General features: G+C 66.7%; 153 protein-coding genes, 2 tRNA genes and 6 pseudogenes (1 of these 161 running past the window's edge). 58 read left to right on the top strand and 103 right to left on the bottom strand.

Annotated elements, in window-relative coordinates; all coding sequences use genetic code 11:
• Positions 1–837: 837 nt before the first annotated feature.
• The 15 genes from ABZX37_RS06360 to ABZX37_RS06290 all read right to left on the bottom strand — a co-directional run bounded on the left by ABZX37_RS06360 (position 838) and on the right by ABZX37_RS06290 (position 14211).
• Positions 838–3999, bottom strand: coding sequence for a BTAD domain-containing putative transcriptional regulator (locus tag ABZX37_RS06360; protein ID WP_354736576.1), 3162 nt, complete (start codon positions 3997–3999; stop codon positions 838–840).
• Entirely contained in the window at positions 3996–4409 is a 414-nt protein-coding gene (locus tag ABZX37_RS06355; protein ID WP_354736574.1) for a hypothetical protein, read from the bottom strand. Before ABZX37_RS06355 ends, ABZX37_RS06360 begins: the two co-directional genes overlap by 4 nt.
• The gene (locus ABZX37_RS06350; RefSeq protein WP_354736572.1) at positions 4406–4858 is read right to left on the bottom strand and encodes a TadE family protein; all 453 of its coding nucleotides are present in this window, start codon (positions 4856–4858) and stop codon (positions 4406–4408) included. Before ABZX37_RS06350 ends, ABZX37_RS06355 begins: the two co-directional genes overlap by 4 nt.
• Positions 4855–5223 carry a TadE/TadG family type IV pilus assembly protein gene (locus tag ABZX37_RS06345; RefSeq protein ID WP_344287488.1) on the bottom strand — a complete coding sequence of 123 codons (369 nt, stop codon included), beginning with the start codon at positions 5221–5223 and terminating at the stop codon, positions 4855–4857. Before ABZX37_RS06345 ends, ABZX37_RS06350 begins: the two co-directional genes overlap by 4 nt.
• 95 nt (positions 5224–5318) lie before the next feature.
• Entirely contained in the window at positions 5319–5747 is a 429-nt protein-coding gene (locus ABZX37_RS06340; protein ID WP_354736570.1) for a hypothetical protein, read from the bottom strand.
• Positions 5748–5765: 18 nt separating this feature from the next.
• Positions 5766–6020 carry a hypothetical protein gene (locus ABZX37_RS06335; protein ID WP_344287356.1) on the bottom strand — a complete coding sequence of 85 codons (255 nt, stop codon included), beginning with the start codon at positions 6018–6020 and terminating at the stop codon, positions 5766–5768.
• Between the two features lie 57 nt (positions 6021–6077).
• Complete coding sequence (locus tag ABZX37_RS06330) at positions 6078–6983, bottom strand: pilus assembly protein TadB (protein ID WP_344287358.1); 906 nt, start codon at positions 6981–6983, stop codon at positions 6078–6080.
• Positions 6980–7921, bottom strand: coding sequence for a type II secretion system F family protein (locus ABZX37_RS06325; protein ID WP_354736568.1), 942 nt, complete (start codon positions 7919–7921; stop codon positions 6980–6982). The genes ABZX37_RS06330 and ABZX37_RS06325 overlap by 4 nt, the downstream gene beginning before the upstream one ends.
• Positions 7918–9405, bottom strand: coding sequence for an ATPase, T2SS/T4P/T4SS family (locus ABZX37_RS06320; protein ID WP_354736567.1), 1488 nt, complete (start codon positions 9403–9405; stop codon positions 7918–7920). Before ABZX37_RS06320 ends, ABZX37_RS06325 begins: the two co-directional genes overlap by 4 nt.
• A complete protein-coding gene (locus ABZX37_RS06315; RefSeq protein WP_354736565.1) occupies positions 9402–10229 on the bottom strand; it encodes a hypothetical protein in 828 nt (275 codons plus the stop codon). Before ABZX37_RS06315 ends, ABZX37_RS06320 begins: the two co-directional genes overlap by 4 nt.
• Positions 10230–10268: 39 nt before the next feature.
• On the bottom strand, positions 10269–10874 hold the full coding sequence (locus tag ABZX37_RS06310) for an SAF domain-containing protein (protein ID WP_354736563.1): 606 nt from the start codon (positions 10872–10874) through the stop codon (positions 10269–10271).
• Positions 10875–11042: 168 nt separating this feature from the next.
• Positions 11043–11588 carry a hypothetical protein gene (locus ABZX37_RS06305; protein WP_354736561.1) on the bottom strand — a complete coding sequence of 182 codons (546 nt, stop codon included), beginning with the start codon at positions 11586–11588 and terminating at the stop codon, positions 11043–11045.
• 437 nt (positions 11589–12025) lie between these two features.
• Positions 12026–12586: a hypothetical protein gene (locus ABZX37_RS06300; RefSeq protein ID WP_354736559.1), complete on the bottom strand. Its 561-nt coding sequence runs from the start codon at positions 12584–12586 to the stop codon at positions 12026–12028.
• Between the two features lie 68 nt (positions 12587–12654).
• On the bottom strand, positions 12655–13296 hold the full coding sequence (locus ABZX37_RS06295; protein ID WP_354736557.1) for a methyltransferase: 642 nt from the start codon (positions 13294–13296) through the stop codon (positions 12655–12657).
• A 39-nt stretch (positions 13297–13335) separates the two neighbouring features.
• Entirely contained in the window at positions 13336–14211 is an 876-nt protein-coding gene (locus ABZX37_RS06290; protein WP_354736555.1) for a hypothetical protein, read from the bottom strand.
• Positions 14212–14560: 349 nt separating this feature from the next.
• On the opposite strand from ABZX37_RS06290, the gene ABZX37_RS06285 reads away from it, so the two are divergent.
• Positions 14561–14953, top strand: a complete 393-nt coding sequence (locus ABZX37_RS06285; RefSeq protein ID WP_344287376.1) for a winged helix-turn-helix transcriptional regulator — start codon at positions 14561–14563, stop codon at positions 14951–14953.
• Here the strand turns inward: ABZX37_RS06285 and ABZX37_RS06280 are convergent.
• The 11 genes from ABZX37_RS06280 to ABZX37_RS06230 all read right to left on the bottom strand — a co-directional run bounded on the left by ABZX37_RS06280 (position 14950) and on the right by ABZX37_RS06230 (position 25186).
• Positions 14950–16170, bottom strand: a complete 1221-nt coding sequence (locus ABZX37_RS06280; RefSeq protein ID WP_344287378.1) for a GGDEF domain-containing protein — start codon at positions 16168–16170, stop codon at positions 14950–14952. The two genes, ABZX37_RS06285 and ABZX37_RS06280, sit on opposite strands and share 4 nt — an antisense overlap.
• Positions 16171–16283: 113 nt before the next feature.
• Positions 16284–17513, bottom strand: a complete 1230-nt coding sequence (locus ABZX37_RS06275; protein WP_354736552.1) for an MFS transporter — start codon at positions 17511–17513, stop codon at positions 16284–16286.
• A 508-nt stretch (positions 17514–18021) separates the two neighbouring features.
• Positions 18022–18321 carry a hypothetical protein gene (locus tag ABZX37_RS06270; protein ID WP_354736550.1) on the bottom strand — a complete coding sequence of 100 codons (300 nt, stop codon included), beginning with the start codon at positions 18319–18321 and terminating at the stop codon, positions 18022–18024.
• Positions 18322–18656: 335 nt separating this feature from the next.
• Entirely contained in the window at positions 18657–19217 is a 561-nt protein-coding gene (locus ABZX37_RS06265) for a helix-turn-helix transcriptional regulator (protein WP_350564753.1), read from the bottom strand.
• 86 nt (positions 19218–19303) lie between these two features.
• Entirely contained in the window at positions 19304–20281 is a 978-nt protein-coding gene (locus ABZX37_RS06260; RefSeq protein WP_354736548.1) for a Scr1 family TA system antitoxin-like transcriptional regulator, read from the bottom strand.
• 3 nt (positions 20282–20284) lie between these two features.
• Positions 20285–20671, bottom strand: a complete 387-nt coding sequence (locus ABZX37_RS06255; RefSeq protein ID WP_344287388.1) for a hypothetical protein — start codon at positions 20669–20671, stop codon at positions 20285–20287.
• The gene (locus ABZX37_RS06250; RefSeq protein ID WP_354736546.1) at positions 20671–21618 is read right to left on the bottom strand and encodes a hypothetical protein; all 948 of its coding nucleotides are present in this window, start codon (positions 21616–21618) and stop codon (positions 20671–20673) included. The genes ABZX37_RS06255 and ABZX37_RS06250 overlap by 1 nt, the downstream gene beginning before the upstream one ends.
• A gap of 680 nt (positions 21619–22298) precedes the next feature.
• A complete protein-coding gene (locus ABZX37_RS06245) occupies positions 22299–23102 on the bottom strand; it encodes a hypothetical protein (RefSeq protein WP_354736544.1) in 804 nt (267 codons plus the stop codon).
• A gap of 191 nt (positions 23103–23293) precedes the next feature.
• Positions 23294–23734: an NUDIX domain-containing protein gene (locus ABZX37_RS06240; RefSeq protein ID WP_354736542.1), complete on the bottom strand. Its 441-nt coding sequence runs from the start codon at positions 23732–23734 to the stop codon at positions 23294–23296.
• Complete coding sequence (locus tag ABZX37_RS06235; protein ID WP_354736715.1) at positions 23731–23976, bottom strand: helix-turn-helix domain-containing protein; 246 nt, start codon at positions 23974–23976, stop codon at positions 23731–23733. Before ABZX37_RS06235 ends, ABZX37_RS06240 begins: the two co-directional genes overlap by 4 nt.
• A gap of 697 nt (positions 23977–24673) precedes the next feature.
• The gene (locus ABZX37_RS06230; protein WP_354736540.1) at positions 24674–25186 is read right to left on the bottom strand and encodes a hypothetical protein; all 513 of its coding nucleotides are present in this window, start codon (positions 25184–25186) and stop codon (positions 24674–24676) included.
• Positions 25187–26582: 1396 nt separating this feature from the next.
• Between ABZX37_RS06230 and ABZX37_RS06225 the strand changes: the two genes are divergently transcribed.
• The 3 genes from ABZX37_RS06225 (at position 26583) to ABZX37_RS06215 (ending at position 28512) form a co-directional block, all read left to right on the top strand.
• On the top strand, positions 26583–27470 hold the full coding sequence (locus tag ABZX37_RS06225) for a helix-turn-helix transcriptional regulator (RefSeq protein ID WP_344287398.1): 888 nt from the start codon (positions 26583–26585) through the stop codon (positions 27468–27470).
• The gene (locus tag ABZX37_RS06220) at positions 27463–27681 is read left to right on the top strand and encodes a DUF397 domain-containing protein (protein ID WP_344287400.1); all 219 of its coding nucleotides are present in this window, start codon (positions 27463–27465) and stop codon (positions 27679–27681) included. Before ABZX37_RS06225 ends, ABZX37_RS06220 begins: the two co-directional genes overlap by 8 nt.
• Positions 27682–27861: 180 nt before the next feature.
• Positions 27862–28512: an HAD family hydrolase gene (locus tag ABZX37_RS06215; protein ID WP_354736538.1), complete on the top strand. Its 651-nt coding sequence runs from the start codon at positions 27862–27864 to the stop codon at positions 28510–28512.
• Here the strand turns inward: ABZX37_RS06215 and ABZX37_RS06210 are convergent, their stop codons facing one another.
• Positions 28513–29733 (bottom strand): helix-turn-helix transcriptional regulator, encoded by a 1221-nt coding sequence (locus ABZX37_RS06210; protein WP_354736536.1) that lies wholly within the window; start codon positions 29731–29733, stop codon positions 28513–28515.
• A gap of 462 nt (positions 29734–30195) precedes the next feature.
• Here ABZX37_RS06210 and ABZX37_RS06205 point away from each other — a divergent pair, with 462 nt between their 5' ends.
• Positions 30196–31344 carry a UDP-N-acetylglucosamine--N-acetylmuramyl-(pentapeptide) pyrophosphoryl-undecaprenol N-acetylglucosamine transferase gene (locus ABZX37_RS06205; protein ID WP_344287406.1) on the top strand — a complete coding sequence of 383 codons (1149 nt, stop codon included), beginning with the start codon at positions 30196–30198 and terminating at the stop codon, positions 31342–31344.
• A gap of 13 nt (positions 31345–31357) precedes the next feature.
• Here ABZX37_RS06205 and ABZX37_RS06200 read toward each other — a convergent pair whose 3' ends face one another.
• The 4 genes from ABZX37_RS06200 to rfbC are packed head-to-tail and all read right to left on the bottom strand — an operon-like array spanning position 31358 to position 34847.
• Entirely contained in the window at positions 31358–32032 is a 675-nt protein-coding gene (locus ABZX37_RS06200) for a formyltransferase family protein (protein ID WP_344287408.1), read from the bottom strand.
• Positions 32029–33210 carry a DegT/DnrJ/EryC1/StrS family aminotransferase gene (locus ABZX37_RS06195; protein ID WP_354736534.1) on the bottom strand — a complete coding sequence of 394 codons (1182 nt, stop codon included), beginning with the start codon at positions 33208–33210 and terminating at the stop codon, positions 32029–32031. The genes ABZX37_RS06200 and ABZX37_RS06195 overlap by 4 nt, the downstream gene beginning before the upstream one ends.
• Positions 33207–34205 (bottom strand): dTDP-glucose 4,6-dehydratase, encoded by a 999-nt coding sequence (locus ABZX37_RS06190; RefSeq protein WP_354736532.1) that lies wholly within the window; start codon positions 34203–34205, stop codon positions 33207–33209. Before ABZX37_RS06190 ends, ABZX37_RS06195 begins: the two co-directional genes overlap by 4 nt.
• A 51-nt stretch (positions 34206–34256) precedes the next feature.
• A complete protein-coding gene (gene rfbC / locus ABZX37_RS06185; protein WP_354736530.1) occupies positions 34257–34847 on the bottom strand; it encodes a dTDP-4-dehydrorhamnose 3,5-epimerase in 591 nt (196 codons plus the stop codon).
• Between the two features lie 451 nt (positions 34848–35298).
• Between rfbC and ABZX37_RS06180 the strand changes: the two genes are divergently transcribed.
• From ABZX37_RS06180 to ABZX37_RS06170, 3 genes are read left to right on the top strand one after another with little or no spacing between them, the layout of a single operon-like run.
• Positions 35299–36108 carry a helix-turn-helix transcriptional regulator gene (locus ABZX37_RS06180; protein WP_354736528.1) on the top strand — a complete coding sequence of 270 codons (810 nt, stop codon included), beginning with the start codon at positions 35299–35301 and terminating at the stop codon, positions 36106–36108.
• Between the two features lie 41 nt (positions 36109–36149).
• Complete coding sequence (locus tag ABZX37_RS06175; protein ID WP_354736526.1) at positions 36150–37406, top strand: M20/M25/M40 family metallo-hydrolase; 1257 nt, start codon at positions 36150–36152, stop codon at positions 37404–37406.
• A complete protein-coding gene (locus ABZX37_RS06170) occupies positions 37400–37735 on the top strand; it encodes a hypothetical protein (protein WP_354736524.1) in 336 nt (111 codons plus the stop codon). Before ABZX37_RS06175 ends, ABZX37_RS06170 begins: the two co-directional genes overlap by 7 nt.
• Here the strand turns inward: ABZX37_RS06170 and ABZX37_RS06165 are convergent.
• Positions 37732–39171 carry a hypothetical protein gene (locus tag ABZX37_RS06165; protein ID WP_354736522.1) on the bottom strand — a complete coding sequence of 480 codons (1440 nt, stop codon included), beginning with the start codon at positions 39169–39171 and terminating at the stop codon, positions 37732–37734. The two genes, ABZX37_RS06170 and ABZX37_RS06165, sit on opposite strands and share 4 nt — an antisense overlap.
• A complete protein-coding gene (locus tag ABZX37_RS06160; protein ID WP_354736520.1) occupies positions 39168–42560 on the bottom strand; it encodes an AAA domain-containing protein in 3393 nt (1130 codons plus the stop codon). The genes ABZX37_RS06165 and ABZX37_RS06160 overlap by 4 nt, the downstream gene beginning before the upstream one ends.
• A 591-nt stretch (positions 42561–43151) precedes the next feature.
• Between ABZX37_RS06160 and ABZX37_RS06155 the strand changes: the two genes are divergently transcribed.
• Positions 43152–45656: a DEAD/DEAH box helicase gene (locus ABZX37_RS06155; RefSeq protein WP_354736518.1), complete on the top strand. Its 2505-nt coding sequence runs from the start codon at positions 43152–43154 to the stop codon at positions 45654–45656.
• A gap of 775 nt (positions 45657–46431) precedes the next feature.
• Entirely contained in the window at positions 46432–48411 is a 1980-nt protein-coding gene (locus ABZX37_RS06150; RefSeq protein WP_354736516.1) for a tetratricopeptide repeat protein, read from the top strand.
• 23 nt (positions 48412–48434) lie between these two features.
• On the opposite strand, the gene ABZX37_RS06145 is transcribed toward ABZX37_RS06150, so the two are convergent.
• Together ABZX37_RS06145 and ABZX37_RS06140 are read right to left on the bottom strand one after the other, a co-directional pair.
• The gene (locus ABZX37_RS06145; protein WP_354736514.1) at positions 48435–48884 is read right to left on the bottom strand and encodes a hypothetical protein; all 450 of its coding nucleotides are present in this window, start codon (positions 48882–48884) and stop codon (positions 48435–48437) included.
• A 120-nt stretch (positions 48885–49004) separates the two neighbouring features.
• Positions 49005–49679 (bottom strand): hypothetical protein, encoded by a 675-nt coding sequence (locus ABZX37_RS06140; protein WP_354736512.1) that lies wholly within the window; start codon positions 49677–49679, stop codon positions 49005–49007.
• A 35-nt stretch (positions 49680–49714) separates the two neighbouring features.
• On the opposite strand from ABZX37_RS06140, the pseudogene ABZX37_RS06135 reads away from it, so the two are divergent.
• Positions 49715–50578: pseudogene (locus ABZX37_RS06135) on the top strand (IS21 family transposase); the annotation flags it as partial.
• Positions 50579–50584: 6 nt separating this feature from the next.
• On the opposite strand, the pseudogene ABZX37_RS06130 reads toward ABZX37_RS06135, so the two are convergent.
• Positions 50585–50863, bottom strand: a pseudogene (locus ABZX37_RS06130) (leucine zipper domain-containing protein); the annotation flags it as partial.
• Positions 50864–51423: 560 nt separating this feature from the next.
• The gene (locus ABZX37_RS06125) at positions 51424–51606 is read right to left on the bottom strand and encodes a hypothetical protein (protein ID WP_354736510.1); all 183 of its coding nucleotides are present in this window, start codon (positions 51604–51606) and stop codon (positions 51424–51426) included.
• Between the two features lie 7 nt (positions 51607–51613).
• On the opposite strand from ABZX37_RS06125, the gene ABZX37_RS06120 reads away from it, so the two are divergent.
• Positions 51614–51922 carry a metalloregulator ArsR/SmtB family transcription factor gene (locus tag ABZX37_RS06120; protein ID WP_354736508.1) on the top strand — a complete coding sequence of 103 codons (309 nt, stop codon included), beginning with the start codon at positions 51614–51616 and terminating at the stop codon, positions 51920–51922.
• Between the two features lie 798 nt (positions 51923–52720).
• Here the strand turns inward: ABZX37_RS06120 and ABZX37_RS06115 are convergent.
• From ABZX37_RS06115 to ABZX37_RS06105, 3 genes are all read right to left on the bottom strand, one after another.
• Entirely contained in the window at positions 52721–54445 is a 1725-nt protein-coding gene (locus tag ABZX37_RS06115) for an NRAMP family divalent metal transporter (RefSeq protein WP_354736506.1), read from the bottom strand.
• 599 nt (positions 54446–55044) lie between these two features.
• A complete protein-coding gene (locus ABZX37_RS06110) occupies positions 55045–55926 on the bottom strand; it encodes a transposase family protein (RefSeq protein ID WP_354736504.1) in 882 nt (293 codons plus the stop codon).
• Positions 55927–56596: 670 nt separating this feature from the next.
• The gene (locus ABZX37_RS06105) at positions 56597–57529 is read right to left on the bottom strand and encodes an Lrp/AsnC family transcriptional regulator (RefSeq protein WP_354736502.1); all 933 of its coding nucleotides are present in this window, start codon (positions 57527–57529) and stop codon (positions 56597–56599) included.
• A 141-nt stretch (positions 57530–57670) separates the two neighbouring features.
• Between ABZX37_RS06105 and ABZX37_RS06100 the strand changes: the two genes are divergently transcribed.
• The 6 genes from ABZX37_RS06100 (at position 57671) to ABZX37_RS06075 (ending at position 66393) form a co-directional block, all read left to right on the top strand.
• On the top strand, positions 57671–57970 hold the full coding sequence (locus ABZX37_RS06100; protein WP_354736500.1) for a hypothetical protein: 300 nt from the start codon (positions 57671–57673) through the stop codon (positions 57968–57970).
• A 77-nt stretch (positions 57971–58047) separates the two neighbouring features.
• Positions 58048–59646: an ABC transporter substrate-binding protein gene (locus tag ABZX37_RS06095; RefSeq protein ID WP_354736498.1), complete on the top strand. Its 1599-nt coding sequence runs from the start codon at positions 58048–58050 to the stop codon at positions 59644–59646.
• A gap of 98 nt (positions 59647–59744) precedes the next feature.
• Entirely contained in the window at positions 59745–61637 is a 1893-nt protein-coding gene (locus ABZX37_RS06090) for an N-acetylmuramoyl-L-alanine amidase (RefSeq protein ID WP_354736497.1), read from the top strand.
• A gap of 176 nt (positions 61638–61813) precedes the next feature.
• Positions 61814–63199 (top strand): M20 family metallopeptidase, encoded by a 1386-nt coding sequence (locus ABZX37_RS06085; protein WP_354736496.1) that lies wholly within the window; start codon positions 61814–61816, stop codon positions 63197–63199.
• Between the two features lie 641 nt (positions 63200–63840).
• Positions 63841–65148, top strand: a complete 1308-nt coding sequence (locus ABZX37_RS06080; protein WP_354736494.1) for a sodium:proton exchanger — start codon at positions 63841–63843, stop codon at positions 65146–65148.
• 273 nt (positions 65149–65421) lie between these two features.
• Positions 65422–66393: an AsnC family transcriptional regulator gene (locus ABZX37_RS06075; protein WP_354736492.1), complete on the top strand. Its 972-nt coding sequence runs from the start codon at positions 65422–65424 to the stop codon at positions 66391–66393.
• A gap of 339 nt (positions 66394–66732) precedes the next feature.
• On the opposite strand, the gene ABZX37_RS06070 is transcribed toward ABZX37_RS06075, so the two are convergent.
• Positions 66733–66870 (bottom strand): hypothetical protein, encoded by a 138-nt coding sequence (locus ABZX37_RS06070; protein WP_354736490.1) that lies wholly within the window; start codon positions 66868–66870, stop codon positions 66733–66735.
• Positions 66871–67644: 774 nt separating this feature from the next.
• Positions 67645–69288: an amidohydrolase gene (locus ABZX37_RS06065; protein WP_354736488.1), complete on the bottom strand. Its 1644-nt coding sequence runs from the start codon at positions 69286–69288 to the stop codon at positions 67645–67647.
• Positions 69289–69823: 535 nt separating this feature from the next.
• On the opposite strand from ABZX37_RS06065, the gene ABZX37_RS06060 reads away from it, so the two are divergent.
• On the top strand, positions 69824–71104 hold the full coding sequence (locus ABZX37_RS06060) for an MFS transporter (protein ID WP_354736486.1): 1281 nt from the start codon (positions 69824–69826) through the stop codon (positions 71102–71104).
• Between the two features lie 905 nt (positions 71105–72009).
• Here ABZX37_RS06060 and ABZX37_RS06055 read toward each other — a convergent pair.
• Genes ABZX37_RS06055 through ABZX37_RS06035 form a run of 5 tightly spaced genes read right to left on the bottom strand, consistent with a single transcriptional unit; the run spans position 72010 to position 79008 of the window.
• On the bottom strand, positions 72010–74127 hold the full coding sequence (locus ABZX37_RS06055) for a hypothetical protein (protein ID WP_354736484.1): 2118 nt from the start codon (positions 74125–74127) through the stop codon (positions 72010–72012).
• Between the two features lie 6 nt (positions 74128–74133).
• A complete protein-coding gene (locus ABZX37_RS06050) occupies positions 74134–74919 on the bottom strand; it encodes an ATP-binding cassette domain-containing protein (protein ID WP_354736483.1) in 786 nt (261 codons plus the stop codon).
• Positions 74916–76619, bottom strand: a complete 1704-nt coding sequence (locus ABZX37_RS06045; RefSeq protein WP_354736482.1) for a dipeptide/oligopeptide/nickel ABC transporter permease/ATP-binding protein — start codon at positions 76617–76619, stop codon at positions 74916–74918. The genes ABZX37_RS06050 and ABZX37_RS06045 overlap by 4 nt, the downstream gene beginning before the upstream one ends.
• Positions 76612–77598: an ABC transporter permease gene (locus ABZX37_RS06040; RefSeq protein WP_354736480.1), complete on the bottom strand. Its 987-nt coding sequence runs from the start codon at positions 77596–77598 to the stop codon at positions 76612–76614. The genes ABZX37_RS06045 and ABZX37_RS06040 overlap by 8 nt, the downstream gene beginning before the upstream one ends.
• 30 nt (positions 77599–77628) lie before the next feature.
• A complete protein-coding gene (locus ABZX37_RS06035) occupies positions 77629–79008 on the bottom strand; it encodes an ABC transporter substrate-binding protein (protein ID WP_354736478.1) in 1380 nt (459 codons plus the stop codon).
• 605 nt (positions 79009–79613) lie between these two features.
• Between ABZX37_RS06035 and ABZX37_RS06030 the strand changes: the two genes are divergently transcribed.
• Complete coding sequence (locus ABZX37_RS06030; protein ID WP_354736477.1) at positions 79614–80636, top strand: Lrp/AsnC family transcriptional regulator; 1023 nt, start codon at positions 79614–79616, stop codon at positions 80634–80636.
• 83 nt (positions 80637–80719) lie between these two features.
• Here ABZX37_RS06030 and ABZX37_RS06025 read toward each other — a convergent pair whose 3' ends face one another.
• The gene (locus ABZX37_RS06025; protein WP_354736475.1) at positions 80720–82183 is read right to left on the bottom strand and encodes an amidase; all 1464 of its coding nucleotides are present in this window, start codon (positions 82181–82183) and stop codon (positions 80720–80722) included.
• A 159-nt stretch (positions 82184–82342) separates the two neighbouring features.
• On the opposite strand from ABZX37_RS06025, the gene ABZX37_RS06020 reads away from it, so the two are divergent.
• From ABZX37_RS06020 to ABZX37_RS05990, 7 genes are all read left to right on the top strand, one after another.
• A complete protein-coding gene (locus ABZX37_RS06020) occupies positions 82343–83233 on the top strand; it encodes a LysR substrate-binding domain-containing protein (protein WP_354736473.1) in 891 nt (296 codons plus the stop codon).
• 109 nt (positions 83234–83342) lie between these two features.
• On the top strand, positions 83343–84998 hold the full coding sequence (locus ABZX37_RS06015) for an acyl-CoA dehydrogenase family protein (RefSeq protein ID WP_354736471.1): 1656 nt from the start codon (positions 83343–83345) through the stop codon (positions 84996–84998).
• Positions 84995–86188 carry a CoA transferase gene (locus ABZX37_RS06010; protein ID WP_354736469.1) on the top strand — a complete coding sequence of 398 codons (1194 nt, stop codon included), beginning with the start codon at positions 84995–84997 and terminating at the stop codon, positions 86186–86188. Before ABZX37_RS06015 ends, ABZX37_RS06010 begins: the two co-directional genes overlap by 4 nt.
• A gap of 208 nt (positions 86189–86396) precedes the next feature.
• The gene (locus ABZX37_RS06005) at positions 86397–87332 is read left to right on the top strand and encodes a nuclear transport factor 2 family protein (RefSeq protein ID WP_354736467.1); all 936 of its coding nucleotides are present in this window, start codon (positions 86397–86399) and stop codon (positions 87330–87332) included.
• Positions 87333–87603: 271 nt separating this feature from the next.
• A complete protein-coding gene (locus ABZX37_RS06000) occupies positions 87604–88299 on the top strand; it encodes an AsnC family protein (RefSeq protein ID WP_354736465.1) in 696 nt (231 codons plus the stop codon).
• 600 nt (positions 88300–88899) lie between these two features.
• Entirely contained in the window at positions 88900–90102 is a 1203-nt protein-coding gene (locus ABZX37_RS05995) for a M20 family metallopeptidase (protein ID WP_354736463.1), read from the top strand.
• A gap of 64 nt (positions 90103–90166) precedes the next feature.
• On the top strand, positions 90167–90430 hold the full coding sequence (locus ABZX37_RS05990; RefSeq protein ID WP_354736461.1) for a hypothetical protein: 264 nt from the start codon (positions 90167–90169) through the stop codon (positions 90428–90430).
• Positions 90431–90643: 213 nt separating this feature from the next.
• Here the strand turns inward: ABZX37_RS05990 and ABZX37_RS05985 are convergent, their stop codons facing one another.
• The 4 genes from ABZX37_RS05985 to ABZX37_RS05970 all read right to left on the bottom strand — a co-directional run bounded on the left by ABZX37_RS05985 (position 90644) and on the right by ABZX37_RS05970 (position 96335).
• On the bottom strand, positions 90644–92314 hold the full coding sequence (locus tag ABZX37_RS05985) for an AMP-binding protein (RefSeq protein ID WP_354736459.1): 1671 nt from the start codon (positions 92312–92314) through the stop codon (positions 90644–90646).
• A gap of 335 nt (positions 92315–92649) precedes the next feature.
• Positions 92650–93288 carry a GPP34 family phosphoprotein gene (locus ABZX37_RS05980; RefSeq protein WP_354736457.1) on the bottom strand — a complete coding sequence of 213 codons (639 nt, stop codon included), beginning with the start codon at positions 93286–93288 and terminating at the stop codon, positions 92650–92652.
• Positions 93289–93334: 46 nt separating this feature from the next.
• Positions 93335–94975 carry an APC family permease gene (locus ABZX37_RS05975; protein ID WP_354736455.1) on the bottom strand — a complete coding sequence of 547 codons (1641 nt, stop codon included), beginning with the start codon at positions 94973–94975 and terminating at the stop codon, positions 93335–93337.
• Positions 94976–95765: 790 nt separating this feature from the next.
• Positions 95766–96335: a hypothetical protein gene (locus ABZX37_RS05970; protein ID WP_354736453.1), complete on the bottom strand. Its 570-nt coding sequence runs from the start codon at positions 96333–96335 to the stop codon at positions 95766–95768.
• Between the two features lie 1202 nt (positions 96336–97537).
• Here ABZX37_RS05970 and ABZX37_RS05965 point away from each other — a divergent pair.
• Positions 97538–98005 (top strand): hypothetical protein, encoded by a 468-nt coding sequence (locus ABZX37_RS05965; RefSeq protein WP_354736452.1) that lies wholly within the window; start codon positions 97538–97540, stop codon positions 98003–98005.
• A gap of 506 nt (positions 98006–98511) precedes the next feature.
• The gene (locus ABZX37_RS05960; RefSeq protein ID WP_354736450.1) at positions 98512–99939 is read left to right on the top strand and encodes an amidase; all 1428 of its coding nucleotides are present in this window, start codon (positions 98512–98514) and stop codon (positions 99937–99939) included.
• Between the two features lie 9 nt (positions 99940–99948).
• Here the strand turns inward: ABZX37_RS05960 and ABZX37_RS05955 are convergent, their stop codons facing one another.
• Complete coding sequence (locus tag ABZX37_RS05955) at positions 99949–100857, bottom strand: LysR family transcriptional regulator (protein WP_354736448.1); 909 nt, start codon at positions 100855–100857, stop codon at positions 99949–99951.
• A gap of 850 nt (positions 100858–101707) precedes the next feature.
• On the opposite strand from ABZX37_RS05955, the gene ABZX37_RS05950 reads away from it, so the two are divergent.
• From ABZX37_RS05950 to ABZX37_RS05930, 5 genes are all read left to right on the top strand, one after another.
• Entirely contained in the window at positions 101708–103069 is a 1362-nt protein-coding gene (locus ABZX37_RS05950) for an MFS transporter (RefSeq protein ID WP_354736446.1), read from the top strand.
• Between the two features lie 284 nt (positions 103070–103353).
• Complete coding sequence (locus tag ABZX37_RS05945) at positions 103354–104763, top strand: ABC transporter substrate-binding protein (protein ID WP_354736444.1); 1410 nt, start codon at positions 103354–103356, stop codon at positions 104761–104763.
• Between the two features lie 57 nt (positions 104764–104820).
• Positions 104821–105993 carry a serine hydrolase gene (locus tag ABZX37_RS05940; protein WP_354736442.1) on the top strand — a complete coding sequence of 391 codons (1173 nt, stop codon included), beginning with the start codon at positions 104821–104823 and terminating at the stop codon, positions 105991–105993.
• Positions 105994–106911: 918 nt separating this feature from the next.
• Positions 106912–108009: a histidine kinase gene (locus ABZX37_RS05935; RefSeq protein WP_354736440.1), complete on the top strand. Its 1098-nt coding sequence runs from the start codon at positions 106912–106914 to the stop codon at positions 108007–108009.
• Entirely contained in the window at positions 108006–108611 is a 606-nt protein-coding gene (locus tag ABZX37_RS05930) for a response regulator transcription factor (RefSeq protein WP_354736438.1), read from the top strand. Before ABZX37_RS05935 ends, ABZX37_RS05930 begins: the two co-directional genes overlap by 4 nt.
• 970 nt (positions 108612–109581) lie before the next feature.
• Here the strand turns inward: ABZX37_RS05930 and ABZX37_RS05925 are convergent.
• The 14 genes and pseudogenes from ABZX37_RS05925 to ABZX37_RS05860 all read right to left on the bottom strand — a co-directional run.
• On the bottom strand, positions 109582–109746 hold the full coding sequence (locus ABZX37_RS05925) for a hypothetical protein (protein ID WP_354736436.1): 165 nt from the start codon (positions 109744–109746) through the stop codon (positions 109582–109584).
• A gap of 178 nt (positions 109747–109924) precedes the next feature.
• Positions 109925–110323 (bottom strand): hypothetical protein, encoded by a 399-nt coding sequence (locus ABZX37_RS05920; RefSeq protein ID WP_354736434.1) that lies wholly within the window; start codon positions 110321–110323, stop codon positions 109925–109927.
• On the bottom strand, positions 110316–111617 hold the full coding sequence (locus ABZX37_RS05915) for a pre-toxin TG domain-containing protein (RefSeq protein ID WP_354736433.1): 1302 nt from the start codon (positions 111615–111617) through the stop codon (positions 110316–110318). Before ABZX37_RS05915 ends, ABZX37_RS05920 begins: the two co-directional genes overlap by 8 nt.
• Before the next feature lie 511 nt (positions 111618–112128).
• Entirely contained in the window at positions 112129–112653 is a 525-nt protein-coding gene (locus tag ABZX37_RS05910) for a hypothetical protein (RefSeq protein WP_354736431.1), read from the bottom strand.
• Positions 112644–114443, bottom strand: a complete 1800-nt coding sequence (locus ABZX37_RS05905; protein WP_354736429.1) for an ABC transporter ATP-binding protein — start codon at positions 114441–114443, stop codon at positions 112644–112646. Before ABZX37_RS05905 ends, ABZX37_RS05910 begins: the two co-directional genes overlap by 10 nt.
• Positions 114440–115702, bottom strand: a complete 1263-nt coding sequence (locus ABZX37_RS05900; RefSeq protein WP_354736427.1) for a pitrilysin family protein — start codon at positions 115700–115702, stop codon at positions 114440–114442. Before ABZX37_RS05900 ends, ABZX37_RS05905 begins: the two co-directional genes overlap by 4 nt.
• Positions 115702–116934, bottom strand: a complete 1233-nt coding sequence (locus ABZX37_RS05895) for an insulinase family protein (RefSeq protein WP_354736426.1) — start codon at positions 116932–116934, stop codon at positions 115702–115704. The genes ABZX37_RS05900 and ABZX37_RS05895 overlap by 1 nt, the downstream gene beginning before the upstream one ends.
• Before the next feature lie 20 nt (positions 116935–116954).
• Complete coding sequence (locus ABZX37_RS05890; RefSeq protein WP_354736424.1) at positions 116955–118004, bottom strand: T3SS effector HopA1 family protein; 1050 nt, start codon at positions 118002–118004, stop codon at positions 116955–116957.
• Positions 118001–119134 carry a class V lanthionine synthetase subunit LxmK gene (gene lxmK / locus ABZX37_RS05885; protein WP_354736422.1) on the bottom strand — a complete coding sequence of 378 codons (1134 nt, stop codon included), beginning with the start codon at positions 119132–119134 and terminating at the stop codon, positions 118001–118003. The genes ABZX37_RS05890 and lxmK overlap by 4 nt, the downstream gene beginning before the upstream one ends.
• On the bottom strand, positions 119131–120063 hold the full coding sequence (locus ABZX37_RS05880; protein ID WP_354736420.1) for a hypothetical protein: 933 nt from the start codon (positions 120061–120063) through the stop codon (positions 119131–119133). The genes lxmK and ABZX37_RS05880 overlap by 4 nt, the downstream gene beginning before the upstream one ends.
• Positions 120060–120692 (bottom strand): flavoprotein, encoded by a 633-nt coding sequence (locus tag ABZX37_RS05875; RefSeq protein WP_354736418.1) that lies wholly within the window; start codon positions 120690–120692, stop codon positions 120060–120062. Before ABZX37_RS05875 ends, ABZX37_RS05880 begins: the two co-directional genes overlap by 4 nt.
• Positions 120693–120779: 87 nt before the next feature.
• A complete protein-coding gene (locus ABZX37_RS05870) occupies positions 120780–120998 on the bottom strand; it encodes an LxmA leader domain family RiPP (RefSeq protein WP_354736416.1) in 219 nt (72 codons plus the stop codon).
• A gap of 511 nt (positions 120999–121509) precedes the next feature.
• The gene (locus ABZX37_RS05865; protein ID WP_354736713.1) at positions 121510–121803 is read right to left on the bottom strand and encodes an integrase core domain-containing protein; all 294 of its coding nucleotides are present in this window, start codon (positions 121801–121803) and stop codon (positions 121510–121512) included.
• A 734-nt stretch (positions 121804–122537) separates the two neighbouring features.
• A pseudogene (locus ABZX37_RS05860) lies at positions 122538–122890 on the bottom strand (DUF2637 domain-containing protein); the annotation flags it as partial.
• Positions 122891–123290: 400 nt separating this feature from the next.
• Between ABZX37_RS05860 and ABZX37_RS05855 the strand changes: the two are divergent.
• Positions 123291–124847, top strand: a complete 1557-nt coding sequence (locus ABZX37_RS05855; protein ID WP_354736415.1) for a hypothetical protein — start codon at positions 123291–123293, stop codon at positions 124845–124847.
• 620 nt (positions 124848–125467) lie between these two features.
• On the opposite strand, the gene ABZX37_RS05850 is transcribed toward ABZX37_RS05855, so the two are convergent.
• The 3 genes from ABZX37_RS05850 to ABZX37_RS05840 are packed head-to-tail and all read right to left on the bottom strand — an operon-like array spanning position 125468 to position 129347.
• On the bottom strand, positions 125468–127387 hold the full coding sequence (locus ABZX37_RS05850; protein WP_354736414.1) for an AAA family ATPase: 1920 nt from the start codon (positions 127385–127387) through the stop codon (positions 125468–125470).
• Positions 127384–127953 carry a hypothetical protein gene (locus ABZX37_RS05845; protein WP_354736412.1) on the bottom strand — a complete coding sequence of 190 codons (570 nt, stop codon included), beginning with the start codon at positions 127951–127953 and terminating at the stop codon, positions 127384–127386. Before ABZX37_RS05845 ends, ABZX37_RS05850 begins: the two co-directional genes overlap by 4 nt.
• Positions 127950–129347 (bottom strand): hypothetical protein, encoded by a 1398-nt coding sequence (locus ABZX37_RS05840; protein ID WP_354736410.1) that lies wholly within the window; start codon positions 129345–129347, stop codon positions 127950–127952. The genes ABZX37_RS05845 and ABZX37_RS05840 overlap by 4 nt, the downstream gene beginning before the upstream one ends.
• A gap of 442 nt (positions 129348–129789) precedes the next feature.
• Between ABZX37_RS05840 and ABZX37_RS05835 the strand changes: the two genes are divergently transcribed.
• Positions 129790–131004, top strand: a complete 1215-nt coding sequence (locus ABZX37_RS05835) for a hypothetical protein (RefSeq protein ID WP_354736408.1) — start codon at positions 129790–129792, stop codon at positions 131002–131004.
• 29 nt (positions 131005–131033) lie between these two features.
• On the opposite strand, the gene ABZX37_RS05830 is transcribed toward ABZX37_RS05835, so the two are convergent.
• From ABZX37_RS05830 to ABZX37_RS05805, 6 genes and pseudogenes are all read right to left on the bottom strand, one after another.
• On the bottom strand, positions 131034–131678 hold the full coding sequence (locus ABZX37_RS05830; RefSeq protein WP_354736406.1) for a hypothetical protein: 645 nt from the start codon (positions 131676–131678) through the stop codon (positions 131034–131036).
• A gap of 564 nt (positions 131679–132242) precedes the next feature.
• On the bottom strand, positions 132243–133229 hold the full coding sequence (locus ABZX37_RS05825; protein WP_354736404.1) for an integrase core domain-containing protein: 987 nt from the start codon (positions 133227–133229) through the stop codon (positions 132243–132245).
• Positions 133230–133318: 89 nt separating this feature from the next.
• Positions 133319–133486: a hypothetical protein gene (locus ABZX37_RS05820; RefSeq protein WP_354736725.1), complete on the bottom strand. Its 168-nt coding sequence runs from the start codon at positions 133484–133486 to the stop codon at positions 133319–133321.
• Complete coding sequence (locus ABZX37_RS05815; protein WP_354736724.1) at positions 133483–133794, bottom strand: hypothetical protein; 312 nt, start codon at positions 133792–133794, stop codon at positions 133483–133485. Before ABZX37_RS05815 ends, ABZX37_RS05820 begins: the two co-directional genes overlap by 4 nt.
• A 145-nt stretch (positions 133795–133939) precedes the next feature.
• A pseudogene (locus ABZX37_RS05810) lies at positions 133940–134245 on the bottom strand (reverse transcriptase domain-containing protein); the annotation flags it as partial.
• Positions 134246–134490: 245 nt separating this feature from the next.
• Positions 134491–135246 carry a barstar family protein gene (locus ABZX37_RS05805; protein ID WP_354736402.1) on the bottom strand — a complete coding sequence of 252 codons (756 nt, stop codon included), beginning with the start codon at positions 135244–135246 and terminating at the stop codon, positions 134491–134493.
• Between the two features lie 255 nt (positions 135247–135501).
• Here ABZX37_RS05805 and ABZX37_RS05800 point away from each other — a divergent pair, with 255 nt between their 5' ends.
• The 5 genes and pseudogenes from ABZX37_RS05800 to ABZX37_RS05780 all read left to right on the top strand — a co-directional run bounded on the left by ABZX37_RS05800 (position 135502) and on the right by ABZX37_RS05780 (position 141760).
• Positions 135502–135774, top strand: coding sequence for a pentapeptide repeat-containing protein (locus ABZX37_RS05800; protein ID WP_354736401.1), 273 nt, complete (start codon positions 135502–135504; stop codon positions 135772–135774).
• Between the two features lie 190 nt (positions 135775–135964).
• Positions 135965–136582 (top strand): annotated as a pseudogene (locus ABZX37_RS05795) (caspase family protein); the annotation flags it as partial.
• An 891-nt stretch (positions 136583–137473) separates the two neighbouring features.
• Complete coding sequence (locus tag ABZX37_RS05790; RefSeq protein ID WP_354736722.1) at positions 137474–140845, top strand: hypothetical protein; 3372 nt, start codon at positions 137474–137476, stop codon at positions 140843–140845.
• Entirely contained in the window at positions 140838–141170 is a 333-nt protein-coding gene (locus tag ABZX37_RS05785; RefSeq protein ID WP_354736399.1) for a hypothetical protein, read from the top strand. The genes ABZX37_RS05790 and ABZX37_RS05785 overlap by 8 nt, the downstream gene beginning before the upstream one ends.
• Positions 141167–141760 carry a hypothetical protein gene (locus tag ABZX37_RS05780; RefSeq protein WP_354736397.1) on the top strand — a complete coding sequence of 198 codons (594 nt, stop codon included), beginning with the start codon at positions 141167–141169 and terminating at the stop codon, positions 141758–141760. The genes ABZX37_RS05785 and ABZX37_RS05780 overlap by 4 nt, the downstream gene beginning before the upstream one ends.
• Before the next feature lie 416 nt (positions 141761–142176).
• Here the strand turns inward: ABZX37_RS05780 and ABZX37_RS05775 are convergent, their stop codons facing one another.
• Entirely contained in the window at positions 142177–142614 is a 438-nt protein-coding gene (locus ABZX37_RS05775; RefSeq protein WP_354736395.1) for an SHOCT domain-containing protein, read from the bottom strand.
• Between the two features lie 688 nt (positions 142615–143302).
• Between ABZX37_RS05775 and ABZX37_RS05770 the strand changes: the two genes are divergently transcribed.
• Positions 143303–150589 carry an RHS repeat-associated core domain-containing protein gene (locus ABZX37_RS05770; RefSeq protein WP_354736393.1) on the top strand — a complete coding sequence of 2429 codons (7287 nt, stop codon included), beginning with the start codon at positions 143303–143305 and terminating at the stop codon, positions 150587–150589.
• Entirely contained in the window at positions 150579–150857 is a 279-nt protein-coding gene (locus ABZX37_RS05765; RefSeq protein ID WP_354736391.1) for a hypothetical protein, read from the top strand. The genes ABZX37_RS05770 and ABZX37_RS05765 overlap by 11 nt, the downstream gene beginning before the upstream one ends.
• 192 nt (positions 150858–151049) lie before the next feature.
• Here ABZX37_RS05765 and ABZX37_RS05760 read toward each other — a convergent pair whose 3' ends face one another.
• A complete protein-coding gene (locus ABZX37_RS05760; protein ID WP_354736389.1) occupies positions 151050–151538 on the bottom strand; it encodes a hypothetical protein in 489 nt (162 codons plus the stop codon).
• Between ABZX37_RS05760 and ABZX37_RS05755 the strand changes: the two genes are divergently transcribed.
• Positions 151489–152454, top strand: a complete 966-nt coding sequence (locus tag ABZX37_RS05755; protein ID WP_354736387.1) for a Dyp-type peroxidase — start codon at positions 151489–151491, stop codon at positions 152452–152454. The genes ABZX37_RS05760 and ABZX37_RS05755 overlap by 50 nt on opposite strands.
• A gap of 1314 nt (positions 152455–153768) precedes the next feature.
• Here ABZX37_RS05755 and ABZX37_RS05750 read toward each other — a convergent pair.
• Positions 153769–154359: a sigma-70 family RNA polymerase sigma factor gene (locus ABZX37_RS05750; RefSeq protein ID WP_354736385.1), complete on the bottom strand. Its 591-nt coding sequence runs from the start codon at positions 154357–154359 to the stop codon at positions 153769–153771.
• A 290-nt stretch (positions 154360–154649) separates the two neighbouring features.
• On the opposite strand from ABZX37_RS05750, the gene ABZX37_RS05745 reads away from it, so the two are divergent.
• Entirely contained in the window at positions 154650–155630 is a 981-nt protein-coding gene (locus ABZX37_RS05745) for a ferritin-like domain-containing protein (protein ID WP_354736383.1), read from the top strand.
• An 80-nt stretch (positions 155631–155710) separates the two neighbouring features.
• On the opposite strand, the gene ABZX37_RS05740 is transcribed toward ABZX37_RS05745, so the two are convergent.
• The 8 genes from ABZX37_RS05740 to ABZX37_RS05705 form a co-directional block, all read right to left on the bottom strand.
• Positions 155711–156274: an alkaline shock response membrane anchor protein AmaP gene (locus ABZX37_RS05740; RefSeq protein ID WP_354736381.1), complete on the bottom strand. Its 564-nt coding sequence runs from the start codon at positions 156272–156274 to the stop codon at positions 155711–155713.
• Entirely contained in the window at positions 156271–156798 is a 528-nt protein-coding gene (locus ABZX37_RS05735; RefSeq protein ID WP_354736379.1) for a DUF6286 domain-containing protein, read from the bottom strand. Before ABZX37_RS05735 ends, ABZX37_RS05740 begins: the two co-directional genes overlap by 4 nt.
• Positions 156795–157163, bottom strand: a complete 369-nt coding sequence (locus ABZX37_RS05730) for an Asp23/Gls24 family envelope stress response protein (RefSeq protein ID WP_354736377.1) — start codon at positions 157161–157163, stop codon at positions 156795–156797. Before ABZX37_RS05730 ends, ABZX37_RS05735 begins: the two co-directional genes overlap by 4 nt.
• A 3-nt stretch (positions 157164–157166) precedes the next feature.
• Positions 157167–157343: a hypothetical protein gene (locus tag ABZX37_RS05725; RefSeq protein WP_344275056.1), complete on the bottom strand. Its 177-nt coding sequence runs from the start codon at positions 157341–157343 to the stop codon at positions 157167–157169.
• Positions 157340–157657: a hypothetical protein gene (locus tag ABZX37_RS05720; protein ID WP_354736375.1), complete on the bottom strand. Its 318-nt coding sequence runs from the start codon at positions 157655–157657 to the stop codon at positions 157340–157342. Before ABZX37_RS05720 ends, ABZX37_RS05725 begins: the two co-directional genes overlap by 4 nt.
• A gap of 112 nt (positions 157658–157769) precedes the next feature.
• Positions 157770–158234: an Asp23/Gls24 family envelope stress response protein gene (locus ABZX37_RS05715; protein WP_354736373.1), complete on the bottom strand. Its 465-nt coding sequence runs from the start codon at positions 158232–158234 to the stop codon at positions 157770–157772.
• Positions 158235–159021: 787 nt separating this feature from the next.
• Positions 159022–159696 carry a fasciclin domain-containing protein gene (locus ABZX37_RS05710; RefSeq protein ID WP_354736371.1) on the bottom strand — a complete coding sequence of 225 codons (675 nt, stop codon included), beginning with the start codon at positions 159694–159696 and terminating at the stop codon, positions 159022–159024.
• A gap of 111 nt (positions 159697–159807) precedes the next feature.
• Entirely contained in the window at positions 159808–161370 is a 1563-nt protein-coding gene (locus tag ABZX37_RS05705; protein ID WP_354736369.1) for a molybdopterin-dependent oxidoreductase, read from the bottom strand.
• A 145-nt stretch (positions 161371–161515) separates the two neighbouring features.
• Between ABZX37_RS05705 and ABZX37_RS05700 the strand changes: the two genes are divergently transcribed.
• Together ABZX37_RS05700 and ABZX37_RS05695 are read left to right on the top strand one after the other, a co-directional pair.
• Positions 161516–162214, top strand: coding sequence for an anti-sigma factor (locus ABZX37_RS05700; RefSeq protein ID WP_354736367.1), 699 nt, complete (start codon positions 161516–161518; stop codon positions 162212–162214).
• An 84-nt stretch (positions 162215–162298) separates the two neighbouring features.
• On the top strand, positions 162299–162778 hold the full coding sequence (locus ABZX37_RS05695) for a sigma factor-like helix-turn-helix DNA-binding protein (protein ID WP_354736365.1): 480 nt from the start codon (positions 162299–162301) through the stop codon (positions 162776–162778).
• An 80-nt stretch (positions 162779–162858) separates the two neighbouring features.
• Here the strand turns inward: ABZX37_RS05695 and ABZX37_RS05690 are convergent, their stop codons facing one another.
• Both ABZX37_RS05690 and ABZX37_RS05685 read right to left on the bottom strand, forming a co-directional pair.
• Positions 162859–163038 (bottom strand): hypothetical protein, encoded by a 180-nt coding sequence (locus ABZX37_RS05690; protein WP_354736711.1) that lies wholly within the window; start codon positions 163036–163038, stop codon positions 162859–162861.
• Between the two features lie 12 nt (positions 163039–163050).
• Positions 163051–163269 carry a hypothetical protein gene (locus ABZX37_RS05685; RefSeq protein ID WP_354736363.1) on the bottom strand — a complete coding sequence of 73 codons (219 nt, stop codon included), beginning with the start codon at positions 163267–163269 and terminating at the stop codon, positions 163051–163053.
• A gap of 255 nt (positions 163270–163524) precedes the next feature.
• On the opposite strand from ABZX37_RS05685, the gene ABZX37_RS05680 reads away from it, so the two are divergent.
• Entirely contained in the window at positions 163525–163911 is a 387-nt protein-coding gene (locus tag ABZX37_RS05680) for an STAS domain-containing protein (protein WP_354736361.1), read from the top strand.
• Between the two features lie 712 nt (positions 163912–164623).
• Here ABZX37_RS05680 and ABZX37_RS05675 read toward each other — a convergent pair.
• On the bottom strand, positions 164624–165649 hold the full coding sequence (locus ABZX37_RS05675; RefSeq protein ID WP_354736359.1) for a LuxR C-terminal-related transcriptional regulator: 1026 nt from the start codon (positions 165647–165649) through the stop codon (positions 164624–164626).
• Between the two features lie 226 nt (positions 165650–165875).
• Here ABZX37_RS05675 and ABZX37_RS05670 point away from each other — a divergent pair, with 226 nt between their 5' ends.
• The gene (locus ABZX37_RS05670) at positions 165876–166379 is read left to right on the top strand and encodes a hypothetical protein (protein WP_354736357.1); all 504 of its coding nucleotides are present in this window, start codon (positions 165876–165878) and stop codon (positions 166377–166379) included.
• Positions 166380–167026: 647 nt separating this feature from the next.
• Here ABZX37_RS05670 and ABZX37_RS05665 read toward each other — a convergent pair.
• From ABZX37_RS05665 to ABZX37_RS05650, 4 genes are all read right to left on the bottom strand, one after another.
• A complete protein-coding gene (locus ABZX37_RS05665; protein WP_354736355.1) occupies positions 167027–167416 on the bottom strand; it encodes an ANTAR domain-containing protein in 390 nt (129 codons plus the stop codon).
• Positions 167413–167553 (bottom strand): DNA methyltransferase, encoded by a 141-nt coding sequence (locus ABZX37_RS05660; RefSeq protein WP_354736353.1) that lies wholly within the window; start codon positions 167551–167553, stop codon positions 167413–167415. The genes ABZX37_RS05665 and ABZX37_RS05660 overlap by 4 nt, the downstream gene beginning before the upstream one ends.
• A gap of 114 nt (positions 167554–167667) precedes the next feature.
• Positions 167668–168228, bottom strand: coding sequence for a DNA methyltransferase (locus tag ABZX37_RS05655; protein ID WP_354736351.1), 561 nt, complete (start codon positions 168226–168228; stop codon positions 167668–167670).
• 182 nt (positions 168229–168410) lie between these two features.
• Positions 168411–168866 carry a DNA methyltransferase gene (locus tag ABZX37_RS05650; protein ID WP_354736349.1) on the bottom strand — a complete coding sequence of 152 codons (456 nt, stop codon included), beginning with the start codon at positions 168864–168866 and terminating at the stop codon, positions 168411–168413.
• Positions 168867–169107: 241 nt separating this feature from the next.
• On the opposite strand from ABZX37_RS05650, the gene ABZX37_RS05645 reads away from it, so the two are divergent.
• The gene (locus ABZX37_RS05645; RefSeq protein ID WP_354736347.1) at positions 169108–170013 is read left to right on the top strand and encodes an AAA family ATPase; all 906 of its coding nucleotides are present in this window, start codon (positions 169108–169110) and stop codon (positions 170011–170013) included.
• A gap of 340 nt (positions 170014–170353) precedes the next feature.
• On the opposite strand, the gene ABZX37_RS05640 is transcribed toward ABZX37_RS05645, so the two are convergent.
• From ABZX37_RS05640 to ABZX37_RS05615, 6 genes are all read right to left on the bottom strand, one after another.
• Positions 170354–170932 carry an LppA family lipoprotein gene (locus ABZX37_RS05640; protein ID WP_354736346.1) on the bottom strand — a complete coding sequence of 193 codons (579 nt, stop codon included), beginning with the start codon at positions 170930–170932 and terminating at the stop codon, positions 170354–170356.
• Between the two features lie 9 nt (positions 170933–170941).
• Complete coding sequence (locus ABZX37_RS05635; RefSeq protein WP_354736710.1) at positions 170942–171700, bottom strand: alpha/beta hydrolase; 759 nt, start codon at positions 171698–171700, stop codon at positions 170942–170944.
• The gene (locus tag ABZX37_RS05630; RefSeq protein WP_354736344.1) at positions 171700–172626 is read right to left on the bottom strand and encodes a hypothetical protein; all 927 of its coding nucleotides are present in this window, start codon (positions 172624–172626) and stop codon (positions 171700–171702) included. Before ABZX37_RS05630 ends, ABZX37_RS05635 begins: the two co-directional genes overlap by 1 nt.
• The gene (locus tag ABZX37_RS05625; RefSeq protein WP_354736342.1) at positions 172626–172934 is read right to left on the bottom strand and encodes a type VII secretion target; all 309 of its coding nucleotides are present in this window, start codon (positions 172932–172934) and stop codon (positions 172626–172628) included. The genes ABZX37_RS05630 and ABZX37_RS05625 overlap by 1 nt, the downstream gene beginning before the upstream one ends.
• A gap of 502 nt (positions 172935–173436) precedes the next feature.
• The gene (locus ABZX37_RS05620) at positions 173437–173826 is read right to left on the bottom strand and encodes a hypothetical protein (protein ID WP_354736340.1); all 390 of its coding nucleotides are present in this window, start codon (positions 173824–173826) and stop codon (positions 173437–173439) included.
• A 1-nt stretch (position 173827) separates the two neighbouring features.
• On the bottom strand, positions 173828–174184 hold the full coding sequence (locus ABZX37_RS05615) for a hypothetical protein (protein ID WP_354736338.1): 357 nt from the start codon (positions 174182–174184) through the stop codon (positions 173828–173830).
• A 288-nt stretch (positions 174185–174472) separates the two neighbouring features.
• Here ABZX37_RS05615 and ABZX37_RS05610 point away from each other — a divergent pair.
• The 3 genes from ABZX37_RS05610 (at position 174473) to ABZX37_RS05600 (ending at position 176933) form a co-directional block, all read left to right on the top strand.
• Positions 174473–174547, top strand: a tRNA-Thr gene (locus ABZX37_RS05610).
• A 10-nt stretch (positions 174548–174557) separates the two neighbouring features.
• Positions 174558–174630: transfer RNA gene (locus ABZX37_RS05605), tRNA-Leu, on the top strand.
• A gap of 23 nt (positions 174631–174653) precedes the next feature.
• Complete coding sequence (locus ABZX37_RS05600; protein WP_354736336.1) at positions 174654–176933, top strand: hypothetical protein; 2280 nt, start codon at positions 174654–174656, stop codon at positions 176931–176933.
• Positions 176934–177909: 976 nt separating this feature from the next.
• On the opposite strand, the gene ABZX37_RS05595 is transcribed toward ABZX37_RS05600, so the two are convergent.
• Complete coding sequence (locus ABZX37_RS05595) at positions 177910–178536, bottom strand: DUF3558 domain-containing protein (RefSeq protein ID WP_354736334.1); 627 nt, start codon at positions 178534–178536, stop codon at positions 177910–177912.
• Positions 178537–179201: 665 nt separating this feature from the next.
• Between ABZX37_RS05595 and ABZX37_RS05590 the strand changes: the two genes are divergently transcribed.
• The 4 genes from ABZX37_RS05590 (at position 179202) to ABZX37_RS05575 (ending at position 186071) form a co-directional block, all read left to right on the top strand.
• Positions 179202–180287 carry a hypothetical protein gene (locus tag ABZX37_RS05590; RefSeq protein ID WP_354736332.1) on the top strand — a complete coding sequence of 362 codons (1086 nt, stop codon included), beginning with the start codon at positions 179202–179204 and terminating at the stop codon, positions 180285–180287.
• Positions 180288–181505: 1218 nt separating this feature from the next.
• Positions 181506–183374 carry a hypothetical protein gene (locus ABZX37_RS05585; RefSeq protein WP_354736330.1) on the top strand — a complete coding sequence of 623 codons (1869 nt, stop codon included), beginning with the start codon at positions 181506–181508 and terminating at the stop codon, positions 183372–183374.
• 668 nt (positions 183375–184042) lie between these two features.
• A complete protein-coding gene (locus ABZX37_RS05580) occupies positions 184043–185440 on the top strand; it encodes an MFS transporter (RefSeq protein WP_354736328.1) in 1398 nt (465 codons plus the stop codon).
• 1 nt (position 185441) lies between these two features.
• Positions 185442–186071 carry an HAD family phosphatase gene (locus ABZX37_RS05575; protein WP_354736326.1) on the top strand — a complete coding sequence of 210 codons (630 nt, stop codon included), beginning with the start codon at positions 185442–185444 and terminating at the stop codon, positions 186069–186071.
• 79 nt (positions 186072–186150) lie between these two features.
• Here the strand turns inward: ABZX37_RS05575 and ABZX37_RS05570 are convergent, their stop codons facing one another.
• Together ABZX37_RS05570 and ABZX37_RS05565 are read right to left on the bottom strand one after the other, a co-directional pair.
• Complete coding sequence (locus tag ABZX37_RS05570) at positions 186151–186651, bottom strand: hypothetical protein (protein ID WP_354736324.1); 501 nt, start codon at positions 186649–186651, stop codon at positions 186151–186153.
• A gap of 34 nt (positions 186652–186685) precedes the next feature.
• A pseudogene (locus tag ABZX37_RS05565) lies at positions 186686–187592 on the bottom strand (nucleoside hydrolase).
• Positions 187593–187761: 169 nt separating this feature from the next.
• Between ABZX37_RS05565 and ABZX37_RS05560 the strand changes: the two are divergent.
• A protein-coding gene (locus ABZX37_RS05560) for an AMP-binding protein (protein ID WP_354736322.1) crosses the window boundary here: on the top strand, positions 187762–188542 show its 5' portion. 731 nt of this gene lie beyond the right edge of the window; 781 of the gene's 1512 nt are visible here — the first part of the coding sequence; its start codon is at positions 187762–187764; its stop codon lies beyond the right edge, outside the window.

Here is a 188542-nt window from a genome sequence, read left to right as displayed (position 1 = left end):
CCGGCGCCCGCGCCCGCGACCCGCACAGCGGCAGCCGGCGCCCGCGCCCGCGACCCGCACAGCGGCAGCCGGCGCCCGCGCCCGCGACCCGCACAGCGGCAGCCGGCGCCCGCGCCCGCGACCCGCACAGCTTGGATTCGGTACGAATTTCTCTTTGGATATCCTGCGGTTTTCGAATCACGCCACTTGTGGCCACGCCGTTTATATGGTTGTCAATATCCATGGGTCATGTTTCTGTGTCGTTAGGTTTTCCTTGCGCGCAAGGAAAAGACAGAAAGAGTCATGCGACCACTCGGGATCAAAAAGAAGAATGGAAGGAAAGCCGAGGAGGGGGAGAATGAAGAAGAAGCTGGCTGCAGCGGAACGGAACTTGCCACGGAAGGCAGTGCGAGCATCAGATAGCCAACACGCCACCCAAGCCGACTGTTCACGTGCCTGCCGGCACCGAAGTCGGGGGACACGGAGGAAGGGGTTGCCCAGCGTTGTCCTGCAGCAAGGCTTTGACGCGCCCCTTCCTCTCTAGTGGGAGTCCGGAAAGGAAGTTGGAGAGGAAGGTGGCGAGGAAGGTGGACGGGCGAGAGGTCTATGGGCTCGCCGCCGACTCTGTGCCGGTTGTGCACGCGGCAGAGTACTGGCCTCGGGTCGTGCTGCGGATCGCCTCCGCGACTGCCGCCGCTGCTTCCCGGAATCTCACGAATACGTTCGCGTCACGGCGTTCGAAGTATTCGTGAGGAATCAGCCCAGTATAGCGAGGTTGACTCCTGTTGGACAACCCTTCGGCAACTGGTGGGTCGCAATGAGAATCACGGCTATTTCTGCGTGAGGCGCTGGGTTTGTTTAGCTGGCTTGCCGGTTGGATAGGTGATTTCTCGGCTGTTGCAGGGCGTCCGCGAGACTGAGAGTGCTCGGGGCGGGGCGTTGGTCGAGGTCGGCCAGTGAGGTGGTGAGCAGGTGCAGGGTGCGCGGGATGCTGTCGTGCTGACCGAGTCGCGCTTGGAGGCGCATGAGGTCGCGGTAGATCGCCTCGTTGTAGGGGTCCAGGTTGCGGGCCTGTTCCAGCAGGGCGAGTGCCTGTTCGGGGTGGTCGGTTCTGATCTTGCGGATCAGGGTGCTGAGCGCGTCGAGGACGTCGCGCCGGAGCGCTTCACGGGGCCCGTCGATCCAGTCCGCGGTGATGCCTTCGGCGAGGTCTCCGCGGTACAGCTCGGTGAGGCGGTTCGATGCCCCGACGGCCTCTGTTGCCGGAGCTTGGCGGCTGGCGGTGATGGCGTCCTGGAGCCGCCAGAGGTCGGCGGTCAGGATGGTCTGGTCGAGCCGGTAGTGGCTGTCCTGGTGGACGATGATGTCGAGGGTGTCGTCGTTGCTGGCCCGGCGAAGGCCCCGGCGTAGCTGGGACAGAGTCGCGTGGAAGCTGTTGTAGGGACGTTCGCCGGGAGCGTCCGGCCAGAGCGCGGCGCTGAGGGTGTCGCGTCGGCACCCGTCACGGTGCAGTGCCAGGTAGACCAGGATCTCGCGTTGCCGCGGAGCGAGAACGTCGATGAGGTCACGGGGTTCGGGGCTCGCTCTGGTCAGGCGCAGCCGGCCGAGCACCTGCAGGTGCAGCGGCGGGACCGGGGCTGGTTCCGTGGCCGGGCGCGGCGCGGTCGTTGGGTTGCCGTCGCGCCGGGTAGCTGGCGGACGCGGCTGGTTGCTGACGTCCGGCGGGGATGGCTCGGTCGTTTCTGATTCAGCCGGTCCGAACGGTCCGGTCGTCGGGTGCTCGCTGGGGTTCGCGCTGGCGGGTGCCGTCGGTGGGGTCACGGCCGCAGCGTCGGGTGCTGCGGTAGCGAACTCGTACTCGGAGACGAGCGGTTGAGCGTTCGCCGTCGTGCTCTCGGCTCGGCTTTGCCGCTGCGTGCCCGGTTCCACGGCACTGCCAGCGACGGTACGGTCTCGGATCGGGTCGTCGCGGCCGGGCTCGGCCGCGTGCAGGAGCGCGAGCAGGTCACGGGCGTCGGCGTCCGGCAACGTGAACAGTCGGGCACCGGCCAAGTCGTCACTCAGGGTGGGGTTGGTCGCTTCGACGGTGCCGTCGTGGCGCACGCGCACGGTGCCGCCGGGGTGCCAGGGGCCGAGGAACACTCCGGTCAGGCCGAGGTGCGAGCCGTTGTCGAGGACGGCGTGCGCGCGCCGGTTCGTGTCCGCGGTGGGCGTGGCCACCATCACGGCAGGCCCGGTGTCGCCGCGCGGGTGCGCCGTGTTCGCTGGCGGGTCGTCCCGTGCGAGGTCGTTGGTGTCGGTGCGGGCGACCAGCTCGGCCTCCAACGTCGCCAGCGCTGCGGGCAGGTCGTCGACGATGTGCAGCCGGTCCGGGACGGGGTCCGCCAGGTCGTGCCCGAAGAGTGCGCGGGCATCGTCGGCGGGCATCACGATCATGGCGTCGAGGTCGTCGCTGGTGGCCTGTGCGAGCAGGGTCATGATCAAGGCCCGCGCGGCGGCGTGGGCACCGGGACCGGTGAGCCCCAGTCCCCGCGTGCTGGCGAGGTCGAGGGCGATGGCGTGCTCGTCGCGTACGCCGAGCGAGGTGTCCTGGTGTGCCGGGAGCACTGCACGGACTGTGGCCTGGGCTCGGTCGCGGACATGGATGTCGACCGGGCGTGCGTGTCCGGGTGGCGCGGTCGCAGCGGCCGGGTTGTCGTCGGCCGGCTCGGGTGCGGCGGCGTCGTGGGCGATGCGCAGTGCGCGGACGACCGGGAGGCCGGCAGGGTCAGCGTCGTCGCGTGCGCCGGGGTGATACCAGCGGCGGCGCCGGATTCGGACGGTGATCATCGCGAGGGTGATCAGGGCAGCCAGTCCGAGGCCGACGAACGCACCGGTCGGCAGCGCGATACCAATTCCGGGCTGTGCCTCGGGCATGTCCGGCTGTTCTCCTCGATGTGCATGCTGCGGGGCGGGCTGCTCGGCGGAGGCAACCGGGCCTTCTGGGGCAGGCGCGGGTGTCGGGCTGTTCGGTGACGCCGCGGGCTGCTCTGTCGGCTGCGCGGGTGGTGGTGCCACCTGGGCGGGAAGGACGAGGTGCCAGCCGGGCAGGAGCTGGTCGGGGTGCCGCAGCGCGCGGCCGTCGGGTTGGGTGCGGCCGGCGTTGAGGTCGAAGATCGCGGGCCAGGCGTCCGGATCGCCGAGTTCGCGTTCAGCGATGGCCGAGAGGGAGTCGGTGGGCTTGACGGTGACGGTGCGCCCGCTCGCGGTGGCGCTGTTCGCGGGATGAGGCAAGGCGACGGCGTCCGGTGGAAACAGCAGCGTCCATCCCGGTTCCAGGTCGCCGGGGCTGTCGGCGAGCAGGGCGGGGTTGAGCCGCACGATCTCGTGGTAGCGGGTGCCGCGGCCGAGGTGGCGTTCGGCCAAGTCCCACAAGGTGTCGCCGTGCACCACCGTGTAGGGCACAGTGTCGTCCGTTCCCGCCGCCGCGGGAGACGGCGTGGTCGGGGCACCGACGGTCTCCGCGGTCTGGTCGGTCACGGTGTCCGTTGCGGAGCCCCGGGCTGCCGTGACGGGGTGTTCGTGGGGCCATGGCGGCGCGGTGGCCGCAACCGGTGTTGCCGGGATTGTCGATGCCCCTGCGGTACCAGCGGAGGTGGCCACGAGAACGGCGGCCACCAGTCCGGCGATCCATCGGTCACGCGGCGCCCGACGCAGCAGACCGCGGGCGGTACGGACACCGTGCCCGGTCTGGCGGATCACCTCGACCATGACGGAGAGGGTCAGCAGCAACCAGCCAGCCCACGCCGTCGCCACGACCAGCCAGAGCACGAGGTCGCCGGTCAGCCACGCCCACCGGAGCGTGTTCCAGATCCGTTCGGGCCATTGGCTGATCGGAGTGGGGGCGGGCCAGTGGTCGGGAAGCAGGCGGGCGGGGTCGGCTCCGAGCGCGAGTAGTCCACACGGTATCCCGGCGATGAAGGCGAGCAGTGCCAGCGCGGCGCATGCCCCGCGGATCCGCTGTACTGGTGCGGTGGTCATGGCAACTCACCGGTCCGGGTGCCGACGCCGAGTTCGGCCAACGCGGTGCCCGTGGCCTCGGCGGTACCGCCAAGCAGCCCGATGGGGGCTGGCTCGACGACGGTGACGGTCACGCGGACCGCGCGCGGTCCGGCGACACTGACCTGACCGGGATACCCGGCACGGGCGAGGTAGTCGGCGGCAGTGCGCGCTGCGGTCGTAGTGTCGATGCTGACCGCGGGGCTGCGGGTGTCCACCGGGGTGTTGGCCGCGCGGGCAGCTTCGGCAGCCAGCGCGTCGGCGCGGGCGATGACCTGCAAACGGGCGGAGCCATCCACCACCAAGGCGAAGACGAGCAGCAGCGCGGGCACCAGCACAGCCACGATCACGCTGACCGAACCCGTGTCCCGGGGCGTTGTCCGGGTCGTCATGGGATGCCTCGATACGGGTCGGTGGGGCTGGTGAAGGTGCTTGTGAGCGTGTCCGTGCCGCCGGGGACCGGAAGTGCGAGATCGCTCAGCCCGACCTGACACGTCAGGCTTGCCCGGACCTGTCCGGCACGGCCGACCGCGATCTGGCTGGCGTCGACCGACACGCTGAAGGCGTGACACGTCAGGCCCTCGCGGTCGAGCCGTTCGCGGGCGACGCGGGCTCCGGCCTGTTGCGCCGCGTCGGGGCTGCGCGCGATCGACGCCGCGCGCGCTGCGGCGGTGGCGGCGTTGTCGACCGCTTGCTGTGCCGAGCTGACCCGGGCACCGGCAATGATCAACAGTCCGACGAAGAGCACGGCGGGCACCAGGACCGCAGCTTCGACGCTGACTGAACCCGTGTCACTCCAGTACCGCGACCAGCAATGGTGTATCCGGTTTCGGGACCTCATGGGCCGTCTCCAGCCGCCAGCGCGGGCACGGTGAAGCGCTCTTTCACCGCGTGCGCCGATGCAGCGACGCGGATGTCCAGGCCTGGGATGGGCACCAGTCGGATGGCGGTGCCCGACACCTCCACTTGAACGGTGTCCGCGGTGACGGTGGCGTGGACCTCGGGGGCGGTGAGGACGCCGCGGCCGGCGCGGGTGGCGAACGAGAGCGCGGCCTCAGCGGCCGTGGTGGTCGTGCCACCGACCGGACGTCCAGCCTCCACTCCGGCCTGGGCGGCTTGCGCGGCAACAGCATGGGCATGCCACCACAAGCCGCCCTGCACCGCCGAGAGGATCAACACCAGGGCAATCGGAAACAGAATTGCCAAGCCGACGGACTCTGCTCCGCGGTCGCGGATCTGAGCTGTGCCGGTGCTTTTCGTCGCCTGCGGGTGTCCCCGGTAGCTGAGCCTGCTGGAGCGCATCACTGGGCCGCCGAGCTAGTTGCCGCCAAGGTGTCCGCAGCGGGTGTTGGAGCCGCAGCGAGGGGACGTGGCGTGGGCACTGTCTTCGTGGTGGTGGTGGTTTTCGGCGGCTGTGCGGTTTTCTTCGCGCGGGAGCCGCTATTGGCGGGCTTCTTTCGCTTCGCAGGCACCGGTTTGCCCGTGTCGAGCCAGCGGGCGAGGTCGGTGGCAGGCACTTCGGTGAACTGGGCTAGCTCGTCAATGTCGATGACGTCGCTGGATTCGGAGAGAACCTCGCCGAGTTGGCGTTCGACGTCGTTCAGCTGGGCAACGATCTCGGCGCGACGCGTGGCAAGATCGCCGATTCGTTGTGCCGCAGCGGATCGCCGGACGCTGCGGGGTGCGTCAGCCTCTGCGACACGACGTTCGATCTCCTCGCTGGTGGGCATCCTGGCTCCTTCGTATCGTCACTTGATCTGGCTTTGGAACTGCTGCACCACGCCACGGATCGCGACCCCAAGTCCGATGGCCACAGCGAGCCCGATGGCCACCAGGACGGCCTTCTCCACGCTTTCCGATCCGCGATCACCGGCGGTACGCACGCGCTCCCAGCGGGCCACGACGGTGACGCACAACAGCATCACTGCGCCGCCGAGACTCAGCGCGAGTTGCGCAACGCGCCGCCGCGCCGCGGTGAGGTAGTGCTCCAGGATCTCAGTCATGGATGTTCAACTCCTTGGTGTGCAACGTTCTTAGGTGATTCGTCTCTGGCTGCGCAGCTAACCACCGGCCGTCAGCAGCCGGAGCAAGGCTGGATAGATGGCCAGCAGGAGAAACGCGACCAGCAACAGGGCAACCGGGAGCGCGAGCCGCTGGGAACGCCCGTTGGCATCGGCCTTGTCTCCGGCGAGCGCGGCCGAGCGCAGCGCAGCCGCTTTCGCGATCAGCGTGCTGTAGATGGCAGCGCCATCAGCGGCGGTGGACAGGATGTCCGCCAGGTCGGCGAGTTCGACGACACCCATCCGTTTGCCCAGCCGGGACAAGGCTTCCCACGGGGTGTGCCCGGCGCGCATCGCCCGGCCGAGCGTGCGACTGATCCGCGCGAACACCCACGAATCCGCCACTGCGGCAGCTTCGGCGAGTGCTTGGCTCGGGGCACGACCCGTCGCCCGTTCCTGGGCCACCAGGTCGAGATAAGCGGCAACCCCCCGCCGGAACTCCTCTCGGGCCCGAGAAGCGTCCTCGTGCACGGCCAGCACCGGCACCAGCGACCCGGCCACCGCAGCGACCAGCACGCCCAGGATCACTACGGTGCCGGGGAAACCGACGCCGCCGAACCACGCCAGCCCCGCCACCGCCACGACGCTTGCCGCGGTGCCGCCAGCCCATGCCAGGCGTCGAACGAGGTAACGCTCGGCAGTCTGGTCGAGCACGTCGAGGTCACCGGCCGGAATGCCCCACCACCGGTTCGACGACCGCGCCGAGTACCCGGCCAGGCGGTGCAGCCGAACCGACCAACGACCCAGCGGCGCAGCTCCGTCCACGCGACGCGCGGCACGGTCGTCCAACTCCGCGACCGCGGCGGCCAGGTTGACCGGTGCTGGCCGTACCAATGCCAGAATCACGCACACGAGCGCAATCCCGGCGAGGGCACCGAGAACAGCGGCAGCGATACCCGGGCTCATCGCAGGGCCTCCGCGTCGAGCTTGGTGACCACGGTCAGCGAGCGCTTCGGCTTCGGTGCGCCGACTGGGGTCCGGGAGGAGACGCCGAGCAGCCGGGCGGGACGGCGAGTTCGGATCAGGAGGTGCATCCACCACCCGGCCGCGCCGAGCAGACCCCCGATCCCGGCCATGACCACCTGGCCCAGCACTCCGTCAAAGGGCGAGAGGAACTCCCGGGCGAACAACACCAACCCGACCAGCAAGACCACGGTGATGCCGAGGATCGCGCGCACATCGGCGCGCGGTTTCGCCCGGTCGGCTTCGATGTCCCGGCGAGCCACGACCTCCCGTTCGAGCGCGGTGGCTTTCGCGTCGAGAACATCGACCAGACCGCGCCCACCGGCGCGGGCGCGCAGGACCAGGGCTAGGACGACCTCGTCGGCGGCTTCGTCGCCGACGTCGTCGGCGAACGCGCGCAACGCCTGCTCCAGCCCTCGGGTGCGCAGCCGCACTGCGAGGGTCTCGACCTCCGTGGCCAAGGCGTCAGGGGCGGTGCGGGCCGAGCTGGTGATCGCCTGCTCCAGCCCGCCCGCGCCGGAGGCCAGTATGTCGGCCAGCCGCCGTACCCAGCTTGCCAATGCGTCCAAGCGGGCGACCAGCCGCTGCGCGTCGTGTCCGCGAGCCAGGATCGGCACGGTCACCGCCCCGGCGACGGCCACCATCGCCGCAACCGGCCAGCCAGTGGCCCACCACACCACCGCGCCCCCGACCACCGCCACAGCAACCCGCCGCAGCGGAAGCCGCGCCAGGCGCTCCCGCCAGCCTGCCGCTCGCTGCGGCACGGAACCTCGAACGCCACCACCGGCTGTCCGCGAGGCAGGAGGCAGCATTGCCGTAACCGCGCAGGCGAGGGCCAGCACGGCGACGACGCCGAGCAAGCCCGGCCACACGTTCGTCATCGCCGACCTCCTTCTGGGAAACCGGTGATGTTTCCGGCACCTGCCCCCGCACCGGCGATGTCGAACTGGGCGCGGTCGAAGCCGTGCCGCTCCAGGCGCTCCAGCAGGTCACGGCTGGGGGCGTACGCGGGAACCGCGCGGCCGTCGGCCGGGCGCGGCGCGAAGATCCTGGTGGTGTCCGGACGGCCGGAATCACCGACCGGGCCGACCTCGATGACCTCGGAAACGAACCGCTGTCGGTGGTGCGCGCCGAGGTGGGTGTGGTCGGTGCGGGCGACGTGCACGACCAGGTCGATTGCCGAGGCGGTCCACTGGTGGGCGGCCTCGATCGCCAGTGGCGGGGTAGCCAGCTGCCCGAGTGCCCCGATCCGGTCGAAGACGGCGGACGCATTGGTGGCGTGCAGGGTGCACATCCCGCCAGTCGCGCCGTTGCCCAGAGCCCGCAGCATCGCGGTGACTTCTCCGGCGCGGACTTCCCCGACGATTACCCGGCTCGGCGAGTGCCGCAAAGTCTGCTTGAGCAGATCGTCCAGGGTGATTTCGCCGATCCCTTCGCTGTTGGCCGGCCGGGCTTCCAGCGGTGTGACCAAGGGGCGCGCGCCGATGTGCAGGCCGAGTTCGTATTCCTCCTCGACGGTCACGACGTGTTCGTAGTCCGGGATCTCGGTGCACAGCGCGCGCAGCAGCGTGGTTTTCCCCGCGGCAGGACCACCGGAGACGATCACGTTGCAGCCCGCGCGCACCGCCACACGCAGGAACGACGCGATCACCGGATCGAGCGTGCCGTTGGCCACGAGGTCGTCGAGGGTGACGTCGACCAGGCGGTGGCGGCGGATCGCCACTCGCGGCCGGTCGCTGACTTCCATCACGGCCGCGACCCGGGCGCCCAGCGGACCGCCAGCGCTGATGCGGAGGTTTCCCAACGGGCGGCCGGCGTTGAACTCGCGGCTGGTCTGGCCCTGGCGGGCGAACATCGCGGCCAGCATTTCCACGAGGTCGGCGTCGGTGTCGGCCACCGGGTACGGCCATTGCTCGATCGACCCGTCGGCCAACTCCAGCAGAACGCGGTCGCAGCCGTGGACATGGATGTTCTCGACGTCCTCGCGATTCAGAAGTTCCTCCAGCGCGCCCAGCCCGGACAACGCGGCCACCACCGCGCGGGTCAACCGGCGTTCGTCCTCAACGGACAGAGGCGCTTGCCCGTCGGCAGCGCGGCGCACGACCCAGGCAGCGACTTCCTCGGCAACGTACGCGCTCATCCGCGCTTGTTGCTCCGCCGCCGACAGGGGCACGTCCAAGTGGGTCTCCCCAGCCGCGACGCGCTCCAGCCGGGCCGCGACCGATTCCCGGATCGCCCGAACAGTCCGCGAATCCAGCGGCCCCTCCGCCGTGGTGCTCGACGGCAGTCCGCGTTCCTGCGGCGCCGGGACCGAGTAGCTGCTGGGGCCGTTGGACAGGCCATACCCGTTGTGCGGCAACGTCATCGCGATGCTCCCGTCAAGACGTCAACGGACGCGCGCGGTGCCGGTACGCGCAGCTCGGCAGGCGTGTAATTGTGGTAGGTGCCGTGCAGTCGGCGTGCTGCCCGGCGTGCAGTGCGCAGCAGCGGCGATCGACGCGGCACAGCGCCTGCGTCGTTCCCGTCGGAGAGCACCGCCGCTGTCCGCTCGTCGGCAGGGAGTGCAACAGCGACAGCCCGGCCCAGCGCGGCGCGGACCTCGTGAGCGCCTGGGGGCGACGTCGCGCACACCGCCAGGCCGAGCCGCTCCGGCACGATCCGCTCGGCGAGTTCGGCCAGCACCGGGCGCGCGGCCAGCACATGCCGCGGGGTCGGGCGGACCGCCAGCAGGACCACGTCGGCGGCCAACAGCAAGGGCCACGGCGTGGCCGCGCCGAAGCGGCCGACGTCGACCAACGCGTCAGCGGGACGCCCGGCCGGGGTTCGGAATGCGGCCAGCGACGCGGTCAGCCGCGTCCACCCGGCAGCGCTGATCGCGGAGTGCTGGCCCGGCGACGTCAATCCCGCGAGCAGGCCCACGTGCCGTGCGGGCGGCACCGGTTGCACGTGTTCAAGCAGCGCAGCCGGATCTCCCGCTGTCGCGTGCCGCGTCGCGGTCGCGTGCGACAGCACCCCGCGATCGGCGCGGATCGTGCCGGCCACGAGCCATTGGCTCAGCCAACCGGGCGCGAGGTCGCCCCCGGCGGGGTCGCAGTCGGCCAGCAGCACCGGCGCGGGCCATGCCGCCGCCAGCGCGGCCAACGTCGTGGTCCCGCCGGGCGATCCCTTGCCCGAGACGATCGTGATCATCGCCAACACCCTCACCGCCCTTCCAGACGAATTCGCTTCCTACGCACTCGGCCCGAGCTGGACCACGACGACCTGACCTGCGGCAGCGCTGGTCGCGGCCTGCGCGGCATCCATCCCGACGACGACATCGACGGTGACCGCGCCGGTCGAGTCCGGCGGACCGGTGCCCACCACACGTGCTTGAAACGGTCCGGAAGCACTCGCCGACGGCTGCCCGAGGTCGGACCCGGTTGCTCCCGCGACCGGACTGACCTGGACCAGATCGCCGGGCGACAGGCCTCGGGCGGGCAGGTGTCCCGGTTTCACCGCGATCCCGACAAGCCGCTCGCCAGGGCCAGGAATCGGCTGCGCAGAGAGCTGGCGAGGCGCGAGCACGCTGCCGGCGGGCAACGCGGAGCGCGCGACCTGACCGACGACGCCCGCGCGGTCAGCGGCAGGAATCGCGGACAGTCCCTGGCCGGGAACCGCTTTCGCGATGCCAAGATCACCGTCGCCGATCCGCTGGCCCCAGCCCACGTCCCGCGTCAGCACCACGACGTCGACCCGTTCGTCCTGTCCTGCGATCAGGAAGACGTTGCCGAATGCGGCCCCGGCTGCCAGCACGACCGCGACGCTGAGCAGCCACCACCGCCGCCGACGCGGCACCCGCGGCTCGTCACCATCCCGGAGCCGCTCATGGGGTGCGGAGTCGTCGGCACGCGCTTGGCGTGGTCGTGAAAAAGACAGAGCAGTACCCACCGGGAAACTCCTTACTCATTTCCGGAAGTGCGACTTTCTTGTATGCAGCGATTTGTTTGATGAATTCCCTGTGCGCTACCTCGCGCGCAAAGCCTGTACCTCGGCGACCGCGAAGCTGGCTCCGGCTCTTGACTGCATCTGCGGGAAGTCCCCGCCGACATCAGCGGTTCCGTCTGATCCGACCCAGCTGACCGACCACTGGATCGCCCACTGCGCACGGACTTGGTCGCCCGGCTGTCCGACGGAGCTGCGGGTGTAGACGATCCCGCAATCCGGGCTGGCAGCGTGCAGGCCGAAAGAACGTTCGTAAGGCGTGCCCGGCCCCGCGCACGACGCCGATCCACCCGTGCCCGAGTCGAACGTCATGCCCGCCGGAGTCGCGGTCACCTCCGCCCACACCGGCCCAACCTGAACTCGCCGCACCGCCGGCTGCCACACCTCGCGATCGGTCCACACCCAGGTGTTCTCGCCGACGATCGTCGCGTCCCGCCCGTCCGGCAGCCGCACATCCGGTGAATGCCGCGGCACTGGCAAGGGAAGCCGCAATTGCTCGAACGCCTGCGCCGCCAACTGCGCCGGAGTCGGCAACGGCGGGGGCGCAGGCGCGTCACCGGGCGGCACCGGCACGTTGTTCGCGGGAAGCGGTGGGAGACACCGGATCCCGAACGCACTACCGCCTGGCCGACCTGCACCCGGAGCGCCGCCGGCACCGAAGCCGCCCACAAAACAACCCGGCGGAAGCCGTCCCTGCGAATCCGGAGAATTACCTGAGCCCGCTGCGGCTTGCCGGTCTTGGCCGCCGTCACCGGCCGACTTCTTCCCGGGACCACCCGGCCGCACAGGTGCTTGACCCCGTTGATCCAGCGCGCGCATGTCGATGCTCGGCGGTGCGTATTGGCCGAACTGGTCGGTGTTGTTGGGTACAACGACCACTTGCCCGTCATCGGTGGGGCCGGGCGGGCTCGGGGCAGCTTCCGACGACGTGTCGGCAAGACCGACTGTGCCAATGACAGCGGCGAGGACACACGCCGGATAGCTCAGTGCCTTCCGCGTACGCATCAGCACGGCCCGCCTGGGTATGCAAGCTCCGCGACTTTCCATTGGCCATCCGAGGCGTCGCGCGACATCCGTGCGTGGATAGGAATCTGCGGCGTACCAACGGTCTTCCGATCGCCAGTGGCAGCGTCCGCTTGCCCGGAGCGCGATCCGTCCTGGCAGTCGATCACCGTCGCCTTGCCGCCGTGAACCTCGACGCTGCTGATGTGCGTGGTCACGTCTCCATAGGGCTTCACGCCGACCTGTTTATTGCGGCGCATCCCCGCCAAGGTCGTGGACAACTGCGGGTCCACGGCGAGCTTTGCCATCGCGGCCTGCCAAGTGGCCTCTGGCGTGCTCGGAATAGCCAACGACCGCGGCCAGAACTGCGTATAGGCGGCCTCGACCGCTTGCCGTTGATCCGGCTCGGATGACGTCGGTGCCGAGGGCGGCTGCGACGGAGCCGGCATGTTGGACGAGGACGTCGTCGTCGGCGCGGCGCCGCCGCTGCACCCCGCCACCAGCATGGCGACCGCCGCAGCCAGGACGACGTGCCGTTGCCGACCAGCACCGAAGTTGTTCACAAGATCCTCCCCAACGTTCGCGATGTCGATGCCCAGGCCGACCTGCCCTTGCAAAGGTCGCCGTGCGCCTACGTCAACAGCATGCTGATCAACGAGCCAGCGAGCAGCGGCGGACCGGCGGGAAACCGCGAATTCATACTCTTGGACGACACCGCTACCGTGATCGCCACGAGGGCGGTGAACCCGCTCGCGATTAGCAGGCCACGGAGCAAGCCATCCCATCCGAACCACCCGAGATAGAGCCCAAGCGCGGCGTACAGAGCGGTATCGCCGCCCCCAGTGTGGTCCGGTGCGGACATCTGAACCAGCAAAGCAAGCCCCAGCAGGGCAACCATTGAGATGCAGGAGAAGCCGAACCGAAGCCAGGTTCCGTCGATGATCGTGTCGCAGAGCAAGAACGCAGCACCTCCGCCCGCCAGCGCCGCCACCATCGGAAACGGCAGTCTCCGACAACGCACGTCGGTGAGTGCCAAGCCGAGGCCGAGCGCGCATGCCCAGCACCAAGCCAGCCAGACCGGCGTCGTGCCGAACTGGAAAAGCCCGATCCAGCAGAGGGCCGCCGTCGCCACCGAAAGCCCCGCGGCCAATGCGGCGCGCGTAGACCGGCCAGCCGCCATAGCCATACCGGTTGTTCGTTCTGCGGCTTTCAACAAGAGCGGTCCAGCAACGATGCTCGCTGCGCCGACAACGGTCACCGGAATCAACATCATTAGGCACTCCCGCGTGTCCTTGCATCATCGTGAACCCTTCTATCCGCCGTAACGCGATGAGTGCTGCTCCCACGGGAAAGCTCCGGCACCGAGGACGTCTCGCGCTGCGGTGACGTAGGCGAATATGTTCTGTGGCAACATCTCCGCGAATTCCGACAGGCGGCGAACGTCGGCATCGACTGGCAGCGCTGCGAGCGTTCGGTCGGTGAGGCTGACCAGGTCAGAGCGCTGAAGCTTGGCTTCCCATTCCCGGATCAGCACAAGGCAAGCGTTCACGTGCTGTACGACCTCGCGGAGGGCACCGTCGACCACGCCAACCGACCGGCGAGCCGCGACGGCCAGGTCGCCGGCCGCGGAATCAGCTGCCAGTTCGTCGGCGAGACTGCGAGCTGCCCGCGTCCGGTCTAGGCAGCACAACGCCTGCCATACGAGCTGGTGCACCTTGTGCGGGACTGTTGGATCGATCCAGGCTCGTGCCGGACTGCGGTGCAACTCGTCTACCCCTGCGATCAGGATCCGCGCTGCGTGGTAAGCCTCGCCGAGTTCGCTGAAGTCACGACTCCGAAAGAAGAACTCTCCCCGGACGCGGTCCAGCCGACATGGATGTGCAGCGCCGTGACGGTGGTCGGTCATCAAGCGGGCGGCGCAGTCCAAGCCAGCAACCACGCTCAGTCCGAATATGACGACACCTACGCAGACCAGAACCACATTTAGGCCGGCTACCAGCGCGAGGGCCGTACCGAGCGCACTGCCTAGACACGTTAGAACGATTTCCCGGCTGAGCGCGGTGCGGATACGTTCTCCGCGCAGCCTGGAGTCCGAGATATCGGGGTTTAGAAGCACAGAATCCGGCCCGTCCGGGAACGTTGCGGTACGCACTGGTCCGGCCGACGCGGGTGGGTTGCTGCACGCCATAGGGTCTCCTCATCAAGTCGGCCAGTGAGCTGTCCGCCGCGCTTCCGGTGATGGCTTACCGGTGGCAAGCCTTCCGGTGCGTCGAGCGAGGTCGGGGATCGTTGTGGACGCGAGGGGCCCGACTCGGTTCAGCAGCCGGGCACCTCGCTGCTTCCGTCCCCAGGGGCCGTTGTCCCCCGGTGAGTCACAGGTCTAGCTCACTGACCTCGTGCGACCGCAACGTAAGTACCCGTGCGACTTTGAAGTTGCACGACGGATTGTCACCCGTTCAGTCCAATGTTCACGGTCCTGGTCTCCCGGATTTGCGGCGTAGTGGCACGGGGTGCCGTGATCGTGTAAGCACCGAACAATGAGCGACTGGAACGCGTCCTACCGTCGGAGCCTTCATGACCTGTTGACTCTCCTAGAAGGGCAGTGGACCGTCGCGATCATCGCTACGCTCGCGGTCGGGGAGCGGAACTACTCCGAGCTTCGGGACGAGGTGAACAAGGCAGAGGAACGGCTGGGCTGGACCAGTCACACGAAGCCGCTGACCTCGAAGGTGCTGAGCGACCATCTGCGGAGGCTGGAAGCCAATCACCTGGTCGAGCGTCGCGGCGCGGGCGACAAGTTCACCAAGGTCTGGTATCGGCTCAGTGCGGACGGCAAGGAGCTGCTGAGCATGTTGAGGCCGCTTGCCAGCTGGGCTGCTCAGCGGCAGGTCATCGCCGCAATGGAGGACGAGACCACGTCCCCTGACTAGCCGATAACCACCCGGTTGCGGCCGCCGTCCTTTGCTGCGAACAGGGCATTGTCGGCAGCACGAAGCAAGTCGTCGAGGTCCGTTCCTGCCGCAGGGGACGCAGCGGCACCGATCGAAACAGTGATCTGGATCGACTGTTCGGACGTGGACCTAGCGTCAATTGTCGCAACACTTTCGCGAATTCGGTGCGCGATCGAGAGGACTTGTTCCCCGCTGCAACCCGGAAGCATCACGACAAATTCGTCTCCGCCGAGCCGTCCGCACAGGTCCTTGTTCCGGACGACCGAACTAATCGCCGCTCCGGCCGCCTTGAGAACTCTGTCGCCAACGACTTCGCCATGTACGACATTCACCAGAGCGAACTGATCCACATTGATCAGCAGGAGGCTGAGATTCCCGCCTACCTTCTGCGCCCGCCTAAGCTCGCTCTCCGCCAGCGCCCGCCAGCTGGCGACATTGAGGACCCCAGTCTTCGGGTCACGGGTAGCCGCCTGCTCGAACTGCCGGACCAACGCGGAACGATGCAGTGCGTACAAGGGGAAGAACAAGAAGGCGGCCAGCCACGGAGCCAACGTGAGCAGCGCAGCCGCGACGACCCCCATGCACAGCGTCGCCAGTTCGAGCAGGTTTTCATCCGCTCGTCCGATCAGCCGCCTCCGCGAGCATTTGCCCGACGACAGCCTGATGACAGTACCGACCACGACTGAGTTGACCGTGAAGTAGACCGCCACCACCGAGGCCGCGCCAAGCAGGCTGAAGACTCCGCGGTCAGGTCCGATCGGAACGACGAGCAAGCCGCGCGCGCACCAGGCCGCGATGTGGCAGGACAAGATCACGTTGCAGGCGCTGAACAACGTGCGGTGCATGTGGATACCTGAGATGCCGCGCCAACTCCGCAGCCACAAGTGCAGGTAAAGCACGACTACGACGGCAAACGCGAGCACTCCGGGGAGAATCAATGCTGCAGCCAGTGTCCAGACCGACGAGAAGTTCACGTGCGGGGTATCAGCGAACCGGCGACGGCGACGCTCGACCTGGCGACCCATTTCGGCCGCGACGATCCCGAGACCGACGAGAACAAGGCAACTGCGCATGTCGTGGAACGTCACTCGCGCGGACACTGAGTCGGCGACTAGAACTGCCGTCGCCGCCAGCACCACGGTCACCACGAGCGCGCGGACACGCACGGGAAGTGACCAGATCGGCCAACTGTTCACCCGGCTCAGACCGCGAGACTGCCCTGAATCGGTTACACGTTGCATACTGAACTCGCTTCCGTTCCCATGGGGAGGGCTGCGGCTTTTACGACTTGTCCCAGGCTCGGTCCTTCCTAAAGCCGGATGTCCCGGGAGGGGGTTTCATGCGCAACAAGGACTGGTGACAGCTTTCGCGCTCCTGACGCGGGCTCGTCCTCGGCAGATCTCACCTGGCGCGGACGAGCCCCCTTCCAGACGATCGCCGCACCAAGAGCAAGCACAGACGCCGTCAGCCCCGACGCTGCCACGGTGGCCACTGGTCCCACCTGGTCAGCGGCGAGACCGGCGACGACAATCGCCGCCCCTTGGGAAGTTTGCAGACAAGTGCTCATCCTGCCCATGACTGTGCCCCGCTTGCTGTCCGGCACGATTTCGGCGACGACTCCTTGCAGCCGAATCAGGTACACCGTCGACAGCGCGCCCGAGACGGCCCACAGCACCGCTGACCCGACCAACCACGGCACCGCCGCCGAGGCCAGCAGCGGAAGACCTGCCGCGATCGCCGGAATCACTACGCTCCGCGCGGACGGCAGCGAGTCCTCTCCACTTGCCCACCACCCTCCCAAGACGCTGCCAATGGGGTCTGCTGCCATCAGCAAGCCGACGGCGAACGAAGTCGCTCCGAGCGCGCCTGCGTACGGTGCCGCAACGCCTTCCGGAACGACCAACAGGCCGGTGAGCGAAATCAAGATCACCGGCGCGACGAGGCGCGGACCGAGACGCTCATCGACAGCCGCAGCGGACCGCTCCGCGGCGGCGGAGCCAGCCCGCGACGCCGGACGTGATCGAACACCGAGCAAGACGGCGAGCGCGCTCAGCAGGAACGTAGCGCCGTTGAGCAGCAACACCGGTTCGGAGCGGATCGCGACGACAAGCACGCCGCCAACTCCGAAACCGACGACTTGCGCGATCTGCGTAGTGATCTGTCGCAGCCCAAGGCCTGCCTGGTACTGCCGTTTCGGAAGCACGTCGCGCAGGAGCGACAACTGGGCTGCCTTGAACGGCGCGCCGGCCAACGTCAACAGCCCGATGAGGCACCACAACGCAGGCAACGGGAGTCCCGGAATCGCCATCGAGATCGCCAGGCAACCCCGGATGACGTCGCTCACGATGATCACTGTGCGGCGTGGATACCGGTCCGCGAGGCCGGACAGGAGAAAGCCGCCCAGTACCGCAGGTGCGAAGGTCAGCGCGTAGCTCAGTGCCGTGAGAGACGCAGAGTTCGTGCGACCGTAGACCAGCAGGGCCAGGGCAACCCGGGCAAGCTGATCCCCGGCAACCGAGAACGTCTCCGCCAGCCACATTGTGCGGAACTCGCCGCATCGCAGGACTGCCGCGAAGTTTCCGCGTACGCCAAACTGCATCTGCTCGCCCCCTCCCCGGAAGCTCACAAGCCGATCAACGACTCTCCCCGGCCGAAGATCTTGGTCTATTAAGGTATGCCGGAGCGTGCCTAAGTGGACACAAACAGCGAGATGTTCACACGTAAGAATCAATCTGCGTACGGACCGTGACTTGCGGGCCGCTCCCGTTCACTTGTTCGGAGCAGCGACAACGCAGGATGGTCGATCCGGCGCGAGAACGAGATCGCCGTGACCGGAGCCGCCCGCGTGGCGGACTCGCTGCCGATCCGCACTGAAAGCGGCTCCGACTGCCGTCAGGCCTCAGCCGGTGCGCATCTGCCGTAGTTCGTTTCGCCAACGCGACCAGGAGTTCTTGATGCCGTGCAACAGCTTTCGCAAGGTTGCGCGCTCGCCCCGAGATCAACCGTAGTGACGACAGGGCATCGGACTCCAGCGACGCGGCTGGCCGCTAGCCGCGGGTTCGAGGTCGGCGGTCGCCGAATTGCTGACGTCGGGCAGGTCCTCGCCGACGGACCAGGTGCGCCGGTACGTAGTGGCTGACCGGACGTGACCATTGGTCGTCGGCAGTGACGAGTTGATAGGTGACCCAGCCAAGCAGGCCGCCGTCTTCGCGACGGGCCCATTCGAACAGCAGGCCGGGAAGCTCGGTCTCGATCCGCAGGCCGGCGCGGTTGCGGGGCGCGAGGATCTCGGTGCCCAGCGGGAGCAGCTTGCGCACGCTCACCCAGACGGGAGCCGGCGGGTCCACTTTCCGCACGGTTGACGGCCGCTCATTCACTTCAGGTCACCTGCTCGCATCCACGTTGCCGGGCCGTCCACGGTTGTCGTCGACCCAAGTCGAATCCGAACATGTGTTCGATATTGAAGTCAAATTGGCCGTTCGTCACAAGGTGATCGATCTGGAGCTGCGAGATGCGTGTTCGGCACGTGACGGCCGGCTGTGCCGCTTCCCGGGCATCCGCGTGTGCTGCAGCGTGCCTCGACGACCGCCCGCTCAGGCCGAGTCTCCGGACGGGATCGGTCGTCCGCAGGTTCGACGGTGGTGGGCTCTGCAGACCTGTCGTGTGGGGTTGGCCGCCGCCATCACCTGGATCGGGTGTACAGGTCGCGCACGTGTGGTGCGTAGACCATGCCCTCGCGGGCGTACAGGTTGCGGCAGAGCTGGTCGCGCATGGCCACGACCAGCATCTCCGTGCGCGGCAGGTCCAAGCCGTCGGCGATCTTCACGACGGTGGGTATCGACGGCGCGGCGGTCATGCGTTCGATCCTCGACAGCCGCAAGCGATCGGTGCCCGACAGTCGGGCGACGTAGGCCAGAGTGCGATTGTGCTTGATGCGCCACAGGTAGAGCACCTCACCGAAACGGGCCACGGACCGGCGAGAGCCCGCGATGTCGGCCACGCTGGCGCTGCGGCGGGGTCCCTGGTCTCGGTCTGAGCCCTCGGCTGTGGGGAAGCTACGGCCCGCGGCTACGGCGAGCGCGTACGGGTCGGCTTTCAGGGCGTAGGCCAAGGCGGCCGCGCTCCACAGCGATCGCAGCGGGGTGCGGCCCCGTTCGAGGGTTCCGATGGCGGAGGCGCTGATGCCGGAGCGCCTCGCCAGGCCGTCGATGCTGAGTTTCAACGCCTGACGGTGCCTGCGCACGAAAGCTCCCGCTGTCTCGGGCGGTTCGCCAGCAGCGTCCGGTGTGCATGTATCACCGACGGTGGAGGCGGGTGTCGGCTCGCGTGTCACGAGCGGGCCTCGCTCGCTTTGGGTGTACAGGAGGCTTCTGTCGCCGGCACGGGTGCGTCGAGTTCCTGGATGCGGTCGTCGATCACCCGTCGGGACGCTGTCGTGGACAACGCGAGCAGGCGCAGGTCTGCGGTCAACCGCTGGTAGGCCCCGTTGTCGGGCGCGAAGACGCCGGCGCTGTGGTGTGCGAAGTAGGCGACAGGACCCGCGGATGTCTCGTAGCAGGTGAATGGATCCCGCAGCGAGGGCCGGGAGCAGATCTCCGACGGAAGGACGCGCACCCTGACCATGCGAGTCGCGTTTCCCAGCGCGCGCAGGAATCGGAGCTGGCCCAAGACGATGTTCGGTGCCGGGACGGGCCCGGACAGAGCGGGTTCGCCGACGAAGACCTCGACCTGTTTCCTGCGTGAATCCCTAGTTGGGGTCCGCAGAAGCCGTCGCTGTGCCGCCTGGGCGTTGACAAACTCCCCGATCTCTCCGGGGGACGCGCCGTGATCTTTCAGGACGGCGCGTGCGTAGTCGGATGTCCACACGGAGACGGGTATCAGCGTCGGGTGGTAGTCCGCGAAAGACATGGCGAGTTGGGTGAAGTGTTTCCGCGCCTCGGCATGATGGCGGTGGTGTGCCGGCTGGAGGATGACCACGCTGGGGTCAGTGGTCCTCGCGAGGCCGGAGATGTAGGCGTGGTCGTCAGGGGAGACGGCCAGAGCGCAGAGGATTCCTCCCACGTGCTCGGCGTCGAGCTTGCGCACGCCGAGTTCCCACTGCGCGATTTGCGAGTGGTGTTTGTGGATCAGATCCCCCACCTCGCGCAGAGTCATCTCGGCCTTGCTGCGTTGTGCGTGCAGGACGGCACCGAGCAACAGGTGCCGCGGCGACGGCTGAGATGCGTTGTGGCTCTTCGTCACGAATAAGTCCATGTTCTCGTGCTGCTGTCGACGTCGGACCTGTACGGACCAGTGCAGTGGAGGCACGGCCTACCGTTTTCGCCTCCTTCGGCCGGCGGAGGCTGCTATCACCCGTGTCACGGGGGTGATCGCGTTCTGGCCGCCGTGGGGCCGGATGGCGACTTTCTCGCGCAGGAGCAGTCGGCGGATCGTGCCGTATGAGGCGTGGTGGGTGCTCGCGACTGTTTGGATGGTGGCTCCGCGCTGATAGTCGCGGACGACTGGCGCGACATTGAGTTCGCGTTTCACCCCTTGTTGCATGGGAGGCATGGCGACGCCCTCCTGCCGGAGGATCCGGCCGGTCCAGCTCAGCGACAGCCCGTAGGCAGCGGCGATCGCCGTGATCGTCTTGCCGTCCCGGTAGTCCTGCGCCATTTTCTGGTTGCGGGCCTGCCGCTCAGGGGTGTGGGCCGGCATCACAGCAGCCGGTGCTCGGCACGATCCCGCGACGGCGGATGTCGAGCTGCGTGAGACCGCTCGCGCAACAGGTCGCGGTGCGTGCTGGCCCACAGGCGGGTGCCGCGGAGCACCACGTACCGGCACTTGCCGATGTCCAAGCCTTGCGGGAAGAACCGCCGCCAGCGTCCTGACGCGACCTTCTTCTCGTATGCCGTGGCCCACTTGGCCAGTTCGTCGTCTCGGGTTGCGGCAGTGATCCCGGAGGATGCGGGGTCTTTCTCGAACCATTCGCCGGCGTACATGCCGAGCACCAGGTCGTGGTCGGAGAACGCGGAGGCGAGGTGTGCGCGGATCCGGCGGTGCGCGCGCTCGGCGGGGATGTGGACGCGGTACGGCTCGGCGGGAACGGCGGCGAGCAGCGGAGGAACCAGCCTGGCGACGTCCTGCAGTACGCGGTTCGCGGCGGCGGTGGTCACGCACGGGATCGCCCACGAGATGGTCCGGTCCGGCAGCGTGTCGTCGAAGATGCGCGCGGCCAGCACGCCCGTGTCCTGGTTCAACGTGATCGCGACGGCTTCGGCGTGCTGCCGACCCGGGAGGTGCAGGTGCAGGCTGGTCGGCGCGGTTTCGTCCAGCAGCTGGATGCGTGCTTGCGCTGGGGGACGTTCTCCGGCAGTCCGTCGGGCCCTGGTGTGGTCGCGGAGGTCGCGCGCGGCCTCGTCTGCGGCGATCAGCTCGGCGGCGGTGTCGAACTCCCGGCCGTCTCCGGTGTGCGGGACGAACGCGGCCTGGTTGAGCGTGGCGAGCGGGGCCAGCCGCCATCCTCGGGGATGAGGGTCGCCGGGCGCGTCGGTGTCGGCGAACCACATCCGCCAGGTGTGTCCGCGGTGGTCGACTGTTTCGTGGACGAATCCGGGAGCGTCGTAGAGTCGTCGCCATGTCGGCGGTTCGGTGTGGTCTCTCACGGCTGGGTCCTGTGGTCGTCGCGCTGCGTCAGTGGTGGAGTGCCGTTTGTGCGGTCCGGCATCAGCGGCAGCTCCGGCGTGTGCTGGTCGGGCATTCGATGAGTCCGTGCCTTCTGGTGGTCAGTTCTGTGGTGTTCCACCCGGTCGCCGTGTCGGTCGTGCGAGACCACACGGCTGTGACCGTTTGTGCCGCGTCGCAGAGGCGGTAGAGTCCGCATTTGCAATCGAGGGCGGGGGCGGGTTCTTCGAAGTTGTTGGTGCAGAAGTCTTTGTGGTGGCTGTTGAACGTCCGGCCGGTCGAACTGTGGCCGTTGGTGACCTCAAGGTAGGCGAGCTGGACCGTCCTGGTTGCGGTGCGGCCGGCCGCTGTCTCCGTCTTGGTTTCCTGGGACAAGGAGCGCAGTCCGCAGTGGCAGGCGCTCGGCGGACTCATGCGAGTCCTGGTGGTCTCTGTTGATGTTCGGTGCGCGCGTGATGCCTGTGCCGGGGCATCGTGTTCGGCGCGCGGGACGGGGGTCCCGGCGGTCTCTTCCAGTGTGTGCAACGGTTTCTCGCCTCCCCCTTTCCTCCTAAAGGCACTCCCGTGTGCTGGCGGCCGAGGGCCCCGTGCCGGTCCGACGGTCCACGCAGGATCGGAACGGGTATCAGGTCGGCGGGCGGCATCCGGACGGCGGGGAGTGTTAGTTCTCCGTGTCCTGTGCCGGTTTCGTGGTCGGCTGGACGGAGTCGGCGAAGGACTCCAGGTCGTCCGGCCAGGGCGCTGGGGGCTCCGTCGTGTTCCGGCTGTCGTCCCCGGTTGCGGCGGTGTCCATGGCTGCGCCCTTCTGCCTGTGTTCTGCGGGCGGGTTGTCCTGCAGGACAGCGCCGTCGCTGTCCGCGGCGGAGAACGGGTTGGGGGTCGGGTTCGGGCGGTTCCGCTTTGGCGACCAGTACGTGTCGAGCATGTCGCGGACGGGGACCGGAACCCCGTGCGGTCCCAGGGGAACGGTGACGTCGTCGAGCATCCGCCACAGCGCTCGATCGGCCGGCTCGGGGTCGAGCGCCCTGCCGAGGGCGCGGCGGTGGTCGTCGATGGCTTGGGCGAGCCTCCGCACGACGTTGCGGTGCCTGTCGTTCAGGATGGATGCCTGGTGGTTCTCGTCGGCCACGGCGGCGCGTGTCTGGGCCAGCCTCGTTTCGACGAGGCGTTTGAACACTGCGACGCGGGCACGCCACTGGCCGTATCGCTGTTCGTAGTGCGAGGACAGGTCGAGGCCCAATTTGCCGCGTCGTTCGTTGCGCCTCGATCGCCGCGTGCGGAGGTCGGTGTCGACCCTGTGCTGTGTCGCGATCAAGATGTTCCGGACACGGCCGAGCAGCGGCGGGACGATCAGGGCCTCCCACAGTCCGGCCGCGTCCGGGCCGAGGTTGGCAAGCACCAACTTTTCCAGCTCCTCGTCGCTGCACCCGATCAGCTCGGCCATGTCCGGCGGGACGTCGGTCACGGCAAAGCACCGACTGCTCCGTGCCGCCGGACGTGACCTCATCTGGGCTTCTCCCAGGTGCTCGGCTGCGGGCAACCCGGTGCCCTGCCCTGAGTCGTGGGTCAAAGCAAGAGACGGTTCCGCGTGCGGCAACTCGTCATCGCTGCCCGGGGACTGGTCTCGGCCGTCAATCGCGGTGAAGTGGGGCCAGATCATGGTGTCCACGCCCGCCACGGAACGTCGGCGTACAGGTCTCCGGCGGCGAGCCCGTCCGCGATCGCCGCGGGGCGCAGCAACGCGACCTCGGCCTCGCCCGCCCATCGGAGCGTATGAGGCCGGCGAGCCGCGATACTGTCGGTGTCGGCGAGCGTCACGTCGAACAGGAACGCCAGCTCGGACGACGACCAGGGACGGCCGTCGACTGTCCTGTGCTCGACGACGGAGCAGAAGCGCAGTCCGGTGATCGTTGCCTCGATCTGGTCGCGCACGGTGCGGCGGAGGGCGTGCTCGACGGGCTCGCCGTCGCGGACCGGCCCGCCCGGCAAAACAAACGCGCCGGTGTCGTCGGTGATGAACAGGATGTCCTCGCCGCGGCCGATAAGGGCATACGCCCCAACTCGCGGCCCTGGCGTGTAGCGGGTGTTGTTGTTCACAGCGGATGTCCCATCGAATGCTGAGGGCCGGTGCCGATCGGCGCGGCCCTGCGCGCCGTGCGGACCCGCCCGCTCCGACCGCGCATCTGGACTCCGGACTCGGCCAGAACCCGGTGCACGAAACCGTACGAGCGCCCGCATTCCTCGGCCAGCGCACGAACAGTCGCGCCTTTCTCGTATTTCGTCTTCAGTATTTCGCGTATCTTGTCCCGGGCGGGCCCGGTTATCCGACGCCCCTTGATGCTGACTGCTGGCGGTGTCACGGTGTCCGCCTTTCCTTACTGCCTTGTTACCTTGGCCAGTTGGATTCAGGTGTTCATGTCGCGCGCTGGACTGCTGCCTGACGTCCCGCTACGGACAGATTCGGAGTCCTGCGGCCTGTCCGGACGCCGTTTGGTGTCCGGTGGCCGTGCTTCCGACTGTCGGAATCCGCCGAGAGATGTCCGCCGTCATCACGTTGTCCCGCCTGGGACTCTCGTCGCTAGCGGTCGACCGGCAGGATGTCGACGTCGTCGACCGGCCATGCGGTCCGGGTGGCGATCCAGTCGTGCAGGGGACGGTGACGGGGCACGGAGAGCAGACACATCTCGTCCTCCTCTGCGACTGGGGATTCTTCGCGTCCTGCTGGAATTCCTGCTGCAGCCTGGACGGTACGGGGCCGGTCGCTCACGGCTGATGACTCCTCTCGTTTTCGATACGGGCACGGTCCCCGCCGGGAAACACTTGATGCACCACATCGGTTTGAGTTCGTCAGGCGGCTCTTTGTCGGCAATGCAGGTGACGCCGCATTCGCTCATCCCGAGCCACATGCGCCCTCTGTACAGGAGCAAGAGGAGCCGCAGGGGAACCTTGTGCATGACTGCTTCGCGGCGAAATGCGAACGGCCAGAGTGCAAGGCACACCTTGTAAGAGGACGCAGGAGAGTTGTCCCCGGACACGTCAGGCTGCTTTCAGGCCGGCGAGAACCTGGCCCCTGTCGTGCTCGAACATTTCAGCCAGACTGCCCTGCGCGGTAAGAGGAACCGGCAGCCTGCGCATCGAGCACAGGAGAGGCTCCCCCAACCGACTCTCAGCCCAACATGCGAGCAGATACCCGGACCGGGCCAGCTCGGCCAGGCCCAGGACCGCCGTGCCATCGGCGGTCTTCTCCCCGTAGGCGCGATCGACCATGCGACTGGGAGACAGCCCCCGAACGTTGCAGTACAACGTGAATCGGGCGACCGTCGAAGCGCGAGTTCCGAACTCGTGTGAGGCGGTGGCCCCCGTGCCCATCGCAGGAGCCGAGCCGCTCCAGCTGAACCCCCGGCCTTCGCGTACCGAACGCAACACCCTGCCGAGGACATTGCGGAACTTCGCATCGGCCTTCGCGGCGCGGTCCAGACCGCCGTCAGCATTCGGCGCGGCGGACTCGTGTGCAACGTCGGTTTGTGCTGGCCTGTCACTGTTGTTCATGATGCCCTCCGGGAGTGCTGGCTTCGCCCGTGAACGCGGTGAGGCCAGCGAACCGACCGGGGTCGGCGATGCCGCCCCTCCCGCCCGCCCTGGACGAGGACCAGAACGGCCCGCTGCTTCTCGCACTGTCGCGCACGGGACCGTTCAACGATTCGGACGCACGCCGCGCACCTGGCCCCGGGGGCCGAAATGGCAAGCGAGCATGCCAATTGGCGACCGCAGACGGCGACAAGAGGGACTCCGCGCTCGTGCGCAGCCTGAAACGCCTCATCGGTAATCTCGTGCTGCAGGCCGTCCCGCCCGCACGTATAGGGCGTGGTCCACAGGCGTTGAACTGGTCCGGCCATTCCGGACACCTCTCAATCGGGGTGGAACGCGGTGGAGGCAACTGGTCGGGGCCAGCCGCCTCCACCGCGGCTATGGGGCGGCAGGCGGGCGAGGGCGCCCGGGCGTTCTGCTGCGGGGCAGAAGGTGCACGCCGTCGGGCTCGACCTCGCCCGTCCGCCGCCGATATCCCCTGGGACGCTCGCGCCGTCGACTACCGACGCCCCGGGGTGGCCGCAATGCCTCAAGAGAGACCAGCAGGCCTTGACCTCACGAGATCTCCGCTAGGTTGCGAGGATGCATTTGGCTAGGCCTCCTCGGAACACGCGGCGCGTCGATGGGGCCGCTGCTTGCCTGCCCGGGAGATCTCGCAAAGGCCCAGTAGAGCGCGACTCGAAAGCTGGGCATTCCGAGACAGGCAAGAATGACGGGAATCTCCAGCGAGACGGCGGTAGTACACGGTCCGGCGATCGCGATTCTTGTGCGTTCTCGGATGAACTCCCCCAGCACACGCCGCGCGGGACCAACCCCCGCCGTCGTATCGACAACTACTGTGCACTGCATGTCGCGCACCGCCGCCAACGCCGAGCTAAGTTCCCAGGCAGCTTCCGTATTCATCCGTTCAACCCCCTCGAAAAGCGGCTATCGGCGCGTCCGCGTTTGACTCCAGAATCGGCAAAGCGGGAAGCGAACATTGTCGGATGCCGATTGATGCTCACGTCCGTTTACAACGTGTCGCACCGCTTACTGCGCGTCATCCGGCGAACACATGAACCGTAGACATGCGCACGTGCGTGAATCAAGCGCGAACGACGCACGTGCGGGAAGTGCGGTGCAAATGCGGTACCGCCAGCGGTCACCCGTTCAGGGCCGCGCATGGCTCGCGAGTGCCTCCACTGGGCCGATTCGTTGATCAGCTCGGACGTTCTATGCAGGTCAGGGACCCGATTCGGGGAGCGAAGGCGGGTTCGCTAACCTCAGGTAGTCGAACGTGCGGCGCTCGGCCGAGCAGCAGCGCCGGACGAGCACTCTTGGCGAGTCCGCGCACGTGCGCGGACTGTATGCTCAGCACATGGCGACTTCCACCCGCACAACCCGTGAACTTGGAAGCCTGCTGCGCAGTGCCCGAAAGGCATCCGGCAAGAAGGTCGATGAAGTCGCCACGCATGTCGATCAGGCTCCGTCCAGCGTCAGCCGATACGAACTTGGGGAATTGAAGACGTCCTGGCCCATGATCAAGACGATCCTCGAATTCGTGGGAGTCTCCGCCGGAGATCCGGTGATGGAGGATGCGTGGGGCCTCTACCAGGCGGCGAAGAACGAGCCTAAGCCGGTCAGCCTGCCTAAGGGCGCGTCGGCTGCATTTCGGCGACTGGTGCACGAGACCGGTGACGCGACAGGGCTCCGGGAACTCGCAACGACGTTGATCCCCGGCATGATGCAAGACGAGCGGTACATGATGGCCCTAGCGCAGGCCCTTGGAGACCCGACCCGGCGCGCGATAGCGGTCCGGAAGCAGCGACAAGTGCGACTTGACCACCAGTGTCGGAAACCCCTCTGGTACCACGCGGTTCTGGACGAAATCTGTCTGACGCGTGTCGTGGGCGAGCCTTCGGTCATGCTGGCTCAACTCGAACACCTCGACAGGCTCGCGCAGCAGCCGAACGTGACACTCCAGGTCGTGCCCAAGGAAGCCGGCGACTACGGTGCGGCGACCGGAGGACTCACGCTCGTTGACTATGAACCGGGCGTGCCGTCGTGGGTGTACTTCGAGTACCAGGCAGGAGCCAGCGTGGTGGACAACCCAGACGATGTGCAACGCTTCGCGAAGGTCTTCGACAATGCCGCGGGTCTCTCGCGTGAAACGGGTGAACTGCAGTGGAAAGGACCCGCATTGTCGCCGGATGAGACGGCTTCCTTTATCCGCCAACAGATCGGGGTGCTGACGAGCGATGCGTGATCTTGACAGCGAGGCTCGGCTTGAGTGGTTCACGAGCACCTACTCCGGCAACGACCTGGAAAAAACGAACTGCGTGGAAGTAGCCTTCGGAGAAGCAAAGGTGTTCCTGCGCGACAGCAAAGACCCAAAGGGCGGCATGCTGGCCATTCCCTGGGACAACTGGCCAGGTCTGCTCGCTGCGATCCGACAGAAGACGGACGGAGACGGTTGACCCTCCGGCCGCCGACGCGGCACGCCGCGCCGCCTAGGACGAGCTTGGAACTGTCCAGCGTCGGTGGCCGCGGCAGCAGCTGTTCGAGCCTGAACTTCGGCTGTGGTTCGTGGTGTGCAATACGCCCGATGCAAGCCAACCGCGGCCGCACGCCAGAACCAGATCTCTGCGGGAGAAGACATGATTAAATCGGTAGTCTTCGACGTCGGCGAGACGTTGCTCGATGACACGCGCGAGTTCGGCGCTTGGGCGGACTGGCTTGGCGTCCCCCGGCACACATTCTCTGCCATCCTCGGAGCAGTCACCGCTGCAGGCCGGAACAACGCCGAGACATTCCAGGTGCTGCGCCCTGGCTTCGACCTGGAAGGCGAACGCCAACGGCGCGAAGACGCAGGCGTCGGCGAGGAGATCCACGAGAGTGACCTCTACCCGGATGTGCGCCAGACTTTTGAGTCTCTGCGCCGACATGGCCTGTGGGTAGGGGTGGCCGGAAATCAGACCGTGAAGGCCGCGGAGCTGCTCCGATCGCTGCAACTGCCGGTCGACGCGATCGCAACCTCAGGGGAATGGGGCATCGCGAAGCCAGATCAAGCGTTCTTCAAGCAAGTCATCGACTTCGCACCCGGCGATCCCGGCGAGATCGTGTATGTCGGAGACCATCGGGATAATGACATCGCACCCGCTCGCGCAGCAGGACTCCTTCCTGCGCTCATCCGTCGGGGACCGTGGGGCTACCTGTGGGCCAGTGACCCGGTAGTGGTTCGTGACGCCGAATGGGTGATCGACAACCTCATGGAACTGCCAGACCTGCTCACCACACCGAAGACATAGCTAACGAGTTCCGCCGCTTTCCACGAGAGCTTGCAGCGGCAGTACTTTGTCACGGAGTTCGAGAAGGCCTTTGCTGGGTGAGCCAGCGTTCGTCTCCCAGAGCGTTCGGACGATCGAGTTGACGTGCGGATGCTCTCGCACGTGTTCAGGCGCGATCTGGGAGGCCGTAAGCAGAGCGGAAATCGCGTTGTCGTTACGCCCCGCCAGGTGTCGGACGCGGCCGAGTTCGATGTAGAAATGCGAACGCCGCTCTGCCGGAAGGCTGGTCGGCGGTCGCCACCTTCCGGCCGTACGCATGGCGCCACCGACGTCGCCGAGTTCCGCGTCGAGGGAAAGCTGGTGGATCCGCGCTGACGCAGGGCCAAACACTGTTCCCTGGTGGACGCCCTCATTGACCTTGCAGGCGAACTGCTGTGCTTCGGCGATGTGGTCTCTCGCGCGCACCGCATCGCCGCCGCGAGCCGCCAAAACTGCCGCCCGCATGTGCAACGCGCCATAAGTTGCAGCGGCTGTTGCACTGTCGGTTGTGCGGATCTGCGCGCCAGCTGCTTCTAGCGCGCGTCTCCCCGTGGCGTAGTCGAGGGTCGCGAAGAACGTTTCGCCGCGCACGTACGCGCAGCTGGCGACGAGCAGTTCGTCTTCGGCGTCGACCGCTGCGTCGGACATAAGATCGATGATCCGCGCCGAGAGGTCGTAGTAGCCGTACTTGTCGGCAATGGCGTCGGCCGCACGGTATGCGTTGACAAGCAATCGTGCACAGGTCCCTCGATGTTCGCGTGGAGAGTTCGCGATCGCTCGGTGCAGCTCCGCCAGCACGGCGGGAGCATCGGCGGCTAGGGCAAAATAGTCCGACTGGAGCCTCTGGCCGACGAGCCTCGCGACGCGCTGCCGCAGATGTTCAAACGACCCCACCGGCCCGTCTTCGGGAAAGTCGCGGGCGGCAAGGACGCGCCGCAGAGCTGGAATACACGCGTGAACAGCGCCTGCAGAAGTGCGGCGTTCCGGCGACGGAGAGGTAAAGAACTGGTCGAGCGCATCGAGCGGGACATCCAAGATTCGAGCCAACCCGTAGCGGTGCGTCGCGCGAGGCAACGATTCGCCAAGTTCCCAGCGCTGGACAGTGGTCCACGAGACTCTGAGGGCACGAGCAAGAGACTTCTGGGAGAAACCGCGTCGCTCCCGCAAATCGCGCAACTGCGAACGTGGTGGTTGGGTAGCCATCTGAGCCGTCCTCCCCCGTTCGGGTTTACGCCGTCGACCGCAGGTCACGGCTGGATAGTGGACCCGTGGATAGCAGCAGCGGAACCATCATACGGGCAGGATGGCAAAGTTCGCTCCGGATGTGCGACCCCGTCGCGTGCGCGAATCGGGTTCGCGGTGCTGGATCGTTTGCTCTGCATGTCGCCAGGCGAACACCACCAGTTCATTGCATGCCCTGCGAAGAACTGTAGTTGCGACCGCGGTAGCAATACCGAACTGTGCGCGCTGAGCCGCGTCCGAACGTATGGGCCTTGCGGTGGTTCCCCTCGTCCCAAAGCCGCGCAGCGTGACTGCCCGCCTTCGTCGGTGTCGTGGCGGGGTGGCAAGCTTGCCAAGCGCCGACGAGCGCAGCCCTGCCGGGCTCGGACACGAGAGGCACTACGCGTGAATTCAGGCCATTCCGGAAGTGAATGCACCGTTCGCATGCTGGTGACCGGCGGCGGTACCGGTGGCCACACGTATCCGGCGCTCACCGCGGTCCGCACAGCCCAGGCACGCCTGGTATCAGGGCACGGTGCCGTCCAGGTGGTGTGGGTCGGAACTTCTGACGGGCTGGAAGCGCGTGTCGCCGGGAACGAGCATATTCCGTTTGTCCCGGTTGTTGCGGGCAAGGTTCGGCGCGCGCGAAACCCGTTGAAGATGGTTTCGTGGGCCAATATCAAGGACATGGCGAAGGTTCCGGTCGGGATTGTGCAGTCGGTCCGTGCGGTCGCCGCGTTCAAGCCTGACGTGGTGCTGGCAACCGGCGGCTACGTGTCGGTTCCGGTGAGCCTGGCCGCGTGGGTATGCCGGCGTCCGCTGGTCGTGCACGAGCAGACGGTGCGGCTGGGGCTCGCCAATCGCCTCCTGGCACGGATCGCGACGGTCATGGCGGTCTCGTCGGCCTCGACGTTGCCGTTGTTGCCGGGCCGGGCGCGCGGGCGGGCTGTGGTGACCGGGAATCCTGTCCGGCCGGAAGTGTTCGGCGGGTGCGCGCAGAAGGCCGCGCCTGCGCTGGGCTCGCCGAGGTTCGATGCGTCGCTGCCGACGGTGTACGTTACCGGCGGTGCGCAAGGCGCCGCGCAGATCAACGGGCTCGTCTCCGAGATCCTGCCGTGGATGCTGGAACGGGCGAACGTGATTCACCAGTGCGGGCCGGGTGCCCTGGATCGGATGCACGAAGCCGTCGGCACCGTGCCGGACGAACGTGCGGCACGCTATCTGCCGGTCGGGTTCGTGGGTCGGGAGCTGCCAGATGTGTTCGCGTTGGCCGATGTGGTGGTTTCGCGCAGCGGTGCCGGCACGATCGCGGAGCTGACCGCGTTGGGGCTTCCCTCTGTGCTCGTTCCCCTCGCGTCGTCGGCGGGCGGCGAGCAAGCCCACAACGCTCGGGTGCTGGCGGTTGCGGGCGCGGCGAGCGCGTTACTGGACGAGGCCAGTCCTGCGGCCCTGCGCGACGCGCTCGAACCGTTGCTGGCCAACCCAACGAAGCGTGCTGCGATGGCCGAGAAGGCTCTGGAACAGGGCCGACCGGATGCGGCTGACCGGCTCGTCGGCATCCTCTTCGACGTCGCTGCGGCCGGTCGTCGCTGACCCCGCTGCGGGGTCAAGGATCGGCCCGGCTGGTTCGGGGGCGCTGCTGTGGGTCGAACGATGCGCGGGTCCAGTCGGATCGTTCACCGAGCAGGTGGTTGTCGCGGCTGTAGTGAGTGGTCGCGAGTGCTGGGTCCTGCGGCCGCGGGGTGATCCGGTCGAGGCGGGGCAGGGTGTCGGTGAGAAGTCTGCGGCCGTGGCCGATGGCGCGCTGCCACACGTCGCGGACTTCGTCGACGTCCGGCCAGATTGAGAACAGGGTTTCGCCGAGGATCGCGCCGGAGTCGATCCCGTCGTCGACTACGTGGACGGTGATCCCGGCGAGGTGGTCGCCGTTGCGCAGTGCCCAGTTGACGGGCCGTACGCCGCGGTGCTGGGGAAGCCGTCCGGGATGGCAGTTGACGATCATCGGTGTCGAAGCGACGAGGTCAGGGCCGATGATTTTGTCGTACAGGACGCTGACGACGAGATCGCAGCGGCCAGGTTCCAGCTCACGCCAGTCCCCGGACGCGATGATGTGGGCCTGCGGCCAGCGGGCGGAGACGGTATCGGTGAGGCTTATGTCCCATTCCGGTTCAGGGCGGACGGGGACGACGGTGTCGAGAACTGCGTCGGGGAGCTGGACCAGTGTTTCGCAGGCGTGGACGGCGAGGGTGCCTTTGCCGAGGACGGCGACGCGGCGGGTCACCGTGCTCCCGCTTCCTGCCCGACCGCTGCCGTGCTGCCGGTGGGTGCGGTGCGGAGCGCGGCGGCGAGCGCATCCGCCACTCGGGTGATGTCGCCGTCGGTGAGGTCGGGGTGGAACGGCAGGCTCAGGATCTCGTCGGCGAGGGTTTCGGTTGCGGGCAAAGGGCTTGACCACGCGGAGAAGGCGGGCTGGCGGTGATTGGGCGGGTAGTGCACCCCGGCTTGTATCCCGTCAGCGTGGAGACGGGCGTGGACGGTGTCGCGATGCGGAGCGGGCACGCGGACGACGCAGTTGAACGGCACCGAGCGGGCCACGTCGAGGTCGACCAGACTCACGTCGGGGATCCCGGCCAGCGCGGCGGCGTAGCTGCGCCACAGCCGCTGGCGGCGGGAGGCGATCTCGGGGAATCCGGCCAACTGGGCCCGGCCGATCGCGGCATGGAGCGTGGACAGGTGGCAGCGGAAGCCGGCCTCGTGCACCTGGTAGCCCACGGTGCGGACGCGTTCCTCGCGGACCGCGCCCATGCCGAGGAGCCGGACTCGGCGCAGCCGCTGCGCTTCGTCGGGAGTCCGGGGAACGATGGCGCCGCCGTCGCCGCAGGTGAGCGATTTGATCGCGTCGAAGCTGAAACAGGTGAGCGCGCCAGTGGTGCCGACGCGACGGCCGCCGGGATGCGCAGAGCCGAAGGCGTGCGCCGCGTCCTCGACTACGACGATTCTCCTGGCGGCAAGGTCGGCAGCGATCGGCGCGAGGTCGACGGCGCGTCCGCCGTAGAGCACGGGCATAACCGCGCGGGTCGTCGGAGTGAGCGCGGCGCGGACATGGTCGGCGGTGACGCAGAGCGTGGTGGGGTCGACGTCGGCGAAGCGCGGGGCGGCGCCGGTGGCGAGGATGGCCTGCACGCTGGCGCAGAAGGTCAGCGACGGCACGACCACCTTGTCGCCGGGGCCGACACCCGCAGCCAGCAGCGCCAGGTGCAGGGCCGCGGTGCCGGTCGCAACAGCGACGACGTCCTCGACGCCGAGGAACGCGGCGAGTTCGCGTTCGAACTGCTCCGTTTCCGCGCCGTGCCCGTACTGGCCGGTTTCGAGCACGCGGGCGATCGCTGCCAGTTCGGTCCCGTGCAGGTATGGGCGCGCGTTGGCCGCAAGGCCGCTTGGACTAGTCACGACGGTCATGCCGGTGCTCCCTCGAATTCGGCGGCGTGCTGCGAGATTTCGGATCGCAGCGCGAGGCGTTCGGGGTGGGTGCGGTACCAGTCGATCGTGTCCGCCAGGCCTTCGGGAAAGTCGCGGATCGGGGCGAAGCCCAGGTTCGCGATCTTGTCCCAGGTCATGCTGTAGCGGATGTCGTTGGCAGGCCTGTCGGGAATGTGGGTAATCGCGTCCGCGCTGCTGCCGGTGGCCTTGATCAGGAGCCGCGTCAAGGCGAGGGTCGTCAGGTCGGTGCCGCCCGCGATGTTGTAGGTCTCGCCGGGCGTGCCCTTGCGCAGAACGATGTCGATGGCGCGGCAGTTGTCCGCGACGTGCAGCCAGTTGCGCACGTGGCGGCCGTCGCCGTGCAGGGTCACCGGCTGCCCGGCCAGCAGCAGGGCGAGGAACCGCGGGATCAGTTTTTCCGGATGCTGGCGCGGTCCGTAGTTGTTCGAACTACGCGTGATACACACCGGAACCCCCTGCGAGATGTAGTAGGAGAAAGCGAGGAGATCGCTGCAGGCTTTGCTTGACGCGTAGGGCACTGTCGGGCGCAGCGGCGCGTCCTCGGCGGCCGATCCGGTCGGCAACGGCCCGTAGACCTCGTCGGTGGAGACGTGGACCAACTTGGCCACATCGGTGCGCATGGCGACGTCGAGCAATGCTTGGGTGCCCATGACGTTGGTGCGCACGGATTGCGCGACGTCGCGCAGCGAGCGGTCGACGTGGGATTCCGCAGCCAGGTGGACTACCCAGTCGTGGCCGGGCAGGACTGCGGACACGAGGTCGTGGTTGCGCAGATCGCCGTGGACGAACCGGAGCTTGCCCGATTGTTCCGCGTCGGCGAGGTTGCGGCGGTCTCCGGCGTAGGTAAGCGCGTCGAGCACGGTGACCTGCTCGACGTCCGCGCTGGCGATGAGCCGGTCCGTCAGGTGCGAGCCGATGAACCCGGCGCCGCCGGTGACGAAAACCTTGTGCATGGTGTTCCCCTTATCGGACTAGGCGATGGACAGATCGGGCAGACATGCTGATCAGCTGGCGCGGGCAGGGCCGCTGCCGTTCAACGGCAGGCATTCGCCGTAGTCGGGCAGCAGTCCGGCTGCGCGCGCATGGGACGCGGTGGGCGCGGCGGTGTCCTTCGCCGACAGCATCGGCATGACGTCGGAGGGCCAGGGGATCGCGAGCGCGGGGTCGAGCGGGTGGACCGGATGCTCGTCTCCCTCGCGGTGCGGTCGTGACAGCAGGTATAGGACTGTCGAGCGTTCGGCTAGAGACAGGAAAGCGTGTCCGAGCCCAGGTGCGATGTACAGCGCGGTCCGGTTGTCCTCGTTGAGGTGCTCGATATGAAAGCGGCTGAATGTCGGCGACCCCAGGCGCAGGTCCACGACGACGTCCAGCACCTCGCCGCGCAGACAGGACACGAGCTTCGCCGGACCGTCCACTGTGGTCACGCGAATCCCGCGGAGGACCGACCGGTGCGATGTGGAACAGATCGTCTGCTGTGCGGACCAGTCCGCACCGGTGGCCGCACGAAACTGTCCACAATGGAATAGCTCGTGCAGTGAACCGCGGTCGTCGGCGAAGGACCCGGGCACGACCTTCCACGCGCCAGCGATAGGCACGGGATCGATCCGTGACTCCACTCATCTTCCCTTCCAGAATCAAGCAAGCGATGCTCACGGGCTTGGAATCAACGCTGGGAATGCCTGCGGGACGAAGCCTGTCCTGCGATGCCATGGCCTGACGGATTCGGCACTTGACTCCTTCCCCGGGCGAACGCGTGCGCTTCAGGTCCAGACAGCATCGCCCGGCACCGCAGACGCGGCAATGTCATTGAATTCGCGGCACGAGCCGTCTGTTTGTGCGTTCGTTGTTCACATCGACTGAGGAAAAGCAGGTAGCGGATGCGCGGAGCGTTGGCACGGTGAACAAAACCGGGCAGGAACGTTCTCCGGGCCACTCCGATGGCCGCAACGGACGTCGGACCGCTCCGTTCGCGTTGAAGTCGCCTCTTTTGCTCAAACGGACGGGCATAGGCCGTAACCTGTTTCCCGCGCGAGAAGGCGGGGCACGATGGCGGGGACCAGACGCGGAAAGAAGCGAGCAGGGCACGAGACGACGACCGTCAACCCACCCGCATCCCCACTGCGCCAGGCACGGCTGTCACTGCCGGCCACACTGGCGCAGGTGTGCGAGAAGCTGGACAGCCGAGCCAAAGGAGGCTCATCGGGCGTCACCCCCGGCATGTTGTCCGGCTGGGAACGCGGAGTGCGCGTCACCAGCATCAAGTACCGCAAAATACTGTCCGACTTCTACGACTCTCCGCCGGAAACGCTGTTCGCGCACCAGGACACACAGCTCACAACGCCGGCGGAGCAACCACGACTACTGGTCGGACACCGCGACCTGCGCGATGCGATGGCCGACGTGGTTCGCGACGCCCGCCGGTATCTGGCCGTCGTCGGTTCGCGCTCTCGGGACGCGACCTATTTAGAAGCCATCCACAACGCGCTGGCCGCGGAGCCAGAGCTAGTGCACTACCGGGTGCTGTTCGGGCCACCGCGCCATCAGGTTCTCAAAGATCACCTACTGGACCTGCTCCAGGTCCGTGACCCGCACGACCGCAGCCTAGGCCTGAAGACCTTGCACATCGGCATCGTCGAAGACGATCCCGGCACCCCCGAACGGTTCTTCTGCGCCTCGGAGTCCCGCGCTGTAGTGCCCATCCCCTCGCTGACCTCGTCCGAAGCGTTCGACTCCGGAATGCTGTTCGAAGCAGGCGTGTCCGAACGCCTGATCGACCACGCCCGACAGCTTTACGCCGGAGCACGGAAAGTGGAGACCGCTGCTGCGCTGCGGAGCCTCCCCGCCATGCCAAGCTAGAGGCCGACGACGCCCAAGCGTGGCCGAGAGAGGTGCCGAACGTGGACTCGACCGACTTCGGCGGTGATCACGATGTGCAGGCCGCGGCGAGAGAGGATTTCGAGTCAGTGCTCGCCCTCACCCGCGAACTGGTCGCCATCCCGAGCCGGGGCGGCATCGACCCGTACGAACCGGCGCTCGACCGGCTCAGAACATGGCTGCGCGAGCGAGGACTGCCGGTCTCCGTCCTCACGGACAAGACCGGTGCGGTCGTCGGACTGGTATGCGAGATCGCAGGCGTCCACCCCGGCCCACGATGGGTGCTCGACGCCTGCCTGGACACCGCGGGCTTCGGCGACGAGGACGCCTGGACACACCCTCCGACCTCCGCGGTCGTGCAGGACGGGTGGCTTCATGGCCGGGGCAGCGCCGACTCCAAATCCGGCGCGGCGATCTTCAGCCACATCACGGCACGCGTAGCGGCGGTGGCAGAACGCCTGCACGGCACGCTGGTCCTGCTCATCGATGTCGACGAGCACACCGGAGGCTTCGGCGGTGCCAAAAGGTACTTCGAGGGCCCCGGCGCTCCGGATGACGTCGCCGGAGTCATGATCGGCTACCCCGGCATCGACAAACTGGTCGTCGGCGGCCGCGGAGTGCACCGCGCCCGACTCCACGTGCACGGACTGGCATCGCACTCCGGCGGGAGCAAAAGCAGTCCCAGCGCCATCGAGAAGGCCGCGCATCTGGTGCAGCGTCTCTCGTCCGCGCAGCTGCCCGAAGGCGCTGCCGAGGGGTTCCCGCTGCCCGGCAAGCTCACTGTGACAGCCATCGAAGGCGGGCAGGGTTTCTCAGTCACGCCCGACCTGTGCATCCTGAACGTCGATGTCCGGACTACCCCACGGTTCACCGGCGACATCGCGGACGAACTGCTGCAGCGACTGGTCGCGCAGGTCGATGACGAGTGGCCGGAAACGCGGCCGACGCTGATCCAGGTCGACACGCGCTGGCCGGCCTACTCGCTGGGCTCCCACTCGCGGATTCGCTCGGCGATTCTGAACGCCGCCGCAGCGTATGGCGTCGAGGTCACGGACAAAGTAGCCGGGCCGAGCAACATCGGCAATTACCTGGCAGGCCTAGGCATCCCGGCCACTGCGGGTTTCGGTGTGGGCTACGTCGGGTTGCACGGGAGCAACGAGAAGATTCGCCTGGACACCATACCCACGGTTCAGGCGATCTATCACGCGGCCGTTCTGGTGTTGCTCGACGCCGAACCGCCCGCGCCAAGCGCGGCGACCAAACCAAGCCCCAGTTGCTGATCGGGGTTCTGCTGCTGCATCGGCAGCCGAGGCATCCGCACGTGATCGCCGGGATTCGCACCGCATTCGAGGCCAGGTCCGCCGTGCCGGACATGGTGGTAGCCGAGACGTACAAGCACGCAGCCGAAGCCTGCGGCACCGCGACAGCAGAGCCGTCGCAGCCGCGCAGCAAGGTTTCGCTGCGGCCTGACATCCTCACTCAAGTTGTTTGGCGACCGTCAATCCGACGGGTCCTTTCAAATCCGAGGTCACACCGCATCTTCCATACGGAACGCTGCGGACGTTCGCTGATCCCGACGGTGCACGACGATGAAGAACAGGCGTCCTAGACGATAGCCGCAGAGTCTATTGCGGAGACGCCGTGAGAGTGTCGTTCGTCGACGGCCTCGACAGAACGGATGAGGGTTCCTTCTTCTCGGCGGTATACCCGGTTTCGGTTGCCGCGGAAGGATAGCCAGCCGAAGCTGGTGTTCACCCAGGTGTCGTCGAAGATCAGGTCGTGCGGGTGGTCGTCGTCGATGCGGGCCAGGGTGAGGTTGTGGTGGGCTTCGGCGAGACGCGTGAGCCGGTCGAGCGCGCCCGCGTCGTGCTCGCTGTCAGGGTGGCCGAGGCCGTAGGCGATGCGAGCGACGAGGCCGCGCCGGCGCAGCATGACTTCCAGTTGGTTGATCAGCTCTCCAGTGACGACGGCGTCGCGCAGGTGCGAAGTGACCAGCAGGAACCGGCGGCGTGCACTGGTCAGCGCGGTCGTGAGCAGTTCCGGGTGTTCGAAAGAGGGGACGCTGCGGACGGTGAGCGCGGCTAGCTCGGCGCGTGCTGTCGCACTGTCGTCGTCGGGGGCGGTACCGGGCGCAGGCTCTGATGTCGGTGTGTCGGCGCGTCGTTGAAGCCCTAGTACTGCGTCGTGAGACGCCCGCTGGGCCACGAGCTGCGGAGGGAGTGCGGGCTCTCCGAGCGGTGGTTCCACGGTGATTTTCAGCCCGTCTGCGCCGCCCGCGGCGGCTAGGGCCTGGTCGTGCGAGTTGCTGATCATGTCGTCGACCACGACGGTCAGTCGTACGTCGTCGAAGTCGACGGCGGCGAACACCAGCAGCACGACGGGCAGGTAGCGCAGGCGCTGGCGGGTCACGGCCTCGACCGCCAGCACCTCGATCAGCTCGCTGCCGCCCGGCTTGCGGCCTGCGCGGCCGGGTTGCGGGTCGTCCGCCGCGAGGAGGTTGTTGATCGCACGCGGCGCGACCTCGTCGGTGTTCACATCGCGGGTGCGGGCCGCAGGCAGGACCAGCATCTCGCGCGCGGCGACGTCGGCCCAGACCGGCAGCTCGGATGAATTCCGGGATGCCGGGGCCCACAGCAGCCGGTCGAAAGCCTGGAGGTGGTCGACCCGCTGCGGCGTGGTGGTCTGCAGGTCGGTGACGGCTGCGTTTCCGGCCCGGGTGAGGCTGATGCGACGTGCGCCGAGATCCGCTTGGCGCGGATCAGGGCGGTAGTCCAGGTGCTCGTCGGAGAGTCGTCGAGCGACCGCGGCTACCACTGCGTCCTCGCCGATGCCGAGCACGCCGGCGACTCCGGGGATTGTGTCCACTCCTTGCTGGCAGAACCGCAGCACGAACTCGTCGACCACTGGCAGCGGTTTGCGTTGCTGGGCCAGTACTTCCAGGGTCAGCCAGGAGAACGGGATAGCGGCTTCCACCGCAGTCACGAGCTGGTAGCCGGGGTGTTGTTCGCTGTAGCGGCGCGCCGCGATCACGGTGGAATCGGTCATGTCCGGGCTGCTCCGATCCGGCAGGTGTCAGCGTGCTTGCGCATGTGGGTCAAGACCTCGCGCAGCGGCCCGGGGGCGTTGTCGCAGAACGCCGCGTCGCCCACGACGACCAGGCCGAACCGAGACCGGGACAGCGCGACGTTGATGCGGCGCCAGTGTCGCTGTCCGAGGAACCCGAGGTCCCCGCGGTCGTTGCTGCGCACCACGGAGAAGAACGTCACGTCGGCTTCGCGGCCCTGGACGGCGTCGACGGTGTTGACCTCGATGTCCAGTTGGGGCGAGCCGAGTCCGGCGACTGCGCGGTGCAGCTCGTCCATCTGCTTGCGGTACGCGGTCAGGACAAGGACCCGCAGCGCCCGGCCGTCGTCGATGCTCACAATGCTCCTTGCCAGTGCGTCTCTCAGGTCCGCCAGGGCACGTTTGATCACCTGGGTCTCGTAGCGGTTGACCGCGCTCGTGCCTAGGCGAGTCTCCCGGCGGGCGCTGGACGACGTGGTGTCCAGCCAGGTGACGGGTGCATAGAGGCGGTTCCAGCCGGTGAGTTCCGGCGTCGTCGCCGACGTCAGCGTTCCGTCGTAGAAGCAGGCCGAGACCAGGTCGCCGATGCCGGGGTGCATGCGGTATTGGCGGGAGAGCTGATGGCGGGCTGTCTCGGGCGCGCCGCCGAGCAGGTCCTGGAACAGGGTGCGTTCGACATCGGTCCGTTCGAGTTCGTGCCGGCGCATGAGGTCCTGGTGATCGAGGACTTCCTCGTACATCGGCGGGAGCTGTTTCGGGTCGCCGACGAGCACCCAGCGGCGCGAGCGGGCCAGCGGCACCAGCGTTTCCGTAGCGGTGGCCTTGGAGGCTTCGTCGAGGATGCAGAGATCGAACTCCAGCTCGCGGACGGCGGGATGCGCCAGGAACCCGATGCAGGTTCCGGCGACGACCCGGGCCTGCTGCAGAAGCACTCCTTCGAGGTCCCGGCTGGACTCGATCCGCTGGAACCATTCGCCTTGCAGCGCAAGGATGTCAGCAAGCTTTCCCAACCGGGGAACCTCATCGGTGAGCGATCGGACTGCGGCACGAACGGCGTCGGCGGTCGGAGCCGTGTCCGGGGGAAGCAGCGGATCGAGTCTGGCAGCACCCAGCAGGGAGCCGGCGCGTTCGCGCAACTCCTCGATCCTGGTGATGTGTCGTGCCGCCTGTTCGTGCATGGCCCCGGCATCGGATGCTGCGTCGTTCTCGTCCGGCTCGTCGCGCGCAACCGTTCGTGCATGCGCGGACGTGCCGGTGATCTCGGCCAGTTTCGCCCGCACCGCGGTCAAGTCGTTGAGCGCCGCAACGAGTTCCAGCAACGCGCCTGCGCCCTGCACGTCGGTCAGGGGGACCGACGCTTCGGCGGCGAGCCGTGCAAGGTGCTGCTCGGCAGTGGCGCGGATCTCCGCGACCCACAACGGCATCCGGTGGTCCAGCAAGTGTTTCTGGGCCTGCTGGGCGATCCGTTCGTCCCCGGTCTTGCCGAGCCGGACAAGGTCCTCCAATCCGGTGTCAGCAAGCCGGACCAAAGCGTTGTCGACCGCGACGTGGGTCTGGCTGACCAGCAGGATCCGCGCCGTGGGGTTGCGGCGCAGCTCCTGGCGCACCAGCTCGGTGATGAACCCGGTCTTGCCCGTCCCCGGCGGCCCTTCGAGCAGGAAGAAGTCCGGGCTGGCCAATGCCCGGGTCACGGCCGTGCGCTTGTCCTCGTCCAACTGCTCGCTGAACCAAGCCGGCTCCAGCATGGCGGAGGGAGCACCGATGCGCCGGGGATCGACGATCAAGTCTCGCAGTCGGGGGCGCACGGCGATTCCGGACCGCACATTGACGACGGCTTCGCGCTGTCTGCTCAGCGCGGCACGGCTCGCTCTCGTGTCGAGAACAAGGTCCCCTGTCTGAGGAATGCCCGTCGGCCGCCGCGGGTACGAGAGGATGACGGTCTTGCCTTCCTGCGCGACGACAACGCCCGCCCCTCCCGCGCGGTCGTCGGGGTCGAGGGGACGGCACAGCCGGTCCTGTCCGCGGATCTCGGAGTCGGGTTCGTTCACCAGGCTGAACCGAACCCGTTTTCCCTCGATCGTTGCCGTCCGGTAGCGCAGCGGACCGGAGCGCGCGTGTTCAAGGTCGTCCTTGGCCCTCAACAGGTCCAGCCAGGCGTCGAAGACGCGGTTCTCGTCGCGTCGTTGCTGTGCTTCGTCTGCGCGGATGTAGTGCTCGTCGAGAGCGGCGAGCACGATCTCCATTGATCGTCGAGCTTCCGCCGCGGGCTGGGGGCGCGAGGTCCAGTGAACCTCGTCGGCGACGGGCCAGCCGTTCCTTCGGATCGCATGCAGAACGTTGTCGTCGGCCGGGATCTGCTTGGTCACGACAAAGGATGGGTTGTTCGGTGCCACCGCCAGCCGCAGCCGGCGCTGATGGCCCACGAGGTCGAAGGTGTCGGCCAGGCGTTTGCCCGTGGACGAGTCGAGGATCCGCGCGAGATGGCTGCCGTGGGCGAACTCCGCCCGCAGCGCGCGTTCCACGGCGTCGACGTCGTGGTCCAACGGCGGCGGGACGAGCCTGCGGGCGGCCGCGTCCCTGATCGCGAGCTGGGCCGCGCGTTGAGTGATCCAATTGCGGTTGCGCCGATTCTGGATCTCGCGCAACGCACCTCGCAGCGCGATCGCGTTCGGAAGCCGGTTGTCTCGGATGCGGCTAGTGCACCGCCGGAGCAGCGATGCAATGTCCGGCGGCACATCGACTTCGTCGAGCGCGGCCGTGATGTGCGGGTAGTCGTCGAAGACGCCTGTTGACAAGCAACGCAACACGGTCGCTGCGAATCCCCACGTGTCGCGTGCGGCGCTGCTCATCTCGTCCAGTTCAGGCGGAGCGTAGGGGCGCGAGGCGAACTCGGCGACGGTGGCTTCAGCGACCATCTGGCTGCGGATCTTGCTGATGCCGAAATCCGCAAGCATGGGTAAGCCCTCGTCGCTGACGAGGATGTTGGCGGGCTTGACATCGCGGTGCACCACGTCTTGCTCATGAGCGTAGGCCAGCGCGTCGGCCAGGGGCAGCGCCCATCGTTCGGCGAAGTCGTCCCACCCGATCTCCTCAGCCGGCGGCAGCACGTCGCGCAATCCTTGTTCCAGCCACGGGAAAACCAGATAGAACGCATCTTCACCGTCGTCCTCGCCGTGGTCGAGCAGCGAAACGATGCTCGGATGGCTCAGCCGCGAGAGAGCGTCGACCTCGCGGCGGAAGAACACCCGGTTCGTCTTGTCCGCGCCCGCCCGCGGGATGAGCTTCACCGCGACGTGCTTCGCGGTGAAGCCGTCAGTCGCCTTGACGACCGTGGACGCACCGCCCCGGCGCTCGGCTTCAGGAAGGACCACGTACCGGTCAGCTATCGCACGCAGCACACTGCCCCTCTCGTCGACTCCAACCGGATATCGTACTGACGCCACTAGCGGCGGTATCGGTTCAACACGCCGGTAGACCTAGCCGAACCTGCCACGCCCAGCCGAACGCCGGGCACCGCGTTCGGCTGGTGTCGCGAATCGGTAAGCCGTCGGACGAACTGAAATTCGGCACACCCCTTGCACTGTTGCCCCAAGGCCAACAGCGAGCGTCGAGTCGACGCTCACTTGTCCAGTCCTTGACGTGTTCTTCTCGTCTGCGCGGCCCCGAGACTGCTCCGCGACCAGTTGCCGCGATAAACCCGTACTGGGATGGCCGACCTTCGATATCGTCTCGCAGTCACACACTCGTAGGACCTGGAGGAACGGACGGCAGAACGTCGGTGCTCGTAGCGAGATGAGCGCGTCGGGGTCGGCGGTCCATTAGTCAGCTGGTCAAGACCGGGCAGAGGTCCAAACCTTGGCCGAGTACACCTGAACGGGTGTTGAAGAGGGCTAGGCCGAAACGATGGCGGGTGTCACGGCGACCAGGAAGACGCGGACACCGATGTGCGCGACGAGCAGGGGATGATGATGACAGGGATCGACTTCGGCAAGCTGACCAAGCGTTCGGTCGCGGACTCCGCCACCGAACCGTGGCGCATCTTCGCCGCGCTACCGGCTCGCGCCCCGAAGTACAACCGACGGTGGGACGGGCAGACGCAAGTATGGGAGAGCTGGTATGAGCGGCGCTCCGAGTCCGACCTGCTGGTCAAGATGAACACCGGCGGCGGAAAGACAGTGGTCGGCCTCATGATGTTGAAAAGCTGCCTCAACGAGGGTGCCGGTCCGGCCGTCTACATCACGCCTGACATCTACCTCGCCGACCAGGTCCGGAACGAGGCGAAAGCCCTCGGCATCGAGACCACCGACGATCCCCATTCGGGCCGGTTCCAATCCGGGAAGGCCATCCTCGTCACCTACATCCACAAAGTGATCAACGGCTTGTCGGTCTTCGGCGTCGTGGGCGACACCCGGCAACACATCGAAATGGGCTCGGTGCTGATCGACGACACGCACGCCTGTCTGGCGACGTTGGAAGACCGGTTCACCCTCGTCATCTCCCGCGGCCACGCCGCCTACAACGAACTGGCCAACCTGTTCGACGACGCCCTGCGCGAACAGTCGCCCTCAGTCGTCCGTGACCTGGCCGAAGACGTTCCCGGCGTCGCGCTGCGCATCCCGTACTGGGCGTGGACCGACCGCCGCGAAAAGGTCCTTGACGCCTTGCACCCGCACCGCGGGAGCGACGAGTTCAAGTTCGTATGGCCCCTCATCTCCGAGGTGCTGCACCTGTGCGACGCTGCGATCAGCTACGGCGAGATCGAGATCAAGCCCCCGTGCCCGCCGATCGACCGAATCCCCAGCCTGACTGCCGCCCGGCGCCGGATCTACCTGACCGCCACTCTCGCCGACGACAGCGTCCTGGTCACGCACTTCGACGCCGCACCCGCCACGATCGCGACCCCGATCACGCCGCGCACCGCGGACGATCTCGGCGACCGCATGATCCTCACCCCGCTGGAAACCCACCCCGGTACCACCGATGAGGAAGTACGCGACTACCTCGCCGAGGAAGCCAAGCGGCACAACGTCGTGGTCATCGTCCCGTCGCGCCGCCGGGCCGCGTTCTGGCGTGGCGTCGCCGCCGCCGAGCACGACAGCAGCACCATCCACGACGGCGTCAGCGCGCTGCGCGCGGGGCACGTCGGCCTGGTCGTACTGATCAACAAGTACGACGGCATCGACCTCCCCGACGACGCCTGCCGCATCCTCGCCCTCGACGGGCTCCCCGAGGCCTACGGCGTGCTCGACCGCCTCGAAGCCCTCGCATTGAACGAGAGCGACGCGATGATCACCCGGCAGATCCAGCGGATCGAACAAGGCATGGGCCGCGGGGTGCGCTCCAACAACGACCACTGCGCGGTCCTACTGCTCGGTTCGAAACTCACCCAGCGTCTGCACAGGACCGGCGGAGTGACCAAGTTCAGCCCTGCTACGCGAGCCCAGCTGGCCTTGTCCGATCAGGTCGCCGACATGCTGCACGGAAAGCCGTTCAGCGAAATCAGGAGTGTGATCGGCAAGTGCCTGGCCCGGGATCAGGATTGGATCGAAGCCAGCGTCGACGCGCTCGACGACGTCACGTATCCGGCCACCAGCACTGTCTCGCCCATCGCAGTGGCCGAACGAGAAGCGTTCCGGCTGGCGGAACTCGGCCGCTACCGAGATGCTCACGCGAAGATGCGTGAGGCGATCACTGCCGCCCACGGCGAACAGCGGCACGAAGGCTGGCTCAAGCAGCGCGCCGCCGGCTACCTGCACCTGACGGACCCCGCCGCCGCGCTCCAACTGCAGAAGTCCGCGCAAACCGACAACAAGGCCGTGCTGCGTCCGCGCGACGGCGTCGAGTACCACCGCCTGAGCAGCATCGCCGACCAGTCCCGACAGGCTGCCGAATACCTGACCGAGCGCTACCGCAACGGCAACGATTTGATCATCGGTGTCGCGGCGATGCTGGAAGATCTCGTTCCAGATCCCGATCCCGTCCGCGTCCCCTACTTCGAGCAGGCAATGCACGACCTCGGCCTGCACTTGGGGCTCGGCGCGCAGCGACCGGAGCTGGACACGAAGGAGGGCCCGGACGTGCTGTGGTCTCTCGGAGAGCTTAAGTACCTGGTCATCGAGTGCAAGAGCGGCAGCACCGCGGAAGGCATCTGGCGCCACGATGCAGAACAGTTGTCGCACTCGATGGACTGGTTTGACGAAAAGTACGACCACACGTGCACCGCGACCCCGATCCTGATCCACAACACCCACGTGCTGCACAAACAAGCCTCCGCCCGCCCAGGGACCCGAGTGATCACCTTCGTCAAGCTCGCAACACTCCGCGAAGCCGTCACCAAGTACGCCGCAGCGCTGGCAGCCGACAACACCTACCAGGACGCCGACAAGATCAGTGCTCAACTGGCGACACGGGGCCTTAACGGCAAGTCCTTCGCCCAAAAGTGGGGCGTGGCATCCCACAAGCCGTGACCACTTCGGGAGACCACGACACCCTTCCAGGACAGAGCCAGATCGTTGACTGACTGGCGGCCTCGCGCTTTCGGAGTCGAGATCGCAGTCGACGACGAACATGACAAGCCGTACCTGAGCTTCCAGCGAGGTTTCGGCAGAAGTGGCTCGGTTCAGCATGGCCAGCATCCGGCGTCCGTCGGGCACGAGGATGCCCGAAGCATCGTCGTATTCCGCCGATGCGGCATCCAAGAAGGCGACGGCCGCGGCACCCGACTCGAAACTTGCGTCCGCGCATGGACGCAAGTTCGACGTCGGCGCGCCGTCTTGTTCTGGCGTCGGGTAAAAGGCCGGTAATTGACTCAATCACAACAATCGCGGCCGTGACTCTTCATACGGCATCGGTCCCGGTCACCGGTCTCAAAAACGAGGTCATCGCGCTGAGGAAACACCCGCTACTTCGAGTGCAGTACTGTCATCGACACCGACCGGCCGACTTTGTCGGCCGCCTCGACGAGGACGATCGGGTGTCATCCCTGTTCGCACCAGCCATGACAGTGGCACGCTGGGGACGAGGGAGGCGTGAACGCTCGTGAGCCACCAGGCGAACAGGTCAGGCAGCGCGCACAACAATGCCGCATCTGGGGCAGCAGGGCACATGGTGCAGGCCCGAGACATCGCAGGTGGCGTGCACTTCCACCACGCCGGACCGTTACCGCCGCCAACTCCGAGACAACTACCGCCACAAGCAGCGCATTTCACCGGCCGCGAAGCCGAGCTTGCCAGACTAGACACATTGCTCGACGAACGCGGGGCGGGGCAATTGCCGACCGTAGTGGTGTCGGCGATCGCCGGCTCCCCGGGAATCGGCAAGACTTCCTTGGCGGTCTCCTGGGGTCACCACGCCCAGGACCGGTTTCCTGATGGACAGCTTTACGTCAACCTTCGCGGCTACGACCCCAGCCCGCCCATGACCGCTGGTCAGGCATTGGGGTTCTTCCTCCGTTCAATGGGGCTTCGCGACGAACAGATCCCCATTCATCTGGAGGACATGACCGCGACGTTCCGGTCAGTGCTGGCCGGGCGAAAGATGCTGGTGGTGTTGGACAACGCCGGGACCGCCGAGCAGGTGCGGCCGCTGCTACCCAACGAGCCAGGCTGCGCTGTGCTGGTGACCAGTCGCAGCCGACTTTCCGGTCTGGTCGCACACGACGGTGCACACCGCCTTACCCTCGACGTCCTCGCCCCGGGCAAAGCGATGCTGTTACTGCGGGACGTCATCGGGACCGATCGCGCCAACCGCGAGCCGTACGCCGTCGCCGAGTTGGCCCGGCTGTGTGCATACCTGCCGCTGGCGCTGCGAATAGCCGCCGAACGCGTCGCAACACGCCCGCATTTCGCTATCAGCGATCTCGTTGACGAGCTGGCCGCCGAGCACAATCGCCTGGATGCTCTAGCCTCCGATGACGACGAGGCGACCGCAGTGCGTACTGTTTTCTCTTGGTCCTATACCGCCTTGCCGCCACCCGCTGCTCGGGTCTTCCGGTTGCTAGGCCTGCATCCCGGTCCCGACCTCGGCCTCGACGCCGTCATCGCACTCACCGGCCTCACGCCACCCGCGGCGCGGCGAGTGTTAGGCGGTCTGATCGCCGTCCACCTGGCGACTGAAACAGGCAGAGACCGGTTCCAGCTGCATGACCTCCTGCGCGTCTACGCAGCCGAACGCGCCGCCACCGACGAGTCCGACAACGACCGGAAGGCGGCGACACTGCATTTGTTCGAGTGGTATCTCCACACCGCGCACGCCGCCCTGTTCGCTTTCTACCCGCAGCACCCCAAGATCCCCATCGATCCGATCGGCCCCGAGTGCCAGCCGCTCACCTTCACCGGCGACAGCCAGGCGCGAGGCTGGTTCGCCGCGGAGCACTCCAACCTGATGGCCATCATTCGCCACGCGCCCGCTGTCGGCCAGCACACTGTTGGCTGGCAACTCCCCAACGCCGTTGACTGCTATCTGAGCGAATATCACCACGTCGCCGATCAGATCACGGTCCACCAGCAAGGCCTCTCAGCCGCACGACAACTCGACCACCAACTCGGCCAACGCTGGGCCTACGGCCACCTCGGCGAGGCGTACCAGAACGCCCGCCGATACGACGAGGCAGTCCGCTGCCACCAGCACGGCCTGGAGATCGCAAGACAGACCGACGACGAATTTGGCCAAGGCAGTTCGCTGTCGGACCTCGCGGACTGCTACATCGAACTTAGGCGCTGTCGCGAGGCCGTCGAGTACAAACGACAGGCATTGAACATCTACCGGGCTATCGGGCACCAGCGCAACGAGGCTCTCACGCTGATGGGGCTCGGAGATGCTTTCCGACTGTTGGGCGAGTTCGACAAAGCGATGACCCATCTTTGTCTGAGTTTGGATTTGTTCATGAAAATCGAGGCTGGCAACAATCAAGCCCTGACACTGCGGTCCATGGCGAGGGTGCACCACGAGCGAGGTCAGAACAATGACGCCATCGATCATCTCCAACAGGCTGTTGCGTTATTCCGTGAGCAGCACCGGGACTATGCATGCGCGGGGACCCTTCACGAACTAGGGACGGTCTTCCGCGACACAGGCCTGCCAAGAGAAGCACGTGAGACTTGGCGGGAGGCAATCGCAATCCTGGCTGACCTCGACCCCGAACAAGCAACTCAAATCCAAGGTAAGCTGAAAGCTCTCGACACTCGGGACGAACACACTTATTTTGATAGTTCCCATTCTTGACGTCACCATTCAAGATCTCGAAATCAGATATGGCAGACATCCTGCACGTGTCGCTTGTCAGGCTGATGGACTCTGTCACAGATTGCGTGCAGCTGCAAGGGATCGGTCATGCTGAAGCGGGCAGGATTCGTTCGCGAAGAAGGTCGATTTTGACTCTCCCGAACATCGTTCTCTTGAGCATTTTTATCTAGTTCACGACACCCTCGGCGGGCCCATCGTTCCATGGACGGTGAGCCCGGCGGCGAATCGCGGGCGTGGTCTCGGCGGAGGTCGGCAGTGAACGAGTGCAGTGCGTGTAGGTTGTCGGCTCGAACATGGCTTATCCAGTCGAGTGGGTCGCTGCCGTTGAGGTCGCGGATCATTACGGCGAACGCGCCGACATGACGGCTGGCAGCCGTCAGCAGCGGGCAACGCGCCAGGATGGCACTGAGCCGTTGCTCGTCCTCCTCGGTGAGATTGTCCGGGTTTCGCATGATCCACCCGGGGCATGCGGCACGCGTAGCTGCGCGGCGGAAGACCCAGCCAGTGAACCGGCCCAAACGGGCACAGAAGCGTGACCGGCAGGCATGTTTCGCGAGCCACTCCAAACGTGGTCAGAGCCCGTCGCGTTCCCACTCTTTCATCCGGGCGCGGGTGAGTTTCACGTTGGCTTCGTACTCGTCGAGGGCGGTCATTGCCTGGTTCATGACCTCCTCCATCGCTTCGGCGGTCAGCGCCCTCATCTCCACTTTCAACTCCGGGTCGTAGAGGTGTTGTCCCGTGCCCTCGTTGATGATGCGACGGCTGTTGGCTTCGGCCTCCAGAACTTCCTTTGTCGGTTTGTGTCGATCCTGGATCTTCTTGGCGAGACTGTTGGTCAGGCGCAGCGCCTCGTAGAGCAGGTCGCGAAGCCGCTCGTACTCCTTCACCCCGGGCCCGCGGTTGACTGGGTGGTCTTCTTCGAGCAGAACCCAATAGAAGTACCGCATCACCGGCTGTACCGACTCCCGGTCCGCTACGTGAATATCGATCAGCTCGCAACCCCGGTTGAACCGGGCGACCGCCAGTTCAGCATCCGCGTGGCGTTGCTCGTCGCTGTAGACATATTCGCCGCTCAGCACCTGGGACAGGTAGTACATGCCCCGCATGTACTGGAGTGTGTCAGCGGCGGCGACCAGGTTCTTGAAGCCGCGAATCCGGCCCTCGGTGTGCTGATCGTACGCAGGCGTCTTGGTGTCTTTGCGTTTGAGCAGGATGGCGACAGTCGCAGCGATAAGGGCTGCCGACACAGTCGCCCCGGCGGGGAGCACAACCTGCCATGTTGCGGCGGATCGGCGGTGTTCCGACGCATGCGTTGACAGACAACGAAAAGACGGTGTCGGTCGATCATGTCGCGTCGATCGCGGTCCGCAACCCCAACATCGTCGAGGTCGGCCGGCACTACGGGATGACGATCCGCACCTGTGTTCCGGCGGACCCGCAGTCCAAGGGCGGGTCGGAGGCGACGGTGCGGATCGCGAAAGCGGACTTGGTGCCCACCGGCACCAACCTGCTGGACGCCTACCGCAGCTTCGGCGACCTGGAGACTGCCTGCCGCGAGTTCTGCGAGCAGATCAACGACCGGCCGCATCGCGAGACCAACCGACGCCCGGCCGAGGCGCTCGCGGAGGAACAAACCCGGCTGCATCCCTTGACCCGCAACCCTTTCACCGTCGCGTTCGGCACCACCCGCCGCGTCAACTGGGACGGCGCCGTCTCGGTCGGGGGGTGCGGTATTCGGTGCCGCACCCGCTGGTCGACACCCGGGTCTGGGTCCGTTTCCACGGCGACGCCCTGATCGTGACCGCGATCGACGAGAACGGCCCCGCCGAGGTCGCCCGGCATGCCCGCTCGACACCGGGGAACCCGTCGATCCAGGACGAGCACTACCCGCCGCGGCCCGATCATCACGGCGACCGCGCGCCGCGGGCCACCTCGCCGGAGGAAGCCGCGTTCCTGGCGCTGGGCAGCGCCGCGGCGGCCTGGTTGACCGAGGCCGCGGCCACCGGCGTCCGCCGGATCCGCCCGAAGATGGCCGAAGCGGTCACCCTGGCCAAGCTGCACCCGGCCGCCGAGGTCGACCAGGCAGGCGGTGCAGGATCCGCCACACGCCGGATTTGCTGATGGTGACGTCGTGGTAAAGCTTGAGGTACATCGCGATCTTCTCGGGGCCGAAGTGGTAGGCCGTGCGCAGGTGCAGGATCTTCTCCACCACCTCGGCGCGCGTCGCGTTCGGGCTGGTCCACAGCCTCTTCGACCGATCGCGCAGGCCATCGACGCCCTCGGCCTCGTACCGGCGCAGCCAGTTGTAGTAGGTCTGCCGGGTGATCCCGAAATACCGGCAGGTCATGGCCGCGTTCCCGCTGACTTCCTCGACGTGACGAAGGACCGCCAGGCGATGACGCGCCTGACGGTCCGGCTGAGGTTCACTCACCCAGGACTCACTAGTGATCAAGAGGCCCGGGTGTCAAGCATCTCCGTCATTTTTATACGTCAGCCTTGCCCCAGCTGAAACAAGGGTCCGGATGGGGCAGCTCCTCGTCGAGAAACGATGACGCACCCACACCCCTACCCGCTCCTCACCGCCGACCGCCCGCCTCGCGAAACCCACCCGGCCACCGGAGCAGAACCAGCACAACAGCTCCGTCCGCCGCCGGACAAAAACCGATGCCAACACAGCCGCTTGAAGCCGCCGACCCCGGCAGTACAGAGACGACGGCAGCGGACGCTCCCCCTGTTCGGCCTCGTGAGGAAAACCGGCGCGCACGCTGCCGCGCCGAACCGGCAACCGGATACCGCTTGCTCGGCTTGCCTGCGCGGAGCTGCAGGAACAGCGTGGCCGGTCGCATTCGCTCCAGGTTGACAGCTCGACCACACCGTTCGGCGGAGAGTGCGTCCGGCCTGGTCTCACGACCGCGGAACCAAGCCAGGATCTGGAAGGTGCGGCCGTCCGCCGCTCTTGCTGCCAGACGCGCTGGAACGTCGCTGCCTCGGTCATTCGAAGAACCTCGGCTGAACCCAGCCAATAGTCAACGAGTTGCGCAACCGTTCGATCGAGTAGACAGTGGTGAACACGATGAAAGAAACGGAAGAACCGACGACACCAGCACCGCAGCCGCGGACCCCTCGTCCTGTCACCACTGCCCAGCTCAACGCCTCGGCGGCCACCTTCGACATGCTCTCAGTGCCAGGCCGGCTCCACCTGGTGTGGCTGCTCGCGGCGGACGAACACGATGTCACCACGCTCGCCGAACTCACCGGCACCACCGTCCCGGCCACCAGCCAGCAGCTCGCGAAGCTGCGAGCGGCTGGCATCGTCGCCGCTCGTCGCGACGGGCGTCGACAGCTCTACCGGGTCGAAGACCCGCACATCATCTCAGTGATCGAGCAAATGTTCAGCCACATTGCTCCCGACGGCACCCTCGCCCCCGACCCGCTCCCCGGCTCCCGGCGTCAGTCGCTCCGTCCCAGCTTCAGCTCCGCTCGTGCCTGAGTCCGGCTCGGCCTCTCGGCGACCGCTGACCTCTCAGCACGAGCCATAGCGACCCTGGGCCAGAGCTTCGACGCGCGGCGCGCACTGGTTTGACGCTGCGGGCCAACCCCCAAACGCCAGCGATCAGCAGGGCTGAACTCGCGCCGCTCAACACAGCAAGTGACGGAACGTGATGCAACGTCGCCGTGACGGCAGCGCAGATACTGCCTGATGCGGCGGCATTGACGGCAATGACTGCCGCGATGAACGTCTTTTGCCGTCTCCGTCGGTGCGTTGACCGCGGCGGGGAACCCGGTTCCCCGACTGCGTCATCGCCGCGCTCCTCGGCAAGCTCGTCGGCGATCAACTCGACCAAAGCCAGCGGCACGCCTGTCGTCACAGCTACATACGACAGGTCTTTGCCCCGTCGCAGCAGGGCTGAAGCCAGCAAGACGCGGTAACTCGCGCGACCGTCTGGGCTGCGGCGTTCCTTCGGCGCTACTGTCCCGTCAGGTACGGCCGCCGCCCGACGGCTGTCAACGGCAGGCGGAGGAACGCGGCCGCCAAGCAGGTACGGCGAAGAGAAATCGAAGGACGTTCGCCCGGCGGCCGGGGCTGCCGCCGCAGGCGCGGGTCCGCCCGCCTTGCGCCGCTTGAGACGACACCAGCAGATGAAAAAGCGGAATGCGCGCATTGTCGTCGGGCCTTCCTCGAAGGAGTGGCGGCGCAGCCACCGACAGGCGGGACCGATCGGTGGCTGCGCTCCGAAATCCAGTTTCCGGCCGACTGTTTGTTGTACAGCCCTGCCGTTGTCGCGAGTTAATTACCGATACTGATCTGCACGATCTTGACGACGACCAGCGCGAATGCCACGAGCAGATAGCCTCGTAACACCATCAAACCCAGTTTGTGCTGAGTCGAAAGGACCGGGCGGGCGAGTTCGGACAACGGAGGCATCCGCCAGGTGTCACGATCTTCCTCCGGTGCAGAGCCAGCGGATTCTTCGTCCTGGGTGTCGCCGGCGCGAACCTCAGCGGCCTTGCCGACCAACGCTTTCATGCGAGCGCGGCGAGACGCGAGAAGCAAGTAGACGCCGAGCAGCGCCCCGAGACCGCCGCCGCCGCCGAGGATGGCGAGGATCACTTCGGAGCCGATGTCAGGGAACAAGACACTGGCCGTGAGGATCACAGACAGCAGCACCAGCACCCATACGACAATTCCGGTGAACACGTTTACCCCGCGACCGTTCACCCACGGGCCGAGAACGGCCTTGTCATTGCACAGCAGCAGCAGAAACACCGACGCCGACGGCAGCAAGACGCCAGCGAGAGTCTGGACACCGCTGGTAAGAGCGCCAAGCGGCACCCCGGGAGTGAGCACCAGCACCGCTGCCACTGCCATCAGCCCGGCGTAGCAGACATAGAAGCCTTTGGCCTTGGTCACCGGTCGGTGCAGCGAGTGGTTGATCGAGAGCACGTCGCTGAGAGCGTAAGAAGTGGAAAGCCCGACTGCGGCCGCGCCCAGGATCGACGCGTCCAACAGCCCGATCGCGAACAGCACGCCTGCGGTGTGGGAGACATACTGCCCCAGACCGGCGGCAGTGCCCGCGGCATCAGTGTAGTTCCCGAACTCCGGGCGTCCGGAGAATGTTCCGGCGCAGAAAATCATCATCGCTGCCGCGCCGGCCACGACGATCACGATCCCGATAATCAGGTCAGCCCGCCCGTAGCGGATGAACCGCGGAGTGATCCGCTTGTCGATGACGTAGGACTGTTGAAAGAACAGCTGCCACGGCGCGACCGTGGTGCCGACAATAGCAATGATCAACAGCATTACGTCGGAGAGCTGTCCCGAACCTCCAGGAATAGCGGGAACGACAAAGTCGTGGGCAATCTGCCCGATCGGCGGATGGACCATGAGCACAATCGGGATGATGACCAGCGAAAAACCTACCAATACCAGCGACAACCGTTCGAAGCGCCGGAAGCTGCCGGTGCTCACCGCGGCCACGACCAGCACCGCGGAGACGATCACGGTCGGGATTTTCGGCAGCCCGAGGTAGGAGCAGGCCAGACTCACCCCGACGAACTCGGTGACGATGGTCAGCGCGTTGAGGACGAACAGGTCGATGACGCTGAACGCGCCCCAGAATTTCCCGAATCTCTCCAAGATGAGCCGCGCGTGCCCTACTCCGGTCACCGCGCCCAGGCGCAGCACCATCTCTTGGTTGACGAATATCACAGGGACCAGCATCAGCAGCGTCCACAGCAGCGTGGTGCCGTAGTTCTGCCCAGCTTCGGTATAGGTGCCGAACGCACCCGCATCGTTGTCTCCGACCATCACGATCAGACCCGGGCCGGCAATTGCCAGCAGAGTCGTCAGCCGGCGTCGCAGGGTGCGGCGCGGGCCGGTGTCCTCTTGGCGAATGGTGCCCATCGCACCGCGGATGTCGCCGACATGCAGGTCGTCGAGGACCGCGGTGCGCGATGCCGCCGAACCAGGGCCGGCGTCTTCAGTGCCGGGCACGGTCTTGTTCTCGGTCATGTTTCCTTCTTTTCCTCGTGGCGCGCCAATCGCAGCCGTGATCCGTCAGAGCAACACCGGCCTGAACGCAGCACCGAGACACGCGGCAACCTACTGGAATGGATTTTCATTGCCGCCGCCAACTGGTCGGCGCGCTCAGCCGATGAGGCGTTCTGGTGCGTCCGACTTCCCACGCCGGGCAAAAGAAGCAGCAAATTGAGCTCACGCCTGGAAATCACGGCAAGCCGCTTCCGAACAGGCCGACACAGGAGCCCAGGCCCGTGCAGCGAGCCGCATCAGGCGCTCGCGGCAACCAGCTCGGTCAGCATCCGCCGCCGTCGAACGCCAATCAGAGCGCGCGCAGTCCGCAGCGCGGAGTTCGGCAGGGCCATAATCGGCCCCTGCTACTGCTGGACACTAGCCCTCACCTCCCCTGTTCGACCTCAGCGAAGCCACACTAAGCCACATTCAATGACTTGCGCAAGTGTAAGACTGGCGGCGCTTCGACTCCATGGTGCGAATGGCTGCTCCGCCGGCAAGGAAAATTCTGAGCATCGACACTGGGGTTGTTTCATCGTGGTTTGTGCTGGTGGGGTTGGGTTGTGGGGGTGTGGTAGTGCTTAGGCCGGGTTGGTTTGGGCGTGGTCGCGGGTGTGTTGTTCGTGGTGGGTGAGGACGAGCAGGGCGCGCAGCAGGGTGGTGGCGTGGCGGGTGTCGAGTCGGAGTTTGTCGAGGACGCGCCAGTTTTTGAGGGCGGCGAAGCCGCCCTCGACCGCGCAGCGCATCGCGGCGAACGCCGCGTTCGCCTGTTTCTGTCCTGTGGTGAGGGGACGGTTGGTTTCGGCTTTGTAGGGGGTGAGCACGATCTGCTCGCAGGCCCCGCCGCAGTCCGGGCAGTCGCGGGCGGTGCGGATGTCTTTGTGCCAGCCGTGGAATCCTTTGTCTCCGGCCGGGGTCAGGCCGTGGGCGTGGAGGCGTTCGCGGATCCGCAACCGGCGGGCGGCGGTGATGTCGGCGGTGCGGCCCGGCAGGACCGCGGAGACCCACAACAGCCGGCCGTGTTCGTCGGTCAGGGCGAGCACGACCAGCCCGTGCTGTTTGTGCTTGCCGCTGTAGTGGGCCCGGTTGGCGCGTCCGGTGCGGCGCCGGGTGCGGATCAGGGTGCCGTCCACCAGCACCGCTGACGCGCCGCGCGCGGCCTGCCGTCGCAGGACCCGGTCCAGCCGGGCGGCGCGGGCGGCGAGCAGGGCGATGACTTCCAGCACCCAGCGGCGCACCGTGGAGGCCGAGACGCCGTGGCCGCCGCCGATGTCGGCCAGCCGCGGGTCGTGGCGCAGCACCACCAGCGCCTGCCCGGCAGGCGTCGCCTTGCGCCAGCGTGACCTCATCCCACGGCGCCGGACGCGGATCAACCCGGCGACCACGCCCAAGGTCTGCCGGGACAGCGGAAGAGCGACCTGGTGGGAAAGAGGGCCGAAGCCCTCGGCGGATGGTTGACTCACATCTCGATCCTGCCGAGGGCTTCACCCATGCCCACGCCGCCACGCCGGTCCCGCACCAAACCCGGCCACCACAGCCAAAACACACCCGCTCAACCACACCCACCAGCAACAACCACGATGAAACAACCCCACTGTGCGAGCACCGGTGTTGGCCGGCAGCGTCGTTCGAGGTGCTGTGCTTGCCGAATGGCCCCAGATCGGCAACAGCGAGCGTTGCGATCAGCGATGGAGCGTGAGGCGCTGGCGTGTTCCCGCCAATCCGGTTCGGAAGCCATCGCTCTGGCGGGTACACCAAGTCGCGCTGGGTTCGTCGAGCGGACGGCACACCGGATGGGCGGCCGTGTGCTCGCCTGCGTTCCCCGCCTCGCCCGCCGAGCCGCACGACGCGATCGCAGTTCGATTCAGTCTCTTCGACGGTCCGCTCCCGACAGCCGAAGACAAGGGCAGCCTCCGTACATGGCCTGGCGAGAACCGGACGTCAAGACGAGCCGGGCGACGGGAGGCGCCTTTTCGGCTTCGGAGTGAGGATTCAGGTGACAGGCCGCGGGGTGCGTGCTCGCCTCAGTCCCGGTACGCACGGAGGACGGCCGTCATCCGTCCCGCGTCTCGTCGTGTTCGCCTGGCAGGTCGCTTGGCCAATCGGCTCGACGCGGGCTTTCTGCTGATGCCATCAGTCTTCTGTCTTCAGCGGGAACTGGATGCTGAACAGCGGCACTTGCCCGACGGAGCGTCCTTCCGCGTCGAGCATCCTGCCCATCAGTTTTACCGGGCGTGCCGTGACGGCGCGGTCGACTACCTCCAGGCGGGGGAACCTCGCCGCGAGCGTGTCTTCCAAAGCGCCAATCTGGCGTTGGGACGTCAGCCAGGCGATGCGCAGCACGTTCGCTTCGCCGCTGACGCCGGCGCACATCCGGGTCTCCGGCAGGGCCGCGAGCGCTTGCGCGGCGGCCTCGAGCTGATCCGGCTGTACCCGGATCCGCAGCATCGCGGTGACCGGCGCGGCCGAGAGCGAGCGGGCGATCTCGCAACGCAGGATCAGCGTCCCTGAGGCGAGGAGCACGGCGAGCCGCCGGCGTACGGTCGTCTCCCCTGTTCCGATGCGGGCGGCGATCTCCGATGCCGGGGACCGGAGAAGGGCGTCGCGACGGCCCGGCGGAATCGCGCGCACCCGCCAGGTGCTGCCCTCTCGGAACAGGCGGGTCAGGACGTGCGTGCGGCTGGAGACCGCGTCGGACACCGCGGAGAGCTGGTGCGTCAGGTACTCCGCGAGGTCCTGCAGCGACCGGGTGACGACGTGCACCAGCAGGTCGTACCGACCGTCGGTGCATTCGACACTGGTCACGCGGGAGTCGGCGGCCAGCCTCCGCGCAATGTCCAGAGCACAGCCGGGCGCACAGACGATCTCGACGAAGCCCAGCACTGCCTGACCGCGTGGATCACCGCCGCGGTAGGCGGTGATCCACGCATCTCCTCGTTCGACCAGCCGCTGCCATCGGCGCGCGGCGGTGACGGCGCTCATTCCGGCCGCCTTCGCGACCGACGACCAGGGCGCACGGGGCCCGGACTGAAGCGCGTCGACCAGCTTGAGATCGTCCTCGCTCAACAGATGGCGGATTCCTTTATCAAACGGGATTTTCGCGGCTGATCCGTGAAAATCCGGGTCGCAATGCCGCAGCATGGAACATCATCGCATCACGCTAGATACCCCGGGAGCCACTTGATGCGCCTTTTTCCCAGTGCGGCCATGTCCGAGCGCGAACTGCTTGTGCCGCATGACTCGAGCGTCCCGCTGAAGCCGTTCTCCGCGAGGCCCCGGCATGCCGAGTCCGAGAACGAAAGAGCGTCGGCAAAGATCTCGCACCGCAACACATTCTTGCGGTCAGCTATGCATCGGATCGGCCTGACCGCGCTGCCGGCTTCCGCGCGCAGCGTCACATCCGCTTGCCTGCTCCAGGGTCCGATCCGCTGCGCTGAAGGCGAGGAAACCATGGGAATTTCGGGCCGGGAACTGCCGAACCGGCATCTCTGCCGTGCTTTCGCGTGACTTCGCACCACCGTGATTTTCTCGTTCTCGCACTCCTGCCTTCGTCAGGATTCACTGTTTCCGGGAGGACCTGAGCAATGCCGTTCTCCCCCAGATCCCGGGCGCGTCGCGCCCGCACGTGCATCACCGCGGTCGCGATGCTGGTTCTGGCCGCGTGCGACCGCTCCCCGTCCGGCGGCACCCCGCCGGGCCGAGCGGTCAGTCTGGAGTACTTCGTCGCGCCGTCGACCTTCGATCCCGCCGCAGGCAGAGCGCTCGACGACTACATCGGCGCGAACCTGCTGTTTTCCACGCTCACGGCGCGCGACTTCGACGGCACGATCATCCCGAATCTCGCGTCTGGCTGGAGCGCGAGGTCGGCCTCGGAGTACTCACTGACCATCCGCGACGACGCTGTCTGCGCCGACGGCACGAAGATCACACCGGCGGTCGTCGCGGCCTCCCTGGCCTACTACGCAGACAACGGCAACGACGCGCATCCTTCCGCCGCTCCGGTGTTCGGCTTGGGGAAGACGACGATCACCGCAGATGATGCGGCCAGAACCGTCTCGATCACGCTCGGCCGGCCCAACAGCGAGTTCCTCGCCGCGCTGTCCGTGCCGCAGGCCGGGATCATCTGCCCCGCCGGTCTCGCCGACAAGGCGGGGCTGGCAGCAGGCTCGGTGAGAGGCGCGTTCTCCGGTCCGTACACTCTCGGCTCGGCAAAGCCGGGGGCCGAATACTCCTACGATCTGCGCCCAGGCTTCACACAGTGGGTCAAGTACGCCAAGATTCTGCCGGGCGTGCCGCCCGGCAGAATCGTTTTCGGCATCCGTGCCGATCCGTCGACCACCGCGAGCAAACTTCTCTCCGGCGGTCTCGACATCGGTTCCGCCACCGGCGACACCATCCGCCGGTTCGCGGGCCGCAGCGACTACAACCGAGTCAATCTGATCATCGCAAGCGTGTACGTGGCTTTCAACGAGACACCCGGCCGCTACTTCGCAGGCAAGCCGGAGGCGCGCAAAGCAGTCGCGCAGGCGATCGACCGCGCGGCCTTCACCATGATCTTTTCCAACGATCTCAGCCCGATCTTCAATTCGGTGATTCCGAGGGACTACAAGTGCGCGCTCGAAGACCCTTCTCTGGTCCCGGCACCGGACCCGGCCGCGGCCGCGGCGGTGCTTCGAGGAGCCACCGTCAAGTTCCCTGCCTCGATGGGATTCGGCGACCGGGGAAAGGGCGCTGACTACCTGCAGAAGGCGCTCACCGGTGCGGGTGCCGCCGTCGAACTGACCAAGCACGACAACGCGTCCTGGGTCGCCACGATCCAGAACGCCCAGGCGGACTGGGACATGACCCTGATGTCGGACGTCAACGCGCTGAACCTGATGAGCCCGTCGCTGACCAGAGTGATCGGCCCCAGCTACCAGGCGGGCGGGCGCAACGTGACCGCGTCGAAGAACCCGGACGGCGAAGCGGCTGTCGCCGCAAGCCAATCGGCTACCGATCCGAGAGAGCGGTGCAGGCAATTCAAGATCGCACAGAGGTCTGTGCTGTCCCGCCAGGACGTCGTCCCGTTGGCGGGCATCGCGTCGAGCCTCGTCTCGGTCCCGGATGTGACGATCGAGGCGCCCGCGGGCAGTGCGAACTACGCGACCATCCGACTGGCGAACACGACACACCCCACTGGTTGACGAAGACGCTGGTCCCCGCACGGCGGCCTCGCACCGCACCGCCGATCGGCATTCCTGTCTTCCGACCCAACAGACCTCGACATTGGGGGTACCCGCTCATGCCGCGATCTTGCCGTCCCGTCACCCTCGAACCGCCCCGGCACCGGTCCACCCGGACCGTCGGACTCGCGATCCTCAGCGTCGCCGGTCTCCTGTCCGCGGTCCCCGCCGACGCTGCCCCGGCGGATCAGCAGCGTCAGCGGGACTTCGCGGCCGCTGCCGGAGAGTTCGACGTCCCCGAGAACGTTCTGCTCGGAGTGTCCTACATGGAGTCACGCTGGGACTTCAACGCCGGAGCCCCGAGCACTTCCGCCGGATACGGCCCGATGCACCTGACCGACCTGCGAGAAGCAGGCACCGGCGCGCATCATGACAAAGGCCACGAGGACCCGCGCGGAGACGATGCCCGCCAGGTGAAACTCCTGTCGGCCCCGGCACCGCAGTCTCCCCCGCCGAGCCTGCAGACCATCGATGAGGCAGCCGCGCTGATCGGCGAGGACGCCGCGACGTTGCGTACGAACCCTGCCCGGAACATCCGCGCGGGTGCCGCTCTGCTGGCGAAGTATCGGCGTGAATCCGGCAGTTGGAACGCTGCCGTCGCGCGCTACAGCGGCGCGAAAGACTCAGCGGAAGCGCAGGCTTTCGTCGACGAAGTCTTCGACACTATTTCCCAGGGCATCAGCCGCAGAACCGACGAAGGTCAGAGCGTCAGGCTTACCGCCACGCCAGTGAGTCCTCTGCGCGCCCGGTCCGACAGCCCTAAGACAGAATGTCCGAACACAACCTCATGCCTGTCGATGCCGGCGCCGTACCAGGAGCTGCCGAACAACGACTACGGCAACCACGACAAGGCGGACCGGCCGAAGAGCCAGAAGGTCGAATACATCGTTGTCCACGACACCGAGGTCGGGTGGGACGAGGCGTTGCGTCTGGTCCAGGATCCGACGTACGTGAGCTGGCACTACACGATCCGGTCGGCAGACGGCCGGATCGTGCAGCACGTGCCGACCAAGGACGTCGCCTGGCACGCGGGAAACTGGTACGTCAACGCGAAGTCCGTCGGCATCGAGCACGAGGGCTTCGCCGCGACAGGCACTTGGTACACGGAGGCGATGTACCGCGCCTCCGCGAAGCTCGTCGGCTATCTCGCCCGGAAGTACGACATCCCGCTCGACCGTGCGCATATCCTCGGCCACGACAACGTTCCCGGCACGACGCCTGCGGCGATCAAGGGCATGCATTGGGATCCGGGCCCGTACTGGGACTGGGCACACTACTTCGACCTGATGGGCGTGTCCCTGTCCGGCTCCGGCCGTCCCGGTTCGTCGCTGGTGACCATCACGCCGGACTACGCCGCGAACCAGCCCGCGTTCACCGGCTGCGAAACCGCCGGAAAGCCCTGTCCGGCACGAGGATCCGGTTCGGTAGTGCTGCGCAGCGAGCCGAACGACTCGGCGCCTCTGCTCCGGGACGTCGGCCTGCGCCCGGACGGCTCGGCGAGCACGCTGGACGTTTCCGACACCGGCAGCCGGGCGGAAACCGGCCAGCAGTACGTGGTCGCCGAACGGCGTGACGGCTGGACAGCGATCTGGTACCTCGGACAGAAGGGCTGGTTCCGCGACGCTCATGCGACGAGCCCGGCGTTCGGCCTGGCCGTCACGCCGAGAACCGGCCTGGCGACCGTACCTGTCTTCGGGCGCGCGTTTCCCGAAGCGGAGGCCTACCCGACGAGCGTGCCACGGCAGCAGGTCGTCCCGCTGCCGTACACGTTCTCAGCCGGACAGCGGTACTCGCTCGGGAACGTGCTCGGCTCCGAATACTACTGGGCGGCGACGTTCGACCCGGCACAACACGTGGTGGTTAAGGGCAAGACATGCTATGTGCAGATCCAGTTCGGACACCGCATCGCCTTCGTCAAGGCGGACGACGTCCAGCTCGTCCCCGTGCTTTGACCCGCGCCCGCCTTCGGGGCGGATCGCGTTCAGTCCATGCAGGACGACCGGCGCGAGAGCGGGTCCGGGATCCAGGTCCTGCCGGGCCGGCGACGACAGGATCGACCGGCACGAAACACGCAGGCTCCGTTGCGGCATTGCCGAGCGGCACTCGGCACGAATCTGGAGGCAACGCGGTGATCCCCACAGAACTGGCCTCGAAGGCACGGAAATACGTCGACTCCGGAGCGTTCTTCACCGAACTCGCCGAGCTTGTCCGGTATCCGACCGTAAGCGATCATCCGTTCGGCCACGTCGCCATCAACGAATACCTCTACGAGGTCCTGGCACCGGCGCTGACCGCGCTCGGCTGTTCGGTAGCGATGCATCCGAATCCGAACCCGGCCGGCGGCCCGTTCCTGATCGGCACCCGCATCGAGTCCCCGGAGCTGCCGACGCTCCTGTGCTACGGCCACGCCGACGTCGTCGACGGGCACGAGGGTCGATGGAGCGAAGGCCGGGACCCGTGGACGCTGACCGCCGACGGCGACCGCTGGTACGGCCGCGGGTCAGCGGACAGCAAGGGGCAGCACCTGATCAACTTCACTGCGCTCAGGCTGCTCCTGGCCGAAACGGGCTCGCTCGGGTTCAATCTCAAATTCCTCTTCGAAACGGGTGAGGAAATAGGCTCACCCGGGCTCGACGAGTTTGTCGCGACGCACCGGAAGACCTTGAGCGCCGACGTCCTCATCGCGTCTGACGGCCCTCGCCTGGACGCGGCGACCCCGACGCTGTCCCTGGGAGCGCGAGGCAGCATCCGGATCTCCCTCGACGTGAATCTCCGCCCTGACGCCCACCACTCGGGAAACTGGGGCGGTGTCCTGCGCAATCCCGCCACCACTCTCGCCGGGGCGATCGCCTGCCTCGTCGACGGACACGGCCGCATCCAGGTGCCGGATCTCCTGCCGCCCCCGCTGTCGGGCAGCGTCCGCGAGACGCTCGCCGAGTTCGAGGTCGGCAGCAACCCGGGAGATCCGTCACTGGACGAAGGCTGGGGCGACGCCGGGCTGACCGCGGCCGAACGACTGTATGGCTGGAACACCCTCGAAGTCCTCTCCATCGGCGCGGCCGACATCAATCGGCCGGTCAACGCCATTCCCGGTCGTGCGCGAGCGACGCTGCAACTGCGCTACGCCGAGGGCACCGACATCGACGGAGTACCCCGGGCGATTGCGAGACATCTTGCCGCACATGGGTTCTCCATGGTTGATGTCACCGCCGAAGAAGGCTTCCGCCCCAGCCGGACTCTGGTCGACGACCCGTGGGTCGGCTGGGCGAAGGGCGTTCTCGCCGAGGTTGCCGGCCGTCGGGTCGCGGTACTGCCGAGCTTCGGAGGGGGACTGCCGAATCATGTGTTCACCAACGTCCTCGGCATCTCGACACTGTGGCTGCCGCACTCCTATCCCGGATGCCTGCAGCACGCACCCGACGAGCACCTGCTCAAGCCCATCGCGCGTGAAGGCATCGTCCTCGCCGCCGCGCTGTTCCACTCGCTGGGTCGCCACGGCCGGGAGGCATCGTAATGCGCCGGCAACGCCGCAGGGCGGACCTGGCCGAAGCACGCCTCTTGTGGCCTGATCGGTCATGAAGTTCGCAGCGCTCTCCCGATGCAACCAGGCTCGACGGCGAACATCCGCGAAGATCATGTTTTGCTGCCGCGAAGTCCAGCCTGCCGCTGATTCCCAACTTTTGGTCCGGCCTGCACTGGCCCGCGCCGGCTTGACCGGACGGTTCGGCCGTCCGCCCCTGCCTGTCCGGACAATCACCGGAACGGGTACGAACGGCAACACCTCGGCTCGGCACGGTCAGCACCGGACCGCGAGCAGATGCCTCTTGGCGCGTATTGCGCGAAGGGTGCTTCCGGGTAACCGGCTTGCAGCACGAGCGCGGGAATATGGTCTCCCTGTCTCATGTTTTCGGTGCTCCGAAAACGCGTTTTCCGGCGGCGACGATTCCGTTTCTCGGAACGGCGGCAGCGCGGGAAACGGTTGCGGAAACTCCGGCTCGCCTGGAATCGTCAGGTTCGTTCCGAAGGGGAGTAACCCGCAAGCCTGTGGTCGACATGCTGAGAGCCCTCGTGCTCTCCGGCCACCGGACCCGTGCGCAACCACGGGTGGGTGAGACCTTCGGCCAGCCCGGATACGCCTGGCCGAGACCCCTTTGGATGTCGCGGCGAGGCCGGACCACGTCACGAAAGGACCCGGTTCTCGTGTTCGCCAAACTGCTGCGCCCGATCGGCCTGTGCGTCGCGTTGACAGCGCCCGCGCTCGTACTGCGCCTGTCCGGCGCGGCGCCGAGCCCGGTGGCGGGACTGGCGCTGTTCGGCCTGGCCGTGGTCGCCGCGTCGTTCGTCCTGGCCTGGGCCGCGGAAGCGGCGCAGGTCGACATCTCCGGCGGTCTCGCGATCGCGATCCTCGCCGTGATCGCGGTCCTGCCCGAGTACGCGGTCGACCTGTACTTCGCCTACACCGCAGGCTCGAACCCCGAATACGTCGCCTACGCCGCGGCCAACATGACCGGCTCGAACCGACTGCTGCTCGGACTGGGCTGGTCGGCGGTCGTGCTGATCGGCCTCGCGATCGCCCGCAAACGCACCGGCAAAGCGGTGCGCGAGTTGACCCTGGACTCGCCGTACCGGGTCGAACTGGGATTCCTGGCGGTTGCCTCGGTCGTCGCGTTCCTCGTCCCGGCAACCGGGCAGATCTCCCTGATCCTGGGGTTCGCGCTGCTCGGGTTCTTCGTGTTCTACCTGTGGAAAGTCTCCCGCGCCGAAGCCGCGGAACCGCACCTAGCAGGCCCCGCCGCCACCATCGGCGCACTCCCCGCGCGGCGACGGCGGATCCTGGTCGTCGCCCTGTTCGTGTTCGCCGCCGTGGTCATCCTCGCCTGCGCCGAACCCTTCGCCGACAATCTCATCGCCGCCGGCACTCAACTCGGGATCGATCGGTTCCTGCTCGTGCAGTGGCTAGCTCCGCTGGCCTCGGAGGCCCCGGAGTTCATCGTGGCGATCCTCTTCGCCGTCCGCGGCAAAGCCGACGACGCGATCGGCACACTGATCTCCAGCAAAGTCAACCAATGGACCCTGCTCGTGGGCAGCCTCCCCATCGCCTACCTGATCGGCGGCGGAGGCACCGCCCTGCACCTGGACGGCCGCCAAATCGAAGAGTTCCTGCTCACCGCCGCCCAAACCCTGCTCGGCGTCGCCGCACTGCTGGCGTTGCGGTTCCCACGCTGGGCCGCCTGGACCCTGCTCGGGCTGTTCGCCGCGCAATTCGCCCTGTCAGGCCAGACCGCCCGCTACATCCTGTGCGGCATCTACGCCGCCCTCGCCCTCGCCGCGCTGATCCGCAACCGCCGACACGTCCTGCCGACCCTCGCGGCCCCTTTCCGCCCGCTGCTCACCAGCGCCCTCGGCCCGGGCAAACGCACCCCTGCTGCCGCAGCCTCCGGAAACTGTCCCCATAACCAGTAAAAATGTGCCGCGGTGAGATCTGTTCAGGAGAACCACAGCCCAGACCAAGGAACCCCGCCGCCGAACCGTGTCGACCGCGACGAAACGATGTTCAACGCGGAATGTTGCGCTGCCGGAACAGGATGGCGAACCGCAGAAAAATACGGACCTTCGCGGCCCGATCAGCACACGGGAAGATCGGGCACGAAAGATGCCGCACAAAACTGCCGCCGATGTCGGGGCAATGGCGAAGATCGGCCAAACAAGGCCGGGAAGCATCGAGGAATCAGTCGAATGCTCACGAAGAACGACCTGGAACTCGTCGACGCCCTGCAAGCGGACCCCCGCGCTCCGTGGTCGTCGATCAGCGCGGCCGCCGGGATCAGCGCGGTGACGGCCACCCGCCGATGGCAGCGCTTGTCCGAGCGACGCGACGCATGGTTTGCCGCCTACCCGGGCAGCAGCCTGCGCAAGCGCATGGTGCTGGCCTTCGTCGAAATTGACTGCATGCCAGGCCAATCGCTGGCTGTCGCCCTGGCGCTAGCCGACGACCCGAACGTCGCGAGCATCGACCACATCGCAGGACGGTGCGATCTGCTGGTGCACGTCCTCGCCTCGTCGCCGCACGACCTGAGAAGCTATCTCGACTCTCGGCTAGCAGGGCTGCCCGGCGTGATCGCGAACCGGGCCCTCGTCTCGCCCTGCATACTGTCCGACGGCAGCAGCCGGCGAGCACGACGTGACGGCGAGCCTGATTGGCACTCCCCCGTGTCCCTCCGGTTCGGATCGCTCGACCGCGCCCTCGTGCATGCTCTCGGCGAAGACGGCCGTGCTCCCGCAGCGGCGCTCGCAGTGCGGCTCAACGTAAGCGAAACCACGGTCCGACGCAGGATGACCGTCCTTCTCGAATCCGGCGCGCTCGTACTTCGCTGCGAGATAGCCCGTTCGCTGTCACCAGCACCGGTAACAGCGACGTTGTGGATACAGGTGCCACCCGACCGGCTCGACTCTGCAGGCCAATCGCTGGCCGCGCTGCCGGAGTGTCGGATGTGCGCCGTGGTGAACGGCACCGCCAACCTGCTCCTCATCGCGTCCCTCTCGTCGGAATACCAGGTCATAGCCCTGGAGAACTCCTTGACCACGACGCGGCCCTGGCTCAGGATCGTCGGCAGGGCGATCACCCTGCGTCCAGTCAAGCTGATGGGCCGACTGCTCGACGACGACGGACGCTCGGTCAAATACGTGCCCCTGGCTCTCCCACGGTGAAATGCCCGAGGGCCGCTCTACGACCACAATCCGACCAGTCCGATCTGAACTTCTCGCCCCGCGGGCGAGGTGCTCATCAACACCCGGGATCGCAGTCATTGCTGGGTCAGCATCAAGTTGTTCGCGTTCCCCGGGGTCTGTCGATGACCGGACGGTGCTGGGGCTGCTGCTGCGGCACGGCCGCTAGAGGGATGACTACGCCGGCGGCGGAGACAATCCGACCGCCCCGGCGCACGCCCGCTACCAACTTGGACCTGATCACCCTCGATTCGTTCGCACTAGCCGACCCCGCCGTCGAGGAGCAAGTCTTTCGCACCTGGGCCGGGGCAACCCGATCAGCTACCCGCCGCCCAGGAACAGATGGAACGTGAACTCTACGCGCGCCCGCACCGCGCCACCAGCGTCTGCCGCCTGGCTGACCTCGGCGAGAACGCCTACCACGAGTGCGGGCGGGCCGTAGCCTTCAGCGGGTTCCATGAACTGGTCCTCATCGACCGCGGTGCTGGCGCTGGCGGTGGCCAGCGATGACTAAGCTGCGCAGGGAAGCCCGCGCACACCATCGTGCCAGCAGCGGCAGTGGCCACCGTCCCCGGCCCACAAACGGCTGAGTCCTTGAACCCTGCCCCGGGGGTGCCTGGGCGTGAATTTCGGCAAAGTCGCCCGCAAGGGGCGCGACCAATCATTGCCCTTCCCCCATCGCGTCTCGGCCCTGCGGTCATGTACGCAGCTGCATCGCCTATCCGGCTTCCCGCTCAGGCCGCGCTGCGATTCCCGCGACCAGCGACCGATCCCGACGCCACGGCCCACTGCCACCGCCCAGCCCCGCTGGAAGCTGAGGCCGAGGTACCGCTCGAGGTCTGCTGGCCAGGACGGCAAGCTGACATCATCAACTCCCGTGAGGTTCTCGCGACCATCTCACCCGCCGCCCCGCACAAGCGGCCGTGGCTGAACGGGCAGGAGATCGTCGGCACCTCGCGACTGCGAGTGGAAGCGTTAGACCGCCAGGCAGACGAGCCCGGCGCTTCCGTCAGGACCTGCGTAGCCGGGCTCGTGCCGTCAGAAATGCCCGACCGCGCACCACGACGCGAGATTCCCCTGCCAGACAATGAGATAGTAGCGATCGTGTCGGAGCTGCATGACCTCGATTCGCCAACGGTGGCAGAGCAAGAGCACCAGAGCAGACGAGGATTGTCTGCATGCCTGGCAATGTTTTCATCACTCGCCACGAGGCTGATTGCGTGGCTCCGCATGTCATTCCGCGGTGTACACCGGTCGGCCGGCGAACCAAGTCTCCACAGCCCGGGTTTCGGCGAGGCTGGCTGCGGGGACGTCGAACGGGTTTTGGTCGAGCACCACGAAGTCCGCCGACTTGCCGGGTGTCAGCGATCCGGTCACGTCGTCGACGCCCATCGCTTTGGCCCCGTTCAGCGTGAACACCGCAATCGCTTCCTGAAGCGTGATTGCCTGTTCCTCCCAGAGCGCGCCCGGACGTTGCTGGGTCGGATCCCGACGAGTGACCAGGCCTTGGATGCCGTCCCAGGCGTGCGGCGATGGGCTGACCGGCCAGTCGGACCCGCCAGCGATCAGCGCTCCGGCATCGAGCAGGGAGCGGTTCGGGTGCAGTCGGCTGGAGAACCCGGCGGGCAGCACTGCGGCGATAGCGGCCGGGATCACGCCGGGCACCCAGATGAACGGCGAGATATCCGCGGCAATAGCGAGAGCGGCGAACCGCGGTACGTCGTCGGGATGCACGAACTGGCCGTGCGCGATCTGAAACTTCGCGTTCCAATTCCCCTCCTGCCGTACGATCTCGATGGCGTCGAGCGCTGCGCGCACCGAGGCGTCCCCGGCGCAGTGGATCTTCGCACCCAGCCCGGCTGCGGCGGCCAGGTGCAGCCAGTGCACCAACTCACCGGGCGACATGGCGGTGCCGCCGCGGTGGCATGCTCCATGCACCTCATCAGGAAGATAAGGCTCGAGGAACGCCGCCGTGCGTGTGGGCGGCACGCCGTCGAGGAAGATTTTCACGAAGTCGGGGCGATGATGCTGGCTTCGGTACTGCTCGCCGACCGCGATCAGGGCCTCGCCGGTAAGGTCGAATCCGAAGATCTGGTCGTTGATCAGCATGGACGTGACCACCCATGCGGACAGTTCTCCGGCTGTGTCGAGTGCGTGCAACGAAGACAGAATGTCCGTCGATACCGCCGCGTCTTGGAACGCCGTAATTCCGTGAGAGTGCAAGATCTCGATCGCCCGCCGGGACGCGGAGACGTGCTGGTGTTCGGTGAGGCCTTGCGCCGCTCGCGCGATACGTTCCACGGACTGGCCCGCGGCCTCCAGCAGCAGACCGGACGGTTCGCCGGTCGCACGGTCGCGCACGATGATCCCGCCGTCCGGATCGGGGGTGTCCCGGTCGATGCCTGCGACACGCAGTGCCGCGGTGTTCGCCCACCGGTTGTGCCCGCTGTCGTCAGCGAGCAGCACCGGCCGATCCGCGGCCGCCGCGTCCAAGGCGCGGCGAGCCGACTCGCGGGACACGGCTTCGACCAGAGTGGAACCCCATCCGTGCCCGATAACCCATTCGCCGGGAGTGAGCTCCGCAGCGCGCTCCCGCACGGCGGTGAGCACCTGAGCGAAACCGAGATCGGCGGACAGCGACAGCTCGAACAACTCGGCTTGGCCGGCCCGGGAGTGGTGGTTGTGCACGTCGACCAATCCGGGCATCACGAACGCCCCGCCTAGGTCGCGCACTTCGGTGTCCTTTCCTCGATGTTCTGCGACGTCGTCGCCCACGGCCAGCACCAGGCCGTCGGCGACGGCGACCTCGGCAGCCCACGGCTTCTCGGCTGCGACGGTGTAGACCGTCGCATTGGTCAAGATCAGTTCCGCGCTCACCGCGCACCTCCGGTGTCCACAATGGCGATGTTCATGGTTGACGTCTTGGCCGCCGGATCTCAATCTGCCTGCTGCTCGCGGACATCGGCCGACCTCTGACCCTGCAGCGCCGACCGCATCCGATCCCGGCCCTTCCCGATCGAACGATAAACCAGATGCGGACCGTCAATACGGCGGAGAGCAACAAAGCCTCGCCGAGCGGCCCGACCGGACCCGCCTGCGTCTCTGTCGGCAGGGGATGCGACTCGGCTGGATGGCTACGACGCAGTTGCACTCCCGGCGATCCGCCGAGCTGGCAGTCGCGGACAGCACTGGCAATTCCCAGCCTTCGGCAACCGCCTCCTCCGCAGTGCCGACTCAAGATCACCACGCGGATCAAGCCATCGTCACCGCCGCCAGAACGGTATTGCGGGGAAACACAATCGCCTCGCCGGGAAGGACAAGTGCTTCGATCCCATGACTGTCTACGTTGCTAGCAATCGACAGGCGTGTCCGGTACTGGTGCTTAGCGGCGTACAGCAAGGACGGAGTGACAGTGAGCAAGGAACAAATGTCTGCACAGGCCGAAGAACAGTCCACAATGGACTTCGAGCGGTCGGTCGGCGCAGGGTTCGTGGTGGCTTATGCGCTCGCGACATTAGGTGTCTACATCGCAATGCTGACGCCGGCGTCGATCAGCTTGTCGTTGCGGGTTGCCCAGCTTGTCCCTCAGGACGCCGCAGGGTCGCTCGCGACGATCGCTTCGATCGGCGGAGTGTTCGCACTGATCGGCAATCCGCTGTTCGGGCTCATGAGCGATAGGTGCACATCCCGGTTCGGAAGGCGGCGCCCGTTCATTCTCGGCGGACTCCTCGCCGCAGTTCCCGCGGTGACGATAATGGGTCTTGTTCCGAATCTGGTCGCAGTGACCATCGCGTGGTGCTGCGCGCAGCTCGCGATCTCCGCCGCACTCGCAGCGACCACTGCGGTGCTGGCCGACCGGGTCCCGGTGCGGCAGCGCGGCCGCATGTCGGGCCTGGTCCAAATCGGGATCTACATCGCGATCTTGCTGGGCACGTTCCTGGTCCAGCTCATGCCCGCAGCGCCAGTGCCGGTGTTCCTCATCCCCGCGCTGCTCGCGGTGGCGCTGGCCACCCCGCTGCTCGCGGTGCTCCGGGAACCAGCACTCGACCGCGCCGACGTGCCGCGTGTCCCGTTGCGCTCGCAGCTGAAGGGTCTCTGGGTCTCGCCCCGGCGGCACCCGGACTTCGGCTGGGCCTGGCTGTCGCGGTTCTTCGTCTACATGGCGGCGTACGTTCCCACGACGTTCCAAGCCCTGCTGGTGATCGACCGGCTGCACACCGACGCGGCCGGTGCGGCGCGCTTCGTATTCCTTTCCGCACTGATCTACACCGGAGGAGTCGCAGGGGGGTCGCTGATCTCCGGCCTGCTCTCCGACCGGTCGGGCCGTTACAAGCCCTTCGTGGTATTCGCTGCGGTCGTGTACGGGATCGGCATGCTGGGAATGGCATTCACCGCGACGTCAACGTTCCTGCTGGCCGGCTCGCTCATCGCCGGAATAGGCATGGGCACCTACGCTTCGGTCGATCTCGCGCTGGTCACGAGGGTGCTCCCGCACCGCGGCAGTGCGGACGCCAAGGATCTGGGGTTGTTCCAGGTCGCGATCGCGCTGGCGAACTCGGTGGTACCAGCCATGGGCCCCGCGCTCCTGGCTATCGGCGGTTCAGGCGCGAACTTCGCCGCGCTGTTCTGCGGCGCCGGCCTTCTCGCCGTAGCCGGCGCACTGCTCGCACTGCCGATCCGGAAGATCCGCTGAACCGCCGCCGGTACCCACCCGCCCGCGCATCTCGGATGGCGGGACTCTTCGGGACACGGTTACGACGGGGCCGCGGGGATGGGACGGCTTCCCCGCGGCGAGTGCAAAAGGTCGCCGGTCTCGCCGAGCAACGGTCGGCGAGACCGGCATGGTCAGGACAGCCCCCGGTCAAGCGTTGCCCAGCGTCCCAGAGACCGTGCCCTCAAAATGTCCCCGAAAGAGTTCCTCGACAAGGGACTGCTGGGGGTCGACCGCCTCGAACGTATCCCCCGGCTGCAGTCAGCCAACGGCAAAGAGCGGCTGCCCGTTAGTCCAGACCGCCAGCTTAGCCAAACCCCGGCGGATCCCGTCGACAAAAACCGACTGAGTCGGCTGATGAACGCAGCACCTCGGGCATGCATCCACGCGACGAGAGAATCCGCAGCTCGCGCCCCGTCTCAAGCGGAACGCCGGAGAGGCACCCTTGCGTCGGCCCGATATCTCCAAAAAAGGAAACGCAATCCAAGACCAGGCGAATTACGCATGACAATGAAGGGCATTCACCCGAAAGGAAAATAGATTTACGAACTTCTCCGCTGTGTTTGCTTTCTTCCCCGAACTCTGCCGAAGCCGATGTGCGTCCAAGACCCTCGACTAGCAAACCACGCAGAGTGCTCAAGACGCCGAAGTGGACGGGCGCGGCATCCATTCACCCGGTGCCACCGGAGGCGACGTGCCGCCCAGCGGTGGCGATACATTGCCGCGCGCGGTGATCCTCAACGGCAACCATGTGGGCCTGAGCGAATTCGCTCGCGGCGCGGCAATGCTCGCGGCTAACAGACCCTGCCGAGCCTCAGCACCTTCGAGATCGATCGCGTCTGCTCCTGGCTGGCGGAAGGCCGACGTGCTTCGAGCGCTTGAGACTTTCATCCGCCGGAAGTGAGGCCAGCCGCGAGCAGGGCCTTCACCGTGACGAACTGTCCGGTCGCAGCGAGGTCGCTCGGCGTGGTGTCCACGAGATAGGCATCTTCTCCTCCCGAGCGGAGATACTCGCCCACTGTTCCGCCGATGCCAGCCGCAGCCTCAGCAGACACAGCAGCCCGCACCCGCACTGCGCGCGGGTCGAACTCGGTCATCAGCGGATCACCGGGGTCGTACTCCCAACCCTCGCGTCCCATCTGCACCGCACCCAAGAGGTCGCGGAGTGCGTTGTTCACCGCTGCCGTTGGGGAATCCGACGCGGCGACTGTCCAAATCAGATCGTCAGCCCGGTCGTCCGGCACTCGCGCGAGAATGACGGGGAACGGCTCGCGGGTCAGGACGAGCAGTTCCACGGCCGAGCCCATTCGACGCAGCGCTCCACGCAAGTAGACGGTGACGTCGTCTTGCCACGGAGACTCGGACGCGACTGGTTCTGCTGGTGCTCCGGCCAGCGCGGCACGCAGCGCGCGGTAAGAGAAGGCGGACAGAAGAGCCGAGTGCACGGCCTCCCCCATAGACCCTCCACATCCACCGCCTGCAGCCGTCCGGTCGAATCCGTGACATTTTTCCGACTGCAGGGGGAACACCGCTTCCCAAGCCACGCCGACAACGTCGTCCGTCGACAGCGAGCGGGCAGGCAACAGGAGACCATCGCCGCAGTCGAGCGGACCCGACCAGATGTCGAGGGCGGACGGAGGGACCGTTCTCGCGAACGCGGAAGCCGATCCGACGGGCGGAACACGGTCGACGCGGTCCGCGTACACGAGGAGCGCCGACTTGATCGCGTTCCGGCGCGCCGCCCGGTTCGACTCGACGTCGACCGCGGTCACCCGCCGGGGCTCGGCGGCCGATCTGCCCAGGCGTACCCGCGCCACCCACAGCGGCGCCTGGCCGATCACGTCGTCGAAGCCCTGAAGGATCCCGACGTGCTGCTGGACCAGCGGCGCGGCGTCCCCGCCGGATTCGCTGACGTCGGCGTCGACCGGCTCGGCTCCGATCGACGGAACCGGCCATTTCCCCACGGCGTTCCCGCTAGAAGCCGGGTGCGGCAGCACCTGCTCAGACCAGGTGTTCAGCGTCGTCAGGTCGTGGACAATCACCGCGCCGTCAGTCTCCGGACGAGCGCAACCGGTGAGGATCCGGAACACTTCGCGGGCCAACGCGCCGCCGAGAACTCGGGAGGCGCGGTCTGTCAGCCGTGTCTGGTCGACGCGCGGTCCTGTGGCGGCGACGGACCGCCAGAACGACGCCAGCGTCCCCAGCCCCCGGTTCCGTTCGAAGTGTCGCAGCGCGCTCAGCCACAGGCCCTGGCCCGAGCCTCCGGCCACCGGACCGATCAACGCCAGCCCGTCGGCTGTCAGCAGCGGTACCACCGCAGGACTCCGGCTCCTGGTCACTGCCTCAAAGAACCGCGTGGCGCAGGTGCCGTCTTCGACAGCGACGACGACGTCGTACTCGGAATCCTGCCGCACAGCCCTGCTCATCGGCCTGATTTCAGTCGCGACGCCATGTGCGGACAGCTCTGCCCTGACTTCCCGCAGCGCCTTCACGAGTCGCGCGGAGCCGGCATCCGATGCTTCGACATGCAGCGTCTGAAGCCCGTTGCGAAGCAACCCGGCCGCGGCGTTCTGCGCAATCAGGCCTGAACCGATCAGCAGCACCTTGCCTGTCCGGTATCGTTCGAAACGGCGGGCCGGGCTGCCGCGATGCTGCGCGATGCAGTCGAGTTGCGCACCGAAGTACTTCCGGGCCGATGCCACCGCAACGCGCTGGTCGGTGTCACCCGCATCACGAGCGAGTCCCAGTTCCAGCAACGCGGCGATCAAACGCTCGGCTGTATCGCGTTGCCTGTCGGTGAACCCCCTGCACAATTCCCTGATCGTCAGCTCGCCGTTGAGGAACGGCCACAGCGCTGTGAGCCACCCGTGCACGGACGGCCCCTTCAAGACGAACTCGCCGTCGGAACTCCGGATCAGGGCACCACCGTCGGCTGCGGCGGCATGCACCACGTCGGCGCGCAGTTCCGGACGCGTATCGAGCGGAACGGAGCGATCAGGGTTCACAGCACCTCACTCCGACAAGGAAAAGGTCGGCGATCCGGGAACTGCCGACAGCAGTTCCCGCGTGTACTCATGGCTCGGCCGGCGGAACAGGGACTCCCGGTCGGCGGTTTCGACCACGTCCCCGCGGCAGAGCACGACAACCTCGTCGCAGACCCGGCGCACTACCGCGAGGTTGTGCGAGATGAACACCATCGTGAGATCCAGAGTCTCGCGCAGGTTCTCCAGCAGCGCCAGCACTTCCGCCTGCACCGACACATCGAGAGCCGAGGTCACCTCGTCGGCTATCACGATCTCGGGTTCGATCATGAGCGCCCGCGCGATCGCGACGCGCTGGCGCTGCCCTCCGGAGAATTCGTGCGGATAGCGGCCCGCCGATTCCGGCGCGAGTTTAACCCGGTCGAGCCAGTCGCCGATCAGGTCGCGGTGCTGCCGTACACCAGCTCGGACCGGGTCCGCTGCCTCGGCGAGGGTCTGCCCGATCGTGCGCCGCGGGTTGAGTGATGAGTACGGGTCCTGCGGGATCATCTGCACCTTCCGGTGCATGGCGGCGCGCTGCCGGCCGGACATCGCAGCGAGGTCGTGCCCGTCGACGAGGATCCGGCCGGACGCCACCGGAACGGTGCCGACGATCGCCTTGCCGATGGTCGACTTGCCAGACCCGGATTCGCCAACCAGTCCGACTGTCCGCCCGTGCGCCACGTCGAGGCTCACCCGGTGCAAGACCTCCCTGGCGCCGCGGCCGTGCCCGAACCGGACCACAAGGTCTTCGACACGCAGCCCGCGCGCGGTCATCGGGCTCGCTCCGGCAGCGGGTCGGTCAGTGTCGGCGTCGCCGCGATCAGCTTCTTCGTATACGGGTGCCGGACGTCGCGGGTGACCAGCTGGGACCGGGTCAGCGATTCGACGATCTCGCCGTCCTTCATGACGATGATGTTGTCGCACAGCGCCTCCACCACACCGATGTCGTGGGAAATGAACAGCATCGCGGTATCTTCCCGGGCATTGATCTTCTTGAACTGTCTGAGAATCTCCGCCTGCACTGTCACGTCGAGCGCGGTGGTCGGCTCGTCGGCGATGATGAGCTTCGGGCGGGCGGTCAGTGCCGCTGCGATCATGGCGCGCTGCCGCATTCCGCCGGACAGCTCGTGCGGGTGCTGGCCCAGGACGAGTCGGGGATGGCGCATGCGCACTGTCTCGAAGGCGGCCAAGACCTCGTTGCGGGCTTTGGCCCGGGTTTTCCCGAGGTGGGTCCGCAGGACCTCGCCTACCTGCGATTCCATTCGGAGCGCCGGGCTGAATGTGGTTCCGGGGTCCTGGTAGACCAGGCTGATCGTCGTGGCCAGGTCGCGCTTCGAGGACTGGCCGAGCAGGTCGAGGGTGCCCACCCGCAGCGCGGTCGCATCCGAACCGATGCCTTCGGGCAGAAGCCGGGCCAGTGCCATCGCTGTCATCGATTTGCCGGAGCCTGATTCTCCGACGACGCCGAGCACGGACCCGGCGGGGATATCGAACGACACGCCGTGCACCAGTTCCACACCGGCGCTGGTGGTGATCCGCAAGTCGCGCACGGTCACGAACGACGAGGTCGCCGCCGCGCTTGCAGCCGTCCGGGATTTCCCTTCCGGCCTATGCGATGCCGACGTCCGAGGGTCGGCCGCCGCCGCGAGACCGTCGCCGATCAGCATCGCGGCAAGAATCGTCACGACGATCAGCACTGCGGGCCCGAGCACCTGCCATGGTCGGCTGTAGATCGCCGGAAGCGCGTCGATCAGCAGCTTTCCGTAGTCGTAGGACGGCGGCTGCACGCCGAGGCCGACGAGCGACAGTCCCGCGATCTCCATCAGCGACACCGCGAACCCGGACGCGACGAGAATCAGCAGCGGCTCGGCGACGTTCGGCAGCAGGTGCCGGGTGACGATCGATCGGCCAGGAACTCCGAGCAGCCGCGCGGCGGTGACGAAGTCGCGCCGGGAGACGTCCGAGGCGAGGTTGGCCGTCAGCCGCGCATAAGCGGGGATGCCCGCCACGCCGATGCCGATAACGACAGGGACAGCGCCCGCTCCGAACGTGGCAGCGATGATCAACGCCACCAGCAGCCCTGGGTAGGACACTGCAGCCTCGATCGCCCGCAGGCCCAGTTCGCGTATCCGGCGCGGAGCGAGCCAGATCGCTGTGCCGAGCGCCACCCCGAACACCACCCCGATTGCCGTAGCGCACACGGTCAGCACGAGTGTCAGCCGTGTCGCCACCAGCGCCCGGGCCAGTACGTCGTGGCCGAACTCGTCGGTGCCGAGCCAGTGCTTCCCCGACGGGGGGAGCGACTGGGCGCTGCTCAGCTGGTCGCCCGGCCCCCAGAGGAAAATCGGTGCGAGGATGCCGGCCAGCACGATCGTGAGCATCAGCCCGAGGCCGACGACCAGTCCGGGAGTCCAGCGGAAGGCGTGCGCGGAGCGCTGGGGCCGTCTCGCCGCCAGCGCGGTGACGTCAGACATTGCGGCTCCCCAGGGTGCGAGTGTCGATCAGGCCGAGCACGACGTCGACCAAGAGGGTCAGCAGCGCGGCAAGCATGCCCAGGACGAGGATGATGCCCTGGATGAGCGGGTAGTCGCGGACGAGGATCGCCCGGACCACTTCCAGGCCCAGCCCCGGCCAGCCGAACACGGTCTCGACGACGATCGCGCCGCCGAGCATCGAGGTGAGAATCAGGCCGCCCAGGGTCAGGGTGCTCGTCATCAGCGCCGGCAGCGCGTATTTTCCGTAGAGCCGCAAGCCGCCGAGGCGCCAACCGCGGGCGGTCCGGACGAAGTCCTGCTCCAGCACCACCGCGGTTTCCCTCCGGACCAAGCGCGACACCGTGCAGATCGGGCCGAGCGCCAGGCCGAGCACCGGCAGCACGAATGACTGCGCCTGACGCAGGTTCGAGTACGCGGGCGGCAGCAGGGCGAGGGAGACAGCGAACACTAGAACCAAGAACGTGGCCATGACATAGGACGGGATCGCCGCGACCAACCCGGTCATGGCATTGAATCCGTGGTCGAGCCAGCGGCGGCGCCCGCCCCGGGTGAGGACGCTGACCGCCATCCCGGCCGGGATGGCGACGATCAGCACCAGCACGATCGCCAGCAGCGCGATGCCGAGGGTGAACGGCAGCCGGGCGGAGACCGACTCCGCGACCGGCTGCCGCAGGCTGTACGAAGTCCCCAGATTCCCCTCGACGACTCCCCGGACGTATCCGCCGAACTGGACGAACAGCGAATCGGTGAGGCCGAGTTCGTGACGAACCTGCTCGACCTGCACAGGCGTCGCGTCCGGGCCTGCCGCGGCAACAGCGGGATCCCCTGGAAACAACCGCACGATGAAGAACGTCACGACGATCAGCAACGCGAAAGTGAGGGCCAGTCCGACCAGTCGCTTCGCGGCGAACTGCAGCCACGGCGAGTGCCGCCACCCGGCCCCCAGGGCGGAGCGCATGCACGCGTTCTCGTCAACCGCGGGCACGGGTCAGCCCGCCACGCGGATGGTCGCGTAGTTCACTGCACCCACCGGGGCCGCGATCGTCACGTCCGGGACCGAGACGAGGCTCGACGCGGTGCCCGCCAGCGGAATGACGTCCTGGCGGGTCAGCACCGATCGCTGCGCGATCCCGTACTGCCTGCATTGCTCTATCGGGTCGGTGGCCCGCTGTCCGGCGGCTACTGCCGCTTCGCCTTCGGGGTTCTTCGACGCGGTCATGTTGCGGCCGTCTACCCGGTAGCCGGGTCCGATCACTCTGGTCAGCGACGCGCTGATCAGCTTCAGCGCGTTGACATCTCCCATCAGGGTAAGGTCCCAGTCGCTCCGGGGGTTCTGGACGGTCGTCGCCCAGGTGGCGTTGTCGCTCTTGTCCAGATCGACGACGGCGCCTGCGTCGGTGAGCACCTTTTGGACGTACTCGGCGCCCTTTCCCTGGTCGCCGAATCCGGTCGAAGCCGGGAACTTGACGCGGGCCCCGCGCAGTGCCGCTGCGGCCAGAACCGGGTTCGGCGCAGGAATCAGAGAGGCGTCATCGAGCGCGCATTTGTATTCTGCGGGAACCACTGAATTGAAGATCGGGCTGAGACCGTTGGAGAATACTTTGTTGAACGCGGCGCGGTCGATCGCCTGCGCTACTGCCTTTCGCGCCGCCGGCCTGTCCGCGAAGTAGCGGCCCGGAGTCTCGTTGAAGGCCACGTACACGTTGGCTGTGATGATCCTGGCCTGATGGTAGTCGCTGCGGCCGGCGAACCGGCCAATGGTGTCTCCGGTGGCGCTGCCGATGTCGAGGTCACCGGAGAGGAGCTTGTTGGCGGTGGTCGACGGGTCGGTGCGGATGCCGAAGACTATCTTCCTGGCCGGCGCGCCTGCCAACGGCGTGGTGTAGTTGACCCACTGCCGGAAGTCCGGGCGCAAGTCGTAGGCGTACTCGACACCCGGCTTCGTCGCTCCGAGCGTGTACGGACCGGAGAACGCGCCTTTCACCGAGCCCGCAGCCAGCCCGGTTCTGTCGGCGAGACCGGCCGGGCAGATGATCCCGGACTGCGAGACGGACAGCGCGGCAAGGAAGTCGCTGTTGGGCTGGGCGAGCGTGATGGACACGGTCTTGGCCGTATTGTCCCCGGTGATCGTCGTCTTGCCCAGGCCGAACACCAGGGTCGCGGAAGGATGCGCGTTGTTGTCGTTGTCGGCGAAGTAGGCCAGCGAAGCGGCAACGATCGACGGCGTGATCTTTGTCCCGTCGGCGCAGGTCGCGTCGTCGCGGATGGTCAGCGTGTATTCGGACGCCGATTTCTCGGCCCAGCTGGACGCGAGATTCGGAATCACTGTGCCGTTGAAGTCGCGCGCCGTGAGCGTGGAGAACAGCAAGTTCGCTCCGGTGTAGTCGTCGTACGCCGTGCCCGCGGCAGGATCGAAGGTCGTCGGCGGTGCAAGGTATTCCAGGTTCACCGTTCTGTCGTGCGTAGCACTGCCGGAGGGAACGCCGGAGCACGCGGCCATAACCAGGGCCGCGGCAGCACCGGTCGCGCACGCTCCGACGTGCCGCGCACGCAAACTGGATGAGAACAACATCGTTCATCTCCTCGCGGGGAAACGGTGAACCACGACAAGTTCAAGTCGATCAGAATGCAGGACCTGTGGGAGTGCGCAAATATTCAAAGACGCGAGAAATCTGGCCGACCACTGCCGGTGCAGGCAGCTCGGCTGCCGCTCCGCCCGTGCGGCGAATCGCAATCTTTACCCGGAATGGCAGGATCCTCGTCGCGTCCGGCAGCTGACGAAGAGTTCCGGCCGACCACGCGCAAGACGGAGTGCAAACCGCCCGCGCTCAGCCAGTGCCGCGCTGTGATTAAGACGCATCAATGGACTCCCGGAGCAGCTGACGTGGTGTGATGATGTTCCAGAACACGCATTGCAGTCAGTTTTTTCACGGATCAGCCGAAGACATCGAATTTATTGAAGGAATCCGCCACATGTTGAGCGAGGACGATCTCAAGCTTGTCGACGCGCTTCAGGCCAGGCCCCGTGCACCCTGGTCGTCGGTCTCCAGGGCGGCCGGGATGAGCGCGGTCACCGCCACCCGCCGGTGGCAGCGCTTGACCGAACGGGGAGAAGCCTGGATCAGCGCCTACCGCGGCGGAGACCTGCGCGGTCAGATGGTGCTGGGCTTTGTCGAGATCTGCTGTCCGCCCGGCCGGGCACTGCATGTGGCACAGGCTCTGGCGGCCGACTCCAGCGTGACCAGCGTCGAATGCACTGCCGGGCATTGTGATCTCCTCGTGCACGTCGCCATCCGCACCCTGTCGGGCCTCGCGGACTACCTGACCCAGCAACTCTCCGCACTGCCCGATGTGCTTTCCAGCCGCACGCACGTGCTGACGCACCTGTTCAGCGAGGGCAGCACCTGGCAAGTGCGCGCGATCCCGGCGAGCCGCCGCGACGCCCTAGCCGCGTCCTCGCCGCGCAGTCTGCCGCCGTCGACTCGATTCGACCGGCTCAACCGCGCGATCATGCAGGTTCTCAGCGAAGACGGCCGCGCCCCCGCACCGGAGATCGCCGCCCGCGTCGGGACAGGCGAGACCACTGTGCGTCGACGGTTGACGACGCTCCTCGCTTCGGGTGCGCTGATCCTCCGCTGCGAGATCGCGCGCTCTCTTTCCCCCGCTCCCGTCACCGCGATGCTGTGGATCAGGATTCCTCCAGACCGGCTCGAGGCGACCGCGCGGGTCCTCGCGCTCCTGCCGGAGACCAGGATGTGCGCCTCGGTCAGCGGCGACGCGAACATCCTGCTCATCGCCTGGCTGACATCTCAGGACCAGCTCACCGTCCTGGAGAACGTGCTGGCGGCGCGCTTCCCTCGTCTTTCGGTCGTCGACCGGGCTATCACCGTGCGCCCGGTCAAGCTTATGGGGAGGCTGCTCGACGAGGAAGGACGCTCCATCGGGCAGGTGCCGCTGTTCAGGACCCTGTGGCCGACCGGGACCGGCACCGAATGAGCTCGGCGGAAACCGCTCAACGACCGACGAGCGCAACGGGGATCCTGCCACCCGCGAAAGCGCGCCCACGCCAGACATCCGATTCAGAGCAGCGGGCGGCGGTTCTCCCACGGCTGCGCGCGTTCCAGCTGCCCGGCCAGAGCTATCAGCAGGTCTTCCCGTCCGTAGTCGGCGACGAGCTGGATCCCGACGGGCAGACCGGACTCGGTCCACGACAACGGCAAGCTGATCGCCGGCTGGCCGCTGACGTTGAACGAAGGCGTGAACGCGAGGTATTCGCTGGTCCGCCGACGGTACGCGGCAAGGTCTTCGGCCGAGTGGCAGTCCAGCGCGCCCAGCCGCGACGGCACCTTGCCGAGAGTGGGCGACAACAGAATGTCGAAGCCGTCCGCCCACCAGCCGCGCACTGCCCGGCGGAACTTCATCGCTTCGTCCTGTGCCAGCGCATGGTCGGCCGCCGAAGCGGAACCGGCCGCCTGGGCATGAGCCCAGTTGAGCGGTTCGACATCGTCGGGGGTGACCGGGCGGCCGAGGTGCTCGCCGAGCCGGGCGATCCCGGCGGCGACGTTGGCGCTCCACAAGGTACTGAAGGTCCTGCCAGCGCGAGGATCGGCCAGCGCATTCGGAAACGACGGCTCGATCCGGTGCCCGAGTTCTTCGAGAAGCCGCGCCGCCGTGTGCACTGCGTCGACGCACTCCATGTCGATCGTGAGCCCCTCGGCGACCAGCGGATGGTGGTCGAGCAGGCCAATTCGCAGCGAACGCAGCTGGCACTCCAGTTCTTCGAGGTAAGGCCGCGCGGGGACAGGCGCGATAACGCTGTCTCCGACGCCCGGCCCGCTGACCGAGTCGAGCAGAACCGCGGTGTCCCGGATGCTGCGGGTGACGCAGAACTCCACCCCGAGACCGCTCTCGTCCTGGCTGGGGTGCCGGGTCACCCGGCCGTGCGACGGTTTGAGGCCGACCAGCCCGCAACACGAAGCGGGGATCCGGATCGAGCCGCCGCCGTCGCTGGCGTGCGCGATCGGCACCATCCCGGCGGCCACCGCCGCCGCGGCACCGCCGCTGGAACCGCCTGCGGTGCGCGAGCGGTCCCACGGGTTGCGGGTCGGTCCCCACGCCACCGGTTCCGTGGTGCCTATGCTTCCCAGTTCCGGAGTGTTGGTCCTTCCCGCGATCACCAGCCCGGCGCGGCGGAACCTCCGCACAAGAGTCGTGTCGGCGACACCGATCACCGGCCGCTCGCGCAGCCGGGCGTTCCCGTTGGACAGAGGCCTTCCGGAACAACTCGTATTCAGATCCTTCAGCAAGAACGGCACTCCGGCAAACGGTCCCGCTGCTGCCGAGTCGCCCCTGTCAATCCGAGCAGCCGTTTCCGCGGCGTCGTCGAACCAACGGTAGACGACCGCATTGATCCGCGGGTCCAGGTCCTCGATGCGGTCGACTGCGGCATTCAGCAGTTCGACAGCAGTAGCCTCCTTGCGGTGGAACAGATCCGCCTGCGCAGTTGCGTCGAGCCATTGCATTTCACGCGAAAAGGTCTCCATGCGCGAAATAGTACGGAGATCGTCAAGCATCACGGCAGTCCGCGGCGTCGGCCGCATCCAGCACCCCGGTCGGGGAAGTTCCGTTCCAGGATGGCGAAAACCTGGCCGACCGGCGAAAGTGGACGCTGCCGTCGGCATCTGCCTGAGGAGGGCGAACTCATGGAGCTCCGACATCTCACCGGATTCGTCGCGGTCGCAGAGGAGCTTCACTTCGGTCGGGCGGCAGCTCGGCTGCACATGTCGCAGTCGCCGTTGAGCCAGCAGATTCGACGGCTGGAGCACGATCTCGGCGTCGAACTGTTCGACCGCAACACCCGCACGGTGCAGCTCACCGCCGCCGGCCGGATCTTCCTCGACCACGCACGGAAAGTGCTGGCTTCGGCGAAGGTGGCGCAACGAGCGGCCCGCGCGGCCGGCCGAGGCGAGATCGGTGAAGTGTCGCTGGGATTCGCCGGCACAAGCAGCGCCGTGTTGCTGCCGTTGCTGGCCAAGGCGGTCGCGGTGGAACTGCCCGGAGTCGAGCTGTCCCTGCACGGGCCGCACTACTCGGCGGAAACGGTCAGCCGAGTCGGAGCAGGAGTCCTGGACATGGGTTTCGCGACGGTGCCGAGCGCTCGGGGGCTGCACACACGATTGGTGCGCCAGGACCGGTTGATGCTCGCCGTGTCCACCACGCATTCGCTCTCTGCGCGCAAGTCAGTCCGGCTGGAAGAGCTTGCCGGCGAACGGTTCGTGGCGTTCCCGTCAGGACGCGGCTCGGAAGTGCGCGAACTGTCGGTCCGCTCGTGCTTGGAGGCCGGTTTCAGCCCGGCGATCGCGCAGGAGGCACCGGACTCGTTCAGCCTGCTGGCCTTGGTGGCAGCCGGAGTCGGGATCGCCCTGGTCGTGGAGGCGGCCCGCTCGATCCGGCTCGACCGCGTCGCCTTCGTGCCGCTAGCCGGCGAAGCGCCGAAGCTGCCGGTCTGTCTGGTCTGGCGCCGGGCCGAGGAATCCGAAGTGCTGCGTGCGGTGCTGGAGGTCGCGAAGAGGACGCTCCGGCCGCTCGATTAAGCCGCGAATCGACTCGCCCGGCACGACTATTCGTCTTGGACCACGCTTGGGCTGCGGTGCGAGAGTAGAACGCGACCAACCGCTCCCGCCTGCTCCGCAAAGGACGCTCGTGAACTTCGCCGACCTCGATCCAGCGCTGCGGCCGCTCCTGGACCGTTATCTCGGTCCGCGCGACCGCGCCCTCCTCGAACCTCTGCTAGCCGATCTCGGCGAGCTCGCCGCCGGGCCGCTCGACCGGCTCGCCGCGCATGCGGAAGCCAATCCGCCGACGCTGCGGCCCTACTCCCCGCTCGGCGACCGGATCGACGAGGTCGACTTCCACCCTGCCTACGACCGGCTGGCCGACGCGGGCTTCTGCCGGTTCGGGCTCGCCGCACTCTCGCACCGCGGGCTGTTCGGCTGGCCTGGACCCGCGCCGCACGTGGTCAAATACGCTCTGTCCTATGTGTTCTCGCAGGCCGAATACGGCCTGGGCTGCCCGATCAACATGACGGATTCGGCTGCGCGCGTGCTCGAAATGTTCGACCCGCAGACACATCGCACCTGGATCGAGGCGCTGACTTCGACCGATCCGCAGACGCACTCCACGGGTGCCATGTTCATGACCGAGATCGGCGGCGGCACCGACCTCGCGCAGACCGCCACCCTGGCCACCGACCACGGCGACCACTGGACGCTGTCCGGCCGGAAATGGTTCTGTTCCAACGTAACCGCCGACGTGATCCTCACCCTCGCGCAGGTGCCCGGCCAAGGCGAAGGAACCCGCGGCCTGGGCATGTTCCTGATGCCCCGGCTTCGGCCGGACGGCACCCGCAACAGCTACCGGATCGATCGGCTCAAGGACAAACTTGGCACCCGCTCGATGGCCAGCGGAGAAGTTGCCCTTGCCGACGCCTACGCCCTCCCGGTCGGAGAGCTCGACCGCGGCATCCAGCAGATGCTCGAGATGGTCAACCATTCCCGTGTCTCGAACGTCATGCGCTCCACGGCACTGATGCGCCGCGCCGTGCACGAGGCTCTCAGCTACGCCCGACGGCGAGCGGTGTTCGGCAAGCTCTTGTTCGACCAGCCCCTCATGCGCCGGACCCTGCTCGACCTGCAACTCGACACGGAAGCTGCACTGGGATTCGTCTTGGAGATCGGCGACTGCCTCCAGGGCAGTGACGAGGGCGACGAGCTGTCCCGGGTCTCCGCCCGAGTGCTCACGCCGATCGCGAAATTCTCGGTGTGCAAACGCAGTCGGTGGGTGACGGCGCAGGCGATGGAGGTCCAGGGCGGAAACGGCTACATCGAAGAGTCGGTCAGCCCGCGCCTCGTCCGAGACGCCCACCTCGGCTCCATCTGGGAGGGCGCTTCCAACGTCGTCGCCTTGGACGTGTTGCGGTGCATGGCATCTCAGAACTCGCATCACGTACTCGCCGACCGCTACCTCGGCCGCCTCGCTCCTGCGGCTGTTCCGCACGCCGACTGCCTGGTCGAGCACTGGCGCGATCTGCGCGGCCGAGGCGACAAACTGCTCGAAGGAGATCGCGCGCAGCAGGAACTCGGCGTCGGCGACTACACCGAGGCCCTCGCTCAGGCGGTCATGGCGACCCTCCTGGTCGAGCAAGCCTGCTGGGAGGCCGAGCACACCGGCAGCGAGCGGAAGCTCCTGCTCGCCCAGGCCTACCTGGAGCGCCTGTTCATCCCCGAAACAGCTCCTGTCGCCGCGCTCAACGCGTTGCCCGCGATCACCGGATTCCCGTTGCCGACGGCGGGCGCATGACCGCCCGCGCACCGCTGGCCGGTCTTCGGGTGCTGGACCTTTCGAAGATCCTCGCCGGACCTTACGTCAGCCAAGCGCTCTCGGATCTCGGCGCAGACGTGATCAAGGTCGAACGCCCGAGCGACGGCGACCCGACCCGGCATTGGGGCCCGCCTTTCCGCGGTTCCGACGCTACCTACCATCTGGCCGTCAACCGCAACAAGCGATCGATCGCCCTGGACCTCTCCGGCGAAGCAGCACGAGAGGTCGTCCACCGGCTGCTCCAACGCGCGGACGTCGTCATCGACAACTTCCGCCCGGGCAGCCAGCTCGCCCGGGTCTTCCACGGGCCCGACCTCGTCGCGCGGTACCCGCGGCTCGTCGCGCTGCACATCTCCGCGTACGGCGAGACCGGGCCGATGCGCAACGAGCCGGGGTACGACATGGTCGTTCAGGCCGCCGCCGGGCTGATGTCCTTGACCGGCGAGCCGGACGGCCCGCCAGTCAAGGCCGGGTTCGCGTTCGGCGACCTCGGCGCGGCGATGTGGGGCCTCAGCGGCGTTCTCGCCGCGCTGGTGGACCGGGAGAGGACCGGGCACGGTGCCAGTGTCTGCACCTCTCTGTACGAGTCGCAATTGGCTTTCCACGGCGGGTTCGCCACCGGATATTTCGCCACTGCCGAGAATCCGCCCCGTCTCGGATCCGGCCACCCCAGCCTGGTGCCCTATCAGGCTTTCCCGACCTCCGACGGGCACCTCGTCATCGCGGTCGGCAACGACGTCCAGTGGCAGAGCCTGTGCGCGGCGCTGGCTCTGCCCGAACTGGCGGCAGACTCCCGGTTCTCCGTCAACTCCGGGCGGGTTGAGCATCGACGAGAGGTCACCGGGGAGCTCTCCCGCGTACTGCGGTGTCGGCCCACCGGGCACTGGCTCGGCGTGCTCCGTGCGCGCGCCGTACCGGCCGCGCCGGTCCGGACGATCGCCGAGGTCTACCGTTGCCCGCATACTGCGGCTCTCGGGATGGTCGGCATCGTGGAACATCCGGAAGCAGGGGCACTCGAGCAAATCGCGATCCCGCTGACCTTCGACGGCGAGCGGCCGATGCCACGCACCGCCCCGCCGACTCTCGGGCAACACGGCCCGGAAATTCTCGCTCAGCTGGGCTATGACCCCGAAACCGCCGCCGAACTCCTTTCCGCTCCGACGGAGTGACTCCCCCGGAAACCCAGCCGGCGCTGCTTTCTGCCGGCCGTCGATATCGAGGGCGACTTACCCCCGCGCCTGTCGATTTGCTGTCGAAGAGCGCCCGAGGTCGACGGATTGTCCGATTTCTGCGGTAGCCTCCGAAAGTCGGCACCTCGCTTCGAATCAGCGGATTTACCGATCCCGGCCGACTCGGAACCTTATCTCAGGAGAAACGGTGACTCGCAGCACCTCCCGCTTTTCGTTGTTCGCCCGGAGCAAACGGGTTCGTATCGCCAGTTCGCTCGCGACCACTGCCTTCGCGCTGGCCGCGTGCACGCAAGCACCCGAAGCCGCTCCGGCAGCCTCAGAAATAGATCCCGCAGCGACGGTACGTTCGTTCTACCAGTTGGCTTTTGTGGAGAAGAAGGTCGCCGAAGCAGCCGACCGGCATCTCGGCCAGTCCTACGTACAGCACAATCCGGGCGTCGGCAACGGGCCGAAGGCTTTCGAAGACGCGTTCGCTGGATACTTCTCTTCTGCGCCCGCAGTCTCCTACACCATTCACCGGGTCCTCGCCGAGAAAGATCTCGTCCTCGTGCACGCGGAACAGCGCGGGGACCCGGATGTCTCGGCCGTTGCGATCATGGACATCTTCCGCGTCGACAGCACCGGGAAGATCGTCGAGCACTGGGACGCGGTGCAGCCGGTGCCCGACAAGTCCGCCAGCGGTCACACCATGTTCGACGGCCCGGTAGACGCCGGTCCCGATCTCGCCCCGGAACGCCGGGAGCAGAATCGCAAAGCCGCCCTGGGATTCCTGGATCTCGCGTTCAACCAGGCCAACGCGAGAACCGCAGTCGATCTCCACGTCGCGGACGAGTACATCCAGCACAATCCGCGCGTGGCCGACGGCGGTGCGGCCTTCGCATCGGCCTTCTCGCGATCGGAGCGGTTGACCGGGGACGCCAAACGACTCTTCCCTCGGACGATCGTCGACGGCAATCTGGTCGCGGTGCACACTTACAAGCGAAACCCGGACAACACCGGAAGCGGGTCCATCGACATCTTCCGCTTCGACCAGAACAGCAGGATCGCCGAGCACTGGGATGTGGTTCAGAGTTATCCGGCCAGCACAGCGAGCGGCAACACCGTATGGGGCGACGGGCGGTAACCGGACGCCACACCGGCGAATGGGCCGGCTATGCGATGCCGTTTCCGGCTCGCCCCGGGTCTCGATTCTCGGCGGAGCGGCGGCAACCGCGGTTCGATGCTCGGCACGACCGGGTTCCGTCTTGCCGGTCGAACGGTTCGTCGTGGCGTGCTGCTGACCGACCAGCCGCACGCCACGGCGCCTGGCGCGCCGCAGTCTTTCGCCGGCGGGGCGTGTCTTAACAGAGCAACGGCAGAGATGTATTCACCGGGGAGGCTGACGAAGCGGGAAGATGTCCCGCCAAGGGCGCACAGGGTTTCACCTGCGGATCGGCGCACGACCCAGGAAGCGGCGGGAATCAGGTGGTCGAACCCTCGGCACGGCCATCGAAGCAACGGCGAAGCTCCGCCGGATTCCCGCAGAGGTCGATCTGAAACTCGTCAACTCCCTGCAAGCAGATCCACTCGCACCATTGTCGTCGATCGGTGCGACCGCTGGAACGAGCGCGGTGCCGGCCGCCCGTCGCCGACAGCGCCTGACCGGGGGCCGCGGCGCTTGGCCTTCCGTTCACCAGGGAGCCAGCATACGCAGCTTCCCGGTGCTCGCATTCGTCGAAACCGACTGCGCGCCCGGCCGCTTGCCGGCCGTCGCTCTGGCGCTGACCGACGACCCGAGTTGCCGCCGACATCGGCCATACCGCTGGACGCTGCGACCTCCGCATGCACCCACTCACCCAGTCTCACCACGACCTGGAAACCTGTCTCGGCCGCTGGCTCGTGGCCGAACACGACGCGTCCGCGATCCGGACGTACGTCTCGCCCCGCGTCCTTGCCGACAGCGCCGGCCCATCGCTCGCGGGAGGGCACCAGCGACGCGCGCCCTCCCGGCCCTGCGCCGACCCGCGCCGGGCCGGGTCGAACCGCACCTCCTCCACACGCTAGACGGGGACGCCGGTGACGGCGACATTGTGAATACAGGTGCCTCCTGACCGGATCGAAGACGCGGGCCGGATGCGCACCACATCGCCGGACACCCGGATGTGCGCGGCAGCCGGGGATATTGCCGATCTGAACCTCGTCGCGTGCCGGCCTTCGGCATACCAGATCGCTGCGCTCAAGAGCTCCCTCGCCACCCCCGTCCCTGGCTATCCGCAGCAGGCGGGCCGCTCACCCTGCTCCCGGTCGAGCTGACTGCTCGACAAGTCAGGACGGTCAGTCAAATACGTGCCCCTGACGTTTGCAGGGAGACGGCGGCTTGCTCCATCGCGACGGCCCGGGACGCGTCCGCCCCTCGATCGCGGGCGCGTCCCGGATCGAGTTTTTTCTCAGAGCATCTCCCGCCTTGCCTCGGTCCGACCGGTCGCCATTCGCCTTCGACGACAATCGCCCGACAACGCCAAGGAATCGGCACCGCCGCGCAGTTGCAGACGTCCCTAAACCGATGCAAACCCATTCCCAGAGTCGGCGGATTCTTTGAATTTACGCCCCAACTCGACCCGATTTCAACAATTCCGGCGCCCTGGCCGTCGTGGGCGTCGATGATCAGGAAGACGACGTCTCGACCCTCGACCCACCAGGAGTGAAGCCAGATGAGTCTTCGCGCAGACGCGGCGGCGATGCAGAACGATCTGGCCGAAATCCGCCGCGACTTGCACGGCTTCCCGGAAATCGGGCTGCACCTCCCCCGCACTCAGGACACGGTGCTCGCCGCCCTGGACGGCTTGCCATTGGAGATCACCCGGGGAACGGCGCTGAGTTCCGTCACCGCAGTGCTGCGAGGCGGTGCACCCGGTCCGGTCGTCCTGCTGCGCGGCGACATGGACGCACTGCCGGTCCTCGAACGCACCGGACTCGCGTTCGCCTCCCGCAACCACGGCGTCATGCATGCCTGTGGCCATGATCTGCACACCGCTGGCCTGATCGGCGCAGCGAGGCTCCTCAGCGCCAGGCAGGCCGACCTCGCTGGCGACGTCGTGTTCATGTTCCAGCCGGGCGAAGAAGGTTTAGACGGTGCCGCGCACATGATCGAAGAAGGAGTGCTTGCGGCGGCGGGACGGTTGGCCGACGCCGCCTACGGCCTCCACGTGACTGCCGCGGATCTCCCGTCCGGAATGTTCGCCTCCCGACCGGGACCGCTGATGGCGGCCGCTGACCAGTTCACCGTGCGGGTCGTCGGCGCGGGAGGGCACGGTTCCCGTCCGCACCGTGCGAAGGACCCGATTCCGGCCGCATGCGAGATGGTGCTGGCCTTGCAATCCATGGTGACACGGGGCTTCGACGTGTTCGATCCGGTCGTCGTGACCGTCGGCGCATTCCACGCCGGCACCGCGTGCAACGTCATTCCCGACGACGTCGTCTTCGACACTACGATTCGCTCGTTCAGTCCGGCGGCCCGGGAACGGGTGCTGGAGCGGGCCGAACGCACGTGCGCCGGGATCGCGGCAGCGCACGGTATTGACCTCGAGACGAACTGCGACGCCGGGTATCCTGTCACAGCGAACCACGACGAAGATGCCCGACTGGTGGCCGAGACCGTCCGCGACGTGTTCGGCGAGGAACGATTCGTCGAGCTTCCACGTCCGATGGCGGGCTCGGAGGACTTCTCCCGCGTACTGGACCGGGTTCCTGGCGCGTTTCTGTTCCTCGGCGCGGCAGTCGGCGACCCGGAGCAGGCATCGGCGAACCATTCACCACGCGCAGTCTTCGACGACGCGGTACTCGCCGACGCAGCAGCGCTGCTCGCAGAACTTGCCGTACGGCGGCTCGCCATCGGCGCTTCGCCCGCCGCCTGACGAACCTGAGTTCGAGAAGGCGCAGGCCAGACTGGACGAGCAGCATGCGAAAGGAGGTCGCCCGGTGCCTACCAGGCGGGCGGGAAGAACAGCATCATGGAGCGTTCTCGCCGCAGCCGCGCGCGCCAGCGGTTCCGGATCAGGGCTGGCGTACTACGTCGGCGTCTTGTTTCTCGCCGGTGTGGCCTCGCACCAAACGGTCGACCGCCACGTCGTGCTCAATGTCATGATGATCAATGCGGTTGTTCAGATTCTCGTGCAGCCCACACGCGCAGGAAGCACCCGGATCGCCATCGTCACCCTCGTGGTGTGCGCATTGCTGAACTAGCCACCGGAGGTGCATCTCCACCGGAGACAGTGCTGACCAACTCAGCTCTATTTCGTCTGATGCGCTCTCCGGCCGCATTCATGGCGTGCAACACCCGTCCGGGATGCGACGCTACGAGCGGCAGCGATTCGATCTACGCCGGGTCCGGCATGACAGGTGTGCATTAGCGTGGTTCTTGGCTTGCTCGGAATGCTCAATCTCGGTATCGACGTCCTAGGCCCCGGGGAACTGCCGGGCGCGCAGCACGGTCTTGGCGATCTTGCCTGCGGCGTTGCGCGGCAACGGGGTTTCCTGCACCCAGACCTGTGCCGGGATCTTGAACTTCGCGATGCGTCCGCAGAGGAATTCCCGCAGCGCCGACGTGTCCAGGGCAGTGCCAGCTCCGACCTGGACGACCGCACCGACCTGTTCCCCCAGCATCGCGTCGGGAATGCCGATGACTGCGACGGCGACAACGTCGGGATGCTCGTGAATCGCGGACTCCACTTCCGCGCAGTAGATGTTCTCGCCTCCGCGGATCAGCATGTCCCGGGCGCGGTCCACGACGTAGACGAAGCCGTCGTCGTCCATCCGGGCCAGATCGCCGCTGTGGAGCCAGCCGTCGGTGATCGCGGCTGCCGTGGCTTCCGGGCGGTTCCAGTAGCCGGCCACGACGTTCACGCCTCTGATCCGCAGCTCGCCGACCTCGCCGTTCGGCAGCCTCTCGCCGGTTGACGGGTCGACTATCCGCAGCTCGCAGACCGGCACTGGCTGGCCGACGCTGTCGGGGCGTTGGAGGTAGTCGATCCCGCGGTTGCTCGTCGTCATCGAGGAAGTCTCTGTGAGGCCATAGCCATTCGCCGGCACCGTACTGGGCAGTCGGCGGTGCATCCGCCCGGCCAGCACCGGAGGTGCGGCCGCCCCGCCGGTGCCGAGCCCGGTGAGACTGGCGGTGTCATGCTCGGCGAAATCGGGGTGCGCGAGCAGCTGCGCGACCATCGCCGGTACGCCGGTGAATGTCGTGATGCGCTCCCGTTCGACGAGTTCCAAGGCGACCGTCGGGTCCCATTTCCGCATGAGCACGAGCGTCCCGCCCGCGTTCGCGGCAGCCAGCAGTACCGAATGGCAGCCGACGACGTGAAACAGCGGGACTCCCAAGAGCCACACTCCCGGCGGCGCCGGTGCAGCGATTTCAGCGAGGCTCCTTCCCTCGCGCAGCTGAGAACGGGCTGCCGCATAACCGATGGAGATCACGTTGGTGCAAATGTTGCGATGTGTTCCGAACGCACCCTTCGGCGTCCCGGTCGTGCCTGAAGTGTAGAAGATCGTGGCACCGTCCTCGGGCTCCAGCGAAACCGCCGGCAATCCGTCAGCTGTGCCGACGGCCGAGAGGTCGACCGCTCCTTCGGGCAGCGGCCCGGTCGGGCGCGCCACGAAAGTCGGCACAGTCAGCCCACCGTCCAGGCGCGAGTAGCGTTCAGAGTCGGCGATGAGGACTTTCGCGCCGCTGTCGCGCAGGCCGAATTCCAGTTCCGTCCTTTCCCACCACGCGTTCAGCGGTACGACGACCGCGCCGGCGCATGCGGCCGCGAGGAACGCGATCGGCCACTCGGGCATGTTGCGCATCGCCAGCGCGACCCGATCGCCTTTCCTGATCCCTTGGTCTCGCACCAAGGCCCAGGCCAGCCCAGCGATCCGCTTGTGTGCCTCGCCGTAGGCCATGCGTTGGCCGCCGTGGACGAGGAAGGTCCGCCGTGCATGAACGGGCATTCGTTCGACGATTGCCCGCAATGTCGGCGGGGAGTGGCGCCAAGCCCGCAGCGTCAGCCCGCGGACTTCGACCTCGACCATCTCGAACGGCGCCCCCGGCGCGGTCAGCGCGGAGCGCACCTCGTCGTGCTGCATGACCTACCTCCATTGCTGCTGTTCGGCGACAGGCCGGGCCAGTTTTCGATCGAGCGGACAACGCCTGCGTCCGCTCATCCGGGCCCTCCGCTCATCCGGCAACGGATCCCGCGGCGTGGCGAGTCCTGGCTGGAGCAGGGCCTGAGTCGTACTTGTCGGCAATACTGCCTGATTCGCAAGACCTGTGGCGGAGTTCGGGCGCTTTGGGTTCTGCCGTCGTTCCTTTCTTGCTGATCCGGTTGGCCTTGCCGACATCGCCGTCAGCGTTCGCTGCTAGGCCGCCGAATACGCCCTGGCTGCACAGCTCCAACTGGGTGTCCTCCGTAGATTCTTGGTCAGCGACGGACTTTGAGCGAAAGGGCCGCACTGGCGGCTTCGATTCCGGTCACGAACCCGCGCATCTCGTCCGGCAGCGATTGCACGGCCAACTCGACAGAACTGCGCCAATCCGCTTGGTCTCCCCCGTCGTTCAAGACCCGTTCGATGCCCAGCGCGCAGACAATCGCTGTCAGCGCGACGGTTCCGATCTCGGGTTCGCCGGGGCTCCGCAGCATGCGCTCGAGCCGCAGCCGAGGACCGATGGCCTGTCTGAGATCAGCCCCTGGAAACCTGTCGGGCGTCCGGCGCAGGACACGGCGGCGGCCGGGCTCTCGCCGCACGACCGCGTCATCGACCAGGCTGCGGGCAATCAGCTCGAAAAGGGTTTTGCCAAGCGCTTCAACCCAGCCGCGGACCGCATACGCGTTCTTCTGACGCCGGACCGTCTCGACGACGAACGCGCCGATCTCGTCGGCAACCGGGTCGCGGCGAGATCCGGAGACGACTATGTGGCCGTCTTCGAGGACGAGGCAGCGAGCGAGGATCAGATCGGCAAGCGCAGCAGCCGCTACCCCGCATCGCAGCAGCTCCGGACCTGCTGCCGGGCGCCCGGTGAACGAATCGTGCAAGATCAGGAACATCTGCTTGGCCAGCATCCGATGAGGCATCGACACACAGCCCCCTTCCGCGAAAAACCTCTTCTCATCGCGAACGCCTGTGCCGACGCGGTTCGGGGCCGAGTTGGATCACCGGCTCTTCCGGATCCGGGGCGAGCGCGATCTGGCCTATCATCCGATAGGCACGGGGGTGGCGGCCGCGCAGACGCGCGGCCCGCGCCAGCCCCGCGAGCGCGGCCGCCAGCACTGCTCCCGGTACGATCCAGCGGAGCGGATCGCTCGGCGGGACAGCCAGCATAAGGTCGAAGTTCGCGATCAGCAGCACCACGATCGACGTGAGCAATACGGTAGCAGCTGCCGGTGCGACGAGCCGCTGCCAGTAATTGGCCCGGCCCGGCCGATCTCGGAAGAATCCGATCACCGCCGCCGAGGTGACAGCCATCAGCGCGACGACCCCGACTGCGGAAAGCCCGCTGCCCCACGTGAACAGCTGCAGAACTGGTTCGACCTGGAAGAGCGCGCACAGCAGCACCGCGAGCAGCGCAAGCGCGCTTTGGACCGCCGAACCGACCACCGGCCCGCCGGAACGGACACCGACCCGCGCGAACGCCGAAGGCAGCACCCGCTCGCGCCCCAACGCGAAAAGGTAGCGGGCCACTCCGTTGTGAAAACTCACGATCGCAGCGAACACACTGGTCAGGAACAACACGCTGGCGATGTCGGCGACGGCAGCACCCCAGTGCTGGGCCAGGCCGCTGAATACCAGACCGGGTCCGTTCTTCGCGGCGGCCTGTTGAAGTCCTGCGGTGCCGACCGAAACGGTCATCGCCCATGCGGACAGGCCATAGAACAGCCCGGTGAACGCGAGCGCCGCGAACGTGGCCCGGCCGACAGTGACGCGTGGATTGCGGCACTCTTCGCTGTAGATCGCACTGGACTCGAAGCCGATGAAGCCGGCGACCGTGAACGCGAGCACCGCGCCGACACCGGGAACGAACAACGCGGCAGGGTCCAACCCCGTGAAGGAGATCTCCCCGCCGACGGGGTGGGCGATGGCACCAATGTCGTAGACGGCAACCACAGCGCATTCGGCGACCAGGAGAACTGCGAGCACGCCAGCGTTGAGATCGACGCGCAGCACACCAAGCGTGCCGGAGGCCAGCAGCGCTAGCAGCGCAAACGACCACCACGGCAGGTCGAGGCCGACGCGCATCGCCAAGTCGGCCAACGACTCCCCGAACAGCCCGTAGAGACCGACTCCGATGGCGATGTACGCCACTAGCGCCACGAACGATCCGGCTACCGCCCAGCGCGGCCCCAGTCCCTGGGCGAGGTACGAGTAGAAGGCACCGGCATTTCCAACGTGGCGGCTCATCGCCGCGTATCCGACCGCGAACAACGCGAGCGCGGCGGCCATCAGGAGGAATGACAACGGGACGCCCATGACACCGCTCACCGCGAATGTCGTCGTGACACCGCCGCCGAGCACGGTCAGCGGCGCCGACGCCGCAACAGTGAAGAACACCAGATGAATCACCCCCAGCCGCCTTCTCCGCAGCTGTGGCACGAGAAGAGGTGTCGACATTCGCAAGCTCCAGAACAGATCGCGCGAAACAAACGAGCCGCCCGACGGCACCGCAGCCGCCACGCACCTTGTGGCTAGTTGGCGCACTAGCCTCGGCAGGGCGATCATTCCGAAACTCCAGGCCAGCAGCCAGAAAATCATGGAATCAGCCGCTTGAAGGGTTTCGATTGGAAGAATCCGCCGAACGTGTTCCTGGGAGTCGCCACGAGCGGCAGGTGCCGAACCCTCTCGGCTCCGACACCTGCTGTCCCGTTCAATGCGCTGGCGCGACTCAGCAACACGAAGAAGACCGTCGTGTCACGTATCCGGCGCGAGACTTCCGCTCCGATATTCGCTCGGCAGCGGCACCGCCCGGACGAGCGGGATACAGCGGCAGCGGGGGCAGGTGCCGCGGGACGTGCCGCCCCCGGTCCGCCTGGCCGGCTAGCGCGTACTTCTCGGCCACGTTCTCGCACCCGGGAAGAACTGAGTCGCCAGAATGTTCCAGGAGCTTCGGCAGCAACAAGAACGGTCGAAGGCCGACTCGCACGGCATGGCCGCTCCTGACGCCCGAGACGCTACCGGCCAGAGCGCAGCAGCCCGAGGTACCTGCCACGTCACCAGCGCGGCAGTCGGCGGGTCAACCTAGTGTGGTAACGCTGAAACGGCCGCAGCTGCAGCCGTCGCCGGATTCAGACTGGTCAGAGTTCGGCCAGGCACCGAAGTCCGGCGTTCTGCGATCGCCTACAACCGGTGCCGAGCGTTGTCCCCGAATCCGACGATGGCAGCGAAACCCGGCCGAAGACTTGCCGAGCACGTGCGTCCGACTCGGTCGTACAGCCCCGACACGGTGCCGAACGCCGACGGCATTCGTGCTACCTATGACAGCGCGCATCCTCGTTCACCACCGCCTGGCAAGCTGCTTCCGGCTGGCGATCAGATACCCGGCGCATCATGACGAAGCAGCGCTCGGACCGTCGAAATCCGAATCGGCCAGCTGGTAATGCAACCAGGCATCCACCTCATCTCTCCAATGACTCTCAACCGGCAACGCATCGGCGCGAACCGTGGTCAGGCGCCAGGCGAATCCCGCCGTGGTGCTGACGGTGCTGCCGTGAAGTTGCTCCTCGACAAAGCGTCGGACCGCGAGCAACTCCTGACTGCTGCTAGCTCGAGCGAGAATGTTGACTGTTCGTCCGACGTCGTGACGTACATGAAGTGGCGCGTCGCTGGGCGCCGTCGCCAGGAGCAGGTACGGATCATGGATCCACCATTCGGCAGTCACTGTCAACCGCCAGGACTCGCTTCGCGGCGACGGCAGAGCCGCCGCGGTCCGGACGATCTGCGGACGTCGGTCGATGAGGTAGAAGCGTTTGCGCGCAGGCACTCTCAGCGCTGTGGAGTCAGGCCGGTGCCTGACAACGGAGATGTGCCGACCGACGAGCCAGGCACTGGCGCGGGCGAGCGCAGGATTCTCCAGGTAGCCGAGAACTGGTCGCGCATCCGAGTGAAACTTAGGCACTGCCGGCCATCCTTCCGCAGGCGCTCTCGTTGCCCCGCCTGCCGACGACGACAGCCTCGGCGAAATCGACGCGGGTGGACGCACACCCCCGCGACCGAACAGACGGCCGCACCTCGACGTCCGCAATGGTGAACTCGATCAGACGGATCGAACGGGCCGCCCGAAAGACATCGCTGCTGTCACCTCTGATCAGCACACATCGCTTCAGGGGAGACCGGCCTGACGATGAACAGCACGAACCGCACGCGTCGGTGACTGATACCGGCCTCACAACAGATGACTGAAGCGAGAGCCTGCATCGACTGACCCCCTCCCCTCGCAGCACAGGAAGGCGCACGCCAGCCTGTCTCGGGACCCTGGCGGTGTTCGGCCTTCGGCTCCCACCCGGAAACCCTTCGTGCGCACAGGCAGAACCCACATCTTGGCCTTCATCGGACTCGCGCAAATTCGTCTTCGAGCCGACCCGCACGGCACCCGAGACTGCCGCGGCCGAGCAGGAAACCGAGAGGCGGGAGGCTGCGAGAGCTGAAGGGAGCGCTGACCGGTTCTTCCCTCCTGGCATGAACTCTCATTTCCTCACCGGCCACGATGTCCGCCGACCTGTTGCCACACGTGCTTGGCTCGGGCCCAAGCCAAGCACCCGGAGCGCGAGTCCCGCCACTCAGATGATCCATCTCACGCACAATCGGCGGATTATTCGATCGAAACGAGTTTCTCCGGCTGATTGATAACCAATCTAAAGCCAGCCGCACGTCTGCGTATACTGAGCTAGCTAGTGTTCTGATATCTGAATTTTGTTGTCGGCGCGCTCAACGGACTGGATTCATTTTGGAGTCACGCTACGCCCTGCGGGCCGCTCGAAGCGCAACTCGTTCGTTGCAGTGTCCGGATGCTGGTCACCGGAACAGTCGTCTCGTCGAGTCTGCCCGCGGCCCCTATGCAGGCATCAGCACCGCTGACCGAAGGCAAGGGCGGCAGGATTCCGCGCCAGTTCCACTTGGTGCCGCATCCGTTCGGCAGTCAGACTGCTCGCTTCGACTGCCGTCGGCCCGTCCGTCTTCCGCATCGAGTGTTGCCGGACCTGTCAGGCAATGCCGACTTGACTACTGCCGCCTCATGTTTCTCCGGCCCGGCGTTGAACCTGAGTGCCCGCCCACGTCCCGGCGGGGAGCGTCGCGGCAAATCAGAAAAGGCGGACAGAAATGAGAGTGTTTCGAGAGATTGAAGGGCGTGCGGCCAAGCCGACACCGGCGGCAATCCGGTCGTTCATCGCGCCGAGACCGTACGACCGCAGGATGTTCAGCCTGAACAGTCGCGGATACGAGCAGGTCTGCTCGCATTGCAATGGTCCCGCGATCGCCATGCTGCCCACTTCGCGCACCAGCACGCTGAGGAAACGACGGTGGAACGCGCTTTGCCAGCTCCACGACCACAGGCGTCGCTGGCTCTGCGACCGGGCAGACCAGACTTGGTGGTATCTGCCACCACCCCTGGCCAACGATGCCAGGTTCTGGTGGTATCTCGAGCGGGGGTCGGCCTTCAACTACTTCCTGCGGCCTGTTGACGACGCCCAGCTCATGGACACTGGAGAGGTTGTCCTGTACCGGGCACGTGTCGTGGTCGAGCGTTATTTCGCGAATCGCTACCGACGTGCCGCCGATTCGGATTGATCCGTTTCAGCGCAAGCTACCGATTACATCTCTGACGACGGGAGCCGTGAGTGCACCTGGCGCGGCACGATGCGTCGCGCTCGCCGTCCAGGTGCCGCCAACGGCCACTGGGACTTGCGGCGGTCAGTAATAGTGCCGACTCGCATTTCGCTACGACGCAGCTCCTGCTGGTCTCCGGATGCGACAGTCCTTCTTCTCCCCTGATTTCTTCCAACGCCCCGCCATCGCCAACAAACACAGCACCACCGTCGCCCAGAGCTGTGCGGCGAAACGATCCCGGCGAGCTACCCTGAACAAGACATCAGAGTCCTGTTTTCCAATACTGCCGAATCCTTGCGGTTGCGGGAGCGCTTCGCTGGGGAAATCTTGGAGAAGGTTATCCGCTTCCCTTATCACGCAGATCCCAGGGTGCGTTCTTTTGGGCTCGCCATCAACCTCGGCCGGTCTGCCGCGGCAACCCGCACGATTGAAGATTGCAACTTAATCCTCCGCAACATAGCGGCAGCATGCACAGGAAAGGATCCGGTATGGCCCAACAGCTGTGGCGGCTGACCGCGTTCGAGGCAAGGACAGCGATCCTCAACGGGTCGCTGTCGAGCAAGGAGGTCGTTCAGGCCGCTCTCGACCGCATCGCGGAAGTGAACCCAGCCGTGAACGCACTTGTCGAAGTCGACGGGGAACATGCACTGGCCGCGGCGGACCGCGCAGACAGCGCGCTCCGCCGCGGCCGCGCGCTGGGAGTGCTGCACGGCCTCCCAGTCGCCACCAAGGTGAACTCGGACCAAGCAGGACATCCGACCACCGACGGCGTGGTCGAGTTCCGCGACCACGTCGCCGCAGAGGACAGTCCGGTCGTCGCCAACCTGCGCAAGGCGGGCGCGGTCATTGTCGGACGCACCAACACTCCTGCCTTCTCTCACAACTGGTTCACGGACAACGACCTGTACGGGGCGACCGTGAACCCCTGGAACCGGCAGCTGACGCCTGGCGGGTCGAGCGGTGGAGCCGCAGCAGCGATCGCTACCGGCATGTGTGCGCTGGCGCAAGGAAACGACTTGGGCGGTTCCGTGCGATTCCCGGCCTTTGCGTGCGGGATCGTCGGCCTCCGCCCGACCGTCGGACGAATTCCGTCGCACCTGTCGAAGCCAGAACCGCTCCCCCCGATCACCTCTCAGTTGATGGCAGTGCAAGGGCCGTTGGCCCGGACCGTCGCCGACGTGCGCGCCGGGTTGGAGGCGATGGCCGCCAACGACAGCCGCGATGCGCTGTGGGTGCCCGCGCCGTTGGAAGCACCACTGCTCCCCACTCCAGTCCGAGCGGCAGTGTGTCCCGACCCGTTCGGCGACGCCAAGCCAGAGATCAAAGATGCGGTCACTGCCGCAGGCACATGCCTGGCCGACGCTGGATACCAGGTCGATGAAGTGAACCTGCCCAGGATCCGCGAGGCGGCCGACCTCTGGCACCGGCTGGTGCCCAACGTCGACCGGTTCGGTCTGGAGGAGCAGTTGCGACGTTTCGGCGACGAACGGGCACGGCGCAACTACGACGCGCATTTCCGCTACGCCCCACAACTGGACGCCGAAGGCATACTGCGGGCGCTCCAGTATCGGATCTCCCTCATCCGGGCTTGGCAACTGTTTCTCGACGTTTATCCGCTTGTCATCTTGCCGGTCTCCCACGAGCCTCCGTTTCCCATCGCTGTGAACCAGACTGCCGACACGGTCATGCAACACCGCATGATCGACTCTCAGCGCAGCCTCGTCGCGACCGCCGCGCTCGGGTTCCCTTCGGTAGCCCTGCCGACTGGGCTGACCCCGCACGGCCCAGTCGGCGTTCAGGTGCTCAGCCGCCGATTCCACGAAGACGTGTGTTTGAGAGCCGCAGAAGCGATCGAGGCACGCGTCGGCAGCCTGACCCCGGTCGATCCAGCCTGAGCTCGGGCGTCATGGATTGCTCGGCAACTCGCAGTGACGGTGAAGGAAAAACAACTCGATCCGCCCTGCCAAGTCCTCGATGACGTGCAGGGCGTGGTGCTGCGGGTGCCAAGCCATGAAGAACCGCACGGCCAATGCCGTTTCCGGTCGGTCGGGTTCTTCCCAGACATCGACTGGATAAGCACCGTGAGCGGGCGGCGATGCCAGCACCGCCACGCCCTTTCCTGCTGCGGCATTCGCGATCGCCGTGCTGTTGTCGTCGCACTCCCGTATCGACCGGTAGCTCAGGCCAAGGCGCGCTCGGGCAGCGTCGAGTAACCGTCGGCCGACCGCTTTCTCCGAACTGGCGATGAGCGGATGCTCGAGCAGGTCCGCGACTCCGATGGCCTTCCGCCGCGCTTGTGCCCACGCGTGATCCGCCTGGACGAACGCGCGCAACGGCATTCGGCCGACCACTCTGCGGCGGAACTCGGGTGCCGGACCAACCGGGGAGATCACCGCGTCGACGCCGCCGCGCAGCATGGCGTCCAGCGCAAGGTGCTCCGCGGATCTCGGCTCGATAAATGGGTCTTCCGGGAGCAGCGTGGCGACGAATGGCGCCAGCAGACCGCTGACGATCGGAGCGCTTGCGGCAATCGAAAGCCGCCGCACCGACCCGGTGGCAAGATTCGCCACCGCATCCGAGAAGTAGTCTGCTTGAACGACGAACCTGCGCGCCATCCGAACCACCTCAACGCCGGCCGGCGTCAACTGCAGCCGCTTGCGGTACCGCGTGAACAGCTCCAGCCCGAGTTCGCGCTCAAGTGTCTGGACCTGCCTGCTCAACGCGGGCTGCGCAATGCGAAGGCGATCCGCCGCGGCGCTGACTGTGCCCGCGTCGACAACGGCGAGGAAGTATCGCAAGCGATGCAGGTTCATGCCGCGACATCATGCCGCCACGGTATGAAAGATAGCAAGTATCGGTGTTGGCGCCGGGACACGCCTCGCCATAATTTCATTGCATGACTTCCGCTGTACTCGGCGACGCGCGCCCCGCTACCTTCGGCGAGACGATGCGCGTGCCGTTGGCCGGGCCTCACGCGTCCGTTGACCTGCTGCTCGAACGATGCCGGCATTGCACACCTGTGCCCGACGTCGGTGGAAGGGCTTCGCGATACGCATGGAATCGATGTACCGCACGCCAGGCAGCGCTGCTCTCGGACTGACGCCACGACAGAACAGCCGGCTCAGCCACGATGCGCCAACACCGTACGGGCGAGGCATAGCCTCCATCCGGCACAGTTGCACGAACTCCTGCCGCAGCAGGTCTCAGCCGAACCGATTGAGCGACTGACACCGAATCCAGTTCTTTTGCCGACAGCCGTATCACGTCGGCCTTGGTCCAGGCTCTCGTGGACGCCCAAGGTCGCCTGGACCCGGTCCTTACGAAGTCGCTGATTTCGCCGTTCGCGGATGTCTCGGGTCTGCTCAGCACCGATCCGGCTGGTTTGCCATAGGGCCGCTCCGACAGGGCCGGCGTCGCAATCCGCTCGTAGCGCACGTGAGCGACTAGCGCACGACGATTCCACCGCGATCGACGCACCTGGGCGATCCGGTCGCCCTAAAGTCACGCACTGCCAGGATCTTCACCCGCGTTGCGCAGTACCCCTGCACGACAGCAGCGAGGCCGCGGAACGCCACAGCACCCTGCGCTTCCGGATCATTCCTGGCTGACCGGCAGCAGCGCGAGATTCCCGCGGCACCACCGCCGACCGACGAAGGGCCGACGATGTCCACTTCACCCGATGCATCGACCGAATCCGCCGAGCTGCCGCCTGCCGCGCGGAGACGGCTTCTGGCCGCGACTTTTATCGGCACTGTTCTCGAGTGGTACGACTTTTTCATCTACGCCGCCATGTCGGCTCTCGTCTTCGACAAGCTATTCTTCCCTGCTCTCGGGCCGACCACCGGTTTGCTCGCCTCGTTCGGAACCTTTGCCGTCGGCTTCGTCGCCCGTCCGCTGGGAGGATTGGCGTTTGGGCGCATCGCGGACAGCCGAGGACGCAAACCGGCTCTCGTCCTGTCGATGCTCGTCGTAGGTGTGGTCACCGTGCTCATCGGTGTCCTGCCTACCTATCACGACATCGGTGTGCCGGCGCCCGTCGCGCTGGTCGTGCTCCGGTTCTTCCACGGAGTCGCGCTCGGCGGCGAGTGGGGCAGCGCGGCGAGCCTTCTCGTTGAGCACGCACCACCCGGCAAACGCGGCGCATACACCGCGTGGCTGCAGTTCGGGTCCGCAGCGGGCAACATCCTCGCGTCCGTCACGGTGCTTCTCATGACTGCTTTGCTCTCGACCAGCCAGATCCTCGCCTGGGGGTGGCGCATTCCGTTTCTCGTGAGCTTCGTCATCGTCTTCATCGGGATCTATGTCCGGAGAAACCTTCCGGAAAGCCGTGCCTTCACACACGCCGCCGCGACGGCACCGGATCCCGCACCTCTGAGAGCCGTATTCCGCGAGAACTCGCGATCAGTACTGACGGTCTTCTTCCTGCATGTCTCGCAGTCGACTCTGACCTACCTGATCACCTTCACCATCGCGCACACCACCGGAACCCTCCAGATGGACCGGCCCGCCGTACTGTCTGCCATCCTGATCGCGCAAATTGTCACCACGCCTTTCTTCTTCACCGCGCGGCTGGCAGACCGGATAGGCGCGGCCAAAGTGTACATCGCGGGCACCCTGGCGATGGCCGCGTTCGCATTCCCGTTCTTCCTGCTGATCGACACGGGGAGCCTTTTCTTGACATTCGTTTCAATTAGTGTCGTCTGCCTTCTGATTTCGGTCTTGTACAGCGTCCAAGGCAAGTACTACACCGAGATGTTCACGGTCCGACGCCGCGTCACCGGCACCGCGATAGGAGTACAACTCGGATCCATCGTCGCCGGCCTGACGCCAACGATCGCTGTCCTCTTGGTCGCCCTGGGCGAAGGTTCGACTTGGCTCGTGTCCCTCTATCTGCTCGGAACGAGCCTGATCGGGACAGCTGCCGCCCTGTCGACTCAGCGGCGCGCCGCCTCTGCGGACGCGCCTTCGACGCAGACGCGAACCGGATCGGCGGATTCTCCACACAATCGACGCAGGATCGGCTGATCCATGAAGATCTCGTCGATCCGATACCGACACTCGGATCATTTTTGCACTAAGACCGAACTTGGGGATCCGCTGCGAGCCGTCCTGAGGAGCGAACCATGCTTTTCCGCACATGCCGCCGGGCACTACGTCTCGTCCTGCCTGCCGTTATCGTCAGCGCAGCGCTGGCCATCGCCGCGTGTTCGGGTTCTCCCGCCGGACCGAACGGCGCGGGGCGGGGCCGCCCGCTAAACCTGGAGTACTCGACCTCGCCGTCGACGTTCGATCCTGCCGCCGGATCGGCGGTGGACGACTACGTCGGTGCGAACCTTCTGTTCGCGACATTGACAGACCGGGATCTCGACGGCACCACAATTCCAGGTCTGGCCTCCGGATGGGAGACGCGCTCGGCGTCGGACTACCTGCTGACCATTCGCCGTGACGCGACCTGCGCGGATGGCACGAAGATCACCCCGACCGCCGTCGCGAACTCGTTGAACTACTACGCGGACAAGACCACAACCCCGCCGCACCCCTCCGCCTCCCAGGTGTTCGGAACAGGGAAGCCGACCATCACCGCCGACGACGCGGCAGGGACCGTCACCGTGACCCTGGCCCAGCCCAACAGCGATTTTCCCGCAGCGCTGTCGATCCCGCAAGCAGGTATCATCTGCCCGGCTGGGCTCGCGGACAAGGCCGCGCTGGCCGCCGGGTCAGCCAAAGGCGCGTTCTCCGGGCCCTACACCCTCGGCCGAGTCAAGCCCGCGGTGGAGTACACCTACGACCTGCGCCCGGACTACATCGCCTGGCCGCGGTACTCAGCACCGCTGGCGGGCGTCCCGTCCGCGAAGCTCGTCTTCGGCATCAGCACCGATCCGTCCACGACCGCGAACAAATTGCTCTCCGGAGATCTGGATCTCGGCGCGGTCACCGGTGACACCCTCGACCGGTTCGCCGGTCGAGGCGACTACCACCAGGCCAAAATCACGTCGGCGAATGTATACATAGCGTTCAATGAGGCCCCCGGACATTACTTCGCGGGCAAACCGGAAGCGCGCAAAGCGGTCGCGCAGGCCATCGATCGCACCGTGTTCAACAAGGTGTTCTCCAACAACGCGAGTCCGGTCTTCAACTCGGTCGTTCCCAAAACATATGCCTGCGCTCTCGACGATCCCTCGCTGGTCCCCGTGCAGGACCCGTCCGCCGCAGCAGCAGCGCTCAAGGGAGCCATCATCAGATTCCCTGCTTCGCTGTCGTTCGGAGACAAAGGGAAAGGCGCGGAGTACATCCAAAAAGCCCTCGACGACGCAGGTGCCACTGTCAACCTGAAAAAAATCGACAACGCCACCTGGGCGACAACCATCCAGCAGCCCGAAGCAGACTGGGACATGACCCTCATGGGCGACGTCAACGCGGCCTCCCTGACCAGTATCTCGCTGTCCAAGGTGATCGGTCCCGGCTACCAGTCGGGCGGAATCAACCTCACCGCATCGGATAATCCCGAGGGACTGGCGGCGCTTGCCGCCGGCCGGGCGGCCACCGACCCGCAGCAGCGGTGCGCCCATTATCAGGCCGCGCAGAAATCGGTACTGGACCGCCAGGACGTCGTCCCGCTCGCCGGTGTCGCCCTCAGCCTGGTCACCGCCCCGGACGTGACGGTCGCGACACCAGGACACAGCATCCGCAACTATTTCACACTTCGGGTCACGAAGTGACCTGCTCCGCCGCCGGCTGATCCACGCCGACGACACGCCCGACCCGAAAGGACGGAAGTGTCCAATCCAACCTACTTCGAACAGAAGTTCGGATTCCTGCGCAGCACCGTCACCTTGACGAACTGGCGCATGCCGCCATTCTCCCGATGGTCGTTCCAGAACGTCGGAGAACTGATCCCCAGCGCGCTCATCAAAGCTTCGCCAGACCTCGCCGAAACCGCCCCAGTCGATTTCGGCGCACTGTCCGAGGAAACCGTGCCGCTCCCCTCTGGGCCAGAAACCGTCGCAGCGTTCCTCGAAAGATCCCATACAGACGCGCTGACCGTCATGAAGGGAGGCCGGTTCGCCGGAGACTGGTTCGCAACGCACATGCTGCCTGGCAGCCGCCACATCGCCTTCTCCGTCAGCAAGTCCCTGACGGCGGTCCTGGCCGGAATACTCGAGGGCGAAGGGATCTTCGACTCCGCTTCCCCCGTAGCCGCTTACATCCCGGAATTGACCGGCTCCGCGTACCGAAACGCGACTGTGCGTCAAGTGCTCGACATGACAGTCAGCCTCGACTTCGAGGAAGACTACCTCGATCCGGAAAGCGCGTTCGCCCGCTACCGCCGGGCGACGCTGTGGAACCCCGGCGACAATGCCGAAGGGCTGGAGGAGTTCCTGCTCTCTCTCGAGCACGGTACCGAGCCGCACGGCGACACGTTCCGGTACCGATCCCCGAACTCCGACCTCCTCGGTGTCCTGCTCGAACGCGCCACCGGCACACGGATATCAGAACTGTTCGCCGAAAAGCTGTGGATGCCACTCGGTGCCCTCACCGACGCCGCCATCACTGTCGATCGAGCCGGCACGGCCCGCACCGCGGGCGGCATCTCGCTGACGCCACGCGACCTCGCACGCGTCGGCGAGATGATGCGCCAGGGCGGAAGCGCCCACGGCCGTCAAATAGCGCCGGAAGCATGGGTTCACGACACCACGACGGGAGGCAGTCCCGAAGCGTGGAAGCGCGGCGACTTCGTCGGCCTGTTCGGCGAAGGATGCTACCGAAGCAAGTGGTACCAGAACGGCAGAGGCTCCTACTGCGGTATCGGCATCCACGGCCAATGGCTGTTCGTCGCCCCGGCGAAGGAGGTCGTCATCGTCAAGATGGCAGCGCAGCCGACCCCGGTCGACTACCTGCTGGACCACGACAATATCGCCTTCTTCGAGTGGCTGGCAGAGACCGTGTGACCAGAACACGCGTCAGAACCACCCGCAAGCGGTCACGTCCACCGGATATCGACGAACCGGACACGATCCCCTTGAACAGCCGCGATCTCCTCGCCACAGCAGGGCTGTCGGCGCGCGCAATCGCTCTCCTGCGGTATGTCTCCGGGTGCCTGGCCATGCTCGATTCCGACAAGGTCCGACCGCGGCAGGACACAATTCTGCCGAAACTGTCGAGCCTACTGCGGGTACCGGTCACAGTACGCATCGGCCAACGCGTGGATCCTCGTCAAACGGTCATGCCCAGACAGCCGATCGCGGCGAACGACCTGCCGCCCGCTCATCGACCGATAGCTTTTTCACCTTGCCCAACCGCCTCTCCAACAGGCGGGTTTGGACGCTGCAGACAGACGTCACACCCGCGAAAAAACTTCCCCGAGAGCGCGACCAGCATGGTAAATCAGGCCGCGCCTGCCCGCCCGTCATGTCCGGCGGGCAGCACGAATCCCCGTCACACTGCACAGCAGGCCATCGCCCGGCACAGGCACGGCGTGCACGTTGCAACTCGTTCCCCGCGACTGAAATTCAGGATCTCAACAAAGCAACTTTCGGTCGTCCGAAAAAAATCCTTCTAGTAGCCGATCGCCGCTTTCCGGTAGCACTGACTCGTCCACCGCATGCCAGCACTCTGCAGAATTCTCCCCGCTTGATAGTTAACCCGGTCACAACTCGCGGGTGATTATTCACCCGATATCAGGTAGGCGGCGGAGAACCCGGATATCGTTCCGGAGTTGGCAGCCAGCAGCTGCCGGCACAACGGGATCCCCTCGAACAACGAGCGGTCCGGACACCCGAGGGCGGATTACGAAAATGGCACAGAGACCACAGGCGCGCAGAACGACTGCAGCCCGATCGGTAGTGCTCGCCTGCATCGGTGCCACAGTGCTGGCGACCCTGGTGGTGTCGGTGCCGACGATCTGGTCGCTGGCAACGGGCCACCACTATTCTGCAGCGGTCCAGGCATGGTTCCTGATGACCGCAGCGACCATGACCCTCTGCGCGGGCATCGCGCTCAGAAATCGCTCAGCACTGCGCCCGACTGTCATGTTCGGCCTGCTCGGCTTCCAAGCAACAGTGACGCTGCCCCCGTTCCTGTGGTTTGGCGACCACTGGCAGGGCGCAGACCTCCTGCTGGGCTGGACGGCGCTGATCTCGATCCGAGGGCCGTGGTCTTGGCTGTTCTTCCTCGCCGTCGTCTGCCGTGCTTCGATCATGTGGTCAGCCTCCACCTGGACAGCGAACGTCTACGCCGCCGTCGTGATGCTGCTCTCCGGGCTGATGATGCAGAGTCTGGTCAGGATCAGCGATCTCGCCGGCGAGCTCGCCAACGCCCGGAGCTACATCGGCGGCCGCGCGGCCGCCGATGCCCGCGCGGACCTCTCACGCGACCTGCACGACGGTCTCGGCCACAGCCTCGTGTCAATCATCCTGCGCGCCGAACTCACCCGGCAGCTGGTCCCGGACGCATCGTCCGCGGCCCGTCACGAACTGCGCGAACTTCACTCAACCGCCGAGAAAGCGCTCGCCGAAATGCGCTCGATCGCACGAAACGCCAAGCGCTCCAGCTTCGAGCACGAACTCGCAAGCGCGACCGGGCTGCTCGAAGCTGTCGGCACCCGGTGCGACGTCCGCATCACCGACACACCGGACAACCGTTCCGAGCAAACCCTGTCCTGGGTGCTGCGCGAAGCTGTCACGAACATCGTCCGCCACAGCGAAGCGACCGTGTGCACCATTGCCGCAGGGCTCGAGAACGGATGCTTCCGGCTCAGGATTTCCAACGACCGTGCCCTCCGCCCGGAAATCTCTCCCGGTGGACAGGGGCTGGAGGACCTGGCCTCCCGGATGCAGGACTGCGGCGGCTCACTCGCCTACGGCCTCGAAGACGACCGGTTCGCCCTTGAAGCAGTCCTCCCCCCAACGCCCGAATACACCCCGCGCGACCTCAGGGCGGCGGCGCTGGAAGGTGCATCGTCATGATCCGGGTACTGATCGCCGAGGACATGCGCGTCGTCCGCGAAGCACTGGTCGTAATGCTCAGCCGCGAGCCTGAGCTTGAAGTCGCGGGCCAGGCCGAACGCGGCGACGAGGTTCTGGCGCTGGCCGAGCGGATCCGCCCCGATGTCGCGGTCCTCGATCTCGGCCTCCCCGGCGAAGACGGCCTGGAAGTATCAGCCAACCTGCGCCATACGTTGCCCGGCTGCCGAGTACTCGTGCTCACCGCGCACGAAGGCCCCGGGAAAGTTCGCAAAGCACTGGCGATCGGCATACGCGGTTTCCTTCGGAAAGGAGCATCGGCCGCCGAACTCGTCGACGGCATCAGAAAAGTGCACGCAGGCCAGCGCGTCATCAGCCCGGACCTGGTCGCAGCAGCCATGGAAGTCGGAGACAACCCGCTTACGCCACGCGAACGGAGCGTTCTGCAACTGGCCGCGCATGGCCTCAGCGCCAGTCAGATCTCCGGACGTCTTCACCTCGCCGAAGGCACCGTGCGCAACAACCTCACCCGGATCATCGCCAAGCTCCAAGCCCAGAACTGGGTCGACGCAGTCCGCGTCGCAGAACGAATCGGATGGATCTGAAAGCACCTCGTCGTGCGCTCTGCCGCCGATCTGGCGGCGGGTCGACGACGAAACGCAGCGTTCCGCCGAGTCCTCGCAGGCCGAAGCAATCCCCAGCCCATCACGGCCAATCTCCGCAGGACACCCTGCAACCAGCAAGACAGACATCCTGCCGACATCAGCCTGTCGAATCCTCCGGTGCCTTCTCCCGCCGATTACCGGTCGCGACTAGTGCGGCACGGGATACGTGCTGATCGAGGCAGACTACGGCAGGTACGGATTCACTCTGGCCGATGAGCAAGGACCCCTCGCCGCCCTTAGGAAGGACCGCCCCTAGGCGGGTTGACGCCCTGGCCGCCACGGGATTGACCGTCGTGGCCGCTGCCGGTGCCGCGGCAAGGTTTCGCAGGCCGAACGCAGCTCCGCTCCGCGTCGTACCAAGAACATCCGCCAACGCGTCACTGACAGAGGCAGACCCACGGCGATGATGGCACCGGGTCGCCCAGTATCCCGATTTCCGCTCCAGCCGCCGATGTCGTACGGCTTTCGCGAGCAACACAGGCCCGCGTCCGTTGGCCAGGACGACCCGCGCGATCGCCGTCGCCTGTCCTGGTACTCGGATTGCACTGCTGCTGGAGCCCGCGCGCAGCCGCAGCGATTCTGCGTGGACCGATCGTGGAGCATCGGATTTTCCGGCTCTCCAACAGCCGCCATCCGGCAAACACCGCCGAAGCCACCCATGCAGCGGCGATTGCCAACCGCGTCCAGGACCCGAAGGCCCTGGGGAACACCGGCGGTGCCCGCGCGCGCGGTATTGCGCAGGAACGGGCGTCCTCCGGCACGAACAGCGTCCAGCACTCCGGCGAACACCGATGCGGTCAAGCAAACCGGGAAAGGCCTGCGCGGTCGGCCCGTGTCGACACCAGCCGGTGCCATGCCCCACAACGGGTTTTTCGAGCCAGGTCCGCACCTGATCCAGATGCCCGATACCTCAGCGAATCGTCCCGTCCGCCAACCCGGCCGACGCCCGCGCGAACAGGGACCCGGCCAGCATGCCGGTCTCAAACTCCGCGACCTCATCCCGCGTCGCCTTCAGCTGCTGCTCAAGCAGATCCCGCACCACCGCCGAGGTCAACTCGAACCTCCCCGCCTTCACCAGAACAGGACACTGCTCGGTTGAGACAAGATCATTTCAGAGATCCTGAAGAACCACCGCAGCGGAGTCATACGCCGGATCCGCGCAGACCTCCCGTTCCTGGCGGGCACGGCCCCCGCAGTCCCCACGAGAAAACGTAGAACTCACGGAATATCGGACAGTGTCGGCAACACCCGTCTCATCGGACGCGTTGTTTGCCTTTCGGGGTGCTGGCGAGCCAGCACAAGCCCCCCCGGGCGAACCAGTCGACGGATTGGCAGTCGCGGACGACACGGACGACGGTGTCCTCGATGGTTGTGCTGGGCCATGGCTCGAAGCCGGTGTTGCCGATCTCGCCCACGACCATCAAGTCTTCGCGGAGCAGGAAGTCGAGCACGGAGGCGAAGAACTCCGCGAAACGGTCGTCGGTCTCCGGCATGACCTGGATGGCGTTCGCGATCAGCGTGTCGACCGGGACCCAGTCGTCGAGTCCTTCATCGAGCGTCGGGGCAACGGCCCGTTCGATCTCGAGCAATTCCTGCGTCGGCACCACGGCCCGTTCGATCTCGCGCAGATCCCGCGCCCGCCGCTCATCCATCCAGGTGCACCTTCAGCCTCGTCTTGCTGTCCGGAAAAATGTCAATAGTTTCGCCGCCGGTGCCGGAGGTCAGGCGCCATTGCACTGTGACGCCTGCGCCGAGATCGTACACCTCAGGGATCTTGTCACCGCGCGACGGGAGTTTCTGTGCGCCTGTGGTCCAGTGGTCGAACAGGGTCCTCAGTTCGGAGGCGGTACGCACCACCCGCACTGTTTTCTGCCGACCCAGTGGCAGCGCGTCGAATGCGGCACGCCAGTCTTTGGTGCCGTTCTTCGCCGCAAGCTCAAGCCCTCGGGAGACCTTGGTTGCTTTCTCGACGGCGGTAAGCTTCTTGAGGGCTCCGCCGACGACCGGGACCGCGGCCATGGCATAGAGGGCGCGTTCGAAGCCGTCGAGTTCCTGCTGGGTGAACGCGTCCTTCCCGGCGATCGACTCGACGGCGTTCTTGATGCTGCCGATCCCGGGCAGGAAGTCCGCGACCGTCGACAGGACCGCCGCGACGTCCGGATTGAGCGAGCCCGAGCGGGTCGGGTGGCCAAACGCCTCGTCAAAGTCGAACTTGATGCCCTTGAGCGACAAGCCGCCCACCGGCGTCCAGGGCGTGGACGTGAATTTGTCGAGTGCCTGGTTCGCCCCGGCGAGGATCTTGCTGGCCGCGTTCAGATCACGTTTGGCCCCGGCGAAATCACGGTCGGCCGCAGTCATGGCAGTGCGAATCCGGTCGGCGCTGTCGGTCAACTGGGCCGAGGCCTGCGCGATGCCGGCCGCAGTGGCCGCCAGCCCGCGGTTGTTGGCTTCCAGCGCGGCGACGTCGATGTGGATGTCCAGGTCCGGCAGCGCGTTGAACCGCGCCACGGCGTCCTTGGCGATCCTGGCCAGCCCGGGCAACGACGTCACCACCACCCGCGTCGCGACGACCGTGTCGCGCAACTGCTGCAGCGACTCCTCGCTGAAACGCTCAAGGGCCAGGCCCGCGCGGGCAGCGTCTCCGGCGTCGATCGCCTTCCCGGCCTCGTCCAGGTCCCGGACAGCTTGCCTCAGCGCGTGGCCAGCGATCTGGTCGACGCTCTGTCGCAGATGCCCGAGCACCAGTCCGCCCAGTCTGGTCCCGGCGACCGCCTTGCCCACGGCCAGCTCCGCCCTGGCCCGGTCGGCGGCCTTGCACACAGCCAGCCCCGGATGCCGGTCGCACAGGCCCGCCGCCTGGGCCGGTGCCACCAGCAGCATCGCGACAACCACGGCGACAAGGCCGACGATGCCCCCTCGCCGAGCGGCCTGAACACGGAAACGCACCTGCACCCCTCCCTAAATTCTGATCACGGCAAAAGATGTAAAATATGCCCACAGGAAAACGGCAATCAAAAATCAATCTTTTACGCCAAAAAGTATCGAAGATGCGACATAAAAAGTCAGCGTGCACCGCGAACGAAATGCGGTAAATTGCAGCCAAGAAGCGCCGGATCCATCCTCGCCCCCTTCCCATTATGAGCCGACCCCCTCCGGCCGCAATAGTGCGAAGAGTCACTTGTCTGCTGTGAAAATTTCATGCGCCCGGACGCGGCCGGGCCACACGAGTCGCGTCGGCGTCGAGCACGACTTGAGGCCCGTGCTTGCACGTCGCGGCCGTCGCTTCAAAGGCAAGTCAGAAGCCACGTCCCGGCACCGACGAGGCGCTGAGCCATCAGGATTGGCGACGGTCGCTGACAGGCAGAAATGAGGCGGCTCCAGCTACTGCATCCCAGTCCGAGTGCGCGCAGGACGGTCGTTGCCCCGTCCGCCGACGGGCACCGCCAGCTTGGAATGATCAGCCTGGCCCGACCATTTCCGCACCGTTGATCAGCAATGACAGGAACCCCATGGCACCAGTGCGAAAGGCTACCGCGAGCGCGTACCCGATGGCGGCGTCAGCCGGTTCGGTGTCGTCGCGGTTGACCAGCCATTGCACCAGAAAATCGCCGTCTTCGTCACCCATTGAGGGTTCGAATATTTTCCTTCCGTCGCGGATCAGCTGACTGGTGGCGATCGAATTCGGCGCGAACCGGTATCGCTTGCCCTCCAGCTTAAGGTCGACCCGGTACGAACCCCTCGTCCATTTTCCCGCCCCCGGATGAAGATTCGCCACTCTTCCGCCGACAGTCATCGTCAGCTCACTGGCCTCCCTGGTTCCAATGGGAACGAATCGATTTAACGTCGCATTCGGCGCGCGGACTATGGATACCGTGGGCACCAGCTTTCCGGAGACTTCGACCAAGCCATCCGTGCCACTGGTATGAATATTCAGTTCATCATAGAACGCATCATCAACGATACAGCTTGCAATTAGAGGCATCCGGTTTTGCTTTCTTTTTCCGATTCCGATAACAGCAGTTGCGTGGCAGCCAATTCACGGTACATTGGATCGGTAGCCAGCAGTTCGGCGTGCGCGCCGATTGACCTGACCCGGCCCTGATCCAGCAACACCAGCCGGTGCGCCGAGGTGACGGTGGACAGCCGGTGTGCGATCAGCAGGACAGTGCATTCACGCGAGGCCGCTTCGATGGTGCGCCGCAGACTATGTTCGCTGCGGGAGTCCAGATGGGCGGTGACCTCGTCCAGCAGCAGCACCTGCGGTCTGCGCAGCAAGGCCCTGGCGATCGCCAAGCGCTGACGTTCCCCGCCGGAGAGGGTAACTCCACGTACCCCGACTGGGGTGTCCAGCCCGTCTGGCAACTGTTGGACGAGTTGGTCAAGACCGGTGAGGGTGAGCACCTCGGCGATGGCACCGGGATCGGATCCCGGTGCCGTATAGACCAAGTTCTCCCGGAAGGTGCCTGCCAGCATCGGGGTATCTTGCTCGACGTAAGCGATCCGCCGACGTACCTCTGCCCGGTCGCATCGGCTGATGTCGTCTCCCGCCAACAGAATCCGACCGCCCTGGTGGTCGTAGAATCGTTGCAGCAGGGAGAAAAGAGTGGTCTTGCCTGCCCCGGACGGCCCGACTATCGCGGTGAGCTTCCGGGCTTCCGCAGTGAACGATACGTCGGTTAGCGCGGCCGGGCGTCCTGGGTAGGCGAAGGTGACCTCGTCCACCACCACGGGCGGTGGGGGCCCGGCGGGTGTCCTGACCTTGGTGTCGACGTCGTCCTCCACCGTCATCTCGCTCACCTCTTCGATCCGCTGCAGCGCGCCGAGCCCTTGCTGGAGAGCGACGAAACCAGTGACCAGTGACAGAATCGGGGTACCGAGATTGAACAGGTAGAGCAGGAACGCGATCAGAGTCGCGACGCCGAGTTCGCCGGTCGCGACCAGTATGCCGCCGAGGCCGATGACCACAAGGAATGAGGTCTGCACGGCCATTCCGGACACGGTGGTGATGACGACCTGGTAACGGGCTCCGGTGAGCCCGGCGCGGTAGGCCGAGCGAGCGGCCGAGATCGCCCGCTCGGTTTCCGTGGCCTCTGCGCCGTTGGCCTTCACCGTTCGTGCCGCGCCCAGTGACCGGTCCAGCGCGGCGCCGATCGCGCCGACCGACTCCTGGGTGGCCAGCACCACCTGGCGTAGTCGTGGTATCACGAATCCCAGTACGATTCCGACGATGATCAGCACGGTCGCGGTGATGCCGAGCAGCGCCGGGCTCATCAAGCACATCATGACCATGCTGGCAGCCAGGTGCAGCACACCGTTGATCAGGTCGATCCATCCTGTGGTGGTGGCGTGCTGCACCACGGTGCTGTCCGAGGTGACCCGGGTGGTGAGGTTGCCGGGTTCGCGCTGATCCAGTTCGGCGACCCGGAGGCGGATCAGCCGCCAGATCAGCCCGCGCCGGATCCCGAGAACCATTCGTTCTGCGGTGCGTTGGCCGATCCAGGTCTGCCATCCGTTGAGCAGCACCGCGACCATGAATATGCCGATCAGCAGCAGAATTTCATTGCGAAGGCTTTCGCCTAACGTCAGCTTGGCGATGACCGTTTCCACCATCAGGGGCTGCACCAGTTCAGCCGCGCTTCCCATCAGGGTGAGCAGCAGCACCAGCGTCAGCGGCCAGAGGTGAGGTTTTGCATGTCCGAGCATCGTGCGCAAGGGCCGATTGGAGCGGCCAGGAAGTTCGTCGGTCTCGATTGTTTCACTGGCGGTGCTCATCGGCGGTCCTTGGCTGGAATGCGCTCAATGGGAGTGGGATGCTCGTCGGCGACGGCCATGGCATGCGTGGCGGGGTCGAAACAGTGACGAGCGGCGGCTGCCACCTCATCGAGGCAGACCGCGCTGATTCTGTCCAGGTAATGGCTCAGCCAGCCGGGCGGCAGGCCCCGCAGTACGAAGCCGGTTGCTGCGCTGGCGACGTCGGCGCGGTCGGACAACCCGGTTGTGGCGAGCCCTTTCGCGAGTCGCTTGGCCGCCTGGACTTCCTCCGGAGTCGGCCCGTCATCGGCGAACTGGGTCATGCAGGAGGTGAGTTCGCTGGCCATCCGGGCTCCGTTTCCGGGCCCGGTCAGGGCTTCCACCGTGGTCCAGGCACCTGCTCCGGTTTCTTCCAGCGCGGACTGGACTCGGTAAGCCAGACCGAGCCGTTCTCGGATCTGCCGGACGAGCCGGGAGGACCCCGAGCCGCCGAGGATCAAGTTGGCCAGGTGCAACGCGGGGTGTTCGGGATCTGTGGGGAGGATTCCGGGGCCTGCGGTCAGTACGAGCGTCGGCATCCCAGGGGCGGAAGGCAGGGTCATCCGACCGGTGTTCCACGTAGCGCCCATCGGTGGCAGGTGCAGGCCGGAGGCGGTGCCGGACCAACCGCCGAAGGTGTCGGTGACCCGCGTGAGGGCGGCGTCGGGGCCGAGCGGCCCGAGCATCAGCAAGACCGCGCCGTCCGGAACGATCGCCAGGGCATGCAAGCGCAGCAGGTCTTCGGTCGTCACTGCGCGGAGCGCCTCGATCCCGGCTGGTTCAGCGAACAACGGATGCGCCCCGTATCGGTGGCGGAGCAGCCGCCGGTATGCCCCGGCGCGTGGCCCACTCCGGTCGCCGATCAGCAGTGAGTCCGCGACCCGATCCAGTTCGTGGGCCGGATAGGTGGCCTGCCGCGCGGCTGTGGCCAGCAGGGCGATCGCCTTCGGCATGCTTCTGCTCAACGTGCTCGCGGACAGCAGCAGAGCTTCGCTGTCACGGGTGACGGACAGTTCCGCCCCCAGCGCCGAAGCCCGGTCGATCAGCGCACGCCTGTCGAGCTTCGCAGTGCCCCGCAGCAGACAGGCAGCGAGCAATTCCATGGGCGCGGCCAATTCCGGCCGGGTGGCGAACGGTAACGCGAGACGGATCTCGGTGATCTCCGCACTTGGCTCGTGGGCCAGCACCACGCGCAGCCCGTTCGGCAGCGCGATGTCGACAGCGCCGGTCAAGGCTTTCATCAGGCTTCCCCCTCCAGTTCCACTCGGGCCGCCGGTGCCACGCGAACCGCTGCCGCCGCGTCCGCAACTTGCTTCGCGGTAGTCATGGAAAGCAGGTCAGGGAGCTGATGGGGGCCGTCCAGGCTGGGAAAGAGCACCGCGAAGCGACCGTGTGCGACAGCGCGGGTGACCAGAGAGTCAAGCTGCCGGTGATGGCCCAGCAGGAGAAGGGCAATCGCGCGTTGGAGTTCGCCTTCGTCTGGTCCGACGCTGCTCAGCTCACCGAGCAGGCCGTCCCATTCGGCGATCACCTCGCGCACCGGCCAGGCCCGCTCTCGCAGGAGCGTCGTGACCAGCAAGTCGGGGGAGGCGGTATTAAACCATTCGCCGTTGAATCCGCAGCGGATCGTCGCCGAGCGCAGCAGGGGCTGGCATTCCCGCCAGCGAGGCAGCCGAGCCGCGGACAACACCTCGGCAAGCACCGCGTGCGCGACGTAGCCTCGAGGATCGGCGGTATCCGGTAGCGGGGTCGCGATCGCGAGGGCTGTACCGCGGAAGCGCTCGGCGGTATACCCGGCCCGTGCTCCCCGCCGTGCAGTCAGGCGTGGTCTCGGGGGCCGATGGCCGGAGCTGAGCTCACCGAACGCCGCCCGCGCGCTGGACGCGGCTCGCGCCGGGTTCACCGCGCCCACGATCGAGAGCACCAAGTTTCCCGCTGTGTAATGCTCCCGGTGAAAGGCAGTGGCCTCGGCCGGCCTCACCGCGCGCAGATGCGTCATGATCCCGTGGTCACCGCCAGCGTGTCGGTCCGGGCCCCAGAGCGCCGAAGCCGCCGCGGTCCAGGGGAATCCGCCGTGTGAGGCGAACATTGCCCCGCGGATTTCTTCTTCGATCACCGGCAGTTCACCGTCCAGTGCGCGCTGGTCCGGCGCGAACCCGACCAGTCGGGCAGCCTCAGCGGTCAGCAACGGATCGAGCAGGCCGGCGTCGGCAATGCTGAAGTAGCTGGTGTGATCACGGAAAGTGTTGGCGTCGCAGAGCCCACCAGCCGCCTCGACAGTGTGCAAATGCCCAGCCCGCCCGTCCCGCTCACGGGGAAACATCAGATGCTCCACCAGATGCGCCAGCCCGCGCGCGTGAGACGGGTCGTCGCGTGATCCGGTCCCGGCTGTCAACGCGACGGCTACCAGGTCATGTCGGTGATCGGGTTCGATAACGACGCGCAGCCCTCCCTCGAGCGTGATCCGGTGCACCTCGCGCGTCCGGTCCTGGTTCATCGGATCGGCTGTCCGGAGCCCGTGCTGCGCTCCCCGGAAGAGGGCGGCGCGGCTACGATCGTGGCCAGTTCGTGCATGTTGGTGTCCTGCTGCAGGTTGCGGTCAGGCCGCAAGGGGTCGATACCGGCCAGGCGGAATTCGGCCACCACGCGTTGCACCCTGCTTCCTGCGACAGGGTCGAGTGCGTGCCCGACTAGGGCCTTGGCCAGTGCGAAGCAGCGGTGCTGGCCGAAGCTCAGGTTCTGCTGGCCGGGCCGGGCATCCACTGGCTCCCAGGCCGCAGCGATGCCGGGTGCGAGCCGCTGGGTGAGCACCGAGGTAGCCGCGCCGAGGGCACAATCACCACGCAGCCGCTGGACGAGTGCGGCTTCGACCGGACTGGATTCGCCGTGCAGATAAATCACCAATGCGTCCCGTCTGGGATAGTCGGCGCGAACTGACAGTATCTTCGCGTGGTAGTCCGCGCGGGCGGACTCCAACTCGGCCAGGGCCGCCCGCCAGACCCGCACCGCGCCACCAGGTTCGGTCAAATGCACGAAGATCCGGCGTACCGCGGGGTTCCGCCGTAGCCGGGACCGGGAGCCCAGCACGTAGAAAAACCCGGGAGACAGCGCAGGACGAGCGGCGTCGAGTCGCAGTTGGACCGCAGAGCCAGGAGCCGGGACGTCCGCGCCCACAAGGCGGTCACGCGGCACCCGGACAGTGATCAGGGCGGTACGTACGATCAACTCCTTGTCCCCGGCTGCCACCAGTAGCCCCTCGACCGGAGCGTCGGCATGCGGGACGGCTTCGGCGAACTGTTGCTCGAAGCCAGGGTCACGGTTGAGTTCCTCGCTCGCTGACAGCGCGCGGCCATTGGCACCGGTTGTCCCGGAGTGCAGCAGTTCATAGAGCACATTGGCCAGCCGCCCGCGCAGATCACGGGGATCGTCGCCGACCAGCCGAGTGCCCGCGACGTCGGCGGAACAGCCGTCCGATGCTACCGACACCTCGTCGAGTGCCGCGACGAGCCGTCGGTTCAGTGGGCAAGAAAGGACCATGCTCATACTTGTTCTTTCCGGTCATGCTGGACAACGCCGAGGAGCTCAGCGGCGCCCTCTGGGTTGAGCAGAACACCGCGCCCGATTCCGGCTGCGGCTTTGGCCACGGGGTTCAGTTGAATCTGGGATTCCGCGCTCGCGATTAGCCGGTCGTACAGATGCCAGCCGGCGAACCGCATGGCCCGCTCCGGCAGACACGGGTCGGGCGTGCGTTTCGCACGGTAGCCCGCCCAGAAAGCCTCTATTCGAGGAATTACATCACGGAGATTCTCTTGGCCGAGAGAGATAATATCATGATGCGTGAAGCCGAAACCAGAAAATCGAGATCCTTCGCGACTTACTGAGTGCACAAAGATCGCATAGGTGGCATAATAAAGCCATTCTCCAATAAACGCGCCGACATCACGAGCAGGGTCGGCGAGCTGAAAACTCTCCCAGTCGCAGAGATACAGTCTATCACCCGATATAATGAATTGGTCGAATCGCAAGTCCCCGTGCACAGGAGTAAACTCCACAACCTCCTCCAAGGACCTGAGTTCATGCAGGGCACGCACGGATTCGTCGTCATCCTGCAATATCTGCCAGGCGGCTAGCTGTGCCGAGCTGTTCTGCTGGACGATGTCCCATGGAATTCCGTCAAGCCAGGAAAGAGGGGGAAAGAACAGCGGAACACTGTCCAGCCCGGCGGGATCTAGCCCATGCACAGTCGCGATTGCTTCGCCGGCACGATAACATAGCTCCGTGCTGAGTCTGCCCGCGAGAGACAGCTCGATACCAGGTTGGGCATTGCTCAGCAACGAGAAGACGAGGAGCCGGCTTCCCTCGTCATGGCCTAGCAGTTGCGGGGAAGCCAGCGGTGCGCCGGGTACCAACGCTGCAGCGGCTCTCTCGAAGGCCAGCGAGCGAGCGATCCCCGAACTCTCCGCCTCACCCGTGTCCGGCAGACGTTTCACGAAAACTTTTGTGCCGCCGGTGGTTGTGCCCGCCCAGTTATCGTTGCGGCCGCCGAAGGCGATTGTTCCGGCACGGTCGAAGGTGCCGAGGCCGAGCTGGCGCAGCAGCCGATTGACCTCCGGGGCCGGGGCGATTCCGGTTACGGATCGTTGCCAAGGGCGCGCTTCGTCGATGCTGTTCATATCACGCTCCCCTCGACCGCTCGGCGGCCTTCGTCGTCAATCAACTCAGCCGCGAAATCGATATATCTGGTGAATTCCTTGGTCCATCCAGCGTAAGCGGCAAAGTCATGTAGGTGGGCGACAATCCGCAGAACCGCATTCCTGCCCAAGGCCGCTTCATGACAGCCAGGCCCATAGCCACGGAGGAGTGCTTGTCCGAGCGCGGGGAAATCTACCCCTTGGTGGATACCAACCCAGCGCAACTCATGCAATTCACCCAGCAACCAGCCGAGATCGGACTCCGGGCGTCCTACCGCGAGATCCGCGCCGATCAGGAATTCGCTGCCGGGCGCAACGAGCGGCGGCAGGAGAGTCCCGAGCGAGGCGAAACCGTGCACCAGCACCGTGTCCCGCCGCGGCATGATGCACCAGTCGCGCAGGCAGGAAAGCCTTGCCCGCCCCCAACGTGGCCAGGCGAGTTCGGCCAGCCTAGCCAAGTTGCCTAGGCTAGAGTCGGCTTCGTCGAGCCAGCAGGCGATACGTCGTGGGCCCGGCGGCGCGGCCACGGAATCGGGCGCGCCGACTTGATGCAAGGCCTGTAGCGCACGGCCTGCGTTTTCCAGGGCGGTGGCCAGAATCTGGCGGGTACAGGGCTGATCGAAATCCAACCAGTCCACCGCGGACAGCGGGCTATTGGTCAAGTAGGTCAGCACACCAGGCGAGAGTTCGGACGTGGTGGCAGGCACCCAACGAGCACCGGTGACAGAGCAGGCTCTTATCGCACAAGCCAGCGCTGGATCCGGCGCAGTCAGCGGTGCCGGGCAGACAGCCCCTGCTCGCTGTGTCCACCGGAACGCCCCATCGGACAACTGGTGAATCTCGGTGCGGCGCAGGCCGCTGCCGTAGTCGCCCACCAGAGTTGCACCTGACTCGCTGTCCAGACGGTTCATCCCGCCTCATTCGTCGAGGCAAGCTCTCGGTACCGCCGCTCAAGCAAACCGACCAAGTCAGATAGCGGCCCGACACTGCCCCCATCGAGCTCACCGGTAGTGGCGCTGACCGCAGCTTCAGTGGGACTCACCACTACTTGCGGCCGGTCGGCAAACGAACGCAGGTGAGCAGCTACCACCGGGTTATTCACCGCACCAGGAGGCAGAGCCGGAGCGATGCCGATGGCCGCCTTGGTACATTGCAGCGCGAGCAAGGTCGGTGAATCACCCAACCCCAACGCGAAACGGGAAATGAAGCTCAAGGTCGCAGGATAGACGGCGACGACATCAGCCCAGTTCGCCAGCGTGACATGTGACGCTTCCCGAGACGGCTGACCCGGCCATTCGTCCACTATAACATCGGTACGAGACAAAGCTGAAATTGCGTGCTCGGAAACAAATTTCTTAGCCGACCTGGTAAGGACGACCTTCAGGGAGACTGTCGGCAGGACGGCATCGATCCAGTTGATCCAGTACGGCAGAAACGATGCGCTCAACGCCCCCGAACCGACGAGCAACATACGGTTGAACGTAACTTTGTCGGCAAGGATGTCGACGGGTTCAATGTCAGATGAATAGAGTTCAGGCATAGCCACTTCCGCAATATTTTTTCCGCAACCGGGCAGCCCGGGACCGGGAGAAAACCGACCCCGGGCGCATAAGCCGTCAACGGTTGACTAGCACGGTTTCTTGATGGTCTTCCAGATACCACCGCCCGCGGAGGCAATTCCTGCGGCGCGCTGCTGGGAAGAACGGGTAGCGATGATGCCAGCCCGGATGAGGATGGGAACCAACGCCGGCGTGGTCGCAGCGGGCGATGACTTGCCGTCGAACTGGTCCAGTTCATCGGCCGTGGTGTAGGCCGTGTAGCCGTTCAGAAGATCCGTTTCGGTCATGGTTTGCATCGTGTCCTCCAAATTTCATATCACGATTTTGTCGCAGTCAAAGAAAAAATCCTTTCACAATGAAGTCACCTTGATAACCGCGGTAACCGTGAACCAATCACCCTATTTCGGATATATGCGATTCACCTTAGGCTGCGACTTGCGCTCGCATTCTACTCACGGGACAGCCTTCGCTGGGAAGTGCGACCCATCACGATCAGACCATGATTTATTACTGGAACCGTTGCCCGCACTCCCAGCCTGGATCTCGGGCACAGCCAGTCAGACCGACGCGCTATGGCTGCGGCATCGGTGCATCGCACCGTGCCCCGCAAGTGGCTTGCATGCGCCGTCAGCCCAAGAGCGCAGGAAGCGACCAGTCCTCCCACAATCCGCCAGACGTCGCAGACCGCTCCGATGTGAAACAGCGACCGGTCATGTCGGCGAAGTCCTGAACGCCTCAGGTGCAACACAATCCGGCATTCCAAAGCCTGTCCGCAGTCATCGGCTGCGAGCTGGGGATTCAGGCGGCTGGCAGGTAGTCGTTGAGTAGTCCTGCAAGGCGTCGTGTGCGCTTGACCCGGTCCGGTGGGGTGGGCAATGGGACCACGTTCGGGTCGTCATCGGGTGCTCGTAATCCAGTGCCGTGGCCTTGGTGGCTGCGGCCGGCGTTGTAGTGCTCGACGTACGCCTCAAGCACGTGGCTGAGGTGGTTAGGACCGGTGATAAGCAGCCGGTCGGTGCATTCGCGGCGGAGCGAGCAGATCCAGCGTTCGGCGATCGCGTTCATCCGCGGTGCTTGCAGTGCGGCAAGCACCGTGTCGACGCCGATCGAAGCGAACGCCGCGTCGAAGGCCGCGGTGAATTTGGCGTCCCGGTCGCGGATCAGGTAAGTGAACCGGTGTCCGCTGTCCTCAAGATCTGCAGCGAGGTTGCGAGCCAGTTGGGTTGCCCAGGCTCCGGTCGGGTGGCCGGTGACGCCGAACAGGTGGACCCGTCGGGTGCGGTGCGCGATGACGAACGCTGCGTACAGGCGCTTGAGCGTGACAGTGTCAATATGGAAGAAGTCGATCGCGAGAAGACCGTCAGCTTGGGCACGCAGGAACGTGCGCCACTTCCTGGCCACGAGCCGACGACGCCATCGCAGCAATGTTGCGGGTGTGACGATGCGGCAGGATCGCAGGGATTTCGGCAGGAGCCGGGACAAGGCCGCGAGCACCGCCCGATCGGCCCAGTCCAGTCGTGGGCAAGGGTTGGTGCGGCTCAAAACGGCGACCTCGTGGCGCAGCGCGAGTATCTCCGCGTCCTTGGAGGCTGAGCTCCGGGCCAGCAGCGTCAGCCAGGACAACACCTGGACCAAGATCCCATACGACAGCCGAACAGCCACAGACCACCGATCAACGAACGGCACAAACAGCAGGTCAAGGCTAGCGACCGAGTTCTCGACCAGGACAGGCAGACAGGCCGATTCCGCCGAGTTCGACGACCAGCCGTGCGCAGTCGGCTTCAGAACCCCAGTTCGCTCTGCAACGACAGGCGAGCCTTGCTCGGCCGGTGTCGTCGCAGCGCCCGGTTGAGCAACTCCACAGTAAGCAACAGAGCAAGCGGAGGGCAAGCCACCGCCGTCACCCCGAACACACTCAACGACGGGCAGCACCAATATTCGCACACAACGACAGCGAGATCCCGAACAAGAAAGCCGCCCACACCAACCACCGACCGCTCCCCCGCTGGCCCCGCCACAGCTCAACCGTCGCAAAGGTGAGCAGCCCATCCACGATCAACGGCCAAATCACCGCGGTCGTCGCATCTGCGCCAAACCGCGAAGCGAACATCCGACCGTGCTGATACGACGCATACGCCGCACCTAACGCTAACCAACCCCATCGCACCACGCTGCACACGCAATGACCATGACCGAGCCCTTCGAACCACTGCTCCGTTCGGATGCTCAGCAGCGCACTCGTGCATCGACCCTGTCGTCACGTCGGCTCACCCCGACGCACCCGACGGCAGCTCACAATCCCCACCACCGCGGAGACCCTCAGCTCAAAGGCCACATTTCCCGATGTAGATCTCGTCCGAACCGCATCAGGGGCACGGACTTGAGACACGGTCGAGTGAAGCGCGCCGAGCGATCACCGATCCGCGATCAAGCCCCAGTCCGAGCACGATCCCGTGACCGCAAGGAATCGGAACGTCCCAGACCGACCCGCCATCCTTTACGTCACCGGACTTGACCGGCCCCGGCGTTATAGAGCCATGGATAATTGCAGAATGCGAACGGCGCCGGAAGAGACAAACGTGATCATCCCCGAATGCGCCATGACCGCGCTGATGTCGATCGCCTCCTCCCGCAGGCAGTCGCGGGACAGCACAATCCGGCAATTGCTGGAAGTTCACGTCCGCGACCAGGAATTGCGAAAACCCGGCAATCGCCTCACTCATGTCTCGACCGTGCTCCGCTACCCGCCAGCTCCGTTGGGCCGCAGGCACCGTAGCCACGGCATTCGACTGCGGCTGCGACTGCCCCTCGGTCTCACCGAACGGGCGAGGACGGTCTCCCTATCGCTGCCCGGTCAGTCATTGCGCGCACGCAAGGACTATCAAGCTCGACAGTTGACCGATGCCGTGATGACGGCAATCGCTACGGTCTCGCCCTTCAGCGACAACTTCCTCCGTGGCCTTCCGCCACTGCTACTGCACTGCACAGCGATCCGCCTTTGGCAGGCTGCTGTCGCTGCGACATGCACAACAGCCGAGCGGGACCTCATCAATGAGGCCTATCAACTGCGCCTCATGCCAACAGATAGCTTGAACGCAACTCACAAACGGCTACTGCGGATCGCGACAGCACTGGAATCTGACGTGGCCTGGCACAGCCCGCAACGCTTCGAGATTGCAGCCAAACTCGCCAGGGCATGGTTCCGCGGCCCCGAGGCACCCAGGGACCAGACACCGTTACACCTGCCTGAAGAAGACTGGAACGAGGAACTCCAGGACCTGCGCAACCGCCTCCAGGACACTTCCGGAGGCTACAATTGGTCAGGCCGTGGGGCCACGGCCGTGTGGCGAGCGCACCGACTGATCGAGATGCAAGACTTCGCCCAGTGGCTCATCGGGCGTACCAGCTCTGCCAGCACCGAGAACTATCGAATCAACCTTCCCGGCTGGCTCGTCAGCGCACCGGCGGGCTGGTGCGCCCGTGCACTGAGGGAGCCGGTCGAAGAGCCCTTTGCCTCTTGGTTGACTACCGGACGGCTGCTTACATTCTCCCACTCTGGTCTCCTGATAGCATGGCCGCTGCGGCAAGCCGACTCTGTCACCGGTTGGGAGCCTGTCTCGGGACTCGAACCTATCGTCGCCGCAGCGAAGCGGATCCCGTCATCGAAGATCGTTTCGTTCGTCGAAGCCATCCTGTTGACATGGAACGCCGGCAGCACCGAGCAGCGAAAGGCACTCGAGCCTCCGCTGCAGATATTTGTCGACAAAGCTTTCGAGTTCGGTTTCATCGACGCCGACGAGATGCGTGCCGCCAGGGCCAAGGCTCGGAGCGAGACGGTGCAGCAGATGAGGTCCATCGTTGATCACTTGTCTCCCGAGCACACCGCTCTGCGCCCCGAACTCGCTGCGGCGATCGGCAAGGCTCGGGAGTTCACGGCCCTCGCGAAGACAGCCGGAATCACATTCCACATCGTGCGCGCGACGTGGGCTTGGCCTCTGACGACCGTCGTCGAAGAGGCATTGAGCGGTCAGCGGACCGATGCGGTTGAGTGGTTGGCTGGCGCTGCCTACCGCCACCACAACCGACAATTGCAGCGGTCGATGGAAGCGGCCTGGCAACGCGCGTTCGATCACTGATCGAACCGCTCAGCCTGCGCATGCACTTGTGCCGCGGCACCTTACGAGCCCGAAGGTGTGACACCCAACATAATACCGGCCCTCGACGTCGAAGTTCACTCTGTACCCCGACCCACCGTTTCGAGCCGACTGGCCACGGTGACAAGGAAGGGCAGAGATGACGGAAGTGACGACAACTGCGATCGTGGTAGCGGCGTCGAGCGGGTGCGGATTCCTCAGTCTGCTTGCCATCCTCGTGTTCCTCTGGAAGGTCTACAAACGCGGTGGCCGACACGATCTCGCGGCAGCCGCCCGCGCCCTTCACGAAGCCCGTCGACGCCGCCTGCCGCTCGCTGCATGTCGCCGCCACCCGCCGAAGCGACGCCGTCACCGCCCGCCACGCAACCGAACACCGCATCCCAATGCGCCGCTCCCAGAGCTTCGAGCTGCGCAGCATCCTTCCCGTGCGAGACCATGAGGCACTCGGCATCGCGATGCGCGAGCCAACGCGGCGCGATCGGCGTCCATGGAACTCACCTAGCTCGATCTGCAGCTCAACACGCTCGAGTTGCTGCTAAAGGAGGCTATCGTTGCGCAAGCGATCCTTGCGGCAGAGGTGCCGAAATCGAGCCGCAGAGACGCTATGTGCTTTCTTCGATGGTCTGAACGTCGTTGGGCCCGGGATGCGGGATCGTGGAGATGGTCGGGGTGGCGTAGTCGAAGTCGATCTGGGCGTAGTTCGCGCGGTATTCCTTGGGCAGTTCGTTGTCGGCGATGATCACTTGGAGCCGGCCGGGCAAGGTTCCGACCAGGGTGGTAAGTCTTCGGTACATCGCCTTGCTCAGGCCTGCAGCAGTATTGAGCGCCATACGTGGGCTGTCGATCAGGAGGAACAGCGGATAGGGGCTGTCGGGCGTGCGCAGGGCGACCGCCACCAGCGAGCACCAGTAGGCGACCTGGGTGGCTGTAGTCAAGCCGCCGCCCAGTTGGTTGTCCTTCGAGAACACGTTGCCGTTGATGACTGGCAAGTACCTCTTCGAATCGATGGCCGCAGTGTTGATGCCAGGGATTCCGATCGCTCGTACGGTGGTGGCGAATTCCTCGCTGAGCGCGCTGATGATCTCGTTGCGCCGCTTGTCCAGCATTTGCTGTGCCAGTTTGATGTCGCTTTGCAACTGGGCGCGCTGGGAGTTTAGGGTGCGCACGTGTTGGCTGAGGTCAGTCACGACGTCCCATTGCCGCAAGATGGCTTCCCACCGTTGCTGCTCGCTGCGCGCGCTCGCCAATGCCTGTGCAGCGTCGCTGAAGGCTTGCAGACGCGGGCTGACGCGTTCGGCGGTTCGCTGCTCAATCTGGGCATTGAGAAGGTTGATCAGCCGGTTCTTCTCGGTCGCAGCCTGTTCGGCCGTTGCCTTTTGACTGCTCAGGGCGACGATTTGCTCGCTCATCTCCTGAATCTGGTCTCGCAACTGTCTCGTCTCGTACTGGTCGTCGGAGACGTCGGCGCTGACCGGGTCCAGCTGGAGGCACACTCTGCAGGCGTCGGCGGGTATTTCTCTGCCTTCGAGCGACTGCATGCATCGCGGGCACACCTTGAATTCGATGTTGGCGAGAACGAGGTTCGCCTCGCGCATGCGGCCGAGCCGGTCTAGATCTGCCTCGACTCGTCGGCGTTCCGCCGTGAGCTGGGATTGACGGCGGTTGATGTCGGTGACGGCTGCGGCGAGATCCGCGGCACCGCGTTCAGCGTCGGAGAGCAAGTCCCGCAACGCGCGGGTGTTACTGTCGCTCACCGGGTCCAGTTCGTCGCGAAGCCTGGCGAGCTGCTCTTCCGCAGCGACCTCGCTCATCTCGGCGGCATGGAGACGCTGTTCGGCTTCTTCTCGTTGCTTGGTCCCGCTCTCGTGCAGGAAGTCGACAACAGCTGCGTGCCGCGCCTCGGCCACGGCGATGTCGCGCGCAAGCTCGTTGGCCTGAGCGCGCAGGTCGAGGATCTCGGAGTCAGTGAGTCCGTACAGGATCTCGAACACGGTCCGGCGCTTGAGATCCTTAAAAGTGTCTTGACTATATGCGATGTCGTGGTTGATTTGCCGCTGTGGAATGTAGAGGTAGGCGAGAATGTCGGCAAACGTAACTCGATTGCCTGCCTTCTTGCTCTTCTCAGAGCTGGCGCGCAGATCGTCCCGCAGGCCCAAAGACTTCATCAGCAGCGAGTTCAGGGAGTACTCGGCATCAAGACCGACATCGTGGTCTGGCAGACGATCTTGGGTGACCAAGTCGGTGACCCGGACCTTACGGCGTTTGGCGCTGTCGAGGCTGCGAGCGAGCTGGAGCCGCGCGTCGCCAATGCGCACCTGGAGGGTCACCGAGTCGATGTTGTCCACCGCAACCGGTGCCAGCGCTGCTTTCAGCCCGAATCCGAACTTCACGAGTTCGAGCAAGGTGGTCTTGCCGACTCCCGTGGGGCCGGCGAGGACAGTAAGGTCCGAAGGGAAGCGATACTCGACCGTGCCCTCGGTGGTGTCGAGACGAATCAGCTCAAGCCGGAAGCGTGTCGTCACCGGATCTCCTGCCGGTGTGGGCGGTCCATCAGATCAGCCAATCGGTCGTAGATACGTTCTTTGAGATCGTGTCCGGTCAACCCGGACGAGGCCTCGGCAATGGCGGTACTGCGCTCGGCGATGCCGGACCACTCGGTGCTGCCCGCGAGGCGCTCGGCGGCCTTACGACCGGCAGCAGTGGGGGCGACCGCCATGCTGCCCTTTCTGGCCTTGACGTAGCGCAGCAAACCTCGGCCAGTCAGCGCGCCGAGGACGGCGTAGTAGCGATCGTCCCAAGGCCCGTACTTGTACCTGATCATCGGCGCTTCTACGTCGGTCGGGGAGGCTTCCGGGTCTTGCGGCAGATGCAGGCGCGGATCAGCCCGATCCAGTTCGTCGAGCACCACGGGTCCGAGCGCCGGGTAGCGCAGCAGGAAGTCGAGCTTGGCCAGTTTGGTCAGACCGTCCAGCTTCCTGCCGTGTCCGTCCGCACCGGCGACTGCCGCTACCAGCAGGAGAACTCTTGCCTGGTGGTAGGCGAGGTCCTCACGGAGCAACGCTAGCTCGGACTTTTCCAGGTCGATCACGGTCGCGTCCCTCCCTCGGAACGACGGGCCGCGATGACTGCCTCGACATCGAATCGAGGGCCGAACCAAACCTGGCAACGGTTAGACAGGTCGCAGAGCCCGCCCAGCGCGATCTCACTGTCGACGCCAGCGGGAAGCTCGCCGGCGTCCTGCAGTTCGACCAACTTGTCGTCCATGGCGGTCCAAAGGAGGTGGCCGGTACGCTCTGAATTTCCCATCACGCGGTCGCTGACTCGACGCAGCAGCCGCTCCAGGTCCCTGCGGACGACCCGTGCTTCGAGGTCTTCGCCCTCTCGGTCGCGCCAGTATTCCTCGTATTCCATCCGCAGGGCCGTAGCCCGGCTCACCGCGTTCGAGGAGCACCCGCCGTGAGCCATCTTGATCTCAACTTTCGATATAGGGGGTACGGTCGGTACCGCTTGGTACGCGCCGGGGACAGCGAGCGCGGTCTCGACGGCAACATGGATGTCATCCATCGTGACGAGTCGACGCGCAATTCGCCGCCGCACATCCGGTTCGGGACCGCCGCTGCGGTCCCGCTGCAGGACCAGGGGGAGATCGCCATACGTCGTCTCCCCACGCGACTGCATCCGTTCGCGAAAAAGAGCCAACACCGCCTTCCAAACTGCTACGCAGTCCGTCAGGTTGCGACCCATCTTCTCCAAGACGGGTTTGGCGTACTTGGTCGGCGCTGCGTCCGCGACCACTCCTTGGTTGACCTCGACGGTGACGATGGTCAACGAGGCCAGGAAAGCCAGGACCTCGCGTTGCTGGTCCTCTGCCGCGACCCCGGGAGAAGTCTCAGTGCCCTTCCAACGCTTCGCCGTTCCACTGTCGTGAGCCACGATCGCGGTGCGCAGCTGCTTCACGACCTTGTTCTCGTCCGGCTTCACGGCTGGTTCGTGGCTGTTGGTTTCGAGCGCCCTGAGCCGAGCTGTCAGATCCCTCAGCTCTCGCGCTGGACCTGCTTTGAGGCCGCCTGTGGTCACCAACCGGCACTTGGGCTTCCTCCCCAGCGCGAACCACCGGTTGAACAAGTGCGCGACACCGCCGCCATCAGCCAACATCGCGACCGTGGTGTATGCGCCGACATCCGCGCTGCGATGCTTGGCCGAGACAATTTCCATGACCTCCCCGCTGCCTACGACCCAGTCCTCGTGCCACTCACACAGGACGTAGTCGTCGCAGCTGGGATCCAGCACACCCTCTTCATCGAGAGCATCACGGTAGAGCGCGAGCCCATCCGCGGCAGCCATAGCCGCCTGCCACGCATACAAGTCGGCAGTGTTGGCACCCGCGTCGTCGAGCTGAGCGACGGCAGCGAGATCGTCAAGGTCATCCGCGCGGCTGGCTATCGCCCACGGGCGAACGGCTTCCGGAACCGTCTCCGTCATCGACAGCTCGTAGCCCGGCCGACCAACAGTTCCCGGAGCTGGGTCCGGCGACGGCACCAACCAGGCCCATGCGGTCGTGCACCCTCAGCAAGACCGCCCTCATCTCCACCTCGCATACTCATCAGTCGTCAGCTCGGCACTGATCGTTTCGCTGAATCATGCGGAAGTACATGATCACTCACCGAGACCTCCCGCGCCGGCCTGCTGGTGCTGCGCCAGCGCGGGCAGCAAGGCCCCGAGAAGAAGACGAAAGACCGCCCCCGCCCGAACCTCCGGCAGCGAGGAGGCACCACGCATGTTGTCATGGCTGCCCAGCACAAACGAGCTGGCCGATGACAAGCTTCGCGGGTTTCCGAGCTTGATGCACTCGGCCTGCGCATCGGGAGCCAGCCCCGGCCGAGCGACGGCTGGGACCAGAACGCGTCACTCGTCCACAGCCTCAGTGGGCGGTAACTCACGGGCGGGAGCAAGTGGCGAACGCCACCTTGCCAGGGCTGGCAGGATCGTTGCCGTGACGATTTATGCCTTCGATGAGACCCGGCGTCTTCTGATCCGAACCTGGGACACAGGTGCCGGCTGCGTCGCAAGCACCGTCGCCGAACTGGCCGAGTCCGCCGTGCTCGACGATGCGCTGCACCTCGCCAATGCCCTGACCGGGCTGTCCCGCCAGCTCTGGCGCACCTACACCCACCCGGCCAGCGCTGCAGCCAGCCTGGAAACCAACACCGAGGGATGGCGGCGACAAGGCGATCGCGATGCCTTCGACACCGTGATCGACGCCCTGAAAAGCCCGAATCTCCCGCAGGACGGCTACATGATCCAGTCCTACATCCCGGTGGAGGAGGCAGCCCACCGCGTAGGACGCGCGCTCCACCAACTCTGTAACCCGGCCCTCACCGAACAGATAGTCACAGACGTCCAAGACGAGCTGGCCGCTGTCGAACACGCGGAACGCGGAGACCTGACCGGCAGAGCACGCCAAGCAGTCTGCCTCACCCGGGCAGACGCCTCCCCGCTCCAAGTGGCCGCCGCGGACGACCTGTTCCGAGAACAACCGACCGGCTCCCAGAAACTCTTCACCGAAATCGACCCGACCGCGGCAGCCGTAGCCGCGGCGCACTGGCTTCAAGCCGCCGCAGACGTCGCCGCCGACGTCGCCGAATGCGACCCCGCCGACGTCGTTCGAGAAGCAGACGACATCGAGGCACTCGCCGTCGAGACGCCCACCCACGTCCTGGAGCGGCTGGAAGCCGGAGAAACCCCGCGGGAAGTGGTCCTCGACCTGATCAGAACCGCGATGACCGTCGCCGAGGGCCGGATCGCCGACCTCGAGGCACTCCCCGACCTCATCGAAGACGCCATCACGTGGTCCGAGCAAAGCCGTCCCGGCGAAGAAGACGCGCTCGCTACCAGCCAGCCTCGCATCACGCTCCTCGATCCTGCACGCCCCGCCCACGACCTGCTCGAAGACCTCCTCGACGGAATCCACGGCTGCCACCTTCTCTACAGCTCATACTCCGACAACGACGATGAAGACGAGGACATAGACAGGGATCTCGACGAAGCCGAGATCGAGGAACTCACCGAACGACTTGACGCCCAATTCGCAAACGCGGTCCGGACAGAAGCCGCAGCCAACCAGAACCGGCTGGCATAATCGGACACGACTGCGCAAACCGGCTTGGCTCAGGCAACCGCCGCCGGGGCTGAGCCGGGCCCGTCGCGCCACTCCGCACGCACCATCTGCGTCAGCATGCGGGAGCGTTCCGCCCCCACCCCCAACGCCTTCCGCAACCCCTCCGCCGAAACCGGACGCTGATGCTGAGCACGATGCCGCGCATCAACCTGTCGTGCCCGCTCCACCAGCTCGGGATCAAGCCCAGACGTTCTCTCGCCTGAGTTCTCCGACGAGAGTCCGGATGGGTCGACCCGCGACTTATCGGCACGCCGATCGCGATCGACTGCACCGTGCAGGTCGACAAGAGCTTGCAGGAGCCCCGGACCGACCTCAGACCAGCCGATCAGCAACAACGGCCCCACCGCGTCGAACAACGCCTTGCCGACCTCGCCCGCAGCCAGCGGCTCGGCCACGTTCAACGCCAACGTGACCACACTCGCCCCGACCAGCAACCGCTGCGCAGACCGCATGGTCGCACCAGAAGCGCCGCGCGCCGACAGCCGCCGAACCGCGACCAGCAACGCCACCACCGTCAGATCGACCGCCGGGGCAACCAACGGTGCTACCCAGACCGGCACACCCAAACGAAGAGCAAGAACCAGCACATTCCCGAAGCCGAAGAGGAACGTCAGCCCGACCACGACACCCACCATGACGCTTACCGCAGAGACGACTGGATCACGCCGAGCACCCGGCCCCGTCACTCCGACCACCTCACGACGCAGCGCCCCGCTGGGACCGGACCAGACGGCACAACCCGGCATGTGCGAGCCCGAGGCGAGCCCGAGACCTCCACCACACCACAACACCGGCCGACACGGGGCGACACCGCAAGCACGTTGCGACCAGACGAAAAGGTCTTGTCCACCATCACTCGACACCATCCGACACCTCAGGCAGCGAACTCTTAACCAGCGGGTTCGGGGTTCGAGTCCCTGATGGCGCACCCTCACTCCCCAGGTTACCGGAAACGTTAACCTGGGGTTTTGTGCTATGCGGACAGATTTCTTCCGGTTCCGGACTGTCCATTGTGGTCTCCTGCGAGCCCGAGGGGAGCCCGAGAGCGCGGGCCGGGTGCAGCGCTGTCTTCCGCGGTATCGCACCAGCGAGTTTCCGCGCGGCTTCGGCAAGAAGTTCCTGGGCGACGTTCGTGTAGAGGTCCTGTACCGCTTCAAAACTCGATGCGGGCCGATGACCAGCGGTAATGTCGACTAGGTTCACGCGGCTCTTCGGTACTCGTTGATCACGCCGCCCAGCACACGACGACGGTGGATCTGGGCATCCAGGTCCTGCAATACAGTCCGGTTTTCGTCGTTGGGTGCCCGTTGCGCCCGTGACTGATACGGGCGGTGTCCGTTGTGGTGGCCGACGTATTCGGTCAGGACGGTATGCGCATGCCGAGCGTGGTGGATCAGGAGTTGGTCAGTGCACTCGGTGCGGGCGGTGCGCACGAACCGTTCGGCGTAGCAATTCGCCCTCGGCGCCCGCGGCGGTGTCCTGACGATGTTCACGCCCCCGCTGCGGAACACCTCGTCGAAGGCTGGCGTGAACTTGGCATCCCGATCTCGGACGAGGAAACGGAACGCACTGATCCGCTCTCCGAGGGCCGTGGCCAGATTGCGGGCGGCCTGCGCGACCCAGTCACCGGTTGGATGAGCTGTGACACCGAGAAGATGCACTCGGCGGGTGCGGATCTCCATCACGAACAGGACGTACAGCCGACGCAGGAAGATCGTGTCGATATGGAAGAAGTCGCAGGCCAATAGTCCGGCCGCCTGCGTGCGCAGGAAGGTTCGCCACGAGGTGTTGGCCTCACGCGGTGCCGGACCGATCCGGTGGACTCGCAAGATCCGCCGGATCGTGGCTTCACCGACGCGATAGCCCAGCCGCACGAGTTCGCCATGAACCCGCCGGTATCCCCAGCGGGGATTCTCCCGTCCGAGTTGAAGCACGATCTCGCGTACTTGTGCGCTGATCGGAGGCCGGCCAGATCGATTCGGATACCGCCACTTCCGCGCGACCAGATGGCGATGCCAGGCCAACAAGGCGCCCGGCGTGACGATCCGAGCCATCCTCACCCGCCGGGGAAGCAGCCGAGCCAGCGCGGCCAACAGCGCCCGATCGGACCGCGTCAACCGCGGCCGGCTGACCTGCCTGCGCAACACCGCGACCTCGTGCCGAAGTACCAGCAGTTCAGCGGCCACTGCTGTGTCATCACGCGCGAGTACGCCCAGCCAGCCGAACAGCCGGACTGTGATCAAGTAGAGAAGCCGCGAACCGACCAAACTGCAGGTCAGCGCATTCGACCAAGTTCTGACGCGGCACAGAGCCCGAGACTTCGCGCCGACTGCCGCGGGATGATCGCCGCCGCCGCGAACGCCACCTGAGGCAGAACCGACGTGTAGGTGTCGGACGCGATGGTGATTGAGGAGAGCCGCAGCATCCGCTGCACCACCTTCATCTCCACCCCCGCCGCCAACACCAACGTCGCCGCGCCATGGCGGGCAGGGTAGGTGCAGACGTGCTGCTCGGCGGTCCCCGCTTGCGGCGACGCTGGATACGCCAGCCGAGCAAGTCGAAACCCTCGTCGACATGGGTGATCATCGTCTTCGCGGCCGAGAGGCGCAGGCCCATCGGTGCCAAGATCGCCGCGACCGCATCGCGCGCCTGTTCGGCGTGCTCGCGGCCGCCGGACACAACGACCAGGAAGTCGCCCGCATACCGGATCAGCCGGTAGCTGGCCTGGCCGCGTATCGACGTTTGCGGCACTACCACTCGCGTGTGGCCGACCGCGCCGCTTGGGCGAAGTACTCGTCCAGAGCGGACAGTGCGATGTTGGCCAGCAGCGGGGAAGGATTCCGCCCCGCGGAGTGCCGATCTCGGTGTTCCTGAACTGCCTGTCCTGGTTGAGGATTCCGGCCTTCAGGAATGCCTTCACCAGAGCCAGCACGCGTCTGTCTCCGACTCGACGTCGCACCTGGTCCATCAGGGCCGCGTGGTCGATCGTGTCGAAGCACGCCTCGATGTCGCCCTCGACCACCCTCTCGTAGGAGTGCTTGGCCAAGAACCATGTCTCGGCGATCGCGTCCTGTGCCTGGCGTCCGGGGCGGAACCCGTAGGAGCGTGGGTGAAAGTTCACCTCGAAAATCGGCTCCAACACCAGCTTCAGGGCCGCTTGGACCACCCGGTCGACTGTGGTAGAGATTCCCAGACGACGCATCTTTCCGTTCACCCTGGGAATCACTCCGCCTCCAGCGCGACGCCATCGACACGCTCGGCACTGCGCTCAACGGCTCGTCGATCGCCGAGACGACCAGCTCCGACTGCGACGAACCGCCACCTTGCGCCGCCTTCGTACGCTGACGTTGCCGTCAACTACTGCTGTCAAGACCCGCTGAAGGCCCACCAGGAACTGCCTGATGGGCCTTCAGTTTTGCACTTCTGACGCCCAGAAATCGAGCGCTGCTACCTGAGTGTCACGTCTACGCCGAATTCTCTCAGAATGTCTATAGCGGACGCCGCCAGCGAGGCACCCATCCTTTCTTGCGCGCCGGAAAAGTGTTCCCATACCAACTTAAACGAAGCACTAGCGTTTCGGGACGACGCAAGGCAGTCAGCAAGCCCGTCAAGAGTGGATCCAAAATATCCGCCGGGACCATTAACCGCTTCGCCAAGCGCACAATAGAAGCTGCCTTCACCAACGATCTGACTTCCATCGATTACGCAGATTTCGCCAACGCCGTACCTCTTAGCCGCATGCCCAGTTTCGAACCAAGAGTTCTGCACCACATGGAGCCAGCTAGCATGCGATTCGATGGGATACCCCACCCATTCCCCCTTCATAAGGGGACCCCCTGAAGACCATCGACGCCAGATTGCTCCCGCTGCGACGTACGGGCAGGTATAGCCATAGAAGGTCGCAACAAAGCCACCCCGCCCGGGGCCTTCCTTACCCTCGAACGTAGAGCGCAGCCCTACCCGCCCGATGCAATACGACCCGATCGCCTTGCCGAGTGAGTTGACCACGCGCAGCTCTACGCCTGACAGGTCCTTGCCGAGGCGGACCGGTTCTCGCGCAGACCCGAAGACCAAGATGTCCTCTGACTGTGCGTGATCAGACTCCACAAAGAACCCGTTGATTTCATGCGCCGCGATGATGACCGTTCCGGACTCTTCTTCGACTAGGCGATAGAGCGGAATAACCGGGCTGCTTTCACTCATCTCGCACCTTCCCACTATCAACCAGGTGAATTCTAGCGGAGAGCCCGGAGAAGTCTGACAGGGAAGTGTGGCGCGCTGCAGGTCTTGATCGCCTCGTAGTGGTCAGTCGTCCACCCCATCACTGTCCGACCATCGGGCAGGGTCTTCGCTAGAATCCGAGATCTGTCACCCTTAGATCCGGGAACTCGATACTCCAAGGCACCCGCCCACCGCCTCTCGTGAGGCAACCTACCTTCGAATACACGCTGCGCCCCAGTGGCAGGATCCGTCTGCGGAACGCCTCTCCCGGCTCGCTTCGACGGCACGACCTTCAACGGTGTCGCCCGGTTCAATGGCGCGACTTTCGGCGGTGCTGCCCGGTTCGGCGCAGCGAATTTCCGCGGCCTGACTTTGTTCGACAAAGCCGTCTTCACAGGCGAGGCACAATTCGGAGGCGCAACCTTCCGCGGTGCCGCCACTTTCATGGACGCGACGCAGGAAGGAGCCGCGTTCACACCGCCCAACGCCGCCAGCCGTGGCGCACGATGACGGCCAGTTGGCCTCAAGCCAACGCGTCGGACCCCGGCGAGTTCGACGAAGCCGAACATGTCGGTCCTATCTCCGGGGCCTGAGAGTTCGCGCCGGTCGCTGTCCACGAGGCATCGCGCGCTGTAACGAACCGGTCGTCGTCTCCGAACTTTGTATGTTCGTGCAGGCGACGTGAGCTTGGGAGGCGGCCGTGGCGGATCGGCTCGCGCTGCTGATCGGTGTTCCTTCTTGTGACAATGATCTTTTCGAGGCGCTGCCGGAAGTCGTCGCCGCCGATGTCAGGCGCATGGCGGACGTGCTGGTCCAGTCGAGCTACGAAGTCCGATACTGCGGAGTCGGCGACGAATCGGGCCGAGAGCCCACCGGGAACCGGATCCGCTCGGCGACGATGAAAGCCTTCCGGGACGTCGCTCCTGGCGGAACCCTTCTGTTGTATTTCTCCGGGCACGGCGTCACCGTCGGCGGCAAGGGCTACCTGGTGCCGCAAGACGCCTATGCCGGCCCCCACGGACCCGACCCGGAATGCCTCGTCTCGCTGATACCCAGTCGCCTCGGCGAGTCCCGGGCAGGCCTCGTCGTCTTCGCCGTAGACGCATGCCGGGACGATCTGTCCGACTCGCTGGCCCTGGTGCCCAGCAGCGGTGAGCTGCCATATCCATCGGACGGTTCCTTCGTCTTGTTCAACAGCTGCCAACCCGGGGAGCGCAGCCAGCACGGTGACGACGGCAGCTATTTCACCCAAGCGCTCGCGGAGGTGCTGGACCGGCGCAACCCCGCACGGACCCTGACCGAGGTGCACGACGAGGTCATGCGCCGGATGGCGCGCAAGACGGCCAGAACCGACGGACTCGAACAGAAACCGGATCTGGTGATCGCGCACCGCCCCGGCAGCACAGCGCGACCGGGCAACTCCGTCATCTGCGCGGGCGACCAAGTGGGCGAGGCTTGGCGGCGCGCAGCGGAGAACACTCCGATGTGGGAGCGCTGCCTCAAGGACGATCCCGGCCGACAGCAGGCATCGGAGGCGGTTCTCGGCGTCGTCGACCAGTGCTCCAAGCAATGGCTCGAAGCTCAGGAGTTCCTCGCAACCCGCACCGGGATCGTCGATCCCTGGGCAGCGCAGGACTATCCGGTCCGAGTACTGGCCGCCGTCCATAAATGCTTCCCCGAGGAAGCGGGGTTCAGCTCGGTCGAGTTGGCGGTTCTCGTCGCAGCGCCGTTCCTCCGGGAAGCCGCGCTGAGTGCCGGCATCCGGCTCGCCGCGACCGTCGAGCCCACCGATTTCACCCGCACCTTCCGCGACGGAGCCAGAAGCGACCTCGAGACCACCCACTCCATCTACGAGCACGTCTGCCGCCGCGCGGAAGGCCTGGCCCGGCGCGATCGCGCGGAGCCCAGAGACGCACTGGGAATGTGGCTGGTACACCAATGGCTCGCAGTCCGTCCCTCGCTGTGGACCGAACCGAGCGTCGAACAGCTCTGCGGGCAACTGGCACGGGCGGCAGCGGGCTGGGGAACCGCGGCACTGACCGAACGCGAGCTCTGCTCCACAATCCACACCCTGATCGAGTGCGTGGACGCCTCAGCAGACGACCAGCGCCTCGTGAACTTGGTTCGGCAGCGTGTGTTCGACCCTCGCATGCGCGCGATGGCCGCAGCGCTGTGGCTGGGCGGGGTGCTGGCAGCCGATCCTCGCCGGGTGTCCGCCGTCGTGGTGGACCACCTGGGCATCGGCTCCGAGGTCCAACTGTCCGCCCTGCACGCGGCGACCGTCAACGCACGCTGGGAGCGCAACGGCACCGACCTCGAACTGCACGCGATCTGCGATCACCCCGCGCTGCACGCGGCATTCACCGACCTCGCGCACCGCGCCGACGTCGTGCTCAAGACCGCCCTGGCATTCGACCCCGCCAAGGAATTGATCGACCAGCTCCCAGACAGGGCGAACTCCGACGGACTCCGGCCAGAGAACCAGGACGGGCAGCCGGTGTTCGACACCCCGCTGCTCCGCTTCCGGCTTTCCGACGACAAGGTGCGCGAACTGCTGATGGGACGCCAGCTCTATGGCGAGCCTGACCTGGCGATCCGCGAGTTGTACCAGAACGCGCTGGACGCGTGCCGCTACCGCGATGTCCGCCGACGCTACCTCACCCGACGCGAGTGCTCCATTGTGGACTGGTCAGGACTGATCTCGTTCCGGCAAGGCACCGATCCGGAGGGCAGGGAGTTCATCGAGTGCACCGACAACGGTGTCGGGATGAGCATGGACACGATGATGAGCACGTTCGCCAACGCGGGCGAACGGTTCGTCTACCGGTCTGGGTTCCGCTCCGAGCAGATGCGCTGGCAAGAACTCGATCCCCCGCTGCGGCTCATCCCCAACAGCCAATTCGGTGTGGGGGTATTCAGCTACTTCATGATCGCCGAGGAAATTCACATCACGACGCGCCCAGTCGGCGAAGACGACGTGGTCGGCCCTCAGGCGTTCAACGTTCGCATCGCCAGCAGCGGCAGCCTGTTCCAGATCACCCATTCGAGCGACATGCCAGCGGGCGGAACCCGGATCCGGCTGTATTTGACCGGCGAGGACTCGCTGTCGGTGCTCCGCACTCTGCGCCGATTGCTCTGGATCGCCGAGTACACGGTCGACGTGATCGAGGCCAATGGATCACGCGAGAGCTGGCAACCCGAGTTGCTGCGGTTCCCCGATGCCGTCGTGGAACCGCTGAAGCACGGCGAGGACCTTTGGTGGGTCCCGGGAGAAGGCGGCTTCGCCGCCGACGGCGTCCGGACGAACGAGGAACGCCATGGCCTCATCGTCAACCTCCGCGGACCGCGCCGGCCGCAGTTCACCGTCGATCGCAACAGGCTGCGGCAATGGGACAAGGACTGGATCCGGCAGCAGATCCGTGAATCGCTGCCGGCCCTTCGGCAGTGGCCAGGACTAACCCTGCCCTGGCTGTGGGAGGTGGCGGACCAGACCCCGACCATCGCCGAGGACGTGTTCGCCTATCTCCTCGACCAGAAGCACGACATGGCCGTGCAGGGTGCCTGGGGGCGAACCAGCGCGCCGCTGAGCCGAGTCGGCTGCTTGCCCGTCGATCGCGAACTGTTCACCGGCGAAATGATCCCGTGGAGCGGCGGGACGAGGGACTGGTGGATATCCGCTTGGCGAGTGGGCGCGTGGAGGGGAGTCACTACCTTCGCCAACTCGGAGCACGTGGCCGAACCGGCGACGACTGTCGGCTTCCCTGTTGTGAGCCCGATGGATGCCAACGTGCTCGGCGCGATCTACTCTTCCGGCCGTTACTACCGGCGTCCCGGCAAATTCGGGCGACCGTCGATTGACGAGGTCCTCGAGGCGGCGGCTGACAAGGACGAGTCGCCCTCGGAACGGATCAAGCGTCTCCGTCGCTATGCAATCACCGGGATCGATCTCTCCGCCGCGCGGAACATCCCCCGCATCGACTACCGATTCGTGGACAAGGACGACGTCCTGCCCGGATCCACCGAGGAGGAATCCCTCCTCGGCGCAGTCGCTGCCTTTGCACCAGCCGACCGGCACGGATCTCCCCCAGGATTCAGCCTGGCGAGGGCTTCGGCCAACCTTCGCATCCCTCTTGGCGAGGTGATTCGGCGGGTGGCCGCATTCACCTCCTCCGACTGGACCAATCCGCTGGCAGACCGCCTCCGCCAGCTGCACGACCACGTCTTCACCCGCGGCGAAGTCGAATTGTTCACCCAGGACTTCTTCGTCGGCTTTCCCTGGACAAACCCCACCGTTTCGCCCGCTCACGTGCTGCGAGCGAGTTCCAAGCTGGGCCAACCGGTGAGCTACGTGCTCAAGCTGCTGGATCGCTTCACCGCCCTTGGTTACGCGGTGGCTGGCAGGCAGTCCTACCCGGAGGATCCAACCCGACTAGAACAGGAGGCTCTGCGGTTCGCCGAGACGCTGGGTTTCGAGCTCACCTGGCTGCACCTCGTTCAGCTCGCCGGCACAACCGGCGAGACCGTCCAGGAGATCTTCACCGGCCTGCACCGTCTCGCCGACATCGGGATGATCCGCCTGCCGGCGATCGGCGCGGCTCCCGAACCGGCGACCGAAGACGAGCAAGCCATCATCAACGACGAGTTGTACGAATTCGACTTGTCGACATACCGCCGTGTTCTGGCCCCGGGATGGCTCGCAGTGCTGGATCTGCTCCGAGGGGTCGGGGCTCGCGAGTTTCACGACTACGAGGAACGGCTGCGGCGGCGCCGGCGTCTGCTCGACATCGTCGGCCTGGATCGGCCGATCACGGTCCCTGAGGTCCTGCAGCTGGCTTGGTTCCTCGACTACGACATCGCGAAATCCATCGAGTACTTCGAAACCATCTACCCCGGAACGGCCGATCTGACGGCCCTGCCGCCAGCCGCGTCCGAAGCAGAGGGATTGACGCCTCGGCACGAGGAATGCATCGCCATGTTGGGCTCTCGCCACTACTTACTCGACAAGGGAGACAGCTTTGAGGTGGATTGGGCGCTGCGCCCAGGCGACATAGTCGCAGCCGCGGCAAGGGCACGACAATCAATTTCGGCCTTGCTCGAACGCCTCGAACCCTACCGCGTTCTCGGCGCGCCTCTTCCTGTGATCGATGCAGCTGCCCGAAAGTCGCTGCCGGACAGGCCCGCCGACCGGCATGACCTCGCGATGCTGACCTCGGTTGACGAGCTAGGACGCCGTTGCTACGTCGACACTGTGACGCCGCTGTGGCTCGTTCAGACCGCGGGCCGGCTGGGCTGGACGCTGACCGAAGCACACGCGCGCTTCGCCGCGCTCGAGCCGATCGGCCTCACATGGACCTACGACCCGGCAGCGTGCCTCCAGGATATCGCGTCCTGGCAGGACCTTCTGATCCTCACGGAATACCTGGACGGCCAGGAACCCGCGATCTCCGGAACGATCACCGAGGAGCACATTGCCGCGAGCGCCCGCGAAATAGACGAAACCGCAGCAGCAGTCCGCGAACGCCTGCGTCGCTACGCTCCGCTGTTCGGATACGAACTCCTCACGGAGGGCTCCGTTGACTGACGACACCCGGGTCGAACACCACCGGTCGATCCCCTATCAAATCAAGGACTACGAGCTGCAGCCCGGATTCGCCGCAAAACCCCTCGACGGCGGACGGGGCATCAACGTCACCGGGATCTGCCCCGGTTGCGGCGGCCGAACGACGACGAACTGGCACTATGGCATCGGAAGCGGCTATAAATCGTTCCGGCGCAAGAAGACGCCGCCGCCTGAGCCCGCCGCGGGCCGCACGGTCTGCTGCGACTGCGGCCACGGCCACTCGGACCGCCCTGCCGACGAGCCTTTCCTGGGCTGCGGTGCCCACTGGCGGGTGAAAATGTCGTGAGTACCGAGCGGCTGCTGTGGGCGCGGAAAGCACAGGAACTTCGATTCCACCAACTCGAGGCGACGCGCAAGCAGGCGGAGTCCTGGCGGACCGGATTGGCCGGCCTGACCGCTCTGTTCAGCGCCGTCCTGGTGATCAAAGGGCGCGACAACCTGACCAGCCTCGCCGCGCCCTATGCCCAACTGACTGCGGCCCTGTTCGCCTTGGCGCTCATCGCATTCGTTGTCGCCACCCTCTCGGCGATCCGGGCAGCGTCCGGAGCGCCGGGAGAGACGTGCCTGCTGGCCGGCGAGGATCTGGAAGCCTGGACCCGCAAGGAAACGGCCGAAGCCGGACGGAAGATCGTGTTCGCCCGCCGGACATCCCTGTTCGGAGTGTGCCTGGTAGCCACCGCGACCGGGCTCGCATGGTTCGCGCCGGCCGCGAGCAGTGCGGAGCCCACCGTCACCGTCGAATCGAGGAGCACGCGATATTGCGGGGGCCTGGCCGGGGTGTCGGGCGGCTCGGTCATCGTCCATTCACACGAGACCTACCAGATCATCCCGCTGGACTCCGTCGCAACGGTTCGCCCCAGCCAGTCCTGCCCCTGACCCGCACGGAGCGGACGGGCTCGATAGAATGCTGCCGTTGCTGCTGCGACGCCCGCAGCGACAGCATCGCGAGGAACACGCTCACGGTCGTCACGACGCTCGCGATGTTCTGGATCACGCGCCCACCTCACGCGAAGCGGAAGCACTGTCGGCAAGGCAGCTCTGTCCAGCGAATCGTCCGCACAGCGGCAGCGCCGCCGCGTCGGAGCCACCACCACACGGGCTGACAACGCGCCGCCCGGCATCACCATTTCGAACACGCCGATGTTGTCGGTCCAAGCACCAAAAGCATCACAACGACCACGCCGGACGTGACCGGACTGGAATCGTCGCCGGCTCCGGTCGGACGTGTCGCCCGGCGCAGCGCGGCGACTTCGGCGATCCCCGCAACAGGAGCGGAAGGCGAGACCAGCGGGTCAGTCCAGCAGTTTCGCCTTCGCTCGGGCGAACTCGTCCGGAGAGAGCACGCCCGTGTCGCGCAGCTCGGCGAGCTTCGCGAGTTCGTCTGCAATGGTGGCCTGCGCTGGCACTGGCGCGTGTTGCGGGACGTTCCCGCGGTACGAGGGATGCGCCCGGATCCATTCTTCGACCTTCGCCGCGGTTCCGTGGTTGACCGGGCAAGAAGCGAGCTCTGTCCCGCTGCCTTGCAGGACGAGCATCTGCTGGAACGCGCTCGCGCCGTTCTTCTTGTCCTGCCGCGTCGCCTTGCGGACCGAGAAACCGGTGATATCGGCGATGTTGACCTTGAAAGCCGGAAGCAGCTTGCCGGTTTGCCGGTACTCGATGACGCCGCCGCCGTAGTCGATGATGCTCCCGCTCCCGACACCCAACCCGTGGCTCTGCCCGCTCGCCATCACTTGCCTCCGCCCTGATCAACACAGTTCCGGTAGTTGACATCGCGGAAGCGAGCCCATCGGTTACCCGTCAGGCTCGGCAGCGATCAATACACGCGCTGAACCAGCACAGCTTCCGAAAGAACGCCTCGCACAGTTCCCCTGCGTATCCCCTGATGCGAGCTTCGCCTGGCTTCCCACCGGGACTGGCTGCCACTGATAACAGCCCAGGACCCACCGCCGCCTTCCCGAACTCGCCCGAGGCAAGAGACTCCGCAACGTTCAACGCGCGAGCGACTCGTGCTTGCGAATTTCAACCAGCAGCGGACGGGCCGCAACGCTCCCGCAGACCGCAGATGTCAACAACTTAATCAGATGAGGCCCTTTTGCCGACCTGTTGGTCAAGAACTAAAAATAGCGAATCCGCGTCAACCGCAAACCACGGCGATAGTCGTAGGTCATTCGGGTGATCAACGGCAGCGACCGTCCGGTTTGCCCGTTCTCGCGTCCGCCTTAGCCCGTTGATGCTCCGCGACTTGCCCATTCTTACCCGCACGACTTGCAAGCAATCTTGTGCACGGCGCACCGGTTGATTAGCGTCGTCAGCCGGTGCGCTTTTCGAGTTTTCCCGCGAAGCGGCTTTTCACGGTTCTGTCACGCGTTTTCGTTCCATTCAGAGCTGTTCACTCGGTGTTTCCTTGGGGGGATCGTGCCTGCCTTGCGGCGTGCGTTCATGCTGGGGTTGTCCGCGCTTCTGGTCCTGTCCGGTTCTCAGGTTCCGGCCAGCGGCGCGGCCGCGCCGGCGACTCGGGCCGCGGCGGCTCTTCCGTCGAATCCGGTGGATTACTCCTACGATGCCGCGGGCCAGCTGAAGGGCGTGGCCCAGACCGGCGCGGACGGCGCCGCCGGGCGCTACAACTACGACGCGTCCGGGAATCTGACCTCGATCGACCGGTACGCCTCGTCGACGGTGTCGATCACGAGCCTGGTGCCCGCTCACGCTCCGGCCGGCGCGACCGTGACGGTGTCCGGGACCGGGTTCGCCGCCTCCGCTGCCGGGAACACGGTCTCTTTCAACGGAAAAGCGGCCGCGGTGACCGCGGCGAGCGCCACGTCGCTGGTCGTCACCGTTCCCACCGGAGCGACAAGCGGGGCGGTGACGGTCGCGACGCCGTCCGGCTCGGCCGGCAGTCAGCAGGCGTTCACGGTGGACGCCGCGGCCGCGGCTCCGGTCGTCACCGGGTTCAGCCCCGCGGTGCTGACGGGCGGTTCGACGCTGACGATCTCCGGTTCCGGGTTCGACCCGGCCGTCGCGAACGACGTGGTGTCCGTCGGCTCGGTGCGCGCCAAGGCGAAGACCGCGACCGCGACGTCGCTGACGGTCGAACTGCCCGACTACGCGGCACCCGGCCCGGTGACGGTGGAGACCCCCGGCGGGGCGGGCACGAGCACGGACGACGTCATCGTGGCCCCGAGCGGATTCGCCGCGTCCGCTGTCGCGACGACGCCGCGGCTGGCCGTCGACGGCGCGGCGACCGTCGTGACGATCCCGGCCGTGGGCAAGATCGCGCTGCTGCGGTTCGCCGGGAAGAAGGACCAGCGGCTCACCCTCGGGCTGACCGGATCGACGTTCCCGACCGATTTCGGCGTCGGCGCCTTCACTCCCTACGGCGGCAAGTTCGCCCGCGCTCCCTACGACCAGTTCTGGGCTTTTTCCCAGCTGCACGGCGGATACGAGCTCCCGCCGCTGCCCAGCACGGGCATCTACCAGATCGCGCTGACGCCGCCGGCGAACGGATCCGGCTCGGTCACGGCCACGCTCTCCAGCCGGGTCGCCGGCGCGCTGAGCACGACCGGCGCGGGCACGCCGGTGACGCTGGCCAAGCCCGGCCAGCAAGCGGAACTGTCCTTCCCCGCAACCGCCGGCCAGCACCTGGACCTCGGCTTCAGCGGTTCCACGTTCGCGGCCGGCACGCTGGCCACGGCGTCGATCCGCGAGCCGCACGGGGTGGCTCTGCAATGGTCGCCCGGGTCCACCCGGGGACAGATCAGGCTGGACGGCAACGGCAATTTCGACTTCACCGCAGCCGAAACCGGCACCTACTCGGTCGTGTTCGGCTCCTCCGACCAGAGCACGGGATCGATCACTGTCACCGCCTCGGTCGCGCTGGAAGCCGGCGCGATCACCGCGGGCGCGGACAAGACCGTGCAGATCGACCGGCCCGGCCAAGACGCCCGTCTGACCTACGCCGGGACCGCGGGCACCGCGCTGAGCCTGGACCTCACCGGCTACGGCTTCGCCTATCTGCCTTTCCTCACCGTCACCGCGCCCGACGGTTCGGTCCTGACGTCGGGCATCGTCGCGGACTACCACTGGGAAGTTCCGGCATTGCCGACGACCGGCACCTACACGATCACCGTCGACCCGTACTCCAGCGCGGGCGCGTTCAGCCTGCGGCTCACGACGATCCAGCCCGCAGGAGCGCTCAGCGCGACCGGCGACGCCACGACGATCAGCCTCCCCCAGCCAGGACGCACCGCGGTGTCGTCGTTCCCGGCGACCGCGGGACAGACGGTGTCGGTGGCGTTCTCCGGATGGACCTTCCCGGCCGCGGCGTCGTTGTGGGTGCAGGTGATCGGCCCGGACGGCAAGGTCGCGGTGCGAGCGACCGACATCGGTTCGCTCAGCTCGTTCTTCTTCACCCCGACGGCGACCGGCGCGTACCGGCTGCAGTTTTCCCTGAACGACGCGACCAGCACCGGCGCGGCCACGGTCACGCTGTCGAACGAGCAGGCCGGCGGCGCACTTGCCGTGGGCGCCACCAAACAGGTCGGCGCCGCACGCGCGGGGCAGGGCACCCGCTTCACCGTCGCGGGCACCGCCGGACAGCACCTGAGCCTGGACTTCGCCGCCCCGACCTTCGCCCACACCTTCCGCGTCCAGGTGGTCAAGCCGGACAACACCGTCCTGCGCGACGGGAACCTGACCGAAACCCAGGTCGACCTGGATCCGTTGCCCGCCACCGGGACCTACCAGATCGTCGTGTACCCGTACGCCGAAACCGGCGCCACGCAGCTGACGCTCGAACAGCGCGTCGACGCCGGCGCGATCACGGCGGGCGGAGCCGCCAAGACGCTCGCCATGGCCCAGCGGGCCCAGCTCGGCGAAACCGGTTTCACGGCGGTCGGCGGCCAGCGCCTCGACCTCGGCCTCACCGGCTCGACGTTCCCCGCCGGCACGGTGCTGCGGGTGCGGGTGCTCGGCCCGACCGGGGCCGCGATCATCGACGACCGGGTCGACCCCGGCGGCGAGATCATCATCGTCCCGGCGACCGCCGGGAACCACCGGATCATCGTCACCCCGGACGGGTTCGCCACCGGTTCGGTCACCGCGACCCTGTCCGAGCCGATCGACGCGGGCACGCTGCAGCTCAACACGGCCAAAAACCTGTCCTTCCCCCGCGCAGGCCAGGAAAACCAGCTGCACTACAACGGAACCGCCGGACAGCGCCTGTCGCTCAACACCACCGGCGGCACGGTGCCCTACTACCCGTACTACCAAGTGTCCAAACCGGACGGTACGGTTCTTGCCAGCGGCCAGGGCGGCGCGTCGATCAGCCTGCCCGCGCTGCCGGTGACCGGAAGCTACGAGATCATCCTCGGCCCGTACTCCAACACCGGCACCGCCACGGTCGTGCTCGTGCCCGCCGCCGCGTCCGCGCGCTCCTCGGCGCAGCCCCGCGCCCTCGCACCGCCGGCGGTCGCCCCCTCGCCCGGCCCCGGCGCGGCTCTGCAGCTGTCCAACGCCGACGCGATGCCCCCGCGCGCCCCGGGCGTGCCCTCCGGCTTCCAGCAACCCGCCCCGTCCGCGCAGGCCGGCGCGCAGACGTGGACCCCGGACAAAGCCAACCTCGCCGGCAAGGACTGGACGACCCACCGCGCCGCCGTGGCCGCGGAGCAGCCCGCGGCGCTGAGCGCGAGCCCCGGCACGACGGCGTTGTCAGGGCGGGTGCGGACGCTGGACGGCCGAGGCCTGCCTGGCGTCACCGTCTCGATCGACGGCACGCACGCCACCACGGATGCCGCCGGACGGTTCCTGCTCGCCGGGATCGGCGCCGGGCACCGCGTGCTGCGCGTCGACGGCGCCACCGCCAGTGGGCCCAAGGCGTCGTTCGGGTTGTACGACATCGGGGTCGACGCGGCCGCCGGCCGCACCACCGCGTTGCCGTACCCGATCTGGCTGACCGCGCTCGACGCCGCCCACACCGTCGAATTCGCCTCGCCGACCCCCAGCGAAGTGGTCGTCACCAACCCCGCCATCCCCGGCCTGGAAGTGCACCTGCCCGCCGGGGCCGTGGTCCGCGACGTCGCGGGCAAACCGGTGACACGGCTGGGGATCACCGCGATCCCGATCGACCGCCCGCCGTTCCCGCTGCCGAACTCCCACGTCCCGGTGTACTTCACCGTCCAGCCCGGCAGCGCCTACGTGTTCCCCACCGGCGCCCGCGTGGTCTACCCGAACTACACCAACGCCTCACCCGGCACGGTGATGGACTTCTGGCACTACGACCCGGCCGGCCGCGGCTGGTTCGTCTACGGCCACGGCAAGGTCACCGCCGACCGCAAGCAGGTCGTGCCCGACGCCGGCACCGAGGTCTACCAATTCACCGGCGCCATGCTCATCGAGCCCGGCACCGCGCCCCCGCCCCCGGTCGCCTCCAAGCCCGGCGGCGTCGTCAGCGCCGCGGACCCGGTCGACCTCGCCACCGGACTGCTGACCGGCAGCCACACCGACCTCGCCGTCAACGACACCCTGCCGCTCGCGATCAACCGCACCTACCAGCAGGGCGACACCGCACAACGCACCTTCGGCGTGGGCGGCGACTTCGACTACAACATGTACCTCTACTCCGACCAGCAGTGGATCGACGGACAGCTGATCCTGCCCGACGGCGGCCGGGTGCGATACCACCGGATCACCCCCGGCGGCACCGGATCGACCGACTTCCTCGACGCCGTCTTCGCCGCCGACCCCACCCCGACGAAGTTCGCCGGATCCGTGCTGGCCTGGAACGGCAACGGCTTCGACGTCCGGCTCCGCGACGGCACCACCTACGTCTTCGGCGAAGAAGCCCCGCTGCAAGCCATCCGCGACAAATTCGGCAACACCATCACCGTCCACCGCGCAGCCGCGGCCGCCGACCCCGACGGCATCGTCCGCGCCAAGGGACGCATCACCCAAGTCACCTCGCCGAGCGGGAAATGGTTCGGCCTGTCCTACGACAGCGACCACGAACTCGCGCTCGTCAGCGACAACACCGGCCGCGCCGTCACCTACGACTACGACACCTCCGGCCACCTGACCCAATTCGCCGACGCGGGCAACAACGTCACCACCTACACCTACGACCCCCAAGGACGCCTCGCCACCAGCAAGGACGCCCGCGGCACCGTCTACTCCGCCAACACCTACGACGCCAACGGGCGCGTCACCAAACAGACGAACGCCGACGGCACGTTCTTCACGATCGACTACACCACCGGCGCGGCAGGCAACGTCACCGAAACCCGCCTGACCGACCCGCGCGGCACCGTCCGCCGCCTGACCTTCAACGCCGCGGGCTTCACCACCAGCGACACCGCCGCGTTCGGCACCCCGCTCGCCCAGACCACCACCATCACCCGCGACCCCACCAGCAACGCCGTCACCAGCACCACCGACGCACTGAACCGCCGCACCGACTTCGGCCGCGACCCCTACGGCAACCTCACCTCTCTCACCCAGCTCGCGGGCACCTCCGGCGCCCGCACCGCGACCTTCACCCGCGACGGCTCCTTCGACCAGATCAGCCGCAGCACCGACTGGCAGAACAACGCCACCGTCTACGGCTACCTGCCCAACGGCGCGCTGCACACCGTCACCGACCCGACCGCGCGCACGACCACGATCGACAGCCTCGAAAACGGCCAAGTCAGCAAGGTCGCCGACAACCTCGGCCACGCCACCGTCTACGGCTACACCCTCGGCGAGCCGACCAGCTCGACCGACCAGCTCGGCCGCACCACCCGACAAACCCTGGACGCGACGGGCCGGGTCACCGGCAGCCGGGACCCCACCGGCTCGGCAACGACGATCGCCTACGACGCGCTCGACCGGATCGCGTCGGTCACCGACCCGCTGGGCCGCACGACCGCCTACGGCTACGACCCCAACGGCAACCTCCACACCGTCACCGACCCGCGCCAGCACACCACCACCTACGACTACGACCCGCTCGACCGGGTCACCTCCCACACCGACCCGCTCAACCGCAAGACCACCTACGGCTACGACCCGGGCGGCAACCTCGCCACCACCACCGACGCCCGCGGCACCACCACCGCGATCGACCACGACGCCCTCGACCGCACCTCCGCCGTCCGCTACGGGGTCACCCAGGCCGGAGCGGAAAGCCAGACCGGCTACGGCTACGACGCCGGCAACCGCCTCACCTCGGCCGCCGACTCGATCGCCGGCACCACCACCTTCAGCCCGAACGACCTCGACCAGCTCGCCCAGACCACCACCCCGCAAGGCCAGATCAGCTACACCTATGACCCGGCCGGACGCCGCAAGACCATGACCGCGGCCGGCCAGCCGCAAATCAGCTACGGCTACGACAACGCCGGACGGCCCACCAGCATCGCCCAGGGCAGCACACAAACGGCCATCAGCTACGACGGCGCCGGCCGGCGCAGCACCGTGACCCTGCCGGACGGCATCGTCGAAACCTACGGCTACGACAACGCCGGCCAACTCGCCTCCATCGGCTACACCCGCGGCACGACCACACTGGGCGACCTCGCCTACACCTACGACAACGCCGGACGCCCGATCCACGTCGGCGGCAGCTACGCCCGCGCCGCCATCCCCGCCGCCTACGGCCCCGCCGCCTACGACAACGCCAACCAGCTCACCGACCTCGCCGGAACCGCCCGCACCTACGACAACGCCGGAAACCTCACCGCCGACGGCGCCACCAGCTACACCTGGAACGCCCGCGGCCAGCTCACCGCCTCCGCCACAGCCGGGCAGACCACCGCCTACGCCTACGACGGCCTCGGCCGCCGCATCGGCAAAACCGCCGCCGGCACAACCAAGAACTACCTCTACGACGGCCTCGACCCCGCCGCCGAACTGTCCGGCGCCACCGTCACCGCCACCACCCTCACCGGCGGCCTGGACCAGGTCTACGCCCGCACCACCGGCGGCACCACCCAATCCCTGCTCACCGACCGTCTCGGCAGCACCCTCGCCGTCGCCGACACCAACGGCGCCGTCACCGGCGAATACACCTACCAGCCCTTCGGCGCCACCACCCTCACCGGCACCGACAACGCCAACCCCACCCGCTTCGCCGGCCGCGACGACGACGGCACCGGCCTCTACCACAACCGCGCCCGCTACTACTCGCCCGGCGACCAGCGCTTCCTCAGCCAAGACCCCCTCGGCTTCGCCGGCGGCGACAGCAACCTCTACGCCTACGTCACCAACCAGCCCACCAACCTCACCGACCCGCTCGGCGCCAAACCGCAGGCCCTGTTCCGGGGAACCACGCGCGGATATCCCGGCAGCGAAGGGACGCAACGCGTCGGAGTCACTCCAACGTCCACCGATCCCGGCGTGGCCGCCACGTTCGCCACGCACTCTCAGCAATTCGGTGAAGCGGTGGTCCAGATCGCGTTGCCCGGCGACCTTGCGGGAGTGGCTACTTACGAGGGGTACATAGCGTCCGAGTTCGAAGTGGGCGTGGACCTGGCACCGAACGAGTTCGCCCGGCGGATCAGCGCGGAGATACCGGCAGCCGACGCCAGGGGGCTCCTGCGCGATCTGGGGATCGCCGTCCCGGCAAGTGTTTCCATCAGCGAGATCTCGCCTACATTAGAGGCCATGCCGAAGCTTTCGGCGGCACAGATCCAGCAGTTCGTCGAAGGAGCGCTGAAACTTGGCCGATAAAGTCTCCGTCTACGTGCAGGAGGTGGAATCCGTTGCCGCGGAACATGCGGTCTGCGTGGTGCGCGCACTTGAAGGCACAACCTCGATCGGGCAAGTTTTCAACGCCTTCGTCGACAGTACGGGCGATCGCGCCTCAGTCTCGATTCGAGTGGACAAGATATGGAGATACGGTCGAGAAACCGACATCCTCGATCCCGCCCATACCGCGCGCCTCGAGGTCAGCGGGTCCGGTCTCGACAGGCTGCGATCTTCCGGCGTTTTGACCTGAGCGATCGCCCGATGAGCCGCCCCTCCCGGCAAGAGGGCGGGACGGCCCGTGAGGACGGCAGTCAGGGAACCCGATCGGCCCAGGGGCTGCCGCGCAGCGAAGTCCCGCCACGACCGCCGGCCTGGCGCGCGACAGCGGAACCGAACGAGCACGAAGCGAGGTCCCGAGGCAGGAAACGACAGCCCCGCAGCATTACTCCGCCGCAAGCGGGCTGAGGGCTTGGGACGCAACCGTGCCATGCGCGGAAATCAGTTCGGCATTGTTTTCAATGAATCGGATCGAGAAGAGATTTTCGTGCACGTCAAAACCGAGCGATACGGATTGCGGAAAAGGTTGGCAGTGCGGGAACCGGCCGGATCGCGAGACGATGCCGCTGCTCGCGCGTCTTTGCGGCAGAGAGCGCAAAGGCCGGTGGCCTGGTCGACGTGGACGGAGCGGAGCGGCTGTGGCCGATAGCGACTGCTTGCCGGTCCGGAGCGCGGAGCTGCCGCGCAGGGCGCTTTTCGGCTCGATACTGGCGGCGTCGATGGCTGCTTCGTGTTCGGCCGCCCCGGCATCGAGGAACGACGTGCCGGAGTTGGCGGAGCGCTCACAGACCGGAGTGGTGACCCCGCCGCCGAAGTCGGTCGTGATGTCGTCGCTCGACTTCGCGGCGACCGACCGTGCAAGCGTGGAAGCCACCTTTCGAAGCCTTGACGAGGCGATCGCAGGCAACGAAGTCACCGTGGCCGTCGGTGCGTCGCTCTTCGACGGCAGGTTCGGATTTCAGGCGCTGCGGCCACGCCGGCTGGGAACGATGCCTGCTTTCCCGAACGATGTGCTGGACGCTCGTCAGTGTCACGGCGACATCCTGGTGCAAGTCTGCGCCGCGGAATCGGGGGAAGCCGAACGCGTCAGCCAGCGGCTGGCGGGAGCGACCAGCCGCTGGCTGCGGCCGAGATGGAGCATCGGCGGATTCCGCGACGAGAACTCGGCGACCAAAGACGGCAGACCGTCCACAAGGGACCTGTTCGGATTCCGCGAGGGCGCGGGAAACCCCGACGTCAACGATCCGAAGCTGATGGACCAGCTCGTCTGGGTCCAGCCGGCCAGCGACGAACCAGCGTGGACCGCGGGCGGCACCTACCAGGTCGTCCGGCTGATCCGATTCGCGCCGTCGTTGTGGGACGCGGAATCCGTCGCGCGCCAAGAGACAGTCATCGGACGGACGAAAAGAGACGGCTCCCCGCTGGGACGCCTCGGCGAGACGACACCATTCGACTACTCCAGCGACCCGAGCGGGGAGACCATCGCGCTCGACGCCCACATCCGCCGCGCCAACCCCCGACGACCGGAAACGGACCAGAACCGGATCCTCCGCCGCGGCTACTCATACCGACGCAACGCAGAGAACCCGCGCGACGAAGGACTGATCTTCATCTGCTTCCAGCAGGACCTCGAACGCGGATTCGCCGCCGTCCAACGCCGGCTGAACGGACAGGCCCTCGACAAATACATCCTGCCCTTCGGGGGCGGCTACTACTTCGTGCTGCCCGGCCCCACCCATCGCCCCGGCGACTACGCAGGCAAGGCACTCATCGACGCCGCCCACGCCTGAACACCACATGCCAGGAAACACCCCTGCCTGACGAGCCGCGGACAACGGCGTTCAACCGGTCGAATGCTTCGTTATATGCTCGTCGCAGGCCGTGCGGCCGACGAAGATCGACCGTCCCTGGACCACGTCGGCGCGGCGCGCTCTGGTGCCCCGGCGTCCTCTCGAACCGACTACGACCTACGCGTTATGCGCGAGGCCCCTTGGCACGGCGAGAGCTCAGCGGTCGGAGTGTGGGTGGCCAGCAAGGCTGCAGACTGCGTCGTGAGCCCGCGCGAGCAGGACGGCGTCGTCGAGATGTCCGGCTTCCGCAGCAGCGAATTCCGCATCCTTCAGTCCAACCCGGACTGTCTCCAGATCGACACGGGGCCGGGTGTTTCCGCCGACGAGGGCAACGGTCGCACACGAAAAGTCGGTTCCATGTGCCACACGCTGGCAGAGCGCATCACGTCAGCCAAGAGAGCTCGAGGAATCTGTGGACAACCCGGATTCTGTCCGCAGGCACGCCAGCCCGGCGTCGCCTGCATCCCCACAACGCGTTCACGCCACCCGTGCTCCCTTGCACACGCATGAGACGACGGGGTCCGGAACGTTGCGTGTTACAGCGACAAATGGCCGCCGCGGGCAGCCGCAACCGATCCGTCTGGCCCGGGGTTGCGGGTACGGCCGGATCGCGCAGTGGTCACCACTCGCGCCATCCGCGTTGCCTGGTCGGGCCGAGCTCGTCCCGGTATCGGCCAGGGTGGAGGAACTGTAGGTAGCAGGCGATGCAGGGCAGTCCCGTGGACGGTGCCTCCGGAGACGGGACTGGAGCGGGCACCCCTGCGGGTTCGAGTTGGTCGCGTTGCAGCCGGACACCGCAGAGCGCGTCGACCGTCTCCCCTTCGCCTTGAGCAGGCACCAGGTGGGTTTCGCGGTCGGTTTCGCCGGTGACGCGGCCGGTCGAGGTGCGGCCGCCGCGGCGCAGGCGCAGCGCGAACACTTCCGGCCGGCCCGAGGACTGAGGGGCACGGCCGGCGGGGTTGAGGCGATGGGGGTTCATGGGTTCCGCGCCGCCTCTTCCGTCGTGTTTGAACGGTGGCACCGAACCTAGCCGTTACCGGCCGGTGACAAAACAGCACCGACGATGATCGTTCCTGTCGGCGACCGGAACGCGGGACTCGCATCACCCTTTCGGCTCAGCAATTCGGCGGCAATGGGGCACGTCCGGCTGCGGCACGTACACGCAGCGCCGACATCGTGCACCCGTACCGGTGGCCCGCCACAGCCGCTTTCGCGCCCCGGCCCGAGGCGGTCCACTGGTGTGCGAATCGGCGGTCACGCGGGCGCTCCCAACGCGTCCCGCAGCCGGATCATCCCGTCGTGCACACGGGTTTTGACGGTGCCGACCGCGACACCGAGCCGGTCAGCGGCCTCGCGGCAGGTGAGGCCGCAGAAATAAGTCAGCTGGATCGACTCGCGCTGAAGCGCGGTGAGCCGGCGGAGCGCGCCGCGCACTCGATCACGATCCACTATGGACAGTGCGGCCTCTCCGGTGTCGTCGTACGGCCGACGGAACTCGAGCCGGGCCGCTTTGTCCTGCCGGTTCCGGAACGCCTGTTCGGAGCGGACGCGGTCGACCGCGCGCCGGTGCGCGATGGTCAGCGCCCAGGTCAGCACCCTCGCGGTACGGGACGGGTCGAACCGGGCAGCCTGACGCCAGATCTCCAGCAGCACCTCCTGCGTGACCTCTTCCGACTGGGCCGGCGAGCACAGGACCGCATTGACCTTGCCGTGCACCGGCCCGGAGAGGTATTCGTACAGCCGCGCGTACGCACGCTGGTCCCCTTGTGCGGCAAGGACGATCAGGACTTCCGGCGTCAGCGCGAAGGTTTCCCGCGCTGACGGCGCTGAGCGGGTGGCGGGCATGCGGAGTCCTTCCCCGGCGGCTGGTCACCGGTGATTCGCCGGCGAGGGCCGCGCGTATTGGTGCGAGCCCTGCGGTCACCCGGTCGAGAGCCGCCGGATCGCGGCTCCGGCGAAGGCCCCGACGACACGCGCGCGGCTCCGGATTCCGGTCACCTGATCGGTGCACCCGGCCAAACCGGGCCGCCACCGGCTCCGAACCCGAATCGTCCACGAAGGATCCGTTCTCGCGGCCGGGCGTCCGGCCGCGAGTGACGCCCGCGCTCCCCGCGCGGGCGGGGAGGAGTTCGTCCGTGTTTGGCAAGCTTTATGCAGCTTCAATGATCAACCGGAGCGCGGAGAACGACCAGGACCGCCGCCGTTTCCTGCGGGCCGCCGGGATGACCGGGCTCGGAGTGGTGGGAGCCGGTGCGCTGGGCGGCCTGACCGCGGGCACCGCGGCGGCCTCGACCCGCCCGGCGCACGAGGCGGCCGAAAGCGCTCAAATCAGCGATGGCGCGGTGCTCAACTTCGCGCTCAACCTCGAGTACCTGGAAGCCGAGTTCTACCTGCACGCGGTCACCGGACGCGGGCTGCCGGACTCGATGACCACCGGCACCGGCGCCCAGGGCGGAGTCACCGGCGGCCGGGCAGTGCGGTTCGAGACGAAAGCCGCCCGCCAGTACGCCCATGAAATCGCCGGCGACGAAAAAGCGCACGTCGCTTTCCTGCGCGGCGCACTGGGCTCCGCGGCCGTGAGCCTGCCGCAGATCGATCTGCAATCCAGTTTCACCGCCGCCGCGCAAGCTGCGGGCCTCGTGAAAAAGGGGCACACCTTCGACGCGTTCGCCTGCGAAGAGAATTTCCTGCTGGCCGCGTTCCTTTTCGAAGACGTCGGGGTGACGGCCTACAAAGGCGCCGCACCGCTGATCAGCAACAAGACCTATCTGGAAGCCGCTGCGGGCATCCTCGCCGTCGAGGCCTACCACGCCGGCAACATCCGCACCGCGCTCTACGAACGCGGCGGCGGCCTGTTCGGCACCAACTCGCGCGAAGCCACCGTAAAACTCTCCGACGCCCGCGACAGCCTGGACGGTCCAGGCGACGACGACCAAGGAGTCATCGACGACCGCGGCAATGCCAACATCGTGCCCGCCGACGCCAACGGCATCGCCTACAGCCGCAGCCCCGGGCAAGTCCTCAACATCGTCTATCTGACCAGCAAAGCCGCTACCTCGGGCGGCTTCTTCCCCAAGGGCGTCAACGGTGCCGTGAACACCAGCGCGGCGCACTGACCCGGCCGCCGCGGTGCCGGGCCGCCGCCAGCGGTCCGGCACCGGAGGTGCGCGGCACCCGACCTGGCATCCGCGGGCGGCTATCCGACGCGGGACGTCGCGCGGCTGGTGAACCGGAACTCGATCGCGACCGGAATGTCGTTCAGTTCCAACGCTTCCTCGAGCCGCGGCAGGCTCTCCTCGGTGATGCGGCCGCGGATCTCGCCGAGGTCGACGTCCTGCTCGCACGTGACAATCAACGCCAGAGACGGTTGCTCCCGGGTCCCGGCAAGGGACGCGCTCGCCTTGTGCACTCCGGAATACCCGCGCAGTTCCTCGGCGAAGGGGGCCACTGCGTCGTCAGCGCGCAACTCGGTGCGTCCGTAGGCGGGATCGGTTTCGAAACGCCACACTCCCGTGCGCGGCCGGTGCGCGAGCTGGGCCAGCAGCCAGCGCAGTGCGAGCAGTCCCACCACGACCGCCGCCGCGGCGATCACGTAAAACGTCCAACCCGGCGGCTCCCCCGTGCCCGGCACAAGCGGTGCTTCGGGATCGATTACCCGCAGCACGCGGAAATGGATGGCCAGACCGAAGCCGCCCGCAGCGAGCAGCACGAGACCGATCACCGCGAGCAGAAACCGATTGAGCGCGGCCGGACGATTCATGACCCCTCCCTCGTAGCACGAACCCGCACCGACACCGCGGGCCGTCGAGCCGGTGCGATGTGGTCGAGCCGCGACTCGACGGCAGAACGGACCGCGTCCGTCAGCCCGTCCGTCCGGGTGCGTGCCGTTTTCACCCGCACCTTGACCTTGCGCGAGCCGGTCGAGAGCCGGGCTCGGTCGACCCCGTCCACGCCCGTCGCGGCTGCCCGCAACGCGGACCGGTAGCCCACGGTGTCGGCACCGGAATCCGGGTCGCCCGTCAACGGGAGGATCCGGCGTTTGCCCGGCAGGAGCGCGGCCCACAGCAGCACCAGCCCGACGAGCGCTACCGCACCCGAAATCAGCGCTGGGACGAGATCAGTCCAGTGCGCGTTGTGGACGGCAGTGGCGACCGCGCGATAGTCCAGCCACGGCTGGTTCCCGGTCAGCCGCTGAATCACCGCGACAGCAACCAGTACGCACACGGCCAGCAGCGCACCGGCGGTCAAGCTCGCCGGAAGAGACCGGCGGGTTCGGCGTTTCACTCGACCCTCCTCTGCTCAGCGGCCTCGGCGTGCAAAGCCGTCACCGTGATGCCGACGCGCCGGACCGGCATCCCGGTCAGCTCCTCGACCCGCCCCCGCAAATGGCCGCGGACCCGTTCGGTCGTCGCGCCGACCGGGGCCGGGTACTCCAGCGAGATCCGCACGTCCAGTTCCACCTCGCCGCCCGCGATCCGGACGGACGTTTTCGCCGACCGGTCCAGCGCTTCCCCGCCGAGGCTGATCCCGAGCGTCCGCCCGGCGGCCCCGCCGACCCGGTCGATCTCGCCCGCCGCATGGGCAGCCAGCCGTTCGACAGCGTGCTCGCTGATCACGAGGCTGCCCCGCTCCTCCGCTGCGACAGCCACAGCTCACCCCCGATCGCGGCCGGTGAGCTGCGAGAGGTCGAGCTTGCCGTCGAGCAGACGACCGACGAGCAAACCCACCGCGCCCAGCACGAGGACGAGCAGGAACGCACCGAAGCCGCCGATCGCGGCGGCAATGCCCAGCGCGAGGCCGGTGATCAGGCCCAATCCCGTTGCGTTCACGACACCGTCTCCTTCCTGTTCTCCGACTCGGTTCCCGCCGCAGCCGGCACTTCGACGTCGGCGATCAGCACATGCACCGGCCGCCCGGGCGACGCGACAGCAGCACGCACCGCGGCCGCCACGTCACCCGCCGAGAACGGAGCCCAGACCGTCACGCCGACGGTCACGTCCGCCTCGGTCACCCGCACTCCGCTCACCCGGCCGCCCGCGCCAAGCGTCGCGACCCGGCCGAACGGGCCGCTGTGCAGCTCCGCCACCTCCGGCAGCTCGCGCATGGCAGCGACGATCCGGGCGGCCTCCTCAAGCGGGTTCATCGCGGCCAACCGTCCGCGTCGAGCACGCGGTCCAGCCGAACCGCGCGCCGCACACGCCCGCCATCACCGGCAACCGCACCGAAGCACCGCCCCGGTCGGCCCGCGACCGCGCTCACTGCACCCGGCCGCTGTCGCCGGACGCGTCCTCCTCGTCGTCGTCCGAGGGCAGGTGCAGGTCTCCCACGTTGATGTTGACCTCGACCACCTCCAGCCCCGTCATTCCCTCCACCGCGCTGATCACGTTCCGCCGGATCGACCGCGCGACGTCCGCGATCGAAACCCCGTACTCCACCACGATCTGCAGGTCCACCGCGGCCTGCTTCTCCCCCACCTCGACCGAAACACCCTGCCCGGCCGACGCCGTCGCACCCGGAATCCGCTCCCGCAGCGCCGAAAACGCCCGCGCCGCACCACCGCCCAGGTCGTACACGCCCGGGATCTCCCGCGTCGCCAACCCGGCGATCTTCTGCACCACCACGTCCGCGACCGAGGTCGTCCCCTGCGAACTGGTCAGCGGACCCGCATTGACCTTCTCCACGTCCTGGGACTTGGCCGCCGCGTCAGTCGTCGAAGCCATCGAAACTCCTCCTGTCGGTTCCCGTTGTTTAGTTCATCGGTTCGACTCGCCGGCCACGCGAAACTCACTCCCCGAACGAATGACGAAGATCACATCATCGGGTGAGTGACGATTTCTGATCCGCGTTGTCGGCCTGCCTGGCGCATTTTTCGCACCGTCCGCGAAACGTGAACGTTTTCCGCACCGCTGCTCAGACTTGGCTTGCCGCTGAATATCTTGCCCGTGTGCATCGTGCTCGCGAGCGCCGGACTCTGCCGCAATCATCGCGGAACAATGCCCCGGATTCCCTCAAGAACGAACACACTACAGGCCTTTGTGGACTTACGACGGCGTCCGACCGAACCCAGCATCGCGGGCAATCGCGTCGACCGTGCCCACTGCCGACTGACCGAGCGCGCCAGAGACCGCCCACCGTTGCGTCGGCACCGAGCACACCGTCACTCGCACCTCCAGCACGCCAAGACATTCCGGCGCTGGTTCCGCGCACCAGATCGGGGGACCTGACAGCAACGGCGGCTTCACTGCTCTGATTTCGCGCACCGGCGCGGGCCGGCCGGCACCACGAGCCTGGAGTGAGCAAGCTGTGGCACCGGCCGGCGGGACGCTGCCGCTGTCGCGTCCCCCGACGGCGAATGTCACGCGCCTCGCCGTCAGTCTTTGGTGGCAGAACGGGTTGCGCGTTCGTACAGCGAGGCACGGCCGCCGCGGTTCCGGGTGATCGGCGGAGCCGCGGCGGCCGTTGTTCCGGACTTCCCGCAAGGCAAGGGTGGAAGCCCGGAGCCGGGTGCTATTTGTTGGTGCCGGGGGTGAGGACCTTGTCGATCACGAACACGGTCGCGTTCTTGGTCGGGATGTTGCCGCAGAGGATCTTCGCGCCGTTGACCGTCATGTTGTCGCCGGAGCCCTCGATCTTGAGCGGCCCGCCCGCCGTGTTCAGCGAGGTCACGTCGCCCGCGGAAGCGAGCCCCTTCGCGTCGTAGCGCTTGCCCAGCACGTGGTACTGCAGAATCGGCGCGAGCTGGGTCGGGTTCTTGGCCAGCTCATTGAACTTCGCGTCGCCCAAAGCAGCAAACGCCGAGTCCGCAGGCGCGAACACGGTGATCGCCTGCTGGCTGTTCAAGGTGTCGACCAGGTTGGTCGCCTTGACGGCGGCGACCAGTTTCGTCAACAGCGGGTTGGTCGAGGCCGCGCTGGCCACCGGCTGCGGACCCATCGAGTCCAGCGAGCCTGGAGCATTGCCCTGGGGCAGCTTGGAACACGCCGGACCAAACACATCGGCGTTGGTGGTCATCCCGTCGCCCGAGGAAGCGCTGCTGGACATCGGCGCGGACATCGAACTCGACATCGGCGCACTGCTGGAACTGCCGCTGCCGGAGGAGGCCTGGTCGTTGCCGCTGCACGCGGTCAGCGCGAGCGCGGCGACGGCGGTGAGGCCGATTCCGGCGGTGCGAAGGGTTTTCACGAGTGTTCTCCGTTCACAATGGACTGATCCGCGCCGGCCGGTCGAACGGCCGGTTGTGCGGGGGATTCGGTGCCGCGCGCGGCCCGGATGGGTCCCGCGGGAAGAAAATTCTCAGCTCGCGATGAACGTGGTGGAGTGCCAGCCGGTCGCTCCGTTCGGCACGGTCCCGGCGCGCTGGTCGGTCTGGGTGTAGCCGGTCTTGTCGGTGGCGCGGACGAATACCTGGTGGGTGCCGGGTTTCACCGCGATCTGGGTCCACCACATCCGCCAGGTGTTCAGATTGACCTCAGCCGAAAGCGTGACCGGTTGCCAGTCCCCGTTGTCGACCCGGATCTCCACCTTTTCGATGCCGTTGTGCTGCGACCACGCGATCCCGGCCAGCCGCACCGCACCGGCCGGAACCGTGGCGAAGCCCTTGGGCGTATCGATCCGCGACTCGGTTTTGATCGGAGCCTGCTCGCTCCACCCGCGTTTGAGCCAATACGCCTGCCGCGCCCGCCACGTGGTCACTTCGATGTCCACGACCCATTTCGTGGCCGACACGTAGCCGTAGAGCCCGGGTGTCACGAGCCGCGCGGGAAAACCGTGTTCCAGCGGCAACGGTTCGCGGTTCATCCCGATTGCGAGCATCGCCCCTCGGCTGCGGTCGAGCGCGGCCTCGACCGGCGTGCCGGAGGTCCACCCGTCCACGCTGGTGCAGAACAGCTGCTCCGCGCCCGGACGCACCCCGGCTTCGCCGAGCAAGTCGGCCAGGTCGATGCCGACGAAGTTCGACGTGGACACGTAGTCGCCGCCGACCTCATTGGACACGCAGGTCATGGTGATCGTGCGCTCGACGAGCGGCCGGTTCCGGATGTCGCTGTAACTGTAGGTCCGTTCCTTCTCGACCATGCCGTGGATGCGCAGGCTCCAGTCTTCCGTGCGAACCTGCGGCACGGACAACGCGGTGTCCACCCGGTAGAAATCCGGATTCGGCGTGAGAAATCGCGGCGTGCCCAGTTTCGCGAAGTCCGCGTCGGCCGGGATCGCGGGCGCGGTAGTGGCGGGCACGAGTTTCCCCACCGCCTCGCGGGATGCGGTCGCGTCGCGGGTTCCGCTGATCAGCTGCCCGGCCCCGCCGAACGCGCCGGCTCCGACGACGACCCCGGCACCGCCGAGCAGGAAGGAACGGCGGGACGCGCCCGAAGAACCGCTGCCCGCCACGATGTCTTTTCTCGGAGCGATTCGGTGCAGCAGAAGGAAAACCGCCACCCCGGTCACCAGGCTGGCGAGCGGCGCCAGCAGAGCGACCGCGGAAAGGTCCGGCCGTTCGTAGACGGCGAAGCCGCCCACCAGGCCGAACAACGCGATGATCGCTGCCCCGATCACGGGCGATCGGGCCGAGAGCATTCCGGCGACGGCGGCGACCGCCACCATCACCACCGCCATCCCGCTGAGCAGCACCAGTTTGTCATGCGTGCCGAACGTCCGCACCGCGAAGTCCTTGAGCTGCACCGGGGTCAGGTCGATCGCCCCGTTGCCGACCGCGAGATACGGAGACGCGTTGATGCTGATGAACGAAGCGACCAGATGTCCCGCGGCCAGCGCGGCGAGCAGGGCGAGCACGCCGCACAACGCCGCGGACGGCAGCCGCAGTCTCGCCGCGCCGGCTTCGGGAACTTCCGCAGTGGTCATACCGGGCCTTCGGCACCGAAGGCCCCCCGGTTTGGTGCGCACCCGGACCAAACCGCCGGAGCTTCCGCGACGAATGCCTCCTGACGCGCGGCTGGACAGTTCTGTCCATAGTGGACTTTCGGCGTCCGGAACGGGAAGGGGCGGCATGGGTACCGCCGACACGCACATGCTGACCGGCGCATACGCACTCGACGCGGTGACCGGCGCCGAACGGGCTCATTTCGAGCAGCACCTGCTGGTGTGCGGGACGTGCGCTCAGGAAGTGCGCGAGCTGCGAGAAGTCGCCAGCCGGATGGGCATCGCGGCGGCCGTCGAGCCGGGCCCGGGGATGCGGGCCGCCGTGCTGGCCGAGGCCGCCGCCACCCGGCAGACACTATCGCTCGAATCGGTGCCGCGGTCGCGGCGGGTTCGGCTCGCGGTCGCCCTTTGTACGGCGGCAGCCGCCGTCAGCGGGCTAGTCGCCGGTATCACCCTGAGCGAACGCACAGCCCCTGCCGCACCGGTCGCCCTCGGATCGACCGACATCCGCCGCGCCCCGGACGCGATCACCCTCACGAACCGCAGTACCGGGGGCACGGTTACCGCCGTCGTTTCCCGGTCGCTGGCGAAGCTCTCCTTGGCGCTCGACGGCATGCCTGCGCTCGACGCCCGGCACGCCTACCAGGTCTGGCTGATCGGGCCCGGCGGAGTGCATTCGGCCGGGCTGCTCCGCCCCGGTTCCGGACCGGCCGCGCTCGTCGGCGCGCTGCCACCGGACGCCGACCGGGTCGGGGTCACGGTCGAACCGGCCAGCGGGTCTTCCCGGCCGACCACCGCGAGCGTCGCCCGGCTCGATCTCAGCTGATGCCCGGACGGCGGTTTGCATCGCCGACGCCCGGGTAGCCTCACGCCGGAGCCGGAGCCGGAGCAGGCGGGTGGAGGAACCACGATGACGGCCGGAACGCACACCCCGCACGACGCACACCTGCGCGCGTTGCCCCCTTGGCTCAGCGGGGATCCTTCGTTCGGGGAACGGATGATTTCGCTGGGCTACCGGGTTGCCTGCAACCTGGGCTCGTCGTCGCGCGTGCGGAAACGGGTGTGGCGGCGGGTCACCGCCGAGCTCGCGGTCTCCGACACCGCGGGACCGGATCACGGACGCCCGGCGCGAGATCGGGTTCTGGCCTCTCTGCACGCTGAATTCCCGTCCCGCGGCCGAACGGCGAAGCTGGAGTCCGCGGTCCGCGATGCGGTCCTGCTCGACGAACTAGCCCTCCTGCCGCCCCGGCAGCGCTTCGCTCTCTGGGCGACGGCGGTGGAGCACCGGAGCGTCGCCGACGTCGCTCGCACGACCGGCTGGACACCGGCGCAGGTCGCCCGCCTGCTCCGGACCGGGTTGCGGACCGTCGGCTCCCACTCCCCGGAGTAACCCGGGGGTCGCTCCGACCGACCGGCTAGGAACAAAGGCCAGTTCTTCGGCTCCGGCACGCAGGAGCCGATTCGCAGCCGTCACGACCGACAGCCGCGACGGCGGTTCGCGGACGCCCCCGGACGGAGGACGGAATCGGCGGCCGCCTGGACGGCGACCACCGCGAGCGCGAGCGTCCGGAGACGCTGGCTCGTGTACCGGGCACGCTTGCGCAACAAGACGAAAGCCTCTTCTAGGTCGAGACCGCCGCGCCCGGCCAGAACCCCCTTTGCCTACCGGCCGACGGCCTGTTCGCCAGCCATCCGGGCGTGCAGATCGTCGGCGGGCCAGGAGCAGGCAAGTCGAGCCTGGCCCGACATCTGACCGCGGTTACCGCCCGGCGCTGGCTCGACGACGCGACCGGCGCTTTGCCTGAGATGACGGCCGCCGTCGGGGGCAGATCTCTGACGCGCGGTGTCCTGGAGCTTCTTGAGGGTCTTCTCAAGCGTCACGGCCGACAGCATACGAAGCCAGTTCCGCTCACCGCGGGCAAGCGCACTCGGCGTGTTCGACGGTCAGATCTGGCCCTGGCGAGGAGAGCGCTCTCTCCGCAGGATTGCTTTGAAACGCGACATCGCCTGTTGTCGTAAACAAATGCCCGCGCTACGGTGAGAAACCACGGTTAGCCAGGAGCCGCCCCCAGCGCCCCAGCCCAGGTGGGCCATGCGTTGGTTCTCCTCTTGCCGATGCCGCAGGAGAGCCGCCGCATGATCAGCCCGATCCGCCGCATCTCCCCTGCCGCGCCGAAGCCGCCGCCCGTGCGCATCACGGTCAGAACCGGATCCGGTGTCACGGTCTTGGCGCTCTCCGGGGATCTTGACTCGTCGACCGTCGCCTTCTTTTGTGAAGAGTTGCTGTACGAGATCGAAAATTCACGCCACCCAGTGATCATCGATCTCGACGGGGTTGCCTTTTGCACCTGCCGGGGCCTGTCGGCGCTAGTGGCGGCGAGTCGCGCGGCCCGGGCGGCGGACGTACCGCTCGTGATCGTGACGAGCCAGCGAGCCGTAGTGCGCCCCATCCGCTTGTTGGGACTGGACCGGACACTCGACCTGCGCCGCGGTAGCGAAAGCCTTCCCTGGACGGTCTCCTGATCTTCGAAGGCCGCGTCACTCCCGATGAAACCGGCCGCGCGTTCGCGCAAAGAAGCCGAACTTGTCGCAACCCGCTAAACGGGCATTTCCCAACGGTGCCTGACCGCACGCGCACCGTCTCTCAGCTGCCACCGTGAGGATCGACTGTTCCCTTGCGCAACCCTGCGAAACGGACCTCGGCGTGAAACTGGCGGGGGAACCGTCCTGCCTCAAGGTCGCCGCCGTTTCGGCGACCGCAGGGACTCTGGCGGTGCCGGAGTCGGCCAGGGCAATCAGTTCGCGCTTTCAGCCGGGCGTGCGTGTGGCCGGGACAAGGTCCAGCTCCCGGCCACACGCAAAGGCCGTCTGCGATCCAGGATCGCCACGACGTCCACATTCTTCATTTCCCGGCGTGGCTGACCACTGAACCGCCGCGTCGCGTTCGGGGCAATGGAGCCGCGAGCGCGGTCGCGCCAGCGATGCGAACCTGCCGCAGCGAGACGGTGCGGCGTGATCGCAAGACGATAGCCGCAACCCGCCAAGGCAGTTGTCGTTCATGCGCTTTCGAAAACAGTTCGTCTGTCAGAACTGCCGACGTTGGCCGCTGCCCTGCGTCTCGCGCCGTCTCTCCATCCCGACCAGCGTGCTGCCATGCGCAACCGCGCCCTCCAGGTCGCGTTGCGTGACTACGACCATCCGGCCGCCGTGCGCGGTGCGGGGCTTCGCGGCGGGGTCAGCGGGTCAGCACGGTGAAGAGTTCTTCGCGGCTTGTCACGCCGAGTTTCCGGTAGATGGCTTTGAAGTAGTCGTTGACGGTGTGTGCGGAGAGATCGAGCCTGCGGGCGATCTGCTTGATGGGCAAGCCGCCGAGCGCCTGCTCGACGACAGCTTTCTCCCGGTCGGTGATGCCGCAGCAGGTGGCGACCGCGGAAAGCAGGTCGGCGGCGGAGGCGGTCTGGACGGTGACTGCCACGTCGCCGGGCCGGGCGCCGTGGAGCGGTTGCGCGTGAATGCTTGCCCAGCCGCGGGAAGTGGGCACCGTGCTGACCGCGGGCGGGTCGCCCCGGCGAGCGGCGACCACCGGATTCACCAGAACGATTTCGGGGCCGGGTTCGCCGCCACGCGCGGGGTTGGCGGCGAGGTCGCGCAGCCACTCGCGACCGGCCGGGGTCGCCGCGGTGATCCGGTCGTCGCGGTCGAGGACGAGCGTGCCCGGCACTGATCCGCGGACCGGGCTCGCCGGGATGCCCGCGGCGAAGCGCCGCACCGCGGCGGTCAACGGCCCGCTGAGCCGCTCGGCGTACCGGATCTCGTCGGCGGTGAACGGGTTCGCTCCGTGCTCGCGCGTCAGCCCGAACGCGCCCCAGGTCCGGCCGCGCACGGTGAGCGCGATGCGCAGATCGATGCCGACCCCCTCCGCGGCCATGAGTTCGTTCACTGCCTCGGTGGCGCGGGTCGCGGGCCGACCGGAGTCGAGCATCGCGGCCAGGCTGCCGCCCAGCGCGGGGTTCAGATAACGGTTGGTACGACAGTGGTGCGCCATCCGAAAGCCCGCCCGCAGACCGTATCCGGTCTTGCCCGCCCGCATGACGACCGTGCCGGTGGCCGGATCGACCCCGCCCATCAAGCAGGCGTACCCGTCGTGGGGCAGGCCTGGGCCGAGGATGCGGGAGAATTCCGCGGCCAGTTCGTGGAGCGTGTCGGCCTCGCCTGCGGCACCCAGCGTTGTGCGGGAGACCGCGTCGATCGTCGGTGCCATCGCTCAATCCTAGCTGCTGTCAACCCCCTCGGTCATGGGATTACCCCGGCGCGGCTGGGGCGGCACGATTGTTGCCGGGCAGGCAATTCGGCTTTCACCGCAGAGGAAAACGGATACATCGGCACAGCATCGCCACAACACCGGGCAGATCCAGACGTCCGGCCGGAACTGTCGGCTCATCTGACACGGAAACCGGAATTACAGCAAAGAAGAAGGGGAAACACGCATGAGATTTTCACAGAAAGCCGGGCTGGTCGCGTCAGCGCTGACGCTGACGACAGGGCTGGCAACGTCAACGGCAGCCGCTGCCCCCAGCACAGCCTCCGCGGCGACACGGCCTTCGATCGCGTCGGTTTCGTTCAGCGGGAGCGGCGGATCCGGCGTCGCCTCGCCCACGATCACGCTTACCGGCTCCGGTTTCGGGGCCGCCCCGCCGCCCAGCACCCCGGACAACATCACCAGTTGCGGCACGTACACCAACAACGGCTTCGTCTTCGGCAACCAGCTCCACTTCCTCGACGACAACAACTTCGAGGCCGGAGCCAGCAACCCCGACGGCAGCGCCAACTGCATCGGCATCATCCCGCTGTCATGGAACGACAGCCAAGTCGTCCTCCGATTCGGCAACGCCTACGGCACCTTCGCCCACTGGTACCTGTCCAACGGCGACGGGTACGCCATCTCCGCCAAGGACGGGCTCTTCGGCGGCACCGTCAGCGGGCTGAACTGACCCGAACCGCCCTCGAACGACACCGCATCCGGCGGGCTGGCCAAAGCGGTCGGCCCACCGGGTGCGCCACGGGGCTCCCGTCTCGCCGGGGGGGAAGAGCGGAGTGCGGCAACGACAATCCCCGACGGCGAACGCCGGCCCTGATCAGGACTCCGGACCTTGCAGATCACCCCCGAGAGAGGATGCCCGCCCGCGCGACCTCGCCGAGAACCGTCCACAGGTGCTGATCATTCACACACGTCATGTGACTGTGAGCCGTATCTGTCACCAGGAAGAAACCTCAACCTGCGCTCCGTATCTCGTTGTGAGCGATATCTGCAACCAGCGGCTCGACTGCTCGCCGCGATGGACGCTCTCCTGCCGGATTCGGACCGCTCTGTGGACGCAGCGGCGATTGTCGTGGTGGATGGCGTCGGCGGTGGCGGACAAACCGCTGTGGTTGTGCAGTGGGCTCTTCGGACCGAACGCGCTTCGCCGCCGCGCGCCTCGCCAGTCACGCGAAATCCGGACATGCCGCCAGATGGTGTTGCTTCAACGCCGACCGCCCGGCCGTGCTCGCCAGGGCACCGCGCCGCGCCGCCCGTCCCGCTATCGCCGCAGAGGACGCTTTTGCTGGCGCTGACAACGGATCGCGGGCCGCGCGAGGGTCAGCCCGCAGACGTCAGCGGGGGCAAGGGGAAGGCCAGGACGACGTCCGGGGCGAGGACTTTGCGGGCGATGTTGTCGGCGGTGGTGCTGAGCCGTTGGCCGTGGGCGCGGGCGTAGCGGCGCATGCGGTGGAATGCTTCGTCCATGGGGATGGACCCGGCTTGGGCGAGCACGCCTTTGGCTTGTTCGATGGTGATGCGGCTAGTGAGGGCGTGCTGGAGTTGTTCGGCGCCGACCTCGCCGTGGCGGATGGCGCGTTCCTGACGCGCCAGCGCGTAGGCGGTCGTCCGCCCGATCCTCAACGCTCGCGCCGCCGTCATCAGATCCACCACCGCGGGCAGCGCCGCCGCCTCGGCCACTGTCATCGGCACCGGCCCCTCAACGGTCACGACGTCGCACCTCCCGTCAGCCGCCGCCGCGCCAGGTCGTGACAGGCAGGGTCCAGATCGATCCCGACGAACGAGCATCCATGCTCCAGCGCGGCAATGCCGGTCGTGCCGCTTCCGCAGAAAGGATCCAGGACCACGCCCCCGCGCGGGCACCCCAGCGGAGGCAGCGGCGGACGACCTCCACCGTTCCCGACGCGGGATGCCCCTTGCCGGAACGCCCAGCCGACACCCGCCACACATCCGACCCGCTCTCACCCGGATCGGACCGCGGCGCGAACGAATGCTCCGGCGAGAGAGCCAGCAGGGAACACCGTCTCGTAGCGCTGGGCAAGCCGGTCCCGCACACTCTCCGGCCGCGCGTTCGGTTTCTCCCACACCACCGCGTTGCGCACCAGACACCCGTGCTCCTGCAACGACAACGCCACACGCCACGGCACACCCGCCAAATCCTTGCGCCGGAAACCCGCGTGCGGCGGCCGATGCACCCCGTACCCTCTCGCCTCCCGCACCGGCGCCGTCCGCGCGCCCGAACCGCGCGCCACGTAGTTGCCCCACGAACCGCCGAAGCAATCGCCGAGATTCAGCCACGCCGTCCCGCCCGGCCGCAGAACCCGGGACACCCGGTCGAACACCTCGACCAGGTGCGCGACATAGATATCCACAGTGGACTCCCCTCCGTACTGACCGGCAACGCGGTAGTCCCGCAATCCCCAATACGGCGGCGACGTCACCACGCAATCCACCGACCCGGCAGGCATACCCGCCACCACCTCCGCCGCATCTCCCACGCACAACCGCACAGAGCCGCTCACCGTTCACTCCCTCGCCGACGCAAGACGCCGCTCCTGCTCGCAAGCCCGCGCCGAGCACGACCTCCATCCGCGGCGGCCATCCCGCACCGGCCCGCCAGGTGTGCGTTCGGCTGAATCAGGAGGCGGTTCATGCCGCCCTCCCCTGCTCGTCGATCGTCAATCCGAGACGACTCAGGCTGAGGTCATGCAACGCGGGGTCGGGGTCGATGCCGATATACGCGGCCCAGCCGGCGAGCGGTCAACCCTGTCGTGGCGGCACCGCTGAACGGATCGAGAACCACCTCGCCTTTAGGGCTTCCCGCGGCGATGCAACGCAACGGGATCTCGATCGGAACCGCATCGACGTGCGTCTCTCGCGTCAGCCGGGCACTGACCGACCAGACGTCGCCGGGATTCTTCCCGCGCGGACCTATGTCGCGACGTTTGCCATGCGTGCTCTGTCCCCAGCGGTGCGCGGTCGTGCCGAACCTGGTGTGCCAGCCTTTGTTCGCACCGACGACCACGGCGCCCTTCACCGCAGCCTCGGGGTGCACGAGCGGTGCACGGATCGAATCCGGATCGAAAAAGTACTTCCGCTGCTTGGTCAGCAGGAACAGCGGGGGATCCCAGTGACGTTCGTCAACCCTGGTCGCTTCCAACGACCGAGTGAACGTGGCCGCACCATCGATGAGCGCCGAGCGGCGGACAACGCGCGGCCAATGCGGCACCCTGATACTCACTCAACGCGCTCAACTGCTACTGACCGCGCGGCACCCTGGTTTCTCCCCAGCGCGGCCTGCTCACGGCAGTCTCTTTCAGTCGTGGGCGAACGTCCGGCCTGTCTCCGGGCAGGCTCGCTAGGCTTGATCGGCTCGCCTCAACCACTTGCCTGGGGGAACAGTGCAACGTTTCGCGGCCAGTCCTGCCCTAGCGCGGCTGGAATGGATTCTCGACGGCCTGGACGGGAAACCAGGCTGGGGAGCTGACGCGTCCGACGTGCTCGCGGCCGCGTTCACCGCCGTCGTCACGCCCGAGAGGTACGTCGAGGTCACCCGCGGTCGAGCCGCCCACTACGCGCCGGTCGTCGCAGTCGGTCTCGACGTCGGCGAGACCACCGCACGGGCGCGGATCCTCCGCCACGACGGCACCGTTGACGTCGTTTCCTGCGTCGTCGAGGCCGCACGGCCCCATCGAATCGCCTCCACGTGGGTCACCGGACTGGTGCCGGCCGACCTGACATCGAGGTTGCCGGCCGACTTCACCGACTACGACCTGTCTTCCGCCGCCACAGGTGCTCGGCTGGTCGTGTTCTCCGGGTTGCCCGGCAGCGGGAAGAGCACCCTGGCCGACGCCGCCGGCGCCGAGCTGGGCATCCCGGTCTTCGCCACCGACTGGCTGCTCGGCGCGCTGACTCCGTTCGGCGGCCGTCATTTCGAGGCTCCGCTGGAGATGGCCGAAGAGCTGCTGACCACGCTCGCTCTTCGGCAACTCGTCGCCGGTCAGTACGTCATCCTCGATCATCCCACCGAAAGCGTCGCCACCAGGGATCGCTGGCGCAGCCTGGCCCACCGAGCCGGTGCCCAGTTCCGCGTGGTCGTGTGCCACTGCTCCGACCCGCAAATCCACCGCGCCAGGCTCGAAGGCCGCAGCCGCGGAATCCCCGGCTGGCACAACGCTGGCGACTGGCAGAATGTGCAGCAGCGACTGGCAAATTTTCCCTCCTGGCAAGAGGAAGCGTTGCCAGTGGACACCGTGCAACCACGTACGCGGTCCCTTGCCGCGGTCAAACGGCACATCATCGGCTGACCGCGTCAGGACACGGGCCTGTTGCCGGCCTGCTCGGACGCGGCAAGTGACAATCGGGCTGGCCGCCGCGGCCTCGCACCGCTGTCGGAGTAGTCCCGCGGCGAGCCTGGCGATCGTCGCGAGGGGCGGCGAAGCAGCGGTCGGCCACAAGCGCCTCGGCGGCTGCGCCAGAGTAGTCGCGGGAAGCGCGCCAGCGAGCACGGGTAGCCAGGGGATCACGTCAGAGCTGACGCACGCCTTCGGATCGTCCCGGAAGTAGGGCGCGGAGTCGCACCGCATCCCGACGTCCGGACCGTCGGCAGCCTCAGGGACTGCTGTGCGCTTTCCTCGGCCAGTGCGTCTACTGCTGGGACGGTGCCCCTCGTTTCTTCGCTTCGGCGGTGAGGTGGCAGCCTGTCTCCACGCGGACGGTGGTGTTTACGGCAGTGCCGAAGTGCAGGAGTGCGCCGTCGGGTTTGCCGTAAGCCACGTCGTGGTCGCCGGGCCGGTTGGTGAAGACTTTAGGGGCGGAGTTGAAGCCGTAGCCTGCGGCGATCTGCCCGACCAAGGCTTGGGCGCGAGGCCAGTCCGCGTCGGGAAGGTTTCCGGACGAGTCCCAGCGGGGCAGCCTGAGCGTCTGGCCGTCGGAGTCGAGTCCCGGGTAGTCGTTGCCGCAGGTGCTGCCGCTGAGTTCTCCTCCTTGCTCCCAGGTGCGGCCGAATTCGGCGGTGAGGCGGTCGCGGATGGTCTTGGTCATCGTGGTGTAGGCGGCTTGGGCCTGGTCGATGTCAGGGCGTTGCATGAGCTGGTCGTAGGCGTCGGACACGCTGGGTCCTTTCTGTCCACAGCCACCGGTCACGGCGAGCGCCAGTGCGAGCGCGGCGAGGCGGGCGACAGTCAGCGTGGCCGGACGTCGGGTACGGGATCGGTGCGGGGGCATGAGGGATTTCTACCGTCCGCCGGGCATGCGGTACTCGAAGCCCGGCTGGTCTTGGAGGGTGAGCTGTGCGGGGGTGTCGGCGACAACGGCGGCGATGTTGTGCTGGCTGGTGGTGCCGGGGCGCAGGTACTGGTCGACGCTGGAGTGCCCGGTGGTGGCGTCCAGGGGCGGTCCGTCGGCCGGGTATGAGCGGTCGGTGGACATGTGGTGCACCCCGGGCATGTCGACGGGGTCTTTGCCGAACCAGCCGGACGTGGCAACCGGGTCGCCGTCGTTTTTGAGGACGTAGGACTGGCCGGGCGGGACTTTCAGGTCGGTGATGTTCCCGGTGTCGATCCCGGGCGACCCGGCGAAGATCGCCGCGTCGGCTCCGGCGTGGCGCAGCGCGATCCCGGTGGTGGTGGAGCCGTAGGAGTGCCCGAGTGCGACCTGCCGCGCCGGGTCGCCCTCGCGTGAAGCGTCCAGGCCCTGCAGGAACGGCGCCAGTTTGCCCGCTCCCGCCTCGGCCTTCCCCGTGCGCAGCACGTCGACCGACTGCGGCGCATCGTATCCCATCCACGTCACCGCCGCCGATTTTCCGCCGTGTCCGTACCTTTCCGACATGTCGTCGGCATCCTGCCTGATCTGGTCCATTCGCTTGTCGTAGTCAAGGAGATCGCCATTGACGGAGGAGCCGAACCCTCCAGTGAAAGTGACGATGTTGCGGGCGGTGTCCACGTTCCCGGACGCGACCGCCGCTTTCAGGTGGTCTCCGCCGCCGTCTAGCACTAGCAGCTGCCGACTGCCCGGCTGCGCCAGCGCTTTGCCAACCTTGTCCAATTCGGACAGTCGTCCGTCGATCCGTCCAACTGGCTTTGCAGGTCGTGGTGCTCGTTCTGCTGCTGCGGGTCGGACATTTTCAGCCCGTTCATGCGTCGCTGGATGTCCTCGCGCTGCCGGCGCAGATCGGTCTCTTGCTGCGCCAGCACCGCCCGGTTCGCCCGGTCCCGGGCCGAGCCCGGCAGCCCGTCCATCGCGCCGACCGTCCCCGGGCGGTCTCGGATGAGGATGTCGCGCTCGGCTGGCGTGAGAGTGGCCCACCAGGCCGAGGCTTGCGACGGCGTCGCGTTCGGCGGCGGTTCGGGCGCGGTGATGCCGGGCGCCGCCAGCCCGTCGGCGGCCGCGGCGGCCACCGTGGACTCGTTTCCGGTGCCGAACTGGCCCGCCGCCGCGCGGTCCAGCACCGACGCGAGATCGGCGTCGAGGTCGTTGGCGGTCCGCAGGATCTGGGCGATTTCGTCCACCAGTTGGGTATGGATGCGTTCCCGGTCGTCGGGGTTCAGGTCGGGCGGCGGCTGCTTCCCGGCGTAGGCGTCAGCGATCCCGCCGGCGTCAGCGATCGCGAATCCGTATTTGCGGGCCAACTCGTCGGCATTGTAAATCGCAGACTGAACCGCCACGATCGCGTCGGAGGCCTGCCCGACCGCCTTGCCCAGAGCAGCGGCGCCGGCGGCATAAGCGTCCAGGGCTTGCATGTGAGTTTTGTGCTGAGCGGCCGCGTTGTCGGCCGCGGGCCCGCTCCAGCCCTCGACCGGCACGATCTTGCCGTAGTCGTCCCCGTCGTGAATGAGGATCTGCGTCCGGATCTGCAAGACCGAGAACACCTCGTCCAGCGCAGCATGGTCCCAGGCCCGGACATCGGCCAGCGACACCATCAGCGCGGCCCCCGCATCGTCGGCGCGGACGGGAACACCCCTGCCGCCTCGTGGTCGCCGCGCTCGTAGCGACCGGCCGCATCGCCGAGGTGCTCGCCGAAGCGCTGCGCCTGAGCGCACCACTGCGTGAACGTCGTCGACAAGGACTCCCGGCAGTGTCCGGCCGCGGCTGCGGCCTTTCCGCCCCGCACCGCCCCGCCGATCCGTCCCACCGGTTCGGCGCAGTCCGCCTCGCGCAGCCTGCCCGCCTTCTCCCCGGCCGCTCCGGCCGCCGCTCTCAACGCGTCCGGCACCGCTCTGAACCCCATCAGACCCCTCCCGTAGTCAGCCTGTCACGCTACGGGAGCAAGGACAGCGAGATCAACCTTGCTACCCCCCGAGCGGGGCACCTACCTGCGCAAACCACGCGCACCTACTCACCAGGCCTAAGCAGAACTACTCAATTCCACCCAGGTCCTGCGTCATGGGTCGCTCTCGTGGGGCAACGGCGGCCCTCGCGGCGACGAGCGAGGCCCACGCGACGGTTCGGGCACGTCTTCAGGGTCCTGTTGATCCGGTGGATCGACAGCGGACCGACCGGCCATCTCACCGCCGCGATCTTCCCTAGCCCGGTAGACCGCGATCAGCTCGTTGTGCTCCTCGGTCGCGTCAGGCAACCGGGGGTGCCGAGGGCTGGCGAGGAACGCGAGGCCCAGCAGTCCGCACCAGCGGGTCGCGCTGCACGAATCCGGGCCCCTTGTCCTCACGTCCTCGGCGCTTGGCGCCCCGGCGGCACCACCGCATCACCCCTCGGGCTGGACGCCGGGTTTGTCAATCACGATGGGTTTCCTCGTTCCGTTCCATTATTTCTCGCACGGCCGTCGCCCGGCGAACCACTTCCGGCCATTGCGGGCTGTTCAGGTACTCGGCGTCGGGAACGTCCCCGAGTTCGTCGATCAGCGGGCCGAGCATCTCCCCCAGCCGAGCCAGCGGAATCTCTTCGTCGGCGTAGATCAGCTCCCCGACGCAGCCGGGCGCGGGGGACGGAAGAATCGGTGAGTCGTCGAAGAGGGAGTGCACTGCCAAATCGAATTCGTCGTAGTAGTCCGGGTGCGGGAGTTCACGCCGGATCCACACTCGTTCCTGGTAGTCCCGGTCCGACAAACTGACGATCGCGGAGACGATCTGAGTTCTGATCCCAGGGAGGCGAATCCCGCTCATGTCAAGATACTTTCCATCGGGCCAGTGCATCCCTCGAAAGCGTGCGCACGACCTTCCAGTCGGCCGAGGACTCCAGCGAGTCCGCGTGCCACAGATCCTCGTTCTTACGACCGCTCATGTCCGTCAGTTTCTCGTCTATCGCATCCAGTATCGCGATGGCAGAACTCGTGATCAGGCCGGATTCGGCAAGCTCTGGCACAAACCGCCGCATCGCATCGAACTCCAGAGCCAGTTCGTCCGCGGACGGGTAGGTCCGCAGATCGCGCAGGTAAGCAACCTGCGCAGCGGCCGGTTCCGCCAGGTGTTCGACCGTTCGAACCAGGGACCGCAGCTGCGAACGGGCTTGCTCCGAGGTCATCGGATAGTCCTTCCAAGGTCTCCGTCGGCGCCGACGACCCTCCGGTACGGCTCGGGCCCGTGGTGCCCGCCTCGGGTATGCCACCGGATCTGAGGTCCGGTCGGGTTTCCGCGATCATGGTACTCGCGAGCGGGAGCGGTCCCCGGGCTCGCTCGGTCGCCGCGAACTGGGAGTTCTCCCCGCGCGTCATGCCAGGGATTCGCACGCCCCGTTGGAATAGCGGAGACCGCCTGAAATCGGTGGCGATGGTGTCCCGCAGCGGCATAAGCTTTCCAGTGCGGGGAACGGCATGGAGTAGATCAGCGGCAGATCACTCGGCTCGTAACCGGGAGGGCGCGGGTTCGAGTCCCGCCTCCATGTCCATCCTCCGCGTCTTGGAGTAGTTCAGCAGGCAGAACACCCGGCTCAGGTCCGGGAGGGCGCGGGTTCGAATCCTGCCTCCAAGTCTTTGAGAGCAGGGGGAATCCACATGGGACACACCGCGTCGGAGGGGTATGCCTACGGGCAGCTGGAACGGGCTGTGCGCACCGCCGCGGCCGCGAAGGACGGTGCGACGCGGCAGCGTGCGCGGGCAAAAGCGGACCGGTGGCGGGAGGTCCTGGTCGGCATGGCCGACGGCTCCCTCCGGATCGGCTCGCGGGTTCCGGTCGCAGGTACTCCGGCTTGGGTGACCCTGGAAGTCGCGCACGGCGGGTTCGCCACCGGCCGTTTCCTCGCCGAGGTCCCGCTTTCCCCTGCCGAGGCCGCCCTGTGCGCCGACGGGCCGGGCACGACCGACCGCGAACGGCTCAACCTCTGGTACCTCACCGACGCCGGGCTCGGCACGCTCCGAGCCATGCTGGCGTCCGAGTCTTACCGGATCGAGGTTCCTGAGGATGCCGCGCTGCCGGTCGTGGCGTGGCTGCTGGACCACGGGCACGCCGAAGCCGCGCTCGACCTGGTCGCCGAGCTTCGTCCGTACCTGCGTCGCCTCCGCCTGGCCCCGCTGCCCGGCGCGGCGCCGCGACCGGCGGGCGCGCTGGTGCGGCTGAGCACCGTCGGCGAAGTCCGGGAATCGCTGGGGTCGGCGAGCACCCCGCCCGCGGTCGCGGCGATGCTCGAAACGCTGAAGGTGTGGCACCCGCTGTTCGACCGGCTGGTCGCGCTCTGGTGCGACACCGTGGAGGGCGATCTGCCGCGGCTGGCCGAAAATGACGTCACCGGCGGCTGGCCGTGCCGTACTTGGCCTGCCGACTGGACGCAGCGCCGCGCCCAGTGGCTCGAGGACTACGCGAGCGCGAGCGCCCGGCACACCGCGTCGAAAGCCCACACCCATCCGAAGAGCAACTTCGCCCGGCTGCACCGCGCGTTGCTGGCATGCGAGCGCGACAGCACGGAACTGACCGGGCGGGACGTGGGCTGGATCCGCCGTGCCCTGGCGAACACGGTCACCAAGCACGGCGAACCGGGCTCGGAACCGCGGGCGGCGCTGCGGGCGCTGCAGGCCGCGGTCGCCGCGCGGCCCACCCACGCCGCACTCGCCGCCGCGCTGGCCGAGCGACTGGACTGCTTCCCCGCCGACGGCGGGCTGCCGTCGATCGAGGCGGTTGCCGGGGACGCACCGGCCCACCTGGTCGCCAAGGTTGCCCGTGCGCTGGAGGCCCCGATCGAGGAACTGGTCGCGCGCAACGTGATCACCTCGGCCGACGTGCTCGCGACGGTCCTGCCGCAGATCACCGCGCAACTGCTGGCCGCGAACTTCGACAACGAGCAACTCTCGACGCTGTACGCCCAGACCTACGCGGCCTTCCGCCGTCGGCGCAGCCTGCTGCTGCTCGACCTGGAACACCAGATCCGCATCGAGGAACTGCCCTGGGTCCGCGCGATCGATCCGTTGCGCGCGCGGCGGCCGGACGCCGCCCGGGCAGCCCGCCAGACACTGGCCCAGACGGTGCTGCTGGCGCTCAACGCGTTCCCGCACGCGATCCTGCCGAACACGCTGGTGCGTGAACTTGGCGCGCTGGCCAAACAGGCCGAGCTGCCGATGCCGCTGGTGGAGGAGGTCGCCGCCGACATCTTCATGGGACGGTTCACCGCGAAATGGCGCGCGGCGGCGGAAATCACGAGCCGCACGATGGCGGGCACGCTCTACGCCCGCTACTACGACCTGCCGCAGTCCTGGCCTTCGACGCCACGCCCGCGGCCGTTTCGCGCGCTCGCCAAGCGCACCGCCGACGACTTCGCCGACGTGTGCGTGGCCCGAGCCTCCGAAGCCCAGCCGACGCACCGGCTCCGCTCGGTCGCCGCGAACGGCACTGTCCTGGAGCAGAGCCAGATCCTCACGACGCAGAACCTGGCAGTCTTGGTGCACACGCTGGACTTGCGGAACCGCCTCCGGGCATCGGCACCCGCGCTGGCCGCAGAGTCATTGAAGTGGACGGTGACCCGGCTGGCGACGCGCACCGACCATCACCACGCAGCGCTGCAAGCGATCAAGAACGCGGCCTACGCTTGGCGACAGGCGCTGTTCTTCCTGAGCTTCTGCGACACCGACACTCAGCGCGCGACCGTGGGCCAACTCGCCGAACAAGTGACCCGAGCGGGCCTGGCCGAACGGTTTACCCCGGCAGTCACCGGCTTGGCACATGTGGTGGAGGGCGGCCGGTTCACCCCGGACGGACAGGTGGACGGCGAGGCAGGACGGCGATTCCTCGGTTGGACCACCGGCAGGCACTGGTGCTTGCCAGACGCCACCGACCGCGTCCGCTAGCGCGCTGCCTACCCCGTTCGGACCGCCGCGTACCTCCGGCACTTTTGCGTTGCCGGACCACAGGTCGACGGCACCGGGTTCTCCGATGCTCGCCGGGATACACCGACGGTGCAGCTTGGCGTCTTCGGGCTCGGCGACAAACATCCACAGATCGCCTCGCCAGTCGCCGCATCCGCCCGGAATCCCCCGCCAAACCGCCACCTCAACCCGCACCGCCGCACAACACAGCCGCCGAAGCAAAGTGAACGAGAACGCACCCGAAGCCCTGTGAACCTGTAGGGCACAAGGTCTTCCCCCGTGCGAGCGGGGAAGATCCCGAGGCGGTCACAACCGTGCTGCAGTCCGGCGCGTCTTCCCCCGATCCCGCCACCCGCGGCAGGGTCGGGCTGCCGGGAGCCAACGACCACCCGGACGCCACAGCCCCAGCGGCGAACGGTGCCGTACGAACCGGTCGCGGCGACCGGACCCGCGCTGTGACCGAGCGGCGGGGGAACCGTCCGAGTCACTGCTGTGCCCGGCGCCGTTCATCGCGTTCACGTCGGCCTGGCCGTAACTGGTGGGCATGGCCGGTCTGGTCTGACGCCGTGGACCAAGACTTCATCGCCGCCGCGACTTTGTTGCTATGCCGAGTCTAGTTTTCGAGATCGGCGTCGATCACGCTCTGCACCCCGAAAGGTCCGTCATCGGCGGCGGAGCCTGCGGCCTCGGAGGCACGGGCTTGCACCTTGGCCCTGACGTCGTGCCACGCAGACAACTCTGCGCCATGCTCATCGCCTCCGCGGCCTGCACGCTCGGCCGCCAACGGCCCAACCCTCCTCCATTGCCGCCGGCCAACTCTCGGATGTCCGTCACCGGGCTCTCGTACTAAGGCTGGAACGAGGTGACGTGATCGGCCGCCCGCAGCAACCCGACCGGCGAGACGACGTGGGCGAAGTGGTCGTAGATCTGCTGCGCGGACATCGACGGCCCTGCCATCTCACTGCCCGCCTTGCATCGTCGACAGGACAGCCTTGGTCACGTTCGTGGCCGCTGTCGTGGCGTTGCTGCCGGGCGTCCCCTGAATCAGCACTAGCATTTCCGTTTGATCCGACACACCGACCAGCATGGTCGCCTGCCCCTGGCCGCGGCGATCCGCGGTGTTGGCCAGCACGGCCGGAAAACCGCTCACCACCGTCGGCTCGAAGTAGCCGCCCTGGTAATAGCCGGAAGCCTTTTGCCGGTACGCGTTCGTCAAGCCGTTCTTCACAGTGGTCAGAAACGTCGCGCTGACGGCCGTGTATCCGTCGCTGAACCGCCACCCGCAACCGACGGAGCTGGACGCCTTATCAGCCTCGGGCTGGCTCAGCTGCAACGCGGACAGCTGCGCCGGCGTCAGCATGCCGCACGGATCCGCGAGGAACTTGTCCACATTGACCGGAGCGGCAACCTTCGGAGCCTCCGCGGTCTCGCTCCCCGACGAGGAGGGCGAACCGCTCTGGCTGGTGCCAGAAGGCAGCGGGCTCGCCGTCCCCTGAGTCGGTTCGGAACACCCGCTGACCGCGAAAGCCGCCACGCCAGCGATGCCGACCAGGGCACTACGAAATCGAGAGAAAGTCACAGACATCCTATTGATACATTCCGCAGGGAGCGGGATTGCCTGGATTCACTTTGCCAAGAGCGTCCGCGACGTCGGCATCGTGCTGCGTATAGGGCCGTCCAGTGCTCGGCCGTTTCCCCTGCGTCAGGCGGCGAACCGTCGCCCGATCTCCCCATGTGACGCTCACCTCACAACCCGTAATCACGTCGTCGCCAAGGTATCGCACGCGGTCCCGTCGCGGGCGTGGATCGCGAAACCCGCACCGCCTACGCGCGCCACCGCCGCCAAATGCCCTGACGTGCAGAATTCTGCGACGTACCGTGACACCATCATCCGCTCGGCCTCCGGTCCCCAGTACGATTTCTCTAGCGGCGCGCTGTTCGCGCGCCCGCGCTATCGGCTAAACATCAAACTCCAGTTCGGCGTTCGCGGAATCGCAAGCAGGCAGCGCGAACTCAGCGACGTCATCGGCGCTCCCGCCGAACCGTCGTCAAGGACGGTGTCATGAGCTGCCATTCAAGCTGAGCGGGCTGGCCAAGGCCGGCAGCGGTCTCCCCCGATGCAGGCCGTAGTCCTCGTGCTGTCGAGCCGGGTTCTCACTCGAAAGCCGGCGGAACGGCGACCGGCGAGCCAGCTCACAATTCCGCGCCCGCCAAGACCAGGCCCGTCGGGTCGTCTTTTAGTCTTTCCGCATGCGGGAAGAGACGCGAAACGCGGTACAGGCATGCCTCGATGCGCTCAACACGACGCACACTGCCGAGGAACACGACCGCGCCTCGATTCCGCCCTACCCGTTTCCCCACGCGGTAGTCGCGCACCGGGCGGTCGTGCTCGCCGAAATCGAGCGGTTGCGCCACGACGGCCGCACCGACCGCACCTCCATGAGCGGGCTCACCACCTGGGCCGAACCATGGACATCTTTAGCCGACCGGCTGCCCAACGCACATCTGCGGCACTTCTTCGACCAAGCCCTGCCGCTGCTCTTCATCGCCGGCGACATGCCGCCAGCGGAGTTCGAGACCGCGCTCGGCCGCGCCCCGAGCGACTTCATCCGCAACAACCTGCGTGGTCACCTGGTGCACGCGCTGCTCACCAGGGAAGACGACGTGGCCGGGGCCGAGCGCGTCAGCGACACACTCGAGCCCATCAGCGGCCAGGACACCCGATTCATCGGGCACCGGCTGATCGCGGACTGGCACGCCCGGCAAGGCGACACGACCGGATTCTTCGCGCGCTGGCCCCGCCTGGCCGCCGGCCGGGAACGCCACCACATGGGCGAGCTCAAAGTAATCCTGGTCGAGTCGGCAGCCCGCGAGCACGGCTGGCAGGCGGCGCTGGCGGCCACCGACGACAAACGCCTTGGGCCCGCCTACCGGCGCCGCGCGTTCAGCCCGCTAGCCGAGGACGGCGAGGTCGAACAGTTGACCACGCTGTTCTCCTCGCCCGAGGGCACCGGTCTGCTGAACGAACTGGACGAGCTGACCGTGCTCACCTACGCCCTGCACGCGAAAGCACAACGCACCGGGACAGCCGCCCACGAGCCCTTCACGCGGATTCTCCACCGGATCATCGCCATCGAACCCTCGCCGAAACAAACAATGCGGCTGCGCGACGGCATGATGTGGCACCTGTGGCCAGCCTACCCCGACGCCGACACGCTCACCCTGGCCAGAAAAGCCGTGCGCACCCCCCACATCAAACGCGAACTCAAAACCCTGCACCCCGACATCGCCCGCCCGGACGAGGACACAGGCAGCACAAGCGTTCGCGGTCGATGAAGTTCACCGCACAGGAGCGAGTGCCGACGGCTGCACGAGCAGTACGTCCACTTCGGCGGGTCATCTGACAACCCGCCGACCGTCAGATAAACCCCAGGCCAAGAGGTTTCACCTGCGCGATCGGGGGTTTCGCAGTCTCGTGTCCCGAAGTGAGCGACCGCTGATCGTCTCACGTGAACTGGGGGTCGGATCGCATTGTTTTCCGCAGCCGTTGGAGGTTCTACTCGGTGCGGGCTGACACGCGATTCGTCTTGTTCGTGGGCCGGAATCGGCGAGCGGGTTAATCGTCTTCGTCGTCGGGAACCGGGTCGCCGATCCGGCGGAGGTTGATCCACAGGGTCTGGATAGGCCGGGTCGACGGTCTGGCCGGTGCGCAGGCAGGCGGCGTACTCGGTCGCGGGCGCGACCACGGAAGATCAACCCTCGCCTCGTCCGTCGCACGCTACGGCGTGATGGCGATACAGCACGGGTCACTGTCGAGGATTGGGGTCAAGGTGTAGTTCTGGTTGAGCCAGCTTCAGGCGAGCTGAGAATCGGCCGCCCGCCCCGTAAATCCACGGTCGGGAAGTGCTTTCCTCCGCGCGGGCGCGGGTGGTCCCCTCCGCAGGATCAACAACCTGAAGGATCTCGCCTCGCTTGAGATCGGGACAGCGGTGACGCGCATCGCCAGTTGCGACGACATCGACCCTGAGGACGACGGACGCCCGCCCTGCCGAGCCGTTCGCGTCGTTCTCGACGGCACCGGGCAAACCTGGTTCGGACACGACCACAACCCCCGCAACGACCCTCACCAGCCGGCCCGGCCCGGCGAACTCCGCAAAGAAATCGAATAAGCAAGGTCAATCAACTTTGCTCGACCATTTATCCGACGTCCGGCTCGTGAATCTGCGGCATTCGCCAACGCGACGGCAAGCTCAGTTTCCGCATGCGGCGGACATGGGCGACACGACATCGGCGCGACGACGCGGCGAGGAAAGAAGATTCCCCGTCAAAACGTACCGCCACCTCAGTGTCCATAGTGGACAGAAAAGCGCCTTGACCGCAGACAACCAGCCGATCCCGCGCGTCCGATCAGCGGGTTTCCGCGGCGGGCCCACCCCGGTCATACTCCCCTCAGTCGCGCATTCGGCGCGCATCGGGAGGTGTTCTCGAGTGGTGCGAAGACATTCCTTTCCGGGCACTTTCTTTTCCATCCTTTTACTCGGCGGCGGTCTCCTCTTGGGCGGAAACCAAGCCGCGGCGACGGAGGCGGTCGTCGATCTCGGCGCGTTTCCGGGCGATACCTCGAGCGAGGTCGCCGGGATCAACGACAGTGGTGTCGCGGTCGGTTCTTACGACACTGGGGCCGAGGCCTCCGTCGCCGCGCGTTGGGAGCCGGGCGGCGAGGTGGTCCGGCTGCCGGTTCCCGCGCCGTTCAGCAGGTCGGCGGCGCGGGCGGTCAGTGCGCACGGAGTCGTCGTCGGGTTCGCCTACAACGGTGCCGGTACGCAGAAACCTGTGCGCTGGCAGCCGGACGGGTCGTTCGTCGAGTTGCGTTCGGCTAGCGGTTTCGGGTACGGCGAGGCTGCGGCGGTCAACTCCGCGGGCGTCGCGGTCGGCTTGACTATGCCGGTCAATTCCCGTGGGCAGGCGGCGCGGTGGGACATCAAGGGGAATCTGACGATGCTCCCGATGCCTTCGGGAGCCGACGAGTCGGCGGCGTTGGCGATCAATGACGGCGGGACGGTCGTCGGGACCATCCGGAATCAGGCTGTCCGGTGGGACCCTGACGGCAAGTTCGTCATACTCGCCTTGCTTCCCGGGGCCAGCGACAGCAAGGCGACCGGCATCAGTGACACCGGGATCGTCGCGGGTAGTTCTGGCGGGCGGCCGGTGCGCTGGGACGCGGACGGGACCGTCCACCAGCTGCCGGGGCTTCGTTCGCCGGACTCGGGCGGCGGCGCGAACGCGATCAACAAAGCCGGGGTCATCACCGGCAGTTCCAGTGGTGCGGACGGGGTCAGCCACGCTGTGCGCTGGGATTCCCGCGGCGGCATCACGGATCTCGGTGCGCTGCCGGGGAGCCGAGGGAGCAGTGGTTCCGCGATCGATTCGCACGGCACGGTGGTCGGCTATTCCGTGTCGTCCACCGGCTCCGCGCGGCGAGCGGTGCGCTGGTCGCCGTCGGGGCAGGCGGTCGATCTGGGCCGTTCGCTGCCCCGGTTCGAGTCGGCCTCGGCGAGTGCGGTCAACGCTCGCGGGCAGGCCATCGGGAGTTCCTGGAAATCCGGCGGCAAGCTCCATCCGGTGCTCTGGTCCCGCGACGGCCGGATGACCGACCTCGACCCGGACGGGGACACCCGGTGGGCGAGTGCGATCAACGACAGCGGCGTCGTCGCGGGCACGGACGGCTCCTGGGCGATCCGCTGGAACCCGGACCGGACCGTCACGCGGCTCAAGACGCCGAGCGGAAACGCCTGGTCCAGCGCCGCGGGGATCAACGACAGCGGAGTGATCGTCGGGCGGACGGCGCAGCGGTTCCGGGGAGCCCGGCCGATCCGGTGGAACGCGGACGGGACTTCGACCTACCTGCCCAAGCTGGACGGCGACTTCACCGGCGGAGCCACGGCGGTCAACAACCGGGGAGTGGTCGTGGGGCACTCCGGCCACCGGGACGACACCTCCCGGCACGCGCTCCGCTGGGCGGCGGACGGGGCCCTCACCCAACTGCCCGGCCTGCCATTGGCCGGTTACACCGCGGCCCTCGCGGTCAACGACCGGGGCGAGGCGGCTGGCTATACCGCTCATCGCCCGGCGCGGTGGAGTGTGGACGGCAAGCTCACTGTCCTCGCTGTTCCCGCCGGCGCGACCCATGCTGAGGCCACCGGGATCACCGGTGCCGGAGAGGTGGTCGGGTGGGCGGCCTTCAGCTCCGGCGTTCCCGACCGGGCGCTGCGGTGGAGCGCGGACGGGACCCTGACCGTCTTGCCGTCCCTGCCGGGCGGGGCGTCGGCGCGGGCGTTGGGGGTCAACGCGCGCGGGGACGTCATTGGCAAGTCCGACAACTGCGACCATCAGGTGCACGCGGTGCGCTGGCCCGCACGCTGAGGCGTCGCTGCCGGTTCTGGCGGACATTCCGGCCTGGGCGGGATCGGGTGACCGTCGGTACCGGCCGGATGCCTGGCGTGCGTGCGGGGCGGTTCCCGGGCGGGCATTGGCTCGTCCGGGAACCGGTCAACCAAGGTTGGCGCCCACGATCCAGATATCGTATTCCTCAGTCGTCACCCCGCAAATCGCCCGGCCGTCCATGGACATCGCCACGAATTCAGGCTCGCCGGGATAGCTCGATAGGTGGCGCGCGAGGGAAGAGTCTTGGCCACGGCGGACGTGCGCCCACGGCAGAGTCCCCAGCTGACGGACTCCGACGCTGAGCAGAAAGTCCCCTCCGGGACCAAAAACGCCGAAGTCCGCGGCCGTCGACACCCAGCTCCGCTCAACTTCGCTGAGATTGTTTCCCGTCTCGAAATCGTGTGGCACCCGCACGGTCGGAACAGCGTCTCCGCTGATGACAACTCGCCACGCGTCCATCGGAGGGGGTACGGCGGAAGAATAACTCGCTTCCACCACGACAAGACCTGATTCGCGAAGCATTTCATTCCGGAGCTCGAATTCCGGACGACCGTCGTGCACACCTCATAGTACCCCGTCGCCAAGATCGAGAGCGGTGTCCGAAATCCGCCAGCGCGCCCGGCCCCGCCCAGGCACGCTCGACTCCTGTGGCTGTCGAACTCTCCCCGTCCCCCGAGCAGATCCGCGTGCGCCGGGGGTTGCTGCTCGCGGTGTTGCTGTCCGGGCAGTTCATGGTCAATGTGGACGGTGCGGTGGTCAACATCGCCGCGCCCGCGATCCGGACCGGGCTCGGCACTGGGGAAGGGCCGGTGGCGCTGGTCGTCTCGGGGTATCTCATCGCCTACGCGGTGCTGCTGGTCACCGGGGCGAGGCTGGGGGCCACGCACGGGCGGCGGCGGATTTTCCTGTGGGGGCTGGCTGGGTTCACCGCCGCGTCGCTGGCCTGCGGGGTCGCGCCGGGGATCGGCTGGCTTGTCGTCGCGCGGTTCCTGCAAGGGGCGGCCGGGGCGCTGATGGTGCCGCAGGTCCTGAGCGGGATCCAGACGCACTTCACCGGGAGCGATCGGGGCCGGGCGCTGGGGTACTACGCGGTCGCGCTTTCGGGCGGGGCCGTTGCGGGGCAGGTTCTCGGCGGGCTGCTTGTCTCCGCCGATCTCTTCGGCACCGGTTGGCGGTCCGTCTTTCTGATCAACGTCCCGGTCGGGGCGGGGCTGCTTTTGGCGGCGCGAAAAGCGTTGCCCGCGGACAAGCGGGACGAGCGAGGCGCGCTGGATCTGCCGGGCGCGGGCGTGCTGTCGACTGCGGTCTTGCTGGCGATCGTGCCGCTGGTGCTCGGGCGCGAGCATGGCTGGCCGACGTGGATGTGGCTGTGTCTCGCGGCGAGCCTGGTGGTGTTCGGCTGGTTTGTGCGCCACTGCCGGGCAGCCGTCGCGCGTGGGAGGCGTCCGTTGGTCGCGTTGGATGTGGTCGCGGATCCGGTGGTACGCAGGGGGTTGATCGCGCATGGTCTCACCACCGCGACCTATGCCGGGCTGTTGTTCGTGCTTGCGCTGTACCTGCAGCAAGGCGTTGGCTTCGGACCGGCTGCGACCGGGCTGGCCATGGTGTCCTGGGTTGCCGCCTTCGGAGTGGCTGGGCTGGCGCTCCCCCGGCTTCCCGCTCGCTGGCGCAGGTTCGCGCCTGCCGCTGGGTGTCTTCTCCTCGCTACTGCCTATGCCTCGTTGTGCATTCACCTGTCGATCGCCGGGCGTCCTGGGCCGCTGTTGATCGTGTTTCTCGGGATCGGCGGGCTTGGCCTCGGGGCCAGTTCGAACTCGCTGATCGACCGCGTCACCTCGACCGCTCGGCCGGATCGCGTCGCGGATCTCTCCGGTGTGCTCAACACTAATGCCCAGCTGTGCGCCGCGCTCGGGGTCGCGGGGGCGAGCACGGCTTATCTTGGACTCCCCTTCACGACGACCCCTTCGTTCGCGACGGTGCTGGGCGGGTTCGCTGGACTCGCCCTGATCGCCGCAGTCGTCGCGCTCAGCACGGAAAGGAAATGACATGCTCGCCGCAGCTCTGTTCGATCTCGATGGGACACTTGTCGACACCGAACCCCGCAGCCAAGCCGCGTGGCGTCGGTTGTTCCGCGCGCACGGGGTCGGGTTGGATGAGTCGTTGCTCGCTTCATTCGCCGGGCGTCCTGGTAAGACCGTGCTGGTTGAGAACCTTCGGCTCTTCCCTGACGGGTCCACAGTGGACGGGCTGTTCGCCGAGGCGATGTCCTATGCGACTGACGTGGCCGAACCGATGCCGGGAGCTGTCGAGCTGGTGCGTGCGCTGCATGAGATTGACTGCCCGATCGGGGTGGTCACGTCGGGCACTCGCGACTATGCGCACGCCGAACTGAACGCGCTCGGGGTGCGGGCGCTGTTCGATACGGTCATTACTGCTGAGGACGTCTCGCGCGGTAAGCCTGATCCTGAAGGTTATCTCCTCGGTTGCGCACGGTTGGGCGTCGAACCTGCGCGGACCGTTGTGTTCGAAGACGCTCCTGCTGGGATTGCCGCGGCCAAGGCCGCGGGGACGTTCTGTGTGGCGATCGGGGCCGACGGTTCGGCTGCCGATCTGGTGGTCGCCGATTGGGCTGAAGTGCGGGTGCCGTTCTCGCTGGAGTTTGACGGGATCTTGTGACGGCGGACGGTTTTCTTCGCTGCGCTGACGAAATTTCCCCGGCGTCCGGTGCCGTTTCGCAGTGTTTGGGTTGGTGTTGCTATTGGCCCCGTCGGATTCGAGGTGCTGAAGCAATGCGCCGGACTGCTTGCGCCAGCGCACGCGCGGCTTGGTTGCCGGCCAGCGTGGGGTATTCCAGCATCACCCGTTGCAGTTCTCCCGCGATGAACCTCGTCCCAGCGTCCACGAATTCGTCGACGGAGCATTGCAATGTGGTCTCCAGGTAGGTCGGAGTCGCCCGGAGGGAACCGCGATCGAACTCGAAGGTGATGAGTTCGGCGTTCTCGGTGAAGTCGACCTTCCAGACCCCGCTTCCTTCTCGAGCGGACCTCATCGCATTCCGCACGCTGCACATCGCGTCGAACAGCGGAATCCAGCCCCACGAAGGCCCGATTTCGACGTCGGCGTGGGAGATCGAAAGCTGGCCGAGGAAGTAGTACCACCTCAGATCGTTCTCGGAGACGGAAGTCAGGTCTTCACCCTGGGTGCGCTCTCGTCCGTGCGGCGAATAGACGGGACTGGGCGAGAAAGAGATTTTCACGAGGCCCCTCCCTTGAACGGGAGCCCGGACAGCGTCAGGCGCGGCCAGGCATCAAAGCGTGCGTCAACTGCTCAAGCAACGTACTGGTGTCAGCAGCGACTGCGACAGCCGACCCCGCCGGGTGCGCGGCCTTGACGGCTCGGGTCTGTCCACGCCGCTGCTCCCCGAGGTCGACCGCGACCGACGTGCGGTGGAGCCTGGCGATCGTCGGGTCGAGCAGGATCGCGGCGGCCAAAGGATCGTGCAGCGGAAAAGCCGGTAACTTCCCCGGTACGGCAAGGAGCATCGCCGCCATTCGTCCCCATAACCGGTCCTGATCCGTGGCGAGGCGTTCGATCCACAGCCGGGTGACGGTGGCCTTGCGGGTCACGTCGAGAGGGACCAGCGTCAGGTCGAACCCGGCCGCTGCGACCTGGGCGGCTGCTTCGGGGTCGTGCCACACGTTGCTCTCGGCGTAGTCGCTGATGTTGCCCTTCACCTCGAACGCGCCGCCCATCGACACCACGCGCCGGACCAGGCGGGGCAGTTCGGGTTCGGAGTCCAGGGCGATCGCGACATTGGTGAGCGGGCCCAGGGTCAGGAGATCGACCTGACCGGGGTTCTCCCGAGCAAGCCGCACCATTTGCTCAGCGGCGGTTTCCTCCCGCACGGGCTTCCGTTTCGGCGAGCCCGCCGCCTTGCCCAGGAGATCTTCCGGGTGGGCGAGATGCAGTGGGCGAGCAAGCGGCTGCGACGCCCCCCACCGCGACAGGCGTCGCATGATCACCCGCGATCTCGAGGGCCCGCACGCCGTTGTCGGCCGCGGCGGTCGCGGATACGTTGCCGTGCACCGAACCCACACCGACGATCTCGACGCCAGGGGTGCGGGCGAGGAGAACGAGGGCAAGCGCGTCGTCAACACCGCCGTCCTGATCGACGATGACGGTGGTCGTGGTTGCCATGGGACATTTTCTCCAGAAGCCCGCAAGTGACGCAATTCTTCTACGCTGCCCGCGAGCGTGCTACGGCAGAGAGCCTCCCTGGGGAGCACGCCCCCCTTGACAGGGCGTTTCATCAGACAATACGTTCTTGTCGCCAGATGAAACACCCTCAGCAAGGGAGGCCGCTCGGATGGTTCTCGACACCGCCTACTTGCTCCGCCGGGCGGGGGCCTCGTATCGGGGCCTTACGGCGGTCGACGACGGGCGTACGGCGCGTACCTTCGGCGAGCTTCTCGACCGCGCCGAGCGGGTGGCCAATGGCCTCGACGGCCTGGGCATCCAGGAGGGTTCGAGGGTCGGGATTCTGTCCGACAATCGCACGGAGTTCGTCGAGGCTGACTGTGCTCTCGCACTGGGGCGGCGGGTTCGGGTGGCGCTCAACGCGCGGCTGCACCTGGAGGATTTCCGTTACGTAGCCGAGGATGCCGGGCTGAGAGCGCTCTTCTTCGCGCCCAGGTTCGCGGCGGAGGCGCACGCGCTGGCCGAGGAATTCGGGATCGTCGTGATTCCGTTCGAGGAAGACAACAGCTTTGAACACTCGTACGAGCGGCTCATCGCGGAAGCGGAAGTCGAGCCGGTCTTACGCGACGGCGACCCTGAAGGCGCGGCCTGGATTTCCTACACCTCCGGGACAACGGGACGGCCCAAGGGAGTCGTGCTGTCGCATCGGGCGCTGCGTGAGGTGGCGTTGAATCTGCTGCTGGAACTGGCACCGGTTCGTGAGGGCGAGCAGATTTTGCTTACCCAGGCCGTTTCGCACGCGTCGGGGTACTTCGTGTTGCCGTATTTGATCAGTGGGGCGGGTGTGCACGTCATGCCCAAGTTCGATCCTGACGAAGTGTGGCAGCGGTCCCGCGAGGGGCATTTCCGTACGCTCAAAGCGGTTCCGGCGATGCTCGAACCGTTGCTGG

The sequence above is a fragment of the Amycolatopsis sp. NPDC004079 genome (assembly GCF_040610415.1).
Lineage (GTDB): Bacteria > Actinomycetota > Actinomycetes > Mycobacteriales > Pseudonocardiaceae > Amycolatopsis > Amycolatopsis halotolerans.
Note: the sequence above shows the minus strand (reverse complement) of the source record. Positions and strands in the feature narration are given on the sequence as shown.

Bases quoted from the DNA above. Each gene is read 5' to 3' on its own strand.
- ABZX37_RS06360 (WP_354736576.1), bottom strand. From the start codon at position 3,999: ATGACCACCGCACCAGTACAGCGGATCCGCGGGGCATGCGCCGCGCTG.
- ABZX37_RS06355 (WP_354736574.1), bottom strand. From the start codon at position 4,409: ATGACGACCCGGACAACGCCCCGGGACACGGGTTCGGTCAGCGTGATC.
- ABZX37_RS06350 (WP_354736572.1), bottom strand. From the start codon at position 4,858: ATGAGGTCCCGAAACCGGATACACCATTGCTGGTCGCGGTACTGGAGT.
- ABZX37_RS06340 (WP_354736570.1), bottom strand. From the start codon at position 5,747: ATGCCCACCAGCGAGGAGATCGAACGTCGTGTCGCAGAGGCTGACGCA.
- ABZX37_RS06335 (WP_344287356.1), bottom strand. From the start codon at position 6,020: ATGACTGAGATCCTGGAGCACTACCTCACCGCGGCGCGGCGGCGCGTT.
- ABZX37_RS06330 (WP_344287358.1), bottom strand. From the start codon at position 6,983: ATGAGCCCGGGTATCGCTGCCGCTGTTCTCGGTGCCCTCGCCGGGATT.
- ABZX37_RS06325 (WP_354736568.1), bottom strand. From the start codon at position 7,921: ATGACGAACGTGTGGCCGGGCTTGCTCGGCGTCGTCGCCGTGCTGGCC.
- ABZX37_RS06320 (WP_354736567.1), bottom strand. From the start codon at position 9,405: ATGACGTTGCCGCACAACGGGTATGGCCTGTCCAACGGCCCCAGCAGC.
- ABZX37_RS06315 (WP_354736565.1), bottom strand. From the start codon at position 10,229: ATGATCACGATCGTCTCGGGCAAGGGATCGCCCGGCGGGACCACGACG.
- ABZX37_RS06295 (WP_354736557.1), bottom strand. From the start codon at position 13,296: ATGATGTTGATTCCGGTGACCGTTGTCGGCGCAGCGAGCATCGTTGCT.
- ABZX37_RS06290 (WP_354736555.1), bottom strand. From the start codon at position 14,211: ATGGCGTGCAGCAACCCACCCGCGTCGGCCGGACCAGTGCGTACCGCA.
- ABZX37_RS06285 (WP_344287376.1), top strand. From the start codon at position 14,561: ATGAGCGACTGGAACGCGTCCTACCGTCGGAGCCTTCATGACCTGTTG.
- ABZX37_RS06275 (WP_354736552.1), bottom strand. From the start codon at position 17,513: ATGTGGCTGGCGGAGACGTTCTCGGTTGCCGGGGATCAGCTTGCCCGG.
- ABZX37_RS06255 (WP_344287388.1), bottom strand. From the start codon at position 20,671: ATGCCGGCCCACACCCCTGAGCGGCAGGCCCGCAACCAGAAAATGGCG.
- ABZX37_RS06230 (WP_354736540.1), bottom strand. From the start codon at position 25,186: ATGAACAACAGTGACAGGCCAGCACAAACCGACGTTGCACACGAGTCC.
- ABZX37_RS06225 (WP_344287398.1), top strand. From the start codon at position 26,583: ATGGCGACTTCCACCCGCACAACCCGTGAACTTGGAAGCCTGCTGCGC.
- ABZX37_RS06220 (WP_344287400.1), top strand. From the start codon at position 27,463: ATGCGTGATCTTGACAGCGAGGCTCGGCTTGAGTGGTTCACGAGCACC.
- ABZX37_RS06215 (WP_354736538.1), top strand. From the start codon at position 27,862: ATGATTAAATCGGTAGTCTTCGACGTCGGCGAGACGTTGCTCGATGAC.
- ABZX37_RS06210 (WP_354736536.1), bottom strand. From the start codon at position 29,733: ATGGCTACCCAACCACCACGTTCGCAGTTGCGCGATTTGCGGGAGCGA.
- ABZX37_RS06205 (WP_344287406.1), top strand. From the start codon at position 30,196: ATGCTGGTGACCGGCGGCGGTACCGGTGGCCACACGTATCCGGCGCTC.
- ABZX37_RS06195 (WP_354736534.1), bottom strand. From the start codon at position 33,210: ATGACCGTCGTGACTAGTCCAAGCGGCCTTGCGGCCAACGCGCGCCCA.
- ABZX37_RS06190 (WP_354736532.1), bottom strand. From the start codon at position 34,205: ATGCACAAGGTTTTCGTCACCGGCGGCGCCGGGTTCATCGGCTCGCAC.
- ABZX37_RS06180 (WP_354736528.1), top strand. From the start codon at position 35,299: ATGGCGGGGACCAGACGCGGAAAGAAGCGAGCAGGGCACGAGACGACG.
- ABZX37_RS06165 (WP_354736522.1), bottom strand. From the start codon at position 39,171: ATGACCGATTCCACCGTGATCGCGGCGCGCCGCTACAGCGAACAACAC.
- ABZX37_RS06155 (WP_354736518.1), top strand. From the start codon at position 43,152: ATGATGATGACAGGGATCGACTTCGGCAAGCTGACCAAGCGTTCGGTC.
- ABZX37_RS06145 (WP_354736514.1), bottom strand. From the start codon at position 48,884: ATGCGAAACCCGGACAATCTCACCGAGGAGGACGAGCAACGGCTCAGT.
- ABZX37_RS06125 (WP_354736510.1), bottom strand. From the start codon at position 51,606: ATGTCGAAGGTGGCCGCCGAGGCGTTGAGCTGGGCAGTGGTGACAGGA.
- ABZX37_RS06115 (WP_354736506.1), bottom strand. From the start codon at position 54,445: ATGACCGAGAACAAGACCGTGCCCGGCACTGAAGACGCCGGCCCTGGT.
- ABZX37_RS06100 (WP_354736500.1), top strand. From the start codon at position 57,671: ATGTCCGAGCGCGAACTGCTTGTGCCGCATGACTCGAGCGTCCCGCTG.
- ABZX37_RS06095 (WP_354736498.1), top strand. From the start codon at position 58,048: ATGCCGTTCTCCCCCAGATCCCGGGCGCGTCGCGCCCGCACGTGCATC.
- ABZX37_RS06090 (WP_354736497.1), top strand. From the start codon at position 59,745: ATGCCGCGATCTTGCCGTCCCGTCACCCTCGAACCGCCCCGGCACCGG.
- ABZX37_RS06080 (WP_354736494.1), top strand. From the start codon at position 63,841: ATGTCGCGGCGAGGCCGGACCACGTCACGAAAGGACCCGGTTCTCGTG.
- ABZX37_RS06075 (WP_354736492.1), top strand. From the start codon at position 65,422: ATGCTCACGAAGAACGACCTGGAACTCGTCGACGCCCTGCAAGCGGAC.
- ABZX37_RS06070 (WP_354736490.1), bottom strand. From the start codon at position 66,870: ATGGAACCCGCTGAAGGCTACGGCCCGCCCGCACTCGTGGTAGGCGTT.
- ABZX37_RS06050 (WP_354736483.1), bottom strand. From the start codon at position 74,919: ATGACCGCGCGCGGGCTGCGTGTCGAAGACCTTGTGGTCCGGTTCGGG.
- ABZX37_RS06045 (WP_354736482.1), bottom strand. From the start codon at position 76,619: ATGTCTGACGTCACCGCGCTGGCGGCGAGACGGCCCCAGCGCTCCGCG.
- ABZX37_RS06040 (WP_354736480.1), bottom strand. From the start codon at position 77,598: ATGCGCTCCGCCCTGGGGGCCGGGTGGCGGCACTCGCCGTGGCTGCAG.
- ABZX37_RS06030 (WP_354736477.1), top strand. From the start codon at position 79,614: ATGTTGAGCGAGGACGATCTCAAGCTTGTCGACGCGCTTCAGGCCAGG.
- ABZX37_RS06025 (WP_354736475.1), bottom strand. From the start codon at position 82,183: ATGGAGACCTTTTCGCGTGAAATGCAATGGCTCGACGCAACTGCGCAG.
- ABZX37_RS06020 (WP_354736473.1), top strand. From the start codon at position 82,343: ATGGAGCTCCGACATCTCACCGGATTCGTCGCGGTCGCAGAGGAGCTT.
- ABZX37_RS06010 (WP_354736469.1), top strand. From the start codon at position 84,995: ATGACCGCCCGCGCACCGCTGGCCGGTCTTCGGGTGCTGGACCTTTCG.
- ABZX37_RS06000 (WP_354736465.1), top strand. From the start codon at position 87,604: ATGTCCCGCCAAGGGCGCACAGGGTTTCACCTGCGGATCGGCGCACGA.
- ABZX37_RS05995 (WP_354736463.1), top strand. From the start codon at position 88,900: ATGAGTCTTCGCGCAGACGCGGCGGCGATGCAGAACGATCTGGCCGAA.
- ABZX37_RS05985 (WP_354736459.1), bottom strand. From the start codon at position 92,314: ATGCAGCACGACGAGGTGCGCTCCGCGCTGACCGCGCCGGGGGCGCCG.
- ABZX37_RS05980 (WP_354736457.1), bottom strand. From the start codon at position 93,288: ATGCTGGCCAAGCAGATGTTCCTGATCTTGCACGATTCGTTCACCGGG.
- ABZX37_RS05975 (WP_354736455.1), bottom strand. From the start codon at position 94,975: ATGATTTTCTGGCTGCTGGCCTGGAGTTTCGGAATGATCGCCCTGCCG.
- ABZX37_RS05965 (WP_354736452.1), top strand. From the start codon at position 97,538: ATGAGAGTGTTTCGAGAGATTGAAGGGCGTGCGGCCAAGCCGACACCG.
- ABZX37_RS05960 (WP_354736450.1), top strand. From the start codon at position 98,512: ATGCACAGGAAAGGATCCGGTATGGCCCAACAGCTGTGGCGGCTGACC.
- ABZX37_RS05955 (WP_354736448.1), bottom strand. From the start codon at position 100,857: ATGAACCTGCATCGCTTGCGATACTTCCTCGCCGTTGTCGACGCGGGC.
- ABZX37_RS05950 (WP_354736446.1), top strand. From the start codon at position 101,708: ATGTCCACTTCACCCGATGCATCGACCGAATCCGCCGAGCTGCCGCCT.
- ABZX37_RS05930 (WP_354736438.1), top strand. From the start codon at position 108,006: ATGATCCGGGTACTGATCGCCGAGGACATGCGCGTCGTCCGCGAAGCA.
- ABZX37_RS05920 (WP_354736434.1), bottom strand. From the start codon at position 110,323: ATGGATGAGCGGCGGGCGCGGGATCTGCGCGAGATCGAACGGGCCGTG.
- ABZX37_RS05910 (WP_354736431.1), bottom strand. From the start codon at position 112,653: ATGCCTCTAATTGCAAGCTGTATCGTTGATGATGCGTTCTATGATGAA.
- ABZX37_RS05905 (WP_354736429.1), bottom strand. From the start codon at position 114,443: ATGAGCACCGCCAGTGAAACAATCGAGACCGACGAACTTCCTGGCCGC.
- ABZX37_RS05900 (WP_354736427.1), bottom strand. From the start codon at position 115,702: ATGAAAGCCTTGACCGGCGCTGTCGACATCGCGCTGCCGAACGGGCTG.
- ABZX37_RS05890 (WP_354736424.1), bottom strand. From the start codon at position 118,004: ATGAGCATGGTCCTTTCTTGCCCACTGAACCGACGGCTCGTCGCGGCA.
- lxmK (WP_354736422.1), bottom strand. From the start codon at position 119,134: ATGAACAGCATCGACGAAGCGCGCCCTTGGCAACGATCCGTAACCGGA.
- ABZX37_RS05880 (WP_354736420.1), bottom strand. From the start codon at position 120,063: ATGAACCGTCTGGACAGCGAGTCAGGTGCAACTCTGGTGGGCGACTAC.
- ABZX37_RS05875 (WP_354736418.1), bottom strand. From the start codon at position 120,692: ATGCCTGAACTCTATTCATCTGACATTGAACCCGTCGACATCCTTGCC.
- ABZX37_RS05870 (WP_354736416.1), bottom strand. From the start codon at position 120,998: ATGACCGAAACGGATCTTCTGAACGGCTACACGGCCTACACCACGGCC.
- ABZX37_RS05840 (WP_354736410.1), bottom strand. From the start codon at position 129,347: ATGACGGAGACGGTTCCGGAAGCCGTTCGCCCGTGGGCGATAGCCAGC.
- ABZX37_RS05830 (WP_354736406.1), bottom strand. From the start codon at position 131,678: ATGGTGGGTGTCGTGGTCGGGCTGACGTTCCTCTTCGGCTTCGGGAAT.
- ABZX37_RS05820 (WP_354736725.1), bottom strand. From the start codon at position 133,486: ATGAAGGTGGTGCAGCGGATGCTGCGGCTCTCCTCAATCACCATCGCG.
- ABZX37_RS05805 (WP_354736402.1), bottom strand. From the start codon at position 135,246: ATGAGTGAAAGCAGCCCGGTTATTCCGCTCTATCGCCTAGTCGAAGAA.
- ABZX37_RS05775 (WP_354736395.1), bottom strand. From the start codon at position 142,614: ATGGCGAGCGGGCAGAGCCACGGGTTGGGTGTCGGGAGCGGGAGCATC.
- ABZX37_RS05755 (WP_354736387.1), top strand. From the start codon at position 151,489: ATGTCGTCGCTCGACTTCGCGGCGACCGACCGTGCAAGCGTGGAAGCC.
- ABZX37_RS05750 (WP_354736385.1), bottom strand. From the start codon at position 154,359: ATGCCCGCCACCCGCTCAGCGCCGTCAGCGCGGGAAACCTTCGCGCTG.
- ABZX37_RS05740 (WP_354736381.1), bottom strand. From the start codon at position 156,274: ATGAATCGTCCGGCCGCGCTCAATCGGTTTCTGCTCGCGGTGATCGGT.
- ABZX37_RS05720 (WP_354736375.1), bottom strand. From the start codon at position 157,657: ATGAACCCGCTTGAGGAGGCCGCCCGGATCGTCGCTGCCATGCGCGAG.
- ABZX37_RS05715 (WP_354736373.1), bottom strand. From the start codon at position 158,234: ATGGCTTCGACGACTGACGCGGCGGCCAAGTCCCAGGACGTGGAGAAG.
- ABZX37_RS05705 (WP_354736369.1), bottom strand. From the start codon at position 161,370: ATGACCACTGCGGAAGTTCCCGAAGCCGGCGCGGCGAGACTGCGGCTG.
- ABZX37_RS05700 (WP_354736367.1), top strand. From the start codon at position 161,516: ATGGGTACCGCCGACACGCACATGCTGACCGGCGCATACGCACTCGAC.
- ABZX37_RS05695 (WP_354736365.1), top strand. From the start codon at position 162,299: ATGACGGCCGGAACGCACACCCCGCACGACGCACACCTGCGCGCGTTG.
- ABZX37_RS05680 (WP_354736361.1), top strand. From the start codon at position 163,525: ATGATCAGCCCGATCCGCCGCATCTCCCCTGCCGCGCCGAAGCCGCCG.
- ABZX37_RS05675 (WP_354736359.1), bottom strand. From the start codon at position 165,649: ATGGCACCGACGATCGACGCGGTCTCCCGCACAACGCTGGGTGCCGCA.
- ABZX37_RS05670 (WP_354736357.1), top strand. From the start codon at position 165,876: ATGAGATTTTCACAGAAAGCCGGGCTGGTCGCGTCAGCGCTGACGCTG.
- ABZX37_RS05640 (WP_354736346.1), bottom strand. From the start codon at position 170,932: ATGCCCCCGCACCGATCCCGTACCCGACGTCCGGCCACGCTGACTGTC.
- ABZX37_RS05630 (WP_354736344.1), bottom strand. From the start codon at position 172,626: ATGGTGTCGCTGGCCGATGTCCGGGCCTGGGACCATGCTGCGCTGGAC.
- ABZX37_RS05625 (WP_354736342.1), bottom strand. From the start codon at position 172,934: ATGGGGTTCAGAGCGGTGCCGGACGCGTTGAGAGCGGCGGCCGGAGCG.
- ABZX37_RS05620 (WP_354736340.1), bottom strand. From the start codon at position 173,826: ATGAGCGGGATTCGCCTCCCTGGGATCAGAACTCAGATCGTCTCCGCG.
- ABZX37_RS05615 (WP_354736338.1), bottom strand. From the start codon at position 174,184: ATGACCTCGGAGCAAGCCCGTTCGCAGCTGCGGTCCCTGGTTCGAACG.
- ABZX37_RS05600 (WP_354736336.1), top strand. From the start codon at position 174,654: ATGGGACACACCGCGTCGGAGGGGTATGCCTACGGGCAGCTGGAACGG.
- ABZX37_RS05595 (WP_354736334.1), bottom strand. From the start codon at position 178,536: ATGTCTGTGACTTTCTCTCGATTTCGTAGTGCCCTGGTCGGCATCGCT.
- ABZX37_RS05590 (WP_354736332.1), top strand. From the start codon at position 179,202: ATGCGGGAAGAGACGCGAAACGCGGTACAGGCATGCCTCGATGCGCTC.
- ABZX37_RS05575 (WP_354736326.1), top strand. From the start codon at position 185,442: ATGCTCGCCGCAGCTCTGTTCGATCTCGATGGGACACTTGTCGACACC.